The sequence below is a fragment of the Vibrio sp. 10N.222.47.A9 genome (assembly GCF_963872585.1).
Classification (GTDB): Bacteria; Pseudomonadota; Gammaproteobacteria; order Enterobacterales; family Vibrionaceae; genus Vibrio; species Vibrio splendidus.
This window is the reverse complement of the sequence record NZ_CAWNBB010000020.1, coordinates 1-176,602: the sequence shown is the minus strand read 5'-3', so window position 1 is coordinate 176,602 and position 176,602 is coordinate 1. Positions and strand designations below refer to the sequence as shown.

Genomic DNA, 176,602 nt, shown 5'->3' with positions numbered 1-176,602 from the left:
GGAGTGGATTCCATACATCAAATTACGTCTAATTGGGGAGGTGTTTCGAGGTCTAACGCTTCAGATATCTTTGTATAATCAAAATTTGATGGATTAAAAAACACTTGAGCAGCAAGGCCACCATCAACATGCAACTCTTCATATGTCTTTCCGTCTAGTTCTGCATTGATGAACTGCGGTGGAAAAACCCCGGGGATTGAAGCACTTGCAGCTAATACTTTGTATACGAGTTCCGCCTTATCTGGTCGTTCACTGTTAGCAATGGCGCCTAAATTCCAAATAACCAATTCTCCGGAATCAAAATGCGTACTGCCAATGAATAGGCGTTTACCATTTCGATGTTGTTGAGCGATTTTGTCGATCATTGATTCCGGATAAGCATTGGCAATGAATTGGTATAAATGTTCACCGTCAGTAAAGGCGTCTTTGAAAACCGTGTTTAGAAAATTCTTTTTGCCTAATATTGCATCGTCGTTAATGTCGAGCATGACGTTTTTCATTTCGCGTAGCGCATCTCCACCGATGAAAGCAAACGGCGCAATCAACGCCCCCGCACTAATGCCTGTGATAATTGAATAGTCTTTGAGTTGTCCGGACTCCTTTAGTCCCATCAAAACTCCAGCCCCAAATGCCCCATTCGCCCCTCCACCAGAAAGCGCGAGAATATTCAAATGTTCGCCACTCACCTTAATCGGGGTTGTTTTGTTATATTCAGAATAGAGAAAATCAGGGGTTTCATTCGCCCACGTACGTAATGGCTCATGAGAAGGTGTCGCTGCAACCGTTACGTCTCGATAATTATCCTTGGAAACTCTTGCATCTAAGGTGTGAGGAGAACTACACGCCACTAAGAAGGCGGATAGCAGGACAGTAAAAACAGAGTAAACTCGGCGATTCATATTTGGACTCATTTCATCTTCTCCGGTGCTTTCCAGAGTTTTGTTTCAAGGGTAAGAAATAAATGAAGTCCGTTTCTTCTGTTGAATAAATATAAAACGAATCGACGAGTTTAAATAATCACGTATGTAGGATGTAACCCTTCGAAAAAACACCCGATAAGGTGCTATGCAATTTTAACAACATTGAAATCACTCGTTGGTTCTACGAATTCATATTGAGCATTGATGGTTTGTAGCTCCCAAGTACCATAACTTTTAGTTACTTCTAATACCCCATAAACCGCATTATGTGCGTGACGAAAAGCGGCAACAGGCGACATGCGTTTAACTAAACATGCGGTGAACAGCCCTGAAATTAGGTCACCAACACCTACAGGTTGTCTAGGAAAATCGATATTTGGTCGCTGAGCTAGATAACAGGCTTTGGGTGTCGCCAAGATCATGCTGAAAGCTTCGTCAGGTAATGAATGGAGATGTTTTACTAGAACGATTTTCGGGCCCAGTTCTAACGCTTTTTTGCATGCGGTCACTGCATCGTACAAAGAGTTGATATTGATACCCGTAAGTTCCGTAAGTTCAAATTGATTCGGAACAATGACATCAGAGATGGGTAAAAGATGCTCGACAATCGCAGCCTTAACACCGTCATCAACAATGCAACCTTTGTCCGGGTCACCCATTACTGGATCGCATACATACAAAGCATTTTTATTGCGGTCTTTGACTAAAGTTACTGATTCAGCAACAGCCCGACACTGGTCTGCACTCCCTTGATAACCCGATAATACAGCGCCGCATGCTCGTAAAGAGTCAATGTTATCAAGCCCTTTCATCAAGTTTCGAATGTCATCTGATGTAAACTTTTGCCCAGTCCAACCCTGTGTATACTGTGTGTGGTTGGAAAACTGTACAGTGTGAATCGGCCATACATCTAGCCCCATTCTCTGCATAGGAAACACTGCTGAACTATTACCAGCGTGACCATAAACAACATGAGATTGGATCGAGATAATACTTTTCATAGGTCACTCTTCTTTAGTGAGATCGATTGACGACTAAATAAACACAACAGATTAATTGGATTTCACTGTGCTTATTTGGTCGGAATAGCCCCGACGGTGTCGAGGCTTATTCTTTATAGTGTAAACCGTTGAGTTAATAGGACCGGTAAGTGAATAGAACCACTAACTCATTAGCAATGATTAGCCTTGAAACTCAACAAAGTGTTCATCAAGTACTTTACGAGTCGCGCGGCCAATTAGCTCGTATTCATGGTGAGTTAGGTTAGCGAGTGATACACGAACTGATGCATGTACCGTGTCGAAACCCTTGCCTGGCAGCAAAATAACGCCCGTTTCATGCGCAAGACGGAATAGGAAATCTTTACCTTTGCCATTTGATTTGAACCAATCGACAAACGCGTCGCCGTACAACTTGCCACCTAAAGTATCCAGCTCAAGCAGTGTGTAGTAATCAACGCGATCTTTGTTCTCTTCAACTTCAAGACCCATGTTTTTGTAAAGCGTAATGTAACGTTCACGGATGATGCGTTTACACGCCGCTTTATAGCTGCCTTCAGAATCCATAAGGCATGTTAGGGCAAACATCGCCATTTGCACTTGTTGTGGTAAAGACAAGCCAGCAGTGTGGTTCAATGCAACGCTTCGGCTATCAGCCACAATACGATCGATGAATTTGATGTCGCGAGGTTCAGGAGACAACGTTTTGTAACGGTCATCAAGCGCACATTGTTTCTCTTCACTGAATGAACGTAGTGTGTCGTCGAATACATTTTTGTGCTGAATACCGATAGTACCTAAGCGCCAGCCAGTTGCACCGAAGTACTTAGAGAATGAATAAACACAAAGTGTGTTGTATGGTAGTTTTGCAAATAAAGAAACGAAATCGTCAGCAAACGTGCCGTATACATCGTCGGTAATAATAAATAGATCGTTGCGTTGCTCATTTACAAATTTTGTTAAGTTATCTAGCGTTTCATCCGAGAATTTCACTGATGCCGGGTTCGCCGGGTTAACGACACAAAGCAGTTTAATGTCTGTATCTGCTAGTTTTTCAATTTCAGACATTGGTAGTTGCCAAGTTGTCTCATCAAGGCGTAGTTCGACGATCTCTAGCTCATATTCAGAAAGTTCAGGTATTTCTAAATAAGGAGTAAAGATTGGTGTGATCAACGCAACCTTGTCGCCTTTTTTAAGTAAGCCGTTGTTAAACATCGTTTGGAATGTATAAGTCATTGAAGCGGTTCCACCTTCCGTTGCAAACAAATCAAAATCTGTTGTCATTGGTGTTGGGCCGTACATTTCTTCAGCGATGTATTGTTTAACTACTTTCTCAATATTTACCAACATACGCGGTGGTACTGGGTAGTTACACGCAAGGTAAGCGAGAACGAGTTCGTTTAGGAACGCTTGTTTTTGGATGCCTAGACGATCTTTTGCGTAGCTTAGTGCGCGCTCGATGAACTGAACACCTTTGTCGTTTTGGTATTCTTTTGCAAATGTATCGAAACGCTCAACAATACCTACGCCGTCAGGAATACCACCAAAATCACCACCAAGGTATGCATAGTTACGTTCTGCTTCATTAACAGCGAATTCACCAAGGCGAATAAACGCTTTACGTGGTAGTGTCGCTAAAAAATTAGGGTTACCACGACCAGCATCTAATAGCGCGCGGTCAGGCACTGTTTGTGCTACTTCGATTAGTTTATCTTTTAATTCAAATGGGCTTAAATCTTCGAATTTTGAGAAGTCGATTACTGTATTTTGTGTAGTCATAATATTTACCTAATTATATATTTACTAAATTTGGGGAATCCTTACCCTATCGACCAAATATTTAGCCGATAAGTTATACTGTTTATTATTTACATGCCTGCGTTTAAAGTAATTACACCGACGATGATGGGGCCCCACAATGTAAGTAGGACATTAGCTACTGCGTAAGTTACTGTGAAAGTAAATACAGGTGTTGCATTGCCTGTTTTTTCCATTAATGCCGCAAAGCCAGGGTTTGCGCTGCGTCCGCCAGTCACACAACCTAATGCTTCTACCGGATTCTTAATTTTCAACACAAAGTATGAAAAGAAGAATGATATAAGTTGCGGAATAATGGTTACAGCAGCACCTAAGAACAATAATGACATACCGTGTTCTTTGATGGTGTCAACGGCTTGTGGTCCTGCTTGCAGACCAACAATTCCAACAAAAGCTGCCAGGCCAAAGTCACGAATAAAGTTAACGGCTCCAACTGGAAACTGTGCAATGTGAGGGTTTCGGCTTCGAATCCAGCCAACGAATAAACCAGAGATCAAACAACCTGCACCAGAGCCGATCGTTACTGGGATACCAGCGATTTTAAAGCTAATCAAACCAATAAGCAGACCAACAACCATACCCAAACCAAGAATCACAAAGTCAGTCATGCTTGCTGAGCCCATGCGCTGTCCAATATTTTTCTCTACGCGATTAATATCATTTGCAGTACCAGTGACTTGAATAATGTCGTTTTTCTTAACAACCAATTCCGGTGTCAATGCAAGCGCTACGCCTTCACGGATATAATCAGTAATGTAAACACCACGATATAAACCTTCGTTTGAGTGTTGTTTGATCTCTCGAAGAGATTGACCGACAAGCTTACGGTTATCTGCGATCAACTGTCGATTTTCTTCTATAATTTCATAGCTTTCAGGGAGAGATACTTCTTTGCCATGAGCGCTACCCTGTAACTCTTGAACCGCATTTCTACGACCGGTAACAACGATGATGTCACCTTCTTTGAGTACTGTGAACTTGTCCGCATTAAGCTCATGTCCATCACGCTCAATCAATTCAATACAAGCAGAAAGCGATGTATCATTTAACTGTGCTAAGGTATTTCCGACTAACTTGTCTCCAGAACTTACTTTAAACGCACGGGTAACTAATGCCGTAACCGCATTAAATTCACCAGGTGCCAGTTCGCGTTTACCACTAGAGTTTTTTTCTTCTAGGGCTATCGCTTCAGCTCGAATGTCCCACTTCATCAGTGTTGGGAATACCCAGGTAACCATTAGAATTGGACCTAAAGAACCAAAGATGTAAGTTACTGCATAGCCGACAGCAACATTGGTTTGCATTAGGTGTTTTGCTTCTTCTGACACCCCACCAAGGCGAGCGATAGCATCACCAGCGGTACCAATAATTGCAGACTGTGTGAGACCACCAGCGGCTAGGCCTGCAGCCGTACCTCTATCTAGGTCAAATAACCATGCGGCAGCTAATACACAGAGTAAGCCCGACACTGTCATCACGACAGCTGAAAGTAATATATTGATGGTTCTAAAGTTAAGTGCTTTAAAGAACTGAGCACCACCTTGATAACCAACTGCATATATAAATAGCGCAAAGAAAATACTTTTCACGCCTGGGTCAATATCAACACCGAATTGTCCGATAATTACACCCATTAATAATGTCCCGGCAACACCGCCTAAAACAAATCGACCAATGGTAATCTTACCGACCATATAACCGAGAGAGAGTGTAATAAATAGAGCGACAAATGGGGCCATATCAAATAGATTAGAAATGATGTCCATGACAAATTTACTCTTATGTTAAATTAAGGAATAAATAACCGAACGAATAAATTAGTAATGATATTTGTTGGATTATTAAAGCATCTCGTTGCTTCGAGACGAATATTAGTTAGAAAAGAGTATTCAATGTAATCCTTTTTGATGGACTCAATCATCGCATGTTCAATAATTAAGCGATATCATCATTTTAGAAATGAAGATTTCACTATATTACAGTGAGTTACAATAAAAATAATTGTTTTGAATTTTGTAGATATTTTTAAAAGTAACCGTTATTTGTTTCTTACCTCTATTTATACCTCTGACAACCTCGCTTTACGCATCCACTTCACTTCGTATTGATAGGCTTATACGGCAAATAGAAAGTCGATTACGCCTATTGATGGATCAGGTCCTCTAAACACGATTATCACGTTCAGCCTAACTACCGTATCGTTCCATTCATCAAACAAATAGAGAACAAAACCATGAACACCATGCCGCATGAGCTCGTATGGGGAGAGGTTTACTTTCCACCGCTGTTACTGGTTGTCGCATTGGCTTATGTGTTAACGATATTAACCGGCTCAATCACAACCAGATTAGGACTTCATAAATATGTCGCGTTTCCTGCGTTAGCTGAATTGAGCCTAATCGTCATTTTTACTGGCATCGTCGGCCAATTTATTACCATTTTTTGAGGCAATTCCTGTGATAAAACGTTATCTCATTACACTCCTATTATTCGCAGCCGCTGGTACTGTCATCTATAGCTATTACCAATCTTATTCAAGCAACCCTTGGACTAGAGACGGCCAGGTGAGTGCTTATATTGTCTCTATAACACCACGTGTTACAGGCCAAGTAACCAAAGTCCATATTGATGATAACTCTCAAGTGGTCAAAGGCGATATTCTGTTCGAAATCGACCCAAGCCTTTACCAAGCGGCCTATCACAAGGCCTTAGCTTCTCAAAAACAAGCCTTAGCATTACTTTCAAAAGCAAAGAATGAAGAGCAACGCGCACTTAACTTAGAAAAAAGAACGCCAGGTGCTATTCCAGTTTTAACGCTAAACAACCTCAGTAATGCGGTTGAGACTTCCTCCGCGAACGTTCAGCTAGCTAAAGCAAACGTCGAAGAAGCACAACTTAACCTTGAGTATACAAAGGTGTATGCACCAACTAATGGTTATATCACTAATCTAAGCCTTCGTGAGGGTTCTCAAGCAGTCGCAAACTCGCCAGTTGTCGCGTTAATTGATGAGGATAGCTTTTGGATTGAAGGTTATTTCAAAGAAACGGATCTTGTTGGCGTTGACGCGCAAGACAAAGCATACGTAACGTTAATGATGCACAACAAAATCCAGTTAGAAGGTCACATTAAGAGCATCGGTTTTGGTATCGCAAAACAAGATGGGAGTACCGGTAATGACTTGCTGCCCAACGTAAACCCAAATTTCCAATGGATTCGCCTTGCGCAACGTATTCCAATTAAAGTGAAGTTAGACCATATTCCTGATGAATTACAGCTTCGTGTTGGTATGACAGCTTCTATCAAAATTATCAAATAATTGGGTGTTTTCTATGTTCAATGCGTCGACTAAAGAAGCGATAAAAGCGGCGTTCTCTATTGTTATCGCTATATGCTTAGCACTATGGTTCCAATGGGAAAAACCTTATTGGGCAGCGATTGCAGTTGCAGTGATGGCGTTGAATGAGAGCTTTGCTCACTCTATAAACAAAGGGCATAACCGGTTAATGGGAACCTTGTTAGGGACCGGTTATGCCTTTTTCCTCATTGCGATGTTTTCACAAGACCGATTTTTGTTTCTGACATTTTTTACATTGTTCTTAGGCACATGCATTTTCATGTCTAGTGACGAGAAATATGGTTATGTGTTTTCAATTGGTTTCGCCGTCTGTTCGATTATTTCTTGTATGGGCGGGTTTGATAGCCAAGTGACCTTCCATTTTGCCGTGCTACGTATACAAGAAACCATACTTGGTATCGTAACTTTTTCTATCGTCTATCGTTTAATTTGGCCAGTCAACACAGAGCTAAATTTTATACAACGATTTGAAACCAGTAGAAATTCACTATTAGAAATAATGGAAAACCTAGACAACATCGACATCAACGCGCTTGAAAGTAACACCGCCAATATTGATAAGTTGTATCAACTTTTAGATTTGCCACTTACTGGTAGTTACCATCTTAAAGAGAACAGCCAAACATGGCGCTTACGTATCAACGAGATGGCGCATATCCAAGATACATTACTTGAGCAAAGTCACAGTGAATCTGACTTGGGTATTCAATGGGCCGTTATTACCAACAACTTGAAGAGCTTTAATACACTAACACCAGATCAATCACTTATTGAAGGTGAACCCAATGTAATGGGCGATAATAAAGACGTGTCTTGGCATCGCGCTCATCGTACGTTTGTTCAACATTTGAATGAAGACGGACGCAAGGTCCTACAAGGTGTGTCGATGTTCGTAACTTCGCTATTGATATGGATATATCTTCCAATGCCGGGTGGCTTTATTTTTCCAATGCTTGCGGGCGTTTTTTCTTCAATGGTACCTACAATGCCACCGAGTATCATCAAAGATGCATTTTTCGGCGTGCTTGGTACAGGTTCAGTGATCTTACTTCAATACATCTTCGTGATGCCTTTGATGACCGAGCTTTGGCAACTTGCCCTATTCTACTTCGTTAATATCATGGTGATATGGAAAGTCTTCGCGACACCTAAACTAATGGTACATCGAATATTGGGTATTAACTTATTGGTGGTGCTTACATCTGGTGCACTCAACCTGACACCAGTCTATCAAATAGAAACACCACTATTAATGTTGGTCAATATCTTAATCATTTTGATGATAGCGAAACTATTTACTGATCTATTCAGAGTAAAAGTGACGGCTTAAAACTACGCCTGCACTACCTCATAAACATGTCACGGCCTGCCAAGCATATTGCTTCGCAGGCCGTTTTCCTTTCTGTTTACCCGCCTGCCTTATGATCATATTAAAGCTTTAAAATCAATTAGTTGGCAAATAATGCCACTGACAAACAATTAAGTGAGGATGGCGTCCATCAAACGCGATTAACGACATTTCCACCCTCACCTTAGAATCCTATCATTGATTGGCGCAATGCATTTTTAAACGCGACATTCACACTGGAAATCCTTATGGATACATACATAACAAACTGAACACGAGGTTCAGTACAACATCGACTGTTTGAGTCTCGAAGGTTTGAGGCTACTCAGAGTGGAAACCGTCATGAGTTTTTTTGAAATACGCACTAGCGCCTGTAAGACCCATACTCTTTCTGTATTAGCGAGCGCCCTGCTACTTACAACACCCTCTTTAGCTTCAGCCGCAGAAGAAACTAAAACTTACAGCGAAGCCATGGAAAAAGGACGTGCCCTGTTTGACAAATATGGCATCAGCCACGACTTACCAAAACTAGCAATCAGCTCATTGGTTCAAGGTGAGCACTTAGTCGAACATGCGCGTCGTACTCTTCAAGTCGGTGATGAAATTCGTGACTCAAGCGTCTACCTAGTTAAAAACACCGACAGCAAGGGCAACATAGACCTACGTATAAAATATAACCCAGAAGAACTGGACGATAACGATGATCTACTGGATGAAATAGAAGCTTTCACTCGTACTGAATATCGCTTACGTGACTATGCCGAAAGCTTTGATTCTTCTTCAGTGCGTGTGCAAGAAATCGACGACAACAAAGTCATCATTAGCTTTGATTATTCGAAGTATGGCTTACCTCAAGATATCGCGTATTTCCGATTCTTGAATGTCGATATCGAATTAGTCGACGGTGAACCAAAGCGAATGTTGATCACCAATGACAAGCCTTTTACACACCATATCTACAAGGTAGAAAGCTACAACCAAGAGATTGAGTTCAACACATTGGAGTCTGGCAAGCTCGTTATTGCACGCAAAACGACAGAAGTCGTCGGCACAACGAAGAATAAACCGATGAAGATGACTAGTTTGGTCGAACCAGTGGCGCTATACGCAGATGACAACGGCGTACAAGTTCTAAATGAAGCAAGACTTCAGGAAGTCTCAGACCCAAGAATGCAAGAAGCGAGCGTAAAGCTGGACCGCATCTTTCCATTAATGGGTGACATGGTGCGTCGTCAAGGTATCGATTTGCCATTACCATTCGGTGTTTCAGTTGCTTATCGCAATCAAGACATGAACCTTCCTATGACCGATTACGTGATTGGCGGTGTGCGCTTGAATGACCTGTTCGACCCTGAAGATAGCGTTGCAACGGTTAAAGCAGAAAGTCTTTCAATACGTGGTGATGTGAATATTCTGCCGTTCTGGAATGTATTCGGATATGTAGGAAAGGTAAACGTTGACGCGAATGTTGATGCCTCTTACACCGGCGCTGCGGGAGAATATCTACAAGATAAACTCAATAACAAATTACCTGGTCTAGGAGACAAACTGTGCGAGGGCGTATCAGCACTGTGTAACAGTGGGCGTTTAAATGTACCACTGCATCTCGAATATGACTTACGCGGTGCGGGTACAACACTATCTGTTGGTTACAAAGAGTTCTTTGCATCACTGACCGGCACCTATTCACAAACGCGTCTGAAAGGGATGGATGATTGGGGCGACGGTATTGTCACGGTTCAGCCAATGTTGGGCTACCAATTGGTTGATTATCGAGCTCAATTCTTCGTTGGTGCTGAATACCAAGGTTTAGATTCACGTATGCAAGGTACTGTAAAAACAGACGATATTGAGTTTGATTACGACGTTGGTGTGGACATTAACCAGTGGGCATTTTTAACCGGAGTCAACAAACAGATTGGCAAGCATTACAACATGACCGTGTTGTACAACAAAGGTGAAACTCGTTCGGCTGTGACATTGAACCTTGGCTATCGCTTCTAGAACGTTTGATCTTCTAGACCTAATAAGCTCTTAACTCATTGAACTCTGATATCGGTGTAAAACTCACGTTTGCTTGCGCCGACATCATACCAACGACGTTGCGCCCCCCTTGTTTTCAACAGAGAGAAAGTGAAATAAACAACCACGTCAAACGCACCAATGATGGAGCGAATCACCTGATGGAACGACAGGTTTGACGGTATCGATGCGCTGTTCGTTACTTTACCAAATTTTATTGTGGACACCTTTTTTATGACTATTGCATATCGTTCTCTCATCGCACTCGCTATTGCGGCCGCTCTTGCTGGCTGTGACACAGACGTTGAACCAACGGTTCCAAAGCCAGATAAACCTGAACCTCTCGTACCTGCCCCTGCTGAAACGTTTACTACTCAAATCGGCGACGCGATGATCACAGCGTCTAAAGAAGAGCTGGTGATTACTTCAAATAGTGCCGTCGACAAGCTAGCTTCTGTTGAGTCTTTTAAAGGCATTAAATTTGCCGAAGCAGAGCGCTTTGAGCAAAGTAACATTGTTGATCTTGGGAGTGACATTGATGCCACTGCGTTTGGTGATGCATGTCCTCAATTGAAGACCGTTTCACAGACACAATCTGAAGACTGTTTGAACCTTAACATTTGGCGCCCAGTAGGCGTAGATGCTGATGCAGACCTACCGGTTTATGTATTCATTCACGGTGGTGACTTTGAATATGGCTCAGGTTCTGAAGCACTTGTGCACGGTGATACCGTGGTTGCTCAAGGAAGCGACGATGGTAAGCCTTTCATCTATGTAAGCTTGAACTACCGTCTTGGTCAGTTAGGTACTCAATGGATTAAAGGCGCGAACGAAGATGGCAACTATGGCCTAGGTGACCAGAAGCGCGCCTTAGAGTGGGTACATAACAATATCGCTGACTTCGGTGGTAATGCTCAAAACGTAACCGTTATGGGTCAAGGCTCAGGTGCTATGTCTATTGGTTTCTTGCAACAAGATGACAATATCGCAGGTCAATATTTCCAACGTGCCATTATGCAAAGCAACCCGTATGGTTTTGAGTATCCTAGCTATGACGTTGCTAAGGACCGCAACAATGACTTTGATGTAGACACTTCGATCGACGAGATCATGGCGTCGCAAGAAACAGCTTTGAATGGTATTGAACAGCTAAAAAATTGGTTGTTAGGTTCTTTGCAAATCCCAATTCTGAGCCCAATAGCAGATGAGACGCCAATGTCAAACCTGATGCCTTATGCTCCTTACATATTGTGTGAAGAAACTTTCCTTGGTAGCTGTAGAGAATCAGCAAAATCACCAACGCAAGCAGGCTTCTCAGTACCAACTGTCCTAGGTGAAAATGCACATGAAGCGAACAGCTTTGGTATGCTCTTTACCACTACGTTCTTAATTCCAACGGTCATCGAGTTATTAATAGATGATGAACCTGAACTGCTTACTAATGAAGATCCAGCAAAGCTAGCTCTAGCTATGGTTAACTGGTTAGAAGATGAAAACAACATCGTTCTTCTGCAGCAAAAACTATCTGAGCAAGCAAGTGATGAAGTTTCAGCAGATCTTGTATTGCCAAGCAGTGCTTACAGCGCAGTAACGGGTTTATTTTATGGTGCAAAGCTAGAAAGGTGATCTACTTGAAATGACTGAATGCATTGATACCAGTGACATTACGGGTACCGTAGGTTGCTTGGTCGACATTGTTGATATCACTAGCCACCAACAAACCCAAGATATTCTGGCTCTAACGGATTTCTACCCTAACTCAGAAGCTGACATAGGTGGTGCTCTTGACAACATGACGCAATTTAAAACCCTGCTAAATGACACCTTGTTCAATGGCCCTGCTCGTTATATGGCAGCAAATAGCAAAGTAGAAGCAACGCTATACCACTTTGAGCACAAACCAAGCTTTAACATGTGGAACTTTAAAACAGGTCTAAATGAAGAAACGGGCGAATACGACCAACTGTCAATCATTGATCTATTCAAAACGATCGGTTGCATCAGCGGCGCATGTAACGGTTCAGAACTGCCATTTATGTTCAACAAAGCTATACGCTTTGACGGTAGTGATATTCACCCGACAAGCAATGAGAAGGTATTGATGAACGAAATGTCGCGTCTTTGGTTTAGCGATGAATTGTTCCAGAGCTACCAGTACAGCGATGCAGCCGACAATGTGCTTGTAATTGATGGTGCAGGATTCAGCGAAAACAGTACTACCTTCGACTGGGATTATGTCACAAACCCAGGTGTTGATCCTAAGCTTCGTGAAGGTCGCTTAACGGGTCTAGCAGAGCAAGGTCTTATGCCTTGGGACTGGTACCTTAACTAAACATCTTCAACACCCCTCCTACTTTAACGGCCAGCTCGCTGGCCGTTTTTATATCCAAATTTCATGTTTAAACGCAGGTTAGTTATGACATTTAGCAAACTAAAAACAGCATGCACAATAATGTTGATTGCTTTGGTCGCAGGATGTGCCCAACCTTACCCCGATGTTGACCCCGATTTCGAAGCTAACTGGCAGAGCACAGAACATCAAGCTCAAGTCTATTTGATCCCTAGTGCGCCTGAAGCCTTTGCTCGCCGTATTGATCTGGTTCGCCAAGCCCAACATTCCATAGATATGACCTACTTCTCATGGGAAAACGACACTCTGGGTCTGATGCTGTTAAACGAGCTAACACACGCCGCTGATCGCGATGTGACCGTGCGCCTCACACTGGATGACTTGCTGGTATTCAATGACAAATGGTTAGCCGAGCTAGACTCGCACCCAAACATTGAAATCCGTTTGTTCAATCCGTTTGATTCACGTAAAGCCGGCTGGATAGGACGTGCGTTTAATTTCTCGACTCACCAAAAACAACTGGATAATCGACTTCACGAGAAGTACTTCAATGTTGACCACCAATCGATGATTTTGGGCGGAAGAAATATTGGTAATGATTACTTTGGTTATAGCGAAAATGCCAATTTCTTTGATATGGACGTTCTGTTTCGAGGTACAGTAATAGCGTCTTTCGACCGCAACTACCAAGCACTTTGGGAGAGCGAATACGTAGTGCCAATTCAAGAGCGTATTCAAATCCAAGAGACCGAACAATACCAAGCGTTCACCAAAGCGTTAAATAAAGGCGAGAAGAATAAAGCGTTGATCACGTCTGAAGTCGAAAGGCAGATAAAGAGCTTAAACCAACCGAAGTTCATTTCGGCCTCTGTCACGCCGGTATTTGACTCACTGGAGAAGCTCAATGACAACAAGCCTTACTTTCGTCAACGTACAGAGCATTTAATGAAGCAAAAAGTAGCGACGCCAACTAAGGCTATAATTTCTACGCCTTATATGGTGCCAAGCGATAATCAGTTTGTGTTTGTCGATGCGCTCAGAGAGAACCAAGCCGAAGTCACTTTACTGACCAACTCATCGGCTTCCAATGATTCAGGCTTTGTACCAGCTTATTACGAAAAACACCGTGAGACTTTACTCGACAAAGGCGTAAGTATCTATGAGTACAAAAGCCAAGCTATCAATGATGATCACTACTTTCATGTTGATACCTACTACCACAACAAGACAGTAATTTTAGATGACCGTTTTACCTACATTGGCTCTTCTAACTTTGACCCAAGATCGGACTTTTTGAATGTCGAGCTGGGGGTACTGATCGACAGCGAAGCGTTTGCTCAGCAAGTGATACGTTACTTAACGCGTCAGAAAGACGAATTGTTCTGGGAGGTGTCACGTGCCCAATCAGGTGAGACTACTTGGGTTTCAGGGGAACAAAAACAGATTAAGAACCCTGATTACAGTTCATGGAATAAGTTGCCGGATTGGTTGTTCCGCAAAATAAACGGCGAGTTTGAGCTTTAATACTAATGCCCGTGAGTGTGTCAGAATCGTAAAGTCCTTATTTGTCTGCAATTCTTTGTAACTCATCAATCTTCAAAACATAAAAAACCGCGTAATTCGCGGTTTATTTATGTTTCAGGCAAGCAGATCTCAGTTTATAAACGACGAGTCATCGCTCTCTTGGCTACGTAGTTAACCATATCTAACGTTGTGTAAATAGATTCAACATCATTAATGTCGTAATCAAGATGGTCACGTTCGACATACTGTTCTGCTAGTCGATAGATATCTACAACACGCTCAGCCACAGCTTCCATAGGGTCAATAAGTTTGATAGTTGGAAATGCACTTGCAAGCTGTTTTCTAACAAGAGGAAGTTCAGTACACCCTAAAATCACGGTATTTACCCCTTTATCAACGATACTTTGTACAGCAATCGAAAGTAGAGCTGCATTATGGTCAAACTGACCGGCTTTAATACCGTTTGTTTTACGAATCGCTTGACCACACTCTGTCATCTCACCTGTCACTTCACCATAGATAGCACTATGTACGTTATGCTCTTGCTCAAAGGCATCTGGCTTAACAAACACCAGATTGGCGTCCGTTAGGTAACGATCATAGATTCCCGAGTTGTAAGTACCATTGGTACACAGAATACCAACAATTGCTTCCGGATTATCTTCTTTGATCTGATCAACGGTGGTTTGAAGCATATCGACGATATAAACATTGGTATGTTTTTGAACTTCAGGTCTGAAGTAATGAGCGGTATTGCAGGTCATTACGCCAAATTGAACATTGGCATGTTCTAAAATGCACGCTGACTCAATCAGCTCTGGAACAGGGTCGGTGCCGCCTTCGTTAATCGCTTCAGAGCGGTCCGGAATATCTGAATTTTTAACCACAATCATGGCCATATGATCTTGGTCTTTTAGCGCACCATGCTCGATCTCTTTCTTAGCAACGATATCTTGGAATAACGCATCAGCTTCAGGTCCCATATTACCAAAGACGCCAAATCGTACTTTTTTCATCGTATTTACCTTTATGTTTATTTAAGCACAAAGGTTATTACGCTTGCTTGATTTCCTAGAATCCCATTAGATGGATCAAACCCTCCCTGAGAACCGTAAATATTAAAACTGAGTGCCTAGAGAAAAATGGATACGGAATTCATCACCTTCGGTCGCATCCAGACCATAGGCAAAATCGAGTTTGACTGGCATAAGCTGTGAGTTCCAAATCAAGCTCACTCCCGTGCCACGCTTCCAATATGGTTGTTGATCAAATGCATCTCCCGCATCAAGAAAGGCACCCAACCAAATTGAACGATAGACTTGATGCTGATACTCGATTCCAGCCGTTAACATATAACGTGCCCCCGTTAATTCGCCATTCTCGTCTCTAGGAGAAATCGATTCATAACCATAGCCCCGCAAGTTGCCGTCTCCACCAGCAAAATAACGAAGCGAGGAAGGCACATCCGATAATGATTTTGCGATATTAATGCCGACGTTAGAACGGAAATGAAGCTTTTGCTCATCACTAATATCCCAAGAAACTACACTGTTTCCTTCCAACCGCAACAGCCTTGAATCAGACAACAGATTAGGGTCAGAATACTCAATAGAATAGATGTGTCGATGATTAAGCTCCAATTGATCATTCTTACGATCAACCTGAGAAAAGCTGATTCCAGGTAAGAACAATTGAGATTGCTCTTCTTCAGAGGCCTGACGGTACTGCTCGTGCAAGTATTTGACGTAAATAGTACTTTGCCAATCGCTGTCTAGTTGCCAGTAACGTTCAAACTTAAGATCGTTTGAAAAGCTTTTTGTGTCTCGATGATCAATACGTTTCGATTCAAACTGAATACCAAAGTAATCGGTCGTTACCTTTTTCGTCGGGATTTTATACCCTAATTGAAGCGACTGCTCTTGTTCAGACAAATACGTTTGAGTTTCAAAACTGTGTCCCCTTCGGTTGTACCAAGGTTTTAACCAGTTCAGAGAGGCTCGAAATCCGAGATCGGTAGAATAACCACCACCAACTTGAACAATATCACGCGAGCTTGGCTCCGCGATGATTTCAATTGGGACTTCCAGACTGTTATCAAGGTGGTTGAACTCACTATGCACAACGACGCTGCGAAACCATAGAGTGTCAGACAAGTCAGATTGCAACTGACCAAGCTTAATGGTGTCAAAATCATCGCCTTGTTTGAACGTCGGAATTCGCTCGATACGTATAGGTTCTACACCGTTCTGAGGAACGCTTACAGAACCAAATTTATAGCGTGGTCCGCTACAAAAATGAAGGTGGATATTAGCAATGTTATCACTAGGGATTACTTCTATTCTCGACTCAATAAATTTTCCGTCAAAGTAGCCTTTTCTCTTTGCCAAAGAGAATATAGCCTGTTTTGTCTTGTCGTATTCCAAGTGTGACAATGGGAGGCCCGAATCCAACTTACTTTGATTCAGTATTTTTATAAACTCATCATCCTTACTCGCTTTACCTGAAACTTTAACGTCCGAGCCCGCAATTCGCATGACAGAGCCTGAATCGATATTCAGCGTTATGTTATCAGGGTCATTAAGTTCGATATCTAATTGAGGATGATAGTATCCATAAGGGCTGAGTGCGTTTTCGATACGTTTTGCTATCTTTTTTTTTGACAACTGTGAGGCGGGAACATCGGCTAAGGCTTCTAAATATAGCTCTACATTTTCGGTGAGAGTTTTATTTAGTCCCTTAACTTTTAATTCAGCGGCTATAGAAGAATGTTGGGTAAAGACGAACAGTGAAGCGGTCAGTATTGTTTGTTTAATCGAGGTCTTCACACGTTTACCTAGTTGCTCAAAACCCGAATAGGTTATGAGCAAAGGGTAGAATCGCTGAATCTCATATGGAGGATGCCATCCTACTAACTAACGAGTCTTCACCCTTAAAAACAAGTAAAGTCGTTCATTCGCAGACTGCATCCATTTATCTAGGATACAAAAAAGGCGCAATTAAGCGCCTTTAGAAGTTCTATTTTTTACTGACTCAATATCAGTTATTTCTCAGCCACACATCTTGGTTTTTAGGTGCTTTCTTCTTTTTCTTTTTGCCTGTGCCAGCCGGTGGCGCAACGGGTTTTAATGCAGCAACAAGTTCAGCCGTAGCTTCTTCATCCACTTCAAAACCTTCAATTTGCTCACGCTCAAGACGGATTTTGTTCTTCTTCTCAATGATTGTGAAGTGATGGTAATCTTCGTGGTCGATCAAAGATAGCGCTAGACCAACCTCACCCGCACGGCCACTTCGGCCAATACGGTGCATGTAGTCTGATGGGCTACGCGGTAGGTCAAAGTTGATTACTACTGGTAGCTTTTCGATATCCAGACCACGTGCCGCGATGTCTGTCGCGATAAGAACGTCAATCTCGCCAGATTTGAAATCTTCAAGAATACGAGTACGTGAACCCTGCCCTTTATCGCCGTGGAATACTTCTGCGATGATACCGCGCTTGTAAAGCTTGTCTGCAAGGTGCTCACAGCTGTTTTTCGCGTTTACGAAGATAAGAGCTTGGCGCCATTCGTGCTGTTGAATCAGGTGCGCTAACAATGCGGTCTTACGACCTTTTTCTACTTCGAATACACGCTGAACCAATGTGCTCGCATTAGCACTTTGAAGTTGAACCTCAATTGGATCATTCAGTAGTTCGTGAGTCAGCGTTTTAACTTGCTCGGGGAAAGTCGCAGAGAACAACAAGGTTTGTTTTTTGCTTGGCAGAAGTTTCAAGATCGCGTCTAGTTCTTCTGTAAAACCAAGGCTTAACATTCGGTCAGCTTCATCAAGCACTAACGTTTTTACTTTATCTAGCTTGATAGCGTTGCTTGAGATCAGATCCAGCAAACGACCCGGTGTTGCCACCAAGATATCAGTGCCGCCACGTAGCGTTTGCATCTGAGTGTTTACCGATACACCACCAAATACACAAACCGTTTTGATCGCACCATTGAAGTGTACTGCGTAAGACTTAACGCTGTCAGCCACTTGCTTAGCAAGTTCACGAGTAGGAACTAAGATGAGACCAGACACAAAGTTACCTTTGCCTGCTCTGCGGTCTAAAGGTGCATCTTCATGGATTTGTTGTAACAGCGGCAGTGCAAATGCTGCAGTTTTACCTGAACCCGTATTTGCACCTGCAATTAGGTCGCGTCCTGCTAACACACTTGGAATAACTTGCGCTTGGATAGGCGTTGGCTGTTGGTATTCAAGCTCGGTTAGACGAGCCATCAAAGGAGAGATTAAGCCAAGATCAGAGAAGTTGGTTGGTGTTGTGGTGTTAGTCATTAATTGCAGGAACTCAAAGCTAAAATAATAGCGCGCTATATTAACGTATTTCAGCAGTATTACGTAACTAAATCGCCCCTTTCTCCCGTGTTTCAGCGATTAAGCCCCTCTAAAACACATCCAGATATCAAGTTATCGCATATTTAGTTAAGCCAACCCGCTACCGTTTGCTCTGGCGTGTACGAGTTGAGCTCAGTTAACCACACGGCTACAGCATCTGGCGTGGCGACTAACGGGGAGAAGTCGATATTGAATTGCCATTTGGATTCACCACGTTGATAGCCGTCGTAAACCACGACAAAATCGTGCTTAAGTTTCTTACCTCTGTTCTCGCCCGCTTTAACGCTGGTGACTTCGTTCATCGCCAACAAGGCAATATGAGCGACATAATCCCCTTTGCCTTCGTAACTCACGCTGAACGTATCGCCTTTATGGTTCACTGTTAATTTGGGATGAGTTTGTTGTTGGAGCGAAGGCAACGTTCTGTCTAGCCAATTAAAGTAACCACGCCACTCTTTTCCATCGACAACAAAGCCCGGTGTATAAACGCCACTTGTTACCCCATAAGCTTTGTATAAACGCTGCTTCTGACTGAATGCCTTGCTGGCGAACTTGTCTCCCCAGCCTAAGTAGTCCCAGTAGTCTACGTGATAAGCAAGCGGTATGACCTCGGTCCAAAGTTTTGGATGATCTGCAAAAGTACTAAGGTACGTGTCAGCAGGCGGACAACTAGAACAACCTTCAGAGGTAAACAGCTCAATAACCTGAGCAGGCTGGCCTTCGTTACTCCACGTTTGTGCAAACGACACAGAAGAATGGGCGCCGATTGGCAAGGCAAGTAAACAGAGTTTAATCAATGGTGAGTTGCATTTGGCGTGTGACATACCGAGATCCTTGTACAAAGCGAATTGATTGGCGCTCAAATAAAGACCGTTATGCCTAAGTATTTCTTTCAGGTGATGAGTTTCTTTCAGGTGCTGGGTTTATTTCAGATGCTTAGTTTATTTCAGATAGACAGCTTGTTTTAGATGCACAGTTTCTTTCAGATACAAAAACGCCAGCTTTAAAAGCTGGCGTTTTTTAAATTCTATATTTTTACATGTTAACGCAGAGATTAACGGTTGATACCGATATCGCGTTGCATGTGACCAGATAGGTCGCTTGCGTAGTAACTACGTGGAGAGTTGTCTACGAAAAGAATATCGAAAATGTGTGCAATCAATCCTTTGATGTTAACCGAGTAGGTCTTCTTATCCATAGAGTTAGGAACAGCGATAGTATTCATTTGCATTGCTTGAGCCATGATTGCCTCTCTATAAATTTGTTTATGTGGTTCGTTCTGATGACAAGAATAATAGGTGATCTTTTGCAGGTTAAAAAATGACTAAAATTAGAAATTCAGATTAGTTTTTCTAATAAAACAATCCATTAACAACACCTCGAAATACATATTCACGCTTGATGAGTAAAAATTCACAACAGTGCCTAAATCATGCATTTAGTACAAATAACCCTCAAACAACAGTGGCCAATGTCACAAAAAATTTACATAAATAAATTTCAAGCTTCATTGACCACCTAATCCTTATCGAGTTTTCGATAAGTTATTTTTGTTTTAATTTACTTGTTCAATGTCTGGCTTCTTCGCATAAATCGACGCTATAACCGCAATCGTCATAGTAGAAATCAGAACAGCTAGCGACCAATACGTTGGGATAGCCCACTCACTGTCAACCAATAGCATTTTCACACCAATGAACACCATGATGAATGCCAGTGCAGGCTTCAAGTAGATGAACTTATCCATCATACCTTGCAGAACAAAGTACAAAGAACGAAGGCCAAGCAATGCAAATACGTTTGCAGCCAGTACTAAGAATGGCTCTCGCGTAACGGCGAAAATTGCAGGAATAGAATCCAGTGCAAACATCACATCCATAACCGCAATGGCACCAATCACCAACATCATTGGCGTGAGTACCCATTTAGTGCCTTGCTTGATCATCAACGCTGGACCATGGAAGTCTTCTGTCACTGACATCACTTTTCGAAGTAACTTCTCAGGTAGCGTATTCACACTCTCCTCTTCGCCCTTGTCTAGCGCTAGTTTAATACCCGTACCAATTAGGAATGCAGCAAATACATAAAGCACCCAATGGTATTCAGCCAATAGCTGAGCACCTAATGCGATCATAATTGCACGAAGCACCAATGCACCAATTACGCCCCAAAGAAGCGCACGAGGTCTTAGATGCTCAGGAACTTGGTATTGAGCAAAGATCATCGCGAAAACAAACAAGTTGTCTACGCTCAATGATTTTTCTAGCAAGTAACCGGTAATGAATGACACGGTTGCTTTTTGCGCGGTGTATTCACTATTCGGCGCATAGATGTCCCAAAAAAGGTAAATGGAACCAGCAAATAAAAACGCAAGCACAAACCAGAAAACGCTCCAAATTGCCGCTTTCTTGATGGTTACACTACCACCACGAGTCTGATAGATATCAATAGAGACGAGAATGACTGTCAGCAGGAAAAAGCCCGCATAAGTCGTCATGATTGGCGATGAAAAAAAGGATTCACTATTTGTAGATAATAGAGATTGAGTTGAGTTCATTATTCCTCCGGGCGGAAGAACTGTACAAAGACCTTCCGCAAACAAAACTATCAAGTTCCACGACGGATCTTGATTGTGATTGCGTTGGTCTCGTTGAAGTGAAATATGGGATTTCACCTTTACATACCGGATAGACTCTTGGCCTAACGAGATGACGATATGTAAACTTGCGCTAACTACTCCCCAAACGCGTGGATAATATTCCTCTATCTTTGTTTCGTCTAGAAAAATTTTCGGAAATAAATAAAAAAGGAGCAAAACGCTCCTCATTTATTTCTATAGGCTTGTCAAAACGACATTCGTATTGATTCTGAGAATACTACTGAGAGGGTTAACCCCTAATACCGTTACTCATGATACAAATCCGTTACTCAATGATACAAATAACGAATGAGTCTTGTACGCGCTTTACGTTATAAACCTGCAGCGGGTACCAAGTACACTAACGCGGACCAAACCGATACCCAACCAACCACTGCTACCGCATCTAACCAATCTTTCTTATCCATGCTTATCTCCACAAGAAGGCGACCTGCAGGAATAAAGCATAAACAATGCCAAATTTATAAATAGACGAAACTAATAACACCAATCACAAGTATTACCTGTGACTATCTAAAACACTCCAAACAATTCTACGGCTCGTTGTGTTGCAGTGACTCTGGGTGGTCTTGTAGAAACTCGATGAAACAGTCTGCCATTGAGTCGGTCGTGACCATGCCATCACCTATCATATCCAAGACGGCGTTATAGCCCTCTTTTCCTTTCATGGTATAGGCTGACGACGCGCCACGGTAAAGACGGTTGCGAGAAACAGTCTGCCATCCCAATTCATCAGAGTGGATTTCTAGATGATGAATCCTGTGTCCCAAAGGCGCTTCTTTGTGGTAACAAAACCTCAGGTTATGCGTATAAGGAAAGCTGCCTGAACCTGTCCCTACAACGCCATTATCCAGCGCGTTATTGATTGCACCTTCAAGCATGCCTGCGATCGTTTCACCTTTTACTTCATACACACCAATAGGTACGGCAAACGGTAGTAGTTTTCCGGCAATATCGGCAACAGAGACATCGCCGCTATTCAGTGAATTTCTAACACCACCTGCGTTGTGAATGGCAAATTCAACCTGATGCCCTTTTTTGTTCATTAGGTAGTGAAATGATTGAGCAACCAAGGGCGCTAGTTGGCTCGGGCCTTTCTCGTCCGGGATTCGTATATGGCGCAATTTTGTATCTGCATGAGCAATCACTTGTTGCTGAAGCTTTCGAACTCGCGGCTGGTATTTATCCGTCAGAATGCTCTGCAGCTCAGGATCTTTCTTACACACTGCAATATTAGGGTGATTGTTTAAAAACTCACATGCCATGTCGTGCGCATCGTCTTGCCCTACTTCACTCAATTTCGCGTCTATAAACAGTCGACGGCCTAACAGCAGTTCGTTCTTACCGTTGAAGTGAGTCACTTTGCCTTCAGCATCGAACTCGATTTCGCAGTGTCCTAGGCTCATGGCGTGGAAACCCGCTTGCACAACATAGGTGTCACCGACTTTCACGCCGTAATCATCATCTTTAACTAAGCCAATATCAGAGAAATCACCTTGTAAGCGATGACTATGACCACCAACAATGACGCCAATACCTGTTACGTTGGCTGCTAACTCTAAATCAGCTTCGTAACCAAGATGGCTAAGTAACACAATCTTGTTGATGCCAGCTTTATGAATCTGCTCAATAGTCGCTTTTGCTGTTTCTAAAGCATTTTCAAATGGTGTATCGATATCTGGATTAGCAATGCCTGCCATCTTGTCGATGCTTAAGCCGAATATTGCAACCTTCTCGCCATCAAACCCTTTCGTTATAAAAGAAGCGCTTCGCGTTTCAGTCAGATAAGGCTTAACAATTTCGTTGTCCGCTAAGGTATGAGTTTTATTGATATCCTCATTCGATAGATTCCAGTTACCGGCCAACAATGGGAATTTGATTCTTTTCGCGAAAATCGCAACGGGCTCATTACCCATATCTAGCTCGTGATTGCCGAGCGTCATGGCATCTATATTAAGGGCATTCAACAAATCGGCGTTGGCTTTTCCCTTGAATAAAGAAAAGTACAAAGTCCCCTGGAAGCAGTCACCAGCATGCAGGAACAGGGTTCCAACCTTCTGACGCTGGGCATCTTGTTCTATTTGTTTGAAGCGTGTTGAAATTCGAGCAAAGCCACCAGTACTGACATAAGGTTCAATGATGTGGTTGTTCATTTTAAGTGATAGCTGTAACGAGGTTGGTTCAAAGTATGAGTGGGTGTCGTTGATGTGTGCCAACACTATTTTTGTCGGCTTATTCTTTTTAGTCATATTTTCTTCTCTCTTTGTCCCTTCATACTAGGTCGAGAATCATGACAGAATCGTGAATTTTATGAAACTGCACTGCAAAAAAATTCTCGAGATAGATCAAAAATCCCATTTTGATCCGTACAAATAAACAACGGGTTTTGTGACAGGTGAGCATACCGGATTGGTATTTTTCGATTATGATTAAAGATATCTGTTAGCTTTCAAACAATTAGCAGAGCCTTCCGTTAGGAGTAAGCCTATGCAACTAGAAAGAATCGAGATTTCTGGCTTTCGAGGTATCAAGCGCATGTCACTCGCGTTTGACGAGCTAACCACGCTTATTGGTGAAAATACCTGGGGTAAGTCTTCATTATTGGATGCCCTTTCCGTCGTTCTGCCCTCAGACGGTGTGCCATATCACTTCGAAATGACTGATTTTCATGTCGATTACTCGGTTTCACATCCACAGTCTCAACATCTTCAAATTGTTCTCGCATTAAAAGCCAATGATAAGAGCGAACTCAACGCTGGTCGTTATCGCAAGCTTAAACCTATATGGGTTCAAGATGAATTTGGCGTCCATCGTATCTATTATCGAATCAGTGCCACATTAGAACAATATGAAACGACCACAAACTACGCATTCTTAGGTTTAGACGGTAATCCGCTCAAACTCCATCACTCAGAAAAGCTCGCTCAAGAATTAATGACCTTACATCCTGTGATCCGTTTACGAGACGCAAGGCACTTTGATCGCCCTTTCAACGGAAATTCACTCAACCACAATGCTCACCTGCCGACTAATGTTCACGCTAATAACGGTCACGCTAACAATGCAAACGGAAATGGGAACGGACATAATCACACAACCAATGGTCATGGCACGAATGGAAACGCCAGCAACTGCAATGGCAATGGCCGTCAGGCAAGAATAGAAAAGCGGATCGACAACACCTGCCGCCGTCTTATGGCGATACCCGGACATGTTAATAAGGGTGAAATGCGCAGTAGTCTTGAGTCAATGCAAAGCTTAATAGAACACTACTTCTCATTTAAGAGTGTCTCACGCAAGAACCCGAGAAAACCGCGTGACGGGCTACTGTACTCAGCTGGAGCGAACGACAAGAGCATTCATCAATTGGTCGAGGAGACCAAGAATAAGCAAACTCGGCTGTTATTCATGGGCTTACTTAACGCTTATCTACAGGCCAAAGGGCCGACAGACTTAAGACGATGTGCGCGCCCTCTTTTGATCCTTGAAGATCCAGAGGGTCGACTGCACCCAACGCACCTAGCAAGGGCTTGGAGCTTGATGCAAAAGTTACCGATGCAAAAAATCCTTACCACCAACAGTGGCGATCTACTTGCTGCTGTACCACTTCAATCGATTCGTCGTTTGGTGCGTCAGTCCGATAAAACCATCGCTAACCAACTCAACATGAACCACTTTAGCAAAGATGAGCTTCGTCGAATTGGTTTTCATATTCGTTTCCATCGTTCAGGTGCTCTGTATGCTCGCTGTTGGTTATTAGTAGAAGGTGAGACTGAAGTCTGGTTGTTTAACGAGTTAGCCAATCAATGTGGGTATAACCTTGCTGCGGAAGGCGTTCAGATTATTGAGTTCGCTCAATCAGGACTAAAGGCATTGATCAAAGTCGCGCAAGAGTTTGGCATCGATTGGCATGTCGTCACCGATGGTGATGCAGCAGGCAAAAAATATGCGGCAACAGTGCTATCTAAACTCGGGAACGATCAAGAGCGACATCGCCTCACAGAGCTTCCTGACAGAGACATCGAACACTACTTGTATATGAATGGGTTTGAGAATTTTTTCAGAGACATGGTTAAGATTCCTTACGATCACCCTATCCCAGCGAAAAAAGTCGTGGCTAAAGTTCTTAAGAAACACGCAAAACCAGATCTGGCTTTAGCGATCGTGTCTCATTGTGAGAATCAAGGACAAGACTGTATTCCCTTGTTATTAAGGTGGACGCTAAAACGTGTCATCACCATGGCAAACGGGAACACCTAAGCGCTTTAATTAATTGATAGATGCTATTGGTTCTTCTGCAGATGATTTTTTTAACTGATTGGCTTACCCAAAAACCAAAAAAGGCACACCAAGTGGTGTGCCTGTATAAATCGATATACAAATTAATTGGGGGTTATCTTGCAAGAGTTTACAGTGACTAAACTGAGGTTAGGTTAACGAATTAAGGTTAGATTAACGAATTAAGGTTAGATTAACGAATTAAGCCTTAGCTTGCTTAGTGTGTTGTTCAACCACTTCCGAAGATTGAGTCGATTTCTCGTGAAGCCATAGCCCCGTTGCTTTCATCAAGTATCCAAATACACCACCAAGCAGTAAAGATGGTACTACAAGTTGCCAATCGCCACCTGCAGCAAACGTCGCACAACAACCAATGAAGGTTCCTGGGATATAACCTAGCCACGCTTGTTTCGCTTGGATACACATAAAGAAAGCCACAATAGCGGTAATCATGTAGCCTAAAATCTCTAAACCTGCGAAGGTTGAGCTTTCGATAATCACCATTGCCCAGAATACGCCTGTCATATTAGTCAATAAGCTACCGACTAGTCCTTTTACGCCGCCTGTTGGCGAAGCAAAATAACTGGTGCAACCTAAGAAACCTGCCCATGACAATAAGCCGAAAGAGATAGCAATCCATCCCCATAGACCTGACAAAATACCTGTTGTTAATGAAATCGCGACTAATGTACTCATACTATTTCTAAAGCCTAATTACGTAATTCATCGCAACCGGATTTAGCCTCACTTAAAATCAAGTAAGCATATTATGGGAAGAACGCCCTTTTTTAGCCGATCTCGATCACATTAATAATGTATGCGAACATACATTTATCACCATATGGAGACCGAAATCGCTTATCCAACACAATTAGTTATCAGGGGATATTGGCCTTTCGAGGTCGATTTTGCAGCCTTTGTGGGAAATTTATACAAGACAGAGGCTTTGACGTGTAGCTAGCCTACATGAAAAGCCGATAACGCAGTAGAAATGAACCACAAGGGCTGCCCGAAGGGTTCGGCTAAAATCGTTTTATGCTTTGTTGAAGAATATTTGCTTAGAATGACTAGGCTACATACTCTTCGCCGCGCCTAAAACGATTTTACCTCGAACAAAACTTAACCACGAAAGGTCAACAGCCCCTCGCCTTTTATCAAATCTACCTTACAGAACCGATGGTTTGCCTTTCATCATGCGCTTACCTTCACGCTTGATACACTCAGCAAGTGGGTTCTCAGACATATCTGCACGCCAAATAAAGGACAAAGTTCTTTCCATTTCAAGCTCAGGGACATTTAACGTGACCAGTTGGCCAGACTCAACAAACTGTTCGACATCGAGATAAGGTAAACACGTTAAATATGGGCCGTTTGCAACCAAACTTCTTAAAACAGGAACGTGTTCATACTCTCGCCAAACATCAAGATCACCAATTAAATGATGAATAGAGCTATCAAAAACCTTGCGAGTACCCGAACCATGTTCACGTAATACCCATTTTGCTTGTTCTAATTGCGCCAAGCTTACTCGTTCACGCTTCGCAAACGGGTGATGAGCCGATGCAACCACCGTTAAATGGTCCGTACACCACACTTCTTGGTGAACTCGGTTGTCATCACAACGACCTTCGATAACACCCAAGTCATATTGATAATCTAATACGCCATCAATAACCGCATCGGTACTTTGCACGCCGAGCGAGATTCGCATCTCAGGAAAGTCGTTATCAATAATACTGATGAGGTCAGGAACAAGGTGTTCCGCTGGTGTTTGGCTTGCACCGAGTTTGAGCTCTCCACTCAGTAAATGTTGCTCGTAGAAACCCATCTCAATTTGCTGCGCATCTTGCAGTAAACGCTTTGCTTTGGGCCTTAGCCACATGCCCCAATGAGTGAGAGCCATTTGCTTGCCCTGCCTTTCAAACAAAGGCCTGCCGAGCATTTTTTCCAACTGTGCAAGAGACATACTTGTCGCCGATTGAGTCAACGCCAATCTGTCTGCTGCTTGACTAACACTCCCGGAATCTGCCACTGCATCAAATACCGCGAGTTGCTTTAATGAATAACGCAAAATTCATCCTTAATTCTTTTAATAACTTGTGTCCTGTTGCTCGTTTTTTGTTAAGCCGATGAGCAATCAATTTCATTCTACGCGTAACCCAATCTATATCAATAAATTTGATGTGGTTTCTAAAAATTATCAATTTTACCTCTACCCCTCTACCCCCTAATCTGGAATGGCAGGACACAACGAGCCCTGCAAAACATTACTGATTAACCATTACGGATTAACCAAGTCATTAACACTAGGAATTACACATGACGGATTGTTCAAGGGGGGGATATGGCAACCAGCACTTCTGAAAATCAGCAACTGTTCTCGCCAACAGAAATGATGGCGGAAGCCGAGAAGTTTGCATTAAGCAAAGCAAATAAAACCAGCAGCATGACATTGAGTTTGGCAATCATGGCTGGCGCATTCATCGGGCTTGCTTTTTTATTCTACATCACGGTTACCACGGGTAGCGCTGATGCTGGATGGGGATTGAGTCGTTTAGCCGGCGGTCTTGCATTCAGTATGGGGTTAATCCTGATTGTGATTTGCGGTGGCGAGCTGTTTACCAGTTCAGTGTTATCAAGCATTTCATGGGCTAACAAGCAAATCAACTTCACTAAGATGCTGTCTATCTGGGGCAAGGTCTACGTCGGTAACTTCATCGGTGCCATGTTCCTATTGGCTTTGGTAAGCGCAGCAGGCTTATATCAACTGGATGGCGGTCAATGGGGCTTAAACGCTCTGAACATTGCTCAACACAAGCTACACCACAGCCCTGTTCAAGCTTTTGCTTTGGGTGTGCTTTGTAACTTATTGGTGTGTTTAGCGATTTGGTTAACGTTCAGCTCTGCGAACGCCATGACCAAAGCAATGATGACCGTATTACCTGTTGCAATGTTCGTTAGCTCAGGCTTTGAACACTGTGTGGCGAATATGTTCATGGTTCCACTAGGCATCACGATTCAAACATTCGCACCAGAGAGTTTTTGGATGCAAATCGGAGCAACGCCTGCTCAGTACGCAGACTTAAACATCATGAAATTTGTCACCGCAAACTTAATACCAGTGACAATCGGCAACATTGTAGGTGGTTCAGTATTGGTCGGCTTAGCCAATTGGAGCATTTACCGTCGCCCGCAGCTGAAAGCAGCAAAAATTACAGCAATTACACAAACAACAGAAATTACGTCAGTTAAGGAAATCACTATGAACACAGCAACGACTATCAAGCAAATCATGAACACTCAACCAATTACACTGAGCGTAGAAATGCCTACATCAGTCGCGATTGACTCCCTTCTAGACGCTCAACTTGTTAGCGCTCCTGTTTGCGATGTTGAAGGTCGTCTAGTGGGTATCTTCTCTGTTCACGACGTAATGGTTGACCTTTGGTGCCAAGATTACATCCCGACAAAAGGTCAGAAAGTCGTAGACCTAATGAGCCGTGACGTTGTGGCTATCGATGCAAACGACAAGTTAGTCGACGTTGCTGAGTTCCTATGCATCGACAAAGAACAACTGTACCCGACTACAAGCATGGGCTTCGCAACTCGCCTGACTTCTCTTTCTCTAGAAGAGCGTGCAAAAGCCATGAAAGTAAGCCAACCACATATGCTGCCAGTGCTAGAAAATGGCGTAATGGTCGGTGTATTAACTCGCATTGAAGTGATGCAAGCACTACGTCCAATCTACGGTGACCGACTAAACGTGGTTCCTCAAGCTGAACTAGAAACGGCTTAACTAATCGTAAGTTGAACTATTAGGGATTAGTAGTTCAATTAGATAACTCAGTCATGGCAACGTTGACTGGCAGAAGTAAATGGTGGCTTAAGACGCAGTAAAAGGTTTGACACAAAACAGACCTAAACGCGTGGCCATTTACCTCAATAAAAAAGGCGCAAAGTGAAAACTTTGCGCCTTTCTCTATTTCTAGCGGTTTTGCTACTTTCCCTACTGCCAACTAGCTAACTGCTGACCTTGTTAGTATCGACCAAACTTTTGATGTTTCTAAAAAATGTTGATACCTGTCAGAGAGGTAGAAAGCTAGAAAGCTAGATTACTTCTTTACACCTTCAACGTGCAGATCCATGTCTACATAGCTTGAAGCGCCCATTACTGGAATGTTGAAGTCAGCAAGCTCTAGACGAGTTGTACCAACGAATCCAGCACGCTCACCGCCCCATGGGTCTTGACCAGCACCAATGAATTCAGCTTCGATAACGATAGGCTTAGTTACGCCATGAAGTTTAAGGTCACCCATTACTTCAAGTTTGCCGTCACCTTTATCAACCACTTTCGTGCTGTTGAATGTAGCATCAGAAAACTTGCTTGCATCGATGAAATCACCGCTACGGATGTGCTTATCACGTTCTGCGTGGTTTGAGTCAAGACTTGTAGTATCAACCGTTACGTTTATTTTAGACGCTTCAACGTTGCTTTCATCAAATGAGAAATCACCTGAGAACGTGTTAAAACGACCTTGGATAAAGCTGTAACCTAGGTGGCTAACTTTAAAGTTAACTGAAGCATGCGCACCTTTTGTATCAATCACGTAATCAGCGGCGTTCGCAGCGAAAGGCATTGCCATAGCAAGTGCTAATCCTGTAGCGATAATTGACTTTTTCATTTTGAAGCTCCTATCATTTTTCGTAGCGTATCGTCTTTGTCGATAACGTGGTGTTTTATCGCCGCTAAGGCGTGCACTGATGCCATAATGATCAGTACCCATGCAGCATAGTAGTGAATCGTTCCTGCGAGATCCGATTGGTTTTCAAATAGCTCACCCATACTTGGAACAGTGAACCAATTAAACACGTCGATCCCACGGCCATCTGATGTTGAAATCAAATAACCTGAAATAAATAAAACCGCTAGGTTAATGTACATGAAGCCATGCGCTATCTTAGCTGCTGCAACTTCATAGCTTTTGCCTTCCACCTTAGGTGACGCCGTAACTAATTTCCAAAGCAAACGGAGAACAGTAACTGTAGCCAAAAGAATGCCTACCGAACGGTGGTAGTCTGGCGCTGTTTTGTACCACTCGCTGTAGTATGAAAGATCAACCATCCATAGGCCTACACCAAATAAGCCAAATATTGCGAGTGCTGAAATCCAATGCATTGCTCTTGCTAAGGGATTGTAATTTTTAACGTTGTTGTCCATACATCTGTTCCGAATGTTAACGAGTCGTGTAATTTTGAAAAGCGTACCCTACACTAAGTTTGTGTAACATATTATTTACCAAGCTTTACATTAGTTACATCATTTCAAATTAAACAAGTTATTCAAAATTTTTGAACAAGTTGCTTTATTGACAAATTTCTTTGTCGAACAATCGCTTGCTGTGTCTATATTTCAACGATTTGTTCAATTTCATAGAGCTCATCTGAGATATCTAACATTTTTCGTTCCATGACTTTCTGAGCATCTTCTATCCCCTTGTTGTAGTAAACCGCACCAAACTTTTTACTAATGAAGTCGACCAAGAATTCCGTGTCGAACTGACCAAGATCTACATCGAGTTCATCTTGCAAGTACTTTTGTAATGTATGAGTGAGCTCAGACTGTTGTTTCGAATCTAATTGAATGGTCATGAATGTGTCCAAATAAAGAGTAAGTAGAACAATTGTGATCAGCTGACTAAGATTAGGTTAACTATCGATAACTTTACTAAGTAACGATGAGCCTGCTAACTCACTATTATTTCTCATAATTTAGATTACAGACCCGTAGAGCGCCAGTGCTATCCATAAAAACGCTCTGCAATGGCTAATTTTGATAGAGGGATCATGAACTGGCACTTTGACGATAGGTAATGGCACTGCAATTACCGTACTATTGCCCATCAATAAGATAGTAACTGTGTATAAGGGATTTCATTGTTATTAGATCTAGTGATTAAAAGCGTCAACCAGTTTCAAGACGATTGCCTAAAGCTTTGTGAACGCCACTACCCTACGGTACACAATCAAGGGATCAGTGAGCACCATATAGGAAAAGCTTTTGCTCGACGAATGGAGCACACCTTCGTTAGCTTTAATCATGCAAGCAACATCAGCCCGCTCGAAATGCTTTCTTCTGGTGAAACCCCTCGACACTTCCGAATCTCCTCTGAAATAGGAACAGTTTGGATGATCAGCCACCACATGGTGAGCGCGGGGAAAACTTGTCGTAGAAAGTTGATGTTGGACATTCATAACTGGCAATCAGAGTATGGATTTGCAATCCAACCCAATGACGTTTTGATCATTGTCTCCGACCATTGGATAACCCGAAGTAAAAACAGCGGTGAACTATTACATTGGTGGATGGGAGAACTCCCAGACGAGATAACCGAATACAGCCAACAAGGCATCACCCTAAGAGAGAGCGAGTCTCAATTTGCCGCTGATTTGAATATTAACTTTAAAATTAGCCCCTGTTTTATTAAATTTGGCCACCCGTTAAAACGGTCAGGAAATCATCAATTAGTACGTAAATATCTGCAACTTTATGCGGTACTTCAATGGCAGTGATAATACGGGTCAACTTTTTCATTCAATATTGAAAGTAAATTGTTAGACCTTCATCCCAGTATTTTATAAAAGGCGACTCATTCCCTGTTCATTAATTATTCGAACTTCCTGTTTTAATTATTAATAACCAATCGACTCACAGTCTCGATTTTGAGAGATAGATATCATTTCTGTGTAACTCGCTTAGTCAATCTATTTTATAACTTTGACACTCCCCCATAATTTAAGCCATTAACCCTACTTTTCTCTGGTGTATCAGCGTTCTAGCCTTATATTGGTTGGGATTAATATGTGAGACGTTACTCAGCCATTAGATTCACTTAAGCTATCAAACGCAGTCAATGATAAGTAAATTTAATGGTTAATGTCATTTATCATGCTGATTTTTCGTTAGTTATATTAATTTAAATATTGACGTTACAAATGAATTTTTATTAATTGACAATTTAGTAACACCTGTCAATATTGTGACAGCCGTGACGTATATTCTCGTCATTAAATAAACACCTTTATTAGCGACTATGATTTTATCAGACAGAAGTGAATTTGTTAGCTGTATATCTGTGGACGCCGATATGCAGTTTATTGCGAAATATCAAGACCTAACACTTAGAAGTGTCTACCAACCTATATTTGATTCTTCTATGACTCAGATAGGTGTAGAGGCTTTAGTTCGAATTTCGAACAGCAAAGGTGCCATTGTTCGCCCTGACCACTTCTTTCATTCCGACGAAACCTCATGCACAGACAAAATTAATGTCGAGAGGCTGAGCCGAGCCATTCATATACGCAACTTCGCACAGTCGACTATTCGTCATTTACACCTATTCTTGAATGTTCTTCCTAATGTTGGCGAGCTATTTGCTGCAGAGAAAGTGAGCGATAGCTTGTTAGCTAAACGCCTGCATGAGCTTAACTTATCGTGCGAACAAATTGTGATGGAGTTGGTCGAGCTTAATGTAGAGAGTGAAGAACGTTTGAAAGACGCGGCCCATTCATTAGCGGAAAATGGTTTTCAAATCGCTGTTGATGATTTCGGAACACAAGCATCAACAGAACAGCGGGTTCGCCATATTAATCCTCATATCATCAAGATAGATCGCTCTGTGATGTTGGATTTTGAACAAGGCGACACAAGTGAAATGGAGTTGGCCCTAAAGCTTGCTACTCAAATCGGTGCGAAGACGGTAATCGAAGGGATAGAAACCCAACAACAACTCGCAGCGATGCAAAATTTAGGCTTCGATATGTATCAAGGTTATCACTTAGCCATGCCAAAGCCGATTGAGTTAGATCTCCGCCTCGCAATCTAGAACTGCCCTCTATTCTCTATTCTCTATTCTCTATTCTCTATTCTACAGGAAGCTGCTTTACCATTGGTTAGCGGCTTTTTAATACCTATATCTTTCTTAACGCAACGCTCGCTGACGCTATAGTCTCTTAGCACCGCCAAGTCACACCCATAAAAAAGCCCAGTCAAAATTGACTGGGCTGGCTTAAAAGAATCTGTTTTATATCAATCCCTAATAACCCGCAGTGGACGGTTTGATTCTATATAGAATAGCGAACATCACTGGTACTACTATTAGCGTTAGTACGGTAGCAAAGCCTAAGCCTGCCATGATGGTAATCGCCATTGAGCCGAAAAATGCATCGAATACCAAGGGAATCATCCCCAAGATAGTCGTCAGTGCTGCCATAGATACCGGTCGTACACGACTGATCGCGCTGTCTACAACCGCTAGGTATGGGTCTTTACCTGTTGAGAGTTCGGTGTTGATCTGGTCAAGCAGGACGATTCCGTTTTTCAAAATCATGCCGCTTAGGCTCAGTAGGCCAAGGAACGCCGTGAAGCTGAATGGCATATTAGTCCCTAGCAGACCAATCGAAACACCAATGATAGAAAGTGGTACCGTAAACCAAATCACAAGTGGCTTACGAAGCGAGTTAAACAAAAGCATGGTGATGATAAACATCAACAAGTAACCCATTGGCAGTGAACCAAATAGAGATTCTTGTGCATCTTTCGAACTTTCGTACTCGCCACCCCAGCTAATGTTGTAACCTGCTGGTAGCTCTAATGCTTCTACCTTTGGTTTAACACGAGCAAACAAGCTCGCCGGCGTTTCATCACCCAATACATCGTGATCAGCCAGTACGGTTAGCGTACGTTTTCTATCACGACGTTGAATCAGTGGTTCAGACCATTGAAGCTCTACACCATCAATCACTTGTTCAACTGGAATGTAGGTTTGCAGCGATGGGCTCCAAATCTTCACATTGTTTAGTGATTCAAAATCAAAACGCTCTGCTTCAGGTAAACGCGCAACAATAGGCAACATATGAGTACCATCACGCAGTAAACCGATGTTGTAGCCACCAAACGCCATTTGTAACGTCTCGGACAGATCCGTCTTTGAAATACCAAGACGACGAGCCTTTGATTCATTAAACAGTGGCACGAGCTCTTTGGTACGTTCACGCCAGTCGTGACGAACATTTCGAGAGCCTGGGTCCGCTAACAAGATGTCTTCCACTTCAACCGCAATACTGCGCAAGATTTGTGGGTCGGCACCACTAATACGAGCCTCGATTTTTGAAGCTGGTGACGGGCCAAACTCAATCAATTTGAATTGGAACGTAGGTTGTTCAAATTTGTTGGCTAAGTCCTTGTCTAGCTCTTCTAGGACTTCGAACATGGTGTCACGGTCAGTCGTTCTAACTTGTAGCTGACTGTAGGCTTCGTAACTTTTCTCTGGTTGATATGTCAGCGCAAAACGTTGCATACCCTGCCCAACCGTTGTTGTCACAAACTCCACGTCATCTTGTTGACGAATGTAGCTCTCAACCTTTTCAGTTTGTTTGATCGTTTCACGTACATCCGTACCTTCTGGCATCCACATGTCGACATAGAACATTGGCGTGTTTGATGGCGGGAAGAACTGCTGCTTAACCATACCAAAACCGACCACAGAAACTGCCAATAGCGCGACCATACTTACTACAGTAAGCCATCTAAATCGAAGCGCTACTTTCAGGCACGCACCAAATACAACGAACAAGATGCCTTTGTAAGGGTCTACGTTTTCATCAACCTTGTCTTCTTCTTTAAGCAGCATCTCAGCAAGGAATGGCGTTAGTGTTAGTGCTGTTACCCAACTCAAAAACAGTGAGAAACACAGTACCCAGAACAGCGAACCCATGAACTCGCCCGTTGCATCTTTCGACAAACCGATCGGTGCAAAGGCTGTGATAGCGATAATGGTCGCACCCAACAGTGGCCATTGTGTTTGTGTCACGATGTCTTTCGCTGCTTGAAGCTTGGTTTTACCTTTTTTCAGGCCAACCAGAATACCTTCAACCACAACAATCGCGTTATCCACCAGCATACCAAGCGCGATGATCAATGCGCCAAGTGAGATACGGTGCAGTTCGACATCGTTGTAGTCCATAAGAATGAACGTACCGAATACAGTCAGCAACAGAACCAAACCAATGATCAAACCACTGCGTAAGCCCATCGCGAACAGAAGTACGATGATAACAATTGCGACCGCTTCAACGAGGCTGATCAAGAAATCAGCAACGGACTTGTCCACTTCTTGCGCTTGGTTGTAGAAGTAATTCAACTCAACACCGGCTGGCTTAATGCTTTCTAAACGCTCAAGCTCTGCATCAAGCGCATTACCGATTTCCACCACGTTTACGCCCGATGAGAACGCAATGCCTAGGTTGATTGCTGGTTTGCCATTGTAAGTTAATACGTTACCTGGCTTTTCTTGGATTCCGCGAGTGACCTCAGCGACATCTTTCAAGCGAATCAGGTTACCTGTATCGCGGCCATGAATGATTAAGTTTTCTAGTTCTTCAACCGTACTTAAAGTGCCATTCGGTTTGATCGTTAGGTTTTGGCCATTGAGCATTACCTCACCGGCTGCCACCACACTGTTTTGTTGTGATAGCAGTGACGTTACCATCGACATATCTAGGTTCAGCGCCGCTAAACGCTCAAGTGACATCTCAACAAACAATTGCTCTTGTTGGTCACCCGCAATACTCACTTTGCCAACACCTTCAACCAGTTCGATTTCGCGTGTGAGATAATCAGCATATTGTTTGAGTTCAACGTAATCGTAGCCATCACCCGTCAGCATGATCATCACGCCAAACACATCACCGAAGTCATCAATGATCTGAACTGAGTTAACACCACTAGGAAGCGTGGGCTGTAGATCGTTGATCTTACGACGCATTTCATCCCAGATTTGTGGTAGCTCGTCTGGACCGTAGTCCATCTTCATGCTCACCATAATTTGAGACATACCACTCGACGACGTTGAGGTAATCTTGTCGATATAAGGCAGCTGTCTTATCTCTTTTTCAAGCGGGTAAGTCAGCTCTTCTTCAACTTCCATTGACGTAGCGCCAGGGTAAGTTGAAATAATCATTGCATCTTTAATAGTAAAAGCTGGGTCTTCCAAACGGGATAGATTACCAAAAGACGTCACGCCACCAATGGCCAATATGACGAGAAACAGCCAGCTGATTACTTTGTTTTTTATTGAATATTCTGCGATGTTCATTCTTCTTTTCCTGACAATTTGATTCCGTCACGGAGTTTTCTTAGATTCGAGTTTACGAGTCGATCACCTTGCTCAACACCATGAGCGATTAATGCGCCTTGGCCACTGATCTTGTCGACTTCTACTTCGCTTTTGAATGCTTGTCCGTCTTCCATTTTCCACACATAGAACTGATTCGCTTCAGAACCCGTTTCTAAAGTTGTCATTGGTAATTGGTAGCCTTGAACATCGCTCAAGCCGGCTTTCGCCATATCCACGTTCACCGTAACGCTGGTGCCCGGCAGGATTTCGTTTTTAGGTTGTTGCATCTGCATCCAAAATTCGTAAGTACGCGATTGCGGGTGCAATTCACTGGTGTGCTCCAAATACGTCAGTGGATATTGGCCAGTGTGACCGCCAAAGGTTGCCTCAGGACGATAGCTATTTGAACGCATGTCTGGACTGATCGATGCCAAGATCGAATCTGATACTTGAATTCGTAAATACACCTTATCGTTCTGGTACACGCTCAATAGTGTTTCACCCGGTGTCGTGTTTTCGAAACGTTGCTTGTCCACGGTAGAAACTGTCCCGGGAAATGGCGCTAAAAGCTCTGTGTAACTTAGCTTACGTTTTGCAGCCGCCAAATTCGCCGATGCCAGCTTATAGTTAGCCGTTAGTTGGTCTAGCTCTGACTGCGACAACATCTTGCTACCAAACATCTCCGTACCACGGGCTAACTGCTTGCTCGCCAGTTTGAATTGAGAGTTAGCATCAGTAAGATCTTGGAGATACGTTGCGTTGTCTAAGGTTGCAAGTAGCTGGCCTTTTTCGACGTTGTCACCGGCTTCTACCAAGACTTGTTGGATTTCGCCTGCGAGCTTAAATGCCAATGGGGTCAATTCAGCGGGCATTACCTGACCGTTAAAACTTCTGAATTGATCAGTCAGCGGCACGCCAACTTCAAAGGTAGAAACTAACAGAGGGGGTTGTTCACGGTGTACGGCTTCACTGTTACAGGCTTGAAGCAACATAGCCGACGCGACAACAATTGATAATTTGGAAAGGTTCATTAAATACCGCCCTCACGTAACCAAGCTTTTACTTGCTGTCCATCGGATAACACATCCACACCCGCTTCAACGATAAGGTCGCCAGACGACAATCCGTCAATAACCTTGCCTTGCTCATCAAGAAGGACTTGTACTTTAGAAATCAATTGAGAGTCAGGGTTATAGCGCCATAGCTCACCATGGTCAGCTTCTTTGGTTAGCCAAGCTGAATCAACAATGCCAATACCGTAGTCAGATTTATGCTTCTGAACTTCAACTTGCGCTGTCATCCCAGAAAGTAAATTGATGCCTTCCGGCTTTTCGATGGATACAACCGCTTGGTAGCTGTTGGTGTCTTCATCTGGTTGTGTAGAGATTTCTTTAAAGCGAGTCGGGATACGAATACCACGGTGGCTATCCATCACAACCCACATGTTTGAGCTCGTTAGGTCTTGAATAGAACGATCTTCAAGCTTTGATACTGGAATAGAAAACGTCACGTCCATTTCACTGTGATTCAAAATATTCAGTACAGGCTGCTTTTCTGCGATCAATTGATATTGTTTTCCAAACACCATCGATACCACGCCATCGAATGGAGCAACTAAGGTGGTGTAGCCAAGGTTTGTTTTTGCTTGGTCCAACTCAACGTCAGCGGCAGTAAAGGTGTTCACGGCTTGGTCGTAGTAATCGGTACTGACTAACTTTTTCGCGTACAACTCAGAAGCTTGTTTGTATTGGCTATTCGCAAGATCAAATTTGGCTTGTGCTGCATCAACCGCGATACGGTAATCCGTCGCGTCTAATACGGCGAGCACCTGACCTTTCTTCACTTCTTGTCCCATACGAACATCGAAGGTTTCAATGTCGCCTCCTACTTGGAAGGAAAGCGCAGCACGGTCGGTTGCATCTACTTTTGCGATAAAGCTATCAAGCTCGATATCCGTCTGCAAAGGAATCTCAAACAGCTTTACAGGCTTAACAACTTGAACCGTTTCTTCTGACTGAACCTTATTACATCCGGTCAAAGAGCCTGCGAGCAATAGTGCTGCAATCACAGCTCCCATGCGCTTGCTCGATATGGCATTGATAGACAAATTGGACTGCATGATGTCTCTCCATTTAATTATTATGATTTATTACACAGGTGGGCAGTATATTCAAAGTTCCGTAATCCACAAGCTTTACTTTCCACCTGTGCAGTATTTTTTATTTGAGTAAAAACAGTGTAGAATGTGGTAATCAGGTAAATGTGTGAAATGAAGATGACTGAAAAGAAACAAGGCAGAAGAAGCGCAAAAGACGCTGAAGAGACGAGATTTTTGATCATGGGTGTTGCTGCGGATATGTTCTGTGAACATGGTTATGATAGCGTTTCGCTTCGTAACATCAGTGAAAAAGCAGGTGTATCGCATAGCCTTATTCGCCACCACTTTGGCAGCAAAGAAAAAATTTGGCATGCGATAAGCGATTGTTTACACGCCTATTTTCAGTCTTATATTGCTAAGATAGTGGAAGAGTTACCAAAAGGCGTCGCACCAAACATTACTATCTATTTATTTAGTATGCGCCTCTTTAGCAACATGATTCACTCACGAAAACCGATGCAACTTATCACTGACTCTGTTCGCCAAAAAGACAACTTGGTCGATTACTTTATAGACAATGTTGGCGATGTCGAAAAAGAAATCAACATGTTAGCTGAACAATATAACGATGCGAATCCAGAAAACTTGATCAACATTTATGAGATTAAGTGGCAAATGATCATGTATGCGCACGGAGCGGTATGCCTAACTCCCTTCATGGAAAGCACTTGGAATGAAGGCGATATGGTCACCTCGCCCGAAGATGCCCTACTTAAGCATTGGCAACTATTCAACTCACAAATGGTCAGCAAGTTTAGAATCGAAGACCAATGGGTGCTAAACCCAACTAGCCTAGAAGAGCTAATTTATGAAGTGCCCTGTGTATGGAAGTGTAATCAAGAACATCATTAATCCAGTGGTTTTATCTTCCTTGGTCGTAAATTGATTTACTTGAAACAAAAATGCGCCGTTACAGAACTAACTGTAACGGCGCATTTTTATATGTATAGATCTTTAAACTGGAGCTTTGTCTAGCTTGTTAGCGACGTGCTTTACCGCGGTTTTGGTGAATCTTAAGCTTCGCTTTGATCTTACGTTTTTCTGATGAACGACTTTTACTGCGACCACCGCGATCAGGGGCTACATCTTTTTCTAGGCTTGGTTCAAAGCCCTCTAACCACTCTTGAGGCAAGCGAGTATCAAGTAAGCGTTCAATGTCACCCAATAGGTACGCTTCATCCTGACTCATCAAAGAAATCGCTAAACCAGTATTACCTGCGCGGCCAGTACGTCCGATGCGGTGAACGTAATCTTCAGCTTTAAATGGCATGTCATAGTTCACAACTTGTTCTAGCTGCTGGATATCAATACCACGAGCTGCCACGTCGGTTGCAATCAACGCTCTCACCTTGCCTGATTTGAAATCGTCCAGTGCTTTTTGGCGCGCACCTTGGCTCTTATCACCATTGATTGATGCCGCTTTGATGCCGTCTAACTTAAGCTCTTTAACTAGTGCATCAGTGCCCTGTTTAGTTTTCGTGAACACCAACACTTGTTGCCAGTTCTTGGAACCAATCAGGTAAGCCAGCAGTTCACTCTTACGCGATTTATCAACGGGATAAACCATCTGGGTAACGGTGTCCGCGGTACTGTTTTTTGGCGTCACTTGAATTTCACTTGGCGACTGCATCATACGATGTGCAAGCGCTTTTATTTTATTATCGAACGTCGCAGAGAAGAACAGAGTCTGACGTACTTCATTCATGCGTGAAAGAATGCGTTTAATATCAGGCATGAAACCCATGTCCAACATGCGATCCGCTTCATCAAGCACCAACACTTCAGTGTGGCTCAGTATGATGTTCTTAGTGAACATGTGGTCGATAAGACGACCAGGCGTTGCCACTAAGATATCTGCACCTCCACGTAGGTTATCCGTTTGCACCTTCATGCTAACGCCGCCGTAAGCGACAACCACTTTAATGTCGGTACCTTTCGCGTAACTGGTTACGTTATCAAACACCTGTTGTGCTAACTCACGCGTTGGCACTAATACAAGGGCGCGGACTAACTTAGGGTTTGGGATAACGTTATCTTTAGTCTCGATTAATCTTTGAATAATCGGCAAACCAAAAGCTGCGGTTTTACCCGTACCCGTTTGCGCACCAGCCAATACATCTTTGCCTTCTAGCACCAATGGAATCGCTTGCTCTTGAACACTGGTTGGAGCCGTAAAGTTAAGCTCGGTGAGTGTTGTAAGCAGTTGGTCAGACAATCCAAGTTGGTTAAAAGATTTAGTAGGTTCAGACATAGTATGATGCTCAAAGATTAAATAGGCGCGGATTGTAGCAAACCTGCATTACGCTGTTTACCTTTCCTTTTGATTTTTCGTCAATTGAAGCGCACTAAACTGGTTTGCTTCTTCTAAAACGCTTGGATATAGCTCATTAAAGTGACACTGCAACTTATCATAGTGGCGTTCTAGGTCGTCATAACAGTTTTTGAGCATACCTAGCTTAGGCCTTCTTAAAGCCATTCGCTGTAATACAAACTCAATGGAAGACATGTCTTGATAGCTTTCCAACCAGCGTTGTTCTGCCATCTTTTGATGAATAGTAATGAAGTTTTCAGGCCAGTGTGACTCTTGATGTTCGAAAATCTGCTGATGACTGTCTGAACAAAAATGCTCTAACGATTGTGCCGAGAACTGCCCCCAATGATTAGCTAAGCAGTGATCCCAAAAGACATCGAGTGCAATAGGAGCAAAGCGTCTTGTTTGATCTGAAAAGAGAGATTTTGCAGAACGAGACACATCATGACGGTCGGTATAGCTATCGACGAATCGATGAAGCCTTATTCCGTTAGAAAGCGAATCTGAATAGTGTTTATTAGGGTCACCCTTAACGAAGTCACCTAACAGGTTACCGGCTAAGTTACTGTTGCAGTGTTGAGCGATGTGTAGGTGTGCGAGAAAGTTCATTGAACCTCATTAAAGTATCGAGAACTAAGTAACATGGTAAACGTACTCGTTTATCTTCGCGAACTTTAATGAGGATAGTTTTGATATGACGTGTGAGCGAATGAGATTTGCTCAGTTTAAGAATTGTCTAATTTGAGAACGTTGAACTACAAAAACTTTTAGCTAAGGAAGCTTTCGTTTAAGTACTTTTGCTTAAAAAGCTCAAGTTAAAGGTTTAAAACCTTAGTTCGAAGACTTAAAAAGTTCTTCTGCTAATTGTTTAACTGTTTGTTCATAGTCAGATAAATCAATGCCAATTTCCATAGCATCTAACAACTCAAGACTTTCGTCATTATAAGATTGGTCACTCATAGTGCCCCCTCTATTCCTTAATGTGGACATAATGTCCTGTTAACTAGCACACCATCTTGGACTTATATTATGTCACTTTGATGAACGCACTCTACTCTACCCATTCCATATTTATAGCTTGAAGCTACTCGCGATCATTAGCGCTTGTTTACGCTAAAGGGGTATACGCGAACGACATATGTACTGTCACCTTACACCAAGTACAACAAATTACTCTACAAATTTTGAAGCAGATCATGGTCAAACGTTTGCTTCGGGCATTTGAGTGCTTCCAACTCACCAATCGTAAAATATAGTTTACAGTGGATATTTTTAATTACATTAGATATTGCATTTGGAATTAAACTCAATCAGAATACTTAAAAATCGAGATATTCTTTGGGTTTATGCGCTTAAGCTAGAAGAATTACAATGAAAACACACCCTAACGTAAAGAATTATATACAATGAATAAATCAAAGGTTTTTGGTAGTACTTTGATCATTGCAGGCACCACTATTGGTGCTGGCATGCTCGCTCTTCCACTTGCTTCTGCAGGTATTGGCTTTTCAACCTCACTTTTTCTAATGCTGGGCTTATGGGCCCTAATGGCCTTTACTGCATTGTTAATGGTAGAACTACATCAATTCGCTGATTCTGACGCAACCCTACACACGCTAGCTGACAAAATTTTAGGGACAAAAGGTAAGTGGATCGCTAGCTTTGCAGTTATGTTCCTTTTCTACGCTCTGTGTGCAGCTTATATTGCAGGCGGTGGTGCGCAGTTTAATCAACGTATCTCGGATATTTCAGGCATTGAGCTTAATGGCCAAATCACAACCCTTCTATTCACACTGTTAGTTGCTGGCGTTGTTACGATTGGTACGCACAGTGTTGATAAAGTTAACCGCGTTTTATTCGGACTTAAACTGATTGCGATGGTACTGGTACTCAGCTTCCTAGCACCAAACATCACCTCTCAATACCTAATGAGCATGCCTTTACAGCAAGGGCTGATTGTTGCAGCAATTCCAGTCGTGTTTACCTCTTTTGGCTTCCACGGCAGCATCCCTTCAATTGTTCGATACCTAGATGGTGACGTTCGCTCTCTACGTAAGGTCATGATTATTGGCTCTGCACTCCCTTTGGTCATCTATGTTTTCTGGCAGAGTGTGACTCTAGGTGTGATTAGCCAAGAGCAGCTTTTGTCGGATACAAGTTTGGGCGCACTGTTAGTCTCATTGTCACAAACCGTTCATCAATCAAACCTTAGCGTTATCGTTGGCGTATTCGCAGACCTTGCACTGCTGACTTCTTTTATTGGTGTGAGCTTGGGGTTATTTGAATTCATGGGGGATTCACTGAGCAAGAAACTAGGCAGTGCAAAACGCGTTAAAACGGCCGCTATCACTTTCTTACCGCCATTATGTTTTGCCTTGTTCTATCCACAGGGTTTCATTACAGCTCTGGGCTACGCAGCCATAGCACTTTCAGTACTCGCAATTTTGCTGCCGACAGTGATGGTATACAAGATTCGTTACACGGATTTCTCTGTAGAACCTCAAGGTACAGAAGCGACTTACCAAGTGCTCGGTGGAAGTAAAGCGTTGTTTTTAGTTGGCAGCGTAGGCGTTTTTATCATTGCGATTCAAATCCTTATTTCAGTAGGGCTATTGCCTTCTCTGGGCTAATAAACCCATAGAGAACAAAAATACTTGATAGATATCTCATAAACGATATGTTGGTATCATTAATTTTCACAATTAGTCGATTGGCATCACATTTTTATTGAGGTCGGTTATTTAGAGTCCACGGTAAAGGATTTACCGTGGAGTTTTTATGAAAGAAGTACAATTTCGAACGATAGACAAACTGTTTATCAAGATGTCGATCAACGACAAGTTTTGGGTCATTTTCTTAATCTTTTTTGCCGCTCTGGCAAGCCTAGCTGGACTCAACTACGTCAACAAAATGGAACACATTGACGTAACTGCAAAACAGCAGGTCGAGTATCAATTGCAAGGCATCTTATCAGCGTCAGATTCCCCAGCTTCCGTTCGTTCAGTTAGCCAACAAACACGTCCTCAAGAAACAACCATATTGAAGAATGGTGCAGTTACAGCAACAGCCATTGCACAAGATGGTAACTACTACTCTCTTACCGTTTCAAATCTCGATACACAGAATCAAAAGCAGCAAGCACTGTACTCTTTATTACTCAGTTTTTTGTGGTGCGTGCCTTTTGGTCTTTTCTGTTACTGGGTGGCGACTTTTCTAGGCGGTGCACTGTGGGTGCTTTACTCAACGACTCAAAAGATTGGTGATGGCGACTTAACATCACGCCTTGGTTTCCACCCAGGACGTGATGAGTTTGGTACGATTGGTTGTGCACTTGACCGTTCAATGGACACGCTTAGTGAGTTAGTCAACAACGTAAACCACAGTGCAGCAACGCTAAGTGAAACGTCGGCTTCTTTCGAAACAGAGATGAAGCGCAGTGAAACACAAATCATGAGCCAGAATGCGTCTCTAGACTCTGTTGCTACTGCCATGGATCAAATGACCGCTTCAGCCAATGAAGTCTCTAACATTTCAGCACGTTCAACTGAACAAACTGAACAAGACGCGCAGCAAATCAACGACAGCCATACGAAAGTTCAACAAGCCATCTCAGAGATCACCACGCTCTCTTCTTTGATTGAGCAAACCTCATCTTCAGTTACCAGCTTGAATGTGAACACGAGTCAAATTAATGAAGTGATCACGACGATCAACGCTATTTCAGAGCAAACTAACTTACTTGCTTTGAATGCCGCGATTGAAGCCGCTCGTGCGGGCGAACAAGGCCGTGGTTTCGCAGTTGTTGCTGATGAAGTAAGAACACTGGCAAGTCGCACTCAGTCGGCTACGGTTGAAATCCAAGCAATGATTGAGCGCTTACAGCAAGAGAGCCAAAATATCGCTAAGATCACCGAGCAAACGGTCGACCAAGCGCAAACTAGTAGCCAACTGATTTCAAACATTGGGGACGATGTAAACTCGATTGCTGACTCAGCTCAAGCGCTAATGGATATGAGTATTCAGATTGCAACCTCAGCGGACGAGCAAAGCAACGTAGCGAATACCATCGCAGCTGAGCTTAACGATATTCGCAGTCAATCCGATGTGATTAAAGAAGTGGCTCAAAACTCTTCAAATGGCGTATCGACACTGACAGACGCATCAGTTTCTTTGTCTAAAACTTTGGCAAGATACCGCACTTAGATACGAGTGAACACTTAGGCTGACCAAGTTAAATTCAGCGAAACTAAAAAGGACTCATCATGAGTCCTTTTTTATCGACGTTAGTTAATAGCAACGCCCGTTTATAGCAGCGCCCGTTAATAGCAACTTTCACTAATAACAACTTCCGTTAATAACAGCTTCCTTTAATAACAACTTCCCTTAATAACAACAGGAAACACATGGTCTTTAACGATGAGATTATCATTACCATGAAGCAAGTCGCAAAGGCGAGATTATCAAGTGTCAAAACTGTCTAATATTCGAGCTTAGGGGTAATCTAATTAAACGGGTCTTTTTTCGCTTACCCTCTTGCTGCAGGTGACACATAATGAATAAAACAGAAACACCAAACACCGACGACATTACATGCCCTTTATGCCAACACGACGAATATCTACTCTCAGAAAGTGGAGAAAAGTTTACTTGTGCATCTTGCGGTTTTCACACTAAACAATTTAGTAAGGTAGTCAGCCTTCAGCTAGGCTCTACCCCACCAAAGCTGCAGGGTTCGGTATTCCACCACTTGAGCAGTGTTTGCCATTAATCCAAACCGAAATCTCTTCCAAACTGTAGATATCCTGAGCCGTTACCTCTGATGAGTCGGCTTCGGGATCTACGATTGATTCATTAATACTTGGGCGCAATCGGAATGATTGAATACCCGCACGAACACCCGCTTCAATTCCTTTCAAAGTATCGTCCACATAGATACACTCATTGGGTAAAAAGCCCATATTCATGGCTGTATACATAATCAGGTCAGGTTCTGGCTTCCAGCTGTTGGCATCAAAAGCTGAAAACACTTTACCTTTAAAGTCGTCGAGCATTCCTGTCATTGCCAATGAAGATTCAACCCGAGACTTAGGCGCATTAGAAGCGATACAAAATTCGATGTCCTGTCGCTTTAGGAATTCAATGAGCTCGATGGCACCATCCATCGGCTTTAAATGACGTTGGAACAAAGCTTCTAATTCAATACGATATAACGGCTCAAGCGTATCAATCGAGATAGATAGCCCTAAACGTTCTTGTGTATCCATTAAGATGTCGGCCAGCTTTCCACCTTGAAAGTGCGCATAGCAGTCATTAACGTTTAGCTCCGCCCCAAAGCCGGTGAATACATTCACCAAGGCTTGGCAACACAGCTTTTCGCTATCGATGAGTGTTCCATCACAATCGAAAATTACACATTTAGTCTGTTCTAACCGCATAGCTCTCTCACTCGCATTGAATTCAAGTTTTATCCTATAGTGTTCTTTCAATGCGCGGGATGATTAAGATAACAGTTTACGGACACAGGCTTATTTCTCTTCGCGAAATATGGGCTTGATCACCTTATGGCTCGGCATAAGCAACAGCTTTCATCAAATTAAACCAGAATCTGCAAAACCAAATACTGCAAGGTTTACATAAACGACTTAATTTCAGTGGAAAATATAAATTGCCACGTCCTAGTCGGATTAGGGTGAATTGATAAAGAAACCAAGACTTGTAGACTATTCAGATAGAGCGAGAGTTAGCTAACAACCGACTCTTCTAGAATCTTAACTTCAATCGAAGGTACAGACGCATATTCTACAGTTCCAGTATCGGGATACGAATCTCGGATAGCGACAAACTCGGGCAGGTGTTTCAGTAGCAGTTTGGTTAACTGAGGATCAAATTGATAGCCACACTCTCTCTCGAACAAGTCGACCACCATCTCTAATGGCCATGGATCTTTATAGCAACGAGCACTAAGCAATGCGTCAAATACATCGGCTACGGCAGTGATACGAGCAAACAAGTGAATTTGTTCACCTACCTTGCCATTAGGGTATCCAGCGCCATCCCAACGCTCATGATGTTCGTTAGCAATGATTGCCGCGAGGTTGGTAATATCACCCGCTCCGCTCTTCAGTAAATTGTAGCCCGCAGTGGTGTGAAGTTTCATTACATCCCACTCTTGGTCTGTCAATTTACCTGGTTTATCTAAGATAGATTCCGGAACCGAAATCTTACCGACATCATGCATTGGGCTGATGATCTCAATCATCTCGACCTCGCGATGACTCAAGCCACGATACTTAGCAAGCAAAGCGGATAATTTGGCTACACGCTTAACGTGATTACCCGTCTCACCAGAGCGAGTTTCAATGGCTTCAACCAGCACATGAATCATGTCTTTTTGAACATTCAAAGTTTGTTTCTGTAGTGCAAGGATTCGCTTGTTCTTTTTTGCCAACTCTTTCTTTTGGCGCAGGGTAATAAATTGCATCACGATAATCACGCTCAGCCCTGTAATGACCATGATTAAGCCCAACAACAATTGAAAGTTCTTTTGTAAAAAGGAGGAAGGCTCGTTAACAATCACAGATCCTGTCGGCAGTACATTATCACCAATACCAAACTTTTTAAGCGCCGGATAATTGAAAACAAAACGCTTGTTGTCACCGGGAACTAAAGGTGTAGAAAAATTAAGAGGCACATACTTATCCAATGCACTAACGGCCTCTTCACCCATGCTTCGTGAGTGGTTTACATAACCTCCGAGTACATCACCGACTATATTAAACTGCCATAACGCAAACACTGGTGCGGCGCTCGATGCAGATAAGGTTTCCGCGACCTCTTGATAGGTATGATATACACCTTGATCTAACTCAGTATTGTAGTGGCTCAGTAAGACTGCATCGTCAGCAGATACCCCTTTTAAGAACTCACTTGTTTGCTTGAGCGACAAATCGCGTATTTCGACCAAATTAATCGATGGAAAGTCTGCCATAATACGGCTTATATCTTTACGGATTAGCTCAGAAGTGACACTGTAATCATTGATGAAATAGAGGTTCTTTAGATTAGGTCTTAATTTAGAGATCAGCTTTATATTAACGTCTATCTGATCGTTCTCATAAAGCACAGTCGCTCTATCAGACACCGCATACATATCGGTGCTTATGTCGTTGATACCCGCTGCAACAATAGGTGTCGCACGGTCAATCAACGCACTCAGTGATTCAAGGAAATTAGCCGCGTTATCGTCAGTCGCAATAACCCCATCAAATTTATAACCTGCGTATTTGGCTTGTAAGTAATCGGCGAGAGAGTCGTAGTACTCAGAGCTATGGACGCGCTTTGTATCCAAATACTCGATTGAGAGTTTAACTTCGGTTTGAGATTGGCTGAACGCACTGTCTATCCCTTTCTGAAAGTCAGCAGTCCATTGGTAAGAAGGTTCGTATGAGTGTAAAACTAGGATGCGTTTGATATCCCAGTCGGTAGCAAAACTGACTGTAGAAAAAGCGCTAACACACAATACAGCGATTGATATCAATAGCTTGTACATACAAAACCCTTTATAAAAGATGGGGTATTGTACTTAGATTAACGCTTTCTCAAAGAATCTTTAGTTCTCGACCCACACTTTATCGTGAGAAGCATGATCTTGTGCCCAAAAATCATGTAACTGCTTAGCAAAGCCGTTGATATCTTGACCGTTTTCAATAATCACGTCGGAGATCAACAGAGAGTCTTCCACTTCTGTGACAATAGCACTCGCCACAACATCACCATTTTGAGTTCCAATGTATAAAACATGCTCATCAGACAACATAATCTGACTCAAGAACTCAAGCATATGTGCCCTTTCGGTTTCATCGTAATAAACACTGGCTTGGTTAAGTGAAAAAAGTACCGTCAGTTTATGGAAATCGACTTTATGCAGTTCATCAATTTGGGAAGGAATTTGATCTTGAGCGAGGAGTTGGTAATTCTTGGATGGGAGTCTGCTTTGATAAAGTTCTCGACCTAGCAAGCTCTCCTTTGCGGGATAAGCAATGTCGAGTTGGCTAAACAGCCATTGGTTTTTCTTATGTGCGCTTTCAGGTATTTCGTTATTCATTCTTTTAGTACCTAAGATTAGTAACCCCAAATATCACAGTTATTTGGGAGACATATGGTCGGCGTAGGAGCCGAGCTACATGCAGAAAGGATACAGAGCATGACTAACGCCAACAAGTACTTTAAATGCTTCATATTTTTCATTCTCTCATAACATCCTTTAAGAACTCGGTGAAAAGCTCTACACTCGTATTCAAGCTTTCAATATCCTTATAGTAAACAGAACTATATAAATAAAAAGGACTTCTTATGAAAAAAGCCTTAATAGCAGCAGGTATCATCACAATGTTGGCAGGCTGTTCGGACAACGAGGTTGGCGACGTCTCTTTGGGATTCTTCACAATGAAGGATATCAAAATGTCATCTTTAGATGATGATAAGATCGAAGGTGTGACTTGTCACATTGCATCAATCGAAGCAAACCTGAGTCTTTCCGATCCAAGCGATAGTTCTATCTCTTGTCGTCAAACAGGCGAAATCACACCAGAAATGATTGCTAAAATAGACAAAAGTAAATCAGGTGAAGTGGTATTCAAGCAGTCGAAAAGTATCTTCTTCAAAACGATGAAGGTTCGTCGTATCTACGATGCTGAGAATCAATCGCTGCTTTACTTATCTTACACAACCAAAGAAACAGAAGGCAGCTTCAAACATAGCCTTTCAACCGTTCCGCTATGGGGCACAAAGGCTTACGTAGATCCAGCAACACTCGTTCCAGCCGAATAGTCTCACACGAATGGTCTGAAGCAAAAGTAAGCTGAATCACCTGTACAGACATTGTGCAGGTGATTCAAAATGTAATAAAAATGAAAGAAACAGAAACAAAATGTGATATCATGCGGCAAAATTTTTTCACTGTATTTGTCATATGAAATTTCCTGGACAGCGTAAATCTAAGCACTACTTTCCAACTCACGCCCGTGATCCGTTGGTCAACCAAATTCAACAAACACCTAAGCTACACCGCGCAACAGTTGTCGGTATAGGTCAAACGATTGTTGATATCGAAGCCCGTGTTGACAACGAGTTCCTAGAAAAATACGAGCTGAGTAAAGGCCACTCACTGGTTTTGGAAGAAAGTAAAGCAGATGCGCTGTATGAAGAGTTAGTTGAGCGCGGTTTGATCACGCATCAATACCCTGGCGATACTATCGGCAACACACTGCACAACTATTCTGTTCTTGCAGACAGCAAATCTGTCCTACTTGGCGTAATGTCTAAGAAGATTGAAGTTGGCTCATTTGGTTACCGCTACCTTTGCCGCACATCTTCTCGTATGAACTTAAACCACTTACAAACCGTTGATGGTCCCATTGGTCGTTGTTACACGCTCATTACCGAAGATGGCGAACGTACGTTTGCGATCAACGAAGGACACATGAACCAGCTGCTTCCTGAAAGTATTCCTGAACAGATTTTTGAAAAAGCGTCTGCATTAGTTGTGTCTTCATATTTAATGCGCGGTAAGCCTGAAGATCCGATGCCAAAAGCGGTACAAAAAGCGATTGAATACGCGAAAGCGTACAATGTGCCAGTTGTACTGACACTTGGCACGAAGTACGTGATCGAAGGTAACGCTGAATGGTGGCAAGAATACCTGAAAGAGAACGTAACCATCGTCGCGATGAACGAAGATGAAGGTGAAGCATTAACGGGTGAAAAAGATCCGCTATTGGCTGCGAACAAAGCTCTTGAGTGGGTTGACCTAGTTCTCTGCACTGCAGGCCCTGTCGGCTTATACATGGCAGGCTACACTGACGAACCAGCGAAACGCGAAACTACACTGCCATTGTTACCGGGTAACATCCCTGAGTTCAATAAATATGAATTCAGCCGCGCGATGCGTAAGCAAGACTGTAAAGACCCAGTAAAAGTGTACTCTCACATTGGCCCTTACTTAGGCGGCCCACTTGAGATTAAGAACACCAACGGTGCTGGTGATGGTGCACTTTCAGCACTACTTCACGACATGGCAGCAAACAGCTACCATCACGTTAACGTGCCGAACTCTGAGAAGCACGAACACGCTTGTCTAACTTACTCTTCACTGTCTCAAATTTGTAAATACGCAAACCGTGTAAGCTATGAGGTGTTGACTCAGCACTCTCCTCGCCTTTCTCGTGCGCTACCTGAACGCGAAGATAGCTTAGAAGAAACATACTGGGATCGTTAATCAACCATGCCAGGTTGTTAACTCATTGAGGTTGATGACCAGCTAGATTATCCATTCCTGAAGGGCTGCTATATGCAGCCCTTTTTGTATTCAGCACTAATATAACTGCAGCTGAAGGCAGTCAGATCGAATATTTTGCTCGTTTAAGATTTGATCTCGCGCAATGACTCTTTAGATCTGTTATCTTCCAGCACATAATTCGTGTGGTTTGCCTTTACTTGGCAAATTTATACAGTACTATCGCCACGCAAACGTTTACGTACCACCTTTCGGTTCTGATATAAGGATCAAATATGCTGTCTGATATTGATATTTGTCGCTCTACTCCCCTTAAAAACATCAGTGAAGTTGCCAAACAAGCTGGCCTACAACACAACGAACATCAGCCATTAGGGCAATACAAATCTAAAGTGTCTCTGACATCACTTGAACGCCTCGCCAACCAACAAGATGGTAAATTGGTCGTGGTGACCGCTATCACACCAACGCCTCTTGGCGAAGGCAAAACCGTCACTACTATTGGATTAGCACAAGGCCTCGCAAAGATTAACCAATCTGCGATGGCCTGCATTCGCCAGCCTTCAATGGGCCCAGTATTTGGTGTAAAAGGCGGCGCAGCGGGCGGTGGTTACTCTCAAGTCGCCCCTATGGAGCAATTAAACCTTCACCTGACCGGCGACATTCATGCTGTTACGGCCGCTCATAACCTCGCCTCTGCAGCCATTGATGCACGCTTGTATCATGAACACCGTGAAGGGTTAGAAGCCTTTGAAGCACGTTCAGGCTTAAAAGCACTCAACATTGATCCTCGTAGAATCGTTTGGCGACGTGTACTGGACCATAACGACCGTGCATTGCGCATGATCACAGTAGGCAAAAACGAAGCAGACAAAACAATTAATGGCCTTGAACGGGAAGATGGTTTTGATATCTCAGCCGCTTCAGAGCTGATGGCTATTCTCGCTCTTGCCGATGATCTACAAGACCTACGCAAGCGTATCGGCCGTGTGGTACTCGCATACAACAATCAAGGTTCGCCATTAACCGCAGAAGACTTCAACGTCGCGGGCGCTATGACAGTAACGATGAAGGACTCTATTGAACCAACATTGATGCAAACCCTTGAAGGTGTTCCTACTCTAATACACGCGGGGCCTTTCGCTAACATCGCACACGGTAACTCATCTATTATTGCTGATAAGATAGCGTTAAAGCTGAGTGACTTTGTGGTAACTGAAGGTGGTTTCGGCTCAGACATGGGTTTTGAGAAGGCGTGTAACATCAAGGTGAAAGCGTCGAACAAGAAGCCCGATTGCGCCGTAGTTGTCGCAACATTACGCGGATTAAAGGCCAACTCTGGTTTATACGATTTGAGACCGGGTACTCCATTACCTGATTCAATCTTTAATGACGATCAAGACGCGCTCACAGCAGGCTTTGAGAACCTTAAATGGCATATCAACAACGTTAAACAATACCAAGTACCTACTGTCGTAGCGATCAATCGATTCCCACAAGATTCAGCTAAAGAGCTCGATGCTTTGAAACAAATGATCATCGACTTTGACCCAAGTGTCAGCGTTGAAGTAAGTGAAGCTTTTGGTCAAGGTGGCGAAGGTGCAATTCAGTTGGCTCACGCCGTGGTAAAAGCATGCCAAACAGTGAGTAAATTTAAGCCTTTGTACTACTCTGAGCAAAGCTTAGAAGAGAAACTGATGGCAGTCGCTGAAGTCGGATACGGCGCAGCAAGTATTTCACTATCACCACTGGCAAGAAAACAACTGACTGAGTTCAACCAACACGGCTATGGCGACCTATCGGTTTGTTTGGCAAAAACGCCATTATCGATTTCAACAGAAGCTCAAATAAAGGGTGCACCCACTCAGTTTGACGTACCCGTTAGAGAGTTGAAACTGTGTGCTGGTGCCGGCTTCATCTACGCTTTGTGCGGCAACGTAATGACCATGCCAGGCTTACCTGACAAACCGGCTTTCATGTCATTAGATATTGATAGTAATGGAAATATTATCGGCCTAAGCTAGGTGTCCTTAACTAGATAAACGGCAATTAATCGCGATTAATTGGGCTCAAGTTTCAGAGCGGCGTTCTATATTTAGCAATCATTTCCTAACGAAGTGATTGCTCAACAATCAAGCTTAAATGCAAAAAGTTGCACTAAAATCGTAGTTATATGCAAATCTTGTTTTAAGTTCTGGGTTAAGATCACATTAAAAACCCCATAAAATATATAGTATTGCGCTGATTCTTTGAGGACAGTGATGAATACGAGTATAAAAAAACTAGTCAGCCAATTTCTATGCACCATATTTGCCCTAGGATTAGTCCCTGCCCTCTACATCAATTCTGAACTTGACAGAATTGATGCTCAGCATACTCTAAATATTAAGCAGTCTAGCCAAAACCAAATCGAATACAGTTTTCACGAACTGGCCGTTATTGTTGAGCAAATATCTAATTCTGTTCCTTCTATCGCAGACTCTCAAACGTTACTTCGCGCAATTGAAGAACCATCAATTGTTCATAAACAAGCTCTGCAAGATCTGTGGGTGATGTTAGCTCGCGGACAACAATACTATTCTCAACTTCGCTATCTCGACCTAGAAGGTAACGAGGTTTACCGTATCAACTACAACAACAAGAAAGCGACAATAGTTCCTGAGAATAAACTGCAGAACAAATCAGCTCGTAGCTACTTTAAAGATCTCCACCGACTGAAGATTGGAGAAGTAAGCTCCAACGGTATCGATTTAGAGATTGAGAATGGTGAAGTCGTCCACCCTTTGATGCCAGCCCTAAGGATAATGACACCCGTCGCCTCAGAAGATCGTATTATTGGCTACTTTATTGCTAACCTTAATATGCTCGAGGTCTACGACCGCCTTCTTTATCAAATCGGTACATCATCAGCCGTCCCTGTCATTCTTAACAGAACCGGACATGTCATCATGGGCCCTGATATCGAAGAATCGTTTGGGCATCTTATTGAATCTCGTTCAGATAAAACCTATGCGAAGCTTTACCCAGAGCTTTGGAAAGCCATTCAAGAAAATACCTCTTCTAGCTACTTTGATGGTAAAAACTGGTATTTTCACTCAGATATCAGCCCTAAAATAAAGCAATTTAAAGGACCAATTTATTTGGTTCTTCATGTTGAAAACCAACAATTTAGCAGCCAATACCGACAAGAAAAACAAGCCATATTCGTGCAGATCATCACCTTATCTTTCTTAATTTCGATGATCTCAGCAGGTTTTGTGCTTTGGAACAGTAACCATAAAAAGAACAGCATCGATAGCCAACTGGCTAAAGCCGCGATGAATGGCATGTCAGCCTTGGTAATTACTGACCGAAATAACCGAATCATCAAAGTAAACCAAGAGTTTACTCGCGTGAGTGGTTACGATTTGGAAGATGTAAAAGGACGTCAGCCTTCGATGTTTGCCTCTGGTCGCTACAATCAAGAGTTCTACATCAAGATGTGGAGCATTATCACCAAGACGGGAGTTTGGGAAGGCGAAGTGGTCAATCGCCGTAAAGACGGGTCTTTGATCACTGAAATACTACGAATCCAAACCATCAAAGATTCGAAAGATGTGATTCAGTTTTACGTCGCTTCTTTTGTCGATATTAGTAAACACAAAGAACTCGAAAAAAAGCTCAGAAATCTAAGTGAAAAAGACGCATTAGCTGGTTGCTGGAATCGAAGAAAATTTGACCTTGAACTTCGTGACGAATGTTCTCGTGTTAATCGTTACCCTACTCGCGAACAATCTTGCTTAGCTATCTTGGATATTGACTACTTCAAACGCATTAACGACAGATTTGGGCACGATTACGGTGATCGAGTCATTCAAACAGTCGCTCAAGTACTTCAGCGTGAATGCCGTGAAACCGATTTTGTTGCTCGCATTGGTGGCGAAGAGTTTGGTGTTATTCTGCCTCACACCACAACAGAAGGAGCTGAATACGTTCTCAACAGGCTGAGAATTGCAGTCAGCCTTGAACTCGATAACGTAGTCACTGTGAGTGGCGGCATTACTAACATCACCAATGATCCAGCGCTGAACTACAAGTGCGCTGATTTAGCGTTATACGAAGCTAAAGCAGCAGGTAGAAACAATGTATGCTTATTCCTAGACAAAGAAATGAGTGAAATAGCCTAACAATAGATAGTACAAGCACTCTTGTTAGGCTCTCGATCAACTTGGGGCCGGGTAAAACTCTAACTTGTTCCCTTCTACCACCAAAATACAATCCATGTTCGCAGCATGAGCGGCTTGTTTACCTAAGTTCGTATCTTCAAACACAACACACTGCTTTGGCTGTAATCCCATACCAAAACACGCATCTAAGAAGGTATCTGGATTGGGTTTGTGATTCTTAACGTCTGTTGCTGTCACTAGGATATCGAGCTTGCTCAAGATATTTGTTTTGTCCAACAACTGTTCTGCACTTTTACGTTGACTACCCGTCCCGACGGCAATCTTCTTGCTACCTAAATTTTCTAATAACAGAGAATGGGTACAAGGGATGATATCTCCTTTGTCTTCAATCGCAGCAAACGACGCCATCTTAAACGTAGAAACCGCTTGTGGGTCGAGCGATAAACCGTACTTACTGTTCACTTCACTGGCGATCTTATAACTCGGCATGCCACCTAAGCTATGCAGCCAAGATGCTTCAAAATGAAAACCGAATTCTTCAGCCGTTTTCTGCCACGCCTTTACATGTGCAGGCATTGTATCGATCAACGTACCGTCCATATCAAAGATTAATCCTTCATATGCCGTTAAATCTATTTTCATCACTACTACCACTCTTTAATAAAGTTACTGATACCATAACCAATATTCAGTATCATGGCGCCATATTACCGTTCAAAATGGATGTTTATGTTACAAATATCTAACTCTGTTTCGATTCAAGACTGGGAACTCCAGTTAACTGCGATCAGAGCACAAGGAGCAGGCGGCCAAAACGTCAATAAAGTATCAAGTGCGATACATTTGCGTTTTGACATCAAGCACTCCTCCCTACCAGATTTCTATAAAGAGAAACTGCTTGCACACAAAGATAGCCGCATAACTAAAGATGGCGTGATTATCATTAAGGCGCAGCAGCATAGAACTCAAGAACAAAACCGTGATGACGCTTTGGTGCGTTTGAAAGAACTGATCTTGGAAGCAACAAAAGTTCAAAAAGTAAGACGAGCAACTAAGCCGACGCGTGGCTCTCAGAAAAGACGTTTAGAAGGAAAGAAACAAAGAAGCACCACCAAGCAACTGCGCGGAAGAGTAGAATAATTGTTTCATGTCATCAGTAAACACGTCACTCATCAAACAACCGTTCTAACTCTATTTATTTAGAGAAAAGACGATACCTATTAGACCAAAACGCTACGGCTGCTTTTTGACCGACAAAATCAGTTTGATCAACAATATTCTCTCTTCGCTGGTCAGTAAACGACTGACCGCTGCTACGTCTTCCGCTGTCGCTTGTGATGCACCAACAATATCAAGAACAACGTCTAAATCAGTCACTTTTAACGTTCTCGTGATTGAGCGGTACTGCGACATTTTGATATCGGCTTCACCGCGTTCGATACGTTGATACGTTTTCAAACTCATTCCTGCACTTGAGGCTAATTTTTCTTGCGATAAATTGCCTTGCTTCCTGCGCTCAATTAACGCCATCACGATGGGTTCTTGGGACATAAGCTTCTCCTCATTAGACAGTTATGTCCTAAATTCAGCAAGAAGCAGACCATATTGACTCGCAACGGTTTACATACGCCATTAAAGGCATATTATTCGATTATTAAAAAACGTTACGTTTCATAAACTTTGACACTTAGATCGGTCGTGAGCGTACAGGCTAGTAAACTTGAATATTCAAGTGTTGGGAAATAAGAAAAATTGCAAATTGCGAATAATGAAGGCGTCAAATTGGAAATTGCGAATCGCTATACATTGGCATTTCCTTGCATCAAGCACGCATTAGAATCAGACAATACCCGCAATCAAATTATCGGGGTACAGCATAGGCTACTCACTTACAAAGAAGTGTTGTTGCACGGGAACATGTTGGAAGACAAGGAATTAAGACAGGCTTTTTCTGCGTTGAACCAAAATGAAAAAGATGTCGCGCAAGGTGGTATTAAAAGCATCAACGATGCAATAAAAGAGATGGATGAAATTCTAGAAAGGTACAGTAGAAAAGTGTCTTCTGGTTTGCGCGTCTAGTCTATTAATATCAACGAGTAGCACCAAACTCTCAACGGCTTAAACGAATAGAACCAAACAAAAAACGGCCAGTCATTGTTTAATGACTGGCCGTTTGTTTAACTAAGATAAGGAAGTGGTAATCTAACGAGATATCACTCGTCTAAACCCACCTAGTAACATCAACGCACCTAACAAGCCAAATGATACACTGCCACCAGAGCCAGACGAAGTTGTACCAGCATAAGCAGTACGTTTCGCGTCTGTTGAAACAAACTTAGCGGTTTCAGTACCAGCAACCACACTATCAATCCAACTCTCATAATTATAGATTTCAGTGAATACTGATGTGACGGTAACGCCCTCAGTAATGTTGCCACCACCACACGTTTCAGGACCAAAACTTGTAATACCTACTTGTTTATAATCAGTACCATCTTTCCAGTAAACAGGCCCACCAGAGTCACCCTGACAAGTACCGCCATATAAGCTAGAGAAAACGCTATAGTCACCAATAAAGCATATTTGATTATCAGTTAGCTTCGAACCTGAGAAAAATGCCGCTGCACATGTCGTGTTATCGACATAGTTGAGCGATGCTTTTTGTAATAAAGTAGTAGCATCGACACCAGATTCAGTATCTCCATGTCCCACAGCCGTAAAAGCCTGTAAGGAACTTCGATAAGTTTCGTCGACTGGGCGTTTCACAACATCATTAACTGAATCTATATTGAGCGCGCTTTCAAGTTTTAAAATTGCCACGTCATTACGCAACAAATCGTTCAAGCTATTTGAATAATTGCTAGGATAGAACACCTCAGATACGCGAATTTTTTCAATGCTTCCACTTGGGAACTGAGAAGTGTCTTGTAATTGTGAGACGACAACAGTAAATAACTGAGCGTTCTCATCACCATAAATACAGTGCGCTGCCGTCAGAATATGAGTCGGGTCTAAAATTGTCGCACCACAATATGGGCCAGTTGAATAGGTACCGTCATAATCTATGCGGTCAATGAACAGGCTGGCCATCGAAGGAAACTCAGCTACTGTGGCGTCACTACCATTCACGATATAAGGTTTTACACCCGTATTAGGAGTACTTTCGACCGAGTTTTCTGTCGCCATAACACTTGATGTGTAAATCAATGGCGCTAAAAGCCCTAAAACGGCTTTACGAACCGGACTCACTGCATAGTTCACATTCATAGTTAACTCCTTGTAACCGCTACGACTTATTTATAAAAATGATATGTGGACACCATAACACGGCGTAACCCTGAGTATAGTAAGTATTTGTAACGATATGGCCACATCTCTCATTTTATAAACGGATTTATCGACAACTTATCTCAGCCAATCATCCTAAGTTTTATACGTTGCGAAAAACAAAAAAGCCTACCGTTAACACCCTCAAATACAGAGAAGCAAACAATAGGCTTTAATTTAGCTTAGTGGTTTCTCTTAAAAGAGATTAGCCACGGTAGTAACGCTGAGGCACGAATGGCATTTTTTCTACTGTCATTGGTAGCTTCTTGCCACGAACGTCAGCGAATACTTCAGTGCCAATTGCTGCTAGGTCTGTACGAACGTACGCCATAGAAACAGGCTTACCAGCGTTAGGGCCAGCAGTACCGCTCGTTACAACACCAATCTTGTTGTCTTCAGCATCGAACAATTCAGCACCTTCACGTACTGGTGCTTTAGTTTGACCCACTAGACCAACACGCTTACGTTGAACATCTTTCGTTGCGATTTGCTCAAGGATGACATCAGCGCCTGGGAAACCGCCTGCACGCTCACCGTCAGTACGACGAACTTTTTGAATACCCCATAGAAGGCTAGCTTCTACTGGTGTTGTCGTTGTGTCTAGGTCGTGACCGTATAAACATAGACCACACTCAAGACGAAGTGAGTCACGAGCACCAAGGCCAATCCACTCTACTTCTGCTTCTGATGTTAGTTTACGAGCAAGTGCTTCAGCGTGATCGTTCGGTACTGAGATTTCGTAGCCGTCTTCACCGGTGTAACCACTGCGGCTTACGATGCACTCTACGCCGTCAATATCGACTTTTTGAACGTCCATGAACAGCATGTCTGCAACACTTGGTTGGAAACGAGCAAGAACTTCAGACGCTTTAGGGCCTTGAAGTGCTAACAGAGCGCGATCATCAATCACTTCCATTTCTACGTCAGCTGGAAGGTGCGCAGTTAGGTGGTCGATATCTTGTGTTTTACAAGCCGCGTTCACAACAACAAACAGGTGATCGCCTAGGTTAGCCACCATCAGGTCATCCATAATGCCGCCCTGCTCGTTAGTAAAGAACGCATAGCGCTGTTTACCAGAAGGAAGGTCAATAATATCTACAGGAACCAAAGATTCTAAGACAGCTGCTGCGTTTGCGCCATGAAGACGAAGTTGCCCCATGTGAGAAACATCAAAAAGACCGGCAGCATCACGAGTGTGTAAGTGCTCTTTCTTTACACCTAGTGGGTACTGAACTGGCATATCGTAGCCAGCGAAAGGAACCATTTTTGCACCCTCTTCAACATGAAGTGCATGCAGTGGTGTTGTTAGTAGGTCTTGATTAGCGTGTTCTTGAGTCATTTTCTTCTCCATGAAGCGTTGCAGGCTGTCCAAAGTCGAGTCTGCCGCTTATATCTCTATTTAGAGTCGCCTCTAACGATAAGTATCATCATTAGTCACCTCAGCGTATTCGCTTCAGTCACCTTGACGTCTTAACCTTAGAAACAGTAGATAGTAAAAAGTGATGTCTTTTATATAGGCTTATATCGTTAGCTTGATAAATCAGGTTAGCTGTACAAAAGCTCTACAAGTCACTTTCTAAGAATTCACTTCAGTAAACTTCAATCAACATGAGTAAACCGTGTTCACTATAATAAACAAGCCTGAGTCAGTTTTACACCCTTAACAATAGTAAAACAGTTCAAAATGTGACATTTAACAATTTAAAAACAATTTTTCGATGCATACAAAAACGCGATATTGATGATTATCACATCAATATCGCGTCTGTTGGCTCACGTTAGAAACAATAGCAAACGGTTGCATTCACTATAAGAAATTCCAACTTTGTTAATTTATTTTGCTGTCACCCACAAAATGAGCGCATCTTCTGCGCTGGTCGAGATAAGCATGTGACCCATATTGGCATCGTAATACATGCTATCACCTTCACTCATTGGCACAGGTTCATAGAATTCTGAGTAGAACATCACATCACCAGAGATGATCATCAAAAACTCTTCACCGTCGTGACGTACCCAATCGTTATACTCTTCAAAAGTACGCGCTCTCACGCGACTCTTAAAGGGCATCATCTTCTTATTAGACAGCTCTGTTGCAAGCAGTTCATGCTCGTACGTTGGGGTTGGGTGAGGTTTACCTTGACCGGCCTTAGTTAAGTCACGACGCCCTGTTGCGACCTTTTTCCTTGGCGGCTCAAATAGTTGGGGCATATTTATTTGTAAGCCCATCGCTAGCTTTTGCATCGCTTGGAAGGTTGGAGAGATTTGCTCGTTCTCAATTTTGCTAAGCGTAGAGCGAGCTAAACCAGTACGTTGGCTCGCTTCTTCTAACGTAATCCCAAGCTTGCCGCGGATATCTTTAATGCGCTGGCCAAGCCTAAGTGGTTCGATATTCTGGTCTAACGTTTCCTTCGCCAACGTTAAAGATGGGTACTCATCATAAATGTCTTCTGACATAGATCCCTCACTAAATTCTTGCTTCCTGTCTATTAATTTCATTGTTGCATGAAGCGCTTTGTTGATTAAAGAGCACACAGAGAAATAAAGCGTGCTCCCCGTAGCAAAACAAGAAAAGTTGTTTCCTATTGGAAATTTTTGTTGAAAATTGATTTTATCGGAGCTATGTTATCGACTTGTTAGATGAAGAGATGCTACTTCGGCTTGCAGCAAATGATAGATTTAACATTTGTAAAAGCTGTTTTTTACCCGAACTTTTTGGGAAACAATTCGTGCTGCATTGACCCTACAACGATCGCTTAAACGCTGTAAGAGTATATTTATAACGCAATTCACGTTTATCTATACCTATATAGCGCAAACGATACCGATGCAGAAATCAACGTAAGACCTAATGGACTATAAAAATAATCACCATTAGCTTAATGAAAGGTCTCGACAATGAACGCTTACCAAAACCATAGCTTAGACAGTTTTTTCACTACGAACCTATCTGGTACTGACGACGCAGTATTTGCTGGCATCCAAGCAGAGAACACTCGTCAAAACGAACAAATCGAACTTATTGCTTCTGAGAACATCGTTTCTAAAGCAGTAATGCAAGCTCAAGGCACTTGCCTAACCAACAAATACGCAGAAGGCTACCCAGGCCGTCGTTACTACGGTGGTTGTGAGCACGTAGATACAGTTGAAGCTATCGCGATTGAACGCGCTAAACAGCTGTTCAAATGTGAATACGTAAACGTACAGCCTCACTCTGGCGCTCAAGCAAACGGTGCAGTTAAACTTGCGCTACTTCAACCTGGCGACACTATCCTAGGTATGTCTCTTGACGCTGGTGGCCACCTAACACACGGTGCACGCCCTGCAATGTCTGGTAAATGGTTCAACGCAGTTCAATACGGCGTAGACCGCGACACTCTTGAAATCGATTACGAAGCGGTTCGCGCTTTAGCAATCGAAAGCCAACCTAAAATGATTATTGCTGGTGGTAGTGCTATCCCACGCGTTATTGATTTCGCTAAGTTCCGTGAAATCGCTGACGAAGTTGGCGCTATCCTAATGGTCGATATGGCACACATCGCGGGGCTTATCGCGACAGGTGCTCACCCTAGCCCACTACCACACGCACACGTTGTTACAACAACAACGCACAAAACACTTCGTGGCCCACGCGGCGGTATGATTCTTACGAACCACGAAGACATCAATAAAAAGATCAACTCAGCTGTGTTCCCTGGCCTTCAAGGCGGTCCACTAATGCACGTTATCGCGGCTAAAGCAGTGGCGTTTGGCGAAGCTCTTGGCCCAGAATTTAATACTTATATTGATTCAGTGATCGACAACGCAAAAGTTCTTGCTGAAGTGTTGCAAACTCGCGGTTGTGACATTGTGACAGGCGGAACTGACACGCACCTAATGCTGGTTGATCTTCGTCCTAAGGGCTTGAAAGGTAACGTAACTGAAGAAGCATTAGAGCGTGCAGGGATCACATGTAACAAAAATGGCATACCATTCGATACAGAGAAGCCTATGATTACTTCTGGTATCCGTTTAGGCACGCCAGCTGGAACCACTCGTGGTTTTGGCACTGAAGAATTCAAACTTATCGGTGAATGGATCGGCGATGTACTTGATGGCTTAGTCGAAAGCCCTGAAGGCAATGCTGAAGTTGAGCAACGTGTTCGCAAGCAAGTTAAAGAGCTTTGCAAGCGCTTCCCTCTTTACCGTTAAACCGTTTTTAAGATTTAAATTAAAACCTCATAAATTTTTGGAGAATAAGCAATGGACAATACACTAAAGTTTGCAGACAGCCACGAGTGGGTAAAAGACAACGGTGACGGTACTGTAACAATCGGTATTTCTGAGCATGCTCAAGAGATGCTAGGTGACGTTGTGTTTGTTGACCTGCCTGACACTGGAGACGAAATAGAAGCTGGCGAAAGCTTCTCTCTCGTTGAATCAGTGAAAGCAGCTTCTGATATCTACGCACCAATCTCTGGCGAAATCGTAGAAATCAACGAAGAATTAGAAGATAGCCCAGAGTTAATTAACGAAGAATCTTATGAAGGTGGTTGGATTGTTAAAGTGAAGATGTCTGATGCGTCTGAACTAAACAACCTTAAAGATGCGGAAGAATACCTAAGCTCTATCGAAGAAGACTAATAGGTTCCTCATTACGATAAAGCTGCTCTTTGGAGCAGCTTAATTTTAGGGGCTAGCTCACGGCTCCAAAGAGAAAGTAGAACATACCATGACTGAATTACTTCAAAGCCAATTACTAAAAGACTTGGGTACTCAAAACGAGTTTGTTGCTCGTCATAACGGCCCTAATAAAGCAGACCAGCAGAAAATGCTTGAAGCGATCAACGCGACTAGCTTAGACGCTCTGATCGACGAAACGGTTCCTGCACAAATCCGTCTTGAAAAACCAATGACACTTGCTGCGCCACTGAGCGAAATGGACATGCTGACCTCTCTTAAAGAGATCGCTAACCTAAACCAAGTGAAACGTACTTTCATTGGCCAAGGCTACTACAACACATTCACTCCAAACGTTATTCTACGTAACGTTTTAGAGAACCCAGGCTGGTACACAGCTTACACACCATACCAACCAGAGATTTCTCAAGGTCGCCTTGAAGCTCTACTCAATTACCAACAAATGGTAATGGACCTAACAGGTATGGAAATCGCGAACGCATCCCTTCTCGATGAAGCGACAGCGGCTGGCGAAGCTATGACACTGTGTAAGCGTGCTGGCAAAAGCAAGAGCAAAGTATTCTTCGTTGCTGACGATGTTCACCCTCAAACACTAGAAGTTGTTAAAACTCGTGCTGAGTACATCGGTTTTGAAGTAATGGTTGGTGCTCTTGAAACACTTCCAGAGCAAGACGTATTTGGTGCGCTTCTTCAATACCCTAGTACAACGGGTGAAGTGCGTGACCTAACAGACATCATTGCGAAAGCTCAAGCTAACAAAACACTGGTTACAGTGGCTACTGACCTACTTGCCTCTGCTCTACTTAAGCCTGCGGGCGAAATGGGCGCAGACGTAGTCATCGGTTCAGCGCAACGTTTCGGTGTTCCTATGGGTTACGGCGGTCCACACGCTGCATTCATGGGTACTCGTGAAAAACATAAGCGTACAATGCCAGGTCGTGTAATCGGTGTATCTATCGATACGCACGGTAACCAAGCGCTACGTATGGCAATGCAGACTCGTGAGCAACATATCCGCCGCGAGAAAGCGACATCGAACATCTGTACAGCTCAAGCACTTCTAGCAAACATGGCGTCTTTCTACGCGGTTTACCACGGTGCAGAAGGCCTACGTACTATTGCTCGTCGTACACACCACATGACTGCTATCCTAGCGGCTGGCCTGACTAAATCGGGTTACGAGCTAACGAACAACAGCTTCTTCGATACCATCACGATCAACTCTGAAGAGAAGACTGATGCACTGTACGCGAAAGCGCAAGCAGCAGACATCAACCTTCGTCGACTTGTTGGCAAAATCGGTATCAGCTTAGATGAAACAACCACAATCGACGACGTGAACGCACTGTTCGCAATCTTCGACGTGAAAGAAGACGTTCAAGCACTCTCTTCTGACATTGCATCAAACGAGTTTGCAGCAATTCCAGAAAACTGCCGTCGTGAATCAGAGTTCCTAACTCACCCAGTATTCAACACGCACCACAGCGAAACGCAAATGATGCGTTACCTAAAACAGCTTGAGAACAAAGACTTCTCACTAACGCACGGCATGATCCCACTGGGCAGCTGTACGATGAAGCTGAACGCTGCTGCTGAGATGATTCCAGTAACATGGCCTGAGTTTGGTTCAATTCACCCATTTGCACCTCTTGATCAAGCAGCAGGCTACACAGCGCTAGCGAAAGATCTAAAAGAGAAGCTATGTGAAATCACTGGTTACGACGATTTCTCACTACAGCCTAACTCTGGTGCATCTGGCGAATACGCAGGTCTAATCGCGATTCAACGTTACCACGCAAGCCGCGGTGAAGCTCACCGTAACGTTTGTCTGATTCCAAGCTCTGCGCACGGTACTAACCCTGCAACAGCATCAATGGTTTCAATGAAGGTAGTCGTTGTTAAGTGTGATGAAGATGGCAACATCGACATGACAGACCTAGCAGCGAAAATCGAGAAGCACAAAGAAAACCTATCAAGCATCATGATCACTTACCCTTCTACGCACGGCGTATACGAAGAGCAAGTGAAAGAAGTGTGTGAACAAGTACACGCAGCGGGCGGTCAGGTTTACCTAGACGGCGCGAACATGAACGCTCAAGTAGGTCTAACTTCACCTGGCTTCATCGGTTCAGACGTATCTCACTTGAACCTACACAAAACATTCTGTATCCCACACGGTGGTGGCGGTCCGGGTATGGGTCCTATCGGCGTTAAATCGCACCTAGCACCTTTCCTACCAGGTCACATCGAAAACGGTGTACAAGGTTCAGACTACGCGGTATCAGCAGCAGATTTAGGCAGTGCTTCAATCCTACCGATCTCTTGGGCTTACATCGCAATGATGGGCGAACCTGGCCTAACAGACGCAACTAAAGTAGCGATTCTGAACGCGAACTACGTGATGGAGAAACTACGTCCTCACTACCCTGTTCTTTACCGTGGCACTAACGGCCGCGTAGCGCACGAATGTATTATCGATATTCGTCCACTTAAAGAAGACACAGGCATCAGCGAAGAAGATATTGCTAAGCGTCTAATGGACTTCGGTTTCCACGCACCTACGATGTCTTTCCCAGTAGCAGGCACGCTAATGGTTGAGCCAACTGAATCTGAAGATTTAGAAGAGCTAGACCGTTTCTGTGAAGCGATGATCGCAATCCGTCACGAAATGGCAGCAGTGAAAGCGGGTGAATGGCCACTAGATAACAACCCTCTAGTGAACGCACCGCACACACAAGTTGACCTTTCAGGCGCAGAATGGGATCGCCCTTACTCTCGCGAACTGGCTTGCTTCCCATCGAAAGCAACGAAGAACTCGAAGTACTGGCCAACAGTTAACCGTGTAGACAACGTATACGGCGACCGTAACCTAATCTGTTCTTGCCCAAGCATCGACAACTACGAAGACTAATTTTTGTAGATTTTAGATAAACAAAAGCGAACCACTTGGTTCGCTTTTGTTTTTCAGATTATATGACTAAGAAAGCACTGACCTTACCGTAAGGGAAAGGTTTAAGGTTGATCTAAACCAACACTGAATTAGGAATCAATTATGGGATGTTGTAACAAAGCGCCAAAAGGTGGAGCCCCTCTTGGCTTACTCCTAAAGGTCACGCTTGGGATTGGTCTTTTAGTGTTTCTACTGGCTCTGTGGCAGTAGACCTTGCTCAAAGCTTACAGCAAGAAACTATCGTATATAAAAAACCTAGAAGGGTATTACTGGTGTGAATCTCCCTAGTGATTATTCCTCACCCACCTCTTGTTTAAGTTTCTTAATATTGAGTCGACTTATTTCATCTTGCAAGGGTTGTATAACCGTATGCCAAGTTCTAAATCCATAACCGACCATTACACTACCAATTGTTATAATCACACTAATGCAGGCGATGAAGAAGTTTTTATTGCTACTAGATACTTGTAGCTTACTTTCGATAATTTGAAGTCGAGCTTCTTCTTCCAAAGAGCGTGCTTGTTCAGGGGTGTTACTCAACTTTCGGTGATCGACGGTAAGCTCATATATTAGATTATTCGATGACTGATTGACGAACAACAGTGCGCCTGACGCAAAAACGACCAATAACAAGCCAAATAACGCATAAAATTTATAAATATTATCTGTTGGTAACGGAATCCGACTTTCCACAATGCCTCCTTAATTTGCAAACGACCTAGCGTTCACTTAAACGACGTTTTTCAAGCTATCTCGCTAGAAAAAGACTACTAATTATACTCTTAACGAATTTAAGTAACTATCACACACGCAATAGCCTTCTTATAGCTTCTACAGTAAGTGCTGATAATAAGACAAATTTGATATCTGTTGTTGCTAGGTAAACCAGCAAATCGATCGCTATATTAAAAATAAGCCAACATAGTTCGTAAACTCTTCTCAACGCAATGAATTGATAGAAAACATTTTTCCTCGCCCTAAACCTGGTTCTAGAGCAGTCTATGGTTTTGGATTCACTGTTTACATCACATTCACCAACAGGATCTAAAATTAAATACTGCAGACAATATTTATAGTATAAAAGCTCAATTATTTGCTTTCTCAATAAATTAGTTACTATGCCAGCAGGAATATGCAAAGCGAGGTGTAATTCATTTCCATATTCTTCACTATCTCCTTTTTTCAAGTTCCTATATGGAAGAACTGATCCAGTAGTAACTAAACTTTCCAAAAGCTCGGCTCCGACGATCATCTCAATGATCGTTAAAACAGCCCATTTCCATAGACCAACTTTTTGCTTTAATTCATCATTCCTAAAACAAACTTCCTTTAAGTAGCCTCTTGTACGACCGTTTGTACTATCAATTACCTTGTAGTTTTGTACCATAGTTACGTAAAATCCAAAGTGAAAGCCCGCATGCCCATTGATACAAAAATTCAATGACCACATAGAATATTTTCATCTAGTTCCTTATGCTATCAATTGTACTAGCCTTTGCGTTTTCATAACAATAACCCATATCGCCAACTTAGTGATTAGCGTGGCAAATATATAATTTAACTGCCTCGCATGATTCCCAAGAAATCATGAACTTACGCGCGTTAAACCCGTGTTGTAACCATCGGAACCTATCCGTACCTCGGAGCAAGTGAAACTCTATAAATCCAATGCTTGACCCTATACGGTAAGGTGTTTATATTGTCGCCCGCCCAACGGGGCACATCCTAAAATGCACACCGGCCATCCTGCCATCATTCGTGTATTTATATTGGTGTTGTGAACTTCCATGCTAACGAAACTTCGTCCTTTTACTCGTGAATCGGGTGCGCTTATGCATCTTTCGATTCCAATCATTTTGACTCAAATAGCGACCCAAGCGATGGGATTTGTCGATACGACAATGGCTGGCCAAGTAAGCCCTGCCGATCTCGCCGCTATTGCACTTGGCACCAGCCTTTGGATCCCAGTGTTACTGCTACTGCGTGGCGTGATTATGGCGCTAACGCCTGTTGTCGCTTACCACCGCGGCGCACGTGACTTTCAAAGTATCTCTGTTGAATTCTTCCAGATGGTTTGGTTGGCATTAATTGCTAGCGTATTACTCATCGCTTACTTAGTGAGTGCGAAACCGATCTTAGAATGGATTGGTGTTGCCGCTGAGATCATTCCAATTGGCAGTGATTATGCGTTCGCCCTCGCCTTTGGTGTGCCGGGTATTGCCCTGTTCTACACTTTGAACGGCTTCTGTGAGGGTATGAACAACACCAAAGTGCCGATGATCATTTCTGTGGTTGGTTTGTTGGTGAATATTCCGGTCAACTACGTGCTTATTTACGGTAAGTTTGGCTTCCCTGAAATGGGCGCTGTGGGTTGTGGCTGGGCGACAAGCTTGGTTTATTGGTTAATGTCAGGAATGCTGTATTCCTACATTAAAGGTCATCACCACTACAAAACCATTATTAGTTTTGCAGACGCTAAACCAAAAGCAAAAGAGATGCTTCACCTTCTAAGATTAGGTTTACCTATCGGGATGAACATCGCTGTATGTGGCAGTATCTTTGCGGTAATCGCACTGATGATTGGTCGTATTGGTGCAGAGAACGTAGCAGCCGCACAAATTGCACTTAACATCTCGAGCCTAACTTACGTGATTCCAATGAGTATTTCGTTTGGCATTACGATTCGTGTTGGACATGCACTAGGCGAGAAAGACGAACTAGGCGCAATTGAACGCAGCAAAGTCGGTATCTTGGTTGCAGCATTAATATCGCTACTTTCGGTTGCGATGTTCCTTCTATTCCCTGAGTGGATCATTAGGCTTTACACCACCGACCCTGCGATAAGTGCAACGGCAGCGGTATTGTTGACCTTTACAGCTATGTACCAATTCAGCGATGCATTGCAAACGTCTGCTAATGGAGCATTGCGTGGCTATAAAGACACTAAGATCCCAATGATCTTAGCTATCGCTTCATACTGGGGCTTAGCACTACCACTCGGCATGGTGTTGGGCTTAACAGACCACATTGTTCCAGCAATGGGTGAAGAAGGCTTTTGGATTGGTATCCTAACGGGCTTGAGTGTTTCAGCGACGCTGATGTTAATTCGCTTGCGATACGTGATTAAGAAGCGTGACTTGCCACCAGCAAGTGCTCCATTGGTAAACTAAGACCGAACATTAAACTAAGACAAATCATTAAGCTAAGACAAAAAAGCGCGTTATTGCTACTCGGCAATAACGCGCTTTTTTATTGAATTTCTATAAACCAGATGATGTGGTTGGTTTAACACTCATCGTTAACTACTTGAACTGTACATACACAACCATCAGCTGGGCATGTATCTCCACTTGTTCTACCACCAAAAGAATCATAGAGAACATAACAACCAGATGGAAGATCGTCTATTATCGCGCCGCCTAGATCTCCGGTGGTAAACGGGTATTCATAGCCAACCACTGTATACCTATTAGCAAAGTCAGACGTTAAGCTGTCATCGTCTGACAAGGTGAGGAAATCGAGCATTTTTAATTTGTCTCCGGACTCCCCTCGGCTTTCAGGGCAAAGTGTTCCCCAATCTACTTCAACGCTACCAATACCAAAGTCAATCACATAGTTGCTCTGATCACCTGGGTTTGTTGCGTCCGGGTTAAGCCCAACAATAATGGCTTTAGAAGTCACCTGCGTGATAACCCCTTCCATTGCACCAGCAACACCTTCAAGTACCGCTTCTCTTGCTGACTCTTGAATATTGAGGAACCTCGGGGCTGCTGTAACGGCCAATACTCCAAGTATCACGATCACAATGATTAATTCCATTAAAGTAAATCCGTTTTTCTTCATAACACCCACATCAACTGACAACTACAGATACAACTACTGAATGAACTATCAATAACTATACATCGTGATGAGATGCGGAACACCTTATGTGTCACGTCAGAGCTGTTGTTTAGTCGATTTTTTGACCTTACGCATGCGGAAATAAAAGTAAGTGCCTGCTGTCACTGTCTTATTTGATCGCGTTGTTCTAAATAGGCCAAATTGTCACAAGTTTACACTGCAGGTACATTCTTCATTTCTGTTGCGCTCTATCGGAATATCTGCGTCTGCATATCGCAAAAAAATAGCGCTCATGTATGACATAAGCGCTATTAAATAACTGGAGACCCACACCTCTCTTAAAGAGATATGTTGGGAATTCTAGATTTTAAATGAACCGACATAACGATCGAGAACTTGTGATAGCTCTGCCAGGTGCTGGCTTGATTGCTCTAATTTCTCACTTGCGCTCAAACCGTTTTTGACTGAGCTATTAACCGTATCCATGTTCATATTAATTTCATTCGCTACCGCTGACTGCTGCTCCGTTGCCGTTGCGACTTGCGTATTAATATCGAGAATAGCCAAAACTTGCGTTGAAATCTTTTCCAAAGCTTGGCGAGCCATTTCAGTTTCAGTCGTACCCTCTTCAATTAGGTTCTTACTATTACTCATCGAGCTAACAGCGTTCTTAGCTTCGGTTTGAAGTTGGTTGATCATAGTGTCAATTTCATCGGTCGACTGTGCTGTTTTTGTCGCAAGGTTACGAACTTCATCAGCAACAACCGCAAAGCCTCGACCAGCTTCACCGGCACGTGCAGCTTCAATCGCAGCGTTCAGTGCAAGCAAGTTTGTTTGCTCAGAGATACCTCGAATAACGTCAAGAATAGTACCGATCGACTGAGTATTATCAGCAAGGCTCACGATGATGTTAGAAGCACTATTCATTTCGGCTTCAAGGTTTGCAATCGAATTTGTGGTCTTCTCGATCGTCTTATGACCTTCTTGAGTTTCACTTGCCGCCATGTTTGCCGCGCTTGCAGCACCAGCCGCGCTAGACGCAATTTCATTAACCGTGGCGATCATTTCATTCATAGATGTCACGACCAACATGGTTTGTTCGTTCTGCTCTTGTCCTCTTTGCAATGCTTGCTGCGACTGTTCACGAAGCCCAATAGCGGTGCTATTTAATTCAACACCCGTATTCACTGTTTGAGTAATAATCTCGTGCACCTTGCCAACGAACACATTGAAAGCCGATGAGATTTGAGCAACTTCGTCATTCCCTTTGATAGGCAAACGTACCGATAGGTCACCATCACCTTCAGAAATATCGTGTAATGTGTTTTTCAATACTAAGAGAGGCTGCATCAGTTTGCTAAGAAGAAGCGATAGAACAACGAGACAAACAACAAAAATGAAAACCATTGAAGCGAGCTGGTAGCTAATAATACCGTTCGTTGCTTGGCTAACCTCTGTGATAGGAATGCCGATATCAAAGGTGCCGTACAGCTCACCGTTGACGTAGATAGGTGCCATGATGTCAAACACCCATACTTTTTGAACATCAGCGTACCATTTTGAATACTGTTGTACGCCTTGGGTTGCACCTTTAACGGTATAGCTATCTTCGTAAACCTTATTAAGTTTATTTTTATCGCTGTGAGCAATAGCACTTACGTTACTATCAATAACAATGGCATAAGTGACATCAGATCGCTGTTTCAGCTCACCCACCAGCTTTTGTAAATCTTGAACTGGGTTGTCTGAATTCTCTAAGATATACCCAGCATTTCCAGCCAAGAATTCGGCTTGAACTTGAGATTTGTTCAATATTATCTCATCGATTTTTTCACTTGAAATGAAATAGGTTGACGCCATACTCGCAGCGACTGCAATGCCAAACATAATAAAAACGGCAAATAGGATTGTTTTCTTCATTTAGGTTGTCTCGACGCAAGTTTGTTAAAAATTCTCTGAAGGTTTCAATAACTGAAACCAAAGCTCGCACGTTCTGTCTCGTGTTAGAGCTCCCACTAATCCTTTATCTGTCAAAATCTCGATAACTTTAGCTAAATTATATGAAAAGCATATGTTAGTCACACTTGCATAACATATGGCGTATCTAACGCGGAATCTACACTGGGAAATCTGATTAACAACTAATAAAGTCGTTTAGAAAAACATGCGCGAATACACAGCAATAGGCCAGAGACACTGCTATCGAACAAATAAAAAAGCGCGTTACTGCCAGTGGCAATAACGCGCTTCATGAATCGATATTTTGCGATATCGTTTTAAGCTATTCCGTTTAAGCTATATCGTTTTAATTAATCACTTTCACATAAGGAAGCACTCGGAATCCATCACGTACTTTTTGGCTCGGAATGTAATGGCGGAAAGCCAAGTTAAACACACCAGAGTCGTTCGCTGTTTTGATGTTGTTCACCGCATCATCGCCACAACCAAAGCTAACAGTGTAAGTACCGTCTGCATTTTTCTCAGCCGTGTTTGAGCTTACGTTCGCCACTTCACCAAACATAAAACCTTGTTTGTTGTAGACAGTTACCGACCAAAACGCTTGGTTTTTAGGGTCATCAAAGGTTGCCTGATGACAAGTGTCTGCTGGGAAGTTGCCAGAGACTTCGTAGATATTGTCATCTAACTGCGCGCCACCCCAACCGATAGCCGCACCCACCGCGTACTTCTCTTTGGTAAACATCTCTTTTGAAGCATCTTCAGGGCTGGTAAACATACCAAACGTCGCCTGAGCACCATCGCGTTTCAGTAGTTTTGGCATTTCCACCTTAAGGTTTTTCTCGACCTTCTCGAATGATTTCTCATCCACTTGCATTGCCATGAATTCGGCGTCTGCTTTTGCATCTATGCTCATCTGATCTTGGATTTTATGAACTTCATCTTTGGTGAACGTCGCGTCGGTACGAACGATTACATACACGTGGTCACCACTGTGAGTAGAAAGATCAAACGTACCAGGACCGTATTGCATTGGCTGAATGCGGTGGTCTTCTGTAATCACTTCCATCGACATGTATTTGCCTTCAGGAATCTCAGGTAGCGTAATCGTCGCGCCCTGTGAAACGTTAATCACAGCCATTGAGTAGTAAGTGTCTCGGTTCGTTCGAACCACAGGCTGTTTATCAGTTGGCGTTAGCTCGCGTTTGTGTAGGAATTTATTAACGCCAACAGCTCTTGGTTTTTCAAATATTGGCGTGACGTTTCGTACACCGCGTAATTGTCGACGGTAGTCACTTCACCATCGGCATTGAAGAACTCTGTCAGAGTTGAAACTTCTTCAGCTGCGTAAGAAGAAAGAGAAACTGCGCTTAAACCTAAAACTACTAATGCTAATTTTTTCATTGTTGACCTCTAATAAAATCGATAACGCTAAATCAATACATAGTCCATTTGTTTTTGTTCGAACAGTTAGTTCGTTAACCACTCAACTTGTGAACAATGTTATCAAGGCAGCATAAATTCACAAATGACATCGCCGTATAAGAGATATGCAGCGAAGTAATGTTACTTATCAACCTTTATTCTTGATTAAAATACATACAATACAGTAGCCTATTTATAGATCATGCAATTCAGTATTTCCAAGGTGAGTCGTTAACAAAGATATGTTGATCGCGTATGTCGAAATTATTTTCGACTACCCTTAGCAAAGGTGATTTAAATAATTGCTTTAACTAACAATATTTATCTTTTCGCCATCTGGTGACCTGAATCTCACTTGATTAATTAGTCAATAGGTAAGCAAATGAACCCAACTTTAGACTCTATAAACCAACTAAAGCAGCAGATGGAATCCTCGGTAATTGGCCAACAACATATGGTTGACACATTACTGGTTGCACTACTTACAAATGGTAATGTTCTGCTTGAAGGATTACCCGGAACAGCAAAGACTCGTTCTATCAAATCATTAGCTTCTGCCCTACAAGTTGACCTTGGTCGTGTTCAATTCACTCCAGATTTGTTGCCTTCGGACGTAACAGGCACAGAGGTGTATCAAGATGTAGACGGCAAACCGACGCTTACCTTCCAACCGGGCCCCGTTTTCAACAATCTATTACTGGCCGATGAAATCAACCGCTCCCCAGCAAAGGTACAAGCTGCATTGTTGGAAGCAATGGAAGAGCGTCAAATCACTGTAGCTGGTAAGACTTACCAACTTCCTGATCTATTCATGGTTTTAGCGACACAAAACCCGGTTGAACAAGAAGGTACTTATCCGCTGCCAGAAGCGCAAATGGACAGATTTATCATGAAAATAAATCTCGATTATCCAGATGCGGATGCCGAAGAGCAGATCATTAAGATGGTTCGCAGTGAGGAAAAACCAAGCACTGAGAAGCCCGCCCCCATTGATCCTCAATGTATTTTTGATGCTCGCGATCAACTGCGCGACATACATTGTAGCGACGCGGTTCTTAAATACATTGTCGCGATAGTGGTGGCAACAAGACAACCAGAGTTGTACCCAGAGTCACCCCTTTCACAATGGATTGGTGTTGGTTCAAGCCCGCGTGCAACCATCGCGTTAGACAAGTGTTCACGAGCGATGGCATGGCTAAACGGTAAGGACTTTGTCGACCCTGATGATGTTCGTAACGTGGTTCATGGGGTTCTGCGCCACCGCCTGATTCTATCGTACGATGCATTGGCTGAAGGCGTCAGTTCAGACAGAGTCATCGATGAGATTTTGTCTCAAGTTGCAGTAGCGTAACGCGAGAGGTCACCATGGAGACGAAACCAACACTTGATCCCGATATCTATACCGATCTAAAGGCATTGCGATTGTTGAAATACAAGGCGCATGGCTTTGACTTTCTACCTAATCAGCCAATCAACAGTGCGTTAACAGGTCGCCATGTTTCGAAGCTACGTGGGCGAGGATTGAACTTTGAAGAGATGCGTCACTATCAGATTGGTGACGATATTCGCACCATGGATTGGAAAGTGACGAATAGAACGGGCAAGCCACACGTCAAAATATTCTCTGAAGAGCGCGAGCGTAACGTTTATGTCATGGTCGATCAGCGCACGAGCATGTTCTTTGGCAGTACAGGTCGAATGAAATCTGTAGTTGCTGCAGAAATCGCAGCTTTGATTGCCTGGAAAGTCATAGACAGTACCGATCGTGTGGGCGCCATTATTTACAACGACAGCACTGCTCTGCCTATTTCACCGCAACGCAGCGCAAATCACGTACTCAAAATACTCAATGAGATTGCGAGTAAGAATCAGCAACTCAAAGCGGGAAAGGCTCAAGACACCCAATCCAATTCATTCGCAAAATTGTTCCATCAAGCGCAAAGGTTGGTTGAGCATGATGGGTTAGTGATCTTGATTACCGATGGCTACGGCTATAACGAGCGTAGCGAAGAGCAAATCAAGGCGCTCTGTCTGCACAACGATGTAGTGTTGTGTCATGTTACCGACCCACTAGAGCATGATTTAGCCACGCTTAATAAGATGGTGCTCAGTGACGGGCATTTGCAATTATCCGTATCAGGTCAAGAAGCACAGTTACGCGATGCATTTGCCAAAGACGTGGTTCAAGCCATTGATGATTTCACGGCAGTGGCGATGAAATATCGAATCCCTGTATTGCCTTTCAACACAGTCGATCCAACCGATGTTCAGCTTAGAAAAGCACTCGGCGCGAGTTAAATAACTGAGAATGCAGACTATGACGACTAACACTGGGCTTGAGCCTTTACAGCCAGAAAATGTGAATCCATTAATGGCCTCTTTGTCTGAGCCTTCTTTGCCAGAAAGCATCTCGTGGCTACCGAATGCTCCAGGTTGGTACTGGCTACTCTTGTTGCTGCTTTGCTTCGCTTTATATCGTGTCTATTTAGTTATTCAAAAATACCTAGCAAACACATACCGACGCGCTGCCTTGGTAGAACTCGAGCAACTCTCTTTAGAGGCTCAGTCTGGTGACATTTCATCATTTCAAAAGCTACCACAACTGCTACGAAGAACCGCATTGTACGCCTTTCCTCGTACAGAGGTCGCACCTTTAACCGGTACAGATTGGGAAAAATGGTTAGATGACCATTGCACCAAGCGTCAATTTTCAACCGAGTTCTCTACATCAGAACTCTCAGGCGTACTTGCTCAACTCGCCTACTCTTCAGCAGCGACATTAACGGAAGAAAAACGAAACGCCATCATGGAGAACGTTGCACTTTGGATAAAGCATCACGAGGTGTCACATGATTGAATTTGAATACCCGATAGCGTTTGCATTGCTTTGTTTACCCTTTGCCGTGTATTGGCTATTACCTGTTTACAAAGAGTCAAAAAGCGCGATTCAAGTGCCCTTTTTTGATCGCCTGATTGCCGTCTCTTCACAAGAGCCCTCTGAAACCGCGGTCAAGATGAGCCGTCGCAAAGTGCAATGGCTATTAGTCATTATCAGCTATCTCGCTTTAGTCGTCGCGATTGCTAAACCGATGTGGGTGGGCGAACCAATAGAACAAAAGAAATCCGCTCGTGAAATTATGGTCGCACTTGATCTGTCAGGTTCGATGTCAGAAGAGGATTTTGCCGATAAACAAGGTAACAAACACGACCGTTTAACGATTGCAAAGCAGGTATTGCGTGAGTTCGCGGCCCAGCGAGAACATGACCGCTTAGGGTTAATCTTGTTTGCCGACTCTGCTTATGTTCAAGCGCCATTTACTGAGGATATTAACGTATGGCAATCGCTGCTCGAAGACGTTGAACTTGGCTATGCCGGATTTCAAACCGCTTTTGGTGATGCGATTGGCTTATCAATTGCCGTATTCGAACAAGAGCAGAGCCGTCAAAGAGTGATGATTCTGCTTACCGATGGTGATGACACCAGCTCGAAAATGCCTCCTGTCAAAGCCGCGGAAATCGCCGCCAAATATGGCGTGAAGATTTACACCATTGCAATTGGTGACCCGAGTACCAAAGGTCGCTACAAGATGGATCTTCCCACTTTAGAGAAGGTATCAGCCGCAACTGGCGGGCAGATGTTTCATGCCATGGACCGAAAGCAACTCGAACAAGCTTACGCAACGATCGACGAACTAGAACAGCAAGAGTTCGAACTTTTATCTCATCGTCCGAAACACAACTTGCACCACTATGCATTTGGCGTATGTCTGGTGAGCAACCTACTCGCCGCCTTAATCGTATTTGGTGCAAATCTGCGTCGTAAAAAAGAAATAAAACGCGTTATTCGCCGTAGAGAGGAGCTAACCAATGACTGATTTCAATACATTGTTTGGTGGCGATATCACCCAGTTTCATTTCATGCGCCCATTATGGTTGTTAGCACTGATCCCGTTCGTGTTGTTTTATCGTGCACTCGTTCAACAAGACGATTTAGTCGCGCAGTGGCAACCTGTGATGTCTAAAAACATGGTGGAACATCTGTCTCTCAACCAAAATCGAGCGCGTATAGTTTCTCCTAATCGATTGTTTTTGGTGTTTGCGGTTCTAGCCACGCTCATTATGGCGGGCCCAACGTGGCAGCAACAACCGTCACCATTTTTTGAAGACAATTCCGAGCTGGTGATCGCCTTGGATGTCTCGGATTCAATGAATAAAACCGATATTCAGCCGTCACGATTAGAGCGTGCTAAACAGAAGATCAATCAGCTCGTTGAACTGCGAGGCGACGCAAAAACTGGTTTAGTCATATACGGTGGCAGTGCCCATGTCGCTATGCCAGTCACCAAAGACAAAGAGTTAACGCGATACTTCCTCGATGTATTGGATGGAAGTTTGTTGCCAGATAACGAGAGCAAACCGGCTTCAGTGTTAAAGCCAACACTCGAGCTAATGTCACAAGCAAAAGCACCATCAACGGTTTTGATACTGACTGACAAGACCAATGACCAAGCGATAGAAGAATTCACTAAAGCGTTTGAACAACAGCAACATCAAGTGATCGTTTGGGCGATGGGTGAAAACCCACAAAGTGGCGGAAATGGCGCGGCAGGTTTAACAGAAACTCAACTCGCTTCACTGTCACAACTGGCGCAAGCTGGTCATGGAAACATGGTTTTATTCACCCACGATGCTAGCGATGTAAAAGCGGTTTATCAAAGCATTCAAAACAACCTGTTTGCGGTCAACGATAACGCCCTACCTTGGTTAGACGCGGGCTATTGGTTGCTGTTCTTGTTGCTGCCTATCCAATTGATGTGGTTTAGAAAAGGGTGGACGCTACAGTGGTAAATAATAAACAGATAGTGAACCCAAAGGTAATCAATCAAAAGATTGATAATCTGACGAAGCCAACCTCTTCGACTCCGAACCAATCCAGTCGTTTAGCTTGGTTATCCAAACTTAAGCCAATGCACTTGTTGCTTATGCTTATTGCAGGAAACCTGATTTGGGGAATTTCCGATAAGCACTCATTTTTTGATTTTTGGCTATCTAGCAATCAACACGCTTATGTCGAGTTCAAGCAAGGCAACTACGCGCAAAGTGCCGCTCTGTTCGATGATCCAACATGGAAAGCCTACAGTCGTTATTTATCTGGTGATTTCCTTGGCGCGATTGACCAATTAAGCACACAAGTAAGTAAACAAGGTGGCAAATCGGCAGCGCTGACTGATTTCGCTAAATTTATCGTCGCGAACAGCTACGCTCATACAGCCCAATTTGATAAAGCCACGGCGCTTTACAACAAACTATTGAACAACGAAAAGTATTCAGAACAAGCGACCAATAACCTAGCCGTTGTGGAAGCTGCGATCGAGAAGATTAAGAACACACCACCGACAAAACAAGATTCAGAAAAAGTCATTGATGATAGGAAATTGGTCTACGACGAACCAAAAGAAGGGAGTCAGAAGGAGCTCGTGATCTCTGACCAAGTCTGGCTAAAACAGGTCAGACAGAATCCATCTAAGTTTCTAAGACAAAAATTTCAGCAGGAATACAGCAATGAACAAAACTAAATCGACAATCCGATCATTCGACCTTCTGAAATGTTGGTTTGCTATCTTATCCGCGATGGTGCTTTTAATTTCAATGCCTGCCAATGCTATTAACCTATACCAGCTTGTCAGTGACGGTGAGTTGAAGCTGAATGTTGAAATTAAAGCTCAAGATGTCGCTGTGAAACAACAAGTCGCACTCGACGTTGAAGTATTGAGTACCCGCCCCTTTCAAGAAGAGTTGGCATTACCTTACTTAGATATACCCAACACGGTCGTAAAGAAAGATGAGCAGAAAGTCGCTCGTTCAGCACGCACAATTGAAGGCATTAAGTGGTTTACACAAAAAGCACGTTACTACTTGTACCCAATGCAAACTGGCGAGTTTACCGTCCCTGAATTGAAGATTCCCGTTAGTGTAGAGCTGACAAGCGAAACAGTTGTTGAGGGCGTGATTCAATCGCAACCCATTAACTTTACACCCAAAATGCCCGTAAGCAACATTGATGCAGACGCGTTGATTGTTAGCCCAAATGCTGAGCTTTCGATATCAACCGATCGTCCGTTAACCGACGAATTCGAAGTTGGCCACGCTGTAACTGCAACGTATACATTGAGCGTGGCGAACTCACACATGATGTTGCTGCCTGAGATCAACATCCCAGACATATCTGGCGTTGAGTTGTATCGCAAACCAGCAGTCAAAGAAAACGTATTTAATCGCCTAAATAAAAGCAATACCGCGACACTCAAACAACAGGTAACGTTAATTCTTCAAGAACAAGGGAAAGTCGTCTTACCAAAACAGACCATGACATGGTGGAACACAAAGACCAATCAGCTGGAATCATTGACTGTTGAGCAGCAAACGCTTCAAGTCGGTGACGCAAAGTTATTAGACTCACTAAGCAACACTTTAGGATCGAGCGACGGGGCTCAAACCTTATCGAATTGGCTAAGCCAATATTGGTATTACTTGGTCATTACGGGAATATTCCTTGCTACAATTGATCGCCTAATCGGAAAGTATTTTATTGATTTAAAGCGTTATTTTGTCGCACGCCAGCAATTGAATACCAAAAAGTTGAGTATTCAATTTTTTCGACACGTTGAAGAAAAGCAATACAGCAAAGCGGTGCAAACTATCTATGAGATTACGGGGCGAAAAACCTTGTCGAAAGGCACGCTTCAACTGCCTCTAGATTCTGAATCAAACAACATTTGGAAGAAGCTATTGAAGCTTGGCTACGCAAAAAATACTGAAGGCTCAGTTTCAGCCTCCCTCTCAGTTTCGCTAGCAGAAGCCAAAATACTGTTAAAAGCCATCAATGACTCACCCAAAACCCGAAGAGCACCGTTTAGGTTTAACTGGAATCTGAACTAAGCGGTCAACTTAACTAAGCTGCGGTGTTGGCAAAGACGTTGGCTCAACTGTCACAAACAACGTCTTCAATCACGGACACGACTAAGTTCTTGAACCATTGATGTGCTGGGCTGGTAACGGTTCTTTTATGCTCAATCAAAAACAGCTCGAACATTAACTCGGGTACATTATCTAGAGAGAATATCGGTACTATCTTGTCGCCTATTCCCTCTAGTTCCGTCAATTTGTGGGTCGCAACCAAAATTGTATTCGAACTCTGCATCACTTCCACCAAAGTAAGAAGCTGCCCGCTTTTAAATGCAATATCTCTCTGCATTCCATTCTTAACTAAGTAAGTGTCTACAGGGTGTTGCAACCCGTAATTCGAGCGTATATCCAGCGTGAGGTCGACAAAACGAGATTCGAGGCACTGCTCAAGCGTGACATTTTTCGCTTTCGCTAAAGGGTGATGTTCAGAAACATAAAATACCGGATAGATCTGCCCAAGACTCACGTATGGGAATTCGATTGGATTGCTTGGGGCTTCGATGTGAATAGTAAAATCTACATCTCGTGACAGCAGTTGACTGGTGGGCGTTTTCGCAATGGGATATTCGATAAGACTGGCGTTTGGAGCATCGTGCATGAAGCGTTCAGCAAGGGGAACAGAAAGCATCCGACTCATTAATGGCGGTACAGAGACAACAAAGGTTTGAACACATTCAGCAGGATCAAACGCAGATTTCGTTACTAGGCTTCGCATCGCCAATAGCAACTCTTCTAAAGGTGCTTGCAGTTCTAGCGCTTTTTGCGTGGGCACTAAGCCATTAGACTCTCGATAAAACAGTGGATCATCAAACAACTCTCGCAAGCGACTTAAGGTACGACTCATCGCAGGTTGAGACAGATACAAAGTATTGGCTGCGCGCGTTACGTTCCTCTCTTTGATTAAAACACTCAACGACACTAATAAGTTTAGGTCCAACCGAGAAAGCTGTTGTTCGATAGTCATCATGAGACATGCATCCGAGTAATATCACTCGTTAAATAATTGCACCTATGTGACTAACAAACAAGTAGTTGATAATCATCGGTTGAACCTTTCGTTTAACAATGCGAGTGATTCAGTAGATGTGCCCTACTTTACTGTCATCTATCAATACCCGTTTTCTGTCGCAGTAAAGGCGTCAATACGACCTGTTATTTTTAGCAATTATTTCTCAGCCTTGAGCAATGATGTCACCCATTTTTGTAGTGGATCTTCGTTATACCTCGGGTGCCAAGCAGCCACCACATCGAAGCTTTCCGGGGATTGCTCCATTGAAATCGTCACCAAATTGAGTCCTTCAATAGCTCTGGATGGCAAGAACGCAATAGAATCTGTGGTGTTTAAATACATGGGTACAATGGAGAAACACGGTGCGGAGACCACCACATTGCGCTTTAACCCAAACTGACCGAACCATTCATCAATCGATCCTTTGAAGTTTGGACGAGATGGTGAAGCAATAATGGTGGGATAAGTCGCCACCTCCTCTAATGAAGGTGTGGTTTGTGCTATTGAAGCATGAGGAGATGCAACACACACATGGTGTTCTTCAAACAGCTTGATTACTTTGTAGCTGCTTGGAATGTAGTCCGGAAACGCGATCGCTAAGTTAACCTTGCCGCTTTCCATTAGCTCGTGCAGGTTGTCAATTTCGAAGTCACGCACAATCAGCTTTAACTCTGGAGCTTGTTCCCTTAGCTTTGCAATTAAGCTTGGTAAGATGATCTGCTGGGCATAATCCGTCGCCGCAATCACAAACGTCCCTTTAGCTTTCTCTGGTACGAAGTTTGTTTTAGATAACAATAAATTGAAGTCGATCAGTAAACGATCGACACCGACAGATAACTCTTGTGCAAAGGTGGTCGGAACAAAGCCGTTGGTTTTTCTCACAAACAACCTATCATCAAACACTTCTCGCAGTTTCTTCAAATGCTCACTAACAGCTTGCTGGGTCATCCCCAATTGATTCGCGGCTTTGGAGGCGTTCTCTTCACGGATTAAAGCTTGGAAAACTCTAAGTTGCTTTATGTCTAATCGGTCTAGTTTGCTCACACGCACTCGCTCGGTGAAGTTGGATTCCATGTCAGTGTAACACTCAACAAGAAAAACCAGTAACACTCACAATTAAGCTTTGTTTCTACTTGTTTAGCTATTTGATTAAAGTTCTTCCATCGAAACGAAACACATACAGATCGGAGAACAACATGAAAACAATCATTCTAATTGGCGCACGTGGCAAGATGGGTCAAGCAGCACTAATGGGGTTAGGCAATCACAACGTTATCACTGCGGGTCGCTCTGGCGATGTCGACCACATCGTTGATATCACTGATCCGCAATCAATTGAAGCGCTGTACAAGAACGTGGGACACTTTGATGCAGTCGTGAACACCGTTGGCCTCTGCGAATACAATACCTTTGCGGGTATGACTGAAGATCAATGGATGACCACGGTAATGAGCAAAATGATGGGACAAATCAACCTTGTGCGCATCGGCCAAAAGTACATTGCTGATGGCGGTTCATTTACTCTAATTAGCGGTATCTTGAATGTTAAACCTATTCCTTTTGCGATTGCTGATGCAACCACTAGCGGCGCAATTGATACCTTCGTTAAAACTGTTGCTTTTGAAATGCCAAGAAACACGCGTATCAATGTCATTAACCCGACCGTTCTTGCTGAAGCGTGGGATGTTTACGGTGAAATGATGCCAGGTTTTGAACCTGTACCAAGCAAACTTGTTGGTAAAGCGTTTGAGCGTTCGGTCGATGGGTTTCTTACTGGTGAAGTAATTTTTGTAGACGCGTAATGCACGAACATTAGATACTTCCCTGCAACTAAAAAGGCGAACCAATCGGTTCGCCTTTCTACTTAAAGAATCTTTTTTATCGATTTATCGCCAAATATGAGCCAGCAGCAATCATTATTCCACCAGCACTTTGATTTAATCTTTTATGAGCACGTGGCGTTTTAAGTAAACTTGCCATTCTGCCCGCACCCATTGCAATGAGCATTAAACCGGACATTAGAGCAACAGCTGCTAAAGCAGAAACCAAGACAATATCTTGTGAGCGCAGAACTGTCAGATCAATGAAAGTCGGCAAGAACGAAATATAAAACAGAATCACTTTAGGGTTTGAAGCTGAGATCAAAAAGCCTTGCGCGAAACTCGCGAGTTCGGATTTCTGGCTCTGTTTGGCGGCTAGTTCCGCTGAGCCTTGCACTTCAGGTAGGCTCTTAAACATCTTGTAGCCCAAGTAAATCAAATAAGCCGCACCAACGTAGCGAATCACCTCAAACGCAATCGACCAATTCTCGGCAATCGTTGCTAGACCAAAACAGGCAAGCGCAAGGTAAATAAGATCACTGCATATCATCCCTAACGATAGAGTGATGCACTTTCGCCAACCATTAACCATGCCTCGAGCTAAAATGGCAAATACGCCAGGCCCCGGAGTAATACCAAATATAAACATGGCAATAAAGAATGTAATCGCACCTTCTAGTGACATTAGACTGTCCTTATCTATAACCCAACATAATTGATCATGAACGTATCATGGAGCTTCGATTCGGGTAAAGAACGTTTTTGACTAAGCGCGTTTAACACAACTCATGTTTTGAATAAATGTGACACGTAATTTCCCCACTAAGCTTAAACCTAGCCCCAACCCCAAACATAAACTTAAACCAGTCACCAGTCACCAGTCACCAGTCACCAAAGTGTTTTTCGTTAAGACACAAAAAAGGCGAACCTAGAGGCTCGCCTTCGAAAACAATGATAGAAAATCAACGTGACAAGATTAGTTAGCGATTGGAGACAGTAACTCTGGGTTTACGACTATATTTCTTACACCGTGGGCGTGATCTTCGTTAAAGTCATTACCTTCACACCAGCTACCCACTGTCGCGATATTTACTTTCGCGACTTGTGGTCTAACGCTCCATGTTACTTGGAAAGGTGAACCTTGCTCATTGTAACCAGGACCCGTTGTAGAGCCTGCGTATTGAATCGCTGAACCCGTATTTTGAGGAATATTTGGTGCTTGGTTTAAACCGTTGACTTTAGAGTGTTTCGCTAATGCTTCAAAGTCGAGAGCTTTGTCGTCATTAACTAATACATAGACTTGAGTTTCAACACGCAGTTGCGGGTTGGTAATCGCGTCGTTAAAACAAGCACCCAGTGTTTCGCCCGGTTCAACTTGCGCCGTTGAATAAACATAGTGAACTTCAATGGTGTCGCCCGAATGCAAAGAACCATGATCGCTCGGACAAACCTTGCCCTCAAATGGTTTCAGCTCAGCAGAACTCAACTTGCCTGTGTATTTAAAGCCACTCTGGAATCCCTTACCATCACCGTTGCCAGCGTATTGAGTAAACTCGCCGCCTTTATGCTCAGCATTTTTATGGAAGTGAATATTACATAAGTTCATCGCTGTCGAATCAGGGGCATCCGAAAACAATCTGGTATTTGTTCCTTTCAATGAACCCAAATCTCGTGGGGCTTGCGGGCCAAAACCTTGCCCTTGGGTGTTTTCAGAAAGCTTCGCTCTTTGTTCTGCAATAACACCATCTGATACAGACTCATGGCTCGCGTCAGATGCATTTGCATGAGCTGACAACATCACCATCGCGACACTTAAAAACACACTCTTGTTGTTCATTTTTCTTCCCTAGAATATTGATAACTAAACCTAAACCGAACCTAACAGCAAACATCTTACTATGCTCACATATGAATATAAGAGTTGTCTTTGTAAGATTAGATTTCATTGCTTACTTTCGGATGAGTATTAGAACCTCTGATGCATATAACAAGTCAAACACGTTAAATTCGGCGAGTCCCTTCCAGAACTAATAATTTCCTATTTTCGTTAACCGTCACTTGACTCAAACGCTCAGATAGGTGAACTCGATTATTAAGCACAGTGATGGCCAGATTTAGGATCAAAAAAGGCGAACCACTGGGCTCGCCTTCACGTTTAATTCTATCTATTAGGTTGGCATTCTTGGTTAACGGTTTAACCATTACCGGTGGCAAATATCCCAAACGTCATGACATTCAATGCATCTGTCACGCCCTCTAATGACTTAATCACGGTCTTAGTCGGTTGGTTATGACGAATAAAGTAGCTTCCGATGCCTTTCTCACCGCTACTCTTAGCATCGCTTTCTGTTGTATCTGTCGCTGCTACTTGAGAAGGTTCCACTGATACTGGCTCTGCATTGGCGTGAGTTATCGTGTCATTATTTGAATCAAGGTTTGAGTTTGATTCATGATCAGTTATTGGTTGATGATTAACGAACGATTCATGGGAAGATTCAACGTTGGTCTCAGCACTTGTATCAGTTGCAACATCGATATTGCTCTCTTCTTCCAAGCTTTTCGACATTGCGTCTTCGTTGCTCAATGTATTCTCGTCTAGCTGATGATGACTCGTTGAAGAGCAAGCTGTTAAGAAAAACAGGCTAACGATGAATATGAGTAAGTTTCTCATCATAGTGATAAAGCACGAATTAATAAAACATCGTTCGATTGTAATTTATTTGGTTAACTACATCCAGCACCGAGCAGCGTAAAAGTGAAATGTCATGTACTTGAAGAGTAAACAAAAGCGTACGATTTCAGGCCTAGAACTAATAATTCGAGACTTCAATCAGATTGCCATCAGGATCTCGAATATAAACAGAGACAATTTTTCCCGTTGCACCGGTTCGCTGTACTGGTCCCTCTTCTATCACGACGCCTTGCGCTTGGATATGTTCGGCGACTTCAGCAATTGACGTATTGGTAATAAAGCAGAGATCTGCACTACCGACCTGCACACGTCTTGCCTTTGGCTCGAACTCGCTACCACTGAGGTGTAAATTGATCTTCTGCGTCCCAAATGACAACGCCAACCTGCCCTCGCCAAATTCGATGGGGTTCATTCCAAGCACCCGTTGGTAAAAGTCGACCGTAACTTGTAAATCACTCACGGTTAATACCAAATGATCTAAATGACTGATTTCCATCATTACCTTCCTGTAACTAAGAGTGATAAGAGCTTATTGGCGGTGACTAGGCACAGTTAGGTGAACAATGTCATTCAACAACCCACATAACTCATAACAGAAATGTAGGTTGGAATTACTGAACTTAGCCTTTGCGCTTACTGAGCGTGTAGGAAACTAGACTATCATCACCAATCTTAAACACCCAAACATTCTCGCCATCCACAAACTGAAATTGATTGGCTGATTCAGTCAGCTTTAATTTCCCAATAAATTCAGACAATGCTGGCTCGTTGATGATGAAGCTTCCTTCTGAAGTATTCGCATCCAGATCGTTATTCACTTCAATCTTCACGGTAGATTTAGACAGAATGTCGGGTAACCAACCTCTGTCGAACAATCGCTCTTGTTTGGCTTGCGCATAAGTCGAGTACTCATCGCTAACCACATCTGAACAGCCAGACATTAAAACCAAAGCCGAAAATAAGACAGAGAATAAAACGTTAATTTTCATTTAATTACCATAACTTGAAAGCTGGAGTTTGAGATTACGCGTTGCCATACAACCTCATTTCCATCCACAAAATCCATTTTATAAATCAACCGTAATCATCATTCAAATTAATTGACTTTATTTACATACAGCCAGTGCTAGATAATATTCAGACCAAAGACGCCTTTTACATCGAACAGTACCTTTTGCGTTCTTTCTCTAGAGACTTGGGTGCCACTGCGTAAAATCTCGATCAGCTGCGCTTTATCATCCAGTAACTCTGATCTTCTTTCACGAATAGGACGAAGCATCTCCTGTAAGCACTCTTCCAACACTTTCTTAGTTTGTCCATCGCCTAGCCCACCTCTTTGGTAATGCTCTTTTAGTTGACTGACATAGTTATCGTCTGTGTGAAAAGCATCAAGATAAGTGAACACGATATTCCCTTCTACCTTGCCTGGGTCTTCAATTCGTAGATGATTTGGGTCGGTATACATGGATTTGACTGCAGCTCTGATCTCTTTTTCTGTTGCACCCAAATTAATGGCGTTGCCCATCGATTTAGACATCTTACTTTTACCATCGGTACTAGGGAGGCGAGATGCATTGCTGAGAAGCGGTCTGCATTCATTCAAGATTGATTTGCCAGCGAGCGAATTCACTTTCCTTACTATCTCATTGGTTTGTTCTAACATCGGCAATTGATCATCGCCAACAGGCACTAAAGTCGCGTTAAAAGCAGTGATGTCTGCCGCCTGTGAGATTGGATAAGTGAGGAAGCCTGCTGGAATAGAGCGACCAAACTCCTTGTTCTGAATCTCGCTTTTGACCGTTGGATTGCGTTCCAAGCGAGCGATAGAAACAAGATTGCTGTAGAACATGGTGAGCTCAGCTAACACCGGCAGCTGTGATTGCAGACAAATCATCGTCTTGGCTGGGTCGATACCCACCGCAAGATAGTCAGCGACTACATTGAGAATGTTGGAAGAAACCTTCGAAGGATTATGGGCGTTGTCGGTAAGCCCTTGCATGTCAGCGACCAATATCGTTTGGTCGTGAATATGCTGCAAAGAGACTCTTTGTTTAAGTGAACCGACGTAATGACCCAAATGCAAAGGCCCAGTAGCTCTATCGCCAGTCAGAATGATTTCAGGCTTGTTGGTATTGTTCTTACTGCCAATATTATTGCTGTCGATATGGTTGTTTGAGTTGGTATTCATGGTGTATCTCCAAGTAAAAAAGGCTACTGGAGATAAAAAGAGGCGACATTTTTGATGACATTCTTAGCTACCGTCCAGCAGCTAAAGAATGTAAGTATTCCGTGCTGCTCTATTGAGAGCACCACCAAAAGAAAATTGAAGTTGAAGCAGAATTAAATTTCATGGTTAAAACCTATCAACAATACAGACGAGCGACAACTGTTATTTACGCGCGCCAAGAAAATAGGTTTAAGATTAACAGGTTATAGGCTTAATCTTTACTGGAACACAGTTCAGTGATTCGGTCACACATAGCTTGGTTGACTGTGAAGTGGGTGTTGAGGAACGCTAATTGGGCAAGTGCCGATTCAGCCGTGCGCTCGTAACCTTGGGTAAAGGTTGGTAGCAATTGGGCAAACTTAGGAAAGCGCGCTTCTAGTCTTCTATCCGACATAAACTCATCGACAAATTCAGGCTCAGAATGTTCAGTTTGATCCACAAGATCGATCAAACGATCAAGTGCGTAAGATTGAACGAACCGACTGCCCGACAGCTTTTCGCCTCGATTATAACGAGACATACCCACATAAAGATTAGTTAGAGCCTCACCAATGATCCACTCTTGCGAATTAGCTTCTGCCGCCCTTTTTTGTGGTGGGATACAGCACTGAGTATCAAATTCAGGTTGCTGCCAAACAATGCGCCCTTCAGCAAATGGAATATGCGCTAACTCGTGGGATTCAAACACCGCAAACTCGCAAAAGATTCCGTCAGCGTATAAGACTTTATAGCCATCGACGGTGTTTCTCACCGCGTAGTCGATTGGGTGAATATCAGATAGCCAATGCAAGCTGTCTAAGAAATACTGCTTATGCCCCGTTTGTACTATCGCGAAAAAATCGACATCTGAATACTGATCAAGTCGTTCTGTTTCAATACCTACCGAGCCCAATCCCAGTAAAGCATGAGCCTTACCCGATGCTTCCAAAGACTCCCCAATCGCATCTAAACGCTGTAGTAATTTTTCTGGTGTGTTTATATGTCTTGTCTGCATCACTTTATCCGTTTGCATTGCTAAATCCCTATCAAGTTGAATGCCACTCAACCTAACTGATAGTTAGAACATCTAAGAAGCCTAATTTATAAAATATGTGTTTCGGATAACGATCTGCGCAAGTTATTGTTTGAATAACGACTGGATTTAGGAGTAAAAAAGAGTGCGTTCAACCGATAAACAACACTCTTCTATCATGACTTATCTTTTAACCGCTGATATTTACAACAGCTTATATTTTAAAAAATCTTAGCCTATAAAATCTTTAGGGTTAAACCGATGACTTCGCTAAGTAAGCTGCCATTTCTTGTGGTGGCACCATGCCTCCGCCAGTCGCCCACACAAGATGCGTTGCATTCGCTAGCGTCGACTCATCAATTTTTAGGCGATCAAGATATTCTCTATTCTGCTCAACATGAATCACACCTGGCATACCCGCTAATGCTGAAGGTTCAAGTTGAATACCCTCCACTTGGTTCAGTTCGCCTAGCAATTGATACATACGTTCATCGGTTAATGTGTAATAACCATCAAGCAAGCGCTCCATCGCGCGCCCCACGAAACCAGAAGCCCGACCCACCGCCAAACCGTCTGCAGCCGTTAGGTTATCGATACCCAGATCTTGCACCGCAATCTCATCATGCAATCCCGTACGAACACCCAACAACATGCAAGGCGAATGGGTCGGTTCAGCAAAAATACAGTGCACGTGATCACCAAAAGCCATTTTCAAGCCAAATGCAACACCACCGGGGCCGCCCCCCACACCACAAGGCAAGTAAACAAACAAAGGATGCTGTTCATTAACCACAATCCCCTGTTGCTCGAATTGCTTCTTGAGCCTTTCTCCAGCCACAGAGTAACCAAGGAACAGTGTTTGCGAGTTTTCATCATCAATGAAAAAACATCGAGGATCTTGCTCTGCCTCTTTACGTCCTTGTTCTACTGCAACGCCATAGTCTTGTTGATACTCGACCACGTTAACACCGTGCTCTCGCAGTTTACTTTTCTTCCAAGCTCTCGCGTCTGCCGACATATGAACGGACACTGTAAAACCTAGCTTGGCACTCATTATGCCAATCGACATTCCTAAGTTACCCGTGGATCCTACCGCAATGCTGTATTGTCGGAAGAAGTCACGAAATTCAGGTTCGAGCAACTTACTGTAGTCATCGCTCTCACACAGTAACCCCGCTTCAATCGCTAGCTTCTCGGCATGCGTTAGTACTTCATAGATACCACCGCGCGCTTTGATTGAACCTGAAATCGGTAAATGGCTGTCTTTCTTCATCATCAAACGCCCTTTTATTGGCTGCTGATAATGAGCTTCTAATGCTAACTTCATTGCAGGGATATCGATAAGTTCAGATTCGATGATGCCATTCGTCACATGAGTTTCAGGGAATGCCTTCACCAGATAAGGGGCAAACCTTTGTAACCTCAAACTCGCATCATGAATATCTTGTTCGCTTAATCCCACATAAGGCAAACCGCGCTCCAGAGTCGTCACATTTGGGTTAAACCAAACCACCTCTTCCAATGCAATCAATTGTTGAAGTAATGGGAAATCTGAGATGAGTTGATGGACATTCAATATGGTCATGGATTACCTTTTTTGGTAAAGCGCGCGCGACGCTGGTTCAGTCATTAGTAAACCTATTTAAACGGTATTTGTGTAATCATTCAATGATCTGTAGGCTAGCCTGTCTTCTCATAAGCAAACAGTAGAACAACCTATGAGCGCCTCTCTTCGTAATAGCATTTTCGTCATGTTAGGGATTCTATTCCTAGCACTTAACCTTCGTGGGCCTTTTACGAGCTTGGCTCCTGTGCTTTCTCAGGTTATGGAAGGCCTCAACCTTACGTCGTCGGCTGCTGGATTCTTAACAGCTTTGCCACTGTTAACTTTTGCCTTATTTTCACCATTAGTCACCAAGATATCTCAACGAATTGGTCTAGAACCTAGCCTGCTCTTAGGCTTAGTTTTGATCACTTCGGGTATTACACTGCGCTCTTTTGGAGCAATTCCGACGTTATACATCGGCACAGTAATGATTGGACTTGGTATCGCGATTGGTAACGTGTTGTTGCCCGTTGTAGTGAAAATTAGCTTCCCTACTCGTATTGCGACAGTCACTTCTTTGTACATTTTTACGATGGGCATCGGTTCGACGTTAGGCTCAAGTTTGATGGTGCCGTTTTCAAATCTAACCTTATTTACGATCACGGGTTGGCAATTAGCACTGTTAATGAACCTAATATTCCCAATATTAGCTTTGATGATCTGGTTGCCTAAAATCAGAAAACGCTCTTCTTCATCGACCAATAACAAGCATCAAGAAAAGCCAATTCCGATGAAGAAGATGATCAAGAGTGGCGTTGCATGGCAAGTGACACTAGCTCTTGGGCTTAACTCATTTACCTTCTATTCTTTGGCAGGCTGGCTTCCACAGATCTTGAACGACCTTGGCTACAGCGAAATCGATGCGGGTTATATCTACGGGTTTCTACAATTTTCGACTATGGTTCCGGGATTACTGTTACTGCCGTTCTTAGGTAAAAGCGATAACCAACAATGGCTCATTACGCTTTGTACTTCGAGTGTATTTATCGGATTGATTGGGCTGCTGTATTTGCCTGAGTTTGCGATCTTTTGGGTGGGACTGTTTGGATTAGCCAACTGCTCTACGTTTATTATCGCGCTCTCTTTTGTTGGCCTGAGAACATCGAATAGCAGCCAAGCCGCATCGCTGTCGGGTATGGCGCAAGGAATTGGTTATGCTTTAGCGGCAACAGGTCCAACGCTGGTGGGTAAGCTTCATGCTCAAACCGACTCTTGGAGTGTTCCCATTCTGCTGATCGCATCCGTTGCATTTGCGTGCACGATTTTCGCGGCATTGGCAGCACGAGACAAAAAGGTGAGCGTTTAGGCCAAACAAAATGATTGTGGTGTCGCGACTTTATTTGCTCGCGACTCTATGGCTGACGACGGTTTTGATGTATTCACTTGGCGACAAACCAAACTTCCCTTTAAAGCGCTGGCTAAAACGCCCTTCCGATTGATAACCGCAAGACTGAGCTAACATCGCCACATTCTGCTGTCCGTTTTGCATCAGATAAAGCGCATGACTCAAGCGCACTTCAGCCAAAACCTCTCGATATTGCATGCCTTCAAGTTTCAATTTGCGGATAAGCGTGGCGCGACTCATCGCAAAGCGCTCTGCTACCGACTCTAACGGATGCTTCTCATCTGGTGAATGTGAAAGGTAATGGCTGAGCTTTTGGCTAAAAGAGACGTTGGCACTGACAAACAATCGATGCAACGCCCCTTTTTCGGCTAATTGCTGGTATAAGCCCTGCAACCAAAACTGCTGGGTCTCTTTACTCATGCTTTGTCTATCAAAGGAAAACAGAGCATTGAATGAATCTTGTAAGCTACGATCCGCTTGTACTTTAGGCAGCCCCAGATCATTCGAGCGTTCCTCACTTAAATCAAGCATCGCCTGAGAAGGTTGGAATTGAAAGCTGAACACTCGTGATAAGAAGCGCCCTTTGTGGGGCATGTTCTCAAAACTTAGTGAAGCTGATGCCTCACACAACAGCAGCTCAGAATGTGAGAGTTCTGCCGCTGAATCTTTCCAAAACAGGCGCTTACTGCCTGTAATGATCTGAATGATACTAGGAGATAGAATCCTCACATTACGCAGTTTTTGTAACTGCTCTGCACGAAAGATCGTCACTTGATATTGATGATTCATCTCATCCGCCTTGTTTACTTATTATCAACGACCAGCTTTCGCATCAATAACTGGTCGCTTTATTAGCTTGTGTCAATTACTAACGTGTGTAAGTTGTAGTCAGTTTCGCTTTGTCTAAAGCCATGCTGTTCAACGTGAATCCAACCACTGCCGACGGCGTGTTTTCGTCTAGGTTAAGTTTGTCCGTTGGTAATGCCCAAACCGTGAATTGATAACGGTGCATACCATCTTTTTCAGGAGGACAAGCGCCACCGAAACCTACCGTTCCATAATCTATGCGGCCTTCTTTGCCACCCACTTTAGAGATGTCGACACCACGAGGTAGCTCGCTCACTGTTGCTGGAATATCAAACGCGACCCAGTGCCAGAAACCACTTTCAGTTGGTGCATCTGGATCATAGGCCGTGATTGCAAAGCTTTTAGTTCCTGCTGGAGCATCTTTCCACATCAACTGCGGTGACAAGTTCTCGCCGTCACAACCCCAACTTGAATATTCAAACGTCTTCGCCATTGGGTGACCTTCTTGAATATCATTACTCGTTAATTCGAATGCCTGAGCCGAGCCAGCTGTTAAGATACTAAGTGCCAATACTGATTTAATGAGTGTTTTCATGGTGGTTCCTCTGATTAGGTATGAGCCCAGTATAGTCCCCTCCACTCGCCCAATAATGACAATAAGTACACAATTATCTAGTTTAATCCATTCAAATGATACTTACTGTATTTTTAATTTATTATTTTAAAACATGACCCACTCGACAATTTGTTGTTAAAGGAACACTTGTTGACATTCAGGTTACAAATCACGTCCAAAACTCTTTAGACTCGCCCCACGACTTTTAACGAGAATGATTGGATGCGCAGGTTTACCTTAGCCCTTGGCTTGATCTTTTGGCTCCCAACTCTAGCCAATGCCCAAAGTTTGCAAGACAAGTGGCAAACCCTGTATCAACTGAGCTGGCAATCATCCCCAATCCTAATATCTCAACAAGAGTTGGCTCAGTATCCGAAAGTTCTGCTTCATGAACGTAGCCGCTATCCTGATTTCAACCAATTCAGTTGGGACGACATCGCAGCGTTAGCGTCAATACAAGATCACTGCCGAGCGATTGAAAGCAATAACCCTTCATTAGATGATGCCATCGAGTTTGAGCTCGCTTTGTGTCAGCAACAAGCATTGGATTCCATTTGGTTTGCAGCACACTCCAAACGACACCCTGCAGGTGGCAGTTTTGCTGATCGTTATTTAGCCGCTTCCCCAGATGTGAGCGAGCAGATACGCCCATTTTTGAGTCTTACCAACCCTCAGCACCCTTTATATAACAAGCTAGAAAACCTAAGTGCACAAGGCAGAGAAGCACTGCTCAGTGGATACCGTGCTTGGCAACAGGACGATGTGCTTTGGTTAAGTGGCGAACAAGGCTGGAAAGCCATTCCCTTAAATGTTTGGCAACCTATTGCAGAGCGGCAAGAGGTATCTTTGACGGGTGAAACCTGTACTTTTCGTTACAGCAACGTGTGCTTAAGCGAGCCTAGCAATGACAATCTGATCATGAAAACGTTGATCTTTACATTGCTGTTAACGTTGCTTTCCGGACTCGGTAGAGTCTTATACCTAAGAACAAAACAACGAAAAGAGAGGCAGTTCGTTTTACAGCTTCTTACTCATGAACTGCGCACGCCAATTACTAGCCTAGGTCTAACCGTCGAGATGTTTAGAAATCGCTACGATGACTTTTCTGATGAAACTCAAAATGCGGTTTGGCGTTTAATATCCGACTATCAAAGGCTCTCTCAGCTCACTGAAAACAGTAAAGTGTATCTAAGTGCGGATCAGTCGGAGCCTTTATTAAAGCAGAACGCATCCTTAGAAGAGTGGCTCGATCATGTATGTGAGAAGCACAATATCGAGTATCAATGTGATTCAAGTGATGCTGAACTTAACCTACCGTATTACTGGCTAACCATCTGCTTAGATAACTTGATTAAAAACGCTAAACAGCACGGTATAGGTGAGGTTTTGGTCAAGGTAGAACTCGCTGATAAGCTCAGGATTGAGGTGCAAGACGAAGGTCACTTCCCTTCTTTTCTGCAACGGTTTGTATCTCGAGCAACACCGAATATCAATCACAGACAAGACAACATGGGCATTGGCCTTACTATTGTCGAACACTTGATGAAACAAGCGAATGGCCGTCTCATTATTCTTCGCAACCCAACCCGATGTATTTTGGAAATAGCTTATGAACACCCTACTGCTGATTGAAGACGACCATCTACTTGGACAAGGCCTCGTCAGCTTCTTTGAGTCCAATGGTTACCCATGCCTTTGGGCGAAGGATTCAGAGAGTGCCCGTAAGCAATGGTTCCGCGCCGATCTAGTGATACTGGATCGACAACTCGAAGACGGTGACAGCTTGCGACACCTGCCGAATTGGCTACTCCTCAAAGCGCTTCCTGTGATTGTGTTAACCGCTAAAGTGGAAGTCCAGCAACGCGTAGAAGGCTTAATGGCAGGTGCCAAAGATTACGTCACTAAACCTTTCTCGAACGAGGAGTTGCTTGCTCGAGTCATTACCCAACTTCGTCCGTTAGGGGTGAGCCAACTAAATTACGCCAACATTGAAGTCCGCTTGTCTGAACGAATCGCTTATTTGGATGAAAGCCCGATCACGTTAAAACCTAAAGAGTTCCAGTTATTGGTCTTGTTTGTTCAGAACCAAAGTCGTGTGTTTCATCGTGATGAGTTACTCAATAAGATTTGGGGTTATCAAGCCTTTCCAAGTACCCGAACCGTGGACAACCACATACTGCGGTTACGTCAAAAGCTACCAACCCTAAAGATCGAAACACATCGCGGCGTTGGTTATCGCTTAGCTGGGGAATCATAATGAGAGTCACTTCGTTAATCGCATTGATCTGCGCTTTGCCGTTTGCGTGTCACGCCGCTTGGTTTACCAACACGCCATTACAACATACGTATCAATCTCTGCTTGATGAACAACCTCAAGTCGCGTGGCAAGAGCTTCAAATCGCACTCAATCAACAAACACTTGATAGCGAGCTTTGGTTGCCAGTCAAACAAGAGATACTGAGTCAAACTCAATGCGGAACTTCACTAAGACAAGACACTGAAACGAAACATCACATTCAAGTTAGCTTCATTCGACGTTACGGCCTGTCATCGCAAGGTTATCAAATCAAAGTCGCTGCAGAGCAACTCAGTCAAGACACGAAAATCCAAACACAACCTATCTCTCTGGTTTCCCCAAGAGGTAAAATCCTTCTCGATGGACAACTCGCTTCTAACAATGAGTATCAAGAGATTGAGACCAGTGAAATGTTTATCAAACCCGAATCTGGTGTTTATCAACTAAGGATAGGTTCGAACCACTATCCTATTGTTGTCGCTTTAGACAACAGCAAGCGATGGTTAACACTCGAAAGTAAACTCAGCGAACCACATATCGTGATCACGCCACCGAAGGTGATCGACAACTGCCCTAACGCCAATGTGAGTTGGCAATGGTTCGATGAGAACTACAACCTGTTAGGCTACAAAGTGCCAATCAAGACAGCGCAAGCACCCGTTCCCACAGAAAGCCCGCTAGGGACTAATGCTAAACATTTGAGTGCCTCGGTTGAAATGTTTGAATACCAAGGTGCGATTGAAGTCCAATATGTGCAGCGTGTCGCGGTGCCTTTCTAATGGAATGCTTTCAGAAGAAGATTAGAAACTAGGTAATGCAGAAAATAGAGACATATAGGTGACAAAGCACTAGCGCTACTTGGGTGTAATAACCGTACTTACCCTTTACGGAATCTAGATATGCTCAGCGTACGTCACCCACTCAATCTTTCTACTTGTGCCATTGTAGCTTTAACAACAGCTTGTCTGTTTTCATCCAATGCACAAGCGAGCCAAATAACGCTAACCAGTAATAGCAGCGTTAGCGGCAGCAGTATTCGCGACAACGCTAACAGTGCTAACAACAATACCGTCTCTATTTCATCGAATACTTTAGAGATAGATTGGAACGGCTTAAGCGTTAACAGCGGCGCTCTCACCGTTGATAACCAACCACAGAAAGTGACGAATCTAGTCATTGGTCTTTCCGATAAAACTAACTCAGCAAAGACTGCAACTTGGACCTTAGTACCTAGTGGGATAAACATTGAGGCAGAACTAAATCAAGATCAACTCACTTTTCAGTTCAGCTTCCCTTCAAATATACAGGTGAAACGTAACCAGCCCGTAGAGTTGGCGTGGTTTGATCTTGCAGAACAACAAACTCAGACCCTATTTCTTCCTTTTAGCGAAGGCATGCGTGTACCTACAAATAACAAGCTTTGGGGTAGTTATCTAGTCGACAACCATTCTGGAAGCAACACCACTCAAGACCTAAAGATGCCTTTTTGGACAGCACAACAGAACGACCACTTCATTAGCTATCAGATGATTAATGCAACCAACAATCAACTGCTCTTTTCAGAGGCGCCTTCTGATACTTCCTCTAATTCAAAGACCAAAATTGATATGAAGGCATCACACCAATTTACGATGCTCAATCAATCACAGCCATTTATTGTTCGTATCACCCTTGGAGACTCGTGGTTAGATGGAGCGAAACACTACCGCGATTGGCGCATCGAAAACGGCCTTTCTGAAACACTGGTTGCTAAACAAAAGCGCAATCCAGATGTGAGTAAGTTGATCGGCGCGAGCCACGTTTATTTGTTTGGTAAAGACCCATTAAGCGTCCAAGATGTGAGTGACTGGTGGGGATTGAAAGCTTGGTATCTAAAGAGCTCTAAACTCAACGTTTCCAAGGAAGCAAAAAGAGAGCTTTCATCACTCTCCAAGGGCAAAGATTGGTTCAGTCAGTACCACAAACAGTTATTGTTGGACTCTATTAGCCAGTCGTTGCAGGTGTTATTTCCAGTCGGTACTGCGACGCTCGAAAACAACACGATTAAAGCTCAATACTTGGCAGCGCAGAATGAGAAAAATTGGTTGGTTGAACACGCCTCCCCCTACCTAAACTCGTCAGACACTTGGGGACAAGCGTTGTCTTCAGACATGGTAACCAATCTAAATAAGGCAGGCTTAAGCAAACTTTGGCTCGGATTCGATAATTGGATGCCAGCATTCTATCAACCTAACGCTGTGGGTCTGGCAAAACAGTCCGAATATCTGGTCGGCACCTACGATTCCTACAACACAGCCATTCCTGCGAAGCTGAACGACAACTGGCTAACCGCTCAATTACCAGAGCCAATGCGTCAAAGTTGTGCCATTGAACTAGCGGATGGCAGCCTAAAAAAAGGGTTTCGAGGTAACGGATTCTATCTTAATCCGAATTGCCATTTAGATTACGTAAAGCAGCGCGCTCAAGACATTATGAAATTCGGCAACTTCAACAGCTTGTTCTTAGATGTTGATGCAACCGCCATGGCTCGTGAGGATTACAGCGGCTCTATAGACAGTCATAGCAAGAGTCATAGCAACAGCAATGGCGATACAAACGAATCGGATATGCTTTCTGCCTTCAACAACCGAATGCAGTGGCTTAGCGAGCAACCATCGTTAGTATTAGGATCTGAAGACGGCAACAGCCTTACAACAAAAGGCATCGCGTTTGCGCACGGCTTAGAAACGGTTGGTTTTGGCTGGACAGATAAAGACATGAAAGAGAATCGCCGATCTCCCTATTACTTAGGTCGTTGGTACCCAGACCACAAGCCTGACTTCTTCTTTAAACCCGCCGACGTTAAAGAGCCCTACAAGTCGCTACTGTTTTCGCCACAATATCGAATTCCGTTATACCAAGCCGTTTTCCATGATGAAGTAATCAATACGCACCATTGGCACTCAGACAGCCTTAAGTTCACTAATGTACAAGCAGAACGTGACTTAACCACCATGCTGTACAACACACCACCGATGGTTCACTTGACCAGAGATGAAGCTTTATCAAGTTCAAGTCCAAGGATCAAAGCACTCAAACACTATCAAGATGGCTTTGAACCGATGCACGAACAGTTATGGGATAAACAGTTGGTCGATTTCGACTGGTTAGACAAAAGCGGCGAAGTTCAACAAACCGAGTTCAGTGACGGGAGTAAGATCATTGCCAACTTCTCCAACAAGACCTTTCGTCACGATAACATTGATATTTCGGCCCTATCGGTCAAAGCTATATTAGCGAATGGGCAAGTCGTCGACTGGCAGCCCAATCATAGTTAGCTTCAATACGGTTTAGACAAAAACGAATAATAGGAAGCTTAAGCACTTATTTAACCGCTAATGTTCAGCCCGTTACTTGTGCTTCCTATTTTGAAAGGCAGTCAGTAGATAGTCGATAAAGACCTTTTTACGTTTCGGCATCAACTGCCTGTCTGCATACACTAGGCTTACTGAAACTTCTGGCATCTCATATTCAGGTAACAAACGAATCAGCTTACCTGTCTTGAAGTGTTCCCGACAAATGAATTCAGGAAGCACCGCCAAGCCGAGCCCATCCACACACGCTGTTAGGCATGCCGTGATGGTATTCACCCGCAACTGACACGGTAGATCGATCAAAATCGACTCTCCGCCTTCTAATTGCAAATGCCACTTAGGTAGACGCGCGGCCTTGTTCACCACCTCAATCATCCTAAATGGAGGCTTAAGGTCATCGGGTGAACAGATTTCACCGAACTGCTCTAAATACTCAGGGCTGGCTACCAATACACGCTTCGATGTTGTGAGGTAGCGAGAAACCAAGCTCGAATCCACCAACTCACCAATTTGCGCGTAAAGATCGATCCCCTCTGCAATGATGTCAACTTCTCGATTCGACAGTTCTAAGTTCAAAGTCACGTTTGGGTGCTCTTTTAGGAAACTGTGGATGTATGTGGCTAATACTTGATGTCCCAATTCGACAGGCAACACAACATTCAACTGCCCTCGGATCAAATCCTGATTGGCAGAAACCTCTAACTCAGCTTGGTTCATGATCTCTTGCATCTGCATGCTCGACTGATAAAAGCGCTCACCCTCTGGAGTTAAGACTAAACTTCGTGTCGAACGAGTGATCAACCTCACACCTAGGTGCTGCTCCAGCTCGTCAAGCTTTCGGCTGACGGTCGACTTGGTCATGTTCAATGCTTCAGCTGCGTGCGTGAAACTCCCACAATCAACAACTTGTGTAAAAACAGTCACAGCATTTAAGTCCATCGTACTTCTCCCAAAGCTATATTAGTAAGATTTTTGCAACAGTGTTTCCCTTTTTTCCTATCTTATCAATCAATCGAATTCATTTACAATTCGTTACATCTAAATAAAAACAAAATGAGAAATAAAAATGACAGAGAACAACAACGCTTCGCAATCAGTAAGCACAAAAAAACGTAAAAAAGCCCCGCTTATTGCTACTGCGATCATGCTGTCATTAGGTCTTGCTGGTGCCGGATATTGGTACGGCTATGGCCAATACTTTGAATCTACCGACAATGCCTACCTACAAGGCGACATCACTAATATAAGCCCGAAGGTGTCGGGTTATATTGTTAAGTCTTACGTGAGTGATAACCAATCGGTTAAACAAGGTGACTTGTTGGTTCAAATCGATGATCGTGATTACCAATCTGCACTTGCTCAGGCGAATGCGCATTTAAGCGTCGTTCAATCAAGCGTACACAACCTTATCGCTCAACAAACGTTACAACGTAGCCAAATAAATCAAGCCGAGAGCCGTGTTGATTCCGCGCAAGCTGAATACGAGCGTGCAATCCAACAAGTCGTGCGTTCTCGTAGCTTATTAAAGCGTAACTATGCTTCGCAAGATGAAGTCGACAGCATGGTCGCACAACAAAAAGTCACCCAAGCAGAACTTGAAGAAGCAAAAGCAAACCTCGTCGCAAGTAATGATCAACTAATCGTGATTGCGAGTGAAATCGAACAAGCAAACGCATCCGTGACTGAAGCTCAAGCACAAAGAGATCAAGCACAACTTAACCTTGATTACACCAAAGTTTACGCGCCAGCGGATGGCGTGATTGGTAAACGTAGTGTCCGTGAAGGCTTGCTGATTCAAGCAGGCGCGCCACTTATGAGTTTGGTACCAAACAACCAAGTGTGGATTGAAGCTAACTTCAAAGAAACTCAATTAAGCGGCATTCATAAAGGCCAAACCGTAGAAGTCGAACTGGATGCCTTTCCGGGTCAACCACTTGAAGGCGTGGTAGACAGTTTCTCTCCTGCGACTGGCGCCAAGTTTGCGCTACTGCCACCAGAAAACGCGACCGGTAACTTCACTAAAATCGTTCAACGTGTACCGGTGAAAATTACCATTCCAGATCAGCAAGAGTTGAAAGGTCGACTGCTTCCTGGTTTATCTGTGGTAGCGACCATCGATAAACGAGGCTAGATCATGAGTAATGCTGGTGTTGTCACCCAAACTAATGATGATGGAGTGGTTTCTAGACGCCATTGGATCGCCCTATTTGGTGGTTTGATTGGCGCGTTTATGGCGATCTTGGATATTCAGATCACCAACTCGTCTCTCAAAGATATTCAAGGCGCGCTGTCTGCCACCTTAGATGAAAGTTCGTGGATCTCTACGTCTTATCTAGTCGCAGAGATGATCGCTATCCCACTCAGTGGTTGGCTGTCTAAAGCACTCGGTAAACGCCGTTATATCACGTGGACGACGGCCATTTTCACCATTTCATCTTTGTTATGTTCGTTCTCTTGGAATATGACCTCGATGATCGTATTCCGCGCAATGCAAGGCTTCAGTGGTGGTGCTTTAATCCCGCTTGCTTTCTCGTTAGTGATTCAGTTATTACCTGTTAACAAACGTGCTGTGGGTATGGCACTGTTTGGCGTAACCGCGACCTTTGCTCCATCGATCGGCCCAACATTTGGTGGTTGGCTGACGGAAAACTTTTCATGGCACTATATTTTCTATATCAATATTCCGCCTGCTTTGCTTGTGATCACCATGATCCGATATGGTTTGGATGATGAAAAGCTCGACCTTGGCACACTGAAAAAAGCCGACTGGTTTGGTATCGCCACCATGGCGTTAGGGCTCGGTTGTTTGGAAGTGGTACTAGAAGAAGGTAACCGTGAAGAGTGGTTCAGTTCGAGCTTTATTATTGGCTTGAGTATCGTGTCGGCGGTGAGTTTGGTTTACTTCGTGATAAATGAACTCCAACACAAAAAGCCATTGGTTAACCTGCGGCTATTGCGGGATGGGCAGTTTGCTATGTCTTGTATCGCCTATTTGATTTTGGGGATGGCGTTGCTCGGCTCTATCTATGTGCTGCCGATGTATCTCACTCAAATTCAGCAATATAACGCGATGGAAATTGGTGAAGTGCTAATGTGGATGGGTTTCCCACAACTTCTGATATTCCCAATTGTGCCCAAGCTAACACAAATCATTAAGCCTAAGTACTTGGTGACCTTTGGCTTCGCAATGTTCGGTTTCAGTTGTTACGTGAATACGCACATGACAATCGATTTTGGTGGCCAACAGCTGATTTTGTCTATGGTTCTGCGTGCTATCGGTAGCCCATTTATTATGGTTCCGCTGTCTTTGGTTGCCATGAAAAACATCAGCAAAATGGACACGCCAGACGCATCAACGTTAACCAACGTAATGAGAAACTTAGGTGGCGCTTTCAGCATCGCGATTATCGCTACGCTATTGGATAACAAAACCCGTGAGCATCTGGCTCACATCAAGGAGTCGCTACCTTCTGTGAGTCAACTCGGTTGGCAGACGCTTCAGCAACAACAGGCGTTTTTCATTCAGTCAGGAAGTGATGCCGCAACGGCGATGCAACAAGCGCAAGCAAGCTTACTTGGTACAATGCAACGTGACGCTGCCATCATGGCTTACAACGATGTGTTCTTAATGATGACAGCGTTCTTAGCTCTAGCTGCAGTATTAATTTTGAGCATGCGTGATTAGCGCTAGAGTTTCGGTAAATAAAGCTTCAAGCAAAGAACAACATTTCGAATAAACAATCGAGTAAGAAAACAGAGAGGTAAGCTTATCGGCTTACCTCTTTTTTATTTCTAAAACACGGATAACCCCACAAAAATAAGGTAAACGTAACCTGCGTTTGAAGGCTTTCATAAATGTTATCGAATACTCTTTAATTACCAATAGTTTATTGAGTGTTTGTATGTGATATAGGCACCTTGACAATGTGCAACCTGACACCTAAATTAAACATAACATTTGGTATTGAGGAAAATGGATTTGACCTTACCAACAGACCTGCGGGTTTTGATTGTCGACGACTCTAAGAGCGCAACAATACTTATTAAGCAGCAACTCTCGAGCTTGGGCATCTCACATGATTGCATCTTTATTGCGACCGATTATCGACAAGCCATCAAGGCGGTCGAGACGCACTCATTTCATGTACTCCTCATTGACTACCACTTAGAGCAATCCTTCACGGGGTTTGAGCTTTTGGGGATCCTTTATCGAAACAGGCTCATCGATCATACAGTCGCCACGATTCTTGTTTCTGGGGATATGCGTCAGGAAACCGTATTGACGGCCCTTTCTGGCGAAGCACATCACTTTGTTTCTAAACCGATCAATACTCAATCTTTAGGCAAGAAGATTCAAAGTGCTGTGTCCGTTTCGAAGAAACTCACCCAACTGAATGACTTGTATCCGATCACTAATCTGGAACGATTGACACAAGCGTTAGCGATCTCCCCGAATGGCAATAGCGTTCAGTTTGAAGCGACGTTGATTGAACACTTAATTGGAGGCAAAGAATGGGATTTGCTTTCAAGCACAATCAACAACTCGAACACGAAAATGCACCCGACCAAATTAGTCGCAGAGGCATTAATTCTAGACAGCTTGGGTAAACCTAACCTAGCCATAGAAAAGCTCCACAATTACCTGATTGCTCAGCCGTTGTCATTAAACGTTATTGATTGTTTAAGCTGCATTTATGAAAAACATAATATGTTACTGCCCGCGCTTAAACTGGCCATAAGAGCGTTTGAAATGACGCCTAGCATCAGTCACCGTGCGATAAGAGCAATCGACTTGGCAGAAAACGTCGACAACACCCTGATGCTTATCAAGCTTGGTGAGATGTACGCGACGCATATATCGTCTGCCGACATTGATATTATTCATTCCATTAGCGCTCACTTCAGTTCACTAAAGGCGACCTACCAACGTGAGACACAATTAAAGTACAAACGTATTCTGCTGGAACATGCTAATCAATTCACAGAGTTGGTAAATCTCAAACTTCCGGTAAAACAACAGCAACAAGTTCTGGCCAGCCTTGCCCTATTTCAAAGTAATATTTTACTCATTGAGAACAGCCCTCAAGTTGCTCACAAGAAAGTGATTCGAGCCTCGACACTGTTAGCAAATAACTTTTACAACCAACCCACTCACTTATTGCTTCAATTACTGCCTCTTCTGACTCACTTTGGCGAGTACTCCCTGTACCGCTTAGTTGCAGAATGCTTAAAAGCTCGAGGGGAGACAATAAACCATCAACTCGAATCACAAGATGTAGACCCTTCTACTTGTGTAAATATCGAAAATTCCGATTCCATCCAAGAACTAAAGGACTACATTCACAATTACCCATATTCAATTGCGGCGAAACTTGACTATATATATGCCTTCCATAAAGCTCATATAGAAGAAAACCTTAGACACGAATACTTGAAACAGCTCGCACAGCTAGAGCTTCCACCAAGATGGAGCCAATGGCTCAGTGATTCATTAAGATCTGGTTTTTCTACTAAGCCGCCCAGCCCATTTTCAACATACAGCCGACAGGAGTCTATATGCTAGATTTTGATGCCCTAAATGCCTACTTAGATAATGACAAAGAAGTGATTTTCGCTGTGTTGTCTGTGTATCAAGAAGACCATGGCAATTCATTAGAAGAGATACAAGAACTGGTACAGCAACAGGATTGGGGCAAGCTTCATTTTACCGTGCACACATTAAAAGGCATATTAGCCAGCTTCGGCGAAGAAACCGCCACCGTGGCCTTAGAAAGAGTCGAGCAAAACACACTTAATAAGCTTGCACCTCAAGATGATGATCTTTCTGTTATCTACAGCGAAATGAAGATCATCAACAAACAAATCGATGAGGTGCTCAGCACCTATTAGTCAATTCACTGAGCTTTTGTAATAGCTTTTAGTATTCCGTAACAGCTTTTAGTCTCCACTAATAGTTTTATAGTTTTACGCAGCAAACAACGTCAGCTGAACAGGTTAAAGAGCTGAGGTACTTTAGCAACATGGAACCTCGACTCTTGCCACGTTCTCCTCATTTTCCCTATCAATTATATAGCCGCCCGCTCCTATAAATTCACTCGGTTTATCTACATACGCCAATGCATAACACATACTTTATAAGCTATGCATGTTCATGTTTCCTATGAAAAACCGACACGTTCGATGAGATGTAAAATGGTTAAATACTTGTAGATCTTTTTGTGACGTAAGTATACGAAATTGCATTTTATTTATTGGTAAAGAAGAAACTGTTATCTACACTCTAATGAAACCAAGCGTTAATCACTTGGTGGCATAATAATAAAATAAAAAAATAAAACGTTCAGTCGGCTAAAAAAGGACAAGGAAATGAACAATGACAGTTTTGCTGCGTTTCAGGGGTTCACGGATGACACCCCCATTAAAGAATCATTTTCTACCACTGCAGAACCTTATGCTCACTATCTAAAGGATATTGTGGGGATTGATCTGCTGTCGCGTGAAGATGAGGTGTATTACGCAAAATTGAATCGTGCTGGTGACAAGCAAGCACGTGACATCATGATCGAATCAAACCTGCGACTTGTTGTAAAAATCGCAAAGAGTTACCTAAAACGTAAAGGCAACAACTTCACGCTGCTCGACCTTATCGAAGAAGGTAACATCGGCTTAATCAAAGCAATCGATAAATACGATCCCGAACCCGGTTATCGCTTTTCGACTTACGCCGTATGGTGGATTCGAGAGAATATTGAAGCGGCATTGATGAACAAAGGTCGTACTGTCCGATTGCCCGCCCACGTATGCAAAGAAATTAACAGCCTCGCGTCTAAGAAGCTCGATGTAAGTAAAAAAATGAGTAAAGAGATTTCTATTTCAGAGTTGTCAGACAGCTCTGGCGTTAAGGCAAAACGTGTCGACCAACTCGTGGCGCTTAGCGGGTTTATTGACGTGACAACAACGGTTGGTATCAGCCACGCACCGATAGTACTTGAACAGTGTGAAAGTGAGTATATCCCTGACCCGCAAAAAGACTGTGAAGATCAATCCTTTACCCAAGCTCTAGAACAAATTATCAATACACTTCCTCCAAAATTACAAAAGGTGCTCATCCACCGTTTTGGTTTCTTTGATAACAAGGTGAAAACGCTGTCTGAGGTGGGACAAATGTTGGATGTAAATGTTTCTAATGAACGTGTTAGACAAATGCAGAAAGAGGCGGTTGAGAGGATTCAAAAACGACTCAAATTTGATGGTTGGGTGTAAGTTGCAACTCAGTTTAGAATCAGTTGAAAATGACGTTAAGCCAAAACAGCAACGTAAGTAAAAGAAAGGACCTTAAGGGTGAGCCTCAAAGCTTGCCCTTTTTGTTTGCCTGTTTTGTTTACCTAATTCGGTAGAAAAACAAAAAGATCGTAAGCTCACGCCCCCTAAATGGCTAATCGCTATTGGCAAATGCCACAGCATTCACTTACCTTAAAGAAGTGACTCGCTCACTGCGTAAAATGAGATAATTGATGTAAGTGGTTTCAAGGCAATCTTGTTCCCACACAGATAAAATCCGCTTAGCCGCAAAATAATAATCTTTGTTTCTCAACAGCATCCCAACAGTGCCGCTGAGCTTTTCAAATCGAACGTGATCGCTCGCAGAGATGTAGTCATCTTCACTTTCAATAATGGGTGCTAAACCATCAGCAAACCAATTATTCAATATTTCTCGCATCTCTAATTCGGACTCAGGCACATCCACACTCGACAACTCACGATGTTGAGGTGGTGGCACGATGTACTTCGACGCTTGCGGTGAACTGACATAACGATGCATGTCGTCCCTCCTTTCTAACTAACTCTTCTAATAATTAAGGACATTTTTATCTGTTCTCAAGTTTATTTAGCGAAACAAAACAAATAAAAAAGCCATGCATCAATGACTCTACATGGCTTTAATGAGGGCAACTTTACGCTGCCCTATCTACTTGTTGGTTTAGACTAAATGTCGGTTCAGACTAAAACTAAGCCCTCTCGATTAAATCGAGCTTTGGTCGAAGTCGTTGCCTTGATCGGTTCCAGTTTGAGAATCTGAATCGAAGCTTCCAGAGTCATCCGTGAAGTCAACACCTTGATCTTGACCACCTGAACTTGTCCAGTCGCTGCCTCCAGATTCCATACCCGCCATGTCCGGTTGCTGCTCTTGCGTAGAACCTTGCATGGTGTATTGATCATCGACCTCAACTTCAACAGAACCGCTAGCACCGTCTATTGAACTACCCAATTCGTCGTAACCTTGGAATTGGATCTCGCTAGTACCTTCATAACCTTCTGGAAGTTCAACGGATACAGGCTGCTCTAGGTTGCCACTGATTGTGAAGCTACCATCACCGTTATCCAGTGCGTTGCTCACAGTAGCGCCCTCAGGTAAGCCAGACATATCAGCGTAATCAACCGATTCGTTACCACTCACCTCATCTGGAATCGAGATAGAGATGGTATCGCCCGGTGCCGCGGTTACATCTGCTGTACTGTCTTCAGTTTCAGCATCTTGAGCTTGGTCATCAGCTTGTTGAGCCACTTCCACTTGTTGCTCTTCTGTTGCTTGAGCAGCTTGGACTTGTGGTTCATCACTTTGTACTGAATCATCTTCAACTTGGATGCTTAAGCTGTGACTTGATACTTCACCGCCGTCGTTAACTTCAACATTCATCGCTAAGTTGCCATCGAAGTCTTCGTTCGGCCAGTAAGTCCACTCACCTTCACCTGATTCGGCAAAGAAGCCAGCATCGTTCGCGTCTGCAACATCAACAACTTGTGCAGAATCACTCACGCCCAATTCATCCACCAGCTGTGCATCAGTGATAGTTAGTGAACCATCATCAGCTAAGGCATAACCTTCGCTCGCCGCAGCTTCATCTCCGCCTTGGATATCCACATTGAAGAAGCTTTCGATACGATTTTCGCCATCGGTCGCTATAAACCCAATTTGAACATCACCGGTGTAGTCTTCAGCAGGTGTGAATTGATAGTTACCTTGGTTATCGCTCTCAATTACACCCTGACCTTCCATCAAGCTTACTGACTCAATGCTCAAGCTCTCGCCTTCTGCATCGCTCAGGTTCGCTAACATGTCTTCATCAGTGAACGACAAGGTTGCATCCGCTGCGATTTCCGTCGTCGTGATGCTGTTAACTTCTGGTGCTGCATTCTCTTGCGAGTCGCCTTCTTTCACGACTACGCCAGTTTGCTCATCATGAAGCACGCCATCTTTATCAACTACGTACGCAATGTCTGCTTCGCCAGTAAAGCCTGGTGCTGGAGTGAACGTCCAAGTGCCATCGCCATTATCGACAATCTCACCTTGGCTGCGGTCGGCAAGATGAACCAGTTTCACTTCATCATCGCTGTCAGCATCCACATTCTCAGCCAAACCGATTAGGTCGTCCGCCGTTAGGATGATGGAATCACCCGCTACGGTTTCGAAATCACCAGAATCGATGCCATCTTCAAACGCTTCCGGCTCATCTCCGTAATCAACCGTTGTTGCGCTTACGGTTACGAAGAACTCACCATGGAAGTCTTCAGGAGGCGTCATTTGAATGTTTGAGATATCCCAATCGAACAGGTCGATGTATTGACCCGGCTCGGTGATCATCACGGTATTCACACCATCTGTTACCTCGAATCCAACAGGGAAACCTGTCATCACCAAGTTACTTAGTGTTTCTGAATCATCGACTAGGCCAACGTTCAGTCCCAAGTGACCCGTTTCATCTTCGCCGAAGACTAATGGGCCATCATGGTCAGTTGAAATAACCGCGCCATCTGCGACAGGACGTACGTACACAGGAACATCGAGAACCGTTTCGAACTCACCGTCACTCACGACAACTTGTAGGTCAGAAACACCCGCAAAGTCGCCTGTTGGTGTGAATGTCCAAGTACCATCACCGTTGTCTGTTACTTCTCCGCCATCTTCACCGTCTGCGGTGATAATGCGAGAAACAACAAGGTCAGCGGTATCAATGTCACCGAACAAGTTCATCAAGTCGCCAGCATCGAAGGTGAACGCGCCATCTTCGTCTGTGGTCATCATTGCGTTGCCGACATTGAATGGTGCGTCGTTAACCGGAATGACATCCACATTCAGCGAGCCATCAACCACTTCTTCGCCGTCAGTCGCTTGATAACCCAGTTCTACCAAGCCATTGAAGTCTTGCGTAGTCACTAAGTGATACATGCCGTCTGGTTGCTGAGTTAAGGTCGCATTCGCTGGAGCTCGAACTGTGATGCTTTCAATGCTGATCTCATCGCCATCAAGGTCTGTAACTTGATCCGCGATGTAAGCTGGGTCAATCACCATGACCACATCTTCTTCGCCTTGCATCTCAATCATTGGCGCTTCAGGTGCATCATTCACAGGCGTAACATCGATGTTGCCGTCGACTGAAATTGTCTCTTGGCCATCGCTAACGTTAAACGTCATTGGCACATCGCCATTGAAGTTTTCGTTTGGCGTAAATGACCAAGTACCATCTTCGTTGTCTAGCAACTCACCCAAGCTAGAGTCGATTTGTAGACCAGAAGCTGACAGCTCATCTGCGGTGTTATCGATGTCGGTAGCTTGAGCTAACAACATGTCTTGTGTGATAAGGATGGTGCTGTCTTCGGCTGTGGTTAGTTTCACATCCTCAGACTCTGGTCCATCGTTCACAGCCAGAACTTCGATACCTGCCGTTGTTGTTGCAGTTGCACCGTCATCATCGGTCACGACCACATCTAGGCTGATATCACCGTTAAAGTTCTCACTCGGCGTGAAGGTCACAGAACCATCATCGTTTTGAACCAATGCGCCGTCAGAGCCAGTGTAGGTCACGCTTTCAAGCGACACTTCACCATCAACGTCTGAGCTGTTCGCAATCAACTGCTCAGGGCTAATAGTAATCGTGCCATCTTCGTTCATTTGGTAAGAGGTAGAACCCGCCACTGGTGCATCATTCACATCCGTTACCGTCACATCAATATTGGCATCGACTGTCTCAGTGCCATCAGACACTGTGAAGCCTAGGTTGACATCGCCATTGAAGTTCTCGTTCGGAGCAAAGCTATAAGTGCCATCACCGTTATCAGTGAACACACCTTCTGCGCCCGTGTAAGACACATTCGAGATAGACAAGTCATCGCCGTCAATGTCTGCAGCGCCTGCTAGTAGGTCTGCATCCGTGAAGATTAGCGTTCCATCTTCCTCAACGGTAAAGTTTTGGTCTTCTGCTGTTGGTAGGTCATTGACTGGGTTAACCGTTAGGTCGACGCCAGCTTGAACAGTTTCAAGGCCATCTGAAACATCGAAGCTTAGGTCTATGTCTCCGTTGAAGTCAGCATCCGGAGTGATAGTAAATGAACCATCATCGTTCGCTGTTACGGTCGCATTGTCACCTGCAGATAGGTTGCTTGCGGTCAGTGCATCACCATCAACATCGGATGCGTTAGCCAGCAACTGCTCTTGAGATAGCGTAATTGAACCATCTTCATCAACCGAGTAAGCCACGTTTCCGGCCACTGGTGCGTCGTTAACTGCAATGACTTCAATACCAGCGGTAGTCTGAGCTGTCGCACCGTCGTCATCAATAACCGTCACATCAAGGTTGATGTCACCGTTAAAGTTTTCGTTTGGTGCGAACGTTACCGAACCATCTTCATTTTGAACCAAGATACCGTCTGCACCTGAGTAGCTCACGCTATCAAGCGACACTTCACCGTCCACATCGGAGCTATTAGCAATCAACTGCTCAGGGCTCAATGTGATGGTGCCATCTTCGTTCATTTGGTAAGACGTTGCGCCTGCCACTGGTGCATCGTTAACGTCTGTTACCGTTACGTCGATATTTGCATCAACCGTTTCTGTACCGTCAGATACCGAGAAGTCCAGACTTACGTCACCATTGAAGTTCTCGTTCGGTGCAAAGGTGTAAGTGCCATCGCCATTGTCGGTGAACACACCCTCTGCGCCAGTGTAAGACACATCGGCAACTGAAAGCTCATCACCATCAATATCAGAAGCACCCGCTAGCAGTTGCTCATCAGTAAAGGTAAGTGAACCGTCTTCTTCAATGGTGTAAGCGACATCTTCAACAACTGCGATGTCATTCACTGGATTCACAGTAAGGTCGGCCGTTGCAACAACTGTTTCAGTACCATCAGAAAGGTCGAAGCTTAGGTCAATATCACCATTGAAGTCGGCATCCGGAGTAATGGTAAATGAACCATCATCGTTTGCCGTAACGGTAGCGTTATCACCCGCGGTTAGGTTAGCCGCGGTAAGATCATCGCCGTCCAAATCCGATGCTTGAGCAAGCAGTTGCTCTTGGCTTAGCGTGATTGAACCATCTTCATCCACTGAGTAAGCCAAGTCACCTGACACTGGCGCGTCGTTAACCGCGATAACTTCAATACCCGCAGTGGTTTCAGCGGTTGCACCGTCTTCATCTGCAACGGTGACATCGAAGCTGACATTGCCGTTGAAGTTTTCATTTGGTGCGAAGCTGTAAGTACCATCACCATTGTCAGTAAAGATACCGTCTGCGCCTGAGTAGGAAACGTCGCTAACGGATACATCACCTTCAATGTCTGAGCTGTTCGCAAGAAGCTGTGCTTCAGAGATGGTAATCACGTTATCTTCGTCAACGCTGTAGGTCGTTGAACCTGCAACCGGCAAGTCATTAACAGCAATGACATCGATACCTGCGGTTGTTTCAGCGGTTGCGCCATCTTCATCCATAACAGATACATCAAGACTGATGTCACCGTTAAAGTTTTCGTTTGGAGCAAAGGTGTAAGTACCATCACCATTATCAGTGAATACACCATCAGTGCCGCTGTAGCTTACATCGCTGACAAACACTTCCCCTTCAACATCCGAGCTATTCGCCAGAAGTTGTGCATCGCTTAGCGTGATACTGCCGTCTTCTTCAACGCTGTAAGTTGTAGAACCTGCTACCGGTACGTCGTTGATTGGAACCACTTGAACATCAATATTCGCCGATACAACATCAGTGCCATCGCTGACATCGTAAGTTAGGTCGACATTACCATTGAAGTTCTCGTTTGGAGCGAAGGTGTAAGTGCCATCGCCATTATCCGTGAACACACCGTCGGTGCCTTCGTAATTAACCGACTCGACAGAAAGGTCATCGCCATCAATATCCGTTGCACCAGCCAATAGCTGTTCATCGGTAAAGGTCAGCGAGCCATCTTCATTAATGGTGTAGTCGTGGTCGTAAATAACCGAAAGGTCGTTAACTGCTGTTACAGTAACGTCTAGTTCCGCAGGCGTAACCCCGCCGTTGCCATCGTCCACGTTGTAACTAATCGAGAATTCACCATTGAAGTTCTCTTCCGGTGTAATGGTGTAAGTACCATCACCATTGTCAGTGATAAGAGCGTTCTCAATGGAAACATCTCCAACACTTGGTTCGTTTCCACCCGTCTCACCAGAGTCATCACCTTCATCGTCGGTTAGCAATTCAGAGATATCAATGCCGTTTTCATTCGCGAGCGCTTCTTCTGCCGTTGGTAAATCAAACGCATTCTCGCTGCCTACATCTTGGCTTGGAACAATAACGCCGTTCACGATATCAAATACATGCCAATGGTCACCTGATGGGTTATCAGATAAATCTGGGCTGAAGGTTTCAACCAATGTATCGCCTACAAATACCTGAACCTGTACATCTTCAACACCATCTACATCCCAACTTCTGCTGGTGTAGTTGTGTACTGAATAGTGCATGTCAGCATCTTGATAATTTGGAATAGTGATGGTTTCAGGACCACCGCCATTCGTGTCATCTACATCTTGCTGAACGACATTACCTTCACCCAAATCATGGCTCATGTCGCGATAGTAAATATGGTCTAGCTCACTGCCATTCTCTGTATCGTAGAGCCATAGGTGGTTGTCCATATCACGTGGGCTGTCACCCCATGTGACCACGATACGCATATCTGTTTCTTCAAGTACTTCGGATATAGCGGTTACGCCACCGTTGGTATCTTCGCCTGCTGGAACCAGGAAGCTGCTAGTAATAGAGCCTTCTTGTTCAATAGTGACGGTACCTTGGTCAACAACAGGACCGCTCACAGAGTAGTTACCGGATTGATCCGTCTCCGCTGTGTAAGAATGACCTGCGTTGTCGGTTAGCGTAACATCCGCACCTGCGATTGGATTGCCAGTTTCAGCATCCAACACTGTACCGGTTACGGTTGTTTCATCGCCTTGCTCTCCGATAATTGCGGTCATGTCATCGTCTTCGATGTCAGTCGCGAATTGTAGGAGCTCTTCTTGAGTAATGGTGTATGAACCGTCTTCTTCAATGGTTATCGCCACATCAGCAGAAACAATTGGCGCGTCGTTAACTGGGTCAACGGTCAAGCCTAAGTTAGCGGCAATTGGTGTGTCGCCATCGCTGATGCTGTAGGCAACATCGATGTAGCCATTGAAGTTTTCGCTTGGAGTGATTGAGAACGTGCCATCGCCATTGTCGACAATCGTTGCATCGTCACCCACTAAGGTTAAGTCGGAAGCGACAAGGTCATCGCCCTCAATATCAGCGGCATTCGCAAGTAACTGCTCCTGCGTGATAGTGATGACATTATCTTCATCAACGTTCGCGTAAACATCGGATGTCGTTGGCAAGTCATTGACTGGGTTTACCGTCAGATCGGCGTTCGCCACAATTGACTCAGTACCATCCGAAATATCAAAGCTTAGGTCGATATCGCCATTGAAGTTCGCATCTGGCGTTACCGTAAAGGTGCCATCGCCATTATCAACAACGGATGCATTATCGCCTGCGCTTAAGTTGCTTGCGGTCAGGTCATCGCCATCCACATCAGAGGCTTGAGACAGCAACTGCTCTTGAGTCAGAGTAATCGAACCATCTTCATCAATGCTGTAAGCCAAGTCACCCGATACTGGTGGATCGTTAATTGGAAGAACATCAATACTTGCGCTGGTGGCTACTGTCGCACCGTCTTCATCTGTCACCACTACATCTAGGCTAACATCGCCATCGAAGTTTGCGTTCGGTGCAAAGCTGAATGTGCCGTTACCGTTGTCAGTAAAGATGCCGTCAGCGCCTGTGTAAGTAACACTATCAATCGCCACTTCGCCTTCAATATCCGAAGCGTTCGCCAACAGTTGCTCTGCACTGATGGTGATAACGTCATCTTCGTTGACTGAGTAGCTGGTTGAGCCTGCGATTGGCGGATCGTTCACCTCAAGTACAGTGATTCCCGCGGTGGTCGCTTCTGTTGCCCCTTCTTCATCGGTAACAACAACCGCTAAGCTCACGTCACCATTGAAGTTCTCGTTTGGCGAGAAGGTGTAAGTGCCGTCACCGTTGTCTTCGAACACACCGTCACTGCCAGTGTAAGTCACGCTATCAATCGCAACCTCACCTTCAACATCTGAAGAGTTAGCTAATAGCTGTTCGTTACTGATCGTGATTGAGTTGTCTTCATGCACTGTGTAAGACGTGCTGCCCGCCACTGGTGGATCGTTCTCAGGCGTCACACTCACATCAATGTTGGCTTGAACCGTATCCGTGCCATCTGACACATCAAAGCTGAAGTTCACATCACCATTGAAGTTCTCGTTTGGCGCAAAGCTGTAGCTTCCGTCACCATTGTCGGTAAGCACACCATCAGCACCCGTGTATGTCACACCTTCGACTGTTAGGTCATCACCTTCAACATCCGTCGCACCCGTTAACAGGTCAGCGTCAGTGAAGTTAAGAACCCCATCTTCACCAATAGTGAATGCTTGGTCTTGTGGCTCTGGCGCATCATTGACAGGTGTTACCGTCAAGTCTAGGCCAGCCGCGACCATGTCTTCGCCATCGGTTACATCGTAACTAAATTCGATATTACCGTTGAAGTTTTCACTCGGTGTAATGGTGAAGCTGCCATCGTCGTTCATTTGAACGGTCGCATTTTCATCATTGGTGGTTAGGTTGATTGCTGATAGGTCATTACCATCAATGTCAACAGCGTGCTCTAGCAACTGCTCTTGAGTTAGCGTGATGCTGTTGTCTTCGGCTGTCACAGCACTGATATCACCATCAACTTCTGGAGCATCGTTCGCTGGCGAGATATGAATCGTCACATCTTGGGTTGCCGTCGCGGTGGTGCCCGTATCAACATCAGTCGATGTCGCATTCACGGTTAGAACCACATCACCATTGAAGTCACCTGAAGGGATAAACTCTAGCCCTTCTAGCTCGCCTGGTTGCAATGACCATGTGCCATCACCGTTATCGGTACCTGCAGAAAGCGAGCTGCCTTCCGGCACGTCTTCAATCAAGATAGCAAGGTTTTCTGAGCCATCGGTATCGGTTAGAGCGGCATCAATATCGAGTGGTACAGGTGTATCTTCGGTACCAATGATTTGGTATTCCGCGTCAGACACTGTGATTTCAATGTTATCGATGCCAAACGACTCATCACTCACACCTTGGTTCAAGGTTGAACCGAAGCCTAACTCAAGTTGGCCATCTTCGACGGGTACCGTTAGGTTGATTTGGTGTGCTTGGTCGTTCCAACCACTAAAGCCTTCACCTTGCGACACGCCGTGAACAACTTCACCCACTTCATTGCCCGCTGAATCGTACAACGTTGTCGTGCCATCTTGAGTTTGGAACGCCGAGTTGTCTAACGAAGTAAGCTCTTCGCCGCCGACAAAGATTTGGAATGACTCACCATCCCAAGAATCAATTTCGTAGAAACTGAACGAGATATTAACTTCGCTCACATCACTTGGAATGTCGTAAGTTTTGCTGACAGCTTCATCGCCACCAGTGCCACCAATACGACCTAGCATGTCACCTGATTCAAAGCCTTGTGAGCTTTCAGTACCGGTATTCCAACCGTTTGAGCCAGACTCGAAGTTGTCTGAAGCAATGACCAAGTCAGACGCAATCGACAGCTCTGGCATATCAACCACAGATTGAACATCAATCGTCGCTTCTGCTGGAACTGTCGCTGTACCGTCATTCACGTCGAACGTCACGTTCACATTGCCGTCGAAGTTTTCATTCGGTGCGAATGTGTAAGTACCGTCGCCGTTATCAACCAAAGTACCGCTATCTGAAGCCACATTTTCAACCGATAGGTTATCGCCATCAATGTCGCCCGCATTTTGCAGCAGTTGCTCTTCTGTAAAGGTAAAGCTGGTGTCTTCTTGAGTCACAAACTGTGGCTCACCGACCGTTGGCAAGTCATTGACAGGGTTAACGGTAAGATCAGCCGTTGCTTGAAGCGTCGCATCACCATCGGTAATGTCGAAGTTCAAATCAATGTCGCCATTGAAGTTAGCATCTGGTGTGATAGTAAAGCTACCGTCATCGTTTGCAGTGACGGTCGCATCACCACCAACGGTCAGGTTAGCCGCTGTTAAGTCATCGCCGTCAACATCACTCGCTTGAGCAAGTAATTGCTCTTGGCTCAAGGTAATTGAACCATCTTCGTCCACGCTGTACGCCAAGTCACCCGATACTGGAGCATCATTAACAGGCAGAACATCAATGCTTGCGTTGGTTGCTACGGTTGCGCCTTCTTCATCAGTAACGACAACATCAAGGCTTACATCGCCATCGAAGTTAGCGTTTGGTGCGAAGCTGAATGTTCCGTCACCATTGTCGGTAAATATACCGTCTGAGCCTGTGTAGTTAACGCTATCAATCGCCACTTCACCTTCGATATCAGAAGCGTTCGCCAACAGTTGCTCTGAACTGATGGTGATAACTTCGTCCTCGTTGACTGAGTAGCTCGTTGAGCCTGCGATTGGTGGATCGTTCACCTCAAGTACAGTAATACCCGCGGTGGTCGCTTCAGTTGCGCCCTCTTCATCGGTAACGACAACATCAAGGCTAACTTCGCCGTTGAAGTTTTCGTTTGGCGAGAAGGTGTAAGTACCGTCACCATTGTCTTCAAAGACACCGTCAGCGCCAGTGTAAGTCACGCTGTCAACGGCCACATCACCTTCAATGTCCGAAGAGTTAGCAAGTAACTGTTCGTCGCTGATGGTAATTGAGTTGTCTTCATGAACGGTGTAAGACGTGCTACCTGCAACCGGTGGATCATTCTCTGGTGTCACGCTGACATCAATGTTGGCTTGAACCGTATCCGTGCCATCTGACACATCAAAACTGAAGTTCACATCACCATTGAAGTTCTCGTTTGGCGCAAAGCTGTAGCTTCCGTCGCCATTATCAGTAAGAACACCGTCCGCACCTGTGTAAGTAACGCCTTCAACCGATAGGTCATCCCCATCAATGTCGGTCGCCCCTGTCAGCAAGTCTTCGTCAGTGAAGTTCAAGATGCCGTCTTCGCCAATGCTGAACGTTTGGTCTTGTGGTTGTGGAAGGTCATTAACTGGATTGACGGTTAGGTCAGCCGTCGCAACAAGCGTATCTGTACCGTCGCTAATGTCGAACGTTAGGTCAATGTCACCATTGAAGTTCGCATCTGGCGTAATGGTAAAGCTGCCGTCATCGTTAGCAACAACCGTCGCGTCTCCATCAACAATCAAGTTAGAAGCAGTAAGGTCGTCTCCGTCTACATCGCTTGCTTGAGAAAGAAGCTGCTCTTGGCTCAAGGTAATCGAACCGTCTTCCTCAACACTGTATGCCAGGTCGCCTGATACTGGTACGTCGTTGATTGGTAATACATCAACCGTAATAAACGTATCAACTTGAGCGCCGTCTTCATCTTGAATGGTCACATCCAACTGCACTTGGCCGTTGAAGTTTTCATTCGGAGCGAAGCTACATGTACCGTCACCATTGATTGAGAAGATACCGTCTGGGCCATCGTAGTTGATCTCAACAAGCTCAACATCACCTTCAATATCAGAAGCGTTCAGCAGAACTTGAGACTCATTGAAAGTCAGTACTGAATCTTCATCGATGGTGTATGACGTTGGGCCAGCAACTGGCGGATCGTTCACCTCAAGGACAGTAATACCCGCCATTGTTGCTTCGGTCGCGCCATCTTCATCCGTCACGACAACATCTAGGCTAACTTCGCCATTAAAGTTCTCGTTTGGCGAGAAGGTGTATGTACCGTCACCGTTGATTTCCAGAACACCGTCGCTACCACTGTAAGTCACGTTATCAATTGCGACTTCGCCTTCGATATCCGAAGAGTTCGCTAGCAGTTGTTCGTTACTGATCGTAATAGAGTTGTCTTCATGAACCGTGTAAGACGTACTACCCGCAACCGGAGGGTCATTCTCTGGCGTCACGCTTACATCAATGTTAGCGGTTACCGTATCGGTACCATCTGATACATTGAACGAGAAGTTCACATCGCCATTGAAGTTTTCGTTTGGAGCGAAGCTGTATGTGCCATCGCCATTGTCGGTTAGGACACCATCTGCGCCAGTGTAAGTTACACCTTCAACACTTAGGTCGTCCCCTTCAATGTCCGTTGCACCTGTTAATAGGTCTTGGTCATTGAAGGTTAACACGCCATCTTCGCCGACTGTGAATGCCTGGTCTTGTGCTTCTGGACCATCGTTCACTGGTGAAACCGTTAACTCCAGATTGGTAGAGACAACATCATCACCATCAGACACATCAAACGTAAAGCTAACATCGCCATTGAAGTCAGCATCTGGCGTTAATGTGTACGTACCATCACCGTTATCTGTGATAGTTACGCTCTCATCATTGGTTGCTAAATTCAGAGCCGTCAGCTGGTCGCCATCGAGATCACGAGCATTAGCTAACAAGTCTTCTTGCGTAATGGTGATAGAACCATCTTCTTCTACTGTTGCTGCAACAGGCAGCGCTTCAGGTGCGTGCTCAATGTGCGCGCCTGTCGCATTAATGTAGATGGTTTGAGAGACCGTTTCAGAATCATCATTCGATAGCTCTGTTGCGGTTGCAGTTACATGAACTTCAAGCTGTTCGTTGAAGTCTTCTGGTAACTGGATTTGTAGTGAATTTTCGATAGCCGTTGTCGGTAAGTTCACCGTACCATCAGGGCCAACGGTCACTTCACCGCTGTAGATTTGGCTGTTCACTTCACCCACATCGATTGTGAAGTTGAAATCTGTGTAGTCAGCATCACCGCCGCCATACAAATCTTCAAAGCCGTAAACCAGTTCGCCGTCTTCATTAACCGTCGTGCGAGTATGTTCGATACCATCTTGGTTTAGCTGAGAGCTTGAACCACCATGGAAGATCGCGTCACCATTCTGCCCTTGCACCACGGTTTCAGTGCCATCAGCAGCAACAAAGACAAGTTGAGGATCAACCGTATCCATGTTCGCTGGTGAACCATCCTCAGCACGGAACTCGTACTGACCGTCTTGCATCGCGTCAAAGTCATTGTGTTGATGCCCGTTTGGAATTAAGAACAGGTTAAAACTCTCACCTTCCTCGACTTGGAAGCTGAACTGATCTTGCCCAGGGACAAGGTCACCGCCGCCACCCACTTGTGATGCATTCTCGTAGACAACTTCAACACCTGTAATGTTGCCGTCTTCATCGACTTTGTAGTAACCCGCTGCGTTTTGGTATCCCGCGGTTTCACCTTCAAACGTTACTGTGATTTCAGTATCGTTGTAACTGGTGATACCGTTTTCTTGGTCATTCAGAACGCCTTCATTATCGTATTGAATAACCGAACCTTCTGGAACACCATCCACCGTTACCGTCAGTGTTTCTGATAGATCTTGGTCTACTAGCGCAGCCGCAATATTAAGCTCAACAATGCCGCCTGGCTCAACCAAAATAGCTTGGTCATCAACATTAACGCCGTCGCCATCGGTTATCACAAGATCCGGCGCATCCGCAACTGCTTCAATATGGACGTTGAGGTCTTGTTCAACCTCATCCGTACCGTCTGTCACAGTAAAGCTGAACTGCAGATCACCACTGAAATGCTCTTCAGGAACGAAGCTAAACGTGCCGTCACCATTGTCGGTGACAGTGCCTTCATCGCCAGAGTAATTGATGCTAGTAACGCTTAGGTCGTCACCATCAATATCAATCGCACCACTCAACAGGTCTTCTTGAGTGAACAGGATGCTGCCATCCTCTTCGATGTGGTACATGCCTGGGGCAACAATTGGAATGTCATTCACCGGATTCACGGTCAATGTCATATCATTAGACGTGCTCAGTTCACCGTCGCTCACCTCATAAGTGAATGCAATATCACCGTTGAAGTTTTCAGAAGGTGTCACTGTGTACGTGCCATCACCATTGTCTACAATGCTGGCGTTCGCATCATTGGTTTCAAGCGAAGAAGCAAATAGCTGATCGCCATCTTGGTCGCTCGCGTTCTCCAACAGCATTTCTTGTGTAACGAGGATTGAACCATCTTCGTCGACATCTGCCACCATTGGCGTCGCTTCTGGCGCATCGTTGACGAACTCAACTTTTAGGTCGATGTTTGCGGCAACCACGTCAGTGCCATCGCTCACATCAAACGCTAAGTCAACGTTACCGAAGAAGCCCTGCTCTGGTGTTAATGTGTATGTTCCGTCGCCATTGTCTGTGACTCCTACCGTGTCGCTTGCACTCGTCACATTCACAACTGACAGTTCATCACCTTCAACGTCTGTCGCCTGTGCCAGTAACTCAGCTTCGGTAATAGTAATCGCTTGACCATCTTCCGTAGTGAAAGACATGTCTGGAACGTCTGGCGCATCATTGATTGGATTGACGGTTAGGTTGAGGTCAGCGACAACAGTTTCGATTGCGTCAGTGACATCGTAAGTAAATTCAATCTCACCAAAGAAGTCTGCACTTGGTGTGATAGTGAAACTACCGTCTGAGTTTTCGACTATCACAGCATTTGGATCGTTGGTCGCAAAGTTAACCGCTTCAAGGTTATCGCCATCCACATCGGTTGCATTCGCTAACAGATCCTCTTGAGTGATAGTGATTGACCCATCTTCATCAACAGCGGCTTCAATTGGGCCACTAACCTCTGGGCCATCGTTGACAATTTCAACGTCGACTGTTGCAGTGCTTGGCGCGCTTGCTTGACCATCACTGATATCGAAGGTCAGATTCACTTCACCAGAGAAGTCTTCTGCAGGCTCGAAGGTGAACGTGTTATCGCCATTATCCGTTAACGTACCTTGCGTTTGGTCTGCGAGTAATAGGTTTTCAACATGAAGAATGTCGCCATCAACATCGGTCGCACCAGACAATAGGTCTTTCGCTTCGATGATCATGGAGCCGTTTTCAAGCATTTGGGTGTGCAATGGCTCACCAGGAACTGGCACATCATTGACCGGTACAACCGTTAGGTCTAGGTGCGTTGCAACTTCATCAGTACCATCAAACACCTTGTAGTCGATGTCGATTTCACCATTGAAGTTTTCATTCGGCATGAAGGTAAACGTACCATCGCCGTTGTCGACCAAGTCACCGTTATCACCACCGTAAGTGATGTCAGAAATAGACAGCGTATCGCCTTCCACATCAGTGGTGTTCGCTAGTAAGTCATCTGCACTGAACGTGATACCTTCATCTTCATCTGTCGATAGAACAATCGGACCAGAAACGATTGGCGCATCATTCACCGATTCGAAGTTGATATTAATGATGTTGCTGTCTGTTAGCTCACCATCGGTAACTTGGTAACCGAGTTCGATTTCACCATGGAAGTTTTCATCCGGTGTTACCGTCCAAGTACCATCACCATTATCGGTGAGTGTTGCATGCTCTGAGTTTTCACCCACTAGCTCTAGATTTTCAATATCAAGGTCGTCGCCATCAATATCAGATGCTTGCGCCAGTAGTTGCTCTTCGGTAATCACAACCGAAGCAAACTGGGCAGAACCATCGGTATCGACAGTAATATTCGGAAGATCAGCCGTTAGTTCGATTTCGTTGTCACCCGCATGGATGTTCAACTCAACCGTTTCGGTGATTTCTGAACCGTCTACACCAATCGATGTAAACACCGCTTCATCATGAAATGTTTGTGACACTGTCATGTTTTGAACGACGTAAGTACCATTACCTTGCACGGTACCAAGCTCAAAGTAAGACACTGGTTGATCAACCGTTAGCGTGTAATCTGTCTCGAAAGTACCACGGTCTTCTTTGTGGTAAGTCATCGAGTCAATTAGGTCGCCCTCCTCATTGAACGCTTTGATTTCGACTTCTGTAAAATGACGAGACTCTTCCATGAACCAACCACCCAAACCATCTAGGTGGAAACTGATTTCATTGATGTCTTGACCTTCAACCGAAACAGTCAGTTTCTCATCACCACTCAGGCCTTGACGGTCTGTATCACCAAGTCCGTGACCAATGTGGGTGTTACCATTCCAGGCACCAAGAGGGTCATCGTTACTTTGAACGGTTACCGTTAAGTCACCATCTGAGAACTCACGCGTATAAGGGTCAACTTCTGTACCCCAATCATCCACACTCGCGTTATCGTCAAACGTACCAATTTGTGTGGTGTGTGTACCTTCAGCCAATGCTTCATCACTAGGAACAAAGCGTACTTCGGTATCTGCAGGAACTTCTTGTCCTACTTCCAGTACCACCCATTCGTCATTCACATTCGCTTCAATGATGCCGTTTTCTGGCGCTTGGTCTAAACGTAGTGCAGGTTCTTCACGAAGCGTCACACCAACCGTTTGGTCTTCTTGCGCTTGAATGAAGATCTCTTCGCCCGCTTCCGGCGCATCGTTGACAGGATTAACCGTCAAGTCGAGTGTCGTCAGAACTTCATTCTCACCATCACTGATGCTGTATGTGAAATCCAACTCGCCATTGAAGTTTTCTGTGTGCGTTATGGTGAATGAACCATCGTCATTAGTAACAATTGTCGCATCTGGATCGTTGGTTTGTAGGTTAGTTGCCGTTAACTCATCACCTTCAACATCGGTTGCGTTTGCAAGCAGCTGCTCTTGAGTAATAGTGATGGAATTATCTTCGTCTACCTCTGCCTGAATGCCCGAAGTTTCAGGTCCATCATTCACAGCAATAACATCGATGCCAGCAGTTGTGGTTACGGTTGCACCGTCTTCGTCAACGACAACAACATCTAGTGAAATATCACCATCGAAGTTTTCATTTGGCGTAAAGGTGTAAGTACCATTGCCATTATCAACAAAAGAGCCGTCATCACCGGAGTACGATACTCCAGACAGTGATACATCGCCTTCTACATCGGAAGAGTTTGCCAATAGTTGCTCATCACTGATCGTGATTTGGCCATCTTCTTGAACTGTGTAAGATGTCGAGCCCGCAACCGGTGGATCATTCTCAGGCGTTACACTGACATCAATAACAGCTGATGTTGAATCAGTACCGTCAGAGACATTGAACGAGAATTGAACATCACCATTGAAGTTCTCGTTTGGAGCAAAGCTATATGTGCCGTCGCCATTATCGCTAAGAACACCATCCGCACCTGTGTAGAGCACGTTTTCAATCGACAGTTCATCACCATCAACATCCGACGCGCCTGCAAGCAGGTCAGCATCGGTGAAGAGTAAGGTACCGTCTTCTTCAATCGTGAACTGTTGATCTTGCGCTTGTGGCAAGTCATTAACCGGATTCACGGTAATGTCTAGGCCAACTTGAACTGAACCACCATCGTTATCGATGATATCGAAGTTCAGATCTAGGTCACCGTTGTAATCTGCGTTCGGTGTGATGGTGTAGCTGCCATCATCATTATGTTGGATGGTCGCATTTTCATCAGTAAATAGATTGATAGCTTCTAAGTTGTCGCTATCAATATCACCTGCTCTTGCTAGCAATTGCTCTTGGCTTAGCGTGATGGAGCTATCTTCATTGATGGTGTAAGCCAAATCACCCGATACTGGCGCATCATTGATTGGCAATACATCAACGTTAATGTGTGTTTCAACCGTTGCGCCATCTTCATCTTGAATGGTCACACCCAGTTGAACCTGACCATTAAAGTTTTCATTGGGTGCAAAGCTGCATGTACCATCACCATTTACAGTGAAGATACCGTCAGAGCCATCGTAGTTAATGCCAACAAGTTCTACATCGCCTTCGATATCCGAAGCATTCACAAGAATCTGAGATTCACTGAACGTCAGAACCGAATCTTCGTCAATGGTGTATGACGTTGGACCCGCAACCGGTGGATCATTCACTTCTAGAACGGTGATGCCCGCAGTGGTTTCATCAATCGAACCGTCTTCATCGGCAACAATAACGTCAAGGCTGATATCACCATTGAAGTTTTCATTGGGAAGGAAGGTGTAACTGCCGTCACCATTATCTTGGAACACACCATCTGTGCCGCTGTAAGTGACGCTGTCAACCGACACTGCACCTTCAACGTCAGAAGAGTTTGCTAGCAACTGTTCATCAGAAATTGTGATGGCATTGTCTTCATTGACCATGTATGAGGTTGAACCCGCAACTGGCGGATCGTTCTCAGGAGTCACACTCACATCAATGTTAGCGCTGACTGTTTCTGTGCCATCAGACACATCGAAACTGAAGTTCACATCGCCATTGAAGTTTTCATTTGGCGCAAAGGTATAAGTACCATCACCGTGGTCGGTCAGTACGCCATCACCACCCGTATAGCTAATACCTTCAACGGTTAAGTCGTCGCCATCAATATCGGTGGCACTGGTAAGTAAGTCGGCATCTGTAAATTGAAGCGTACCGTCTTCTGCAATACTGAATTGTTGGTCTTGAGGAACCGGCAAGTCATTAACTGGGTTAACAGTAAGATCGGCGGTTGCTTGAACTGTGTCAGTACCATCAGTGATGTTGAATTGAATATCAATGTCACCATTGAAGTTCGCATCTGGTGTGATGGTGAAACTGCCGTCATCGTTAGCTACAACCGTCGCATCACCACCAACCGTTAAGTCGCTCGCGGTTAGGTCTTCACCTTCAACATCAGATGCTTGAGACAACAGCTGATCTTGGCTCAGTGTGATTGAACCATCTTCGTTAACGTTGTAAGCCAAATCACCGGATACTGGCGCATCATTGATTGGCAATACGTCAACATTGATGACGGTTTCAACCTCTGCACCATCTTCATCACGAATGGTGACATCAAGCTGAACTTGGCCATTAAAGTTCTCATTCGGAGCGAAGCTACAAGTGCCATCACCATTTACTGAGAAGATACCCTCAGGGCCATCGTAGCTAATACCAACAAGCTCAACATCCCCTTCTACATCTGAGGCATTAAGTAGCACTTGTGATTCACTGAAGGTCAACACTGAGTCTTCATCAATGGTATAAGACGTTGGGCCAGCAACCGGCGGATCGTTCACTTCAAGAACATTGATGCCCGCGGTCGTTGCATCGGTCGCACCCTCTTCATCAGCAACCACCACATCAAGTGCAATTTCACCGCTGAAGTTCTCATTTGGCGAGAAGGTGTAAGTGCCGTTACCATTGATTTCAAGGACACCGTCACTACCAGAGTAAGTCACGCTGTCTATCGATACATCACCTTCAATATCTGAAGATGTTGCCAATAGTTGTGCATCAGAAATGGTAATCGAATTGTCTTCATTCACCGTGTAGGACGTTGAACCCGCAACTGGCGGATCATTCTCAGGAGTCACGTTTACATCAATGTTTGCAGACACGGTATCGGTACCGTCTGACACATCGAAGCTAAAGCTTACATCACCATTGAAGTTTTCGTTTGGAGCAAAGCTGTATGAGCCCTCACCCAGGTCAGTCAGTACGCCATCAGTACCTTCATAAGTGATACCTTCAACCGTTAAATCATCACCCTCAATATCGGTTGCACCGGTTAGCAGATCTGCATTAGTAAACTGCAGCGTACCGTCTTCTTCAATGCTGAACTGTTGATCTTGAGGTACTGGCAGGTCATTGATTGGGTTAACGGTTAGGTCAGCTGAAGCTTGAACCGTATTATTGCCATCAGAGATATCGAAGCTGATATCGATGTCGCCATTGAAGTTCTCATCTGGCGTGATCGTGAAGCTGCCGTCCTCGTTTTGAGTAACGGTTGCATCACCACCAACTGTTAGTCCGCTAGCAGTAAGGTCATCGCCTTCCACGTCAGATGCTTGAGAAAGCAACTGCTCTTGGCTTAGGCGAATCGAACCGTCTTCGTCGATTGAGTACGCTAGGTCGGCAGACACTGGCGCATCATCAACCGCCGTCACACTCACATCGATGTTCGCAGAGACCGTATCGGTACCATCTGATATATCAAAACCGAAGTTTACATCGCCATTGAAGTTTTCGTTTGGAGCAAAGGTGTAAGTACCATTACCGTTGTCAGTAAGAATACCGTCGCCACCATCGTAGGTCACACTTTCAACCGTTAGGTTATCGCCTTCAATGTCCGTTGCACCTGTTAACAGGTCAGCATCTGTGAAGATTAACGTACCGTCTTCTTCCACGCTGAACTGTTGGTTTTGAGGCACTGGCAGGTCATTAACTGGGTTAACGGTTAGGTCAGCTGAAGCTTGAACGGTATTGGTGCCATCTGAGATATCGAAGCTGATATCGATGTCGCCATTGAAGTTCTCATCTGGCGTAATCGTGAAGCTGCCATCATCGTTTTGAGTAACGGTTGCATCACCACCAACCGTTAGGCCGCTGGCCGTCAGGTCATCGCCTTCTACGTCAGATGCTTGAGAAAGCAGCTGTTCTTGGCTCAAACGAATCGAGCCGTCTTCGTCAATTGAGTAAGCTAGGTCACCTGATACTGGCGCATCATCAACCGCCGTAACACTCACATCAATATTCGCAGAGACCGTATCGGTGCCATCTGACACATCAAAGCCGAAGTTTACGTCACCATTGAAGTTTTCATTCGGAGCGAAAGTGTAAGTACCATTACCGTTGTCAGTAAGAATGCCGTCGCCGCCATCGTAGGTCACACCTTCAACAGTAAGGTTGTCTCCTTCAATGTCCGTTGCACCGGTTAACAGGTCGGCATCAGTGAAGATTAACGTACCATCTTCTTCAACGCTGAACTGTTGATCTTGAGGTACTGGCAGGTCATTAACTGGGTTAACGGTTAAATCGGCAGAAGCTTGAACTGTGTTAGTGCCATCAGAGATATCAAAGCTGATATCGATGTCGCCATTGAAGTTCTCATCTGGCGTAATCGTGAAGCTGCCGTCATCGTTAGCTACAACTGTTGCATCACCACCAACCGTTAGGCCGCTAGCCGTAAGGTCATCGCCCTCTACGTCAGAAGCTTGTGATAGCAATTGCTCTTGGCTTAAACGGATAGAACCGTCTTCATCGATTGAGTACGCTAGGTCACCAGACACAGGTGCATCATCAACGGCAGTTACGCTCACATCGATGTTTGCAGAGACCGTATCGGTGCCATCTGACACATCAAAACCGAAGTTTACGTCACCATTGAAGTTTTCGTTTGGAGCGAATGTGTAAGTACCATTACCGTTGTCGGTAAGAATACCGTCGCCACCATCGTAGGTCACGCCTTCAACAGTAAGGTTATCACCTTCGATGTCCGTTGCGCCTGTTAACAGGTCTGCATCAGTAAAGATGAGCGTGCCATCTTCCTCTATTTCAAACGTTTTATCTTCAGGAACCGGCGCGTCATTAATCGGACGTACCGTTAAATCAATTGCGCTGCTAATCGTTTCTTGGCCGTCACTGATGTCGAAAGTAAGGTCAAGTTCACCATTGAAGTCAGCTGAAGGAACTACTGTGAAAGTACCATCACCATTGTCTTGAACGGTTGCATCAGCACCAACTTGAACGTTAGATGCAACCAGTTCGTCCCCATCTACATCACTTGCGTATTCGAGTAATTGTTCTTGAGTGAATGTTATGGAGCCATCTTCATCCATGATGTAAGCCAGATTTTGTTCTGCTTCTGGCGCATCATTTTCACTTTCTACTTGGATTTTGAACGTTTCGCTTACTGTTTCAGAATCAAAGTCATCCTCTACTTCACTGATGGTCTCTTCATCTGAAGCTTGAACATCAACGGCAAATGTCTCTTCGACTGTCTGTGAATCGAGGTCGTCACCGACTTGTTGCTCACCCGATTCAGAAGATGTAGAACTCGACGCTGCAGAGGTACGTGCAGCTTGGCCTTGTTCTTCATTACCTTCAGCGTCTGCTCCACCTGTCGCAGACTCTGCGTTATCGCCACCTACTGCTTGAGCGCCAGCACCTGCTCCGCCACCACTGCCAGCAGCATTGTCCGATCCAGCTTCCGAAGCCGCACCACCGACTACATTGGATTGTGCTGCGTCTGAATCTCCATCGCTTTCTGGCGTCTCGTCTTGAACAGCCGCACCAGAAGCCGACGCATCTTCAGCATTACCTGCGCCACTCGGATTGTCTTCTAAAGCCTGATTAACCTCGTCGGCCGCATCCGTGTTTTCAGCACCCGTCGCTATTGTCGACGCAATCGTATTCTGTTGATTTTGTTGATTCTGCTGTTGGGAGGGCGTACCCGCGTCGTTCGTGTCCGTTTGTTCTACCGCGTCATTTAGATCTTCATTTTGGTTGTTTTGGTTATTTTCGCCTGCCATTACAGCCTCCGTTGCTACTAGCTAACTGATCGTATTTAGAGGCATTAAAGGACACCATTTTGAAAAACCAAGTTTTTATACAACATTTTTCATATTTTTCTTTTTATACATAAAGAATCAAAAAAAATTTGAAAACTTCCTTTAAACATCCTTAGTTATTGTGATTAAAGCAATTACGGCGGTGGAATGATGATAGACATGACGAGTTTGCTGCGTTCAATCGACAACAACCACAAAGGGCTTCAATTGCTATTAGGCGATTTTTATAAGGACTTTTCAGACGCAGCGATCAACATAGAGATGCTTCATAAAAGTGACCGTTTTGATGAGCTCAACAACTACTCAAAGAGATTAAAGACCATCTTAACTTTACTGTGCGATCAAGACTTGCCACCCAAAATGGCCAAATTGGAACATTTGAGTAAGCACGAATTCCCTGCACCAGAAGATCTTTTAGAGGATGTAAAAACTGAATTGCACAACGTCAATCGACAAATCAATCACTTGTTGGACATTAAGGAAGTAATAGATGACAAGTCATCGAGGTAGTCATGAGCAATAACCAAATAGAACATCACTTAAGAAAAGCGCTCGTTTCTAATAATGAGGCTTCTAAGGTCACAGCTGATGACACCATTGTGCTTGCAAGTGCCATGACCAGTGTTCACAAAACGTTGCTCATCATATTCCTACTCGCTTTAGTCGCTATCGCCGTGGCATCACAAGCGCGTATAGACATCGTCGTTTCTGTACGTGGTGAACTGTTGTTGGAATCTGACGTTGAGAAGGTTCAACACCTAGAAGGCGGTATATTGGAAGAGATGTTAGTCCGAAAAGGAGAAGTCGTTTATGAAGGACAGCCGATCGCACGAATTCGCTCACTAGACCGCAACACACAACTCGATACCGTGAATACTGAGATTATTCAGATAGAGCTCGATAAGATTCGTTATGAAAGCTTACGCGACATGGTAGAACCCAACTTCGCTTCTTATATCGAAAAATTTCCAGAACAAGTTCAGGTCAACATGAATACATGGCGACAAGAGTTCTCTAAAAACCGTTCAAATGAAGAGCTCATTACCCACGATATTAAACACAAAAACTCCCTGATTAAATCAATGCTTAAGCGTCGTAAAAGTTCAGAGAACCAACTATCGCTCATTCGCAAACAACTCAACATCAAAAATACGCTTTATAAAGAAGAGATGGCGTCTTATGTCGACGTCCTCAACATGAAAGTACAAGAATCCAATATGGTACGTGAGATTGAGAACCTTGATGAGTCGGTCATGAACGAACGTTTTCAGCTCGACAAACTGGAAAAACAACACCGTGACTTGGTTGAAAATCGAAACTCCGAGTACCAAGCACAAATCATTCAAGCGAATAAAGATCTCAAGCTAAAACGTATCTTACAACCACAACATTCCGACAAGGTTGATCGACTGGTTGTCTACTCACCAGTCGATGGCGTGGTCGACAAACTGCACTTCAATTTCCGTTCAGCTGTGATTCCGCCAGGTGAAAGTATCGCCGATATTGCCCCAATAAATAATTCGCTACACGGCGAAGCAAAGATTCCACGTAAAGACATGGGATTTGTAGAAATCGGACAGGCTGTGAAGGTAAAAATGGATACCTATAACTTCGCTAAATATGGATTTGTTGAGGGAACCATCGCCTCAATCAGCCGCTCGTCTTATGAAGAAGAAGACGCCGAATTCTATTTAGCAGAGATTGAAATTGATCGAAACTTTCTTGAACGAGGAGGCACTCAATACAAATTATCACCTTATATGGAATTTACCGCCGATGTAAAAACAGGTTCGCGTCGCGTGATCGAATACGCAGCGAAGCCGGTGATGTCAGCCATCGAAGATGCTTTCGATGAGAGGTAATCAATGAGCGGAAAACCTTCGTACAATATTTCTGTACCCGCCCTGCGACTGAGCATATTGTTTAGCATCGTACTGGCTGCGATCGCTTTCTATTTATACTTTTCTTGGTCGAAAGTAGATTCAGTAGCGCAAGTGCAAAGTGCCCCACTGCTCATACAAGCTCAGAAGCTTAATCAGACCATCGAACAAGATATTCAAACTCTGCAGCAGTGCTTAAGTAACGACACTTGTGGTACTAACGAATTCAATCTAGTTAACTTGAAGCGTGATATAGATGAATTTCGATCTTTAGCCTCTTTGAACAAAACTGAGTTCAGCTTGGTTGGCGCTACTGAATACACTCAACTTGAATTAGCGATTAACCGTTTCTCCGATAGCGCTAAAGCACGTGCCGATGTACTCGATTTATATCTCTCACTGACCAACAACTATCTGCAGATGGATGACAACTATCGCACCATGTTTAACAACCATGCGAGCGATTTGATGTCTGAGAAAAACGAGTTCTTCGTTTGGTTGTTTATGGTGGTCGTAATACTGGCCGTGATAACGGTTCTATCTAACGCTGTCGCCATGTTGAAACTGAAGAAATCCAGCTCTAACGAACGCGAAATCGACTATGAGTTCGATGCTCTGTATCAAGAACTAAAACAGTTAGATTTACAAAGGCTTGAAGAGCTTCTTAATGAAGTGAGCATCAATCCCAAACAGCGTCAGATCTACTCTCATCTCAAACTGTTCTTCAGTAAATTGGAAGACCAAAAGCGCAATAACGATCTCTACAAACAGTTGTATGCACTCATCGGCTATGAGATTCGTGGGATCACCAACACCATTAATGGTGGTGTCCAATACCTCGTTCAAGAAACCGATGAAAACGGCGTGTTGATGGCGAAGGATATTACGTCTGCATGTAGCACCCTATCTGAGCTAGCAGAAAACTATAATCGATTGATTTCACAGGGTACGGAAAGCAAGTCGAAAGAGTTCTCGTTATTGAGCGTGTTATCTGAATTAATGATTCATATCAGTGCCAAAGTACAACGTAATGAAAGCCAACTGGACTGCTTTATTTCCGACAACTTACCCAATCGCGTAGAAGGCCAATCCACCAGCTTGTTCTGGATATTGTTCCTGCAGCTTTCCAATGCTATTCAACTCAAATCAAATAAGAAACTATTTGTGACGATTGAATCTGGGGCGGCTTCAGACATGGAAAATACCCGAGTTACCATTAATCTAAACTTCTTATCAACGCTTGATGTCTCTGTAGCCAAGCTCAATAAACTCCATTGGAGCAGTCACAAGGACCACACCGCAAGCACAGACGACTTAGCAAAAAGCGTATTAAAAGATTACGGGTATTACGAAAGTCACTGGTTCCAATCGGGTACGCAGGAACGTTTTCAGATTGAGCTTGATCTCAAGGCGAAGAATTTCCACACAGAAAAGACTCGCTTCGACGGTAAGCGGTTACTGCTGTGCGCCAACACTCAAGTTCGCATCGATGTGATGAAGAAAATGCTCAGTAATTTGGGGCTGGACATCACCGAGATCCGCACTGCCAATGAGTTATTTTCAGCGGCGAAGACCTTTGGTGATTACGATGCGATTATGCTCACCGATACCTTTGAACCCAACAAGTTACCGTCACTGAGTAAAACGGTGAAATCTCAACTTAAGAACCACCCAAATACCAAGTTGCTGTTATCGGTAACCAACACTCAGCATGCGCAAGAGTGTCACAGCTTCGTCGATAAGATCATCAACTCCCCTGCGATTCCTTATGAGTTTATTCCTAACTTGCTCACCATTATGGAAGCGGAAGCCTCGGAAGAACAAATGGAGAATAGCTCATTCCTTATCGTAGAAGATGACCGAGTTCAGCAGATTTTACTTAAACGGATTCTTACCAAACAAGAATATGAACCTGACATGGTTGGCGATGGCGCTGACGCAGTGAAGCACTTCATGAATAAACGCTCAGACATCATTTTCATGGACTGCATCATGCCGGGTATGGGCGGCATTGAAGCGACCAAACGCATTCGCCAGTTTGAACAAGAAAACGAGAAAAACCCTTGTACCATCATAGGTGCAACCGCATTGACCAGCAGTAACGAACACCAGGCTTGTATCGAAGCCGGAATGGATTACGTGATCAGCAAACCTTATAAAAGTGACCAAATAATCAAGGTGATCAACAAGTATGTGGCGGTACAAAAACTTAACTAGCAGCATCATGGCTGCGCTTGCTTTAAGCACGACACCTTCGGCATCGGCGACTACCCTGCTTGAAGCGGTAGAACTCGGCCTGCAAAACAGCCTATCCCTTCGCGCCAGTGATAAAAGTGTGGAAGAGAACGAATACAACATAGGGATCAGTCGCTCTAAGTTTCTACCTTCACTCAATGGTGCAGCCGATACGACATGGAACGAGAATGAAACCTTACTATCGAGCGTTCCCGATGAAACCTCTAGCTATAACTCAAACAGCTACAGCCTTTCTCTTTCGCAATCCATATTCAATCTTGGCGACATTTTTAAATATGGAACGGCAAAGCTCGACTTCAATATCGAAGAAGTGAAGCACGAGAACAAAATTCAAAGCACTATTTCGGAAATCGGTTCTCAATACTTTGAGTATTTGAAAAACAACGCGCAGATAAAGGCGACCAAGGTTGAGCTTAAATCGTCTGAAACGCGTGAACATCAAATGCGACGCAATGTAGAGCTAGGTAACACCGCAGCCAGTGAGCTGTACGAAGTGATTGCTCAGAAAGAAGGTGTTTCGAACCGTTTAAGAACCTTGCAAAAAGATCGACGTGTCATTCTCAACGGGCTCTCTATTCAAATTCAATACCCTATCACTCCGTCGCAAGACATATACGAAAGCGTACCTTTAAAAGAGATCAGCGAAACCGAGCAACGGACGATCATGGATCAGGCGTTAAAGCTGAATAACGACTTGTTGGTGGCAAAGAAAAACGTAGAGAGAAGCCGCAGAAGCTTAAAAGAGAGCGGTTCGAACTTCTTACCGACCGTGTCGCTTTCAGCCAGCTATCGACATGATGACGCCAATAACTACGATAAAACCGACATTACAGCCACAGGCGAAAGTAACTCAACCAGTGTTGGCTTAAACCTCGCAGTGCCTATCTTGTCGGGTGGTTCTGATTACTATGGCTATCAAAAATCATCGACGGCCATCGAACGTACTGAGCTGCTTTACCAAGATTCGCTCTATACCACACGTAACAGCGTGAATACCTCAGTGCTCAACATTAACGATTTCTCGCAGTCTATAAGCAGTTACGAAAATATCATTCGCGCCAACTACGCCTCTTATAAAGGGATCCAAAGAGCTTACCAGTTAGGCACGCGTACCATCACCGACTTGCTGGCGGCAGAAAGCAAACTGTTCAGCGCTTTGAGAGACTATGAAAGCGCACGATACGACTACATCATCGAGACCATCAAGCTTGAGCAAATTAAGGGCATACTCTCTATTCAATCGATAGAGAGCATCATGCAATTAATGAGCGATATTGAAGGGCGAAACAATCAAGAATTGGTGCCTAAACACCTTCTCTCAACCGATTCATTGAGAAAAGGCGGTCGTAATGCAAACTGAACAATTTTCGCAAAAGATCAATATGGCAGATAAGTGTTATCTGACTTTCTCAACGATAATATCGACCCTGTTTGGCTTGGTACTACCCTTCTCTATTCTGATCATTTTTGACCGAGTGTTACCCAACCAAGCACAAGATACTCTGTTCTTATTGTTCGCGATTATCTTAATTTCTATCTTCCTCGACTATCACTTAAAAAATCAGGAAGAGAAGATTTCCTCTGTCATCATGAGGCAGTTTGAGACCAACTTAACCAATAAGGTATTTCAATCCATCTGTTTGGCTGAGATCTCTAAATTTCGCCGTTTAGAGCCCGGTGAATATTTGGAGCGTATTTCGACCATTCCAGAACTGAAAACCTTTTTTGGTGGAGAATCGGTTCGAGCACTGATCAACCTTGCTGTCAGTTTGATTACCATCCTTATCATAGGACTCATCAACATATGGGCTGGTATTACACTTCTGATTGCCTCTGTCATCTTGGCTATTTTCGCGTGGAGCCTTTCCAAACAAAAGATTGGTAGTTTGCAGAATAAGTCAGACATCGAAGGGTTAACCACCTCCAAAATCATCGAGATCATCTCTAGCCCGCTTGATATCAAAGCTCGAAATATGGAATACCGCGTTGAAAGCCTGATGACACAAATGGTCGAAGAGCGCGAAGTTGAGAACATCAAATATGAGCAGATTGAATCGAACTTCAGCCTAATATTGGCGCTCATCCAACAACTTTCTATAGCTTGTGTTGTTGTGGTACTGGCAACGGCCGTTATCAATATGGAATCTAGCCAAGGCATCATGGCCGCGATCATCATGCTAACCAACCGTTATTTTGCGCCTTACCAACAAGTGATGCGCACCGCGAGCCGTTGGGAGTTAAACAAACTCCACATACAACGTATCGCCGAACTGCTTGAGCTGGCGGCTTCGGTTGAACATCAGCATGAGACAACAGAGGTTGAACGTATTTCGGTTAAGTATTCTGAAAAACAGCGTATCGAGTTCGAACTTGGGCAAGCCTATTTACTTACAGGGAAAAGTGGATCAGGTAAGACCCACCTCGCTAACTGTATTACGCGCCAGAACAGTGATAGCAAACTCGATATCATGATTAACGACACGCCTCTCGATGACGTTAACTACAACGTTTGGCGCAACAGTGTGTTGATGGTCGATAAAACAAGCTCGTTCGTAGAAGGGACGATTATCGATAACCTAACCTGCTTCCGACCAAGTTTGAATAATACGGCGTTTGCACTTTGCGAGACCATGAACATCAAGGCACAAATCGATGGGCTTCCTGCTGGTTTTTACACAGAACTCAAAGGCCACATGCGCAATCCATTCTCACGCCAAGTAGGTTACGCCTTATTATTGGTTCGCGCCCTGCTCGCCAGTAAGCGTGTATTGATATTTGATGATATCGATTGTGTCTATGATGAGGAATTTGCACGAGTGGTGCTGACCAGTACCGCCTATCGTGCCAATGACAAAATCCTAATCATCGCCAGTAATAAGATGGACAAACTAAACCACCGCCTCAAACGCGTAAAACTTACCGGAGGTGATCAATGAGCATCCTAGTTGATTTCAACAATGTTCCGCAGCGGGTGTTGGACTTTGAAGCAAGTGGTTATGATGAACGCTACAGTCAGTCACCGCTGATTCGTGGCCTAGCTTACACCTTAATTGCACTGGAATGGGAAGGCACGCCGTCTATCCTCAGTGACGCTTTTATTCCTAAACAAAAAGATAGCGACAGTTTTACTGCGACTATAGAGCGTCTTGGATACCGCTGTGATGTGACCAAGCTAAAGACTCTCGAGAATATCGATCAGTACCCTCATCCATGCTTTATTGAGATAGAGAACCTTAGCGCCATTTTCTTAGGTACTAAGGATGGAAAGTTACTCCTGTTTGATTACACGAACAACAACACCATTGAATACCCAATGTGTAAAAAGCCCTGTTTGCTGATTTCGATTAGCGAATATTCTCGTCTATTCCGCGAACCACCGCCGGAATCGCAAGACAGAAGCAATTGGATAAAATACGCTTTCTATCGTTACAACAATGAACTTAAAAGCCTGATCATTCTCAGCTTCGTCATCAGTATTCTCGGTGCATTGCAGCCATTCTTTATTATGAGTGTGTATAACTTCGCACTGACTTCGAGCTCTCAAGCCACACTCTATTGGTTAACCTTATTTGCCATTATTGTTGGCTTCTCGGAGTATTTCTTCAAAAAGATGCGGGTCAACATCATTGCCACGTCCGGTAAAGATCTCGCCGTGCACATCTCGCAAGCCGTTATATCGAAACTTCTCTGGCTGCCCTACGCGATGACATCAACCGCTGGGGTTTCGTCGCAGTTGGCTCGTTTGAAAGATATCGATACCTTTCGACGCTTAGTGACCGCAGAGTCAACGCTTAGCTATTTTGATATGCCGTTTGTGATTGTATTTATCATCGCCATTGCTCTGATGTCTGGTACAGCGGCATTGGTGGTGATGGGTGGCTTAATCTTGATGTTGGTGTTCTGTGTGTATTCTCGCTATATCTACTCTCAAGCCACATCCAAAAGCTCGCGCGCCAATGCGATGGTCTCGTATCAATGGAATGAAATCCTTCGTGGTATCAAGACTATTCAAGGCCTACCTCTACTTCGTGTCGTTCAATCTCGATTCAGTGCTTCACACATGCAAAGCACAAGTGATGCCGAGAACGTCGCCGTGACTAACAGTAAGATTCAGGCTGCTGGCGGCAGTTTGATTCAGGTGATTGGTACTGCAAGTATCGTGACCGCAGTAATCGGAGTAATGGAAGGGACTTCTGATGCTGGTGCAATGCTCGCGACAGTGATATTGGTTTGGAAGGCGTTAGGTCCGATCATGGGTATCTACAACTCAATTTCTAAATTCCAGTCGATTAAGGCTTCGTCCGCACAGATCAATAACTTAATGTCGATGAATGACGATAAACTGACCTTAGAGAAGAGCCCGCCTATTCGCTTGTTCCAAGGTAGTATTGTTGGCAGTGGTGTCAGTCATCGTTACACAGGTGCGGCGACCGGCTTAACCAACCTTGGTTTTAAGATACCACCCAGTGCAAAAGTCGTCATTTGTGGCCCTACCGGTTGTGGGAAAACAACACTCATCTCAATCATTGCTGGCTTAGAGGATCGTTATCAAGGCGCAGTATCCGTTGACGGCTACAACATCAAGCAGTTCAATAGCTACCGTTATCGCACCTCAATTAACTACATCCCTTTTAACCTGCATATTTTTGAAGGCTCACTAGAAACCAACTTCATTCTGCATAACGGCCTCATTCCAACAGAGAAGATGCAAGAGATGGTGAGCTTCTTCGAACTGGACGAATGGCTACCAGAAGGCTTAGCGACTCAATTGAGTGTCGATAAGTGCAAAGGTCTTCCAAATGGAATTCAGCAAAAGCTTCGTTTGGCCCTTGGCTTGGGCAACTGTGAGCAATCTCTGATAATCATTGATGAGCCCTTCAACGGTGCCGAGCAAGAAAACGCGCAATACTTTAACCGTTTGTTTAGCGATAAGTTGCTGAATAAAACAGTCATTTTTTCGACTAACGATCCCGGCTTAATCGCCACTTCCAACATGAGTTTGGTTCTAGAGCCAGATGGAAACTTGAAATATTTTGGCTTAACAGACAAATACTTAAACAGTTTGAGCTAAATCATAACGCTTACTCACAATTCGTCATTTCGCGACATGGATGTAATTGACAAAATCATAAGTGAGAGAGATGATTCGACCCAATACCACAGGTAACAAGGAAACAAATGTACACATTCGTTGCAGACAAGCTTGATGTTGCTTACTTATCCGCAATTCCTGAGAATCATATATTTCAGGGCTGTGACGTGCCTGAAGAAGAAATCGAACTTCGAGAGATCATTGAGATTTGGTACGAGTGTTCATTCCTGCCTGCTTTCAACCTACAGAAAATTGAAATCGCAAATAAACCAGAGCTCACAATCATACAAACACACGTTTTTAACAACGATACGAGCACACTCGCCTTCCTACTCAAAAACAGAGTGTATCGCGCTGCACTAAACAGAATGCTCGGTATTTGGACATTAGAACCCTCTGCAAAAACGGTTTTAAAGCAACTTCTTTTCGAATTAAGCCTCGATAACAATCGTCCTCATTAGTACGCTTTTTAAGTTATTCATCAATAAGCATAAAATTAAACAAACTGCCAAACGCTATAAATTACTAATAAAATAACGTATATCAAAATAAGCTCTGGAATCACAAGAACTTATACCCCTCCCACACTTCTATTAAATTTGCGGTTTCAAAGTTTCCATATCGGCATTTTTATTCTACTGTTTTTATATAAAAACAGTTGGATGGATCCTTATATGGCGATTACGGTCTGGAATAACCTTTCAGTCAAACATAAACTCTTTGGCTTAGTTCTACTTCCCATTTCATTATTACTCTTCCTTGCAGGTAGACAGGCTTATATTTTAACGACTCAGTTGACCGATTTTGAACGAACCAATCAGTTATCTGTGTACCTTCAAGATATCTCGGTTCTTTATAGAAGCACTCTGGCCTCTAGCCCTGAGGAGTTTGAAAATCAAAGCAATCAAGTAAAAGCTGAATTAAAAAACCTGTCTCCAATCATTTTTTTGGATGCTTCTGATGAAATGAATCAACTGGTTGCCGACTTCAGCGAAGCAACCTTATCGACAATGCAAGCCACTGACAGCTACGATAAATTGGATGCCCTTGAGTGGCAGAGCGACTTATACAAGCAGTTACTGCTCGAAATAGAAAAAGTCCCATTCGAAAACACCAAGCGGGAAATTCAACAACACCTCACCGCATTGCAGCAACTGGAATGGCTGATGTTCTGGTCAAACGAAGAATTTAAGCTGGGTACCTCTCTGATTGAGATATTCCAAAGCAGCCAAGAATACGATCCAGAACTTGCAGAACAGATTGAAACCTTGAGTGAAAGACAGCAATTGTTCTTAGAACGCTTTGTTTCATTGAATGCCAACGAACATCAAGTGTCACTGATGGTTGAAGTATTTCGAAACGATGTATTCGCTCAAAGCCAAGAGATTAGAAACGCGCTACTCGACCTAAACGCAATCAGCCAACTGACTCCTAAAGAAGTTTCTGTCGGCTTAGAGGCGATGAGTGCTCGACTTAACTTATTACAAAGCCTTGGCGGCGTGATTAAACAAGAATTCCAACAAGAAGTTGAGCAAGCTATCTATGACGCACAAATACAGCGAACTCTGTTCATTTCAATCGTTGCCTTGCTCGCAACGATTGTTATGGGCTTAACCCTGAGCTTAGCGAGACAAGTCACTAACAACCTGAATTTAGTGTTAGCTTTCTTAAAAAGCGAAAATGACGAAACTCGCCCTTCTTTGGATAAGTTAATCCAAGGCAAAGATGAACTCAGTCTATTTGCGCAGCAAGTTGAACGATTAACCATCGAGCGAGAACTTGCAAAAGAGAGGCTTACGATAGCGAAAGAAGACGCTGAAGAAGCGAAAGATCATGCAATACAAGCTAGCAAAGCGAAAAGCAGCTTCTTGGCCAATATGTCTCATGAAATTCGTACCCCACTCAATGGCGTTATTGGTATTTCCGAGATTCTTGCAGATACCCCACTCACACCCACACAGCGTGATTATGTGGATACGATTGAAACTTCATCCCAACTGCTACTGAGCTTGATCAACGATATCTTAGACTTCTCGAAGATTGAATCTGGCATGCTGTTAATCAGCCCTCACTCGGCGTCGATTAGAGAATCGATATACGACATAGCCTCTATTGTTGCGCCAAAAGCGAAAGAGCAAAAAATATCGGTTAACGTTGATATTAGCCCAGACACACCAGCTCGCGTGATGATCGACGATCACCGCTTAAGACAAATCCTAATGAACTTTATGTCGAATGCAGTGAAGTTCACGGCAGAAGGTGGCGTCACATTATCAATCCAAACGCTCGAACAATCTGACGATAATGTCACCATTCGATTTGCCGTTCGCGACACAGGTATTGGTATCGGCAAGCAACAACAGAAACAAATATTCGAGCCCTTTGCTCAAGAAGATGACTCAACTACACGTCAGTTTGGCGGTACCGGTCTTGGCCTCGCCATCAGTACACAGTTGGTCGAACTGATGGGTGGCCAGATTCAGCTCGATTCAGTCAAGGGTGAAGGCAGCTGTTTCTACTTCGACTTAGAATTACCCGTTGACATGATGCTACCTAAACCAAGCACTGCAACCGCTGACATTTATGTTCTGGGTAACGAGAACATGCTTTCTACACGAATAGAATGCGACCTTAACCTTTATGGCTTAAAGGTAACTCAGCGAACGAATAACACTTCCGCGATGACCGAACAACTCGCGACTCAGAAACACAATAAACCGATTACTGTCGTTTTCGCTGAAGATGATGCATTCCTAGCTAATACCCACGCAGATAACTTAGCTAAGCTGCACCAAAATGGCATCACTATCTGTTTGATACGTTCTTTCTTAAGTGAGCCTGCGGATCTTGGCGACAGCGTTACTGCACAAGTCGCACAGCCCCTACTCGGCTTACGTTTAATTAAAGCTATTGAGCTCTGTGATACGCAGGGTTTAGCTGAGCTTTCAGAGGCAAGCCAGCAACCTCTAGAGATCCAACACAAAATCCTCATCGTCGAAGACAACAAGATCAACCAAAAAATTGCTGGGCTTCATGTCGGTAAAAGTGGTTTTGAATTCGAGTTCGCTAATAATGGTCAAGAAGCTGTGGACATGTTCACCGCAAACCCTCATTACGCAGTGATACTGATGGACTGTATGATGCCCGTCATGGATGGCTTTGAAGCGACAAGCAACATTCGACGCGTTGAAAAAGAGACCAACGCCACGCGCCGTATCCCTATCATCGCCTTAACCGCCAGTGTGATTGATGATGATATTCAAAAGTGTTTCGACGTAGGTATGGATGACTATGTACCAAAGCCATTCAAATTTGAAATGCTAAAAGAAAAAGTACTTGCCGCCGTTGAAGCGATGCCACTTCTTGCTGCCTACAAAACTAAATCTACGAAAAAAACCGCGACCGTAACGCCGATTCTTAATGCTGCAGCTAAGCGAACATTGCCAGAAGAAAGAGTGCAAAACACGGTTCCGAGTAAATCTGAAAGAATACTGCTCGTCGAAGACAATCGAGTTAACCAAAAAGTCGCTTCTGTGATGTTAACAAAGGCCGGCTACGCGTTTGAAATCGCCGACAACGGACAAATCGCCGTCGACATGTACCAAAACGACAGTAGCTTCGACATTATTTTAATGGATTGCATGATGCCCGTTATGGACGGCTTCACTGCGACCAAAGAGATCAGAGAGCATGAGAAAAACCTAGGCTTAAGCAAAACTCCTATCATCGCGTTAACCGCCAGTGTTATCGACGATGATATTCAAAAGTGCTTTGATTCAGGCATGGATGGATATGTAGCGAAGCCCGTAAGAAAAGAAAAGCTATTCCATCAAATAGAAAGTGCGACTTGTTAGGAGATACCCATGGATTGGATTAGAACAATAAAAACACTTCCCCGCAGAGTCATGTTGCCAGTCGCGGTAGGGCTATTAGGAAGCTTACTTCTTCTCAGCCCTGCTCACGCCGCTGAAGATTACGCCATATTTTCTTTAGACTCCGGATTTGAAGAGATATCAATAAACAAAGCGCGAAAGCTCTATAGAGGGAAAACTAAGCGCCTCAATGGCAAACGTGTTGAACTGTCTGATTGGCCTGAGAACAGTGCCGAAAGAGAGGACTTTTATCAGCTTTTGCTTGGAAAAAATGCCGCTCAAATGAATGCACACTGGGCTGGTTTATCTTTTTCAGGAAAAGCGCGTTATCCAAGAGAAATCAAAACGGCGTCAACCGACAGCTTAGTGGACTGGCTTGATGACAAACCAAACCGTATTGGTTACTCCCCACTCTCTTCGGTTCCTCAAAATGCCAACATTCTCTACGTTATAAGTTCGGAGAAATAATATGAAAAGAATAATTACGTCAGTACTGTGTGCTTCAGTTGCCTCTCCGGCTTTTGCGATTATTGAACTTACCGATAATTTTTCCTTAAGCGGATTCGGTTCTACTTCTTGGGCAACCTCAGATAACGATAACCCTTTAATCATCAATCGTGGTTTTACCGATGAAAATTGTTATGACTGCGATACCACATTTGGGGTTCAGTTAGACTACTTCTACAACTCATTCAAAGCTTCTGTGCAAGTTGTCAAACCACCCCAATATGATTGGAGTGACCCTCAACTAGAATGGGCTTACCTCGGATACGAGTTTAACGACTTCGATGTCAGCGTTGGTCGATTACGACTGCCACTGTTCCTTGCCTCTGAGTACTACTATGTAGGCCAAGCCTATATGACGGCGAGACCCCCTACAGAGGTATATAACGCCGTATTAGGTATCACTGCCTTCAATGGTATCAAAGTGAGTTGGACTCATGATGTAAGCGATGAAGCTACCCTACTACTCTCTCCATTTTTTGGTATTAAAGATAACAATGAAGTCGACTTCAATTCGACAACTGAGCTTGAATTTGAAACAAATCGAATGTTTGGTGCCAATCTACAATTGAGTGGAGAAGATTATCGTTGGAATTTGTCATTCCTCGATTCCAATTTTGACCAAACCGTAAAAATTAAAAACATCGGTTCACTTCCAACAGCAGACAACCAACACATCCAACTTTGGTCGTTAGGTGCTGAGTACGAATTCGGCCAAGCTGTACTTGCCAGTGAAGGGCAAATCAGCGACTTCTCTTCATCCATGTACGCAAGTCTTGGTTACCACTTAGGGTCATTCACGCCTTACGTCGTTTATGGCGCACAATTTGACTCCAATGAACACTTAGAGGGGAACAGCTACTTAATTGGCGTTGACTATGATGTGTTACCTAACGTGTCTATTAATGGTGAAGTGCAATATTTTGAGGCTCGTAAAGCAAACGGTGCCTTTGTTGAGGATTTCAATGCACTTACTGGTTTTGATGACAAAGATGCCGTCCTTTACACCATCATGTTGAGTTTCGTTTTCTAATCAAGCGTGAAAATAATCGTCATTAGAAATAAAAGCCCAAGCTAATCAAACAGTCTGGGCTTTTTTATGTCTTTGAATTGTCATGCTTAACAAGCCATAACATTGATCTTAACTCTCCTTTCATCCAGAAATATTGAGATGATTTCCTTCCAATGTCAGCAGCGTCAGCATTGTGTAAGAAGGCTGTAAACTCACGAACTTCACTACCTTAATTTGGTCAACCTAAGAGCGAATAAACAGATACCTTAAACGGAGAACGCATGCGAATAGCGACTTTATCTTTAAGTTTGGTTTCAGCGGTCGGTTTCGCGGCTGAGCCAAATCCTTTTCCAATTACGCCAGACGAAACTGGCGAAGAGTTTATGGTAAGTGCAACGAATCCATATGTAAGCAGCACCGGGTATTCGGTACTTAAGCAAGGCGGTAATGCGGTCGATGCGATGGTGGCGATGCAGATGACAATGTCGGTGGTTGAACCGGATATGACTGGGATTGGCGGTGGTACTTTTGCGCTGTTTTACCAAAAAGACAAAGATCAATTCCTCGCACTTGATGGACGAGATGAAGCCCCTTCAACTGCTACTCCAGATATGTTCATGGAAAATGGAGAAGTGCTCAGTCGAAATGAGATTTTAGGGGCTCGTTCTGTAGCGGTTCCCGGCACACTTCGTTTGCTCTATAGCACTCATCAACAATACGGAAAACTACCATGGTCTGAGCTTGTTCAACCCGCGATTGAACTGGCAAGCAAGGGTTACGCGATGAACAGCTACACCTACGACATCGTGGTTCGTGAACAAGAACGATTGATTGAAGATCCAGAAATCGAAGCCCTGTATTGGAGTGACGACCAAATCAAAGCAACCGGCACATTGATGAAGAACCCAGAGCTTGCTGACACTCTGAGCAACATTGCTCAACAAGGCGATAAGTACCTTTATGGTGGCGAGTTTGGTAAGCACATCGTTGAAACTGTGAACAGCAGAATCGATGCCGACCACGCAAAGCTCTCTATTGAAGATTTTGCACAATACCAAGTCAAACAGCGTGAGGTTATTGAAAGCGACTACCGAGGCAACAAGATTGTCTCGTTCGGTTACCCAGCCTCTGGTGGCGTGATGGTTGCTCAAAGCCTTGAAATGCTCGAAGCCTATGACTTAGCCGATATGTCTAAAACTGATGTTGAACCTTGGCGCTTGATGACCGAAGCCATGAGAATCGCCAAGGCCGATCGCATCGCTTATGCCGGTGACCCAGATTACATCGAAGCGCCAGTTGCAGCCCTACTCGACAAAGCCTACATCGATGAGCGACGTAAGCTCATTCCAGAGACTGGTATTGCGAAAGCAAAGCCAAAAGCAGGCAAGCTAACCGATACTGATTACGCTCAGTATCAAGGTTTTGAGAGCCAAGATACCGGGCACATATCCATCATCGACAAAGACGGTAATGCCATTGCAATGACCAGCACCGTCGGCACAGGCATGGGTTCAGGGGTAATGGTCGATGGCGTGATTCTTAATGCCCAAATGGCAAATTTCTCCACCAAACCCACAATAAACGGTAAACCGACTCAAAACTCTATTGAAGCAGGTAAGCGACCTCGTTCCGCGATCACCCCGTTAATGGTTATGGATAAAAAAGACGACCTGCGTTTAGTGGTAGGTTCTCCTGGTAGCTCACAAATTCCGGGTTACGTGTTGAAAACTGTGGTGGGCATTCTCGATTGGGATCTGTCTGCGCAGGAAGCAATTGACCTTCCAAACATCCAATACGGCACCAAGATAGATCGCACCAAACCTTATGACCCAACGGGTTTATTGGTCGAGAAGAAGACTTACGCTGAAATGTTGGTTCCAGAATTTATGCAGCTCGGTTACCCAGTACATGTCATTCCAGTGGTCAGCGGTTTGAACGCCATTGAAATCAAAGATGGCAAGATCCACGGCGCGACAGACAGACGCCGTGCATCCACCTCAATGGGCGAATAATTTAACTTAACGGGTGAGAGAATAAGCTCACCCACTTTAGATGTTTCCAACTTGTGCCTTGCTTTAATAGATATTCCAAACAGAACTCTAGATCCAAAAAAGCCAGTCGAATATTTCGACTGGCTTTTCATAAGCGGCTTATCAATTTACTCATTCAAATATTATGAGCTTGGCGCTACCCGCTTCTCTTTCAGCTGCTCAATAACATAGTCAGGAGCCACTTTACCTAGCTCACTTAAGCAATCATCGGTCTTGTCGTTGCCGTATCGCACGTAGATATCACATACCGCGTATAACTGCTCCGGAGAACCAGAGATCAAATACGCCTTCTCGAACGATTTAGTCGATTTGTCGATATCCAGCTCTTCTTGTAGTACCCCATTCAAGTACCAGTAGTAGCTGTTATCTTTTGCAAGTTCTGCTGCTACTTCAATATCTTTGGCTGCTGCTGCCTTGTCTTCAAGGCGAACCAAAGTTAATGATTTAGAATAGTGCATCGCTGCATTGTCCGGCACGTTCTTCAAACCACGATCCAACACATCGACCGCTTGTTGATCTTTATTCTGAGCTCGGAAGTTATCCGCGTAGCTCAGCCAAACTTGAGGGTCTTTCTGGTGGGTATTAATCAACTCAAGATAAATCGTTTCCGCTTTATCCCATTCATTGTGCCAACGGAGCACGTCAGCGAACAACAATTGAAACTTTTCAGATTCTTGTGATTCCAAGAATGTGATTAACTCAGCGACGGGTTGTTCAATTTGTGCTTTCTGTTCTTTATCTAACGTATTGTAATCACGTACTAAGTTCGATGTTGCCGAGTGACGAACCATAGAATCTGTATCGCTCAGCAAAGGCGAAACTAACGCCCAACGATGCTCAAGTTGATATGGCGAAGAACCGATAATCGAAGCCTCACGAACTTCAGGGTTTTGATCTTTCAAACCTCTTGCCACCGCCACCAGCGCATTCTGACTTGGGTATGAAGCAAGCTCTTGCAGTGCACCAGTACGATTTTCAACAGATTGGTTCTGATCTTGTGCCATGTAGGACAACTGTTGAATACGGGTTTGTGTGTCCGTCATTTCGAGCACTTGATTGATATTTTTTGCCGGTGCGTCAACAGTTTGCTGAACGCTATTCGCTGCCATTGCTGACGTTGAAATCAATGCGGACGTTGAAATCAATGCGGACGTTGAAACTAATAAAGCAACAGCCGTCGCTAAACTCTTCTTCATCATAGTATTACCTTAAACTGGAGAACTTAGCCTGTCCTTAGACTCGTATCTAATTAAATTTGTCTTGGACCTGTTGACCCAAAAAACGAGTTAAAACTTGGTCTCGAACGTAGTTTGTTGCGCCTGTTTTGCACGATGTGCCATCAATACTGAATCACTGAATTTGCCATGAGCAACCGGATGCCCCATCGCACGAGCGATATAAGCCATCGACTTGTCGACATGAGAAAAGAACTTGTGCCAACCTGCACATAAGTAGTTCAAGCCCGGTTCGCCTGCGCGAGTTTTGATAAAGCGGTTTTTAGGACATTCACCATGACAAGCAAACTTGTAATCACACTGCTGACATTGACTGGTCATTGTGCGTGATTTAGCGAAACCAAACTTTTGCTGTGGTGCGCTGTACGCCAAGTCATCAAGCTTCTCGTGATGAATATTGCCAATCTTGTATTCAGGGTAAACATAGTGGTCGCATGAGAATACGTCGCCATTAGGCTCCATCGCGAGGCCTTTACCGCAGATTTCATTCAGAGTACAAAGCGGGTTAGGACGCCCTATCCATGTTTCTAAACTTGCTTCAAAATACTGAACGAACACTTTACCGATGTCGTTCTTCGCCCACTCATCAAATACAGAAATAAGGAAGTTACCCCAAGCCAAGTCCGACACACACCACGATTCCATGATCGAGTCTTTATGGCCTGGGATCAGACGCTTGTCACCTTGCTTAAGTTGCTCACTCACTTGAGACGTTTGTGGCGCAACCGTTCGGAACGTTTTCTGTTCAACGATAGGAATAAACTGCATTTGCGGTGACTTCACCACATCACGTAGGAAGCGATACACCTCAAGTGCATTTTGACTAGTGAGGTTATTCACACAAGTCAGCGTTGCGAACTTCACTTGGTGTTTGTGGAGCAGCTCCACAGCCGCCATCACTTGTTTGAATGTACCACGGCCGGCTCTGTTGACACGATACGCGTTGTGCAGCATTTCAGGACCATCAATACTCAAGCCGATTAGGAAATTGTTCTTTGCTAAGAATCGGCCCCAATCGTCATTGAGCAGTGTGCCATTGGTTTGCAGATCGTTTGAAATCAACACCCCTTCAGGTTGATATTTTTTCTGTAGTTCAACCACTCTTTCAAAGTACGCTAAACCCAGCATGGTCGGTTCACCGCCCTGCCATGAGAAGATAATTTCAGGCGTATTTTGACCTTCGATGTATTGTCGGATGTAGGTTTCTAACGTCTCATCGTCCATTCTTGGAGAACTGCCTTTCTTGTACTCCAACAAATCTTGCTTACTTAGGTAATAACAATATTTACAGTCAATGTTGCACGCTGCGCCAATTGGCTTAGCCATAACATGCAAGCGTTTAGACGCTTTACCATTGTATTGTGGACCTTGAGTAATGTGCATGATTTATCTACCTATCTTAGTGTCTGTAGCCATCATAATGCCTATTTCAGTCAGTGGCATGTTATACCCTTTATAACCAATAGGAATGACCTTAAACGTTAAAATTGCCCTCTATTTCGAACATTCGAGGCACGTGATGAAATTTTTCAATTACAAACAATTAGCGGCGATCAGCAGCGTCACCATGACTATTTTCCTAAGCGGCTGTGCGAGCGTGCCTACACACCCTATCGCCCAACAAATCGACCAAGAGATGGTGCTAGTTGAAGGTGGTACATTCACCATGGGTTCGAACGATCCTGAAGCGACCAAAGCAGAACGACCTGCGCGAGATATAACTGTAGATAGTTTCTACATTGCGAAGTTTGAGGTGACTCAAGAATTGTTCGAATCAGTGATGGGTTCATCTCTCAGTTATTTCCAAAACCCACAAGTTCCGGTCAATAACTTAAGTTGGCAACAGGCGAACTACTTCGTTGAACAATTGAACGAACTTACAGGTGAAGAATACCGTCTGCCGACTGAAGCTGAATGGGAATTTGCAGCGAAAGGTGGCAACAAGAGCAAAGGCTATACTTACAGTGGTTCCAATAACTTAGATGATGTTGCGTGGTACTCAGCAAATTCTAAAAATAGCGCACATCCAGTCGGGCTAAAGAAGCCAAATGAACTAGGCTTATATGACATGACCGGAAACGTGGGTGAGTTTGTGATTGATGCCTTCGATGACACCTTCTACCGATTCGGTCCAACAGACAATCCTAACAACGCAAAACACAGCGACGTTGGTTTATCACATAAATCGGTTCGCGGTGGCAGCTTTGCTTATGACGAAAATGAATCTGAAAGTTACCGTCGCGACTTCGCAAGCCAATCGATCACTATGTCGGACATGGGCCTGCGTTTAGTTAAGGATACGAACTAGCTAAGGCTCTGAACTAGCTAGAGATGCGAACTAACTAAGATGCCGACGGTTATGACTCAATAATCTTCACCAACAATCCTAAAAATACGATTCGCACTGTATACACGTTAGAAATCTGACCAAATATTAGAAATCTGACCAAACCTTAGAACTCTGCGGTAATACTGAATAAGGAAACTCTATGCAATACACCAAGCTTTCAGGACTGACACTCGCGTTACTCTGTGCTCTCCCAGCTTCGGCTGCGGAAAAGCCAGATCTAGTCCTTCAAATCACGGTAGATGGCCTGCGCGCAGATCTAATCGAACGATATAAGCATAACTTCGGTGAAGGTGGTTTCCGGTACTTAATGGATGACGGCACTTACTACACCAACGCGAACTACCAACATGGCAACACGGAAACGATCGTGGGCCATGTGTCGCTTGCAACCGGTGCGCCACCGAGCGTACACGGCATGGTAGGTAACGTTTGGTATGACCGTAGCGAAGAGCGTTTGGTGTATAACGTAGAAGACGGCAACTACAAAATGTTGACCTCTGGCGCAGGTGTCGACAAAGCAACTGAGATCGACCCAACGCAGAAGACAGCACAGGGCGATGGACGTTCTCCGGAGCCAATACTTTCCACCACGTTTGGTGACGAGTTGACGATTTCCAATAGTGGCAAATCAAAAGTGTTCGGTGTATCAGTGAAAGACCGCGGCGCAATCTCATTGGCGGGACACAGTGGTAAAGCCTTCTGGTTCTCCAAAGCGCAATCTGAGTTTGTCACCAGCAACTATTACTACGACGAGTATCCAGATTGGGTATCACGTTGGAACGAGAAAGCAATTGCTGCTCAGTACTCGAAACAGAAGTGGGAGCTCTCATTACCACGTGAGAAGTACACGCTTCAAGAACACGATACCGAACACAAAGTGAAACTCGGTGACTTCCAACGCACCTTCCCTCACCCTTATGGCCCTGCAAGTTACAAGTACTACAGCACAACGCTAACCGTTAGCCCGGCCGGTGACGAGATCACAGAAAACTTTGCAAGCACACTGTTGATGCAAGAGAAACTAGGCCAAGGTGAAGTGACTGATTATCTGTCTGTGAGTTTCTCATCAAACGACTACGTGGTGCACTTATACGGCCCTGAAAGCCTAGAAACAGAAGACAACCTAATTCGACTTGATAAGACGATCGCCAAGCTTCTTAAAACCGTTGATAACCAAGTCGGGCTAAAAAATACATTAATTGTGTTGTCTGCCGATCATGGAGTACCTGAATCTTCACCTGCGGCAAATGCGCTTGGCTTTAATCAAGCTCAATACTTCAATAAAGACACACTGCTCTCGAGTGGCGTAGAAAAAAGATTGAAAGATGAATTTGGTCTAACCAAAGACGCCATTCGCTTGTACGCACAGCCTTATATCTATCTGAATCACGATTTAATCGCAGAGAAGAAACTTGACCTAGCTAAAGTGCAGGAAGCGATCGCCGATGAAATAGCGAAAGTAAAGGGTGTGGCGTTTGCAGTATCAAGCAGCGATATTGCAGCAAACCGAGTGCCTGATACTCATGTGATGCAGCTAATCAAAAACAACTACCACCCTGCTCGTTCAGGTGACGTGTATGTGGTATTTGCACCGCGTAGTTACATTAACGATATGGAAGGCCTTCAAATCGCCTCTACACATGGCTCGCCATGGAAGTACGATACGCATGTCCCTGTAATCTTCGCAAGCTACGACGTTGAAGCTCAGAAGATCTCGCGGGCAATCACGCCATACGACATTGCGCCAACACTTTCGAACAAACTAGGGATAACCCAACCAAGTGGATCAATTGGAGAGGTGTTACAAGAGGTCACTGAGTAGAGTATACCTCTAAGGTTTCGTGAGCTAGATTTCGAATCCAGAACCCACTCATTAAAAGAGTCGTTTATCATATTCAGACTGATTCAGTCGAAACAGATAAGCGGCTCTTTTTGATTGATAAAGGATAGATTAAATCTAACCTAGTTCTTACCAGAATATCGAAACGCTTCTCTGGTCAGCTGATCCAACTGGTCATCATTCATCTTGTTGTGCACAACCGTGATACGGCCTAAATAAACCAGTGGGACTTCTGCTTCACGCTCTTCCAAATGAAACTTGATCGCCTCGGCCGTTGCCACACCAAGGTCATCACTCATTCTCATTGGAGTCGCATCCAATTCATCCGTACGAATCTTTTCAATCTCTTTCGCTGTACCGCCCCAACCCGTCACATAGATTTCAGACAACATGTCGGCATTGTTTAATGCATCCACCGCTCCCATGGTCATCGCAGTATTGGCGTTGTGAACCATGGTCACCTCAGGGAAATTACCGAGCACTAAACGAATTCCATCGGCACCGCCTATCTTCTGGTATTGCCCAAAATGCTCATACACTGTAAGCCAATCACCTTTCTCTTCTACGCAATCAATGAAACCTTGCGAGCGTTGAGTATCGGTTATTCCCGGTATCCCACGATTCGCTGAAAATTCTACGTCGTTGCCGAGCTCTTTTACCACATGGTCACACAGGACATCGGCCCCCATCGCGCTTGAAAAATCGAACCAGCTATCCGGTTGATGTTTCCATTGTTCATTGGGCGTGTGAAAAGCCCAAATAAAGGTTTTGAACTTTGTCGAAGCAGACAGTTTTTGAATATTCTCAGCTTGAATACCCAGTTCAGAAGGGCCAAAAATTACGAAGTCGTAAGGGGTTTCAGAGTTCAACACTTGTTCGGTGTATTGGGTCTGCAATGAGTGCTCAATTTGCCTTGAAGTGAACTCGCTGATCTCAAATGGTAACTCCAAAGCGACGAGCCTTTGCTTCAGTGCTGTGTAATTTCTTGTCCAAAAGTCAGAAATATCTGCACTTGGATAAATTAATGCAATTCTTACCGGTTTTTCTACCGACATTGGAGCCATAAGAATCGGTTCGCCACTCACAGTCTCTTGAAATTTTTCGAGTTTCTGAGCATCAGCCTCCACCCTCATCCGGTCAGACTTGGCGTACAAAGGGAGGGAAAAACACGCTGTCAGTAGGGTTAGCAAGACGTTTTTACAAATTTGACCCGGCATAACTGTTACCAAATGTTTGAATGTTTATTAACATTATTATAAATATAGAGCGATTATAAGTTAAAGCGTTTTATAAGCCATATGAATAAGAGATTAAATTTTGCGAGTTTGTTGCTCGCTATTACTTGCTACTCTCAGAGTTTTGCGGGTAATCATGAAGACGATTTCTTCCAATATGCTGAAGAAAAAGTGATGCGTGCGGTTTCCAACCAGCGAACGTGGAATGGCCCCACACAAGGCCCTGCTGTGCGCCATGAAAAGAACGTTATTTTTGTCGCGTCTGATTTACGTAATGGTGGCGTTTATGGCGTTGGGAAAGGCATATCTGAAGCCATTTCTAACATCAATTGGCACCTTAGATTCATCGATGGATTAGGCTCAGAAGTGCGCCAAGGTGCAGCTATCAGGAAAGCGATTGGTTTTGAACCCGATGCCATTGTGTTGGGCGGCATTGACGCTGTCCGACACAAAACCATTTTGAAACAAGCTGAAGATCTGGGAATCGTTGTCATTGGATGGCACGCGACTGAACTTGTCGGTGGTAATCCAGAAATAGGTTTATACACCAACATCACCACCGACCCTCTCGATGTCGCGGAAGTGGCCGCGCTACTCGCGATTGTAAACTCAAACGGTCGAGCGAGAACCGTAGTGTTCACCGACCCTAACTATGAAATCGCGATGATCAAAGCCAACGCGATGGTCAATACCATCAAGCGTTGCAGCACTTGTGATGTACTTGAGCTTAACTATTTACCGCTCGATAAAATTGCCGAGCAAATGCCTGCGACATTAAAGAACCTAGATGAGAAGTACGGCGAGAAAGTCACTCATCTTCTGGCAATCAACGACCTGTACATTGACTATGCTATCCCGTCTTTGGAGTCAAACCTCGAGGAGTACCGGTTAATACCACAAAATATCTCAGCGGGTGATGGTAGCAAGGCCGCGTACAAAAGAATCAATAGCGGTCAATTCCAACTGGCAACAGTACCTGAGCCCTTATATCTACAAGGCTGGCAAATAGTCGACGAACTCAACCGAGCATTTAATCACATGCCGCCAAGTGGCTACTCTGCCCCTGTGCATCTCGTCACGCCCGATAATGTTGAAGAGCTCATCAGCCAGTCAGACAAAGGCATCTACGACCCTAAAAATGGCTACCGTGAAGCGTATCTGAAAATTTGGAAGCCACAATGAAATTACCTCAGATAAACATCACCCAACGACTCATTATTTCGAACCTGCTTTCGCTTTTGATTGTCAGCTTTGCTGTCATCATGGTGATTCGATCTCTCTATTACGTCGAATCGACGCTTAAAAACGAAACTTCTACACACGTATCAGACTTGATTGTTAACTCTGAAATCAGCCGACGCGTATTTACGCTCACCTCTCGAGTTAAGCTACTTGAACAGACTTTTTTGTTCAGTGAAACCACACTGTCGGAAGAAGCATTTAATGTCGATTTCCAGCTTCAACGACTCAGAGACCTATCAACTAACGAAGGTTTCTCGCAAAAAATTGATGCCTTTATCGATAACTTCCATCGTTTCTTAGGCAGTTCGCTCGCATTAAATCGAATTCTAAAGCAGACCAATCAGATCGACGCCACCTTAGCCGAACAGCTTGATCAGCTCGAATTTGCGATAGCCGACAGCAAGCTTAGGCACTTAGACCAACCAAATTTCATTCGTTATAACAATGAATTAGATCTCATCAACATGTTGAGAGAGTCGTTTCTCACTTCAGGAAAAATGGTTGGAGACATTCACAGTCGCATCACGCCAGAAACGGAGAAAGTACTGCTTATCGAGGTCGAGAAAGAACTCGATATATTCTTACTCCACTTAGAAAACGTTGATATCGAAACGACAGCGGTTATTGCTGAGAAGAAAAGAATCAATCGAACGGTGAAACGATACAACGCCGCTTTGAAGCGCATTAGAGCTAATTTGGAGCAGCGTTGGCTGGTGATGGCTTCACTATTAGTCGCTCAAAGCGACCTGTTGGAGATGGTAGAAAAGACCGAGTCACGCGTACAAAGCCAAGCCTTAGAATTAACCGACCAGCTTGAAAAAGAGATCGGCTTATCAAGACTGAACGCCATTATTATCAGTTTTTCAGCTGTTGTATTATCGATGTTGTTGGTTCACCACGTTGTTCGACACCATATTCGAAAGCCACTCAATGCACTCAGGCATGGCTTCGATCGTCTAGAATCCGGAAGCCTAAAAAATCCAATTAACTTGGGCCGAAGTGACGAATGGTCTCACTTGGAGAAAGCCTATAACGATATGGCTTCAAGGCTATCTAAAGCATACCTAGACCTGACGGAAGAAAAAAAGAACTTCGACTTCCTCGCCCACCACGATCCACTGACCAGTTTGGCAAACCGACTATTGGCAACCAAACAGTTAGATGAAGAGATCAGGAAATCCTATGAGAACAACGCCTCTTTCTTGCTGTTCTACCTCGACATTGACGAGTTTAAGACCATTAATGATTCTTTAGGACATGCACCAGGTGATAACTTATTAGTCAATGTCGGGCACATATTGAGTAACTTAGTGGGTGATAAAGGCTTTGTTGCCCGAATGGGTGGAGACGAGTTCTTGCTTGTTTACTCAAACATTGGGTTAGACGAAGGCGAACCTATCGCAGACCGCTTAAATCAAGCGTTAAGAAAGCCTTATTACATCGATGATAATTCTATCTTTGTATCGGCGAGTATTGGTGTGTGTGAGTACCCCACTCATGGTTTAGATCGTGAAACTCTAATCAGAAATGCGGACACAGCAATGTATCACGCAAAGCGAAACGGCCGAGATCAATATCGCGTCTACGCGGACAAAATGACTCACGAGGTAAATGACTTGATTGAAACCAACATGGGGCTTCATCAAGCCATTGCCAATGACGAGCTTGAAGTCTTCTTCCAACCCAAAGTCAACTTAGACTCGCAAGACATCATTGGTGCCGAGGCTCTAATACGTTGGCGTCACCCTAAACTGGGCTTATTGCCGCCCGTCGATTTCCTTGAGGTTGCAGAAAAAAGTGATCTCATTATCGACATTGATAAATGGGTATTTAAGAAAGTAGCGAATCTGATTACCGAATGGCAACGCGCGGGAATGGACCTACAGGGCGTGATTTTTTCCATCAACTTCTCAGCGAGAATGTTCTATATGACCGATCTCGCGGACCAATTACAAGTGATACTCGACGAAACGGATTGTCAGCCTCATCAGCTGCTTCTGGAAATCACAGAAAGGGATATGATGCGAGATTTCGAGACCTGTTCAAGGACCATCGAGGTTCTTCATTCTAAGGGGTACAAGATCGCTATCGATGATTTTGGAACGGGTTATTCTTCGTTGTCGGTGTTGAAGAATCTTTCCGCCGATTGCGTAAAATTAGATCGAAGCTTTATTGAAGATATTAACTCGTCAAAAGTAGATTATGAGATTACTTGCGCGGTTCTCAAGCTCGCGCAAATACTCGATTTCTCAGTGATTGCAGAAGGCCTTGAAACCCAGAATCATGTAACGACTCTACGCCAGATCGGTTGTAAATATGCTCAAGGCTATTTCTTCGCGCGACCTTTGCCTATTGATGATTGGGTGTCCTACTTCTTGCTTAACTCAGAACAGAACCCAAAAGAGGCTTAGTATCCGTTACTTAAATCAAACAATTCAGTAAGTTAAGTTCCTTCACTGATTTATGATCAAACAAGGGCTGCCTTCGGGCAGCACCAAGAGAAACATATCTGAAGAGTCCCACATGACTCTAACTTGCAGGTCAATATCCAGCTCCCTTGCAATAAACGCCGCTTACCTCAGCTCAGGGATACTGGCTTTCTTTCCATTTAAAATCGCGCGAATGCTTTCTATAAAAAAGCCCTTTAGAAGCTAACTTGATAACTCTTTTGCTGCCGCTTTGAGCTTAGTGCGCAACCACTTGTGGCTAGGTTCGTTAGTGCGACTGGGGTGCCAAATCATACACATATCGAGGTCTTCCAATTCGAATGGCAAAGGAAGAGTTTTAACGTCATATTTTTCAGAAAAGCAACGCACCGATGACATAGGTAGCACTCCAATGTAATCAGAGCCCTCAATAACAGGCAGCATCTCAACAACGCCAGCAGCTCGATAGACTATTCTACGTTTTTCAAGGTCACTGTAGTGTTCAGAACTCAATAAGCTTCTACGTGCATGCCATCTTGAAACAACCACATGATCAAGTGATAAAAACTGTTCCATATCGATAGTGTCACCAATCGTGGGATGGTCTTTACGACACACCACCACCAGTTCCTCTTTAGAGATCACCTCATGCTTGAGCATGGTTCTTCCTCTTGGCGTCATATCGATAATGACATCATGTCTTTGCAGCCTTAAATCAGACTCGTAATCTTCCGTAAATAGAGGATGAACTTCTAATGCGATACCAGGTGCGACTTGACTGATTAACTGCATGACTCTTGGCATCATTTCATAACTCGCTGCGGAAACGCAGGCAATTGAAAACACACGGCCAGAGGTTTTAGGGTCAAAATCTCTTGATGCGGATAAGGTAGAAGTAAAGTTTTTAAGCGCAGCAGCCATTGCTGGATAGATATCGATAGCGAATGTGGTTGGCTCTACGCCAGAAGTAGTTCGATGAAACAGTGGCTCGTCATAGATATCTCTCAACCTTGCAAGCGCTTTGCTCACAGCTGGCTGGCTTATATCCATGCGATTAGCAGCCCTAGATAAGTTCTGCTCTTCATAAATAGCGACAAATATAGGAATTAGATTGAGTTCGGTACTTTTCATACAGTTCCATATTAAAGAAGCAGGTTCCCTATAGTAGAGAACCTGCCGATTTTGTTCGATGCGAATAACTAAAGTTTGCTACTTAGTTCTATCTTTTAAGTCTGGCAAGGCTTTAGGGATTTTCAAGCGGTCGAAAATTGAACGAGAATTGCTTGAGTTTGATTTATCACTGGGTAATTTACGTAAGCTTTTCCATAAACGAGTAAATACGTTTTTGTCTTCACGCCCTTGTTGGAGGGATTCACTGTCTTCTAGCCAACGCTTTTGTCCATTCAATTTACCAAGTTGTGCTTTATCCAGCTCTAGCTGAGAGGTTTCGTTTCGTAATTGACGATAGATAAAGGTTCTTAATGCAGGCCAATTACCTTGCTTAAGTAAACGACGTAGTACCAACCAACCTGGTGTTGGGCGGTTCGCATAATAACGTTTAACAGAAACAAAGCACGCCACACTGAACAACAGTGCCAGACCAACGCTAATAAACACTGACATGTAAGCCTTGATGAAAGATTGGACTGTGTGTTTGGCTTCAAACACATTCCCTTTTATCACCACGGTTTCAAGGCGTTGATTCTTGCTGTCCCACCACTGAAATGAAAACTCTGGCAACGTAAATTCACCGCCCTGCTGAATAACATAAACCGTCTCCTCAATTCGACTGGAACGGTAGTTACCACGATCTTGAGTATCATCTAAACGATTAGGCTGCGGGTAAGCTTGGTATTGCTGGGTCGATTCATTGTTCAACACGTCCGGCAGTAAAACAGACAAACTGTCTTTGGCCTTGATGGTTACCGTTCGAGTAATGGCATCGCCTACTTTTAAGTTTTCACTCGAGCGTTGCCATTGTTGCTCTATATCTACTTCTGTTGCAGAAAACCAAGGCGATTCATTATCAAGTAAACCTGAAGGCAACGAAGCTTCAAACTTAATTGGCTGCGTGTAAAGCGTGCCGCCAACGTTAGAACCATCAGGTGCAGAAACTTGGATGCGAACCGGCACGGTTGGAATGACAAACTCGCCAGAAGTCATCGGATAAAGTGTCACTTCCCAACGCTGGCGTGACCATGTAGTGCCATTGACCCGTTCCGTGTAGTTAGTTGCGAGTTGGTTACGCTGTTTAGCAATCACGTTAGGGATTTCGATACTGCCGATTCGAGTCCCTCCCGTTAACCAGCGCGGCGTCGCCACCTCAATGTTCAGAATCACCTGCTCATTTACGCTCACTTTAGTCGGCGTTATCTTATCGCCTGACTTTGGCTTTTCTCCTACCCAAGCGATAAGCTCAACGTCACCACTTTTTTGGAGGTCGAAGATATCGGCAGCAGAAGCAACAAAAGGAAAAAACCAACTCAATATAAGAGTCATCGACAGTAACCACTTACGGGTTCTGAATCGCACTCTCTTTGATTGAATGACTTCAAGAGCTAAATCATATCGACTCATTGCGTTTGCTCCTGTTTTGGTGTCTGTTCGATAGAAGGCGCAGGATCTCTTAACTGAATTTGGAATTTGGATTTCAAGAAGAACTTAGGATCGGCTTCTACTCGCTTCAACCACTTGTCGGCAAGCTCTTGGCTACCCAAAATTTCATTGGCATTAAGCGTTTCTTTAAGCATCAATTCTGCGACCGTTTCTTCTTCAGCGCCATCACCCGTTCGCGGCTGATCGTCTTCGAGTTCTAAAGACTCTTCAGGGCCATCTGTAGTTCCGGACTGGCTTTCACTGGTTCGGTTTACCTCTTCGACAATTCCACTAAGCACAGCAAGATTGTTTTCGACATCCGTTCTTAGTTCTGGTGACAGATCCTCTTTCTCGCTTAATGATTTCAAAAGGTCTCGCGCCGCAAGATATTCACGCTGTCTGGCTAACGCACTCGCCGCGTTGTATAAACCAAGGTCAGTTTTGGTTTGCAGGAATGCACTGTGAGCGAGCTTAAAATCACGAGCATAGTAGTAAGCCGCACCTTTTCTCATGGGGTCGGTGAAATGTTTTGCCGCTTCAAGGTATTCTTTCTGGTTCAACAGGCGTTGACCTTGCTGATCGGGCGTTAACCATAAGTCCCACCACCATTGAGCTGTTTTGTCCCAAGCCGTAACCGACTCCACCACAACTGGTTTCTCAGCGGTTAAGTTGACGGTTTTCGCCAAAATGCTTGGTGAATACAGGCTGCCCGAAATCACTAGACCAACGACACACCACTGCACCAACCAGCCTTTTCTGAACCACAACAACATGATAATCGCCATTGGGATAAGCAAGCCATAGCCCATGTCTTTCCAAGGCATTGAAGATTCGCCGTTGAGCTGCATGTTTCTTTCAACCGCTCTGTTCAGTTGTTGGATATCCGAATCATCAACGGTCACCTCAACCACTCGTCCGCCCGTCTTGCTCGCTAAGCTACGTAATGAATCGAGATCGACTGGATTATCACTCACCACATTGCTATTTCCTGCGGCGAGAATGAGCAACTGATATGGATTGTCGTTAAAGAAACTCTCGTACGCCCTAATGGTGCTTGGGTTTACACCATCTGATACCAGCAGTACAGAAGAGCCTAACTCACCAGACAGTTGTTGATTAATCAATGGCAGTGCTTCTTCTGCTGACTTACCTGATACCGGCATGATATCGGGTGTGATAGCCGCTAGAAACGGTTCGAATACCTTGCTGTCTTGAGTAACGGGCATCGCGACGTGTGCGCTGCCTGCGTAAATCACTAAGCCCGTATTACCGCCTTTCCGAGCTGCTAATAAGTCTCTAATCGTCTGCTTAGATCGTTCCAAGCGACTCGGTGGTAAGTCTTTAGCGAGCATAGATTCACTGTTATCAAGCACAACCAACATCGACGCTTTGTCTTCACCAAAAGGCGAAGCCTCACGCTGCCATGTTGGGCCAGAACAGATAATGATGGCGATAGTTACAATCACCACCAATAGCTTCAATGGCAGCTGCTTACGCCAGCCTGTTTCGCCAATCGTCAATGCATCACGTAAGTGTGCAGGTAGAATGTCTTTCCACGTTGGTTTGGTCTCTTCTCTCCAACGAACCCATAGCAGGAAGAACATCGGAATAAAGGCCAACAACCACAAAGGTCGGATAAAATGAAACTGGGTAAAGAACTGTTGCAGAGTGAGAGAATCAGGCATCATCCTCTCCTTTCAATTTTTTAGTTTTAGAATTCAAAAGCGACCTTCTACGCAAAGTCGCCAGACTAAAGGCAGTCAGATACATCACAACAACAATCGCCATTAAGTAATGGTGCAGCCCCTGTTTAGGACGATAAGTGGTACTTTCATATAACTGTGGTTCTAGTTCACCGATTTGAGCGTAGGCTTTGGTCAGTTCGTCGCGGTTAAGCGCCTCAAAGGCTTCGCCACCAGACTCTTGAGCCACTCGTTTGATGGTTTCCATATCCAAAGCCACTTCACCAACGGTTTGTGGGTCACCCATCGCGATCACGTGAATACGAACGCCTTTCGCCTTCGCCACTTTGGCGGCATCAATCGGTTCAACAAAGCTTCCCGTATCATTACCGTCGGTTAGTACGATCACGACCTTCTCTTTTTCGTTGGCATCAACACTTGAATCTTGAACGGCAACACTTTGCTTTTCGCTTTGTTCAAACACCTTAATCGCCAAGCCAATTGCATCACCTAAGTGCGTGCTTTGCCCTGCCATAGCGACATCGGTTTGATTAAGCAGTTCAAGCCACACATCTTGGTCAGCTGTAAACGGTGTTTGTACAAACGCTGCATCACCAAAAAGAATCAAACCGAGTCGATCCCCTTTTCGGGTAGTCGCAAAATCAGCCAGCACTTCTTTGGTCGCGTCCAAACGAGATATTTTATCGCCCCGCTTAGAGGTAAAGTCTTGTTCTGCCATTGAGCCAGATAAATCGACCACTACCATCACATCACGACCTAATTGTTCGCGAACTTGCGGCTCACCAAGAATGGTTGGTTTAGCGAGCGCGCACACCACTAATGCCCAAGTAATAATGAGCGTGGTTCGTTGCCACCAGCTTGGTGTTAGCTGGCTTGCCCCTTCAGACGGCGCTTCACCAATAGCTTCAACCAATTCATTGAAAAATGGCACCTTGATGGCCATTTGCTTAGTTCGATAAGCTGGCACGGCAAAGTAGACCAACAACGGCAAAGGCAGCGCGATAAACCACAGTGGGTGCGCGAATTCAAAGCTGGCAGATAAACTATCAAACATTATCTTGCCCCTCTGGTTTCGCTTGTACATCTGGTTTATGAAGTTTTAGCCACATCATCGCGGTTTGGATCACCTCTAAACGCTGTTCAAAACTCAAACGCACATTAGGGTCAATTAGGCTTTGCATCCATAATTCCGAAACTTCATCGGCAAAGAACGCATTGCTGTTTTCACTTGTGTTAGCGCGACCAGGCAGATAAGCGTTTAGACGGTTTACATAGGCTTGTCCAAACAGCTTTGCATTACTGCTGTCTAGGTAACGAAGTACCACTTTCAGTACTTTGAAGGTTCGTTCTGTTGAATTTTTGTCTCGTGCATCCAATACCATGAGCTCTTGAAGCGCTTCTTTGCGATAACGGTTATTCCACCATTTCTGCGCCAAACGATAAGCCAGATAGATAGCGACCAATAACAGAATAACGCCAAGGATCTTCCAGCCGATCGTTTGAGGAGCCCAGCTCACACTGTCAGGAATCGCTACATCGTGCAGTTCGCGGAGGATATAGGTACTTGGGGGAGTATGTTCAACAGCCATTTAGCGCCCTCCCACTAGCTTCTGAAGCTGTGATATGTGATTGCCCGACGTGTCTAATTCTATATAAGGGAGGTTTTTCATCGCCATCAATTTAGCAAGGGACTGTTTCTGAAGTGCCGCTTTCTGAGCAAGACTTTCACTCGCGAGGTTTACCTTAGATTGGCTATCCAGATTAAGTTGAAAACGACCATCACCCACCACCCAGTTTGCGCTTGCAAGATCTTGAGGCAATGACTGTTCTAATGGGTCGGTGACCATAATGGCCAAGATATCGTTGTGTTGCTGTAACTGCTTTAGTCGATCGAGATGTTGTTCTCGGCAGTCTCGCCAGTCACTAATGAATATCAAGGTTGATTGCTTGAGTCTCATTCGTTTGATCAGTTCAATCCACTGACTAAAACCAACACCCTCGCTGTCACTCACACTCACGTCTAAGCTTTGATTAGCCTTGGTAAGATGCTTTAACTGAGCCAGTAAATCAGACTGTGAACGCTGCGCTTTGGTATGAAACAGTTTTTGGTGTGAGGCTAAAACGAAGCCGACACGGTCACCATCTTTTAGCACTCGCCACCCACACAGTGCCGCCACTTCGGCAGCCACAACGGATTTCATGATGTTTTGAGAAGCAAAAAACATCGAACTGCGCTGATCGACACAGATCATCACATTACGGTCTTTCTCTTCGGTGTAACTGCGAACATGCGGCTTCCCCGTTCGCATGGTGACTTTCCAATCGAGATTACGGATATCATCACCCAATTGGTAATGACGTAATTCTTCGAAGTTCAAACCACGACCACGGAACAAAGAGTTATGTCTGCCCGAAAGCACGCTGCCCGCTTTTAAATGAGGTAACAGTGAAAATGACTCAGCTTGAGCCTGAATTCGCACTAACCTTGAATAGTCACAGTACAGTCGAGGATCAAGGCCTTGTGGTTTGGGAGCTTGTGTTGGCTTCGCCATGACGCCCCCTAGTTATCCGATCTCAACATTATCAAGCAGTTCTTCAACCACTCTTTGATGGTCAACACCATCGGCCAATGCATCGTAAGACAATGAGAATCGGTGACCTAATACGGTTGGCAACATGGCACGCACATCGTCTAACGTGACGTGGTCACGCCCTTGCAGCCACGCATAAGCGCGAGCACATTTATCCAATGAAATAGATGCACGAGGGCTTGAACCAATTTCAATCCATTTCGATAAGTCTGATTCTGGATAACGCTCAGGTTTACGAGTCGCCATTACCAAAGCCACAATGTAGTTCTCTACTAAATCGGAAACGGCAATGTCTGGAAGTTGGCGGCGCGCTTCAAGCACTAATTCAGGTTCAATATGCTGTGGCGTGACTAATTCCGAACTCGTCTCGCTACCGAGTTCCTCACTGCGCACAAGTCGAATGATGTCGCGTTCAGCTTCATCTTCTGGATAGTCGACCGTGACTTTCATAATGAAACGGTCCATCTGTGCTTCAGGCAGTGGATACGTACCTTCTTGCTCGACTGGGTTTTGCGTAGCGAGCACCATGAATAGATCAGGTAGGATATGAGTTTGACCACCCACCGTAATCGTTCCTTCCGCCATGGCTTCAAGCAGAGCCGCTTGTACCTTTGCAGGAGCACGGTTCACTTCATCGGCTAAAACAATACTGTTGAAAATAGGACCCGGTTGAAAGTGCAACTGAGGCTTTCCATCAAGCTCTTGATACACTTCTGTACCGGTTACATCTGATGGCAGCAGGTCAGGCGTAAACTGAATTCGACCAAAACTGGTGTTCAGTAGGTTCGCCAGCGATTTCACTGAACGAGTTTTCGCTGTACCGGGAAGTCCCTCTAAAAGCACATGCCCATTAGTCAATAACCCTATCACCAGAGCCCGAACGACGTGGCTCTGACCGATAACACTTTTCTCTGTTTGTTCAATCAGTTGGTTAATTGCTTGTTGCGCATGGTTCATAGGTCTTCCCTTAATTCAATCTGGCTGCGTACATCCTACTCACAAGCCCCATAACTATTAGTTATACACGTGATAATTGTTCATCAGCGCGATAAGTTATAAACGTGATAATTGCTCATAAGCGCGATAATTAGTTACAAGCGGAATAAGCAGCAAGCAAAATAGCCAAGCTCACCTTATCGCTTTATTTAAACTTAGCTCTCAATTGGTTAATGGCCTCCGGCGGTGCCACTTTGCTCAGTGATGAAATACATTGCTCAAACGCCTTTGGTACGCCCGGTATATGGCTGTTTCGCGCCAACACTTCACACTGGGCATACAAGTGCTGTGGGTTACGGCTAAATTGGTAAGCCTTGTGCAGTGATTGACTTGCCGCAAGCACATCAGATTTCTCCAAAGCCAATCCGTACACATACCAATATTGTGGGTCGGTTTGCGCAGTTTCAGCGGCTTGTTTAAGGTAGTCCGTTGCTTGTTCGTAATCTTTCACGCGAAGCAGAGATAACCCTGTGCTGTATGGCAATACACTCGATTTAGGCTGAGCTTCAATACCTTGCTTCAACGTCGACAACGCTTTTGCTTCGTTACCTTGCGCTCGATACAAATCCGCCAAGTTGGCGTAGCTGTTTTCGAAGTAAGGCTCAATCTCGATAGCACCTTGATAGAACTCAATCGCTTTATCGTGCTGACCTAGATCGCGGTAAACGTTGCCTAGGTTAGTTCGTCCAAATCCTCTATCGGCATTAAATTGCTGTATCTCAATGTACTCTTCCAATGCAGGCTTGATTTGATCTTTCTGCAGAGGGTTCATTTCTCCCCAATAACGTACCAATGCACCTGCGGTTTCTGAACGAATCGACAATACAGGGTCTTTCAGTAGCGGCTCTAGAATTTGCCAACGGTCAGTGAATGGGAAACCAGACGAGCCTTGCACAACGCCCAAACGGATCATTTCATCATCATGTTTCACCGCTCTTGCTAGCGAGATAAGCGTATTCTTACCCGTATTGCCGCCTAAACGTTCTAAGCTCGATGCACGAATGATATTGCTTAAGCTGGAGTCCTGAGCCGAGTATGCCAACGCATCCTCTGCCCCTCTGTGCCCTATTGAGTCAGCATAAAAGGCAACGGCAAAGTGCTGCTGATTACGATACTTGGAATCTGGGAACCACTCACCGATTTGCTTATCTGCCCACTGGTCGGTTTGATCTTCATGACAGCTAGTACACACGTTTGGTGTTTTAATGTGTTGGCTAATATCAGGACGTGGGATGTGCCAACTGTGGTCGCGTCTTGGGTCGACCTCCATGTAAGTCGTCTCAGGCATGTGACAAGTGGTACATTGTGAAGCTTCGGTATTCGCCTCGTGGAAGGTGTGCTTTTCAGGCGTGTACTCTGATGCAATGTGACATTGGCTACACACCGCTTCTTCGGCAATTTTTAGTTCAGCGGTATGGGGATCGTGACAGTTAGTACATGTGACGCCTTTTTCAGCCATCACTGATTGCAAGAAAGATCCGTAAACGTAATCTTCATCGTAGATTTGACCATCGTTATGGTAAAGCTCAGGAGTAATCAAGCTCAAACGATACTTATCGAAGAATAAACCGTTCACGTGGTCACCCGTTTCATTTAACTGAGTACGTCGGCTGTGGCATTGAGCACAGGTTTGAACTTGGTTGGTATGGATGATGTCTTTTGGTTGTAGGGTTGAGTTGCCCTCTTGGTAGATCCATTCTTTCACCGATTTCGACAAGTCGCGATCAAAGCCATAATGCGCGGAGGCTTGAACATCCTTTTCGCCGTTGGCTTTTGCTGACTGCTCTTTGGTTAATTGAGCTTTTGCTAACTGGGCCTGCTCAACGTGCTCGCTTGCAGGCCCATGACAGGCTTCACAACCGACATTAATCTCAGACCAAGTAGTGTTGTAGGTATTACTTGCGCTGTCGTAGTTCTTTTCTAGGTTCGTTGAATGGCAATCAGCACACATGAAGTTCCAGTTTTGACCGCTATTGGTCCAGTAGAATTCATCAGTGTTGGTGGTATCCGGGTAGAGGTTAAACCAGCGTTGACCGCCTTCGCCCTCAGTGCGAGAGTCCCAAGCGAAAGGAATCAACTGTACTCGACCGTCTTCAAACTCAACCATGTACTGTTGTAATGGTTCAAAGGCAAAGGTATAGCTGATTTTGTAATCTTTGAATTGCCCGTCTGGGCCTTCGATATTGACCCAGAACTCTTCACCCTTGCGAAAAAATCGGTTGGGTTTACCGCCATGAGTGACCGTTTGATCGTTGAAATCGCCTAATACAGATTCATCTGTAGCGTGTTTCATCGCCATGTCATGATGAGAGCCCTGCCACGCTTCGACTTCTTCACTATGACAATCAACACAAGCTTCCGATCCGACATAGGTGGCTTTAGAGCCGATAGGTAAAACATCAGAGCTAGCGTGTGAAGCTACAGAACTGAGCTTTGAAGCCTCAGTGTTGCTATTAGGATCTTGCTCGTTGGCATAGGTGCTCAAACTGAACAGCGACAACATAAGTGGAGACAAGATTACGGATAATACTGCGACTCTCTGGTGTTTCAATCCGTTCACTAGCGAGCACAACCATGCAGACATAACATTCCTTGTTTTTATACATCCTTATGCTTACTAAGGTAGACGTAAAAACGACTAAAATACAATTATTTAGTGGCAATGAGCACGATAGTTGTGATTCATATTCACGACCAGGATTTACTCATCGATATGCGCATAAAAAAAAGAGCTCCTAGGAGCTCTTTGTGTTTTCAGTTTCATCAAGCTATCAGTTTCAATAAACCAAAGCTTACTTATTATGGTTCTCTTGAAGTTTCTCCATAACCTGATCCAAGCTAAAGCTTGCTGCTTTTTGGCGTGGTGGGTATTCGGCAAACGTTTCTAAGAACTCGCCTACATACGCTTGCGCAGGAACGAACATATAAGCATGGTCTAACAACCAGTCATAATAGGTATTCGAAGTAATATCTGCGTTTTCGTATGGGTCCATACGCAGGTTAAACAGCTTAGGAAGACGTAACGTCACGAACGGTTCTGACCAAATCTGCATGGTACCCGTAGCACGTTGCTCCATGAACACCGCTTTCCATTGGTTGTAACGAAGCGCCGCTAAATCGCCATCATCGGTAAAGTAGAAGATCTCTGAACGACGGCCTTTTTCTTCTTCACCCGTTAGGTAAGGAAGGAAGTTATAACCATCTAAATGAACCTTAAACGTTTTATCACCTGCGGTATGACCTTTCAGCAATTTCTCTTTGATTTGGTCATCACCAGCAGCGGCAACGAAGGTTGGCATCCAGTCCATGTGGTGCATGATTTCATTGGATACGGTTCCAGGTTCAATCTTACCAGGCCAACGGACCATTGCTGGTACACGGTATGCGCCTTCCCAGTTGGTGTTTTTCTCACCACGGAACGGGGTTGTACCCGCATCTGGCCAAGAGTTCATGTGTGGGCCGTTATCCGTTGAATAGAAAACAATCGTGTTGTCTTTGATTCCCAACTCATCCACTTGCTTCAATAGTTGCCCAACGTGTCGATCGTGCTCAACCATACCATCAGCGTAGTTACCGACACCGGTCACACCTTTACTATCGGCTTTCACGTGCGTTCTAAAGTGCATACGTGTTGCGTTCCACCAAACGAAGAATGGCTTGTCCGCTTTCACTGCGCGATCCATGAAATCAAGTGCCGCGTCTAGTGTTTCTTCATCGACCGTTTCCATACGCTTGCGCGTCAGTGGACCCGTATCTTCAATCTTGCCATCAGCGAATGACTTAATAACACCACGCGGACCGAACTTCTTACGAAACTCAGGATCGGTTGGGTAATCTTCATTCTCTGGTTCTTCTTCAGCATTCAGGTGGTAAAGGTTGCCAAAAAATTCGTCAAACCCGTGTGCTGTTGGAAGGAATTCATCTTTATCGCCAAGGTGGTTTTTACCAAATTGACCTGTCATGTAACCCATAGGTTTCAGCATTTCTGCGATTGTCGCGTCTTCCGCTTGCAAGCCAATGTCTGCGCCCGGCAAGCCTACTTTACTCAAACCCGTTCGTAATACACTTTGTCCCGTAATAAAGGTAGAGCGACCCGCAGTACACGATTGTTCAGCGTAATAATCGGTAAACATCATCCCTTCTTTGGCGATGCTATCAATATTAGGCGTTTTGTAACCCATTAAACCAAAGGTGTATGCACTAACATTAGACTGTCCAATATCATCTCCCCAAATCACGAGAATATTTGGCTTTTCAGCTGCGAATGTGGTGGTGGAAGCCGCCATCATCGCCGTACCCAAAATCGCTAAACGACGTTTAACGCCATATTTCGCTGTCATAGAAACCTCTTCGTAAGTTATTTGCATCCTGCCCTACAACGTATAGTCCATTTTTTAAGCATGCGCGAGGTTCGCTAAGCTATTAATCTTTTTGTCATTTTTTATTCAGATACAGGTGCAGGAGTTATCGATAAGGTTTACGGCGACAAACATGATAAAGATCACACATGTTATCTAAGGGTTTCTGGTAACCATCATCCTAAATTCAATTTAATCAGCAAGTTAACCATGCATCATAACGATTGGTTATAAGCACTATAAAAGGACGTAACGGAATTTTGAGAATAACATTTGCTCATCGATGCGTTGTTCTAACGCATTAATCTTAAAAGTGAATCGGAGTCCTTATGGGTACTAAAATTAATAAACTAGCATTAGGTGTTGGCTTATTAGCAGCTTCTTCAGCGGCAACAGCAGCAGAAAAACCAAACATTCTTGCTATCTGGGGTGATGACATTGGTGTATTCAACATCAGTGCATACAACAACGGTATGATGGGTTACGAAACACCTAACATCGACCGTATTGCTAACGAAGGCGCACTATTTACTGACCACTACGGTCAACAATCGTGTACTGCTGGTCGTGCTGCATTCCTAACAGGTCAAGAACCTTTCCGTACTGGTCTATTGACTATCGGCATGCCAGGTTCGGACCACGGTATCCCTGATTGGGCTCCAACGATCGCAGACCTTCTTAAAGAACAAGGCTACATGACAGCTCAGTTCGGTAAGAACCACATGGGTGACCAAGACAAACACCTTCCAACGAACCACGGTTTTGACCAGTTCTTCGGTAACCTGTACCACCTAAACGCGGAAGAAGAGCCAGAGACATACTACTACCCTAAAGACCCTGAGTTCCGTAAGAACTTTGGCCCTCGTGGTGTAATCAAATCGACTTCTGACGGTAAGATTGAAGATACAGGCCCAATGACGCGTAAGCGTATGGAGCATGCGGATGAAGAGTTCCTAGAAGAATCTCTAGCCTTCATGGAAAAAGCAGTAAAAGCTGACAAACCATTCTTCATTTGGCACAACACCACTCGTATGCACGTGTGGACTCGTCTACAAGAAAAATACCAAGGCGCATCGGGTATCAGCATCTACGCTGATGGCATGTTAGAGCACGATGACCAAGTGGGTATCCTTTTAGACAAGCTTGATGAGCTTAAAATCGCAGACAACACTATCGTCATCTACTCGACCGATAACGGTGCAGAAACGGTATCTTGGCCTGATGGTGGTGCTACTTACTTCCACGGTGAAAAAGGTACAACTTACGAAGGCGGTATGCGTGTTCCTCAACTAGTTCGCTGGCCTGGTACTATCAAACCGGGAACTAAGATCAACGATATCATGGGACACCAAGACTGGATCCCTACTCTACTAGCAGCCGCTGGTGATGATAAAGTGGTCGAGAAACTTGCGTCTGATAAAGGTGCAACTTACAACGGTAAAAACTGGCGTGTTCACCTAGATGGTTACAACTTCCTACCTTACTTCCAAGGCAAAGAAGAGAAAGGCCCTCGTGACAGCATGCTTTACTTCTCTGCTAACGCTGAGCTAAACGCAGTTCGTTGGAATGACTTCAAGATTTCGTTCGCAGTAATGGACGGTAACATTGTTGATGCAGTTCGCTTCCAACCAAACTGGCCTCAAGTTGTTCATCTACGTGCTGACCCATTCGAAAAAGCACCACACGAATCGGGCATGTACCTACGCTGGATGGCAGACAACATGTGGTTATTCGTACCAGTAGGCGGCAAAGTACAAGAGTTCATGAACACGCTACCTGACTACCCAATGCAGAATAGCCAAGTACTGAACCCTGGTAACTTCAACCAAAATGCTTACATGCTTCAAGGTAAACTTAAGCAACTAGAAGCGGCAGCAGCTCAAGCTAAATAAGCCCCTCTAGACCATGTAATTCAAGCAGTTTAGAAAGTACATGATGTAATACCAAAGCCGTGGTCACTCTATGCAGTTACCACGGCTTTTCTACGTCTGGCACTTGTTTTCTGTATCTGCATAAGTATCTGCATAAGTATCTGTATCTTAAAAATCCGAGTTTTATACAACAAGGTCTTTTCGAATTGACCGTTAGGTCACTAACTTACCCTACGTAACGCGTTGTTTCTAACGATCCCTATTCCTTGTCATTCAACGATTCAATGACTTCATCTTGCTCCTATCCTCTTGTTACACCATCTTCTTGCAACATTACCAATATAAAACTAAGTTTATAAATATGCACCTCTCATCCACAGGGTGAATAAGGTTTAAATCAGAAGGATTCTGACTTGCCAAAATTATCTAAACTAGATGGAACTAATACTATGAAAACGCCATATTTAGCAGTAATAAGCATCACTGTCATTTGCGTTTCAATAGGCCTACTGGTTTATGACGCCGCTTCTTTAAAGATGCACGCCTCATTTAAGCACCAAGAAAATCACTCTCATGCAAACGACCATGATGATTCATACTCTTCAGAACACGACTCAAATACAGACTCACAAGATGCCCAACAAGCGGCATTTCCAGATCAACAAATATTCCCAATTCCAGATTCGACCGAGATTAACAATGAACTTGCCAAGATAGGTTGGGCGCTATTCAAAGACCCTAACTTATCGTCGAACCGAAGTGTCAGCTGTGAAAGTTGTCATAGTCTACAAACCAATGGCGCTGAAGTGATTCCTGTTTCCATTGGCGTAAATGGAGCAGGAATGCGAAATTCACTCACCGTTTTTAACGCTGCCTTTAACTACCGATTTTTTTGGGATGGTCGGGTGAATAACCTTGGCGATCAAATCGATGGTCCAGTACACAACGTTGACGAAATGGATTCAAACTGGAAACACATTACGGACTATGTATCTCAATCGGAGACTTACATCAGCCTATTCAAAGAACAATCGACAACCATCAACGAAGCTTCGATTAAGGCTGCACTTATTGAGTTCATGCAAGGGCTAACCACGCCTGATTCTCCTTTCGACCAGTACTTGCGAGGCGATCATTCAGCGTTGTCTGATAAGGCCAAGCGAGGCTGGGAGGCCTTTCAAGAACAAGGCTGCATTCGTTGTCACCAAGGTACCAATATTGGTGGAGGCATGGTGATGCGATTTGGCTATTTTGGAATATCAAAAACGGGCTCAGAACGAAGTGAAGACCAAGGTCGATTTATGTTTACAGGACAACCACAAGACAAGCACCTCTTCCGTGTCGCCAGTTTAAGAAACGTGGCGATCACTGCCCCCTATTTTCATGATGGTCAAACTGAAACGTTAGAGGAAGCCATCAAAATCATGGGTGAAAGCCAACTCGGTAAAACGTTTGAAAAGCAAACCATTAGTGAGATTAAAACATTTCTAGAAACCTTAACGGGTAGCCGCCCTCAGATGTTAGTGGAGTTTGAAAATGAATAAAATCAGACTCATCTTTTTGCTGTTTTTCTCGCTATTCTTGGCGTTGGTTAGCTTAATTATATTGACCTATTCTGAACACGGGAAAGTATCGGAATATGGAGAATCTGTTCGAGAGCTGGAGCATGAAGTTTTAGAAATGCGCGATCAGATAACCAACGCTGCTCTCGCTGACATTTCGAACCCTTACCAAATATCGGCTGATTTAGTCAGACTAGAAATAGAACTGCAAGAGCTCAAGGATAGCTATAAGGGGGAAAGCATCCACTCAACGTTCTTTCAAGACTTACAAACCACCCAATTACTTGAGCGTTTCCACAAGGCCTCGATAGCCAATGTCGATACGCTCGACAAGCTCGTCGGGTTGAGTGTCGCTCGTCAGTTCATACTGCAATCCCTAACGTTGCAACTCATTGATAGTCATTCAGCAAACCATCGAGAAGCAGCAAGGGGACATGATTCAGAAAAACTAAATGTTCTCTCTACACCGGAGCTCAACATTCAAAGTGAGTTACTTGCTAGCGTGTTATTTTCAGGGAGCCAAATTCAACATCAAGAGATTAGATCAGAGTTGGCGGACCTGTCTGAAACGTTCGCTGAACTCAATCAGCAACAAAAGGTACTGTTCTCTCAAGTTCTTTCGGTGCATAACATGGAGTATCTTGAGCAAATTGAACATCAATTCACCGACCTTCAAGACCAACTAGAAGGCGTGATTGTCAAACTTATCATCACACTCGCGCTATTAACCTTCGCTTTCTCGTTCGCCATCTTTATCTTCCGAGTCTTTGAATTAAAACGAAACAACTTTGCCTATCAAGAAGCCGCAGACAAAGCAGAAAAAGCCAACGAAGCGAAGTCCTTATTCCTTGCCACCATGAGTCACGAGTTAAGAACGCCGATGAATGGCGTACTAGGAATAGCTCAAATAATCAAAGAGGATTCGCAAAGCGCCGATACTCGCCAACAAGCACAGATCATCATCGATTCAGGCCAGCATCTTGTCACCATATTGAATGATATTCTTGACTTTTCTAAGGTTGAGCAAGGAAAAATGGAGCTTGAATATAGCCCTTTCTCAGTGGCAGACGTGGTGACACATCTTGATAAAACCTTGACGCCTCTTGCAGAAGACAAAGGCCTCGCTTTTACCATTAAAGATAACATCCCTACCCATATTCAGTTGATTGGTGACTCTGCACGTACACGTCAGATCCTATTTAATTTAGCAGGTAATGCCGTCAAATTTACTGAGTCAGGAAAGGTTGAAGTGGAATTCTTGATTGCACCAACCACCCCACCAAGCGTGAATATCTTAGTGACTGATACAGGTATTGGCATCGCAGAAGACAAGACCGACCATATATTCACGGCATTTGAACAAGCCGAGCTCTCAACGACCCGTAAGTTTGGTGGGACAGGATTAGGGCTTTCCATTGTTAAGCAGTTAGTCGAACTGATGGGAGGCACCATCACGGTTACCAGCCGGCTTAATTTTGGCACTCGATTTACTATCTCGCTTCCGCTTGAAATGCACGAACTTGAAGAACAAGTCATCGATCAAACGCCAACCAAAACCAATAAGACTCTCGATGACTTCTCAGTATTGTTAGTCGAAGACAACAAGATCAACGCAATGGTGATTAGGAAGTTCTGTGAATCTATCAACTTAACGGTTGAGAACGCCTACGACGGTTTACAAGCCTTAGATAAATTAGTTTCAAACCAATATGACCTGATCATCATGGATAACCACATGCCTAACATGAGCGGCATTGAGGCAATTCAAAAAATCCGTAACGAACTCAAGCTGACTACCGTAGTTTTTGCATGCACAGCAGACGTATTTAAAGAAGCACACGATGAATTTATCATGTCAGGGGCTGATTTTGTTCTCACCAAACCATTACAGAAAAACAGCTTACAAAACGCTATCAATGAGTTTCATGACCAATTTGAGGGTAACCGACATAACTTGGCTAACGAACATAACCTTTTAACCAAAGGTGCAAGCAACATCACCATGTTAACGCGTCATCCCCAAAATAAACTGCCACTCACAGAAGAAGAACTGTCGCGTAGCCAATTCTTAGCTAACGATGAGCTCAAATCAGACGAAAAGCTCAAATGCTTAACGTCTCTCGTTGATGAGCTAGAAAACGAAATCGATGAGTTGATAGAGCTATTTTCGGACGCTAAACAGGATGACCTCTCCAGAACATTGAAGGCGGTTAAAGAGATTGCCGCAAGATATGAAATGAACGAAGTGCTTGAACTCGCGAGCTCAGCCGAACAGATAGCCGATCAACACATCATGCCCGAAGCAGAATTGCTTCAACAACTGATCAATCGATTGATGGTCAATAGTCACCAAGCCACTCGATTGATACACAAACTCCACCAGCAACGCAAAATTGGGTAAAGGAAGGTATCACATGATATGGAATTTGAACTTACCTAGCACCGGTCCACATTTGTTCTTGGCTCTTGGTGCAACCATCATTTTTGTGGTCGACTATCATGTACCTTTGGGCATTGCTATGGCCGTTCCCTACGTTACGATAGTATTGCTGGCGGCAACAACGAAAGATCCAACCTCCACAGTCATGTGGGCTATCACCTGCACCTTGCTTACGCTCATTGGCTACTACCTATCTAGTACGGGCAGTGAAACCTGGTTCGTCGCCTTCAACCGAGTGATTACGATTTATGCCATTTGGGTATCTGCTCTCGTTCCTATGTATATCACTCTGCAGTCGCTTCGAAGCGCTCAAGAGAGCGATTTAGATAATCCAGAAGAGAAAACGTTGAGGCCACACCATAATACGAACGAAAAAAACACGTTTCGTACGTTCAAGAATTAGGCTTAGGTTAAGTTTCGGTGAATTTTACCAAATCGAGACAAGGTAACTTGAAATACTTCGTTCTGCATGAGATTGTAATTTAACTATCCATAAACAACTGTATGATTATGAAAACATTACAATCCATCGCGCTGCTTTCCACAATTATCGTAGCACCAAACGTGTTAGCTGACGTGACAATTGAAGTTCCTTCTAGCGCAGATGCGTTAGTCGAAGTCTTAGCTGTAAATGAGGCTAAGCCTGATCTTGACGGTGGCTTTTTCTCTTCGAGCAAAACGATCACCGTTCCAGATGGTGTGAACCAAATCGTTTTCAAATATCAACTCGCTTTTAGCCAAGGTAACGACCGCGAGTTTGTCGATAGCGACACCATTATTGCTACTTTTGACGCGGCAGACACAGCATTGACGTTCGATATGCCGAAGTTCCGTAACACCAACGAAGCGAAAAAAGGCCTTCAAAACTTAGATTGGAAACTGGTTGATGAAAACCAAAACGCAATCAGTGTTAAGCAAGACAAGCTAGTAAAAGATGGCATGCAGATTGGTCGTAAATACCCTCAAGAAGCTAGAGAATACAACCAAAAAGGCGGCATCGCAGCACTTACAGTAGGTGCTAGTGCTAGCGCGGGCGCAGCGGCTGCTGTAGTACAACCCGTAACGCTTCCAGCAAAGATTGACGGAAATGCGGCGAATACAGCTGAAGAAATGTTGTATTTCTGGTACGAAAAAGCGGATGCTGAAACGAAGCAGAAATTCAAAGACTACGTGAACAAGTAGCTCAATGGTCTTAATTTAAAAACGAAAGAAGCTGGCGCACTGCCAGCTTCTTTTTTGTCTTCATCTAGATGATTTAGGCTTATATAGATTAAGCAGACTCAGTCGATAACACTTTTCCATCTACTTTTGTTGGCCACCCTAGCGCTTTGTATTCTGCAGCCAGTAAGTGCGCACAGCGGCTAGAAACCGTTGTTTTAATCCAATCACCAAGCCCCAATACTTTATATTCTAATACAGCCATTTTCATAACAATTCTATTCCGCTCTAATTCAATTTATAAATCTAGACTGAACATTATAGATGTTCTCTTGTAATGTATGTTCCTAAAAGAACACTGTGCATAATTTTTTGAAATATCTAATAAACACTGAAAATCTAGTAATCCAAACGTTAGCTCGTAGTGTTAAAGATTCATGCCTTAATTTCAGCAACAGGATCTCGTATCATCAAATTCATCGGTGAAATATGCTCATACAAGCCCTTAACATCGGTGATAAACACCTTTCCTCTTTGTATCTTAACCAAGCCTTGCTGCTCTATCCCTTTAAGAACTTCGTTTAGCCTAGGCCTTGATATGCCCGTTATCGAACTCAATTGAATTTGTGAAATATTAATGCTGACGGTTGCCCCCGCGATATTGGTCTGGCGTGCCGCAAGTTCCAACAAGACGTAAATGGTTTTCTGCTCTTTTTTATGAATCGAGGATAAGTAAGCCTGCATCCAAATAGATTGCGCTTTGGTTCCACAGTGAAGTAGCCATTTGTAAACCATGCATTTCCGCTCTGCGAGCTCTAATACCTTGCTTGCAGGAAAAAGTACCATAGTGATAGGCTCGACTTCTTCTGCCACTGCAAAGAGGTTGTAGTCAGCATGTATAGACAAAGCACCCATCCAATCTCCCCTTCCAATAACACCACCAGATAAGCTTTTCATGTTTTCTGTAGAAAAACAGATTCCAGCGGAGCCACTTAAAATATAAAAGACACCGGGCAAATTCTGAAACTTTTTTGTAATCTCAAAGGGCTTTGTTGCGTAATTC

Annotated in this window: 123 protein-coding genes and 4 pseudogenes; 61 read left to right on the top strand and 66 right to left on the bottom strand. The window is 44.1% G+C overall.

All coding sequences use genetic code 11. The features are described from left to right. Positions 1-20: 20 nt before the first annotated feature. The 4 genes and pseudogenes from AACT19_RS04095 to aspT all read right to left on the bottom strand — a co-directional run. Positions 21-899 (bottom strand): annotated as a pseudogene (locus AACT19_RS04095) (patatin-like phospholipase family protein); the annotation flags it as partial. A 164-nt stretch (positions 900-1,063) separates the two neighbouring features. Beyond that, positions 1,064-1,921 (bottom strand): pyridoxal kinase PdxY, encoded by an 858-nt coding sequence (gene pdxY / locus AACT19_RS04090; protein ID WP_076645405.1) that lies wholly within the window; start codon positions 1,919-1,921, stop codon positions 1,064-1,066. A 180-nt stretch (positions 1,922-2,101) separates the two neighbouring features. Further along, complete coding sequence (locus AACT19_RS04085) at positions 2,102-3,697, bottom strand: bifunctional aspartate transaminase/aspartate 4-decarboxylase (protein WP_017095568.1); 1,596 nt, start codon at positions 3,695-3,697, stop codon at positions 2,102-2,104. 89 nt (positions 3,698-3,786) lie between these two features. After that, the gene (gene aspT, locus AACT19_RS04080) at positions 3,787-5,502 is read right to left on the bottom strand and encodes an aspartate-alanine antiporter (protein WP_017079207.1); all 1,716 of its coding nucleotides are present in this window, start codon (positions 5,500-5,502) and stop codon (positions 3,787-3,789) included. Positions 5,503-5,969: 467 nt separating this feature from the next. Between aspT and AACT19_RS04075 the strand changes: the two genes are divergently transcribed. From AACT19_RS04075 to AACT19_RS04060, 4 genes are all read left to right on the top strand, one after another. Then, positions 5,970-6,182, top strand: a complete 213-nt coding sequence (locus AACT19_RS04075) for a DUF1656 domain-containing protein (protein ID WP_017079206.1) — start codon at positions 5,970-5,972, stop codon at positions 6,180-6,182. 10 nt (positions 6,183-6,192) lie between these two features. Beyond that, entirely contained in the window at positions 6,193-7,053 is an 861-nt protein-coding gene (locus AACT19_RS04070; protein WP_017092840.1) for an HlyD family secretion protein, read from the top strand. Positions 7,054-7,066: 13 nt separating this feature from the next. Then, positions 7,067-8,422 (top strand): FUSC family protein, encoded by a 1,356-nt coding sequence (locus tag AACT19_RS04065; RefSeq protein WP_076645403.1) that lies wholly within the window; start codon positions 7,067-7,069, stop codon positions 8,420-8,422. A gap of 360 nt (positions 8,423-8,782) precedes the next feature. Next, positions 8,783-10,444, top strand: coding sequence for a hypothetical protein (locus tag AACT19_RS04060; protein ID WP_076645401.1), 1,662 nt, complete (start codon positions 8,783-8,785; stop codon positions 10,442-10,444). 35 nt (positions 10,445-10,479) lie between these two features. Here the strand turns inward: AACT19_RS04060 and AACT19_RS04055 are convergent, their stop codons facing one another. Then, positions 10,480-10,689, bottom strand: a complete 210-nt coding sequence (locus AACT19_RS04055) for a hypothetical protein (RefSeq protein WP_131825219.1) — start codon at positions 10,687-10,689, stop codon at positions 10,480-10,482. A 7-nt stretch (positions 10,690-10,696) separates the two neighbouring features. Between AACT19_RS04055 and AACT19_RS04050 the strand changes: the two are divergent. Beyond that, positions 10,697-12,794, top strand: a pseudogene (locus AACT19_RS04050) (carboxylesterase family protein). A gap of 84 nt (positions 12,795-12,878) precedes the next feature. After that, complete coding sequence (locus AACT19_RS04045) at positions 12,879-14,336, top strand: phospholipase D family protein (protein WP_076645399.1); 1,458 nt, start codon at positions 12,879-12,881, stop codon at positions 14,334-14,336. 134 nt (positions 14,337-14,470) lie between these two features. On the opposite strand, the gene AACT19_RS04040 is transcribed toward AACT19_RS04045, so the two are convergent. From AACT19_RS04040 to AACT19_RS04010, 7 genes are all read right to left on the bottom strand, one after another. Beyond that, the gene (locus AACT19_RS04040; protein ID WP_017095573.1) at positions 14,471-15,352 is read right to left on the bottom strand and encodes an aspartate/glutamate racemase family protein; all 882 of its coding nucleotides are present in this window, start codon (positions 15,350-15,352) and stop codon (positions 14,471-14,473) included. Between the two features lie 102 nt (positions 15,353-15,454). Then, positions 15,455-17,161, bottom strand: a complete 1,707-nt coding sequence (locus AACT19_RS04035; RefSeq protein WP_339373536.1) for an autotransporter assembly complex protein TamA — start codon at positions 17,159-17,161, stop codon at positions 15,455-15,457. 211 nt (positions 17,162-17,372) lie between these two features. Then, positions 17,373-18,659 (bottom strand): DEAD/DEAH box helicase, encoded by a 1,287-nt coding sequence (locus AACT19_RS04030; RefSeq protein WP_076645395.1) that lies wholly within the window; start codon positions 18,657-18,659, stop codon positions 17,373-17,375. A gap of 143 nt (positions 18,660-18,802) precedes the next feature. Further along, on the bottom strand, positions 18,803-19,543 hold the full coding sequence (locus tag AACT19_RS04025) for a DUF1223 domain-containing protein (RefSeq protein ID WP_076645393.1): 741 nt from the start codon (positions 19,541-19,543) through the stop codon (positions 18,803-18,805). Between the two features lie 230 nt (positions 19,544-19,773). Next, positions 19,774-19,962, bottom strand: coding sequence for a hypothetical protein (locus AACT19_RS04020; protein WP_017079198.1), 189 nt, complete (start codon positions 19,960-19,962; stop codon positions 19,774-19,776). A 312-nt stretch (positions 19,963-20,274) separates the two neighbouring features. Further along, positions 20,275-21,276 (bottom strand): TerC/Alx family metal homeostasis membrane protein, encoded by a 1,002-nt coding sequence (locus AACT19_RS04015; RefSeq protein ID WP_076645390.1) that lies wholly within the window; start codon positions 21,274-21,276, stop codon positions 20,275-20,277. Positions 21,277-21,911: 635 nt separating this feature from the next. Then, positions 21,912-23,627 (bottom strand): bifunctional metallophosphatase/5'-nucleotidase, encoded by a 1,716-nt coding sequence (locus AACT19_RS04010; RefSeq protein WP_076645388.1) that lies wholly within the window; start codon positions 23,625-23,627, stop codon positions 21,912-21,914. 238 nt (positions 23,628-23,865) lie between these two features. Between AACT19_RS04010 and AACT19_RS04005 the strand changes: the two genes are divergently transcribed. Next, positions 23,866-25,638, top strand: coding sequence for an ATP-dependent endonuclease (locus AACT19_RS04005; protein ID WP_076645386.1), 1,773 nt, complete (start codon positions 23,866-23,868; stop codon positions 25,636-25,638). 219 nt (positions 25,639-25,857) lie between these two features. Here the strand turns inward: AACT19_RS04005 and AACT19_RS04000 are convergent, their stop codons facing one another. Both AACT19_RS04000 and AACT19_RS03995 read right to left on the bottom strand, forming a co-directional pair. Continuing rightward, positions 25,858-26,352, bottom strand: coding sequence for a DUF1097 domain-containing protein (locus tag AACT19_RS04000; protein WP_076645384.1), 495 nt, complete (start codon positions 26,350-26,352; stop codon positions 25,858-25,860). A gap of 469 nt (positions 26,353-26,821) precedes the next feature. Continuing rightward, entirely contained in the window at positions 26,822-27,727 is a 906-nt protein-coding gene (locus tag AACT19_RS03995; protein WP_004730888.1) for a LysR substrate-binding domain-containing protein, read from the bottom strand. A gap of 273 nt (positions 27,728-28,000) precedes the next feature. On the opposite strand from AACT19_RS03995, the gene focA reads away from it, so the two are divergent. After that, entirely contained in the window at positions 28,001-29,452 is a 1,452-nt protein-coding gene (gene focA / locus AACT19_RS03990; RefSeq protein WP_076645382.1) for a formate transporter FocA, read from the top strand. A 316-nt stretch (positions 29,453-29,768) separates the two neighbouring features. Here focA and AACT19_RS03985 read toward each other — a convergent pair whose 3' ends face one another. The 3 genes from AACT19_RS03985 to AACT19_RS03975 form a co-directional block, all read right to left on the bottom strand. Next, complete coding sequence (locus AACT19_RS03985) at positions 29,769-30,338, bottom strand: YceI family protein (protein WP_004730890.1); 570 nt, start codon at positions 30,336-30,338, stop codon at positions 29,769-29,771. Beyond that, positions 30,335-30,874, bottom strand: coding sequence for a cytochrome b (locus AACT19_RS03980; RefSeq protein ID WP_004730891.1), 540 nt, complete (start codon positions 30,872-30,874; stop codon positions 30,335-30,337). Before AACT19_RS03980 ends, AACT19_RS03985 begins: the two co-directional genes overlap by 4 nt. A gap of 185 nt (positions 30,875-31,059) precedes the next feature. Next, on the bottom strand, positions 31,060-31,305 hold the full coding sequence (locus AACT19_RS03975; RefSeq protein WP_029222644.1) for a DUF2164 domain-containing protein: 246 nt from the start codon (positions 31,303-31,305) through the stop codon (positions 31,060-31,062). 285 nt (positions 31,306-31,590) lie between these two features. Between AACT19_RS03975 and AACT19_RS03970 the strand changes: the two genes are divergently transcribed. Together AACT19_RS03970 and AACT19_RS03965 are read left to right on the top strand one after the other, a co-directional pair. Beyond that, positions 31,591-32,226 (top strand): hypothetical protein, encoded by a 636-nt coding sequence (locus AACT19_RS03970; RefSeq protein ID WP_017081124.1) that lies wholly within the window; start codon positions 31,591-31,593, stop codon positions 32,224-32,226. A gap of 575 nt (positions 32,227-32,801) precedes the next feature. Continuing rightward, a complete protein-coding gene (locus AACT19_RS03965) occupies positions 32,802-33,539 on the top strand; it encodes an EAL domain-containing protein (RefSeq protein ID WP_029405125.1) in 738 nt (245 codons plus the stop codon). A 210-nt stretch (positions 33,540-33,749) separates the two neighbouring features. Here AACT19_RS03965 and AACT19_RS03960 read toward each other — a convergent pair whose 3' ends face one another. From AACT19_RS03960 to AACT19_RS03950, 3 genes are read right to left on the bottom strand one after another with little or no spacing between them, the layout of a single operon-like run. Continuing rightward, positions 33,750-36,809 carry an efflux RND transporter permease subunit gene (locus tag AACT19_RS03960; protein ID WP_076645380.1) on the bottom strand — a complete coding sequence of 1,020 codons (3,060 nt, stop codon included), beginning with the start codon at positions 36,807-36,809 and terminating at the stop codon, positions 33,750-33,752. Further along, on the bottom strand, positions 36,806-37,861 hold the full coding sequence (locus tag AACT19_RS03955; protein WP_076645378.1) for an efflux RND transporter periplasmic adaptor subunit: 1,056 nt from the start codon (positions 37,859-37,861) through the stop codon (positions 36,806-36,808). Before AACT19_RS03955 ends, AACT19_RS03960 begins: the two co-directional genes overlap by 4 nt. Continuing rightward, positions 37,861-38,949: an efflux RND transporter periplasmic adaptor subunit gene (locus AACT19_RS03950; protein ID WP_076645376.1), complete on the bottom strand. Its 1,089-nt coding sequence runs from the start codon at positions 38,947-38,949 to the stop codon at positions 37,861-37,863. Before AACT19_RS03950 ends, AACT19_RS03955 begins: the two co-directional genes overlap by 1 nt. A 150-nt stretch (positions 38,950-39,099) precedes the next feature. On the opposite strand from AACT19_RS03950, the gene AACT19_RS03945 reads away from it, so the two are divergent. Then, positions 39,100-39,840, top strand: coding sequence for a TetR/AcrR family transcriptional regulator (locus AACT19_RS03945; RefSeq protein ID WP_017095584.1), 741 nt, complete (start codon positions 39,100-39,102; stop codon positions 39,838-39,840). 127 nt (positions 39,841-39,967) lie between these two features. Here AACT19_RS03945 and AACT19_RS03940 read toward each other — a convergent pair whose 3' ends face one another. The 3 genes from AACT19_RS03940 to AACT19_RS03930 all read right to left on the bottom strand — a co-directional run bounded on the left by AACT19_RS03940 (position 39,968) and on the right by AACT19_RS03930 (position 42,259). Beyond that, positions 39,968-41,239 carry a DEAD/DEAH box helicase gene (locus tag AACT19_RS03940; protein ID WP_076645374.1) on the bottom strand — a complete coding sequence of 424 codons (1,272 nt, stop codon included), beginning with the start codon at positions 41,237-41,239 and terminating at the stop codon, positions 39,968-39,970. Positions 41,240-41,296: 57 nt separating this feature from the next. Next, positions 41,297-41,908 carry an acyl carrier protein phosphodiesterase gene (locus AACT19_RS03935; RefSeq protein ID WP_076645372.1) on the bottom strand — a complete coding sequence of 204 codons (612 nt, stop codon included), beginning with the start codon at positions 41,906-41,908 and terminating at the stop codon, positions 41,297-41,299. Between the two features lie 222 nt (positions 41,909-42,130). Next, a complete protein-coding gene (locus AACT19_RS03930) occupies positions 42,131-42,259 on the bottom strand; it encodes a hypothetical protein (RefSeq protein ID WP_017059831.1) in 129 nt (42 codons plus the stop codon). 446 nt (positions 42,260-42,705) lie between these two features. Here AACT19_RS03930 and AACT19_RS03925 point away from each other — a divergent pair, with 446 nt between their 5' ends. Together AACT19_RS03925 and AACT19_RS03920 are read left to right on the top strand one after the other, a co-directional pair. After that, positions 42,706-43,929, top strand: a complete 1,224-nt coding sequence (locus AACT19_RS03925; protein ID WP_076645370.1) for an aromatic amino acid transport family protein — start codon at positions 42,706-42,708, stop codon at positions 43,927-43,929. 148 nt (positions 43,930-44,077) lie between these two features. Next, positions 44,078-45,502 (top strand): methyl-accepting chemotaxis protein, encoded by a 1,425-nt coding sequence (locus AACT19_RS03920; protein WP_076645367.1) that lies wholly within the window; start codon positions 44,078-44,080, stop codon positions 45,500-45,502. A 506-nt stretch (positions 45,503-46,008) separates the two neighbouring features. Here AACT19_RS03920 and AACT19_RS03915 read toward each other — a convergent pair. From AACT19_RS03915 to AACT19_RS03905, 3 genes are all read right to left on the bottom strand, one after another. Then, positions 46,009-46,734 (bottom strand): HAD-IA family hydrolase, encoded by a 726-nt coding sequence (locus AACT19_RS03915; protein ID WP_076645363.1) that lies wholly within the window; start codon positions 46,732-46,734, stop codon positions 46,009-46,011. Between the two features lie 305 nt (positions 46,735-47,039). Further along, the gene (locus AACT19_RS03910) at positions 47,040-48,848 is read right to left on the bottom strand and encodes an HD domain-containing phosphohydrolase (protein WP_076645361.1); all 1,809 of its coding nucleotides are present in this window, start codon (positions 48,846-48,848) and stop codon (positions 47,040-47,042) included. A 60-nt stretch (positions 48,849-48,908) separates the two neighbouring features. Beyond that, on the bottom strand, positions 48,909-49,403 hold the full coding sequence (locus AACT19_RS03905; protein ID WP_076645359.1) for a hypothetical protein: 495 nt from the start codon (positions 49,401-49,403) through the stop codon (positions 48,909-48,911). Positions 49,404-49,651: 248 nt separating this feature from the next. Here AACT19_RS03905 and AACT19_RS03900 point away from each other — a divergent pair, with 248 nt between their 5' ends. The 4 genes from AACT19_RS03900 to AACT19_RS03885 all read left to right on the top strand — a co-directional run bounded on the left by AACT19_RS03900 (position 49,652) and on the right by AACT19_RS03885 (position 55,759). Beyond that, positions 49,652-50,128 (top strand): CreA family protein, encoded by a 477-nt coding sequence (locus AACT19_RS03900; protein ID WP_017079179.1) that lies wholly within the window; start codon positions 49,652-49,654, stop codon positions 50,126-50,128. Between the two features lie 142 nt (positions 50,129-50,270). Next, complete coding sequence (locus AACT19_RS03895; protein ID WP_004730908.1) at positions 50,271-51,575, top strand: inosine/guanosine kinase; 1,305 nt, start codon at positions 50,271-50,273, stop codon at positions 51,573-51,575. 293 nt (positions 51,576-51,868) lie between these two features. After that, positions 51,869-53,617 carry a formate--tetrahydrofolate ligase gene (locus AACT19_RS03890; RefSeq protein ID WP_076645357.1) on the top strand — a complete coding sequence of 583 codons (1,749 nt, stop codon included), beginning with the start codon at positions 51,869-51,871 and terminating at the stop codon, positions 53,615-53,617. Positions 53,618-53,854: 237 nt separating this feature from the next. Continuing rightward, positions 53,855-55,759 carry a sensor domain-containing diguanylate cyclase gene (locus AACT19_RS03885; RefSeq protein ID WP_017082293.1) on the top strand — a complete coding sequence of 635 codons (1,905 nt, stop codon included), beginning with the start codon at positions 53,855-53,857 and terminating at the stop codon, positions 55,757-55,759. Between the two features lie 36 nt (positions 55,760-55,795). Here AACT19_RS03885 and AACT19_RS03880 read toward each other — a convergent pair whose 3' ends face one another. Next, the gene (locus AACT19_RS03880) at positions 55,796-56,401 is read right to left on the bottom strand and encodes a beta-phosphoglucomutase family hydrolase (RefSeq protein WP_076645355.1); all 606 of its coding nucleotides are present in this window, start codon (positions 56,399-56,401) and stop codon (positions 55,796-55,798) included. An 87-nt stretch (positions 56,402-56,488) separates the two neighbouring features. Here AACT19_RS03880 and arfB point away from each other — a divergent pair, with 87 nt between their 5' ends. Further along, entirely contained in the window at positions 56,489-56,899 is a 411-nt protein-coding gene (gene arfB, locus AACT19_RS03875) for an alternative ribosome rescue aminoacyl-tRNA hydrolase ArfB (RefSeq protein ID WP_076645353.1), read from the top strand. 93 nt (positions 56,900-56,992) lie between these two features. On the opposite strand, the gene AACT19_RS03870 is transcribed toward arfB, so the two are convergent. After that, positions 56,993-57,310 (bottom strand): helix-turn-helix transcriptional regulator, encoded by a 318-nt coding sequence (locus AACT19_RS03870; RefSeq protein WP_076645351.1) that lies wholly within the window; start codon positions 57,308-57,310, stop codon positions 56,993-56,995. 201 nt (positions 57,311-57,511) lie between these two features. Between AACT19_RS03870 and AACT19_RS03865 the strand changes: the two genes are divergently transcribed. Next, complete coding sequence (locus AACT19_RS03865; protein ID WP_076645349.1) at positions 57,512-57,838, top strand: hypothetical protein; 327 nt, start codon at positions 57,512-57,514, stop codon at positions 57,836-57,838. 123 nt (positions 57,839-57,961) lie between these two features. Here the strand turns inward: AACT19_RS03865 and AACT19_RS03860 are convergent, their stop codons facing one another. From AACT19_RS03860 to AACT19_RS03850, 3 genes are all read right to left on the bottom strand, one after another. After that, positions 57,962-59,026 (bottom strand): S1 family peptidase, encoded by a 1,065-nt coding sequence (locus AACT19_RS03860; RefSeq protein WP_076645347.1) that lies wholly within the window; start codon positions 59,024-59,026, stop codon positions 57,962-57,964. 265 nt (positions 59,027-59,291) lie between these two features. Beyond that, on the bottom strand, positions 59,292-60,425 hold the full coding sequence (gene gcvT / locus AACT19_RS03855) for a glycine cleavage system aminomethyltransferase GcvT (RefSeq protein WP_076645345.1): 1,134 nt from the start codon (positions 60,423-60,425) through the stop codon (positions 59,292-59,294). Positions 60,426-60,919: 494 nt separating this feature from the next. Next, positions 60,920-61,543 carry a helix-turn-helix domain-containing protein gene (locus tag AACT19_RS03850; RefSeq protein ID WP_017082298.1) on the bottom strand — a complete coding sequence of 208 codons (624 nt, stop codon included), beginning with the start codon at positions 61,541-61,543 and terminating at the stop codon, positions 60,920-60,922. A 441-nt stretch (positions 61,544-61,984) separates the two neighbouring features. On the opposite strand from AACT19_RS03850, the gene AACT19_RS03845 reads away from it, so the two are divergent. From AACT19_RS03845 to gcvP, 3 genes are all read left to right on the top strand, one after another. Then, on the top strand, positions 61,985-63,277 hold the full coding sequence (locus tag AACT19_RS03845) for a serine hydroxymethyltransferase (protein WP_017082299.1): 1,293 nt from the start codon (positions 61,985-61,987) through the stop codon (positions 63,275-63,277). A gap of 51 nt (positions 63,278-63,328) precedes the next feature. Further along, the gene (gene gcvH / locus AACT19_RS03840; protein WP_004730871.1) at positions 63,329-63,709 is read left to right on the top strand and encodes a glycine cleavage system protein GcvH; all 381 of its coding nucleotides are present in this window, start codon (positions 63,329-63,331) and stop codon (positions 63,707-63,709) included. Between the two features lie 88 nt (positions 63,710-63,797). After that, entirely contained in the window at positions 63,798-66,677 is a 2,880-nt protein-coding gene (gcvP, locus tag AACT19_RS03835) for an aminomethyl-transferring glycine dehydrogenase (RefSeq protein WP_054541117.1), read from the top strand. 330 nt (positions 66,678-67,007) lie between these two features. Here the strand turns inward: gcvP and AACT19_RS03830 are convergent, their stop codons facing one another. Beyond that, positions 67,008-67,409, bottom strand: coding sequence for a hypothetical protein (locus AACT19_RS03830; protein ID WP_076645343.1), 402 nt, complete (start codon positions 67,407-67,409; stop codon positions 67,008-67,010). A 109-nt stretch (positions 67,410-67,518) separates the two neighbouring features. Further along, positions 67,519-68,166, bottom strand: coding sequence for a hypothetical protein (locus tag AACT19_RS03825; RefSeq protein WP_206208288.1), 648 nt, complete (start codon positions 68,164-68,166; stop codon positions 67,519-67,521). 337 nt (positions 68,167-68,503) lie between these two features. Between AACT19_RS03825 and AACT19_RS03820 the strand changes: the two genes are divergently transcribed. Next, entirely contained in the window at positions 68,504-69,886 is a 1,383-nt protein-coding gene (locus tag AACT19_RS03820; RefSeq protein WP_017079166.1) for an MATE family efflux transporter, read from the top strand. Between the two features lie 115 nt (positions 69,887-70,001). Here AACT19_RS03820 and AACT19_RS03815 read toward each other — a convergent pair whose 3' ends face one another. The 3 genes and pseudogenes from AACT19_RS03815 to AACT19_RS03805 all read right to left on the bottom strand — a co-directional run bounded on the left by AACT19_RS03815 (position 70,002) and on the right by AACT19_RS03805 (position 73,919). Continuing rightward, positions 70,002-70,559, bottom strand: coding sequence for a type II secretion system protein (locus AACT19_RS03815; protein WP_076645341.1), 558 nt, complete (start codon positions 70,557-70,559; stop codon positions 70,002-70,004). Positions 70,560-70,919: 360 nt separating this feature from the next. Beyond that, the gene (locus AACT19_RS03810; protein ID WP_017081145.1) at positions 70,920-72,446 is read right to left on the bottom strand and encodes a methyl-accepting chemotaxis protein; all 1,527 of its coding nucleotides are present in this window, start codon (positions 72,444-72,446) and stop codon (positions 70,920-70,922) included. A 418-nt stretch (positions 72,447-72,864) separates the two neighbouring features. Then, positions 72,865-73,919, bottom strand: a pseudogene (locus AACT19_RS03805) (DUF1254 domain-containing protein). Between the two features lie 403 nt (positions 73,920-74,322). Here AACT19_RS03805 and AACT19_RS03800 point away from each other — a divergent pair. Genes AACT19_RS03800 through AACT19_RS03770 form a run of 7 tightly spaced genes read left to right on the top strand, consistent with a single transcriptional unit; the run spans position 74,323 to position 80,879 of the window. Beyond that, entirely contained in the window at positions 74,323-75,291 is a 969-nt protein-coding gene (locus AACT19_RS03800; protein WP_076645339.1) for an AAA family ATPase, read from the top strand. 14 nt (positions 75,292-75,305) lie between these two features. Further along, on the top strand, positions 75,306-76,238 hold the full coding sequence (locus tag AACT19_RS03795) for a DUF58 domain-containing protein (protein ID WP_076645337.1): 933 nt from the start codon (positions 75,306-75,308) through the stop codon (positions 76,236-76,238). 19 nt (positions 76,239-76,257) lie between these two features. Continuing rightward, positions 76,258-76,797 carry a DUF4381 domain-containing protein gene (locus AACT19_RS03790; protein ID WP_076645335.1) on the top strand — a complete coding sequence of 180 codons (540 nt, stop codon included), beginning with the start codon at positions 76,258-76,260 and terminating at the stop codon, positions 76,795-76,797. Continuing rightward, positions 76,790-77,815, top strand: a complete 1,026-nt coding sequence (locus tag AACT19_RS03785) for a vWA domain-containing protein (RefSeq protein WP_076645333.1) — start codon at positions 76,790-76,792, stop codon at positions 77,813-77,815. Before AACT19_RS03790 ends, AACT19_RS03785 begins: the two co-directional genes overlap by 8 nt. Next, entirely contained in the window at positions 77,808-78,788 is a 981-nt protein-coding gene (locus tag AACT19_RS03780; protein WP_076645331.1) for a vWA domain-containing protein, read from the top strand. The genes AACT19_RS03785 and AACT19_RS03780 overlap by 8 nt, the downstream gene beginning before the upstream one ends. Continuing rightward, on the top strand, positions 78,782-79,516 hold the full coding sequence (locus AACT19_RS03775) for a tetratricopeptide repeat protein (protein WP_076645329.1): 735 nt from the start codon (positions 78,782-78,784) through the stop codon (positions 79,514-79,516). The genes AACT19_RS03780 and AACT19_RS03775 overlap by 7 nt, the downstream gene beginning before the upstream one ends. Beyond that, entirely contained in the window at positions 79,503-80,879 is a 1,377-nt protein-coding gene (locus tag AACT19_RS03770) for a BatD family protein (protein ID WP_076645327.1), read from the top strand. Before AACT19_RS03775 ends, AACT19_RS03770 begins: the two co-directional genes overlap by 14 nt. A gap of 43 nt (positions 80,880-80,922) precedes the next feature. Here the strand turns inward: AACT19_RS03770 and AACT19_RS03765 are convergent, their stop codons facing one another. Then, a complete protein-coding gene (locus AACT19_RS03765; protein WP_054541129.1) occupies positions 80,923-81,873 on the bottom strand; it encodes a LysR family transcriptional regulator in 951 nt (316 codons plus the stop codon). Positions 81,874-82,071: 198 nt separating this feature from the next. Then, on the bottom strand, positions 82,072-82,959 hold the full coding sequence (locus AACT19_RS03760) for a LysR family transcriptional regulator (RefSeq protein WP_076645409.1): 888 nt from the start codon (positions 82,957-82,959) through the stop codon (positions 82,072-82,074). Between the two features lie 152 nt (positions 82,960-83,111). On the opposite strand from AACT19_RS03760, the gene AACT19_RS03755 reads away from it, so the two are divergent. Continuing rightward, the gene (locus AACT19_RS03755) at positions 83,112-83,717 is read left to right on the top strand and encodes a short chain dehydrogenase (RefSeq protein ID WP_076645325.1); all 606 of its coding nucleotides are present in this window, start codon (positions 83,112-83,114) and stop codon (positions 83,715-83,717) included. A gap of 76 nt (positions 83,718-83,793) precedes the next feature. Here the strand turns inward: AACT19_RS03755 and AACT19_RS03750 are convergent, their stop codons facing one another. The 8 genes from AACT19_RS03750 to AACT19_RS03715 all read right to left on the bottom strand — a co-directional run bounded on the left by AACT19_RS03750 (position 83,794) and on the right by AACT19_RS03715 (position 91,251). Then, a complete protein-coding gene (locus AACT19_RS03750) occupies positions 83,794-84,420 on the bottom strand; it encodes a LysE family translocator (protein ID WP_076645323.1) in 627 nt (208 codons plus the stop codon). 291 nt (positions 84,421-84,711) lie between these two features. Beyond that, positions 84,712-85,572: a delta-class carbonic anhydrase gene (locus tag AACT19_RS03745; RefSeq protein ID WP_061022985.1), complete on the bottom strand. Its 861-nt coding sequence runs from the start codon at positions 85,570-85,572 to the stop codon at positions 84,712-84,714. A gap of 357 nt (positions 85,573-85,929) precedes the next feature. Beyond that, positions 85,930-86,409, bottom strand: a complete 480-nt coding sequence (locus AACT19_RS03740; protein WP_076645321.1) for a hypothetical protein — start codon at positions 86,407-86,409, stop codon at positions 85,930-85,932. Positions 86,410-86,545: 136 nt separating this feature from the next. Then, entirely contained in the window at positions 86,546-86,923 is a 378-nt protein-coding gene (locus AACT19_RS03735; RefSeq protein WP_076645319.1) for a VOC family protein, read from the bottom strand. Between the two features lie 124 nt (positions 86,924-87,047). Next, positions 87,048-87,416: a hypothetical protein gene (locus tag AACT19_RS03730; RefSeq protein ID WP_076645317.1), complete on the bottom strand. Its 369-nt coding sequence runs from the start codon at positions 87,414-87,416 to the stop codon at positions 87,048-87,050. A gap of 137 nt (positions 87,417-87,553) precedes the next feature. Next, the gene (trpS, locus tag AACT19_RS03725; RefSeq protein ID WP_076645315.1) at positions 87,554-88,615 is read right to left on the bottom strand and encodes a tryptophan--tRNA ligase; all 1,062 of its coding nucleotides are present in this window, start codon (positions 88,613-88,615) and stop codon (positions 87,554-87,556) included. Positions 88,616-88,865: 250 nt separating this feature from the next. Next, on the bottom strand, positions 88,866-89,666 hold the full coding sequence (locus tag AACT19_RS03720) for a hypothetical protein (RefSeq protein WP_076645313.1): 801 nt from the start codon (positions 89,664-89,666) through the stop codon (positions 88,866-88,868). A 253-nt stretch (positions 89,667-89,919) separates the two neighbouring features. Next, positions 89,920-91,251, bottom strand: a complete 1,332-nt coding sequence (locus AACT19_RS03715; protein WP_076645311.1) for a D-serine ammonia-lyase — start codon at positions 91,249-91,251, stop codon at positions 89,920-89,922. Between the two features lie 133 nt (positions 91,252-91,384). Between AACT19_RS03715 and AACT19_RS03710 the strand changes: the two genes are divergently transcribed. Next, positions 91,385-92,578 carry an MFS transporter gene (locus AACT19_RS03710; protein ID WP_076645309.1) on the top strand — a complete coding sequence of 398 codons (1,194 nt, stop codon included), beginning with the start codon at positions 91,385-91,387 and terminating at the stop codon, positions 92,576-92,578. A gap of 30 nt (positions 92,579-92,608) precedes the next feature. Here AACT19_RS03710 and AACT19_RS03705 read toward each other — a convergent pair whose 3' ends face one another. Further along, positions 92,609-93,406 (bottom strand): helix-turn-helix transcriptional regulator, encoded by a 798-nt coding sequence (locus AACT19_RS03705; RefSeq protein ID WP_076645307.1) that lies wholly within the window; start codon positions 93,404-93,406, stop codon positions 92,609-92,611. A 79-nt stretch (positions 93,407-93,485) separates the two neighbouring features. Then, positions 93,486-94,019 carry a YbhB/YbcL family Raf kinase inhibitor-like protein gene (locus AACT19_RS03700; RefSeq protein ID WP_029222229.1) on the bottom strand — a complete coding sequence of 178 codons (534 nt, stop codon included), beginning with the start codon at positions 94,017-94,019 and terminating at the stop codon, positions 93,486-93,488. Between the two features lie 243 nt (positions 94,020-94,262). On the opposite strand from AACT19_RS03700, the gene AACT19_RS03695 reads away from it, so the two are divergent. The 4 genes from AACT19_RS03695 to AACT19_RS03680 all read left to right on the top strand — a co-directional run bounded on the left by AACT19_RS03695 (position 94,263) and on the right by AACT19_RS03680 (position 99,653). Continuing rightward, the gene (locus AACT19_RS03695) at positions 94,263-95,672 is read left to right on the top strand and encodes an ATP-binding protein (protein ID WP_076645305.1); all 1,410 of its coding nucleotides are present in this window, start codon (positions 94,263-94,265) and stop codon (positions 95,670-95,672) included. Further along, the gene (locus AACT19_RS03690; protein ID WP_076645303.1) at positions 95,650-96,297 is read left to right on the top strand and encodes a response regulator transcription factor; all 648 of its coding nucleotides are present in this window, start codon (positions 95,650-95,652) and stop codon (positions 96,295-96,297) included. Before AACT19_RS03695 ends, AACT19_RS03690 begins: the two co-directional genes overlap by 23 nt. Beyond that, positions 96,297-97,115 (top strand): DUF2861 family protein, encoded by an 819-nt coding sequence (locus AACT19_RS03685; RefSeq protein WP_065606347.1) that lies wholly within the window; start codon positions 96,297-96,299, stop codon positions 97,113-97,115. The genes AACT19_RS03690 and AACT19_RS03685 overlap by 1 nt, the downstream gene beginning before the upstream one ends. 120 nt (positions 97,116-97,235) lie before the next feature. Continuing rightward, positions 97,236-99,653 (top strand): glycoside hydrolase, encoded by a 2,418-nt coding sequence (locus AACT19_RS03680; RefSeq protein WP_076645301.1) that lies wholly within the window; start codon positions 97,236-97,238, stop codon positions 99,651-99,653. Between the two features lie 72 nt (positions 99,654-99,725). Here AACT19_RS03680 and AACT19_RS03675 read toward each other — a convergent pair whose 3' ends face one another. Then, positions 99,726-100,628: a LysR family transcriptional regulator gene (locus AACT19_RS03675; RefSeq protein ID WP_076645299.1), complete on the bottom strand. Its 903-nt coding sequence runs from the start codon at positions 100,626-100,628 to the stop codon at positions 99,726-99,728. A 127-nt stretch (positions 100,629-100,755) separates the two neighbouring features. Here AACT19_RS03675 and AACT19_RS03670 point away from each other — a divergent pair, with 127 nt between their 5' ends. The 5 genes from AACT19_RS03670 (at position 100,756) to AACT19_RS03650 (ending at position 106,952) form a co-directional block, all read left to right on the top strand. Further along, entirely contained in the window at positions 100,756-101,820 is a 1,065-nt protein-coding gene (locus tag AACT19_RS03670) for an HlyD family secretion protein (protein WP_009844998.1), read from the top strand. Between the two features lie 3 nt (positions 101,821-101,823). Further along, positions 101,824-103,374, top strand: coding sequence for a DHA2 family efflux MFS transporter permease subunit (locus AACT19_RS03665; RefSeq protein WP_065206049.1), 1,551 nt, complete (start codon positions 101,824-101,826; stop codon positions 103,372-103,374). A 288-nt stretch (positions 103,375-103,662) separates the two neighbouring features. Further along, positions 103,663-105,252, top strand: a complete 1,590-nt coding sequence (locus AACT19_RS03660; protein WP_076645297.1) for a response regulator — start codon at positions 103,663-103,665, stop codon at positions 105,250-105,252. Beyond that, complete coding sequence (locus tag AACT19_RS03655) at positions 105,246-105,578, top strand: Hpt domain-containing protein (protein WP_017079133.1); 333 nt, start codon at positions 105,246-105,248, stop codon at positions 105,576-105,578. Before AACT19_RS03660 ends, AACT19_RS03655 begins: the two co-directional genes overlap by 7 nt. 477 nt (positions 105,579-106,055) lie before the next feature. Next, positions 106,056-106,952 (top strand): sigma-70 family RNA polymerase sigma factor, encoded by an 897-nt coding sequence (locus AACT19_RS03650; RefSeq protein WP_076645295.1) that lies wholly within the window; start codon positions 106,056-106,058, stop codon positions 106,950-106,952. Between the two features lie 205 nt (positions 106,953-107,157). On the opposite strand, the gene AACT19_RS03645 is transcribed toward AACT19_RS03650, so the two are convergent. Beyond that, positions 107,158-107,511, bottom strand: a complete 354-nt coding sequence (locus AACT19_RS03645; protein ID WP_065681427.1) for a hypothetical protein — start codon at positions 107,509-107,511, stop codon at positions 107,158-107,160. A 201-nt stretch (positions 107,512-107,712) separates the two neighbouring features. Next, a complete protein-coding gene (locus AACT19_RS03640; RefSeq protein WP_076645293.1) occupies positions 107,713-129,231 on the bottom strand; it encodes a tandem-95 repeat protein in 21,519 nt (7,172 codons plus the stop codon). Between the two features lie 186 nt (positions 129,232-129,417). Between AACT19_RS03640 and AACT19_RS03635 the strand changes: the two genes are divergently transcribed. From AACT19_RS03635 to ggt, 11 genes are all read left to right on the top strand, one after another. Further along, the gene (locus AACT19_RS03635; RefSeq protein WP_017092940.1) at positions 129,418-129,780 is read left to right on the top strand and encodes a hypothetical protein; all 363 of its coding nucleotides are present in this window, start codon (positions 129,418-129,420) and stop codon (positions 129,778-129,780) included. A 2-nt stretch (positions 129,781-129,782) separates the two neighbouring features. Next, entirely contained in the window at positions 129,783-131,132 is a 1,350-nt protein-coding gene (locus AACT19_RS03630; protein WP_004730526.1) for an HlyD family type I secretion periplasmic adaptor subunit, read from the top strand. Positions 131,133-131,135: 3 nt separating this feature from the next. Further along, positions 131,136-133,367: an ATP-binding response regulator gene (locus AACT19_RS03625; protein ID WP_076645291.1), complete on the top strand. Its 2,232-nt coding sequence runs from the start codon at positions 131,136-131,138 to the stop codon at positions 133,365-133,367. Beyond that, complete coding sequence (locus AACT19_RS03620) at positions 133,342-134,766, top strand: TolC family protein (RefSeq protein ID WP_076645289.1); 1,425 nt, start codon at positions 133,342-133,344, stop codon at positions 134,764-134,766. Before AACT19_RS03625 ends, AACT19_RS03620 begins: the two co-directional genes overlap by 26 nt. Then, complete coding sequence (locus tag AACT19_RS03615) at positions 134,756-136,342, top strand: ABC transporter transmembrane domain-containing protein (protein WP_004730521.1); 1,587 nt, start codon at positions 134,756-134,758, stop codon at positions 136,340-136,342. Before AACT19_RS03620 ends, AACT19_RS03615 begins: the two co-directional genes overlap by 11 nt. Then, the gene (locus tag AACT19_RS03610; RefSeq protein WP_065607293.1) at positions 136,339-138,477 is read left to right on the top strand and encodes an ATP-binding cassette domain-containing protein; all 2,139 of its coding nucleotides are present in this window, start codon (positions 136,339-136,341) and stop codon (positions 138,475-138,477) included. Before AACT19_RS03615 ends, AACT19_RS03610 begins: the two co-directional genes overlap by 4 nt. Before the next feature lie 107 nt (positions 138,478-138,584). Then, the gene (locus AACT19_RS03605; protein WP_065681423.1) at positions 138,585-138,959 is read left to right on the top strand and encodes a hypothetical protein; all 375 of its coding nucleotides are present in this window, start codon (positions 138,585-138,587) and stop codon (positions 138,957-138,959) included. Between the two features lie 213 nt (positions 138,960-139,172). Further along, on the top strand, positions 139,173-142,352 hold the full coding sequence (locus AACT19_RS03600; protein ID WP_076645287.1) for a response regulator: 3,180 nt from the start codon (positions 139,173-139,175) through the stop codon (positions 142,350-142,352). Between the two features lie 9 nt (positions 142,353-142,361). Further along, a complete protein-coding gene (locus AACT19_RS03595; protein ID WP_017080103.1) occupies positions 142,362-142,838 on the top strand; it encodes a hypothetical protein in 477 nt (158 codons plus the stop codon). A gap of 1 nt (position 142,839) precedes the next feature. Beyond that, positions 142,840-143,907 carry a sulfate ABC transporter permease gene (locus AACT19_RS03590; RefSeq protein WP_076645285.1) on the top strand — a complete coding sequence of 356 codons (1,068 nt, stop codon included), beginning with the start codon at positions 142,840-142,842 and terminating at the stop codon, positions 143,905-143,907. A 260-nt stretch (positions 143,908-144,167) separates the two neighbouring features. Next, on the top strand, positions 144,168-145,898 hold the full coding sequence (gene ggt, locus AACT19_RS03585; protein WP_076645283.1) for a gamma-glutamyltransferase: 1,731 nt from the start codon (positions 144,168-144,170) through the stop codon (positions 145,896-145,898). Between the two features lie 161 nt (positions 145,899-146,059). On the opposite strand, the gene AACT19_RS03580 is transcribed toward ggt, so the two are convergent. Both AACT19_RS03580 and AACT19_RS03575 read right to left on the bottom strand, forming a co-directional pair. Continuing rightward, positions 146,060-147,136, bottom strand: coding sequence for a HEAT repeat domain-containing protein (locus tag AACT19_RS03580; protein WP_076645281.1), 1,077 nt, complete (start codon positions 147,134-147,136; stop codon positions 146,060-146,062). An 87-nt stretch (positions 147,137-147,223) separates the two neighbouring features. Next, positions 147,224-148,555, bottom strand: coding sequence for an anaerobic sulfatase maturase (locus AACT19_RS03575; protein WP_065678406.1), 1,332 nt, complete (start codon positions 148,553-148,555; stop codon positions 147,224-147,226). A 136-nt stretch (positions 148,556-148,691) separates the two neighbouring features. On the opposite strand from AACT19_RS03575, the gene AACT19_RS03570 reads away from it, so the two are divergent. Together AACT19_RS03570 and AACT19_RS03565 are read left to right on the top strand one after the other, a co-directional pair. Beyond that, complete coding sequence (locus AACT19_RS03570) at positions 148,692-149,480, top strand: formylglycine-generating enzyme family protein (protein ID WP_017088127.1); 789 nt, start codon at positions 148,692-148,694, stop codon at positions 149,478-149,480. Positions 149,481-149,661: 181 nt separating this feature from the next. Continuing rightward, positions 149,662-151,344, top strand: a complete 1,683-nt coding sequence (locus AACT19_RS03565; protein WP_076645279.1) for an alkaline phosphatase family protein — start codon at positions 149,662-149,664, stop codon at positions 151,342-151,344. A 140-nt stretch (positions 151,345-151,484) separates the two neighbouring features. Here AACT19_RS03565 and AACT19_RS03560 read toward each other — a convergent pair whose 3' ends face one another. After that, a complete protein-coding gene (locus AACT19_RS03560; RefSeq protein ID WP_076645277.1) occupies positions 151,485-152,579 on the bottom strand; it encodes a substrate-binding domain-containing protein in 1,095 nt (364 codons plus the stop codon). A gap of 81 nt (positions 152,580-152,660) precedes the next feature. Between AACT19_RS03560 and AACT19_RS03555 the strand changes: the two genes are divergently transcribed. After that, complete coding sequence (locus tag AACT19_RS03555; RefSeq protein ID WP_004730499.1) at positions 152,661-153,779, top strand: substrate-binding domain-containing protein; 1,119 nt, start codon at positions 152,661-152,663, stop codon at positions 153,777-153,779. Continuing rightward, positions 153,776-156,250: an EAL domain-containing protein gene (locus AACT19_RS03550; RefSeq protein WP_076645275.1), complete on the top strand. Its 2,475-nt coding sequence runs from the start codon at positions 153,776-153,778 to the stop codon at positions 156,248-156,250. The genes AACT19_RS03555 and AACT19_RS03550 overlap by 4 nt, the downstream gene beginning before the upstream one ends. A gap of 81 nt (positions 156,251-156,331) precedes the next feature. Here AACT19_RS03550 and AACT19_RS03545 read toward each other — a convergent pair. The 10 genes and pseudogenes from AACT19_RS03545 to AACT19_RS03500 form a co-directional block, all read right to left on the bottom strand. Next, positions 156,332-156,472: pseudogene (locus AACT19_RS03545) on the bottom strand (lipid kinase YegS); the annotation flags it as partial. 18 nt (positions 156,473-156,490) lie between these two features. Beyond that, a complete protein-coding gene (locus AACT19_RS03540; protein WP_004730495.1) occupies positions 156,491-157,396 on the bottom strand; it encodes a LysR family transcriptional regulator in 906 nt (301 codons plus the stop codon). 78 nt (positions 157,397-157,474) lie between these two features. Further along, a complete protein-coding gene (locus AACT19_RS03535; RefSeq protein WP_076645273.1) occupies positions 157,475-158,842 on the bottom strand; it encodes a BatD family protein in 1,368 nt (455 codons plus the stop codon). Next, complete coding sequence (locus tag AACT19_RS03530) at positions 158,839-160,545, bottom strand: vWA domain-containing protein (RefSeq protein WP_076645271.1); 1,707 nt, start codon at positions 160,543-160,545, stop codon at positions 158,839-158,841. The genes AACT19_RS03535 and AACT19_RS03530 overlap by 4 nt, the downstream gene beginning before the upstream one ends. After that, on the bottom strand, positions 160,538-161,617 hold the full coding sequence (locus AACT19_RS03525; RefSeq protein ID WP_076645269.1) for a vWA domain-containing protein: 1,080 nt from the start codon (positions 161,615-161,617) through the stop codon (positions 160,538-160,540). Before AACT19_RS03525 ends, AACT19_RS03530 begins: the two co-directional genes overlap by 8 nt. Then, positions 161,610-162,152: a DUF4381 domain-containing protein gene (locus AACT19_RS03520; protein ID WP_076645267.1), complete on the bottom strand. Its 543-nt coding sequence runs from the start codon at positions 162,150-162,152 to the stop codon at positions 161,610-161,612. Before AACT19_RS03520 ends, AACT19_RS03525 begins: the two co-directional genes overlap by 8 nt. Next, positions 162,153-163,115, bottom strand: a complete 963-nt coding sequence (locus AACT19_RS03515) for a DUF58 domain-containing protein (RefSeq protein ID WP_076645265.1) — start codon at positions 163,113-163,115, stop codon at positions 162,153-162,155. 12 nt (positions 163,116-163,127) lie between these two features. Then, complete coding sequence (locus tag AACT19_RS03510) at positions 163,128-164,111, bottom strand: AAA family ATPase (RefSeq protein WP_004730485.1); 984 nt, start codon at positions 164,109-164,111, stop codon at positions 163,128-163,130. A gap of 184 nt (positions 164,112-164,295) precedes the next feature. Then, complete coding sequence (locus AACT19_RS03505; protein WP_076645263.1) at positions 164,296-166,734, bottom strand: tetratricopeptide repeat protein; 2,439 nt, start codon at positions 166,732-166,734, stop codon at positions 164,296-164,298. Positions 166,735-166,942: 208 nt separating this feature from the next. Next, a complete protein-coding gene (locus tag AACT19_RS03500; RefSeq protein WP_004730481.1) occupies positions 166,943-168,490 on the bottom strand; it encodes an arylsulfatase in 1,548 nt (515 codons plus the stop codon). Between the two features lie 347 nt (positions 168,491-168,837). Here AACT19_RS03500 and AACT19_RS03495 point away from each other — a divergent pair, with 347 nt between their 5' ends. The 5 genes from AACT19_RS03495 to AACT19_RS03475 all read left to right on the top strand — a co-directional run bounded on the left by AACT19_RS03495 (position 168,838) and on the right by AACT19_RS03475 (position 175,563). Beyond that, the gene (locus AACT19_RS03495; RefSeq protein WP_060981438.1) at positions 168,838-170,400 is read left to right on the top strand and encodes an arylsulfatase; all 1,563 of its coding nucleotides are present in this window, start codon (positions 168,838-168,840) and stop codon (positions 170,398-170,400) included. Positions 170,401-170,828: 428 nt separating this feature from the next. Continuing rightward, complete coding sequence (locus AACT19_RS03490) at positions 170,829-171,923, top strand: cytochrome-c peroxidase (RefSeq protein ID WP_076645261.1); 1,095 nt, start codon at positions 170,829-170,831, stop codon at positions 171,921-171,923. Further along, complete coding sequence (locus AACT19_RS03485) at positions 171,916-174,342, top strand: ATP-binding protein (RefSeq protein ID WP_076645259.1); 2,427 nt, start codon at positions 171,916-171,918, stop codon at positions 174,340-174,342. The genes AACT19_RS03490 and AACT19_RS03485 overlap by 8 nt, the downstream gene beginning before the upstream one ends. 13 nt (positions 174,343-174,355) lie before the next feature. Then, positions 174,356-174,784 carry a hypothetical protein gene (locus tag AACT19_RS03480; protein ID WP_017080121.1) on the top strand — a complete coding sequence of 143 codons (429 nt, stop codon included), beginning with the start codon at positions 174,356-174,358 and terminating at the stop codon, positions 174,782-174,784. Positions 174,785-174,891: 107 nt separating this feature from the next. Next, complete coding sequence (locus AACT19_RS03475) at positions 174,892-175,563, top strand: DUF2057 family protein (protein ID WP_076645407.1); 672 nt, start codon at positions 174,892-174,894, stop codon at positions 175,561-175,563. 88 nt (positions 175,564-175,651) lie between these two features. Here AACT19_RS03475 and AACT19_RS03470 read toward each other — a convergent pair whose 3' ends face one another. Both AACT19_RS03470 and AACT19_RS03465 read right to left on the bottom strand, forming a co-directional pair. After that, the gene (locus AACT19_RS03470) at positions 175,652-175,810 is read right to left on the bottom strand and encodes a hypothetical protein (protein WP_004730469.1); all 159 of its coding nucleotides are present in this window, start codon (positions 175,808-175,810) and stop codon (positions 175,652-175,654) included. Positions 175,811-175,974: 164 nt separating this feature from the next. Then, positions 175,975-176,602: Crp/Fnr family transcriptional regulator (locus tag AACT19_RS03465; RefSeq protein WP_076645257.1), on the bottom strand; the 628-nt coding region annotated here is incomplete at its 5' end.

Excerpts from the sequence above, each read along its gene's own strand:
- pdxY (WP_076645405.1), bottom strand. The coding sequence starts at position 1,921 with ATGAAAAGTATTATCTCGATCCAATCTCATGTTGTTTATGGTCACGCT.
- AACT19_RS04085 (WP_017095568.1), bottom strand. The coding sequence starts at position 3,697 with ATGACTACACAAAATACAGTAATCGACTTCTCAAAATTCGAAGATTTA.
- aspT (WP_017079207.1), bottom strand. The coding sequence starts at position 5,502 with ATGGACATCATTTCTAATCTATTTGATATGGCCCCATTTGTCGCTCTA.
- AACT19_RS04075 (WP_017079206.1), top strand. The coding sequence starts at position 5,970 with ATGAACACCATGCCGCATGAGCTCGTATGGGGAGAGGTTTACTTTCCA.
- AACT19_RS04065 (WP_076645403.1), top strand. The coding sequence starts at position 7,067 with ATGTTCAATGCGTCGACTAAAGAAGCGATAAAAGCGGCGTTCTCTATT.
- AACT19_RS04060 (WP_076645401.1), top strand. The coding sequence starts at position 8,783 with ATGAGTTTTTTTGAAATACGCACTAGCGCCTGTAAGACCCATACTCTT.
- AACT19_RS04045 (WP_076645399.1), top strand. The coding sequence starts at position 12,879 with ATGACATTTAGCAAACTAAAAACAGCATGCACAATAATGTTGATTGCT.
- AACT19_RS04040 (WP_017095573.1), bottom strand. The coding sequence starts at position 15,352 with ATGAAAAAAGTACGATTTGGCGTCTTTGGTAATATGGGACCTGAAGCT.
- AACT19_RS04030 (WP_076645395.1), bottom strand. The coding sequence starts at position 18,659 with ATGACTAACACCACAACACCAACCAACTTCTCTGATCTTGGCTTAATC.
- AACT19_RS04025 (WP_076645393.1), bottom strand. The coding sequence starts at position 19,543 with ATGTCACACGCCAAATGCAACTCACCATTGATTAAACTCTGTTTACTT.
- AACT19_RS04020 (WP_017079198.1), bottom strand. The coding sequence starts at position 19,962 with ATGGCTCAAGCAATGCAAATGAATACTATCGCTGTTCCTAACTCTATG.
- AACT19_RS04015 (WP_076645390.1), bottom strand. The coding sequence starts at position 21,276 with ATGAACTCAACTCAATCTCTATTATCTACAAATAGTGAATCCTTTTTT.
- AACT19_RS04010 (WP_076645388.1), bottom strand. The coding sequence starts at position 23,627 with ATGACTAAAAAGAATAAGCCGACAAAAATAGTGTTGGCACACATCAAC.
- AACT19_RS04005 (WP_076645386.1), top strand. The coding sequence starts at position 23,866 with ATGCAACTAGAAAGAATCGAGATTTCTGGCTTTCGAGGTATCAAGCGC.
- AACT19_RS04000 (WP_076645384.1), bottom strand. The coding sequence starts at position 26,352 with ATGAGTACATTAGTCGCGATTTCATTAACAACAGGTATTTTGTCAGGT.
- focA (WP_076645382.1), top strand. The coding sequence starts at position 28,001 with ATGGCAACCAGCACTTCTGAAAATCAGCAACTGTTCTCGCCAACAGAA.
- AACT19_RS03985 (WP_004730890.1), bottom strand. The coding sequence starts at position 30,338 with ATGAAAAAGTCAATTATCGCTACAGGATTAGCACTTGCTATGGCAATG.
- AACT19_RS03980 (WP_004730891.1), bottom strand. The coding sequence starts at position 30,874 with ATGGACAACAACGTTAAAAATTACAATCCCTTAGCAAGAGCAATGCAT.
- AACT19_RS03975 (WP_029222644.1), bottom strand. The coding sequence starts at position 31,305 with ATGACCATTCAATTAGATTCGAAACAACAGTCTGAGCTCACTCATACA.
- AACT19_RS03965 (WP_029405125.1), top strand. The coding sequence starts at position 32,802 with ATGCAGTTTATTGCGAAATATCAAGACCTAACACTTAGAAGTGTCTAC.
- AACT19_RS03960 (WP_076645380.1), bottom strand. The coding sequence starts at position 36,809 with ATGAACATCGCAGAATATTCAATAAAAAACAAAGTAATCAGCTGGCTG.
- AACT19_RS03955 (WP_076645378.1), bottom strand. The coding sequence starts at position 37,861 with ATGAACCTTTCCAAATTATCAATTGTTGTCGCGTCGGCTATGTTGCTT.
- AACT19_RS03950 (WP_076645376.1), bottom strand. The coding sequence starts at position 38,949 with ATGCAGTCCAATTTGTCTATCAATGCCATATCGAGCAAGCGCATGGGA.
- AACT19_RS03945 (WP_017095584.1), top strand. The coding sequence starts at position 39,100 with ATGAAGATGACTGAAAAGAAACAAGGCAGAAGAAGCGCAAAAGACGCT.
- AACT19_RS03940 (WP_076645374.1), bottom strand. The coding sequence starts at position 41,239 with ATGTCTGAACCTACTAAATCTTTTAACCAACTTGGATTGTCTGACCAA.
- AACT19_RS03935 (WP_076645372.1), bottom strand. The coding sequence starts at position 41,908 with ATGAACTTTCTCGCACACCTACACATCGCTCAACACTGCAACAGTAAC.
- AACT19_RS03930 (WP_017059831.1), bottom strand. The coding sequence starts at position 42,259 with ATGAGTGACCAATCTTATAATGACGAAAGTCTTGAGTTGTTAGATGCT.
- AACT19_RS03925 (WP_076645370.1), top strand. The coding sequence starts at position 42,706 with ATGAATAAATCAAAGGTTTTTGGTAGTACTTTGATCATTGCAGGCACC.
- AACT19_RS03920 (WP_076645367.1), top strand. The coding sequence starts at position 44,078 with ATGAAAGAAGTACAATTTCGAACGATAGACAAACTGTTTATCAAGATG.
- AACT19_RS03915 (WP_076645363.1), bottom strand. The coding sequence starts at position 46,734 with ATGCGGTTAGAACAGACTAAATGTGTAATTTTCGATTGTGATGGAACA.
- AACT19_RS03910 (WP_076645361.1), bottom strand. The coding sequence starts at position 48,848 with ATGTACAAGCTATTGATATCAATCGCTGTATTGTGTGTTAGCGCTTTT.
- AACT19_RS03905 (WP_076645359.1), bottom strand. The coding sequence starts at position 49,403 with ATGAATAACGAAATACCTGAAAGCGCACATAAGAAAAACCAATGGCTG.
- AACT19_RS03900 (WP_017079179.1), top strand. The coding sequence starts at position 49,652 with ATGAAAAAAGCCTTAATAGCAGCAGGTATCATCACAATGTTGGCAGGC.
- AACT19_RS03895 (WP_004730908.1), top strand. The coding sequence starts at position 50,271 with ATGAAATTTCCTGGACAGCGTAAATCTAAGCACTACTTTCCAACTCAC.
- AACT19_RS03890 (WP_076645357.1), top strand. The coding sequence starts at position 51,869 with ATGCTGTCTGATATTGATATTTGTCGCTCTACTCCCCTTAAAAACATC.
- AACT19_RS03885 (WP_017082293.1), top strand. The coding sequence starts at position 53,855 with ATGAATACGAGTATAAAAAAACTAGTCAGCCAATTTCTATGCACCATA.
- AACT19_RS03880 (WP_076645355.1), bottom strand. The coding sequence starts at position 56,401 with ATGAAAATAGATTTAACGGCATATGAAGGATTAATCTTTGATATGGAC.
- arfB (WP_076645353.1), top strand. The coding sequence starts at position 56,489 with ATGTTACAAATATCTAACTCTGTTTCGATTCAAGACTGGGAACTCCAG.
- AACT19_RS03870 (WP_076645351.1), bottom strand. The coding sequence starts at position 57,310 with ATGTCCCAAGAACCCATCGTGATGGCGTTAATTGAGCGCAGGAAGCAA.
- AACT19_RS03860 (WP_076645347.1), bottom strand. The coding sequence starts at position 59,026 with ATGAATGTGAACTATGCAGTGAGTCCGGTTCGTAAAGCCGTTTTAGGG.
- gcvT (WP_076645345.1), bottom strand. The coding sequence starts at position 60,425 with ATGACTCAAGAACACGCTAATCAAGACCTACTAACAACACCACTGCAT.
- AACT19_RS03850 (WP_017082298.1), bottom strand. The coding sequence starts at position 61,543 with ATGTCAGAAGACATTTATGATGAGTACCCATCTTTAACGTTGGCGAAG.
- AACT19_RS03845 (WP_017082299.1), top strand. The coding sequence starts at position 61,985 with ATGAACGCTTACCAAAACCATAGCTTAGACAGTTTTTTCACTACGAAC.
- gcvH (WP_004730871.1), top strand. The coding sequence starts at position 63,329 with ATGGACAATACACTAAAGTTTGCAGACAGCCACGAGTGGGTAAAAGAC.
- gcvP (WP_054541117.1), top strand. The coding sequence starts at position 63,798 with ATGACTGAATTACTTCAAAGCCAATTACTAAAAGACTTGGGTACTCAA.
- AACT19_RS03825 (WP_206208288.1), bottom strand. The coding sequence starts at position 68,166 with ATGTGGTCATTGAATTTTTGTATCAATGGGCATGCGGGCTTTCACTTT.
- AACT19_RS03820 (WP_017079166.1), top strand. The coding sequence starts at position 68,504 with ATGCTAACGAAACTTCGTCCTTTTACTCGTGAATCGGGTGCGCTTATG.
- AACT19_RS03815 (WP_076645341.1), bottom strand. The coding sequence starts at position 70,559 with ATGAAGAAAAACGGATTTACTTTAATGGAATTAATCATTGTGATCGTG.
- AACT19_RS03810 (WP_017081145.1), bottom strand. The coding sequence starts at position 72,446 with ATGTTTGGCATTGCAGTCGCTGCGAGTATGGCGTCAACCTATTTCATT.
- AACT19_RS03800 (WP_076645339.1), top strand. The coding sequence starts at position 74,323 with ATGAACCCAACTTTAGACTCTATAAACCAACTAAAGCAGCAGATGGAA.
- AACT19_RS03795 (WP_076645337.1), top strand. The coding sequence starts at position 75,306 with ATGGAGACGAAACCAACACTTGATCCCGATATCTATACCGATCTAAAG.
- AACT19_RS03790 (WP_076645335.1), top strand. The coding sequence starts at position 76,258 with ATGACGACTAACACTGGGCTTGAGCCTTTACAGCCAGAAAATGTGAAT.
- AACT19_RS03785 (WP_076645333.1), top strand. The coding sequence starts at position 76,790 with ATGATTGAATTTGAATACCCGATAGCGTTTGCATTGCTTTGTTTACCC.
- AACT19_RS03780 (WP_076645331.1), top strand. The coding sequence starts at position 77,808 with ATGACTGATTTCAATACATTGTTTGGTGGCGATATCACCCAGTTTCAT.
- AACT19_RS03770 (WP_076645327.1), top strand. The coding sequence starts at position 79,503 with ATGAACAAAACTAAATCGACAATCCGATCATTCGACCTTCTGAAATGT.
- AACT19_RS03765 (WP_054541129.1), bottom strand. The coding sequence starts at position 81,873 with ATGATGACTATCGAACAACAGCTTTCTCGGTTGGACCTAAACTTATTA.
- AACT19_RS03755 (WP_076645325.1), top strand. The coding sequence starts at position 83,112 with ATGAAAACAATCATTCTAATTGGCGCACGTGGCAAGATGGGTCAAGCA.
- AACT19_RS03750 (WP_076645323.1), bottom strand. The coding sequence starts at position 84,420 with ATGTCACTAGAAGGTGCGATTACATTCTTTATTGCCATGTTTATATTT.
- AACT19_RS03745 (WP_061022985.1), bottom strand. The coding sequence starts at position 85,572 with ATGAACAACAAGAGTGTGTTTTTAAGTGTCGCGATGGTGATGTTGTCA.
- AACT19_RS03740 (WP_076645321.1), bottom strand. The coding sequence starts at position 86,409 with ATGATGAGAAACTTACTCATATTCATCGTTAGCCTGTTTTTCTTAACA.
- AACT19_RS03735 (WP_076645319.1), bottom strand. The coding sequence starts at position 86,923 with ATGGAAATCAGTCATTTAGATCATTTGGTATTAACCGTGAGTGATTTA.
- AACT19_RS03730 (WP_076645317.1), bottom strand. The coding sequence starts at position 87,416 with ATGAAAATTAACGTTTTATTCTCTGTCTTATTTTCGGCTTTGGTTTTA.
- trpS (WP_076645315.1), bottom strand. The coding sequence starts at position 88,615 with ATGAATACCAACTCAAACAACCATATCGACAGCAATAATATTGGCAGT.
- AACT19_RS03720 (WP_076645313.1), bottom strand. The coding sequence starts at position 89,666 with ATGCAAACGGATAAAGTGATGCAGACAAGACATATAAACACACCAGAA.
- AACT19_RS03715 (WP_076645311.1), bottom strand. The coding sequence starts at position 91,251 with ATGACCATATTGAATGTCCATCAACTCATCTCAGATTTCCCATTACTT.
- AACT19_RS03710 (WP_076645309.1), top strand. The coding sequence starts at position 91,385 with ATGAGCGCCTCTCTTCGTAATAGCATTTTCGTCATGTTAGGGATTCTA.
- AACT19_RS03705 (WP_076645307.1), bottom strand. The coding sequence starts at position 93,406 with ATGAATCATCAATATCAAGTGACGATCTTTCGTGCAGAGCAGTTACAA.
- AACT19_RS03700 (WP_029222229.1), bottom strand. The coding sequence starts at position 94,019 with ATGAAAACACTCATTAAATCAGTATTGGCACTTAGTATCTTAACAGCT.
- AACT19_RS03695 (WP_076645305.1), top strand. The coding sequence starts at position 94,263 with ATGCGCAGGTTTACCTTAGCCCTTGGCTTGATCTTTTGGCTCCCAACT.
- AACT19_RS03690 (WP_076645303.1), top strand. The coding sequence starts at position 95,650 with ATGAACACCCTACTGCTGATTGAAGACGACCATCTACTTGGACAAGGC.
- AACT19_RS03685 (WP_065606347.1), top strand. The coding sequence starts at position 96,297 with ATGAGAGTCACTTCGTTAATCGCATTGATCTGCGCTTTGCCGTTTGCG.
- AACT19_RS03680 (WP_076645301.1), top strand. The coding sequence starts at position 97,236 with ATGCTCAGCGTACGTCACCCACTCAATCTTTCTACTTGTGCCATTGTA.
- AACT19_RS03675 (WP_076645299.1), bottom strand. The coding sequence starts at position 100,628 with ATGGACTTAAATGCTGTGACTGTTTTTACACAAGTTGTTGATTGTGGG.
- AACT19_RS03670 (WP_009844998.1), top strand. The coding sequence starts at position 100,756 with ATGACAGAGAACAACAACGCTTCGCAATCAGTAAGCACAAAAAAACGT.
- AACT19_RS03665 (WP_065206049.1), top strand. The coding sequence starts at position 101,824 with ATGAGTAATGCTGGTGTTGTCACCCAAACTAATGATGATGGAGTGGTT.
- AACT19_RS03660 (WP_076645297.1), top strand. The coding sequence starts at position 103,663 with ATGGATTTGACCTTACCAACAGACCTGCGGGTTTTGATTGTCGACGAC.
- AACT19_RS03655 (WP_017079133.1), top strand. The coding sequence starts at position 105,246 with ATGCTAGATTTTGATGCCCTAAATGCCTACTTAGATAATGACAAAGAA.
- AACT19_RS03650 (WP_076645295.1), top strand. The coding sequence starts at position 106,056 with ATGAACAATGACAGTTTTGCTGCGTTTCAGGGGTTCACGGATGACACC.
- AACT19_RS03645 (WP_065681427.1), bottom strand. The coding sequence starts at position 107,511 with ATGCATCGTTATGTCAGTTCACCGCAAGCGTCGAAGTACATCGTGCCA.
- AACT19_RS03640 (WP_076645293.1), bottom strand. The coding sequence starts at position 129,231 with ATGGCAGGCGAAAATAACCAAAACAACCAAAATGAAGATCTAAATGAC.
- AACT19_RS03635 (WP_017092940.1), top strand. The coding sequence starts at position 129,418 with ATGATGATAGACATGACGAGTTTGCTGCGTTCAATCGACAACAACCAC.
- AACT19_RS03630 (WP_004730526.1), top strand. The coding sequence starts at position 129,783 with ATGAGCAATAACCAAATAGAACATCACTTAAGAAAAGCGCTCGTTTCT.
- AACT19_RS03625 (WP_076645291.1), top strand. The coding sequence starts at position 131,136 with ATGAGCGGAAAACCTTCGTACAATATTTCTGTACCCGCCCTGCGACTG.
- AACT19_RS03620 (WP_076645289.1), top strand. The coding sequence starts at position 133,342 with ATGTGGCGGTACAAAAACTTAACTAGCAGCATCATGGCTGCGCTTGCT.
- AACT19_RS03615 (WP_004730521.1), top strand. The coding sequence starts at position 134,756 with ATGCAAACTGAACAATTTTCGCAAAAGATCAATATGGCAGATAAGTGT.
- AACT19_RS03610 (WP_065607293.1), top strand. The coding sequence starts at position 136,339 with ATGAGCATCCTAGTTGATTTCAACAATGTTCCGCAGCGGGTGTTGGAC.
- AACT19_RS03605 (WP_065681423.1), top strand. The coding sequence starts at position 138,585 with ATGTACACATTCGTTGCAGACAAGCTTGATGTTGCTTACTTATCCGCA.
- AACT19_RS03600 (WP_076645287.1), top strand. The coding sequence starts at position 139,173 with ATGGCGATTACGGTCTGGAATAACCTTTCAGTCAAACATAAACTCTTT.
- AACT19_RS03595 (WP_017080103.1), top strand. The coding sequence starts at position 142,362 with ATGGATTGGATTAGAACAATAAAAACACTTCCCCGCAGAGTCATGTTG.
- AACT19_RS03590 (WP_076645285.1), top strand. The coding sequence starts at position 142,840 with ATGAAAAGAATAATTACGTCAGTACTGTGTGCTTCAGTTGCCTCTCCG.
- ggt (WP_076645283.1), top strand. The coding sequence starts at position 144,168 with ATGCGAATAGCGACTTTATCTTTAAGTTTGGTTTCAGCGGTCGGTTTC.
- AACT19_RS03580 (WP_076645281.1), bottom strand. The coding sequence starts at position 147,136 with ATGATGAAGAAGAGTTTAGCGACGGCTGTTGCTTTATTAGTTTCAACG.
- AACT19_RS03575 (WP_065678406.1), bottom strand. The coding sequence starts at position 148,555 with ATGCACATTACTCAAGGTCCACAATACAATGGTAAAGCGTCTAAACGC.
- AACT19_RS03570 (WP_017088127.1), top strand. The coding sequence starts at position 148,692 with ATGAAATTTTTCAATTACAAACAATTAGCGGCGATCAGCAGCGTCACC.
- AACT19_RS03565 (WP_076645279.1), top strand. The coding sequence starts at position 149,662 with ATGCAATACACCAAGCTTTCAGGACTGACACTCGCGTTACTCTGTGCT.
- AACT19_RS03560 (WP_076645277.1), bottom strand. The coding sequence starts at position 152,579 with ATGCCGGGTCAAATTTGTAAAAACGTCTTGCTAACCCTACTGACAGCG.
- AACT19_RS03555 (WP_004730499.1), top strand. The coding sequence starts at position 152,661 with ATGAATAAGAGATTAAATTTTGCGAGTTTGTTGCTCGCTATTACTTGC.
- AACT19_RS03550 (WP_076645275.1), top strand. The coding sequence starts at position 153,776 with ATGAAATTACCTCAGATAAACATCACCCAACGACTCATTATTTCGAAC.
- AACT19_RS03540 (WP_004730495.1), bottom strand. The coding sequence starts at position 157,396 with ATGAAAAGTACCGAACTCAATCTAATTCCTATATTTGTCGCTATTTAT.
- AACT19_RS03535 (WP_076645273.1), bottom strand. The coding sequence starts at position 158,842 with ATGAGTCGATATGATTTAGCTCTTGAAGTCATTCAATCAAAGAGAGTG.
- AACT19_RS03530 (WP_076645271.1), bottom strand. The coding sequence starts at position 160,545 with ATGCCTGATTCTCTCACTCTGCAACAGTTCTTTACCCAGTTTCATTTT.
- AACT19_RS03525 (WP_076645269.1), bottom strand. The coding sequence starts at position 161,617 with ATGTTTGATAGTTTATCTGCCAGCTTTGAATTCGCGCACCCACTGTGG.
- AACT19_RS03520 (WP_076645267.1), bottom strand. The coding sequence starts at position 162,152 with ATGGCTGTTGAACATACTCCCCCAAGTACCTATATCCTCCGCGAACTG.
- AACT19_RS03515 (WP_076645265.1), bottom strand. The coding sequence starts at position 163,115 with ATGGCGAAGCCAACACAAGCTCCCAAACCACAAGGCCTTGATCCTCGA.
- AACT19_RS03510 (WP_004730485.1), bottom strand. The coding sequence starts at position 164,111 with ATGAACCATGCGCAACAAGCAATTAACCAACTGATTGAACAAACAGAG.
- AACT19_RS03505 (WP_076645263.1), bottom strand. The coding sequence starts at position 166,734 with ATGTCTGCATGGTTGTGCTCGCTAGTGAACGGATTGAAACACCAGAGA.
- AACT19_RS03500 (WP_004730481.1), bottom strand. The coding sequence starts at position 168,490 with ATGACAGCGAAATATGGCGTTAAACGTCGTTTAGCGATTTTGGGTACG.
- AACT19_RS03495 (WP_060981438.1), top strand. The coding sequence starts at position 168,838 with ATGGGTACTAAAATTAATAAACTAGCATTAGGTGTTGGCTTATTAGCA.
- AACT19_RS03490 (WP_076645261.1), top strand. The coding sequence starts at position 170,829 with ATGAAAACGCCATATTTAGCAGTAATAAGCATCACTGTCATTTGCGTT.
- AACT19_RS03485 (WP_076645259.1), top strand. The coding sequence starts at position 171,916 with ATGAATAAAATCAGACTCATCTTTTTGCTGTTTTTCTCGCTATTCTTG.
- AACT19_RS03480 (WP_017080121.1), top strand. The coding sequence starts at position 174,356 with ATGATATGGAATTTGAACTTACCTAGCACCGGTCCACATTTGTTCTTG.
- AACT19_RS03475 (WP_076645407.1), top strand. The coding sequence starts at position 174,892 with ATGAAAACATTACAATCCATCGCGCTGCTTTCCACAATTATCGTAGCA.
- AACT19_RS03470 (WP_004730469.1), bottom strand. The coding sequence starts at position 175,810 with ATGAAAATGGCTGTATTAGAATATAAAGTATTGGGGCTTGGTGATTGG.